Raw genomic sequence first — 230,686 nt, 5'->3', positions numbered from 1 at the left:
TTATACAGCGCCTGTGTTTGTAGCGTTGCATCTTTATCAATCAATTGCTGCTGCCCCCAGCTCTGCAGCCCCAGCATGAGTAAATTAACAAATAAGAGGATTCTCATGCTTTAGGGGTTAAGTGTTCTCAATTGCGCCTTGATATATTGCCCCGCCGGGGTAAGATGCTGTTTCTTCCAATGGCCATGCAGGGGAGCCATCGGTTTAAGCAAAGCGGTTGTTTCGTCCTTATCCGTCAGATTCCAGTTTGCCCAGCTGAGTTGATTGTTTTCCATCCAGTCGAGCCAGATCTTCGTTTTTTTCAGATCAAACTGGCCATTGCCATCGGCTTCTCCTACGCCCCATTCGGTAACGAACAAAGGCAATTGTTGCCCGATTGCTTTCTGAGCACGTTCTCTCAGCTGCTCCTGATGATTCGGATCGCTCGCATAGAAATGAAAAGAATACGCAATGTTATTAAAGCCCAGAATCCGATCATTGGCCACACTATCCACATCTTGATCCCAATGCGGAGATCCGACGACAATGATATTGTTTTTGGCATCCTTTCGGATCGTATGGATCAGCTCCTCAGCATAGGACTTGACCACTTGCCAGGTCGTTCTTTCGGGTTCATTCCAGATCTCATAAATAAGTTGTGGATGATCTGGATACTGCTGTGCCATCCGCGTAAAGAAAGCTTTGGCCTGATTGATATTGCGGTCCGCATGGTGGTCGTGCCAGTCTATCAGGACATAGATGCCACGCTGCAAGGCCCGATCGACTACGTTCTTGATCAGTGTGAATTGCTCTTCGGGAGATTGCAGATAGCCACCGTCCGGTTCCACGGCTAGCGCAACACGGATCAAGTTGACTTTAAAATCGTCGACCAGCCGGTCAACGACTTCTGGGGTATAGTACTTTTTGCCGCCCCATATACTCCAGGAGAAACTGATGCCTCGCAATTGGACGATCTTGTCGTGTTGGTCTACTATTTTTCCTTGTTTTATACTGAGGCTTCCATGCCTCTGTACTGCGGTCTGGGAAATTCCGCTTTTATGGAGCAGGCATAGGATTACTGCTACCGTAAAAATTTTTATATGCTTCATCATTTGTAATGGGTGCTAGCTCGCCGAATAATCGACGATTTTTACTGAGCGGCATTTGATCGGGACCAAATGCCGCTGCAATCATGATTTTGACCTGCTATTTGAAGAAAATAACGTCGTCTAAATAGAACGTTTCATCCTGTGCATCTGGTCCCTCGATCCATAGACCGAGCTGTTTGAAGGCATTGCCCTTGCTCCAGAGACCGATATCCGCGAGATCCAGGCGAACATAGGTCCATACGCCTGCCGGCACACGGATGGGAGTGGATCTGTCGGCATTTCCAAAGCCCGCAGCGCGCCCATCGCTGGTAAGAAAAAGGGTATAGTCCTGCGAACCGCCTTTAATCCAGAATGAAAGGAATTTTAAGTCGGCATTCTTGGCCATGCCCGAACCCCAGTTGGCCATGCCATTGGCAGACCAGCCTCCTTTGCCGTAAACCATTTTTGAAGATGCATTTCCCGATTTAAAGGTTGCCGTGCTAATTGTTACAGCTCCCCAGCCCCAGCCTTCAAAACCATTTTGATAGGTATCTGTAAAGAGTCTGAAAGCCTGATCAACGTTGACAAACTCCTGCGTTGTCGTAATTTCTCCGGCTTCGCTTCTGATATCGAGTTTTGTTCTGCTGACTTCTGTCTGCGGTAGGCTGACCACCAGCTGACGTTGACTTTTGCTCACGATGGTGGCCTTTGCACCGGTACTGGTCAGCGTGACCTCCGTTACATCATTTAAATAGTTGCCGCTCAGGCTAAGCTGGGTGACCGCGGGGGTAAAGTTGTAGTCTGAGACTGTGGCAACGGAAGGTAACGGTGTGACATTGAAGGGAACCCGTAATTGCTTGTCCAACATATTGGTTAGGATGATGTCCTGCTGTCCTGCTGCCGCTGTGTCCGGTACACGGAATACTACCGCATGGTCATTGTTAAAAGCTGGATTGAAGCCAGCAGGAACATTTCCCGTTTCAAAAATGACGGATTTCATGCCCGCAAGCCCCTGGCCGGTCAGTACGATCACCGTACCCGGAGCGCCGGATGTCACTTCCAATGGATCAGCTTGGGGATTTTCGGACGGTGACAGCTTATCGTCTTTTTTACAGGAAACAAATGCAAAGCAGGCTATTGCGAGGATGCAGACGTAGTGATATAAGGTCTTCATAATTTTTTTCATTATCATATTAAGGTTTATAAGGAACGGCGGGTTTGGCAAGCTCTGGATTGTTGACCACCTCTGTTGTCGGGATCGGAAGATATAACTTGCTTTCACTGCTGAGCGTAACGCTGAGATGATCCACCAAGGGCTTGCCCGCTGCACTGTAGGTGCCTCTTTCCTGCGCTTCCACCAGCTGTTTGGCTTTCGTAAATCCTTGGCGTTGAATGTCAAACCAATAATCTCCCTCAAATGCAAATTCTACCCGTCGCTCATGTAATATATTCGCTGGGGTCAATACCGTGAGGTCGCGTGAGGTGCCCAGTCCGGCGCGGTGTCTTATTTCATTGACTGCAGCGAGTGCTTTGGCATCTGTACTCTGGGCCTGATCGGCCAATACGGCCTCCGCATAGATCAGTAATACATCGGCATAGCGCAAGATGTAGGTACAGATGCTCGTGGAGGTGCCATTGACATCCTGACCGCCGCCACCCGGACCGACCACGTATTTCAGGGCGTTGGAACGGGTACCTGTTTTTATCTTCCGTGCATTGTCATTGGAGCTTGTCCATGTCGTATCGTAGGTAAAGCCATTGGGAAAAGCTGAGTTTTTCCAGTCATCCCGATGAAATCCCTGCTCCATAATGGACCAGCCTTTGCGTTTGTCGCCCACTTCATAGCTGTCCAATAGATCGATTGACGGGATAATAGCCGACCAGCCGGCTCCGGTGGTTTCTTTCAATAATGGCTCGGGGCCTACATAAGCCTGGATAGGATTGCCTACACCATAGCCGCCTGCTGCTGCCCACTGTAAGGCAAAAAGGCTCTCGGAATTGTTATTGGCACTCTGGTCGGTAAACATCTTTCCATAATCGGGATATAGGCTGTATTTTTTAGCATTGATGACCGTTTCGGCTTTCTTTCGCGCATTTTCGTAGTCTTTTAAGTAGAGATACATTTTGGCCATCATGCCCGTAGCCGAGAGCTTGGTCACTCGTCCGGGGGTATCGTTGTCTTTCAGGTTTGCCTCCGCAAAAGCCATATCATCCAATGCAAACTTAATGACATCGGCTTGCAGATAGCGTGGTGTATTAAAGTTGCCCGTCGTAGCCATTGCGACCGGATCGGTGACGATGGGAACATCCTTAAAGACTCGGGCTAGATAAAAATAGGCGACCGCCCGGATAAACTTTGCCTCGGCAATTCCCTGCGTTAGATAGGAGGGATCTCCACCATTGCTCATTTTTTCTTCGAAGGTATTGATCAGCACAGTGGCGTTTCCTGCTACTTTATAAAAGGAATACCAGGATCGGCTCACCTGTTCGTCGGTTCCGGATACCGTAAAATTCAAGAAGGTGTTGTAGACGGGATCACCGGTGTACATATTGCCCGACAGCACCTCGCCGATGGCATGGAAGGCTTTATCCTGGTAATCATACCATACGGTATTGTACAGATAGCCGGTTGCACCTCTTACTTCCGCATCGGAATTATAATAAGTGTCCAGCGTTGGATTATTCTGTGAAGGCCTGTCTAGAAAACTTTTTTTACAGGATCCCAAAAACAATAGGCCGCCAACTATTGTGTATATCAGTTTTGTCTTCATAATGTCTTGTTCAATGGTTTAAAAAGTTATATTAGCACCGATCGTAAAGGTTCTCGGATTGGGATAATTGCCCAGGTCAATATTCTGCATCAGCGCGTCATTGTTGTAGGAACCTAATTCTGGATCGTATCCACTGTATTTTGTAAAGGTGTAGATATTCTGTCCTGAGATATAAATCCGTGCGGCCTGCATTTTGATTCTGTTGATCCAGGCTGCGGGCAAATTATAGCCGAGGGTAATATTTTGTATCCGTAGGTATGAGCCATCTTCGACAAAACGGCTTGACACACGTTTATTATCTTGATGCCACTGATTGTATCGGGGTACAGTACCATTGGTATTGAACAATTCGGAATAGCGATCTGTCAAGGAGGTCTGCAATTGATTCCAGTATACATTGACCGGTGTTTCCAATGATCTCTTGGTATAATTTAGGATATCATTACCTTGAGATCCTTGCAGGAAAACAGATAAGTCAAATCCTTTATATTTGAACGAGTTGGTTAATCCGAATGTAAAGTTTGGATTAGGATCTCCTATATAGGTCATGTCTCCATCATTGATGACATTATTCCCGTCGAGATCGCGATATTTGACATCGCCCAGCCATAAGCCTTTTGAACCAATAGCTTGGCCTTGATTCGCATGGTTGTGCAGATCATCTTCAGAAGTAAACAAACCGTCCGAAATAAACCCATAAAAGCGACCAATAGGTCCTCCCGGAACGGTACGGGTCAGGATAACGGCATTGCTATATTCCGTATAACGCATCAGGTCGGCCTGGTCGCTGTTTAGTTTGTCCAGACGATTTTTATAATGGGATAGCACAAGGTTTGTTTTCCATGTGAAGCCATTTTTATTGATATTGGTAGAAGATATACCGATGTCAAATCCGGTATTTGTCATCCGGCCTGCATTGACATTGGGCGATTTGATATCATTCCATTCCGTCCCTATGCCTGTATATTTGGGCAGTCGGGTTGCCATCAGCATGTCTGAGGTGATCTTTTTATAGATATCGAAGGTGACATCCAGGCGTCCATTGAGGAAACCGGCATCAAATCCACCGTTGTAGGTAGTGACAGATTCCCAGCCGAGTGCCGGATTGCCGACATTGTCGGGTACGCCGCCCGCGCCAAAGGGGCCGGTGGCGAATAGACGGATATTGGTTGCATAGCTTGCCCCGCCGACATTTGAACTGCCCACAGCTCCGACTCCGGCACGTACTTTCAGGTAATTCAATACCTTGAGATTTTTGGCAAACTTTTCATTTGTAACTGTCCATCCCACGGAGGCCGCAGGGAAGTAGCCTAGCTTACGGTCCGGTCCAAAGTTGGAGGAGCCGTCACGTCTCAGGGAGAGATTAACAGAGTAGCGGTTGTCGTACGCGTAACCGGCTCTCAGGAAATAGGACTCCATGGCCCAGTCTCCTTTGCCTCCTTCGATGACCTGGTTTTCCTGTTCACCTGCTGCAATAGACGGTATATTGAGGGCCAGATTTTGCCGTGAAGCCAATATATTGTCATAATAGGAGGCCTGGGCTTCATGTCCGATCTGTGCATTGATGTTATGTTGACCAAAGGATTGGTTGTAGTTCAGGTAATTCCTTAATGCCCAGTAGTAGCTGGGATTGCGTTGTTCGACGATTTTACTTGGCGCGAGTATTGTCGTCCCGCCCGATGAAAGGGAGGGCTGGAAAGACATGTTATTATCGTTTGTAACGTCGTAGTTGACCTCATTTCGCATGGTTAAAAACTTGGTAAAAATCAACTCTCCGTAGACACTTCCAAAGGCTTTGAACTGATCGCCTGTATTTTGGCGCAACTGTGCCAGTGCCACAGGATTGACGGGGTTCCCAAAAGCATAGCCTCCTATGGATACCGGTGGTGCAAAATCTCCGTTCAGTCCAAAGATCGGGGCGGCTGGACTATTGAAAGCGGCAACGTTGACGATGGCATCAGATCCGTTGGTCAATGTGGTTTTTTGATTGGTGCGGGCGGTGCTGCTGCTGATACCGACCTTCAGCCAGCTTTTGATCTGGTGGTCAAGGTTAAACCGCAGGGACAACCTGTCAAATCCGGAGTTGATGATCGTACCGTCCTGTTTAAAGTAATTTAAACCCAAATAATAGGTTGTCTTTTCACTTCCTCCCGAAAAACTTAATTGATGATTCTGCATCTTGCCTTTCTGAAAGATGGCATCTTGCCAGTTGGTTCCTTCTCCCAGGACTTCCGGACGCTGATATTCTCCGATAGGTGTATAGGGATTTCCGGTAACTTTACTGATTTCCTGCAATACCTGATTGTTATACTGTGCAAACTGGCTTAAGTTCATCAGATCAAGACGGGTAGGGACTTTTGATTCGCCATAATACATATCATAGCTTACCTTTCCTTCGCCGGCTTTTCCGCGTTTTGTGGTAATCAGTACTACGCCATTGGCTCCACGGGAACCGTAGATGGCCTGTGCGGAAGCGTCCTTGAGGATATCTATTTTTTCAATATCATTGGGGTTAATCCCTGCAATTCCGCTTTGGGAGGTAGAACCGGCCATTCCTCCAAGTTTATCCTGTGCGATGGTGCTTTTTCCGGTAGGGACGATAATACCGTCTATCACATAGAGCGGTTCGTTTCCATTGATGGATGTCAGTCCCCTTACGCGTACGGATATTCCTCCTCCGGGCTGGCCACCATTGGCCGAAACACTTACCCCCGCGACTTTCCCCTGCAGCATTTGATCAGCACCTGCAACTGGCAGGTCCTTTATGGCTTCTGCACTTACGGATGAGATCGAAGAGGTGACGTCGGCACGCCTCATAGTACCGTAGCCCACGACGACGACATCTTCTAGCTGCGTAGCAGCAGAAGTCAGGGTGACATTGACCAATGCCTGATTTCCGACAGGTACTTGCGATGTCTGCATACCGATATAGGAGAATATCAGTACGTCTGTAGGAGCAGCGTTGATCTGATAATGCCCGAAACGATCGGTCACAGCGGTAGCAGTACCGTCCTTTACCTTGACCGACACGCCGGACAATACCATGCCCGACTCATTCTTGACAATACCATCCACTTTTTTATTTGCTACCTGCGCCGTTAACAAGGCAGGCGCACTCACAAGCCAGATCAGACCGATCGGCTTAGATAATAACTTTGAGATCATATAAAATTGGTTATTTAAATTTTTGATAAAATAATTGGCGTACAGATCTGATCATGTACAATACTGTTTACGTTTTTTTTCCATTCACACTATAATTAGTTATGCCTTAGACGGCCTGACCGGACGCCCGGCCGTCAATAGCCAATATTAGACTTAAATGTGAAAAAAGTAATTATCAGTGCGTGCCAAAAGCATATCAGCGAATGCCAAAAGCTAATTATTTTGCTTTTCAGCCCATTCAAGATAGTTTTTGGGACTCATTCCAAAATATTTGGAAAATGACCTGCTAAAATTTGAGGGTTCTGAGAAACCGACCAAATAAGCGATTTCGGCAATGGTATAGTTGCCTGTGAGGAGCATATTGCGCGCATGTTTGAGACTGATGCTCACTATGTATTCCTGTACGCCCTGATTTGTCAGGGCTTTTATCTTGCGGTATAGCTGACGTCTGCTCATATGCAGCAGCTCAGCTAACAGATCAATATTAAATTCTTTATTGTTCAGGTTTTCTTCCACCAGATGTTCTACTTTCTGCAAAAAGTCACGGTCGATCGCGCCAAGGCTGTTCAGCTCCGGTAATTTGCCGGATGTATCCTGCCTGTTTGCATTGTCAAATCGCTCCCGTAATTTTCTTCTTGAGAGGAGCAGGTTAGTGATGCGTGCAATCAATAGATCCATCGCAAAGGGTTTTGGAATATAGGCATCCGCACCATGTGTATACCCTTCGATCTTATTGTCGTCGGTTTGCTTGGCCGTCAGTAAAACAATTGGAATGTGGCTGGTGCGTTCATCTGCTTTGAGTTCCTGACAGACCTGCAGACCATTCATTTTGGGCATCATAATATCGCTGACTACCAGGTCAGGAACAGACTGTCTGGCGAGTTCCAGACCATCAAGTCCATTGGTGGCGCTCAGAATTTCAAAATATGCCGACAGCTCGTGACGGATATAGGCCTGTAGGTCGGGATTATCCTCAATCAACAGCACGATCGGCCGGTCTTCTTTTAGATGGGTATCTGTTTCGATAGCCTGTATCTGTTCTGTTTCCTGACCGAACAGGGGCGACAGCAATTCTTCATACCGCGCGACAAAAGCATCGTCCTTATCCTGCAATATCGTGCCTTGGGTAGCTAGATGGACGGTAAAGTCCGAACCCCGGCCGACTTCACTCTGAACCGTTATTTTTCCGCCATGCAATTCGACAAGCTCCTTGGTCAAAGCCAGACCGATGCCGGATGACTTGTTTTCATAAGGATGTACCCCATCTACTTTGTAGAATATTTCAAAAATACGTTCCCTGTCTGCTTCCGGAATTCCAATGCCATTATCGATGACATGGATTTCGACGACAGTTTCACTTCGTTCTACCACTACGTCGATCTTTCCTCCGTTTGGTGTAAACTTAAATGCATTGGAGAGCAGATTGGAAAGAATTTTCTCAAACTTATCTTCATCAATGGAAAGCCGTATGACAGAGCTGGCATAGCGGATAGAAAAGTCTATCTCCCGTACCTGGGCACGTTCTTTAAAAGCTTCGCATATTTCGTTGATCAATTCGACCACGTTTACAGTATGCGCTTTGAATGATGCAGCCCCAGTTTCCAGCCGTCTAAAATCCAGGAGCTGATTGACCAGGTTGAGCAAGCGGTCTGCATTTTTGTACACGAGCCTGCTGTAGGTCTTCACCTGATCCATGCTGATGTCCTGATGGATGATTTTTCGGAGCGGATCCAGGATCAATGAAAGGGGAGTGCGTAATTCATGTGAGATATTGGTAAAGAAATTGACCTTTATCGCATTGATCTCTTCATTCTTCTTCGCGGCTAATCGCTCTAAAAGCACATCATTTTTAAGCTTTTCCCTTGATTTTATTTCCAGAAAAAGCAGGTAGAGTATAACAGCGGTGATCAGCCCATATAGGCAATATGCCCAGGCGGTCCGCCAAAAAGGGGGAGCAACGACAATTTTCAATGTCGCCTCCTTGGAGTTCCATATCCCGTCGCTGTTGGCGGCCCTTACTTTAAACGTGTATGTGCCTGCATCCAGATTGGTGTATGTAGCTCTTCGGTTATTGCCTACATAGTTCCACTCTTTGTCAAAGCCTTCCAGTAGATAAGCATATTGGTTCTTTTCGGGAATGGTATAACCGAGCGCCGCAAATTCAATGGTGAATACAGTTTGATCATAGTCCAGCGCCAGTTCGTCGGTCTCATTGATATTGCGCGTCAGAGGAGAGTTTTCGGCGCCTATCACAACAGGTTTGTTAAATAACTGGAAATCGGTAAAGATTACCGGAGGGGCGTGTACATTTCGCCGGATATTAGCCGTATGAAGAACATTAAATCCGTTGTTGCCCCCAAACAGAATTTCCCCCCTGCTCGTTTTGAGATCTGCGCCTGCGAGGAATTCTTTTCCTTGTAAGCCATTATAGCGGTTATAGTTTGAAAAAGTATGCTGATCCAGGCTGTACCGGCTTACCCCATTATTCGTGCTGATCCATAACTGTCTATTATCGTCTTCAACAATGCTGTTGATCACATTGCTGGGCAGGCCCTGTTCTTCACGATAATTGACAAATGTCTTGCGCTGTCTATCAAAACGCTGCAAGCCACCGCCAATCGTACCGATCCAGATGCTGCGGTCAGAATCGCCATAAATGGTATTGATGATATCACTCTGGAGATTGCTGTTTGCTCTGTTGTAACAGGTAAAACGGTTGTCCGCTGGATGATAGATATTGATGCCACCGCCATAGGTAGCGATCCACATATCGCCGTTGTCATCTTCATAAAATGCCCGAATATAGTTGTTGTTTAGTGCATGGGCCTGTCCATCGGCGCGATGTTTCCTGATCTCCGGTGTATTTTTCTGTATGATGTTGATTCCGTCTCCATTGGTTCCAAGCCAAATATTACCAAGTCGGTCTTCTGTCAGTGCATAAATCGTATTGTTGCTCAACTGGAGCGGTCCCTTACCGCTATAGAAATGGCTAAATGTACCTGTGCTCAGGTCTAGTTTCTTAAGCCCGCGTTCATAGGTTCCGATCCATAAACTTTTTTTATCTCTTGTCGTCAGTAAAGAGAGTACGGAGAATGAATTTAATCCCTTTTTATCATTGGGATCCCAGTGGATAAATTCATTTGTTGCCCGTTTCCAAAGATTGAGTGATCCGCCATCGGAACCCACCCATATATCCCCGTCAGCCTGTTCGGCAAATGAAGTAATGGTGCTTGTGCTCTGGCCTGATGTGACGTGAAAATTTTTAAAAAGCTGGAAATAGGTATGATTCAGGTCATATTTATTGATTCCCCCGGCAAAAGTTCCTATCCATAGGATACCTTCCTTGTCCAATAACAGTGCGTATATCGAATTATGGTTCAGGCTTTCCTCGTCGGCGATATTGTTCTGATAATGTGTGAAATCCCCGGTTTTGCAATCGAATAATTCTAATGCTTCTTCGGTGCCTACCCAGAGTTTATGCTCACCGGCAGGAACGATTGTAAGGACAACATTATTGCTTATTGATTTGCTGTTGCCTTGTTCTTTTTTGTAGGCGGTAAATGTATTGGTATGGTAATCGAACCGGTTTAAGCCACCATACGTCCCGACCCATAAATACCCGTCTCCATGCTGTGTTATTACATTGATTTTATTATTGCTCAGTGCGCCCCGGGCGCCTGTCGAAGTGAAATAAGTGCTGCGCTGGGTTTCTTTGTTGAATAGGATAAGGCCGTTTTCTGTTCCTACCCATAGATTTCGCCTGTCATCTTCAAAAATAGACGTAACAACAGCCGTAATAGCACGCCCCTTGGTATCTCTGAACTGATAGCGGGTCAAATGACCTGTCTTTTTGTCCATTGAATAGAGATCGGAATAAGTCCCCACCCAAAAGTTTCCTTTGCTATCTTCCAGGATGGCATTGACGCTCACATCAATGCTGTTATTTCCAATTTGGGGTTTTATGACATGCTCAAAAGAATCATTGTCCCGGTCATAACGGGCCAAACCGCCACCCATCGTCCCGATCCAAAGCTCGCCATGGGGGTCTTCATACAGCGATTTTATCTGATTGTTAGGAAGACTCTTCTTATTGTTTTGTATGGTTCTATAGATTTTAAACTGGTAACCGTCATATTTATTGAGACCGTCCATGGTACCAAACCACATAAAGCCATATTTATCTTTTAGGATGCAGGTGACGGTGCTTTGTGATAGGCCCTCTGCTGTGGTAAGATGGCTGAAACGAGCGATGGGCTTGGTTTGTGCAGATAGTTGTATGGTAATCAGACAAGCTATCAGAAAACATAAACATCGCTGCACTATATTGATTTTATCCACGTAATTTCGAATAATCGGTTGTAGGGCTGAAATTACTATTTATTTTGTGCAGAAAAAACTTTAAGTTACTTTTCGTCATGTTGGTGCCTTCTGCCCTTGACAAGCCACTCATGTCCACTCCAGATCGAATCCTTATACAGCAGTTGGAGTAGAGTCTTTGTCACACTTTAAGGAAAAATAGGTTGCCTGCTAAATAGCATGACACCACAGAACGGTTATGTCTGACTGATGCCGTATCTTGTCTGATAAACTGATCTACAAAACCAATTTTATCATGATGAACCTGAAGAAATTTTCGCTTATGCCGTTTGTCTTGCTGGCTATATATGGATGTCAACCCAGTTCGCAGAAAGATAAGGCAGATATCAATGATTCCAACACGCCGTTGCACCTGATGAAACCCGAATACCCGGTGATGTACGGTGAGACGACACTAGATAGCATCCGCGCTGACATAGACCGGGTGTATGCGTATCTCGATCGGGTGACGCCCATGGCTCTGGAACAGAAAGCGGACCACACACCTGTGACGGATCTGGCTAAAATCGATACCAATACAGTATTCAAGAAAGGTGATTTTCGGTTGATCAGCTACGAGTGGGGTGTTACCTATGGTGCCATGTTACGGGCCTCAGAGGTGATCGGGGATCCCCGATATGCAGCTTATACGACCGACCGACTGGAATTTATCGGCAGGGTATTGCCGCACTTCCAAAAGCTCGAATCCCGCCAGCAGGGGTATCGGTCTCCGGTGCATTCCGTTGTACAGCCGCATGCACTGGATGATGCTGGATCCATGTGCGCAGCAATGATCAAGGCACAGCAGGGCAGAACACCGCATACGGACATGAAACCGAGTATCACCAATTATATAGATTACATCCTGACGAAAGAATTCCGTCTGAAGGACGGCACGTTGGCCCGGAACAGGCCGCAGGCAAATACGCTCTGGCTGGATGATCTCTATATGAGCCTGCCTGCCCTGGCGCAGATGACCCGGTTTACCGGAGACAGTAGGTACCTGGATGAGGCAATGAAGCAATTTTGGCTCTTTGCCGATAAAATGTTTATCCCCGAAAAAGGGCTGTACCTGCACGGTTGGGTAGAGGGCATGGAACCGCATCCGGCATTCCACTGGGCTAGAGCAAATGGCTGGGCGCTGCTGACCAAGGTCGAATTGCTGAATGTGCTGCCGGAGGGCCATCCCGCCCGGGGCAGGCTGCTGGCACAATTCAAGAAACACGTCGCCGGTATTGTGGCGCTGCAGCACGGTACCGGATTCTGGCATCAGCTGCTTGACCGCAACGATTCTTATCTGGAAACATCGGCAACAGCAATCTATGCCTATTGCATCGCCAGAGGGATCAATGCCGGCTGGTTGGATATAAAGGCCTATGGCCCGACGGTGCTGCAGGCATGGAATGCCGTGCACTCAAAAATCAACAGCCAGGGGCAGGTGGAAGGCACCTGCGTGGGGACAGGTATGGGGTTCGATCCGGCATTTTATTACTACCGTCCTGTTAATAAATTTGCCGCACATGGGTACGGACCGGTTATTCTGGCGGGGGCCGAAATATATGAGCTGCTCAAAAATAATACCTATGTAATTAACGACAGTTCGTTACAGTTCTGAGAATGAAGAAGGGGGGCGTGTCCACAAGGGAGGAAGGATTGTTGATCAACTTTTTTTTGGAAAAGTAATATCTTTTGGCACGATTATTTATTGTAATTCGTTATAAAAAAGTATGGTGTCGTCAACACTTTATTCTTTTAATTGTTATGCTTTTGATAGCGTTATTGGTTTGGTATAATTCCCGTATTTAAAAATTTAAGAAGGTGTATATTTATGGATGGCACAATTAGTTTAGTAAACGAAGAGCCGCATCGTTCGCAGGTATTTCGATTCACCTACAAAGGACAGGATTACCAGCTTGTGTTGTTGAAAAAGTCATTGTCAAGACAGGATACCGAAGTACCAATTTTGCTAGACGGAACGGATCAAAAATTGGTAAAAAGGGGTGATAGCTGGTTTTTTGAACATATGGATTCGGACCAGCATTTCGCCACAGAAATTTGGCGTAATTTATCGCTTCGATATCGTATTTAATGTCAAAATATCAGCTGGACTTATCGAGATGATATTTTGACTTTATATAAGCTTATTCTGTACATTTTTTTAGCCTCTTTTTTAAGATAGGAAAATCAATAATAAAGCTACTTATTTAATAAAGTTACTTATTTGGGGATATCTCACGGTATCTTTTAAAGTGGGCTGCTCAGTCGGAATTGAATTGCGTATTGGGGTAGCGCATTACTCAAGATAATGTCCCTGGCGTATCAACAGTGCACGATACTTATTAAATACACTTGATTTAGATACAAAACCCATATACTTATTCTCTTGACCGAGCACCGGTAAGATCCAGGTGTCATCTTTGTTCATTTTTGCCATCACAGACTCCATATTTTCATTGATAAGCACGATGTCGTTTGGCTTTTGAGCGAGCTTTTCAAAAGGGGTATCTAATCCTTCTAATTCCCCCAGCAGAATCGAAAATAGAAATTCACTGTTGATCAGGCCAATAAATTTACCCTCATGGTTAACAATGGGAAAGATATTTCGTTTACTGTGAATGATATCTGACTGCCGGCATTTAGGCGTTTCTTCGGGCCTTAATAGCACAAAATTGGTTTCCAACACATATTTTATCCGCATCATGCTCAAGACAGAGCGGTCTTTGTCCTCATAAGAGATCAGATCTCCAGATTCAGCCAAAACTTTGGTGTAAATCGAATGCTTCAGCGCTGCCCGATTAATTAAATAGGAAATGGAACATACAAGCATTAACGGTACCATTAGGGTGTAGCCGCCTGTTATTTCAGCGATCAGAAATATTCCTGTCAATGGCGCATGCATAATGCCGCTCAAGGCACCAGCCATACCGGCAACGACAAAGTTGGGCACATTTAATTCGGCCATCCCAGTCAGGTTGATGCCATACGAAAATGCAAAACCCAATAAACCACCCATGACAAGGCTGGGGCCAAAGACTCCGCCGTTTCCACCTCCGTTGAGCGTAAATAACGCGGCGAATGATTTACCAAAAAGTGTTAATAAGGTATATCCAAATACGACAAATCCAATATTGTGGTAGTCGGAGAAAAGACTGTTCTTTACAATCGCATTAAATTGTCCATTTAAGATCTGTTGGATCGTTAGGTAGCCTTCGCCGTATAGTGCAGGAAAGATCAGTATCATTAAACCCAGGGATATACCACTGAACCAAACTTTATTATACGGGTTTTTGATCTTGCGGAACCATTGATTGACAAGGGCAGATACACGGGCAAAGTAAATAGTAAATAATCCGATCAATACCGCCATGAAGAGATAGAAGAAAAGAGCAGATATTTGCCAATAGGAATTGAAGTTCGTAAATAGGGGCTCGCTGTACATCAGTCGTGATACGACTGAGGCCATAGCTGAAGATATCAATAATGGTATAAATACAGGTATGGAAAACTCTGGTAGTAGTATTTCTATAGCAAAGATCATTCCGGCCAGGGGGCTATTGAATGCGCCCGAAATACCAGCGGCTGCCCCGCAGGCCAAAAGCATGGTGACCTCTTTGTACTGTAGCCCAAAAAAACGCGCTATGTTGGATCCAATTGATGAGCCACCCAGTGCCACAGGGGCTTCCAGTCCACAAGACCCTCCAAAACCAACGGTGATGGCTGAGGTAATCACTTGTGAATAGATATTGCTTGGATCAAGGCGGCTTCCTTTCCTACTGATTGCATAAATGATCGGGGTGATGCCATGTTCGATCTTTTTGCCTTTAATAAATTTGCGGACAAAAAAGACACTCAATAGAATACCAATTAAAGGGAATACCAGGTATAGCGAATATTTGACCTTCCAGTCTATGTCATTCTGGATACTTGTTGCAATAAAGTGTGTTAGCCGTTTTAGCACTGAAGCCATTACCCCGCCTACAATTCCGACCACAAAAGCCAGGATGATGATAAAGTTCCGATTGGAAACTTTTCTCATCCGCCATTGGTTGATTTGATCGATTTTTCGATAAAAGCTTTTTTTTAGATTTGCCATGATAAATTATTCAACACTTCCATTCGTTAAAATAAAGCCTTTTCGTGTTGTTGTTAAACTAATTTATATCTTTTATCCAACGATTGAGGATACTATAAAATATACTTCGGGCAATATAGATATTCTTGTATTTATAGCCACGTAAAAGTGAGCTGAATTGACTATCACCTATATATTGTTACAGTTTTTTGTCGATTTTGTTTTAATAAGATTTTGTTTTTCCAAATGTAGACAGAGCAAACTAACCCAAAATTCCGGTAAGAAGAAATGTGACGAGGATAGACCCGCTTCCAGCATGTCACATACAACGTTTTCATAATTCGGGAAATCTGGACATTACTTCGGGAAATGACGATATTTCCCGAACGTATGATTGACGCTAATTTTGTTGCTGTAGATCTTAAATAAAAAAATTATGAGCACAATTAAAAAAATTAGACAGACAGCAGCATACGCTCTTCTCTTTGGAGGCGGCACTGCCCTGCTTGCTTCCTGCAGCAACGACGATAGCTTACCACAGGCAGAGACCAATACGATTACCATTGAAAATGTTTTGGATGCAAAGCCGCTGGTGGAGTCGGGAACTTTTATGGGAACAGGGACACCCCCGGTGATCTTTCCAGGACAGTCTATTGGTATAGAATTTTATGCCGGAGCAGGGCAGTCCCTCTCTTTCGCAACCATGTACGGCTGGAGCAACGACCTTTTCTTTGCACCTGAAAACCCTGGCATAAACCTGTATAAGGCTGACGGCACTCCTGTGACTGGAGATGTATCTGCCCAGATCAAATTGTGGGATAACGGCACGCGTGTCAACCAAGCGCCAGGTTCAAACGTGTCACACCCAGGGACAGCTGAGCCAATTCCGGGTAACATAACCGAAGTAAACGGAACAGACGCCCAGGGGAATAAATACCTGCCGGTGTCCCAATTGATGAAAGCGACCCTTGCTTATCTGGGAAATTCACAGTTTAAGCTCACGATCGAAAATAAGAGTAAAGGTACCGCCAATGAAACACCTTTTAGTCCGGGCGTCTGGACCGTTTCCTATGCACCAGGAGGAGATATTCTTGAAAAAATGCCAATTTATACCGAAGGCCAACCTGCCACAAACGGACTTACGAATATCGCCGAGATGGGTGACAATGCTGCAATGCATGAATACCTGCGTGGATTGACCGGGATTTTTACACCACTTTCCCCCGCGCTTGTGGTGGTTTACAGAGGGGACGAAAATCCTTTCTATAAGGCAGGGGAGAAAGACCGCGGCGAAGGGCTCAGTGATCTGGCACAGACAGGCAATGCCGATATATTGGCCGCCAAGCTCGAGGCCAAATCTGGTGTTAAGAAAGTGTATGTACTGAAAGAGCCTGCAAGCACCGTGCTTCTTCCCAAAATAGGTAGCACCGCCGGAGGTAAGGTGATGCAACAACTGGATGTGGAGAAAGGCGACAGGATTGCGATCGCTACGATGTACGGATTGAGCAATGATTGGTTCTTTGCTACTATGGGCAATGGGATTGATGCCACCAAGAAGGGAGATGTGTCAGATCAGCTATCTTTATATGACAATGGAACGAAAAAAGACCAATATCCTGGTGCAAATATCCGGATTGATCTACCAGGTATGTCCCTCGAAGAAAGTAAGCCTATCCAGGAGGTTCCAAATCCCAATGCCTTTACTACTTTGCCACAGATCATCAAAGTAACGCTTAACTAACAGGTGTTGAAGGGAAAGATATCTTTACTAAATTTATAGCAACTGAAACATTTAAAGGAAGAGGGATGAAATTAGAATATATAAATGAAAAGACTAAAGGCACGTTCGTGGTTGGCAATGATGAGTCTATTCTTACCCACGGAGGAATTTTGCGTGACAGCACAATAAATTCCATCGTGTTTAATTTTCAGGAAGATCAGTTGGCATTTATAGATGAGGTAAAATATACTTTTCCAAAGAACACTGTACTCCCATTAATGGCCAACCAGAATTTCAGGTTCGAAAGCCCTGAGCAGTTGATCGCCTGGCAGTTTAACCGGGAGTTCTATTGTATTGTTGACCACGATGCTGAGGTAGGGTGTGTGGGTTTTCTCTTTTATGGCATCTGTAATCCTATGTTCATAGGGCTTTCGCAACAGGACATTGATGATATACAATTGACAGGTCAGTTTTGTGAATCGGATATGCAGGTCAGAGACAGGATGCAAAACGAGATGCTGCGTACCTTGCTCAAGCGAATTATCATTAGTGTCACCCGTCTGGCTAGAACGCAGACCGCTGACAATGTATTACTTACTGATGAAAAATTGGATCTGATACGGAAATTCAACCTGCTGCTGGAAGGTAATTTCAAGACCGAACATGAAGTTCGGTTTTACGCTGGGGAACTCAATAAGTCACCTAAGACGCTTTCTAATGTGTTTTCTTTATTGAAATTTCCGTCTCCCTCTAGCCTTATACAGCGAAGGATCATGCTGGAAGCCAAGCGTTATCTGCATTATACGGATAAATCAGCCAAGGAAATTGCCTATCAATTGGGGTTTATCAGTCCGGCACATTTCAGCCGGTTTTTTAAACTGCATTCGGGAGATACGATTTCTGCCTTTAGGGATAAACATGAACAAAATTAAAATAGATATTAGCAATGAGAAAAATAATAATGATGATGCTCGGGATAGCCTTTTTTATGGTTAACGCTGCCGAGGCCCAGCCGAGCGAGCACAAATTACAGGATTTTCCGGAAAAAGCAGAGGATATCAGCCCATTGCTGATCGGTGAGACGATACCCGTGCAGGAGCTGACAGGTGTCAAGGGGGAGGCGATTAACATAGGGAAACTAATTTCCCAAAAACCGACCATAATGGTATTTTACCGGGGCGGATGGTGTCCGTATTGCAACCTCCAGCTTGCTGGTTTACAGGAAATCGAAAAAGAGCTAATCGGATTGGGGTATCAGGTCGTCGCAATAAGTACGGATAAACCAGAGAATCTTCAAGCTAGTATTGAAAAAGGACATTTAACATACACGTTGCTCTCAGATGCTGATTTGTCGCTTGCAAAAAAAATAGGTTTGGTATTTAGGGCGCCGACAGCCTACCATAAATTTTTGCCCGAGGCAAGTGGAGGAAAAAACACAGGTATGTTGCTTCCCGTTCCATCGGTATTTATCTTGGACAAAAAAGCGAAAATACGATTTGAATATATTCAGCCCGACTTTAAGGAAAGAATCGATCCGAATTTGCTCCGAGCAGCTGCAGGCGCACTTTATGATTCACTATAACTTATTTTAAATAGTACATTGCTATTAGCGATCCTATTTTTTAGTTTCCCACAGAATTATCGACAAACATAGTGATAAGCATTTTTTCTACTGTTGTTTTGATGAAATATTAGTAAATTTAAATGGAAATAGATACGCATGAAACCTAATATATTTATTCGCTGATCTACAAAGCGGTTATTTAGTTAACTTTTTAGTAAAATGGAAACAGATTTACAGGAAAACAAATCGGTCAGGAAGATCGAGATAGTTAAACTAAAAGACGGGAGTAGTTTTCCCTGCGTGGATGATATCGCTATTGAAGAACCGCTTGAAATTGGATTATTATATCATCGGAATGGAGAGAAGGAGCTTAAAAATATATCGGTCACGATGCGTACCCCGGGCAGCGATAAAGAGCTAGCCGCGGGTTTCCTTTTTACGGAGGGGATCATCTCTGGCAATCATCAGATTAAGGCAATCCGGCATTCGGAATCTGCATGTTCCAGAGATAGTGAGAATCGTGTAACGGTGGAACTGGCGGAGGATGTTGTACCACAATTGATGAAAGCAGAAAGGAACTTTTATACGACTTCCAGTTGTGGAGTTTGTGGGAAAGGCTCTATTGAATCGATACGGACAGTCAGCATATTTGATACACGAATCAGCGAAGAACATGTGATATCCGTTGCGGTGCTGTATCAACTCGCAGCGAAGCTGCAGGCTTTGCAGAATAATTTCAGTGCTACTGGGGGGATACATGCTGCTGGTATTTTCGAGCTGGACGGAAATCTGCTTGCCCTCCGAGAGGATGTTGGCAGACACAATGCATTGGATAAACTAATTGGCCATGCTCTGCTCACAGACCGGCTCCCGCTGAGGGACAATATACTACTATTAAGTGGGAGAGCGAGTTTTGAGCTTATTCAAAAAGCGGCAATGGCTGGTCTTGCTATCGTGGCAGCGATAGGGGCGCCTTCGAGTCTGGCCATAGATCTAGCGAAAGAATTTGATATTACATTGTTGGGGTTTCTCCGCGATAATCGATTTAATATTTATCATATGGGCCGCAGTTGTAGGATCGAAAAAGTGTAAAGAGACAGCGTTTTATATTATATTGCCGTTGATGGTATTGAAATAGGTTTGATGCTGATATACAGGTGTCGGGATATACAGGTGTCGGGGAAATACAGGATTGTAAGTTGACGTAAGATAATTTAAAAATGAAACTAAGAATTAAAGATAATTCGGTAAGATATCGCCTGACGCAGTCGGAAGTGGCTGAGTTGGCTGAAAATGGTACGGTATCGAGTGTGACGGCATTTATTGGCAGGCCATTGATTTATAAGATAGAAAAAATAGATGGCCAGGAGCTCACTGCAGATTTTGTGGAAAATAGTGTGGTGCTAGGGATTCCTCAACGTATGATCGAGGAGCTGGCAGCAACGGAAACGGTGGGTTTTGACGGACAGGTGGGTCAAGTGAAGCTTTTGGTCGAAAAGGATTTTGCATGTATTGATAACACGGTAGAGGACCAAAGTGATAATTACCCAAATCCTAGTCTTTCTTGTTGATTAGCTAACTAACAGGGCTTATGGAAGAATTTAATCAAAAAGGGATCGCCGAAGAACTTAAAAAGGAGCCCAGTGCGGAAAATCCCTATCGCCTACTTGATCTCAAACTTACGCATGTTGAAAAATTTGCGGCTGGTATTCCGGCAGTAATTGCGGCTTTTAGGGATCTATTTGAGGAAAAAGCAGCTATCCGCGGGACGCGGGCACTGTTCAAAATGAATCAGATGGGTGGCTTTGACTGCCCGAGCTGCGCATGGCCTGATCCCGATGATGAACGTTCGGCACTGGGAGAATACTGTGAAAATGGAGCAAAGGCCCTTGCCGAAGAAGCCACAAGTAAGCGTGTCACGCCGGAGTTTTTTAAACAGAACAGTGTGTTTGATCTTGCTCAACTGGATGATTATCAGATCGGCAAGATGGGGAGGCTTACCGATCCAATGTATTTACCGCAGGGCGCGACCCATTACCAGCCGATAAGCTGGGAGGATGCGTTTAAGAAAATAGCTGCGCATCTCAATGGCCTGGAATCACCGGATCAAGCTGCATTTTATACTTCTGGAAGAACAAGTAATGAGGCATCATTTGTCTATCAGTTATTTGCCAAAGAGTTTGGGACAAACAATATGCCCGACTGTTCAAATATGTGCCATGAGACTTCGGGTTCAGCCTTGCGCCCTACGATAGGTATCGGTAAGGGGACAGTAAAGCTGGAGGATTTTTACGATGCGGAGGTGATCGTCATTATTGGACAGAACCCTGGTACCAATGCCCCACGTATGATGAGTGCCCTAGCAAAAGGAAAGCAGAATGGGGCAAAGATCATTGCGATCAATCCCTTACCCGAAGCTGGACTAATGGGTTTTATCAATCCGCAGCGTGTCGGTGCAATTCTTCATGGGGGCGCGCAGTTGGCAGATCTCTACCTCCCTGTCAAAATCAATGGGGATATGGCTTTATTGAAAGCCCTTGAACTTCTATTGATTGAGTTTGAGCAGAAAAGCCCGGGGACTGTGTTTGACGCATCATTTATTGAGGAAAAGACTGTAGGATATAAAGATTTTCTAAAGCAGTTTGATCACTATAATCTGGATGAACTTGCTCGGCTTTCGGGTGTTTCCAAAGAAGCATTGTACGAGGCCGCGGCTACCTTAGCTTTTAAAAAACGTATTATTTTCTGTTGGGGAATGGGCCTGACGCAGCAGCCCAATGGCGTGGATATGATCCGTGAGATTCTCAATATCCTTTTGCTGAAGGGGAGCCTGGGGATTCCGGGTGCTGGTGTCTGCCCGGTTCGTGGACACAGTAATGTACAGGGAAATCGAACGATGATGATTGATGAGAAACCGACCGATGAGCAATTGGATCGCCTCGAGAATTTCTATGGATTTAAGATGCCGAGGAAACATGGTTATGATGTTGTTCGGACTATCAAGGCTATCCACGAAGAAAAAGTAAAGGTGATGTTTTGTATGGGGGGGAATTTCCTGTCGGCTACACCAGATACGACCTATACGGCACATGCCTTACGCAAACTGAATCTGTTGGTAGCTGTCTCCACGAAATTAAACCGTGGCCACCTTGTCCATGGTAAAGAGGCCTTAATCTTACCCACCTATGGTCGTAGTGATAAAGACATTGTCAATGGAGAGCTGCAGATTGTCAGTACTGAAAATTCAATGGGTGTTGTGCAGGATTCCAAAGGTATGCTGGAACCGGTTTCCAAAAATTTGATCAACGAGACCCAGATTGTCTGCCGGATGGCCATGGCTACGTTGGGCGAACGGGCTGTTGTGGACTGGCAACGGTATCACGATAGTTACGATGCCATTCGGGACGATATCGAGCAATGTATTCCGGGTTTCGAAAATTATAATGTCCGGGTACGGCAAAAAGGTGGTTTCTATCTTCCAAATGCGGCGCGTGATAAGCAGTATTTTGCCAAGGATCTAGCCGGCCGGGCACCGTTTACGCTGACCGATATCCCAGACAATACCCTGGCTGAGGATGAGTATATGATGGCCACCACGCGTACCCATGATCAGTTTAATACGACAATTTATGGATTGGACGACCGCTATCGGGGGATCAAAAATGAACGTCGGGTAATCTTTATGAACCCGGTGGATATCGACAAGGCAGGATTGAAGGCAGGTGAACGGGTGGATCTGTTTAATTATGACGATGGTATCGAACGTGTGGCGCCGCTATTTATTATTGTTTCCTATCAGATTCCCGAAAAGAATACAGCCACTTATTTTCCAGAGACGAATGTGCTCGTTTCGGTCAATAATGTAGTCAAGGAAAGTAATATGCCTGCATCTAAGTATGTTAAAATAAAAATTAAGAAGCACGATCCGGAAGTCTACAAAAAAGTGGATAACATGCTTTATCAGGGCGCGTTACAAAGACCGAGTTAAAAATCCACCCTCATATTCGCAGTCAGGCAATGAAGCGTTGAGACTGATTTTTATTAATAGTTATATAGAACGGTATGTATGACGAATTGTTTTATTTAAAACTTTCTTGCGTCGACAATGGTTTTTTAGGTGAATTCCTTAAATAGTTAGATTATTGTATTTTCTTTAGGCTAGGTATTGATCTCCTAGCCTTTTTTTATTCTTTGGATAAACACCCAGTTTCACCTTAGTCCGCTAATTCAGTTTCGGTGTGCATCGCACAGATCCATTTCTCATTTTCTTTGATCCAGGTAGACGTACAAGCACAATTAAATGCCGTTTTTTCTCCTTTTGGTCGCATATTCCATTTTGATCAAATAGGCAATAACTGCAGTCTGTCCCTGAATGACCTGTGATTCTTCTGACTTTATTTCTAACACCTTTAATTTCACGCCTTCGCTCGAATCAAACATCGTTTTAAAAGTGGTTTCATCAACTTGGCGTATTCCGTTTTTTCCAGCCACTAGGCAGGGAAATCGGGTCAAGCGCTTAATGGTTTCGAAGTTGCGGTTTTCCATTGCCTGCCAATATTCCTTTTCGAGTTCGATAATTTCAGTTTCCATGATAATCCAATTTTGTACAAAATTCCATTTTCAATTTCCAATACAATCGAATACGATTGTTCAATAAGAACGACCGCTATAATCAATTGGTTTTATTATAAAACTACTTGTAGCTGAATGGGTTGAACCGTCGGGTGAGGATAGTATCGTTTATTTTAATGAGAACAGCTCAGAAACTGTGATATGAAAAACGCTTGAACCGGGGAGATTCAAGCGTTTTAACTAACCAATTATAAACCTAAATTATGAATCTAAAGTAATACACTTTCTGTGCCATTCTACACCGCATGACAAAAATGCAGTGATTATTTTTTACTATTTATGCCGTCGCTCTCCAGAATGACTAAAATAGGATGGATACAACAAGGATAATATGCATTGATGACGCGAATTAAAAAGATCATTTCCTTCCCATGAATTGAGGGACTAATTTTGATCCAGACGAATTTTTATATAAGAAATGAAATTTATTAAAACTATTTCACCATTGATGTTGTTAATAGGGGAGATTTGTATAAAGATAGATAGGTTATCGTAGGTAAAAACAATGTTTTTGAAAAGCTAGACCAGAATTGGTCTAGCTTTTTTTATGTACTAAGTGTTTATCAAAACTTTGTGTATTTTACTCGCTATGATAAGTTAATTTAGGAATGAATTGTTTATCCCTAAGATACAGCGGGCAATTTTCCACAATAGGATAGCTAAAGGGTTAGGTGCATTTTCATTGCGGGACCATGGTGTTAATTATTATATTTATTAAGAATTAATATAAATAATTTATATTTTTGAGCGAAAACATAAACCAACAACCATGGATGTCTCGCTAAAAAGAAGTAAATTATTTTTTATGCTATGTTGCCTGCTGACCTTTTTGTCCATAGGGACAGCACAGTCACAGAACGCCAATAGTGGCCTTATTCAAGGAAAGGTCACCACAATTGATGGTGGTATTGCTGCTTATAGTACGGTTAAACTTTCAAACGGAAGAAGTGTACGCGTGGACAAAGAAGGCCATTATGTCTTTACCGATCTCAAGCCCGGGAAGTATGTAATTACCGTAAGCTTTGTGGGCTTACCAGAGCAATCAAAGACGCTTTCGGTAGGGGCGGGTGAAAGTGCCGTGGCCGACTTTGTGCTCTCTGCCGATGGCGAGACTTTGGATGAAATACTGATCATCGGCCAGAAATATGCCATTACCTCCAAAAAGGAAAGTGAATATGTGGCGCGCCTGCCAATCAAAAACCTCGACAACCCGCAGGTCTATAGCGTTGTCGACAAGGAATTGATCAAAGAGCAGATGGCGCTCACCCTGGAGGAATCTTTCCGAAACGTACCAGGGGCGGCACCATCCAAAACGGGGGCCGGTATGCCTTCCTTTTTTTCGCGCGGCTTTCAGACCAGTGAAAACTTTAGAAATGGTATGGCAACTTACCTTCGTACGGGAATCGACCTGGCACAGGTAGAACGGGTCGAAACCATCAAAGGCCCGACTTCAACTCTATTTGGCGCGCAGATGACCTCTTTTGGTGGTATTGTCAATTACATTACCAAAAAGCCTTACGAAACCTTCGGTGGGGAGCTGAGTTATGGTATGGGCAGCTGGGATATGAACCGCCTGACGGCAGATATTAATGCACCTATCGTTGCCGAAGAAGGCCTGCTCTTTCGACTGAACCTCGCTCGTCAGAAAGAGAACACCTTCCAGGATCAGGGTAACAATGCGACCGTGTTGGTCGCGCCGAGTATTTCCTATCAGGTGAACGACAGGCTTAAACTGTCACTGGATGCTGATTTCTATGCGGTGCGCGGAATAACGCCAGCGGGATGGACGATCGCTGGCGGATTGGGTAAGACAAGTTTTGACCAGCTTCATCTTGATTATAGGCAATCCTTAAATGACAATTCGCTGGTGAGCCGGCAGTCCTCGAGCAATGTCCTTTTTCAGGCCGATTATAAGTTGTCCGACAAATGGCTTTCGCAAACAAAATATGCCTGGGGTGGCGGTGGCTATGACGATCTGTATATCTTTGACATGATCTGGAAGACCGATAGCTTGGTGGATAGAACCTTACGGGTATTTACCGATGAGGAATCGGCCCGCAAAAATTTTCAGCAAAATTTTATCGGTGATTTTAAGATCGGCCAATTCAGAAATAGGATGGTCATCGGACTGGATTATATGTCCAACTACAGAAAGACCCGATACGATGGATTGGGCTACGGTGGAACGGTGTTTGCGCCGGCACAGTTGTATAATCTTCCGGGAACGCCGGTGATTCGGATCGAGAATGTTCATGCTGAGCTGGCGAAACGAAACACGGGACAGAACATCACCAAAGAGGCGAGTTACAGCGCCTATGTGTCTGATGTCTTTAATGTAACGGACCGTTTATCGGCTATGGCCAGTTTGCGTTTCGATCGAATTATAAATGAAGGATTATCCAATACATTGACCAGAGTACACAGAAAGGATAGGTACAACCAGACGGCTCTGTCGCCCAAATTTGGACTGGTGTATGAAATACTGAAAGAAAGAGTCTCGCTGTTTGCTAATTATATGAATGGCTTTAAGAATGTCCCCGGCCGTGAGCAGCCGGACAAGACTTATTCCTTTTTTAAACCACAGCGGGCCAATCAGCTTGAGGGTGGGGTCAAAGTGGAATTGTCCGACTTATTTAATGCAACACTGAGCTACTACAACATCGATGTGACCAACAGTCTATACACCGAAATGCGCGACAAAATGAATTATACGGTTCAGGGTGGTACGCAAAATAGCAAAGGATTTGAAGTCGAACTGATCGGTAAGCCTTTTACGGGTTTTAATTATGTGGCCAGTTATGGTTACAACGATAATGAATTTATCAGTGGTGCCAATGTAGGTAAAAGAGCTGTGGGTACGCCAGCGCATGTCCTTAATATCTGGGCGAGCTATGCCCTGACAGGTGGTCGCGCAAAAGGCCTTGGCCTGGGTGTGGGTAACTCTTACATTTCTGAGGCTTATCTGGATGCGGCCAATACATTTACCCTCGGTGCTTATAACTTACTGGATGCAACGGTATTTTATAACCGGCCAAAATACAGTGTCCGCTTGAAAGCGAATAATGTCTTGGACAAGAAATACTGGGTGAGCGACGGCTACTATGCCCGTCCGCAAAAGCCATTTAATTTTATGGCTAGCGTAGCCTATAAATTTTAGGTTTTCTTTGGCTTCCGGTAAATCAGGGGGTTCCGGAAGCCAAATTAAATTCAGGTAGCGCAGAGACTACGATTGTTGTTTATCGATAATCGCAGATTTACTGGACAAGAGGTTCTCCAATAAACAAGATATTTAAAGATAGATAAGATAAATGTAATTAAGGTGTATAGGTTTTGTAATGGCTAGGTCAGCATTGATCTAGCCTTTTTTTGTAATACTAACATCGAATACGGACTCGATCTCCTTTTTTATTTCTCAAATCTAGTCCGAATTGATCTCCCGACAGAAAGTGATGTGGTTTATTATCCTATGTAGAAAAAATGAGATAGATTTGTGATAAATATGTGATATCGCTGAGTTTGATATTTAAGTGATTAAACGACAATTTTGTATGGCATTTGAATGTGGTGATTTCCATATTTCAATTCATATGATTAGGAACAAAAATCAGCGAAAATTACCCCCCTCGTATTATTGAAAAACGATAATATTGTTTGAGAAAAAAACGCTATTTTCGTGCCTTAGTGCTAGTGATATCTACCTTTAAATTAATGATAACCTAATAACCCGATGAAAAGACAATTTTTATTATTTATTTTATGTCTGCTGACGCTTAAAACATTTGCTAACGATGGCAAAAAGCAAGAGGTTGATTCACTTTTGAAAAAAACAAAAGAATTAATTGATGCAGGCCAATTGTTACCGCATCTGGAAACTGCAATAGAAGCGCTTAATTTATCTAACGCAGCTAACTATGATGACGGAAAGGCTAAGTCGCGCTTTTATATAGCAGAAGGGCTTGTGAATCTGGGGCTTTTCAAAGAGGGACTCAAGCATCTTGAACTTATTAAGCATACGAACCATTATAAGGAGAAAATACTTATGCAATCCGAAGTACATCGGGTGTTGGGAAGAGCTTACGGCGGGCTGAACTTGTATCAGCAAGCCGTACGGGAATTTCGTTTACAGTTGGGCTTAATCAAGAATCTAACGGGCCTCAAACAAAAACTATCCTATCAGTTTACCTATGAAAATTTAAGTGTTGTTTTCGATCATTTGAACCAACTCGACTCGGTGGAAAAATATAGCCTTCTTCAATTGGAAAACTTGCGAGGTTTTGATGAAGGAAAGGAACCAATGCGTTATTTGATCGTTTACGATAATTTGGGACAGTTATATGTTAACAAACATGATTTCTCGAATGCGCAGCGCTACCTCGATAAAGCCATAGCTCTTGTGGAAAAATATAAAATTCCCGTATTATTTAATACAATGCAACTTTTTGGGAATTTGGAACTAGCGAAAGGAAATTATAAACAAGCAGCGGTTTTTTATGAAAAGAGTCTAGCAAATAAAAGAAAGATCGGTATCAGAAATGGAATTAAAAATTCCTATAGGCAGTTAGCTGATTGTTATCGAGAAGGCAACTTAGACAAAGCTAAAGCCGATGAATACGAAATGGCCTTTAGCCGGCTCAATGATTCTTTGGAAAGGGAAAATAGACAGGTCGTCGACCAGGTGCTCAATCAGATTTTAAAATTAAAAGACGAGGAATCTGCTACCAAGGTATCAAAATCTGTTAGGATTTCAATAGTCATCCTGATAGTACTTATTATTGCCGTTGCATTTTTTGTATGGCGTGTAAGGCACAACCGCAAGCTGCTGGGACAAAAGGAAGAGGCACTGCAGGAAACCGAAACTATCAACAGGGAGCTGACGGAGCAGATCGGCGAAAACAAATTCAATAACCTGATCGACCTGGCCAAAAGTAATAACCCGGAGTTCCTGACATTATTTGCTGAACTTTATCCGCAGTTTATCCAATCCTTGAAAACGCTGGATCCCAATATCAGAACGACAGAGCTGGAGTTTTGTGCGATGGCTTTTCTTAATTTCTCCACAAAGAACATTGCAGAATATACCTTTGTGACGGTCAGGGCTGTCCAAGTCCGCAAAAATAGATTGCGCAAGAAGCTTGAAATTCCTTCGGATGCAGATTTCAATACCTGGATGCGTGGGTTGGCAGAGAAATAGGGTCCTTGATTTCTTGGAAAACGAAGTGGAAGGCAGGTTATACTGTGCCGCGGATAATCTTATTGCGGCGGAAATGTAGGAAATAGTTGAAAACGATGGGGAATTAAGTAAGTTTGTAGTATAGCACGTATACCATGCATTCTTTTTATTTCTATTGTTTATTTGTCAGTTCGTTGATCAGTAGTTCCCTCCTCGGGCAATCACTGGATCACCCTTCTTTTCGGAATATTTCGTTGGGGACGAATGCAAATACGGTGCATTCCTTTGCGCAGGATAGTTTGGGAATGCTCTGGCTGGGCAGCAACAATGGACTTTTTAATTACGATGGTTATTCTTTACAGGCGCTCACAGGGGCCAAATCTCCTTTTCAGACCTTTGTCTACTGCATTGCGCTGATAGACGGCAAGCGCTTTGCGCTGGGTACCGGACAAGGTGTATTGCTCTACAATTACCAGGAAGATCGCTTTGAGTCTTTTCCGGCGGGTGGGCCTTCGGATGTCAGGGCTTTACTCCGCGTAGGCGATAAATTGTGGATCGGGGCCATCTCCGGTTTATACTGCTATGATATCGCGACGCGTCAGCTCGTGGATTATGGCAAATCTAACCCTAAAAATAAGATCAAAACTGCTGTATACGCGCTCGATCAGGTGGGGGATAGACTTTTGATCGGTACGTATAATGGGCTCTTTGAATTGAACCCTGCCCAAAAAGAGGTTTTACCGTTGGAACTGCCTGATTATAGACAGGGGAGTAATCAATTTGTGAATTCAATATTTACCATCAAGGAATCTGCCAAAACCTTTATCGGTACGGAATACGGCCTGTACCTGTATAAAAATAGCACCCGTACGCTCCAAAAGACCCCGGTGCTGCAAAATCATCCGATCAAGGCGATGACCTCCAAGGACAAAAATACCCTGCTCGTGGGGACGGATGATGGGCTTTTTAGCTATCAGCTGGATAAGCAGTTGGTCAGTCGGATCAAACATGATTCGCGCAATAGAAATTCACTGGCCAACAATATTGTATGGAGTATCTTCAAAGACCGATCGGAAAATATATGGCTGGGTACCGATCTCGGCTTTTCCTTATGGTCAAACCGCAAGGTGGAAAAAATATTACCCATCTACCAATTGACGTCTAGCAGCGACGGCAACCGTTTTTACAAAATTTCAAAGGACCGCAAGGGCTGGTACTGGCTGGGCGGAGATAATGGCTTGATCCGTATCCATGGATTGGGCGACCGCACTTCGGAAAGCTTTTGGTATCGCATGGATGCCAAGGACTATCGTCTGGCACATAACCGTATACGGGATATCTATGAGGATCATAGCGGTTTGGTGTGGATTGCTTCTGACGGTGGAGTGAATGTTTTTGATGTCCATAGCCAGCAATTCAGAAATTTTACGATTGTGGATGCCAGTGGGCGGAGAAATGCAAAGTGGGCGTACGATATCCTGGAGGATGAAGCGGAGAATCTGTGGATTGCCTCTTATATGGGTGGGATATTTGTCGTCAACCGAAATACGCTATTGGAAACAAAGGGACCAATCACCGCTGGCAAAAATTTTAGCAAAGCGGATGGGCTTTTGGAAGACTTTGCCAACCAGATCGTCGACAATGGCCGGGGCAAGATGTTGGCCTTATTTTATAATAAGGGTATCAGTAGCATCGATAGGGTCACCGGCAAGATAAGCGAGTTGAAAGATAGTGCCGGGCATTCGTTTGCGCAGGCGACCTTTATGCTGAAAGATAAACAGCATACCCTATGGGTAGGCGAACACGGTGAGCTAAGACAGATCAGCGCAGATGGGAAAAATAAACGGATTCGCTTTGATCCTGTCGGTAGGGGTGAGGTCACGGCCATGGTCGAAGTGGATGATGATATTTGGGTGGCGACGAACGCTGGGGTCTGGCAGATCAATAAGCGAAGCCTCAAAGCCGAACTACTACGCTATGGACAGCGGATTTCATCCATGTATTACGATGCCGAACGGGCTGAGGTGGTGCTCGGGGGAATTGATGAAGTGGTGTTACTGCCTGCGCAAAAGGAGCTTGCGGGTACGGACCGATCAAAAAAGATCGTACTTACCGCAATGTATATCAACAACGAGCTGTTTGGCAATTATGGCTATGGATTGCGTTATCGGAATGAAATTACGTTGGATCACGATCAGAACAACCTTAGGCTTGAATTTTCGGATTTGGACTATGGGAATCATCTTGGCTATCGCCTGGCCTACGCCTTTAAAGGTCAAAACGAAACATGGATCCCTATGGAACGTGGCGATAATAAGGTGCTGCTATCCAACTTAAATTCAGGCAGCTATGATCTGCAATTGGCCAAAGTGGATATTGCTGGCCATGTTGTTTCTGAAATCTATACCTATCATATCCAGATTCGCTATCCTTGGTATGCCTCATATTGGGCCAAAGGTGTGTATGTACTGATCGCTGGCTGTTTGTTGTTTTGGATCGTCAATTTTTTCCGGGTGCGCAATACCTTGAAATGGGAGCGGCGGGAGCGACGGAAGGTGCTCGAGCTAACAAAGATGAAAATGGACTTTCTGGCAGCCATATCGCATGAGCTAAAAACACCATTGAGCTTAATCCTGGCGCCCGTGAGCCAACTGATGCGGCAGACAAAAAACAGCGATAAAAAGAAACAGCTGGATGGCGTGCACCGAAATGCCTTAAAAATCAGTCACCTGATTCAGGAACTCATGACCTTTGATCGGGTGGAGCAGCAGGAAACACCGCTGCAGGGACTGCTTACCTCACAGATTGACCTCGTGCCTTATGTCAGGCAGATCACCGAAGACTGGCAGCAGCTCCCTGAGTATAATACCCTCTCCATTCGCTTTGATAGTGATTTGGAAAGTTTTTTTGTACAAACGGATGTTGCCAAACTGGGATCAATCGTCAATAACCTGCTCGCAAATGCCTGCAAATACAACCGGCCGAATGGAAGGGTGGATGTTTCCCTGCAGAAAATGGATACCGGGATACAACTAGTCGTGGCGGATACCGGAATTGGTATCGCTGCGGATGAGCTGCCTTATGTTTTTAGCAAATTCTACCGCTCTTCCTTAAAAGAGGTGAGCGGGGTGCAGGGGACTGGGGTCGGTCTTTTCTTGGTCAAAAGCTATTGTGATCAGTTGGGCTGGAACATCGGGATTGCAAGTAATCAGGAGGGCACCAAAGTGACACTTCACTTGAAATTGGCGCGCATAGACGATACGGACAGTGAGGATAATCCCAAGGCAGATACGGGAAATCCTGATCGGGGCGACAAACGTAAACTGCTGATCGTCGAGGATAATGCTGAACTTGCTGATTTCTTGGTAAAGGCTTTACAAACTACTTATGATTGTAGCATTGTGGGGGACGGCCGTCAGGCGCTGCATTTGATCGATGGACATACCTTTATGCCTGATATTGTCATCACGGATGCCATGATGCCCAATATGGGTGGAATTGAAATGGTCAGAAAGCTTCGCCAAAATACAGCGACTGCAACAGTACCGATCGTTCTGCTGACCGCACAGCATGATGATCTGATCCAGCGCGAATGGGTGACGGCCGGAATAGATGCCTATATGACCAAACCTTTTGATTTGGAAATCCTCAGGATCCAATTGCTCCAGCTGTTGGACAGAAAAGAAAAACTTGTAACACAATTGCGTATCGACGAAATCAGCAAACCAGCAGAGCCCCTCGCCGTGCAATCGCCAGATGAAAAATTCCTGGCGCAGGTGACACAGCTCATCGAAGAGCATATTGATGATTCTGAATTTTCGGTCCAACGCCTCAGTGCCCTGACGGATGTAGCCGCCAAACAGCTTTACCGCAAGATCAAACAATTGACAGGCTATACGCCGGTGGAATATATCCGCAGCATCCGCATCAAAAAAGCGGCCTTATTGCTGCAACAAAAAAAGTTTACCGTGGCTGAAGTCATGTATATGGTCGGTTTTTCCAATGCTTCATATTTCTCAAAATGCTTTCAGTCGGAATTTGGCATGCCGCCAAAGACTTATATGGATAGCTTTGTGTAAATTGTTGATATTTAGTTTGTTTTGGTCTTGTGTCCAAATTGGACAAGCGAAAATGTCTAATTTGTGTTGTTCTTTGTCCGATTTGTGGCTTTAAAAGATCGTGTCGATTGATAGGTTTGCAATAGTAATAACCAGAAAATTATAAATCGATACAATCCATGCGTGTAATTATTTTATGCTGCTTTGCTCTTTTCGGGTATATCAAATCCTATGCACAGATTAAGGTCAACAAAAAGGTGCCAACGGTGTTTGTCGACCCTCAGGGTGTGATGCGTTGGTCTGACTCCAAGGCGGAGGCTTCCTTTTATGGTGTCAACTATACCGTCCCTTTTGCCCATGCTTACCGCGCGCTGCGCGAAAAAGGTATTGACCATAAGCAGGCCATTGACCGTGATGTTTACCATTTTGCCCGGTTGGGGTATAATGCTTATCGCATCCATATCTGGGATGTTGAAATCTCGGATAAAAATGGCAATCTGCTCAGTAATGAGCACCTGGACCTGCTGGACTATTTATTTTTTAAACTCCAGCAAAAAGGGATCCGTATCCTGATTACGGGCATGACCAATTTTGGCAATGGTTATCCGGAACGAAATGAAAATACGGATGCATTCACCTACCACTATGATAAATGCCAGGTACATGCCAACCCCGAGGCTATTGCTGCTCAGGAGCGGTATATCGGACAATTGCTGCGCCATGTCAACCCTTATACTGGCCAGTCCTATCTGGAGGATCCGTATGTCATCGGATTTGAAATCAATAATGAACCTTGTCATACGGGGGCTGTACAGACCACCTCGGCCTATATTGCGCGCATGGTTGCAGCAATGAAGAAAAACGGCAATAGAAAGCCGATATTTTACAATGTCAGCCATAACATGGAACATGTTTCCGCTTACTTCAACGCCGATATCCAGGGCACCACCTATCAATGGTATCCTGTAGGACTGGTGGCGGGGCGGCAACGTCAAGGGAATTTTCTGCCGTATATCGATCAATATGCTATTCCATTTTCAAACCTAAAGGGCTTTGCCAATAAAGCGAAGGCGGTCTATGAATATGATCCTGCGGATAATCTATACAGCTATATGCACCCTGCAATGAGCCGTACCTTCCGTTCGGCTGGATTCCAATGGATCACCCAGTTTGCTTACGATCCAATGGACATCGCAGCCTACAATACCGAATATCAGACACATTATCTCAATTTGGCCTATACTCCTGCAAAGGCGATCAGTACGATGATTGCTGCCGAGGTGGCTTATCATATACCAAGAAACCAAAAATTTGCGCCCTATCCGCAAAACACAACATTTGGGGATTTTCTGGTCAGCTACGAACAGGATCTCTCGCTGATGAATACGCCCCACAAGTTTTTTTATAGCAATGACACCAGGGTCAAGCCGGTACAGCCGGAAAAGCTACGGCATATTGCTGGCCATGGATCTTCTCCTGTCGTAAACTACGCGGGCTCGGGTGCTTATTTTCTGGATCGTCTGGAAGATGGACTATGGCGCTTGGAGCTGATGCCGGATGCCGAAAAAATTGCGGATCCCTTTGCCAAGCCCTCGCTCAACCGTGAGGTCGTGCATATCCTATACCGGCCGCAAGAGATCGCTATCCGGATCCCTGATTTGGGCGAGCGCTTTACAGTACGGCCGCTTTCGGGGCAGCATGACGCCACAAAGGCTATTGCCGTAGATGCAACGACTTTTGTGGCGCAGCCTGGGGTCTATCTCTTACAGGGTAAGGACGTACAGCTGCATACGAACTGGACCGCGTCTTCAACGTGGAAAAATGGCCGTCTTGACGAATACCATGCGCCGAAAACCGAGCCGCTGAAGCAGCCGATCTTGATCCATCAGCAACCGGAAGTATTGGAAAAAGGCCGTTCGGCAAAATTGCAGTTCCGCCTGGTATATGAGCAACAGCCTGACTCGATCCTATTACAGACAGATCAGGTCTCGTTTTGGAAAGACAATAATCCCTACATCAAACTGGTTGCCAAAGACCATGATCAGTATGAAGCGGAAATACCGGCATCCTGGCTATCGGGAAATGAATTGAGATATACCGCTACTGTATTCGTCGGTGGAAAACAAGTGACCTACCCGGATAATCGTGCCGGTGCTCCGCTCGATTGGGATTATAGCGTCAATCGGTATTGGACGGTTGGATTGTACGAACAGCATGCCCGGATTCCGTTGTTCGAATCGCTTGACAAGGAATCTTCTTTCGAAAGCTTTGCGATTCCCGAAACGGCTCATATGACTTCGGTGCGGCAACAGCAGGATTTGGGGCAGATCCCCGTTTGGACGTATACGTTCCAGGCAAAGGATCCCGGAGCTCAATATTTTTGGGTAAAGGATATTAAAGCAGTGGCGCAGGGAAGGCCTGCGGGACTGGCTGCTGCCAAACAGCTTTGCATTTTGTTGAAGCATACGGGGCAAAGGGCTGCACTCAAAGCTGGTTTTGTGACAAAAAAGGGATATACGTATATGAAAGATATTAGGATTGATTCGGCAGAAACAGCTGTCCGGATCCAGCTAGCGGATCTGCAGCTTGTGCCTACAGCTTTGTTGCCTGCGCCTTATCCCGCCTTTCTCGAACGATTTTTTAAACCGGTTGTTCCTGCTGAGTTTGACAGCATGGATATCGAAAAGCTGATCGTTTCGGGCGAGCAGATGGAGGGGCTATCTTTATCCATTGGTGCCGTATGGCTGGAGTAGCCGGACAATTAGCAGGCAATTAGCTGCAGTGGTCATACAACCTGGCGGGCAATCGGCCAGCGATCTGGTTGAGCAGCCTGGCAGCAATATCTGTAGGGGCGGGCGGCGCCGGAATAAGTGAAAAGAAACTATTATAAACGAATATAAATCTAAATAAAATGAAGGGTTTTGCATTTAAAACAAGTTTATTGGGCTTGTCATTGCTATCCTGTCTTGGGGAAACGCAGCTACAAGCAGCAACGAATGCAGAGAGCAGGTGGATCGGGTTGATGCAACAACAGGATGTCCGCGGTGTGGTGCGTAATGAGCAAGGACAAGCGATGGCGGGGGTCACGGTTTTGGTGGCTGGAACGACGGTGGGCACTTCCACAGCAAGTGACGGTTCTTACCGCATTGCTTTACCGAAAGGGAAATCGCAGCTACTATTTTCCATGGTAGGCTATAGCAGCCAGACCTTGACAGTGACGGGTATGACGCTGAACGTTAACATGCTGCCGGCCGGAAATGTTTTGGAGGAACTGGTGGTGGTGGGCTACGGCAGTACAACAAAAAAGGACTTGACTGGTGCGGTCAATACCGTCGGGAGCAAGGATTTTAATGGTGGACTGGTGGGCTCTCCCGAGCAGCTGATCAATGGTAAGACGGCTGGCGTGCAGGTGATGTCCAACAGTGGTTCGCCTTCTTCTGGAAGTACCATACGGATCCGCGGTGGTGCTTCATTAAGCGCGAGCAATGATCCATTGATCGTGTTGGATGGTGTTCCCTTGGAGACGGGTGGAATTAGTGGCAACAGTGGCAATTTCCTGAGTTTGATCAATCCCAATGATATCGAAAGCATGACGGTGCTCAAAGATGCATCTTCTACAGCGATCTATGGATCGCGTGCCTCAAACGGTGTATTGCTGATCACGACAAAAAAAGGAAAGGGCGATGCACTTCGGCTGTCTTTTTCGTCTATCGTATCCATGCAGCAGGCGCTGGGGGTAGCTGATATGATGTCGCGCAATGAGTTCGCCGAGCTGATCAATAGCAAGGGGACAGCAGCACAGAAGGCTTTACTGGGCAATAGTTCAACCGATTGGTTGTCTGAGGTATTTCAGCAGGCGATGGGTACGGATAATAACCTGAGTTTGCAGGGAAAGATGGGTAAGGTCTTGCCTTTTCGTGCCTCGGTGGGGTATTATAACCAGCAGGGTACCTTGCGGACGGACAAAACGGAACGGATGACAGGTGCATTGGTCGTTAACCCTTCATTTTTCAATAAACACTTGACCGTAAACCTGAATGTCAAAGCTGCACGGAACAACAACAGCTTTGCCAATACCGACGCCATATGGTCTGCTGTGGCTTTTAATCCCACACAACCGATCTATTCAGGGGTGGATGCCTACGGGGGCTATTATGAGAGCCTGGATAATGCTGGTCTGCCGGCAACAGGGGCCAACCTCAATCCGCTGGGGCTGCTCCAGCAGGAAAAGCACCGCAGTAGGGTCAATCGGGCCGTAGGTAACCTTGACCTCGACTATAAATTGCATATGCTGCCGGAATTAAAAGCGCACGTAACCTTGGGATATGACTATGCCAAAGGAAATGGGTCCAACCTGATCCCGGCAAGTGCTGCGAATAATTTTACGATCGGTGGTGCCTTTGACCGCTACGAGCAGACGCTCAAGAATAGGTTGTTTACCGGCTATTTAAATTACAATAAATTCTTTTCGGACATCAAGAGTACAATTGATGTCACCGCAGGCCATGATTATCAATATTGGAGCGCAAGGCGGCCGCCGATCGTGTACTATAATGAGGCTGGCGATAATATACGCTCTACGGCAATTGCATCGGACGAACGTCATACCTTGATCTCCTGGTATGGTCGGATCAACTACAATTATGACAGCCGCTATTTGCTGACGGCCACTATTCGAAAGGATGGAACCTCGCGCTTCAGTCCCGAAAACCGCTGGGGAACATTTCCCTCGGTTGCCTTGGCCTGGCGCCTTTCGCAGGAGTCTTTCATGAAAGGAATCTCCTTTTTGGATGACCTAAAACTTCGGGCAAGCTATGGCGTGACGGGACAGCAGGAGGGGATAGGGAATTACGAATATCTGCCGGTTTATAATTTGGGAACGGCTTACGCACAATACCGCTTTGGCGATCAGTACCATCTGGTGTACCGCCCGTCGGTGTATAACCGTGATCTGCGCTGGGAAACGACCAAGGCTTTTAACTACGGTTTGGATTTTGCCCTGTGGAAGAATAGGATCTCGGGCTCGGTGGAGTACTACACGAGAAAAACGCATGACTTGCTGGCCAATGTCCCCGTAGCCGCAGGAACAAATTTTGACCAGAATGCCACCATTAATGTGGGCAATGTGGAAAGCCGCGGCTTTGAATTCCAATTGAATACCGTCCCGGTAGAAAAGGATAATCTGCGTTGGGAAGTTAATTTCAATGCGACCAACCAGCATACAAAAGTGACTAATATTGCCTTGGTACAGGATGCGAATGCTGTAGGGACCTATGTGGGTCCGAATGTCAGTGGCCGGGGGATTCAAATCCTGACGACTGGCTATCAGCCAAACATGTTCTATGTCTATAAACAGTTATATAATGAGGCGGGCAAACCCCTGGAAGGCGTTTATGCTGACCTGAATGGGGATGGGGCTATCAATGAAAAGGATCTGTACCGTTATCAGTCTCCAGCCGCAAAATGGCTGTTTGGCTTCAATACGCAATTGACGTATAAAAAATGGACTGCAGCAACCACCCTGCGGGCAAATGTCGGAAACTATGTGTTTAACAATACCAAAATGAATCTGAGTGCCTGGGAGACGCTGCAATATGTGGACCCGGCGATCAATAACTTACATCGTGACTATTTCAACACTGGTTTTCAAACAAGGCAATATTATTCGGATTACTATGTCGAAAACGCATCGTTCCTCCGCATGGAAAACCTTTCGGTGAACTACAATTTTGGCAAGGTCGGAAAGATCTCTAGCCTACGGGTGGGTGCGGTGGCACAGAATGTCTTTATTGTGAGCAACTATAGTGGAATGGACCCGGAGGTTCCGAGTGGATTTGACAGTTCGTTCTATCCACGCTCGCGGACGTTTTCGTTAAGCCTCAATTTGGATTTTTAAGCGGTACCTGAATAAAGATAAATAGTTGAAAAACAAATGAAAAGGATGAAAAAGATAAGAACATATTGTTTTGGATTGCTGAGCATGATTTTGCTGCTGCAGTCCTGCACAAAAGATTTGAACCAATATCCTACGGTGGAGACGACTTCGGAGTCGGTATACACCTCGGTGGATGGCTACCGGGCTGTGCTTGCCAAATTATACGGCTCGTTTGCCGTTGCGGGCAATGGCCGTGGGGATGCCGATCCGGATATGGCGAGTAGCACCGCCTCCTGGGGATACCTTCGGGTGTACTTTAACTTACAGGAGGTGCCCACAGATGAGGTGATCTATACCTGGGCAGGTGGAGACAACATGACCGATATCCAGTACATGACCTGGGGTGCTTCGGATACATGGGTGAATGCGATGTATTACCGGATTTACTATACGGTAGCGATCTGCAACGAGTTTTTACGGAACGCAACAGCGGAAAAATTAGCGGCTTTCAGCCCGGCTGAACAGGCTCAAATCACTGCCTTTGCGGCCGAAGCACGTTTTCTGCGTGCATTAGCCTATAGTCATGCCATGGACCTGTATGGAAATGTTCCTTTTGTAACAGAAAAGGATCCGGTAGCGGCATTTTTCCCGCCAAGGATGACAAGGGGCGAGCTATTCGCATTTATTGAAAAAGAATTGACCGAAGTAGCTACGCTGCTGCCGGAAGCACGTCAGAATGAATACGGGCGTGTGAGCCGTGCTGCGGCATGGTCTTTATTGGCTAAGAATTATTTGAATGCAGAGGTCTACACGGGCACTGCGCGCTATGCGGACTGCCTGAATTATGCCAAGAAAGTAATCGACGCCGGATACGCCCTACATGGCAATTACAAGCAGCTGTTCAATGCGGACAATGACAAACGCACCAATGAGATCATTTTTCCGATTCAGGCTGATGTGGCGCATACGACGACCTGGGGTGCCACCACTTATCTGGTCAATGGCCCGATTGTAGGCAGCATGAAAGCATCAGATTATGGTGTGCTGTCGGGTTGGAACAGTTTCCGAACCTTACGTGAATTTGTCGCCTTATTTCAGGCGCAAGATAAGAGGGGGGATTTTTGGAAAAATGGGCAATCACTGGATGTGGAAGATCCGGGGGCGTCAAGCCAAGGCTACGGAATGGTTAAGTTTACGAATTTGAACGATGATGGCAGCTATAAGACGGATGAAGGATTGGTGAGCACTGATTTTCCGATGATCCGCCTGGCTGATGTCTATCTGATGTATGCTGAAGCGGTATTGCGTGGCGGTGGTGGCAGTGTACAGGAAGCGATTACGCTGGTCAACCGTCTTCGTGAACGTGCCTACGGAAATGGGGCTGGATCTATTGATCAGGCGCAGCTGACACTGGATTTTATCCTGGCGGAACGGGGCCGGGAATTGTTCTGGGAATGCACGCGCCGTACAGACCTGATTCGGTTTGGACGATTTACCGGCAACGTGTACCTCTGGCAATGGAAAGGTGGTGAAATAAATGGGCGCAGTGTGGATGCTAGATTTAACCTGTATCCAATTCCGACGACAGATATGAGCGCAAATCCCAATCTGGTACAAAATCCGGGCTATTAATGGTTGAATTTGGTTAACGAAAAAGAAATAGGCCAAAATTGGATATTCCATATGGCCTTTTAAAGATAAATTTTGACACATGAAACAATTGACACTCTATATCTTGGCATTGTTCTTCGTGGCCTGTAAAAAGGAAGGTGGAATGCCTGCCGTCACTGGCATCAGGCCAGCGGTGTTGCACAGCAGTACGCAGGACCTTACCTTAAAGGCCACGGATCGAAAAGCTGTCGCGCTGCAACTTGTATGGGATGAGGCGATCTTGCAGAGTGCGGCGCCAATGCCGCAGTCGGCGCTGAAAAATAAGATTGAGATAGCTGCTGACGCTTCTTTCTCAACCCTTGCCAAAAGCATTGAACAGGAGGCCAGCGCAATCAGTTATACCCATGAGCAGCTAAACAGTCTTGTATCGGGTATGGGATTTGTACCCGGCGAGAAAAAAGCGCTTTATGTCCGCATTGCCTCGCGGCTCGGAGCCAATACGGATTGGCTTTACAGCAACGTGGTCTCCATTGCGGTTACCGCCTATGCTCCCATCCAGGAGGCTGCTTATCTCTATCTGGCGAATAAGGAGTTGAACCAATTTTCTTGGAAACTGTGTTCGCGCAAAGAAGATGGGTTTTACGATGGATTTGTGCGACTCGATCAATGGTATAATTTTTATTTCACAAACGAAGAAAGTGCAAATGCTTCGCTGATCTATGGTTCTTATCCATTGGACGGCAGCCAATATATCCTATATAGCGGGGCAGACCGTTGGAACTGCTGGACGAGCCAAGGTGGCTACCTGTACCTAACGGCTGACGTCAATAAGATGAGCTGGAAGGAAACTTCCGTGGAGTCGCTGGCAGTGACCGGTGATTTTAATGGTTGGAGCGCTACGGCCACTCCAATGGCTTATGATCAGACGGCAAAGGTATGGAAAGCGACAATTACAACTACGGCCGCCGAACAATGGGGCATTAAAGTATTGATCAATGGCAGCTGGACCTGGTTTTTCGGTGCAGCGGAAGCTGAGGGCAACTGCGCATTGTATACGGCTGATGGAAGTGGATTTGCCTACGATAAGGTGGGTACGCATACCCTGATCCTTGATCTAACTGATCCAAAGCAATTTAAATATCATGTGGAGTAGTCTTTTAGGCTATAACACGCTAAAAAAAGGATGTAATGAAAGCACTAAAAATAGGGATGGCACTAGGCTTGATGGGTTTGTATTTTGGCCTGTCAAGCTGCAGCGACAAGGATAATCTTGTACCTGCTGAAAATACAACGCATTTGGCCAAAGGCGCGGATGTCAGCTGGATGACGGAAATGGAGGCTGCCGGTGTGCAGTTTTTTAACGCCGGGGGGACAGCGGTGGACGGGCTCAAGTTACTGCATGGACTGGGAATGGATGCGGTACGTCTGCGGGTATGGGTAGATCCCGAACGTGGCTGGTGTAATCAAAATGATGTATTGGTCAAAGCACGTCGGGCCCACCATTTGGGGATGCGTCTCATGGTGGATTTTCATTACAGCGATAGCTGGGCGGATCCGGGGCAGCAAACAAAACCTGCGGCCTGGAAAGGATTGTCATTTGATGGCTTAAAGAAGGCCGTAAGCGACCATACGACTGCGGTATTGCAATTGCTGAAGGACAATGGTATTGAGCCGGAATGGGTACAGGTGGGTAATGAAACCGGAGATGGGATGCTGTGGGAGGAAGGCAGAGCTTCGGTCAGCATGGCCAACTATGCCGCTTTGAACAATGCGGGCTACGACGCGGTGAAGGCTGTTTTTCCAGCGGCTAAAGTGATCGTACACCTCCATAACGGCTACGACAATGCGCTGTTCCGCTGGATGTTTGATGGGTTGAAAAATAATGGCGGAAAATGGGATGTGATCGGGATGTCACTGTATCCATCAAAAGATAATTGGAAAGAACGTAATACTGCCTGTATCAGCAATATCAAAGATATGATCGCACGCTACAACGCGCAGGTAATGATCTGTGAGGTGGGCATGAGCTGGGATGAGGCAGATACGGCCGAAATCTGGCTCAACGATCTTTTTAGTGCAGCTGAGGCAATCCCTGAGCAAAAAGTGCTGGGCATATTTTACTGGGAGCCCCTGGCTTACAACGGCTGGAATGGTTATACCTTAGGCGCCTTGGATAATAATGGACGGCCGACAAAGGCATTGAATCCATTTAAATAATAGTATATTTATACGCTTTAAATAGCGAACGATCCAGCTTAAACGACAGACGACAAACACCTGAATGATGAAATTACTGCATGCTACTTACTTTCTGTTCCTTTGGTTCTTTTTTATTCCGACGCAATCACAAGGACAGCTCACCCGAAATTCATTTTTACTGGAGAAAAACTGGCGTTTTTTTCAAGGTGAGGTCGATCGGGGCGAGTCCACTGCACTGGATGATGCGGCTTGGCAACATGTTACTGTGCCGCATGACTGGGCTATTTATGGGCCTTTTGACCGTGCACACGATTTGCAGGATGTGGCTGTAACACAGAATGGGGAGAAGAAGGCTTCCGTAAAAACGGGCAGGACAGGTGGTTTACCGTATGTCGGTGTGGGCTGGTATCGCAATCAGTTCGATATCCCTCAATTTGACGCCAATAAAAAACGTGTGGTCCTGAAATTTGATGGTGCCATGAGTGAGGCTCGGGTCTATATCAATGGTAAAGAAGCGTGTTTCTGGCCATACGGCTATAATGCTTTTCATTGCGATGTGACTGAGCTGTTGCATGCCGATGGAATGAACAACAAGCTCGCTGTGCGCTTGGAAAATAAAGCGCAGTCCTCGCGCTGGTATCCGGGAGCTGGACTCTACCGTAACGTCCATGTGATCGTTACCGAAAAGGTGCATGTGCCGGTCTGGGGCACTTATATAACGACGCCCTTTGTGTCGGATAGCATGGCTTCGGTGAAACTTGAAACTAGTCTGCAAAATGCCGATGGCAAATTGCTGCGGATGGTGACAGCCATCATTGACGCGAAAGGGCGGGTGGTGGCGCAGAAGGAAAATCAACAAAAAATAAACTATGGCAAGCCTTTCGTGCAAAATTTTGAGGTGACGAATCCTGCATTATGGAGCCCAGAACATCCCAATCTGTACCGGGCATCAACACAAGTATATGTCGATGGCAAATTGACGGATAACTTTGAAACCCGTTTTGGGATTCGGGAGGTCCGTATCATTGCGGATAAGGGATTTATGCTAAACGGTAAAATTCGAAAATTTCAGGGGGTCTGCAATCATCATGACCTTGGTCCCTTGGGGGCTGCAATCAATGTCTCGGCCTTGCGCTACCAGTTGCAGTTGCTCAAAGATATGGGCTGTGATGCCATTCGGACGGCGCACAATATGCCCGCTCCGGAATTAGTGGCCCTCTGTGATGAGTTGGGCCTGATGATGATGATCGAACCTTTCGACGAATGGGATATTGCCAAATGCAAGAATGGTTACCATCGCTTTTTTGGAGAATGGGCAGAACGCGATATGGTCAATATGATCCATCATTTTAGAAACAATCCTTCGGTGGTGATGTGGAGCATCGGAAATGAAGTACCGACGCAGTGTAGTGCCGATGGGTATAAGGTTGCTTCATTTTTGCAGGATATCTGCCATCGTGAAGATCCTACGCGGCCCGTTACCTGTGGGATGGATCAAGTGACCTGTGTGCTTGAAAATGGTTTTGCCAGTCTGCTGGACGTCCCTGGGCTCAACTACCGTACGCACCGTTATGGAGAAGCGTACGCCAAATTGCCACAAAACCTTGTGCTGGGTTCGGAAACGGCCTCAACGGTGAGTTCCCGTGGCGTTTATAAATTTCCGGTCTTGAAAAAGGGAGACATGCTGTATCCCGATCATCAGTCTTCTTCCTATGATATGGAACATTGTTCCTGGTCAAACTTGCCGGATGAGGATTTTGCATTGGCCGAAGACCATCATTGGACCATGGGTCAGTTTGTCTGGACGGGTTTTGATTACCTCGGCGAACCATCGCCTTACGATACGGATGCCTGGCCCAACCACAGTTCAATGTTTGGTATTATTGATCTGGCAAGCATACCCAAGGACCGCTACTACCTCTACCGCAGCCTTTGGAATAAAAATGAACATACCTTGCACATACTGCCACATTGGACATGGCCTGATCGTGTGGGCCAACAAACTCCTGTATTCGTTTATACGGATTATCCAAGTGCCGAATTATTTATCAACGGTAAGAGCCAGGGGATACAACGCAAAAGCAAAGCATCAATCGAAGCACGTTATCGCCTGATGTGGATGAATACGGTTTACGAGCCCGGGGAAATCAAGGTGGTGGCCTATGATGAAAATGGAAAAACCGCAGATGAGAAAATTGTACGGACGGCGGGAAAACCCTACCAGATAAAAATGGAGACTGTGCACGGCACGATTGCTGCTGATGGACGTGCGTTGGCTTATATTCGTGTCAAGGCGGTAGACAAAGATGGAAATTTGTGCCCTCATGCAAACGAACTGGTACAATTTGACGTAAAAGGAGCGGGTACATTCAAGGCCTTGGCCAATGGCGATCCGACCAACCTCGAGGCTTTTCATAAGCCACAGATGCACTTGTTTAACGGACAGCTTACCCTGATCGTGCAGGCTGCCGAAGAGGAAGGCAAGATTCAGGTACAGGCGCAAAGCAAAGGCCTAAAAAAAGATGTATTGCTGGTTAATGCCGTTACCGCACCTTAAGGGCTGGGTTTTATTTTATGCTTCGTTTGGATTATTAGGCGAAAGGTGGGTGGCCAATGGCAATTGCTGTTGGCCCAGTGATCCTGTGTACCCGGAGATAAGGTTTAGAAACTTGATAGGTTGTAAATTTGGAGTTTTACCTGTGATTAACTACCTTTAGAGACCTAATAAAAGCATCGATTTGAAAAGCAATGGTCTCGTGGATACTTCAATAATTAATCGCCTCAAGGATGGAGATGAATTAGCTATGAAGGAATTGATCACGAAATATAAAAGCACTTTAGCGCAGTCGATGATGCGTATCCTTAAGTCGCAAGAAGAAGTAGAGGATCTGCTGCAGGAGCTCTTTATCCGTATTTGGACACATAGGCAGGAGATCAACATTGAGCTGTCTTTTCATGCCTTTTTATATCGGATCGCGGGCAATTTGGTCTACGACAGATTGCGTAAATTAGCGCATGAAAAACGTCTTGTTGCAGACTATTTTACGCACCTTACTGAAGTTTATTCCCATATCGAGGAAGGGGTTTTCAATCAGGAAACGAAAGATATTTTAAATCAGGCAATTGATCAGTTGCCAGCGCAGCGCCGACGTGTCTTTATACTTTGTAAGATTGAAGGCCGAAGCTATGAAGAAGTAAGCCGCTTATTGTCAATTTCGGTGGCAACAGTAAATACCCATATTACAAACGCAAATACGACACTTAGAAATTATTTTCAGCAGCGGCCGGATTTATCTTTCCTTATAGTGCTGGCATTGCTTTCAGCCAAAATGTTGCACGCTTAACAATTTCTTAAACCTAATTTTATATTTTCTTTATTTTTTTTTGAATTCACTTCATTGGTTTTTCATTTCCAAACGTATATGTAAGAAAAGAACGTATGCAACACCCTAGATTTGAAGAGCTGTTCAATAAATATCTGAACGATACGCTAACCAAGGATGAAATGTTAGAACTTCAACTTTTGTTGGCATCGGATGACCAGGAGCAAAGTTTGCGTTCGTTGATCGACAATGAAATGGCGGCCAATGTGGAAGAGTATCCACATGTTGAACTGAATTGGTTTACAGAATTGGAAACTAATGTATTGGCAAATATAAGAAGCACTCGATCTAAAACGCGCTATTTAAACTGGAATTGGAAGAAAACGGTAGCTGCAGCGGCGCTCCTAGTGGTCAGTATCGGAGCCTCCCTATTGATGCTGTTACGTTTGGATAACGATGAACGAAATACGATAAAACCGGGTACGAGTATTGCCTCATTACGGCTTGCCGACGGAAGAGAAATTGCGCTCAGCAATAAACACGAAAGTATTGTTTTTGGTGATGAGCTCATGTATGCAGACGGAGCTTCCATCGAAGGTTTGGAAAGCCATGAATCGGTACATCAGGACATGGTAATCACAGTGCCAAAAGGTGGTACCTACCACATCATGTTGGCAGATGGGTCCAAGATCTGGTTAAATTCGGACTCCAGATTGACATATAAAATCAGAAGTAAAGACCAACCTAGAGAATTGGGCCTGGAGGGTGAGGCATTTTTTGAGGTGGCTACAAGCTATATTTTTCAGAACAACAAGCGGATCAAAGTACCTTTTCTCGTTAAGACACCTGCTCAGACGGTACAAGTATTGGGTACAGCATTTAATATTTCGGCCTATCGGGGTGAAGCTACGCGGACTACTTTGGTCGAAGGCAAAGTGGCTATTAATCTGAAAGGCAACAAAAAGTTACATCAACTGCAACCCAATCAACAGGCTATTGTTCAGAATAACAGCATTTCTTTTGTTCCGGTCGACCCAGTGAATTATGTCTCATGGAAAGATGGCACATTTACATTCTCTGATGAAGACTTAAATCATATTTTAAATCAAATAGGCCGCTGGTATAATGTACAGGTGGAATATGAGGATGAAAGTCTGCGAAAACTGAAGTTTGAAGGGGTATTACCCCGTAACCAGAATTTAAGCTTTGTATTGGAAGCCTTAGCGAGCACGGGCGAAGTCCAATTTACTGTCAATTCGAATACTGTATACGTGAAAAGAAAATAGATTTTATAAACCAAATACCCGATAGCCTATGAAGTGAACAAAAGCGACAAAAAAGATAACGTATGGACCGTAAAAATAATCAGGAGCGTTGGAGCGCTCCCGATCATTAAGTTAGCCGTTATCAAACCATCTTGAAAACTCATTTAATACCTAACTAACCAAACAAATGTATAAAATAATTAAAAAAGATGTGCATCGGCTTTTTAGTCGAACGAAACCCTACATTATGAAAATTTCACTGACAACCATCAGCTGCTTTTTGGTCTGTCTACAGATAAGTGCTACGGCTCTCGCGCAAAAGGTGACACTGAAAAACAAGAGCATCACACTCAAAGAGGCTTTCCGCGAAGTCAATAAGCAAACTGGCTACCATTATCTGTGGTCTGCAAAGCGGGTCAATAGCAATACCCGAATTGCCATTGATATAAAAAACATGGAGTTGGACCAAGCTATCCGGCAGATTATTCATGGTTTACAACTAAGCTATAAGATACAGGGTAAGCTCATCACAATCAGAGAAAGAGAGAATAGCTCAACAGGAGCTAATCCGGTGCAAATAGGCGATAATGGACAACAACAGATGATAACAGTTAGGGGCCGCGTGGTCGATTCGCTGGCTAAGCCCCTAATTGGCGTGACTATCAGGGTCCTTTCGGCAAATAAACGTGTTATAAAGGAATCTAGATCGGATAGCCAGGGAGAAATCAATATCGAAAGCGTACCAAAACAAAGTTTTTTGGAAATATCGTTGCTTGGCTATCGGCGCCTCAATCTGGCTGCGACTGAAAATATAGGTACCATCAGGATGGATGTTCTTGCTGAAAGCCTCGAGGAGCTTGTCGTGGTGGGGTACATGACCAAACGGGCTTCTGAAGTGACCGGCGCGGTACAATCTGTCAAGGGTGAGGAACTTCGTAACAGTGTCAGTACCCCCAATGTGCTATCGATGCTTAAAGGGAAAACGACCGGTCTATATATTACGGAGAGTACCGGGGAGTCGGGGGCAAAAGGGCAGGTGATTGCAAGGGGGCAATCGTCAATGACCACCCCTACAAACAATTACCTCGGTCCATTGATTGTTGTCGATGGTGTGATCACCAATTATCAGTCCTTACAGGATGCCGTTAATCCGGCTGATATTGAAGATATCAGCGTGCTTAAAGATGCTGCATCTACAGCTATTTATGGATCCCGGGCCGCCCAGGGGGTCATTGTCGTGACTACGAAACGGGGACAGGCTGGTAAAAGCACAGTCGAAGCGAGGGTGCAGGCTGGGGTAATACAGCCAGTAAGGGACATCCGGTTTATGAATACGGCCGAACTTATTGATTTTATGGATACACAGATGAAACGCTATTGGGAGCAAACTCCTTCCATACGGACGACATTTCCGAACGTTGCTGATTTTATTCGCGAACGCCGCGTCTATACGGATGAAGATCGTACCCGTAATTTCAATTGGGAAGATAAAATTTATAGCAATGGAAATTTTACCAATACGGAGGTAGGGGTACGTCATGGTACCGATAAAACTAAATTTTATATGGGAGTCGGTTGGTTTAAGGAAAATGGAGCATTATATGATAATGGGTTTGATCGAAAAAATATAAGATTTAATATTGACCATGCTATTTCAAGTAAATTACATGCGCGTATCAATGTAAGCTCTATCATCGACCGGACAACCAGACGCAATGGGCTGCCGGAATTATATATGATTCAGCCATTTATGTATCCGTATGATAATGCCGGCAATCTGTTGGACAGTCTGCCGGTGCGACAGTCGAGTAATTATGGACCTGCTTACACAACATGGACGCAGAATTTTCTTGCGGAAACGGGCTACGATAATACGAGGCTGACAAAGGTACAAAATCATTTAGCCAGCATAAGTCTGCGGTATAATATACTTCCTTTTTTAAGCGTTCAGACTTCCAACTCGCTCAATTTTGTAGGTACCAATGTCAATTCTTACTTGGACCCACGTTCATTTTCTGGAAAGTATGGTGGATACCCTTATTTATTCTCTTCGGCAAGTGCGGTTTTACCCAATGGCACCCTGGAAATTGACGATACTAAATTCGTTGACTATCTCACGTCCAATACATTGAATTTCAACAAGACAGTCGGCGGTAATCACGTTATCAGTGCATTGGTAGGGCAAGAATGGGGCAAAAGAACGACAGAAATCATGGACATAGATATGTATAATCTATTGCCCAATGAGCGGAATATGGGGGGCGCACAAAATTTCGGCAGTGCGATCAATGTGGCATATGGATTTCCTTATAGACCGACGGGAAATTATCAGGAACGTGCCACCTTTTCGGTGTTCGGGCAGGCTGACTACAGCTATGCAGGCCGCTATATGGCTTCGTTCTCCGTTCGTACAGATGCGACGACCAATTTTGGACGCGACAAACGATACGGTACTTTTTATTCGTTCAGTGGCGGATGGAATATATCCAAAGAAAACTTTTTTAAAAATATTAAGGCGATTGATAATTTGCGCCTTCGCGCTTCTTATGGTACATCGGGTAGAGACCTGGGCGACGGATACCTAAATACTACATTTTATTCGGAGACAGGTCGATATGAGCAGGTCGATAATATCGGCGCGGTGATCACGCAATTGGCTAATCCGATGATATCTTGGGAGACACTTCACAACAGCAATGTTGGTCTCGATATCGCTGTTTTAAATAATAGGATCAATTTGTCTGCGGATATCTACCACAAGCGTAGTGATGGTCTTTTACAACAGGTCAGTTTGCCCTCTGCACAAGGTGCATTAGCCCAATATCAGAATGTTGGACAGATCGTTAACCGGGGTATCGAAGTATCGTTGACCACGCATAACGTAAAGTCTACCAATTTCAACTGGCATACCAGTTTTAATTTTAGTTATAATAAAAATAAACTTACCAAACTGTATCAGGACTCGCTTTTGGATTCATATTCGAGATCATATTACCGAAAAATTGGCGAAGATATCAATGTGATCAAAGCGATTCAATTTGCAGGCATCAACCCTGAGAATGGTAATATGCAGCATTATAATTTTGATGAAAGGGGTAATAAGATAGTCGTGGAAGGTATTGGACAAGTGAGCAATTTGGCCAACTGGCAAAGGGTGGGGCAGGCTACGCCACGCTTTTTCGGTGGATTTACCAACAGCTTTCAATACAAAAATTATAGCTTAAATGTAGAGTGGTGGTTTCAGGTGGGCAACTATACACAGATGTCTTTAGTGAATAATTTTCAGGCCCCAACTGCGCCTAGGCTTGGCCGCAATAATGTTGTTTTTGCCGATAATCAGCATATCTGGCAAGGGCCCGGGGATACGCAAGCGAATTATCCTGATGTATTCAGCACCGATCCGAATGCGTGGACTGCACTCACTTATCGTTCATCCAAAATGTGGGGAAATGCAAGCCATGCCCGTTTGCGTAATGTCAGGTTTACCTATAGCTTACCGACTGGACTGTTAAAAGCCTTGAAGCTAGCCCGCGCAGATGTTTTTGTTAGCGGCGATAATTTATATGTGATCAAGCACAAGGATTTTGTGGGCGTAGATCCGGAAGGAGCAGTCTTAGGTGGGGTAAACACAAGCTATGGTGGCGCGGGTACCGGTTTTGCCAATCCAAGAAGGTTTTTATTCGGGATGCAGCTGACATTTTAATTTGTAAAAGATGAAAAATATTCAATATAACAATAGACAATTATATGCATTACAATATGTTGTTCTAATCGCATTGACTTTGTTAGGCCTTACATCCTGCAATAAACAGCTTGATGAGCTGAGGCCGCACAATGTCATTTTTGAAGAAAGACAATTTGATACGCCGGCCGGCTATTCAAAAGCAGTGTTGGGTATTTATAACCTAATCACTGTCGGGTCAGAAAGTGCAACTGGGATTGGCTTTACGGATTTACAGATTTTTCTTTCGGAAGCCAAAGGAAATACCATACGTGCCCTTGATGCGCAAGTAAACCGGAATACCGACCTATTTGACTATATTAATTCTTCAAATAGAGATCTCTCCTATACGTATGCCTTTTGGCGCAATAGCTACAACGTCTTGTTGCACATTAACAAAGTGCTTGCCAACGTGAAAAACGGTGAAACTAATCCCGTAATTCTGCAGGCAAAGGCGGAAGCATTATTTCTTCGTGGTTATATTTACTTTAATATGGTCCGTTTGTACGGAATGCCATTCTACCAAGGCAACGGAAAATCGCTGGGGGTGATGTTGGTGGTCAATGATGAATTTGCACCGGGCCTCGCGCCCATACGAGCAACTGTCGCGGAAATATACGAGCAGGTAGTATCCGATCTGAAGACTTCGGTCCCATTATTTAAACAGCAGAAATCCAATAGTTACGCGAGTAGTTTGGCGGCAGAAGCACTATTATCCCGGGTGGAACTCTACAGGGGCGGTACCTTTTCGTCACCAAATAACGAAGCGAATCAAAAAGCCTTTGAATACGCTGATAAGGTCATTCGTCAAGGGGGCTATGAACTTATACAAGGAGATGCCTTTAAAAAATATTACGATACGGACAACCTGAACAACAAAGAAGACATATTTGCTATTAATGGAGAATTTATGAATGGTTTGATTGCTAACCTCTTTAAGATGCCTTCACAAATAAATTATACAGGCGGGCTTTATCGACCTTCCCCTTATCTTCTTTCCCTGTTTGATGAAAAGGACGATAGAAAAGCATTCTATGTCGAAAATATAACACCGGGCTTTCCGGAGGATCATTTGGCCTGCAATAAATACAATATAGGCTATACTTCGTTATACAGTCGTTCTCCATACCGTTACCTAAGATTAGCAGAGATGTATTTGAATAGAGCCGAAGCATTGGTCAAATTAGGAAAAAATGCCGCTGCTCTTGCTGATGTAAACATCATCAGGAAACGTGCCGGATTGACTGAGCTTGAGAACTTAGCGGGTGAGGGGCTGTTCAAAGAGATTTTAAAACAGCGTAAAATCGAACTTGCCTTTGAAGGTCATGCGAGTTATGATGAATTTAGAAATGGTCTTTCAATGGTACGCGATTATGCATCGGGCAAATCTTCGCCTATGACGGTACAACCCACCGAAGGAAAAATACTGATGAAGATCCCGGATGAAGAAATTGCGAGCAATCCGAACCTCGTGCAGAACCCATAACGATAGTTGACATCAGCAGAATAGCAGATATGCCTGGCTTAAAAAGCAGCGGCAGGAATAAACAAAAACTAAAAATTTAAAGAGATAAAACATGAATACTATCAATAAATTTATAGCGCTTATGGCCTTAATGGCGACTACGTTAACCGCGTCAGCCCAAAAGAAATTTGTGATTAACGGACAGGCCCCAGAGCTGAACGGAAAGTATGTCCATCTGTCTTATGGTACGGGTAACGATAAGCAAATAAAAGACAGTGTTGTAGTTGCTAACGGGAAGTTCAAATTTGCTGGAGTTGTTGCCGGGCCAACATTTGGCTACATCAGCTTGGGCGGGCAGGCACTTTCGTTTGACAATATCTTTTCAGTTGTTCTTGAACCTACAACAATGAAAATGACGCTTGATCGGAACAGCATAAATAAAAGCACACTTACCGGATCAAAAGAGAACGATAAGTTAAAAAGCCTCGATGAGCAAAAGGCACCGATCAATAAAGCCATGGAGCCGCTGCGTGCCGAGTATCAGAAGCGTAATGAAGAATACGCCAAAGCAAGCAAAGCGCTAAAAGAGATGGAACAGAAGGTAGAGGCGATGAAAATTGATAACTATGCTTTTCGGGACAAGTTTGAGCCTTTCCAAAAGCAGCAGGAAGAAATAGATCGTGACTTTATTGCGAAAAACCCACAGTCTATTGTATCGGCCTATCTGATGCGTTTTAAGATATCGGGGATGACATTGGCGGAAGCTGAAAAAGTATACAATTCTTTCACTTCCGAGGTGAAAAAAAGCAGTTATGGAAAAGAGGTCTTTGATGAAATCAATAAAATGCGTAGTGGGTCGCCGGGAAATCCTGCCTATGTCTTTTCAAAACCTGATATAGATGGTAAACCTCTTAGTTTGGCGGATTATAAAGGCAAATATGTACTGCTCGATTTTTGGGCGAGCTGGTGTGTACCTTGTAGACAGGGCAATCCACATTTGATCAGTGTCTATAATAAATACAAAGATGCCGGTTTTGAGATCATTGGTATTTCTGATGACGACCGTAACGAAGCTGCATGGAAGAAAGCGGTGGAACAGGATCAAATCCAGATCTGGAAACATGTTCTTCGTGGACTTAAAATGGAAAACAATGTCATTGACCGCTCTCAGGACATATCCGAACATTATGGGATCCATACCCTTCCCACCAAAATATTAATTGACCCTCAGGGTATTATTATTGGTCGCTATGGTTCTGGAGGCGGATCTGATGCTGATCTTGATGCAAAATTGAATGCAGTTTTTAGTAAATAATGTACAGATGAATGCAATAAAAATCATAATACAAATTGGCTTGCTATTGGCGTTTGGGCCACTTTTTGCGCAGTCCAAATCATTTACGCTAATTGGAAAAGTAGCCGGAAAAGCGGATGGTTATATCTACCTCTCGATTGCAGGCGGCGAAAATGGACGGATGGATAGTATACAGCTAAATCAAGGGAAATTTATTTTCACAGGACAGCTCGCCTACCCCACGCAAGCCGAAGTTTTGATGGAGAAAAAGAACGAACGCTCAGCAGAAAAGCGTTTACCCCTTATTCTTGAGCCTGGAGAGATGACCTTGTCCATCGATTACAACCAATTTGGACTAGGCGAGCTTAAAGGTTCTGTTTCCAATGCAGAGCAAGAAATGCTCAATAAAAAACAAGCCAGCATCCGGATCAATATGCAACCCGCTCAACAACACTATAATCGTGTGGTGGAGAAATACCTGGCAATTAGAGAACAGAAAGATACGGCAGCATCAAAAATTATTCGGGCTGAAATGAATGCTGTTCAGAAAGAAATGGAGCCATTTCATGCACAAATTCTTGCGACCGAGGATCAAGTATTGGAACATTATCCAAACGGATTTACTGCCGCAAATCGACTGATGTATGCGGTAGGCCAGTTGCCGGTGGAAGAGTCTGCGAAAAGATATGAGGCCCTCAGCACTGGAGCCAAATACAGTATCGCGGGTCGTTATGTTCAAGCTAAGATACAGGCCATTCGTCGTGGGTCTGTGGGGGTAAATGCACCCGATTTTACAAGTACAGACATCAATGGTACTCCATTAAGTTTATCAGCTCAAAAAGGCAAATATGTATTGCTTGACTTTTGGGCAAGTTGGTGTGTGCCTTGTCGTAAAGGAAATCCACATTTACTGGCCCTTTATGCTAAATACAAGGAAAAAGGCCTTGAAATCATTGGCGTAGCATCTGATGATGGGAATGAAAAGGCATGGCGAAAAGCTGTCGAAGATGATAAGATCGCTGTATGGAAGCACGTGTTGTCAGGACAAAATATCGAAAAATTACGAAAGGGAGAGCGGGATGATAACTACATCGGGGGTCAATATGGCATATCTACATTACCAACAAAAATATTGATCGATCCTCAAGGCCAAATCATTGGACGCTATGGTAGTGGCGCCGGCACAGATGCAGACCTCGATAAAAAGCTTACTGAAATATTTTGATAGGCATAACAGGATTATGATCACTTATAAAAAATATTAAATGATAAACAAAATTAAATTAACGGCAGGATTACTATTGGTGGCCTGCGCTGCATGGGCTCAGAAAGCACAGCTCAACGGAAATATTAAGGGATTAAAAGATGGACAGATCGTCTTTTATAGATTAGTAAATGGAACGCCCAAAATGGACACCGTCGAGACTAAAGGAGGCCAGTTTTCCTGGTCAGCAGCAATCCATGAACCGCAGAAAATTTCCATCATGTTTCCCGAACGGTATGTAGAATTTTTTGCTGAGGCAAAAAATATGACGTTAACTGGAACGGCAGAAGACTTAGGCAAATTACAAGTAAAAGGATCTTCCCTACAAGACGAAGCCGATGCCTATCAAAAATCGTTGCAAGATATAACTGATCAGGAAAATCCACTCTTTCAACAGTATGGAAAAGCGACCGCGGAAGAAAGAAAACAAATTGAAGCGAAGATTAGTAATTTTAGAAATATAAAAAGGGAACGCGCAGCAGAATACATTAACAAGTACCCTTCCAGTTTTTATAGCCTTAGTTTAGTTGCTGACCGTGCTATGGTAGGTCAGTATGAAGACATTGAACCCTTGTATGCCGTCTTATCAGCACCGATGAAAAATACCATGCAGGGAAAAGCGCTGGCCAATAGATTAGACATATTAAAACGTAGTGCCCTCGGTACTCCTATGTTGAATTTCTCGCAGGCAGACATTGATAAAAAGTTGGTGTCTTTTTCATCCTTTAAAGGCAAATATGTACTCGTTGATTTTTGGGCGAGCTGGTGTGGGCCGTGCAGGCAGGAGAATCCCAACGTTTTGAAAGAATACAATAAATACAAAGATAAGAACTTTACAGTGTTGGGTATTTCACTGGATGATAATGAAGACAAATGGAAAAAAGCCATTAAGGACGATGCGATGCCCTGGACTCAGGTTTCTGATCTAAAAGGTTTTAATAATGAAGTCTCTACTTACTATGGTATTATGGGAATCCCGAGTACCTTGCTTGTTGATCCCAACGGCGTGATTATTGCCAAAGACCTCCGTGGTGAGACATTGAGTGAAAAACTGAAAGAACTTTTTGATAACTAAAAGGGAAAGATATCGCGGACCAGATCCAATTGATTGAATTGTGCCATAGGAAAGGACGGCCGGCATCAGGCCGTCCTTTTACCCTATGCCCATTCGATAGACTGGAAATTCGTCTATTTGACCTCCATAGTAAATTTGGCACTGATATGCATGACATAGGCCCGGTCTTTCCAAAATTATCCTTTGGCTTGGATCCTATCACCAATAGTATAACGTTTGAATGTTCGACCTGATTTCTGGAGATTGACAACCCTTATGGTTACAATTGAAATTGTACCCTTTTCGTCCTTAACCGTTGCTAAAAAAACACAATTTAAGAGATTGTGTTTTTTTGTTGCCCCAATAATTGGATGTTATCTCCCATCCATTTGATAGATTGTTATGAATATAAAAATTTAATGATATAAAGCAGCACAAGGAGAGATTGTTTTGGCATACCCATGATATCTTTAAGCGTCGCCATGGCGCGATTATTCAATTTGTATAAGCTTTTCACGGAGATATTGGTCAGCACGCTAATCTCTTCATAGCTCAGTTCTTCAAAATATCGAAGAAAAATAACTTCTTTCTGTTTGCCGGTTAATTGTTCAAGTGCTTGAATCAGTTTCAGTGCATTGCCTCGTTGTTCCTCAGCAGCAATATAGCTGGACTCCACATCGTAGGTCAGTTGGAAATCATCATTTTCGCCGAATGAGGTCAGCCTACCGTCACGTAATTGGGTGTTTAATAAGCTGTTCTTAAGTGCAACCAGTAGATAATGCTTCGGGTTGGATATGACTTTTAGCTTATTGCGATTTTCCCAGAATTTGATAAATACCTCCTGAATAGCGTCTCTAACATAATCTTCATCTTTTACGCGCCGCATGCCATATTCGTACAAGCTGGGAAGTAGGGCACGATAGATCTGCTCGAAGGCCTTTTTATCGCCTTCAATAAAATCATTCCAACACAGATCTATGATCGTATTACTCATTTCAGCGTTTGCGTCAGTTAATGAAATAGATTATCGCTTTCCAAAAATAGTAAAGATTTAATAACATTAACACAAGCCTGCGTTTAAATAGCATACTATCGTCAGTAGATTGTCAATTCCACTAAAAACTTGGTTTAAAAGGGCTTGTTTGGCCACGAAATTATGAATTTGACAAGATTTATAGATAGCTTTTAAAGTTTTTTTAAAAAAAATAAAATTACATGGGATAAAATCCAATCCCAATTTGTCATCTACTTAACAAAGGCTTACTAATGGAAAACTATTATACCTATAATACGCAGGATTTTTTGGACGACCTGGACTTTGTCCGTTTTGCTAAAAACCCGGATCAGGAGGAATTTGACTATTGGCATAAATGGCGTGCAGGCAATCCATCAAATGCAAAAGCGTATGATGAGGCGCTAGCTTATCTCCAGGCCTTAATGGGGATCAGACGTATACGGCCTGACCTGGTCTTCACCGACAGCCTATTCCGAGATATTGAAGGCGGAATAGCTGATAATAGAAAGAAAAGAAGAAACCATATCATCCGCATATGGGCATCCTTGGCGGGCGCGGCAGCAGTGGCTGTTTTTGTAACAGCAACGTGGTACTTCCAATCCATGATTGTGATACAGACTGGAAGCGGTGCCTTACAGACGGTGATCTTGCCGGATAGCAGTACTGTTCAGTTAAATGCCAACTCCTCTGTGGCCTATCGCCGTGCCTGGAACTGGTTATCCAAGCGGGAAGTACATACGACAGGTGAGGCCTTATTAACAGTCAGGCATCTGAATAAGGACACTTCTGCAATTCGCCAGGAGGAGCGTTTCACAGCCTATACCGGTGAGCTAGCCGTAGAAGTGCTAGGCACCAAGTTTAATTTAAAAAATAGAGATAACAAAGTAACCGTATCGCTGTTGGAAGGACGCATTGCCCTGCGCAATGTGAAACTAGGTGGCGCGGCACGGATTCTTGCCCCCGGTGATATCGTTATGGATGGAGACCAAGGCTTTCGAAATGTGCGTAGTGACAAGCGATCCGTGCAGCAGACCGTGGCCTGGACCCAAAAGACACTGACCGGGGAAAATTTATCCATAGCGGATCTCATCAATGAATTTCGCTATGTCTATGGAAAAGAGATCATCGTTAATGATACAGCTCTGTTAAACCGAAAAATTGATGGCCGTATCTCGTTAAATTCCCCAGAAAGCATTGTTTACACAATTGCTAATATTTTACAAGCCAACATCCGCACGGAAAAAGATACCATCTACCTTGACCCTAAATGAGAAAAACAATATCAATTTAACACATTACTATAGCTAACCTAACTAAAATGAAAATTACAGACAACAGGTGGCAGCCGATACGGAGCATCTTGATGGTTCCGGTCTGTTCGCTACTATTTACTGTCGGGCAACAGGCATTGGCCCAAGAGAAGTTGCCGCTTGCCCAAGCAGTCAAACGGATCGAGCAGCAATTTAACGCTAACTTAAGCTATGAGCACAACCTTCTGAACGGCAAATTTGTGGATCCGGCATCGTTAAAAGGAAATCGCTTAGAGGAAGTACTCAAAAAAGTGTTGTATCCCAATCAGCTGGTATTCTTATATGTCGATGATCGGTCTTATTCTATTGTTCGCCGTCAGGAAACAAGTAGCCGGAATCAGCAAAGTATATCCGAAAATGACTGGACTGCGGATACCGATATGGAGCGCGTGTCGGGTACGGTGCGTTCTGCAAGTGGCAAAGCCATCCCTTTTGCAAGTATCTGGATAAAAGACACACGCAAGGGCGGAAAGGTAGATGAAAATGGCCGATTTATGTTGTATGACCTAGCGCCAACAAACGAACTTGTTTTTACAGCAGTGGGTTACAAAAGTAAGACTGTGGTGGTCGGAAATCGTGAGCAAATGGTTGTTGTCATGGAAGCTGAAGAAAATATACTCGAAGAAGTCGTCATTTCTACAGGTTACCAAAAAATCTCCAAGGAAAGGGCTACAGGATCGGCAACAGTAATTAGCGCTAAGGAATTGGAAAAAAATCCATCACCCAACTTAATCAACCGAATGGAAGGTTTGGCTCCTGGCCTTCAGGTGTCCCTCGGTTCGGGGGACCGTACCTTTACCTACAACAACAATCAGATGGGGATTTACTCCAGTACGCGTACCATCGGACAAAATGATTACAACCTCACTGTTCGTGGTGTTGGATCGATAGACACAGATACCGAAAAATCCCCCCTGATCGTGATTGATGGCGCTATATCCAATATCGATTTGGCTATGCTCAATCCCAATGACGTGGATAATATTACGATCTTGAAAGATGCAGCAGCAGCTTCCATTTATGGAGTCCGTGCCGCCAATGGGGTCATTGTGGTGACGACAAAGAAAGGATCGAATACGGGGGTGCCAAGGATAAACTTTTCTTTTAATACGGCATTCTCCGGTAAACCTGATCTGGGATATCTACGTACCATGAACAGTGCGCAGATAATCGATTACCAAGAGGAACTCGTTGCAAAAAATATCTTGAATTCAAACAATATTGCAGCGAATTTATACATGTATGCATCGAGCTATTACCCGGGTGAAGTGGCTGCTGCGGCAATACGCCTCAAAAATGGGCTGATAAACCAGGGCGACTACGATGCGCTTGTCAATCCATTGAAGCAGATTGACAATAGGGCGCAGATCCAGCAATATTTGCTGCGCCCGATGAACAACCAGCAGTACAACCTGTCCATCAGCAACGGCACGGAAAATAATAATTATTTCTACTCCGCATCGTATGCCAACGAAAACCCATTCACAAAAGGTGAAAATGGAAAGAGGTTTACCTTTAGCTTAAACAATAACTGGAAGATATTTAAAATTGCGACCCTTTCTACCAGTGTCCGGGGAACGTTCTTCAGAAACAGCAAAAATGGAATTGACATTGCCCAGTTATATGATGCAAATAGTTCGACTTTGCTGCCTTATCAGCTTTTGGCGGACCAGAACGGAAATGGGATTTACTATGATCGGATAAACCCTGGGTTTACGCAACCGCTAGGTCCAGCTTATAAGGATTGGCGGTATAACTATTTGCAGGAATTGCAACTGCTGGACAACCTACAGAAAGATAATAACTATTCGGCGGTCATTAACTTGGAAGTGCCTTTGTATAAAGGATTAAAAGGTTCGGTAAGTTATGCAAATGAACGCTCTTTTGGTGAGAATAGGGCGTTTAATGACGAGAACTCCTATAAAAATCGCCTGCTGTTGAATCAATTTACACCAATTGGGGAGATGACAAATACCATTGGTATCAACAAAGGTGGAATCTACAATATCATTAACAGCAGTATCAACAACTATACGGTTCGTGGCCAACTAAATTATGATGCAACCTTCGGTCAAAAGCATGAGATCACGGCCATCGCCGGTTCGGAGATCAGACAGACACAGGCTGGTCAGGGGATGAAAACAATGTACGGCTACAACCCACAGACGGGTTTTAATACCGATGTTAGCTATGCCCAAAATAGTTACAATACGCTGATGGGCTATCTCTCTGGCTTAAGTGGAGGGCCCACGCAAGCCGACAGAACGAGACGGTTCTTATCTTACTTTTCTAATGCTGCCTATACATTAAATGGAAAGTATACGCTTTCGGGAAGTGTGCGGTACGATGATTACAACAATTTTGGCTTGGACCGTAGCTTTCGGGCGACACCCTTGTGGTCTTCGGGCCTAAAATGGAATCTGGCAAAAGAGCATTTTATGCAAAAGTTTACCTGGTTGAACCAGCTTGGGCTCCGTGCCACTTATGGTGTCAATGGCAACATTACACAAGATGTCAGACCTTTTACTTACATCTCTTTTGATAACGCTCTTTACAACCCGACAGGTCAGCCTTCGGCAAGCATTATCGCTGTAGCAAACCCGCAGTTGCGTTGGGAGAAGACTTACGTAACCAATTTAGGACTGGACTTTGGTCTATTGGATAACCGTCTTACCGGTACCATAGATTATTACCGTAAAAATGGTAAAGACCTCTTATATAGCTTCCCGATCGCAGCACCTTATGTTGGGACCATCGGTGCGGGTTCATTAAAAAGAAATACAGCATCCATGTCGGGTAAAGGGATTGACCTGGGCTTAACGGGTACTTTTGTGCGCAATACGGATTGGAATTTGGATGCCACATTGAATTTTTCGTACAATACTAATACGATCACTGACAATAGATTTGATCCGAAGGATATTTCTGCATTTACCTACTCGTATAATCCCATTGGCATCAGTTATTTAGAAGGTTACCCCAGTGATAAAATCTTTGTCTTTCGCCATGCTGGTTTAGATGAGAAGGGACTGACGCAGATTTATAATAAGAATAATGAAATTATTCCAGTCACCCAGACCTTAAGCGGGGTGGAGGATCTGGCCTATGCCGGTCGTAGGGTGGCTCCATACTATGGGTCTTTTAGGACCAATTTACGCTATAAACAATGGTCGGTTTACGCTTTGATTTCTTATCAGTTTGGCAATGTATTTATGAAACCTAGCGTCGAGTCTTATATGGCTCCGAGCCGGGGGTTGACAATCCCTAAATTTGATCTAAGCGCTGACATTGCAGATAGATGGCGCCAGGCAGGCGATGAAGCTTTTACAAATGTCCCGGCCTTAACTGCCGATATCTATGGCTCCTATAGTCTACAACGTTATCAAAATTCGGATATCAATGTCTTAAAGGGAGATTATATCCGTCTCCGGGAAATTTCACTGAGCTATGGCTTACCAAAAAATCTGCTGAACAGACTGAAAGTTGAAAATATCCAGTTAGCTGGTTCGGTGCGGAATTTAGGTCTGATCTGGAGAGCGAATAAAGAAGGCTATGATCCTGACTTTACTAATCTCGTGGGCAATACGACAAATCTGCGTCCGGTGCCTTCGTATAATTTTTCAATTAATGTAAGCTTTTAACACGGATTGATATGAAAAACCGAACAACTGAAAATAATAGCAATCAATCTGCTATGAGAAGATTGAAGTTTAACCTTTCTTATACCACAGCTTTAGCAGCAATTTCCTTGACAATATTTGCAAGTTGTGAAAAATATGTTGACATCAAAACACAGGGGCAGTTGACTCCGGGTACGATTGAAAATTATCGTTATCTGCTGAACAATACAAATGCATTTGAAGCAGCGCCCTCCATTTCTGATATGGCAGCTGATGACCTGGAAATTATAGACGGAAGTGCACAGCAGAAGGGTCTGGTGAGTAGCGATTATTATGGCTATTATAGCCGGGCTTATCAATGGTCGGATGTGATCTATCCAATTGAAAATATGTACCATAAAGATGATGCATGGGGCGCATTGTACAATACGATCGCCTATGCAAATACGGTGATCAACGAGGTCCCATCGGTGACGGATGGAAGTGATCTGGAAAAGGCGGAATTGATAGCCGAAGCCAAAATTCATCGCGCCTCCGCGTATCTGATGCTGGTCAACACCTATGCCAAGCCGTACCAACAGGCAACAGCAGGCACGGATCTGGGGGTTCCCCTATTGCTGGCCCCGTCGACAGAGCAACCTTTGGTAAGGGTGCCTGTGCAGACGGTTTATGATGCTATTCTAAAGGATATTCAGGAGGCCACTCCACTGTTGCCAAATGAGCAGCAATATACGACGCTGCCCGGCAAGGCTGCCGCATATGGATTGCTGGCACGTACTTATCTCTACATGAACAGCTATAGCGAGGCTGCTGCTGCGGCAGATCAGGCCCTGGCGCTAAACAGTACATTGATTGATTTGACTGCTTTGGATCAGCTGACGGCCTCCAATTACCCCAAAAGAGTATTCAACCAGGAGATTTTGCTATCAAAGGTGCCTGTAAATGGCATATCCGCTTATACACCCACGGCATTTCGTTTGAGCAGCGACCTGATCAAACTATTTGGAGAACATGACCAACGCTATAATTTATTTACCGTGAATGGTGACATTATTTCGTCTTGGGATGTATACGAAGGCCGATATTACTACTTGGATTACGTCATGAACGAAGGCCGAAATGTCGGGCCCACCGTTCCTGAAATGCTATTGATTAAAGCTGAGAGCGAAGCGCGGAACAATAAACCTGTAGCGGCAATGGCCTTAGTCAATCAGCTTCGGGCCAAGCGAATACGCTCAAAGGGAACTGTCAATCTATCGGCTAGCGACGCCAATGATGCCTTGCTTAAAGTCGTCGCCGAACGCCGCCGGGAATTTATGTTCCGCATGCTGAGATGGTGGGATATGCGCCGCTTGAAAGATGATGCATTATTTCAAAAGACATATACGCGTACATTTGCCGGCAAAACAGTTTCCCTTGCGCCAAATAGCAATCGTTATGTGTTTCCAATAGCGCAGTATGAGATTAATTTAAGTCCAGAAATTGTTCAAAATCCATAAAAAATTAAACAAACTATTCATATGAGAACAAAAAAATCATTGGGAGCAATGTTGGGTACAGCATTTCTTGGTATTGCTGCCTCTGTACAAGCACAAACGCCTAATTTTAAAGTAATTCCCGAATTTCCAAAAGAACGTGACACCGTACAATTTGTATATGACGCCCGTAAGACAACCTTGAAGGATGCGCAGTCCATTTCGGGTACGCTGACGGGATACCAGGATTTTCGTTGGGTGCAGAATACCTTAAAGTTTACCAAAAAAGATTCCATTTGGACGGCGAGTTATGTTGTTCCGGAGAAGATGGCTCTGGTCAATTTTGCGTTTCAGGCAGATACGCTTTATGATCGGGGGGGGGATCTAACCTATTCTTATTTGATTTCTGGAAAAGACGGGAAACAGGTTTCGGGTGCTATGATCGGATGGGGCATGTTGCGCACACCGGATATCGTTCCGGGGACTCCTTTCGTCGTGGATAAATCCGCCTATAAAACAGATGAGATATTGATCATGTGGGCCAAATATGAGTTGCAAGGACATCCTGAAAATAGATTTAAGGTATTGTATCCTGCTGCCAACGCCTTGAAACATATAAATACAGCTGAATCGTTGTCAAAACTCCAAAACGAACTTCATGCGCTGCAGGCTATGCCTAATCTTAAAGAAGAGGATTTATTGCAGGTATTTAAGGTATATAAAGAGGTACTGAAAGATACGGTGAAAGCAAACGAACTGGAACAAAAGATCCGTTTCCAATATCCACAGGGACAATATGTCAAGGATCAGCAACGATTGGCGGACTTTAATCTTTTTCAAAAAGCGAAAACGGATGATGAGCGATTGAAAGCCGCCATGGACTTTGTGGATAAGCACCCTTATCGTGAATCGGAAGTTGCCTTTAACGAGGCGCACCGGATCAGTTATATTAGCGCTTACTGGACGATCTCTGTCTATACCAGCATGAAGAATGATTTTGAAATGTATAAAAAATATGTGTCAAAAGCTGAGCCTTACATGTCTTTGGCAAATGTCATTTACAGGAGTATTTCCGTCCCTTACATTTCACAGAACTCAAAAACGGCCAAAGAAATTTTGCCCTATACCCGCGTTGTGCTTGATCGCTTGAATTATTATAAGGATAATTTTCAGGGCGACGAATATAGCGGGCTGTATTATGCAAATGCCGCTTTGTTTGCTAAAATATTGGCAGATAATGCGCTCTTTGATGAAGCATTTGTCTACGCTACTGCCGCTAAAAGTGAGAAAGGCTTTGAAGATGCTAGCTTAAATGACACATTTACGCGTATATTAAAAGCACAGGGTAAGAAAAAGGAATTGAAAGAAAGCCTCGAAGCCAGTTATCGGGTCAATCAGAGCTCGCCGTATATGTTGGATCTAATGAAAGAGATCTACATGGCCGAAAAAGGAAATGATAAGGGATATACCGATTATCTGTCCGGTCTTAAGGATGCCAACCTTCAGGGTGAATTAAAGAATAAGGTTCTTCAGCAATTGGTCAATAAAAATGCACCGGCATTTCAATTAAAAGATCAATTTGGAAATACAGTGACATTAGAACAGCAAAAAGGAAAGATCGTTATTCTTGATTTTTGGGCCTCATGGTGTGCACCTTGTAAGGCTGCTTTTCCAGGTATGAAAATAGCTGTCGAACATTTTAAAAATGACCCCAATGTTGTCTTTTATTTTGTGGATACACAAGAAAAGCGCCCGGATGCAAAGGAATATGTGGCTAATTACGTAAAGGAAAATAACTATCCATTTACCGTTTTGCTCGATACAGAAAGCAGTGTGTCAAAAAGTTTTGGCGTAGGCGCAATCCCGCATAAAATAGTTGTCGATAAAAACGGCAAAATTCGATTCTCTGAAGTAGGGTATATGGGAAGTGCTTCGGAGCTATCCGATGAAATTATTGAAATGGTCGGTGTGTTAAAATCAGGAAAATAAGATGAAAATGAATATCAAAATTGCAACGGCATTAACTTCTGTTTTTTTATTTGCTCTGGGGCAGCTATCTGCGCAAAATATTAAAAGCAAAGATGTTGTTTTTAAATCAAAAGCAGACAGTATTGTCGTAGGGGCGACTATTTCCTCACCGGAAAAGGCCGGTAGATACCCCGCAATAATTATTGCTTCGGGGACAGGGGCGCAGGACCGTGATGGGACCATGGGCGGGACCAAGATGTTTGCGCGTATTGCCAATTATCTAACGCCAAAAGGATACATTGTCCTGCGGATGGATGACCGTGGCGTAGGTAAAACCACGGGCGAATACCGCTATGCAACAACAGCAGATTTTGCACTGGATGTATTGGGCGCGGTGGAATTTTTGAAAGCCGAAAAGAATGTAGACATCGACCATATCGGCCTGTTAGGACATAGTGAAGGGGGAGCAGTTATTTCTATAGCGGCTTCCAAAAGTAAGGACGTGACATTTTTAGTAAGTCTGGCTGGTCTGGCTTCAAATGGTCTGGAGTCGCTATTTGTGCAAAATGAAAATTTGGTCAATAACTCCCCCTTACCAGAAGTTGACAAAAAAAGGTCCAATGAGATCAATCGCCTGATGTTTGCGACAGCTTTTCAATATGCGACCTCTGATAGTCTGGAAAGTAAATTAAATGCTGTATACAACTACTGGAAGCAAAAAGATGATAGCTATTTTAAGACACTCGGTATTGAATTTGATCACTTCCGTTTTCCGATCTGGTCTTATGTGCAATATGCGATCGGCCCCTGGTACCGTTATTTTGTAAAATATGAGCCGCAGCTTTTTTTAGGTAATGTGGATGTACCGATCTTGGCCATCAATGGGAGTAAAGACGCTTTTGTAGATCCAGTAAATTTAAATTATTGGAAGCAATATAGCAGATCGGGGCAACAGGGAAAGGTAACCACGCTACTATTGCCAAATGTAAACCATCTGTTGCAGCCTTGTAAGGAATGTACGCCATCAGAATATACCAAACTTGGTGACATACCCGATAGTACATTGGATTCAATTGTAAAATGGTTGGGTCAAACGGTTAAATAATCATGCAGAAGGTTATTTTTATTATATTCTTTTTGGGGGCGCTAGGAAATAGTGTCTCGGCTCAGCAGGTGGATAATATGAAATCGCTCGATAAAATTATTGAATCCATCAACAAGAAAGATGCGGATGCACTGCTTTCAATGATGGCCGATACTGCAACCATCGGTAATCTTCCCAAGCTGAATAATACTGTTGCGGTGCCGGATATACTGAATAAATTTTCGGCGATTAATACGTTTAAAGTTATCCATCGAAATCAACAGATTAATGGCGATGAACTGATTCAAGTAGAAGTCACTTATCACGATGGAAAACCGGGGAAGCCTACTTTTTTGTTCAATAAACAGGGGCAGATCGTTAATCTGGGCATTATTAAGGGAAGATTGAAAGGTGATCCTGAAAAAGCATTGTCGGACGCCCTGGTTCGTTCGCAGCTGCCTGATACAGTAAGCATTCCCTTTCGATTGGTGAATGGTCTGATCTACATCGAATCGACACTGAATGGCACTAAGGGCTGTTTCCAGTTCGATAGCGGTGCGCCCGTAATTATCCTGCGGAAGAAATTTGTGGATGCGGACAAAATTAGGCCAGATGTATCTGTGGATTTCTTTGGTGTTGGCGGGCAAATGGGCGGTGTTGTCTGGTCGGCGGACAATAGCTTGGCAATCGGAGCACTAGTGCTTGACAATTTTGAAGCTCCGGTTTCGAATATGGCTGATATGGCTCTCGAAGACGGTACGCCAATTTTTGGATTACTTGGAATAGGTTTGCTTAAGGATTATCAGTTTACCTTGGATTATGCCCAACAGCTATTGCTGCTCGAGCGAATAGACAAAAGCGGTGAACTGCTGAGCGAGGAAATTCCGAAAGGTAAATTGATAGGACATTTTCCGTTGCGGATGAAGAGGCATATTCCAATAGTGGATATCGCATTTGGAACAAAATTATACCAAATGGGGATAGATTGTGGGGCAAATGCCAACGTGTTAAAGAAGTCACTTGAAACAACGCTGAAGCCCTTTATTGATTATGAAGAGGGCGAGGTGGACATCAACGGTGTAAATGGTACCAGCAAAGGCAATCGTATCGCTTATCTAATGCAGGGAAAATTGGGTGAATTTCCGTTGCAGGATATGTACACGGTGATCACGGATCAATCTATTGGTGGAGGAACAGGCCATGATGCGCTGCCAATTGATGGTCTGTTGGGTACCCCATTTTTAAATCAGTACAAAATGACGCTAAATTTCAATAAGAATACAATCAGTTTTTATTGATGCCATAAAATGGTGAAAAGGGGTTCTTTCCTCAATAGAAAGCATCTTTTTAACTGTTTAAATACCTGAAATGCAGGTAACTTTATGTATATATGATAAGGACAGCGAAGAGGGACGTCATCCGTTAGGAGGATTGTCCCTCTTCTTTTGTCTGCTATTTTCCTGCCCGATTTATCCGATTTAAGTCATAATGATGGCATACGTCTTTTTGCCAACTTGATGGATCTTCCTGTCTTTCGAGGCGAAAACATGGATTTTATATTTGTACGCATAAAAAATAAAGGAAAATATATGAATTTAAAGAGCAGTCTAAATACTGTTGTAGGTTTAGGAATACTCGTCAGTGTTTTTTCGTGTCAGAGCAAGGGAACGCCGGCAGCAAACCCTTCAGCTCCGGAAGTATCGGTACATCAGGTTCAACTTGGAAACGGGATTTCCAAAAATACGTACTCGGCCTCTATCGAAGGGATCACAAATGTAGAGGTGAGGCCGCAGACATCGGGTTATTTAAGTAAGATCTTTGTCGATGAAGGTGCCTATGTACATGCAGGACAGGCGCTCTTTAAAATTGATGATCGACCTTTTGTAGAACAATACAAAACTGCCAAGGCTGCTGTACATGTCGCTGAAGCAAATTTGAAAAATCTTAAAATTGATCTTGACCGCAAGGTCGAGCTTGTGGACAATAAAATTGTGTCTGACCTACAGGTCACGCAGGCCAAAGCTTCGTATGAAGCATCGCTTGCTGGTCTCGAACAGGCCCGGGCAACAATGAATGCGGCAAAAATAAACGTTGACTTTTGTCTGGTAAAAGCTCCGGTATCAGGTTATATCGGCCGTATTCCTTATCGCTTGGGAAGTCTGGTGAATGCCGCTTCGGTAGAACCGCTGACCTTGCTGACGGATATCAATCAAGTGTATGCTTATTTCAGTATGAGTGAGGCTGATTTTGTGAATTTTCAGGATAAAAAAAATAGCTCATCGGACAGGGATTCGGTAGATCTGATTTTATCGAATGGAAAAAAATATACACAAAAAGGTGTCATTGATGCGGTGACGGGACAGTTTGATAAAAATACGGGATCGATATCGATTCGGGCGCGCTTTGCCAATCCAAGTAGGCAGTTGCGGGCTGGAAATACGGGCCGGATCGAGATGACTGCAGTGCTGGACGATGTCCTGCTTGTTCCGATAAAGGCGACATTGGCTGTGCAGGATAAAATTTATACTTATAAACTGGATAAAGACAATAAGGCTGAACAGGTAGAACTGCAGATCGCGGGGAAAACCACCGAAGAGTATTATGTCAAGTCCGGGCTACAGGCCGGTGACCGTGTGATCACAGGTGGCTTGGGGTTTGTGCGGCCTGGTGCTGTCGTAAAACCTAAAAAGTAAGTTATTTCTATCGGCGCAGCACAATTTGCTGGGTCTAATTTATCAAAATATTATGCTGAAGAAAATAATAAAACGGCCGGTACTCGCGACCGTTATCTCAATACTATTGGTTATTTTGGGCGTGGTGGCGATGACCTCCTTGCCGATCACCAAATTCCCCGAAATCGCGCCACCCACGGTCACCGTGATGGCGACATATCCCGGAGCGAGTGCAGAGGTTATCTCAAAATCAGTGGCTCCGCCGCTGGAAAATGCGATCAATGGGGTAGAAAATATGGACTACCTGACTTCAACGGCTAGTAATGACGGAAGCTTGATGATCAGTGTTGTCTTTAAGCTCGGTACAGATCCGGATCAGGCTGCGGTAAATGTGCAGAATAGAGTTTCCCAGGCCACGAGCATGTTACCAGCTGAGGTCAATCAGATCGGTGTGACAACCATGAAGCGGCAGAATAGTATGGTGGCCATGGTCACCCTGTATGCTGATAAAAAGGGAATTGATGAGCTCTTTTTGGAGAATTATGCCAAAATCAATATCGTTCCCGAGTTAAAACGCATCACTGGTGTCGGGGATGCACAGGTATTTGGTAACAAGGATTATTCGATGCGGATATGGTTAGACCCGCAACGCATGGCGGCTTATGATATCAGCCCCGAAGAGATTACGGCAGCCATACAGGCACAAAATAAAGATGCGGCGCCGGGCAAGTTTGGCGAAAGCTCCAAGGAGGCGATCGAATACACCATTCGCTATCAGGGAAAGTATACCGAACCCGAACAGTATGAGCATATTATTCTGCGGGCCAATAACAACGGCTCGTCTTTATTGCTCAAAGATGTTGCCCGGGTGGAATTTGGCTCTTATACCAATACCGTGACCACAAGTTTTGACAATAAGCCTGCGGTAATGGTCGCTTTGTACCAGACGGCAGGATCGAATGCAAATGCGGTGGAAATTGCGATGAATGAGCGTTTGAAAGAATTATCAGCGTCGTTTCCTCCCGGATTAAAGTATAAAGTCCCGTATAGTTCAAAAGAGTCCTTGGATCAATCGATAAAGCAGGTGTTGAGCACACTCCTGGAAGCATTCATCCTGGTATTTATTGTGGTATTTATCTTCCTGCAGGATTTTCGGTCAACCTTGATACCGGCTATTGCAGTCCCGGTGTCTATTGTCGGAACCTTTTTCTTTATGCAGGTATTTGGCTTTTCGATCAATTTATTGACCTTATTTGCGCTGGTGCTCGCCATCGGTATTGTAGTGGATGATGCCATTGTGGTGGTTGAGGCTGTACATGCCAAAATGGAGAAAAAGAAGCTGAATGCTCGCTCGGCAACGATGTCTGCTATGAGTGAGATCACTGGCGCCATTATTTCGATTACTTTGGTCATGTCTGCCGTCTTTATACCTGTAGCTTTTATGGATGGTCCTACCGGGGTATTCTACCAGCAGTTTGCATTGACACTGGCCATGGCGATCTTGATATCTGCAATCAATGCATTGACATTAAGTCCGGCACTCTGTGCAATCCTGCTAAAATCACACGACCATCACCAGGATGTAAAGGTTTCTTTCAAACAGCGTTTCTTTGCTGGATTCAATGCCGGATTTGATAAATTGACCAATCGTTATGCCAAGTCCATTATCTTTTTGATCAAAAAGAAATCAGTAGCTTTCGCGGGTCTAATACTCTTTATTGGTCTTTTTGTCTATGCCTTTCGGTCAACGCCAACGGGTTTTATTCCGGATGAAGACCAGAGTTTCTTGATGGTACTGGCAAATGACCCTCCGGGTGCTTCCCTGGACAGGACAAGCAAACACCTTAAGCAAGCTGAAAACTTATTGAAGAAGCATCCTGCAATCGAAAGTATTATCAATATATCTGGACTTAATATGATGAGTTTCAGTACGTCTTCATCTGCCGGAGCGATCATGTTGCGCCTGAAACCCTTGAAGGAGCGGGGGGAAGTGCGGGATATCAATCAATTGATCGGCCAGTTTCAAGGGATATTAGCCCAACAGGATGAAACGACATTTTTAGTGGCCGGAATGCCTACTGTGCCAGGATTTGGAAATACCTCGGGGCTTGAAGTCGTTTTACAGGATCGGAATACGGGTACTTTACAAGCTTTTAATGACGTATCAAATTCATTTGTTGGTAGTCTGATGCAGCGCCCCGAAATAGCTTTTGCGTTCACCACTTTTAATGCCTCTTTTCCGCAGTATGAGATGAAAGTGAATGAAGGCCTGGCAAAACAGCTCAGCCTCAATGTGAGCGATGTATTGGCGGCGATGCAAGCCTACTACGGCAGCATGCAGGCCTCTGATTTTAATCGTTTTGGGAAATATTATCGGGTGGTGTTACAATCCGAACCCGGATTTCGGGCTGATCCAAAGTCGATCGAAACCATCAGCATCAAGAATAAATTGGGACAGATGGTGCCTTTGAAGAGTGTGGTTGATCTAAAGCCGGTATCAGGGCCTGAAAATGTGGAACACTTTAACCTTTTCAATGCCATTAATCTCACCATCATGACAGCCCCGGGCTACAGCACGGGACAGGCCATGGCAGCAATTGAAGAGGTAGGTAAATCTTCTCTGCCGCAGGGATATACCGTCGATTGGAAGGGGATGGCACGCGAGGAGCGGGGAGCCTCGGGACAGACGGCGGCAATCTTTGGACTATGTATTGTATTCGTGTATTTCTTGTTATCAGCGCAATACGAAAGTTATATTTTGCCGTTTGCCGTGCTGTTGGCAATTCCTGTGGGCCTACTGGGGGTATTCTGGGGGATATCCATCGGTGGGCTATCCAACAACATCTATGTACAGGTGGCCTTGGTCATGCTGATCGGACTGTTGGCCAAGAATGCAATTTTGATCGTGGAATTTGCCTTGCAAAGGCGCAAAGCCGGAAAACCATTGGCAGCAGCGGCTATTGAAGGTGCAAAAGCACGTTTGCGGCCTATCCTGATGACTTCCCTTGCATTTATAGCGGGCTTGATCCCACTATTGACAGCGATAGGGCCTTCTGCTATCGGTAATCATTCGATCGGATATGCGGCGGTCTTCGGAATGTTGGCGGGAACAGTACTCGGTGTCTTTTTTACACCGATCCTATTTGTCGTGTTCCAATATGTACAGGAACGGGTAAGTGGTAAAGCGATTGATCCAAAAGATTGGGAATATGAAGAACAGCTGTTGCAGGAACAGCATTAAGAAAGTTCAGAAATTAGTAAGAATATGATAATGAGATCAGAAAATATTATTTCGTGGGGACTAGCCTTGGGTCTATTGACCATGATCGGATGCCAAACGAATAAAGAACTTCCAAAGTTGCAAAAGGAACAGCTGCCAGCTGAATTTTTAAGTAGGAGCTCGTCCTTAGAGACAGATACAAGTGCGAACCTCGCGGAGCTTTCTTACCGCGATTTCTTTAGCGACGAACAGTTGGTTGCCTTGATCGACAGTGGCTTGCAGCGCAATAATAATATGCTTGTTGCAGTCAAACAAATTGAATCTGCTCAAGAAACATTGAAGCAGATGAAGTGGGGCTATCTTCCGACGGCGGACCTGTCTATCGGTGCTGCTTCCATCAACAGACCATCCAACAATAGTATGAATGGTATGATGGCAAGCCAATTTATGGGCAAGTCGTATATGGAAGATTATTCCTCCACACTAGCAATATCCTGGGAAGCGGATATCTGGGGCAAGATCAAAAATCAGAAGGCGGGAGCATTAGCGGCATACCTGTCACAAAAGGAGGCCGCTAATGCGGTGCGAACAGGATTGATCGCGGGCATAGCACAAGGCTATTATAACCTGTTATTATTCGATCAACAAAAGATCATTAGCCAGCAGAACTTGGCCATTGTAGACAGTACATTACATATCACCAAAGTGCAGCAGCGTCTTGGACTGAGCAATTCCCTGGCTGTGCAACAAATGGAAAATAGCCGCGATAATTTGCTTAAATCTATTCGTATCATAGCAGAAAATACGGCTATTCAGGAGAACGCACTGTCTGCGCTGGTGGGAAAATTACCGGCTTTGCAAATGGATAGGGGAAGCTTGCTGGCACTGAAAGAACGTACCGTATTTGGTACCGGTGTGCCGGCAGCAATGTTGAGCAGAAGGCCAGATATCAGGGCTGCTGAATATGCTTTTTTACAGACGGTATCGGATGTTAAGGTCAGTCGGGCCAATATGTATCCTGCATTACGGATCACAGCACAAGGTGGATTAAACTCGTTTACGTCAAGCAATTGGTTCAATATTCCCGGATCCTTGTTTGGGATGGTGTCTGGATCATTGACACAGCCTTTGTTGCAAGGAAGACGGCTGAAAACTGCGCTCAACCAAGCTACCATCCGCTCCGAACAGGCAGAACTACAGTTTAAAGAAGCGGTGCTGCAGGCAGCAAGTGAAGTGTCTACCACGATGGAACAAATTGCTTCCCTTCAAGATCAACAACGCTATAATGACCAGTTGGTCGAACGTAATCGACAGCTGATTGAACAAGCAAAAATTTTATTTAAGAATGATATGGCAACCTACCTGGAAGTGCTCGCAGCGCAGCAGAGCAAACTGCAGGCAGAGCTGGATCAGATGCAAGTGAAAAGCAAAATGTTATATGCAGAAGTAGCGCTTTATAAAGCGTTGGGTGGGGGGCTGAACTAACAAAGCTGTCAAAATAAGTGGGTTTTAACGATATAATTATGGTTGCAACAAAAGATTTTATACTACAGGCCATCGAAGATTCGAAACCGGTATTTCTGAATCAGGGCTTTCAAAAAGCGAAAGTAGTGGATATTTTGACGTCGACAAAAATCTCCAAAGCAAAATTCTTTCGGTACTTTGGGGGGATGCGAGGCATCATGGAATTGACAATCTACCATGAGCTATCGCAGTGCTATCGTTTAATTGCGCTGAAAATTCAACATACAAAAAATAGGGAAGAACTGTTGGGAAATATCATTGCAATGCGAAAAAAACTTGTTGCCGGAAATCCCATCCTGAAACAATATTTTGCAACAAAAGATTTTTTTTCCACACGTTTGGAGCCGTTGAAGAAAGCAATCAAACAAAATGAAGGTGACTTGTTGCAGGGCTTTTTGGAAAAATATTTTTTTTCTGAGCCGGACATAACGTATTTTAAGTATTGTATCACGAAAGACAGCTAAAATGGTTAAAGAAATAACAAAGCTCTCGTTTAAAGATTATCTATCGGAAAAAGCAATGGATAACAGGCTTTATCAAGGTCTGATTATGTATCGGTCCACAAAAGCTGAAATTCAGAATTATTTATGCCGTCGGCCCATCCGCATAGATCATTTGGGAATATGTTTGATACGGAAAGGAAGATTGAAATTATCACTTAATTTTGTCGATCATATACTTGATGCCGACACCATGTATTTTTTGTCGCCCATGGTCGTTATGCAGGTGATGGAGAGTTCGGACGATATCGAGATGTACACGCTGTTTACGGAGTTTGATTTTTTTCAGAAAATAGGACTTCCTGTTTACAAAGTCTATTCTATGGAAAAATTGGGCCATGAGGATGATACAATCCTTAAGCTTGAAAAAAGCGATTCAAATCGCTTTTATGAATATTTGATGAATCTAGAATACCAGAATACGGCGCCGCAGGATGTGCCATTCCGCCTGGAAATCATCAAGATGACGCTGATGCTACTTTTCTATGAGATCAGCGCAAAGGTGAGTAGCAAACTGGAGCGTACAAGCGCAGGATTTGAGCGCAAAAATAGGATGGTGATGGAGTTTTTAAATCTAGCATCCCTTCATTTTAAAACCAATCGGTCGGTACAGTATTATGCTGACCGATTGTTTATCTCAAGAAAACATTTGACCCGCATTGTGAAAGATGTAACCGGCTTCGGTCCAAAGGCGATCTTGGAAGAAATTGTGATTTCTGAGGCCGTCATTTTAATGAATGTATCCAGTATGTCGGTAAAGGATGTGATGCAGGAACTTAATTTTTCAGATTTTGGTACGTTCAGCAAGTTTTTTAAAGGCCATCTTGGGCAATCACCCTTGCTGTACCGCAGTCACAAAAATGGATAGCTTCCATGTACAGTTGGAGTCATCGGATTTAGGATTAGAACTGAAGTTGTTTACTTTTTCTTTTTGTACGGCTTGGTCGTTCCTTGCTTTTTGTCTTTTTCCTGAATTTGCGTCCATACCAAATGTAGCATCCTGTCAATGGCAGTGAGGCACAGATTAAGCTGCCGATAAATGCAATGCACATACCTGGTAATCCGGCTATTTTGCCGACATGGATATCGTAATTGGAATTGCGCCATTTCATCCCGAGTGTCTTGTCTTGCTGTAATCGCTTAAAATATGGTGTGCCATTGTGCATGTTATATGCATAGGTGTCAGATGCCGACCACCATGTACTGCCTGGATAATAGATTGTTACATTGGCCTGCGCTAGCTCGGTAAGCAGATTGATATGAACGCCCTGATGCTCCCTATAAATTGTTTGCACGTCAGCCCACATGAGATTCAATGGTGCAGGGCTGCTCTGTTTATCCGAAGGATTGCTTGCTGGGGGTGTAGCAATGCCCTTATCGGGGTGTTTACCATCCAAAATCCAGTAAATACTAGCTTCCCACCATTTAAACGACCAGACCAAACCTGTGCTCGCAATTAAAAGTGCGATAGCAAAAATGTAAAAGCCCAATACCTGATGAAGATCATAATTTAACCGTTTCCATTTGGACCTGAAATCAATCTTTAACCGCTTAATGGCTACTTTACGGTTTTTGGGCCACCAGATGATCAGACCCGAAATCAGCGTGATAATAAACAGCAGGACGCTCGATCCGACGATCACACTGCCTAGGTCACGCCGGATGTACAGAAATTGATGTATTTGGCGTACAATCCAGAAAAAACTGGTTTCAACATCGATTTTTCCGAGCACTTTACCTCGGTAGGGGTCTACAAAAATGCGGTCCCAATAGATTATTTCTTCATTGGCGAATAGACCCGTTACCTTGTTTTTGGGTTGACGCTTGAGCGATTCAAAAACATAAGACTGCGTTTTGTCATGAGTACCTGGGATACGGATAATGGTAATTGGATGATCGGTGGCTGCCTGGGCATTTTTTATTAATGTCGATAATGACAGTGGAGCTGCACCTGGCCGGACATCTACTGTACAATAGCCTGGATGAAAGACCGCAAAGAGTTCCCTCTCAAAAACAAAAATAGCACCGGTGATGCTGACCATAAAGACCACTAGACCAGAAATAAGCCCGATCCAGCGGTGTAGAAACAAAACAGTGCTTTTGAATTTCATTGTTAGAATGTATAACCTAGGGTAAACAGAAAATTACGAGGCGCACCTGGGAAGAGACGGATGTAATCATAACCGCCAACCCAATGTGTCTTGTTGGTGATGTTATTCAAGTTTGCCTGCAGCTGTACTTTGCCGATGGTATAGTACAGGGCAGCATTCAACAGACTGTAGGACGGAATGGTTTGATTTTGATTGATTGATAGATTTCTCTTGTCGACATAATTGGCACCTACACCGATCCCCAGGCCTTTTGCCTTCCCACCAGGAAGGGTATATCTTGTCCAGATATTGGCCGTGTTTTGAGGTGCGTTGGGTTTCTGCCTGTTGAGTTCTTCATTATTTCCTCCTTCCGTGATTTTGGCATCGTTATAGGCATAGGACGCGATAACACTCCAATGTGGCAGAATCTGTCCCTGAAGGTCGAATTCTATTCCTTTCGATCGCTCTTTTCCGATTTGTTCCATCAGTTCCGCATTGTCGTCGGTGGGTGCCGGATACAGCGTATTTTTTTGATTAATGTGATAAACAGCAGCACTGGCCTGAAGTTTGCCATCCAGCCAGGCTGTCTTTAAGCCAAATTCAGTCATGTCATTCTCCAGGGGGTCAAATGGCCCGCCAGCATTGGGATTGGCCAGCGCGGATGCCGTCTGTGGATTATAGCCCTGTACGTATGTTCCGTACACATTGATTTGGGGATTGACCGTAAATACAGCACCAAATCTGGGCAATAGCACATCTTGATGTACATTTTCGGCTTGATCGGTTTTATAGTTGGCAATATCCTTATAATTTTCATAGCGCAGTCCCAATAATAATTGGAGTGGACCTAGTGTGACCTGATCTTGTAGATAAAGGGCATTGAGGTGGTAATATGTGGGCGCAACAAGTGTGGAGGCATAAAAATATTTACTTCCGTCCTGCAATTGCTGGGACTTAAGAGGATTGCTGAGGTCAAAACTTGACACGTTAGGTATGGGATTGCCGTTTTTGTCCAGTAAATAGTCGTTGATCTTTTTGGGATCAAAACGTGCAATAGTACCTGTGTTATCTTTGTTTCGGTATCCGCTTGCTGTAAGCTGTGATCCGCCTACAGGCAATACTTCCTGTGCATAATCATAGCCCGCTACCAATTTGTGCACTATCCGCCCTGTGTGGACATGATAATTGAAGAAAGCAGTGATATTGTCGACAAATCTTTTTCTATTGCGGATAAACACCTGGCGGGCAACCATATTTTCAATATTGTTTCCTTTACCATCCACGGCGTATGCATTGGCCGATCGATGTTCGGAAAGGTCTTCGGCATAACCTGTCTTCATATACGATGCGTTGAAGCTTAAATGCTCATTAAAACGATGGTTTAATGAAGCGGTGACCATATAGGTTTGTTCGTTGAGGAAATCATTGGCCGTACTCATCGATTGGCTGATCGGTGTGGAGTAAAGATCGCCATTTGCAAAGATTGACTGTCCGCGGTCGAGCCTTGAGCGCGAATCGTTGTATACCATGTCAAAGTTGATCCGGGTCTTGTCGGATGGGATAAAGGAGAAGGAAGGTGCTAAGACCAAATTTTTATCAAACTGCAGATCCCTGAAATTCTGCGCATTTTCATAACCGATATTAAGCCTATATAGGAGCGTTTTGTCGCTGGTCATCGGGCCCGTAAAATCGGCCAGTGCCCGCAAATTGTTAAAACTACCAACCGAAAATTGTAGGGATTTTCGGGCTTCTTCCAATGGCTTTTTTGTGACCCGGTTGACTACACCACCGGGACTGGCATTACCGAATAGGGCCGAAGACGGGCCTTTTAAGACCTCGACGCGTTCCAGGTAATTTGCCAGAGGTTGTTTCCAAAATCCTGTTGTTGTACGCAAGCCATTGACCAACTGTGTGTTGGATCCGCCGTTGATGCGAAAGCCCCGGATCGTGATATCATCGTAAAATGTAAATTGATTAACTCCACTGAAGTTTTTGACGATTTCTCCCACGCGCATTACCCCTTGATCTGAAATTAATTCTTTGGTGGCATAGGAGACTGACTGGGGAAGGTCGCGGAGTTTTGTCTCTGTTTTGCTCCCTATAAAGGATTGGGTATTTCGGTAGGACTTTTCCTTGCGGCCATAAATCTCCACCGTCTGAAGAGATTCCGCTACACTTGGCATATGAATCAGTAATGGCGGATGTGCCGCATCGACATGTATTTTCTGTTTGATGGTTTTAAAACCGATTGCTTTTATTTGTATGTCATAAGTCCCATCAGGTAAGGAGGAAAAAACAAAATGACCATGTGTGTCAGTGGCAGTGTGGTTTTTGGTTTTCAATACAGTGATGGTCGCTCCAACAAGGGGATTGTTTTGCTCATCCAGTATAGTGCCAGTAAAGTGTTGATTTTCTTGCGCGTGGCTTTGGGTCAGGTACATGCTCCCTATCAACGCAGCAATCATAGGTAATTTGTGCATTTTTATTTAAATTTAATCTTAATAAGAAGCAAACTTCGATGTTTAGACTTATATTTGGCGGAAAAATAATATGCAAATCGGGAATATTAATCAAATCATATGTATGAGGAAAGTTTAAGGAAGGTGCTTGATAACAATGCTTCCCTGCAGGAAACCTGGTCTCCTGAAAAGCATGTTGCGGATGAAATGGCGAAAACTCCACCGCGTTATACGTTTGATATCCGGAATTTCGCTGAGCGGCCTTTTCAATTTAGGGAAAACCTGCTCCAACAATACTCCTCCCGAATGAAAGTTGCTGAGATCAGTATGCCACAGGGATTGCATGTGATGCACGCCGAATTGGATTCTACCAGCGATGGCTATATCTGTATCGACAGCGCGGTGCCTTATATCCAATTTTTCTTTGCCCTGAACAGCGACCGACATTATTATGTCGACGGAAAATCGCTGGGCAAATTGATGCCTGGTCAGGCACAGGCATTTTTGTTTTGTGCGGAGGAGGTCGTGGGTATCTGGCACCGGCGGCCGGAAGACCGTTTTGTAGAGGTCAATATTTCATTGACCGCATTTGAAGCTTATCTGCCACAGCATGATCCACTACGGCCGACCTTGCGGAATATGCTGGACCGCGGTCGGTCTGGAGCGCTGTTAACCCAGCCTTTGTTGATCAGCGTTCAGCAGAAGCAGATCCTCCGGGATATGGTAGGGCAGGTGGTCGCTGACGAACTGATGGAATTATTTTGCGCGGCAAAACTCATGGAGCTGCTGGCGCGGACTTTGGATCAATACCGTTTACAGGTAATTCCACCGGCGTACACGGCTGATCTCAGTGGTGAAATGAAAAACCGGATGGCGCAGGCAAAGCGGATTTTAGAAATCCGGATGTCCGATCCACCCTCACTGGCCGAGCTCGCTACTGTCTTGGGGACCAACGAAAATTACCTGAAAAAGTATTTTAAAATGTGCTATCAGACCACTATTTATGGTTACCTGACAAAATTTCGGATGCAGAAAGCAAGAGATCTATTGCAAAAGGGTGAAAAGCCAATAAACGAAATTTCCAGATTTTTAGGGTACAACAATCCTGCCCATTTCTCAGCGAGTTTTAAAAAACATTTTGGGGTAATGCCAAAACTAATACAGCGGTCGGCGAAAGGGCAGTAGGTAGGTTAATCCCCGGCGAGCGCAGGTACTAATAAATTTTATTCTTCAAAAGTGTTCAAACATTTAATAGTAATTTAAAATAATGAATATTTATTAAAATAATTACAAAAAATAAACGTTATATTGGTGTGTTAAAAAGGAGAGGATAATGACCCAAATATTATTAATCGACGACCACCATGTAGTGCGCACAGGAATACGGATGCTACTGGAGTCTGACGAAAAACTGGTCGTGACAGATGAAGTAGGAAGTGCCGAAGATGCATTGGTATACCTAGAAAATAGCAAGACGCCGAATCTTGTATTAACGGATCTGCAAATGAAGGAGATGGATGGTATTTCGCTTATCAAGGTATTGAAAAAAATATATCCTGAGGTTAAAGTTGCCGTATTGTCCATGTCGGAGGAGCCGAGCACAGTCGTCGAAGCCTTTGACGCCGGTGCTGACGGATACCTCTCGAAGGCTGCCGACTATACCGAAATTTTGTTTGGGATTCAACAAATTGCCGTAGGGAAACCTTATCTGACAAGCTCGATAAGTCTAAATTTTGTCAGTAATTTTAAAAATTACAGTCCAACGGTTTTGGATATAAACGCCATTTTAAAACGTCACGATATTTCTGATCGGGAATTTGCCGTATTGGAATTAATTGCCGAAGGCCTCACCAACGGAGAAATTGCTGATAAGATATTTTTAAGCAAACGGACTGTCGAAGGCTATCGTCAGCATCTCATGGAAAAAACAAATACCAGAAATACAGCACAGCTCGTCCGGTTTGCTTTCCAGAATAATCTGCTTAAGTAGGCTACCAAAAGTTTATCAGCCCTATTTTGCCAAAAACAAGTAAAATATTGATGTCTCTTACTGCCTGGTATGATGCTTATACCAAGATAAGGTCGTTTCCATTTCGGTGTTGCCGGAGCCAGAGTAATCAGCGCATATATAATCTGATGAAATACCTCTGAATGCGTCGATATACAGTAGTGGCATCAATTTTCCTTAACTGTGCCGCTGAATGTAGTCTGTGGGACTGAGCCCATACATTTTTTTAAATAAGGTGGTAAAATGCGTCTGATTGGTAAAACCGAGCGCATAGGCTACCTGAGATATGTTTATTTTCTTTTCGAGTAACAGCTTTTCAGCTTGTTGAAGCCGGATATTACGGATAAACTCCCCGGTCGATATGCCCGTTAATGCCTTCACTTTACGGTGTAGCTGTACCCGGCTCAGCCCGACCTCATCAGCCAGAAACTGCACGTTGAACTCCGGATTTTCTAGGTATTGGTTGACGGTTTTTAGGATACGTTCCATTAGGAGTTCATCGCTGGATTTGAAGCTGATTGTTTTCACTTTCCCTTCTTGTTGCTGTGCCCCGGAAAATTTACCTTTTACTTTCAAGCGGTTCTTGATCAGATTTTCGGCTACCATAAAGAGTTCGTCGACCATAAAGGGCTTAGTCAGGTAGGCATCTGCTCCCAGACCTAAACCCTCCATGCGCTCCTCCTGATTGGACTTGGCTGTAAGCAAGATGACAGGGATATGGTTGGTTATACTGTTGCCCTTGATTTTTTTGACCAGCATATAGCCGTCCATGGCTGGCATGGCAACGTCGGAGATAATTAAATCAGGTAGCTCAGCAAGGGCCAGCTGGAATCCATCGCTGCCATTTTCGGCCACAATAACCTTATAGGCTGATGCGAGTTCCTGATGCAAAAACTGTAAAATGTCCTTGTCATCATCGACAACCAGAATTTTGAAACCTGTTTTTTTATAATGGGATCTTGAGGCCAGCTGATTTTGGGTATTGATCTTTTCTTTCGCTTCAAAAACGGGGGCATCGGAAGGCTTATAGGCAACGATATCTTCCTTATTCAGGTGTTTATTGCCCATCGGAAATGTAATGACAAATCGGCTTCCGCTGTTGTCCTTTCTATTTTCTACATAGACTTGGCCGCCGTGCTTCTCGACCAGCACTTTGGTCAGATGAAGGCCAATACCTGAGCCCTGCCGCTGGCTCAGAACACCTGCGGCCGATTGATAATAGCGTTTGAAGACATGGCGGATATCGGTATCTGGAATACCGACGCCTGTGTCGGTAATAACAAGCTGCAGGCTTTCGCGCGCAGATTGTGTGTGCTGGATCGAAGATAAGGATAGCTCTATTTTCCCGCCATCAGGGGTAAATTTAAAGGCATTGGACACAATGTTGTGGATGATTTTTTCAAAACTGTTTGCATCTATCCAGAGGGGAATGTCCTCGGATTGACTGTGCACGGTCAGCGCAATGCGATGGGCAGTAGCTTGATGATCAAAGGCACTGACCACGTTTTTGATAAATGCTACAATGTTGACTTGGGCGAACTTGAGGTTCAGATGTCCACTTTCAAGCTTGCGGATATCAAGTAGCTGATTGACCAGATTGAGTATCCGCTGGGCATTGTGGTTCATGTTGAGCAGCGTTGATCTTGTCTGTGGATCGGTTGCCGTCTTCAATAGCTTATCGATGGGACTCATGACCAAGGTCAATGGCGAGCGTATTTCATGTGAAATATCTGTAAACAGCTGCAATCTGAACGCATGTAGTTTTTCCAGCCTCCGCTCATGCAGATAGTTGCTGATAAGGAAAATAATGCCCAAAATCAACAAAAAATAAACGAAATATGCCAGTCCGCTCAGATACCAGGGGGGCAAGATATGGAGGACAATCGTCCGGCTCTGTGAATATGCCCCAAATTTGCATGCCCTTATTTCGAGCTCATGATCACCCGAAGACAAACTATTATAGGTAATCAGATTGACACCGGGCAAGGTGGCATTCCAGCTTCTGTTGATGCCCTTTATGCGGTATTCATAATGCACATTTTCTGGACTGTTAAAATCCATAGTGGACAGCTCGAAGGTAAAGTTGTCATCGTTGTTATGGAAAAAGAATTCTTTGGCCGCCATCAGGTCGTTTCGATAGATCGTACTGCCACTTGGAGACATCCCTGGCTTGATCGGCTGGTTTTTGACATAGAGGTTGGTAATCAGTACGGGATAGGCGTAGCTCTGCAAGCGTATTTTTTCTGGATAGAATGCGGTGATGCCCTGCTTGCCCCCGTAATATATTTTTCCTGTGGTATCTTGGTAGTAAATACCCTTGTTGTAAGATCTGTCGACCAGGCCATCTCCTGTATAATAGTTGACGACCTTTCCCGTCTTGGGGCTTAGGCAATTGATCCCCTTGAAGCTACTGCACCATATATTGCCTCTCTGATCCCGCCCGATACCTGATATGACATTACTTGACAAGCCATTGTTTGTCGTAAAGCTCGTAACCGTAGCCGATTTTTTGTTGATCTGATAGAGTCCATTATAAGTACCCGCCCAGATATTACCCACTCCGTCCTCCAACAAGGAGAGTGTGATCTGTTCGGATAGCTTGTTACCGGTATATTGGGAAAAGCTATTGTTAGCTGGATCGTAGCAACTGACCCCTTTGTGGTGACCCAACCAGATGAGCCCGTCTTTGTCGCTCAATATCGTAAAGATCCAGTCGTTGGCCAATGCTCCTTTTTTTGCATTGGTACCATTCATATTGAAACGCTGTGAAGTTTTAGTCTTACTATCGTAGGCTACAAATCCCGCGCCGAAGGTGGCGATATAGATCTTATTGTTTTTGCCGAAGGCAAAGGTCTGCACTTGCTTGTCTGCACAGATACCCAGGTAATTTGACTGGCCTGTGGCAGGATCAATTTGCCCTAATCCTTTGGTATAGGAGCTGAACCATATTGTGCCGTCCGCTGCGGTTTCCAGCTTGGTGATATCTGCTGCGGTGTGCATCTTCTGATGGGAGATACCCCGGGGGTCAGCCTTAAATATTCCTTCGTAGTCGACAGCGTACCAGATATTGCCCTGCCGGTCTCTGGTGATGGCATTGATGGTCTTTTTGTCGGATTGTTCGAGATCCAGAATACGCCAGAACTCAAACTGTCGGCTCTGTACAGGAATAAATACCAGTCCCCGCTGGAACCAGCCCAGCCAGAGATTGTTTTCCCGATCCTGCAGAAAGGTGCGGATGCGCCCGTGCCGATAGTCATTGTCCAGATTCGGGAGCTCGGCCCTGGTACCCATCAGCGGGCTACGGCTGAGGTCGAGGTACCAGAGGCCGTCGCCTTCGGTGCTGATCAGCAAGTGGTCTTTTTTTGCTTTGGAAAGCTGGATCTCGCTGACCGTCGACTGACTTTTCTCCTTGAAGGCCACCCCTTCGAAGCTATTCTTCGCCGCATCATAACGGCATATCTTGGAGGGTGATGCAAATATCAGTCTGCCGTCCGTCTGCTGCACAATATCGTAATTGCCGCCCTTGGGCTGCGGTAGCAGGTCGGAGTTGATGCGCTGTACCTGCCTCTGATCAGGGGAAATGCGCGACACGCCTACGCGGTCAACTGCCACCCAGATTCGATGCTGCTGGTCTTCGAAGATACTGCGTGCAAACATTCCGCCCATCAATGAATTGAGTCGCGGTAATGGCAAGGCTTGCCTCCGTGCTACCTGGATATCGAAGATACCCCAGCCCGAGGTGGCCGCCCAGATGCGGCCATCTTTTTTATGGATGATATCCGTGATATGGGGCGCAATCTGATTGGGAAAATTTATGCGAACAAAACGGTCTCTGTTTTCATCATAGTACTGCAAACCATTGTTGCAGCCCACCCAGAGCCTTTGGTTGCGGTCTACATGCAGGATATTGATATTGTTGCTGGATATCGAAGTACTATCGTGTACATCGTGAAGGTATTGGATAAAACGAATGCCGTCAAATTTATTAAGTCCGTATTCTGTAGCCGTCCATATATAACCATGTTTATCCTGGCATATGCTGTTGGTGAGGTTGGATGAAAGCTCTCCAAAGCCATAGTCCCGATTGTCATAGATGCGTGTGGCCTGTCCTTGGGCATACCATACAAAGGCAAATAAAAAAAATACAGTCGAAAAGAAATCCCTCCACATTGGTTTATTGGTTTATCAAGTTGAAGATACATATTATTGGGCGACACTAAAAAGGAAAAATTGATTTCTGTCACTTTGAGCCGCTTTTTGGTTCATATGAAACAAATTGAAATAGATATGAAACATGCTTGTCGCGCTTTGCAACAAATGCCAAAGGTAATGTAACGAATGGCAATGCCGCTACGCAGGGAAGATATTAATTTTAAATTTCCAGATCGGCGATAGATCGGCCTCCTCCTTTTTTTGTGTTTATGCAAAACCGGGATGGTGATTGCTCGGGCTATCGGAGGGTCGGAAAATACCAATTGTAAATAAGGTTATCATGTTGTTTTTGACTGAAATGAATTTATCCTTCTTGAGGATACACTTTGGCTTTTGGGCTGGGTGGCTAAATAGCCGGAGCCTGTTAATGGCTGTGCTGCTATGTGCTTGCATCGATACGGCCCGGTCTGCAGCCTCTACAGTCCCAGATACCGTGGGTGCTGGCTTTGTGGTCCAGCAGGCAAAGGCTGGTTACCTACCCTTGATCCAGGATGGGCTATCGCTGCCGCTGCTTATTGATCTGAATGATCATAAAGGCGTCCTGCGTGCTTATGAAAACCTAAAATTGGATTTCGCCCGTGTCACAGGTAAGAAACAGGATCTGCAGGGTACAGGTAAATTCAAAATCATCATTGGCACCTTTGGCAAATCGGCGTTGATCGATTCGCTTGTTGGCAAAGGGCTTATTGACCGAAAAGAACTGGCTGGCAAAAGGGAGAAATTTGTGATTACAGTCGTTAATAAGCCACTGCAGGGGCTCGAATCGGCTCTGGTGATAGCGGGAAGTGACAAGCGGGGCACGATCTATGGGATTTATGAATTGTCCGCACAGATAGGGGTATCGCCCTGGTACTATTGGGCCGATGTGCCGGTAAGACAGGCGACACAGTTGTATGTGAAACCGGGTATTTATACACAGGGGGAACCAAAAGTAAAATATAGAGGGATTTTTCTGAACGATGAGGCACCGGCCCTGAGTGGCTGGTCCAAGGCGACTTTTGGGGGCTTCAATGCTGATTTCTATGAAAAAGTGTTTGAACTGCTGCTCCGTTTGAAAGCAAATTACTTATGGCCCGCGATGTGGGGTAGCGCCTTCTATGATGATGACCCCAGGAATGGGCCTCTTGCTGATGAAATGGGGATCGTGATGGGAACGTCGCACCATGAGCCCATGGCTCGGGCTCAGGCCGAATGGAAAAGGTATGGCAATGGCGGAAGCTGGGATTACAGTAAAAACAAAGCTGGCCTATTGAACTTTTGGCGCGGTGGAATGGCGCGTGCCAAGGCTTGGGAATCTGTGGTTACCATCGCCATGCGTGGCGACGGGGATGAGCCCATGAGCGAACAGCAGAACGTGGGACTATTGGAACAGATCGTCAAGGATCAACGCAGCCTAATCGCAGCAGTCACCGGAAAACCACCCTCCGAGACACCGCAACTATGGGCTTTATATAAAGAGGTGCAGGATTATTATGATAAGGGCATGCGCGTACCGGAGGATGTGACCCTGCTGCTCTGTGATGATAATTGGGGTAATGTCAGAAAGCTTCCGGAATTAAATGCCAAAGCCCGAAAAGGCGGCTATGGGATGTATTATCACGTGGATTATGTGGGTGGACCGCGCAATTCAAAATGGGTCAATGTATCCCAGATCCAACGGATCTGGGAACAGATGAACCTGACTTATCATCACGGTGTGGACCAGATCTGGATTGTCAACGTGGGGGACCTCAAACCCATGGAGTTTCCAATCTCATTCTTTCTGGATATGGCCTGGAACCCGGATCGTTTTCAGGCCAATAACCTTTTTGACTATACCAAGCAATGGTGTGGGCAACAGTTTGGCGAGGCCTATGCTGCGGAAGCTGCCGACCTGCTCAACCGTTATACAAAATACAACCACCGGGTTACGCCCGAACTATTGGACGAAAAGACATTTAGCCTCGCGCATTATAAGGAGTTTGACAGTGTACTGAACGATTATAAAACACTGGCGATGGAAGCCTCACGCCTGTATTATCTGCTGCCCGATTCAATTCGGGATGCCTTTGATCAGCTTGTGGTCTTCCCGATCAACGCGACTGCCAATCTCTATGAGATGTATCATGCCAAGGCAATGAACGCGTATTGCTGGGCGAGAAATGACCGTAAAGCGAATGACTGGGCCGACAAGGTGAAAACCTGTTTCAGGCGGGATTCGCTGTTCACCGACCATTACAACCACCGGATAGCAAAAGGAAAGTGGGTCCACATGATGGATCAGGTACGTATTGGTTATCAAAGCTGGAACGAACCGCCCAAATCGGTCATGCCAGCGGTAAAGTACCTTGCTGATTCGAGCACTGCACCCCTCTTGCGCACCTTTGTCGAAGCCCATGGATTTATTGCCATGGAGGCAAGGAGCTATGCTGCTGCAAGTAGCGCACCCGCTGTACAATGGACGGAAATCCCTGACCTGGGCAAGACGGTGTCGGCAATGACAACCATGCCGGTCACGGCCCAGCTCACTGATCATACAGCCCTGGAGTATAAGATCCTGATCAAGGAAGAGAAGGAGGCGAAAGTGATCCTGCTGTTGTCGCCCACATTAAATTTTAATGGAAATAGGGGATTGCGCTATGCCATCTCGCTGGACAATGGGCCGGAGACAATTATCAACTTTAACGGTCACTACAAAGGCGAATTGGGTCCTTGGCAGGCACGCCGTATCATTGAAAGTGTTTCGACCCACAGGATGTCGCCTGGGGAGCATAAATTGAAAATTCGTTTTCTCGACCAGGGTATTGTCCTGCAGCGCATACTTATCGACCTGGGCGGGCTACGGCCTTCCTATTTGGGGCCGCAGGAGAGCCCCGTGGCTGAGAGTAGTATAAAGCTTTAAATAAAATTACTAATAAATAAATTGATTATTACATATGAAATCGAAAACACAAAAAGTGGCTTTCTGGGAAAAGGTAGGGTACAGCATGGGGGATGGCTCTGCTAACCTTGTCTTTCAGATGATGATGATGTTTCAGCTGTTTTTTTATACCGACGTATTCGGTATAAAAGCGACTGCAGCTGGCTTTATATTGCTTTTTGCCCGGGTATTTGACGCTTTTGTGGATCCACTGGCGGGCATACTTGCGGACCGCACGAATACCAAATGGGGAAAATATCGCCCCTGGATTTTATGGACGGCCTTGCCTTTTGCGCTGTTTTTTATCCTTTCCTTTACGACGCCGGATCTGGAAGAGCGCGGAAAGATATTATATGCGGGGATCACCTATACCTTGTTGATGTCCATCTACTCGTTTAACAATACACCTTATGCATCATTGGGAGGCGTGATGACCAGTGACATTAAAGAACGTACCAGTATTTCGTCGATCCGCTTTGTAACAGCGACGGTAGCGACATTCGTCGTCCAGGGTCTTACATTACCCATGGTCGCCAAACTGGGACAGGGTGACGCATCCAAAGGCTGGATGTATACCATCAGTATTTATGCCGCTGTGGCTTTTGTCCTGCTGCTTGTGGCTTTCTTCTCTGCCCGGGAACGGATCACCCCACCAGCGGATCAGACGAGCTCCATCAAACAGGACTTTAAGGATATCCTCTCATGTCGCCCCTGGAAAGCGATGTTTGTACTAACACTATTCCTGTTTATCACGCTGGCTTTATGGGCGAGTAGCATGTCTTATTTTTTCAATTATTATGTGGATAAGGAAGCGCTATTTTCTTTTCTGGCCCAATTTGGCCTGGCCAGGGATACCTCGGATCTAATGGGGCCAGGTCATCGCATACTGGATGCTTTTGGTCTGATCGTGTACCGCCCGGAGCGGGTTTTTGCGGTCGGTTTTAGCTTCTTCAATATGGTCGGTCAGTTGGTGACTTTATTGGGCGTGATCTTTTTGTCGAGATGGTTGTCCGGAATTTTTGGTAAGCGCAATGTTTTTATCGTTTGTCTTACATTGACAGCAATTTTCACGGCTATGTTGTTCTTCGTCCCCAAAAACGCCATCGTTAGCCTCTTCGTGATCAATATATTGAAAAGTTTAGCTTATGCGCCTACCATTCCATTGCTATGGGCAATGATGGGCGATGTAGCGGATTATTCCGAGTGGAAAAATCACCGTAGGGCAACAGGCTTTGTATTTGCCGGGATCGTATTTGCACTGAAAGCCGGATTGGGTATCGGTGGTGCATTATGTGGCTCCTTTATAGGCTCCTTCGGATTTGTAGCCAATGTTGTGCAGGATGACTATGCCATCCTGGGCATCCGGTTGAGTGCCAGTATCATACCGGCCGTGACCTTTGTGTTTGGAATGCTGGCACTTTTGTTTTACCCGATCACAAAACAGGTTAATGAGCGATTGCAGGATGAACTCCACCGTAGAAGGTCAGCAGGTAGGGAGGCTGAAATGCCTTAAAAACAGGAATAAGGAAATAACAGATTATTTATATGAAAAAAACAAAAAAGCTGGCGATGTTGGTCGCAGGATTCATGTTGTTGTCAAGCGGGGGCCTGACAGCACAGCAAGCAACGGAGAGACTGGCATTAAAAGCTGCTTTTGCCGACAAGTTTGCTATAGGAACCGCTCTCAATCTGAATCAGATTTATGAAAAGGACAGCAAAGCCAAAGCCTTGATCGAAAGCCAATTTAATACAATCACTGCAGAGAATTGCATGAAGGCAATGTATTTACAGCCACGGGAAGGGGAATTTAACTTCAAAGATGCGGATCGTTTTGTTGAATACGGCGAAAAACACGGGATGCGCCTGATTGGTCATACACTGATCTGGCATTCCCAGGCACCGGGTTGGTTTTTTAAGGATAAGGAAGGCAAAGAGGTATCCAAAGAAGTGCTTATCGAACGGATGCGCAAACATATACATACCGTGCTGTCTCGCTATAAAGGCCGTATAAAAGGCTGGGATGTGGTCAACGAAGCCATCTTGGACAATGGTGAATGGCGGCAAAGTAAATTCTATCAGATTATCGGCGAGGACTTTGTGCGCCTGGCCTTTCAGTTTGCCCATGAGGCCGATCCGGATGCTGAGCTGTACTATAACGATTATTCAATGTTTTTGGAAGGCAGGCGAAAAGGGGTGGTCAGCATGGTGCGCAAGCTGCAGGAAAAAGGGGGTAAAATTGATGGAATAGGCATGCAGGGCCATTTAAATATCGATTATCCAGCGTTGTCGGATTTTGAAAATAGCCTGCTGGCTTTTTCTGCCCTCGGCGTTAAGGTCATGATAACGGAAATGGAGATCTCGGTACTACCTGCTCCGAAGCAGACTCGAGGTGCTGAAGTAAGCACCCGCTTTACATACAACAAACAGTTGGACCCCTACGCAAAAGGATTACCAAAAGACAAGGAGCTGCTGCTTGGGCAACGCTATAAGGACTTTTTTGCATTATTCCTCAAACATCGGGATAAAATCGACCGCGTTACGGTATGGGGTGTCACAGATGGCGATTCTTGGAAAAATAACTGGCCAGTACCGGGTAGGAGGGATTATCCTTTATTGTTTGACCGCAACTATCGTCCCAAATCTTTTGTGGCGGATATCATCGACATCGCCACTAAATAAATTGCAAAACCTTTAATAGACATAAAATGAAAAAGAAAGCACGTTACTTGTTTCCAAAAGATTATATGGCTGACCCCTCAGCGCATGTATTTAATGGTAAAATTTATATCTACCCATCCCACGATAGAGAAAGCGGCATCGCAGAAAATGATCAGGGTGACCATTTCGATATGCAGGATTATCATGCCTTTTCCTTGACGTCGACCGACGCCGAGGTGGTCGATCATGGCAAGATATTGTCGGTAGCGGATATCCCCTGGGGCGGTAGGCAGCTCTGGGATTCGGATGTCGCCCATAGGGATGGTAAATATTATCTGTACTTTTCGTTAAAAGATAAGAACGATATTTTCCGGCTGGGGGTGGCCGTAGGTGACAGGCCCGAAGGGCCTTTTATCCCAAACCCGGATCCGATAAGGGGAAGCTATAGCATCGACCCCTGCGCCTTTGAGGATAAGGGTCAGTACTATCTGTACTTTGGTGGTATTTGGGGCGGACAGCTGCAGTGCTACCGCAACAATAAGCTGAGCTTGCCTGGCGAGTTGCCGCAGGCTGACGAACCGGCACTTTGCCCTAAAGTCGTGCGGCTGTCGGATGATATGCTCCAGTTTGACGAAGAACCCCGCGATCTGCTCATCCTGGACGGCAACGGTGAACCCCTACTGCAGGGTGATATCGACCGCCGCTTTTTTGAGGCCTCCTGGATGCACTGCTATCAGGGCAAGTATTATTTTTCGTATTCCACAGGTGATAGTCACCTGTTATGCTATGCCATCGGGGACAATCCGTATGGGCCGTTTACGTATCAGGGGGTTATTCTGACACCGGTGGTGGGTTGGACCACCCATCATAGTATTGTTGAATTTGAAAGCAAATGGTATCTCTTTCATCACGATGCGGTCCCTTCGGGTGGTAAGACCTGGCTGCGGAGTATGAAGGTAACCGAGATTGAATACGATGATAATGGTCGTATCCTAACAGTGGAGGGTAGCTAGATGAAGAAAGTCGTCCGGTATATCATAGCCTTAATGGGCCTGCTGCTGTATAACCTGGGCCATGCCGAAGACGGTAGCCAGTTATGGCTGCGCTATACCAGAGTACCTGCCAACGAAGCTGCGCTCCGTACGGTAGCGTGTAGGGTCAATGATCCTGTAGCCTACATGGCGGTCGAAGAATTGCAGCACTATTGGCGCCGTGGAGATGTCACACTGGTCATAGACAAAAGCTGGTCTGGGCAACAGACCGGTGGATATGCGATCCAATCCAGGAGAAATAAAACTGTCATCAGCGCCGGCAGTAGTGCTGGCCTGCTCTATGGAGCATATCATCTCTTGCGATTGCAGCAATTGCAAACTGATATTCAAGGTCTTAATATTGTTGAAAAGCCCAGCTATGCGCTACGGATGCTCAATCACTGGGATAATCTCGATGGTACGGTCGAACGGGGCTATGCAGGGCATTCGCTCTGGAAATGGTCCGAGCTACCCCAAAAGATTTCGCCCCGCTACCGCGAATATGCCCGGGCAAATGCCTCTGTTGGTATCAATGCCGTGGTGTTGAACAATGTCAACGCTGCGCCCTTGATCTTGCGTAGCGACTACCTCGGGAAGGTGAAAGCTTTGGCAGATATCTTCCGCCCCTATGGAATCAAGGTGTTTTTGTCCATTAATTTTTCATCCCCCAAGCTATTGGGGCAGCTGCGGGATTCGGATCCATTCAATCCAGAGGTGGTGAAGTGGTGGGAGAAGAAAGCTGCAGAGATTTATGGCCTGATCCCGGATTTCGGTGGCTTTTTGGTGAAAGCCAATTCGGAGGGGCAGCCGGGGCCGCAGGATTATGGGCGTACGCATGCTGAGGGGGCAAATATGTTGGCGTCGGCCTTAAAGCCATTCAGGGGCCTGGTCATGTGGCGTGCATTTGTGTACAATCCCTCTGCTGAAGACCGCGCCAAACAAGCGTATCAGGAATTTGTGCCTTTGGATGGTAAATTTAGTGACAACGTTATTGTGCAGATTAAGAACGGACCTATTGATTTTCAACCCCGTGAACCTTTCAACCCCTTGTTTGGAGCGATGCCCAAAACAAATCAGATGGTCGAATTTCAGATTACACAGGAATATCTCGGGTTTTCGAACCATCTGGTATATTTGGCACCTCTGTTTAAGGAAACCCTCGATGCACAAACCTACACTAGGCCGCTGCACGCGACGGTGGCGGGCATCACCCAACATGGGCCATATCCACAGCTTTCGGCGATTGCTGGCGTGGCCAACATCGGGGCAGACCGCAATTGGTGCGGGCACCATTTTGCTCAGGCCAATTGGTATGCCTTCGGCAGATTGGCCTGGAACGCAGCTCTGTCGAGCAGCAGCATCGCAAAAGAATGGCTGTCGGCGACGTTTTCCCCTGATCCGGATTTGGTCGATCCCTTATCGGATCTGATGATCGCATCACGGGAAGCGGCTGTAAACTATATGATGCCACTGGGCTTACACCATCTGTTTGCTTTTGAACATCATTATGGACCTGAACCCTGGGGTGATATGCCTGGTGGAAGGCCCGATTGGATGCCCTGGTATTACCATAACGCAGACTCCATTGCTGTCGGCTTTGACCGCACATCTTCGGGAAGCAATGCGGTGGCACAATACCATAGCCCCTTGAGGGAGCAGTTCGCCAACATCGCTACATGTCCCGAAAGTTATCTGCTATGGTTTCACCGTGTTCCCTGGACCTACCGTATGAAAAACGGCCGATCATTGTGGGACAATCTCTGCTATTCGTATCAGCAGGGTGTGGATCAGGTGCGCCACTTTCAGCAGGTATGGGACAGTGTCGAAGGAAAGATCGATGCACAACGCTTCAAAGGGGTACAGTCAAAACTGAAAGTACAGGCGCGAGATGCGGTCTGGTGGCGCGATGCCTGTCTGCTTTATTTTCAGACTTTCGCAAAAATGCCGCTACCGGCAGATCTCGAACGTCCTGTGCATGAACTTGACGACTTGAAAAAGATCAAGTTGAATCTCAAGCATCATAATTAATCAAATTTTTGGCTATTATTTTTTGCTCATCCTAAATAAATACATCCAGATGAGCGAATATGGAGGCCAAGAAGGGTGGTGTAACAAATTGAAATGTCTTTGGAACATATTTTAATCGCTGCCATTACCCTTCAAACTAAGTTTGTAATTGAAACCAAATTATAAAACTACTAATTTATAAACCAATCATGTTAAAGAGGAAGGGGAAAGCTGTGCTGGGAATAGTAGCAGCACTGGCTACGTTAACGGCATTTAGTACAAAAGAGTATCCAAAAAAATGGGCGAAAGATGATCCTTCTGAACCCATATTTTCAAACTTTACCTATACAGGGGAGGATGCAGTTTATCGCGATAATCCATTAAAACGCAGTGAGTTCTATTCGCCTATTCTGCAGGGATGTTATCCCGATCCAAGCATCACTCGCAAAGGCGACGACTACTACCTGGTAAACTCTTCGTTTGCGATGTTTCCAGGTGTGCCTATTTTCCATTCTAAGGATTTAGTAAACTGGACGCAGCTGGGCCATGTGCTCGACCGTGAATCTCAGCTGAAGGTGCAGACAACAGGAATAAGTGCCGGAATCTATGCGCCCGATATCGTGTATAATCCACATAACGATATGTTTTACATGATCACTACACAGATTGCTTCCGGTATAGGAAATATGGTCGTAAAGACCAAAGATCCCAAGGAAGGGAAGTGGTCGGATCCAATCAAGCTCGATTTTGACGGAATTGACCCGTCCTTGTTTTTTGATGACAATGGAAAAGCCTATGTGCTGCACAATGACGCTCCGGACAAAGGTAGGCAGCGCTATGAAGGACATCGTGTGATCAAACTCTGGGAATATGATAGTCAAACCGACCAGGTTGTCAAAGGCACTGACCGGATTATTATCGATGGCGGTGTAGATCCTGCGAAAAATCCTATTTGGATAGAGGGCCCCCATCTGTACAAAAAAGCGGGTAAATATTACCTGATGTGTGCCGAAGGGGGGACCGGTAGTGATCATAGCGAAGTGATATTTTCGAGTGACCATATCACCGGGCCTTATACTCCTGCAGCCAAAAACCCAATACTTTCCCAACGGCATTTGGCCAAAAATAGGCCGAACCCCGTCGAGTGGGCTGGGCATGCTGATCTGGTCGAAGGACCAAACGGGGCCTGGTACGGTGTATTTTTGGCTGTTAGACCCAATGAAGCAAAACGGGTCAATACGGGCCGTGAAACGTTTATATTACCCGTTGATTGGTCTGGCGAATGGCCTGTCTTCGAAGGTGGAATGGAAGCCTTAAAACCTAGTGTAAAGGTGCCGGCCGGGGTAGAAAATAGGACGAATACCGAAGGCTATTTTCCCAATGGGAATTTTACTTTCTCTGATCCCTTGACTGCTGGTAAACTGGATCACCGCTGGGTGGCTTTACGTGGACCCCGTGAAAAATTTTTGCAAATAACCAGTACAGGAACAATTTTAAAACCGTATGCAGCTGATATAAGCGAACAAAAGCCAATTTCTGCTTTGTTTTATAGACAGCAGCACAAAAACTTCGAAAGTACGGTATCCTTAGCCTATGTACCGGCCTCGGAGTCGGATTTGGCGGGAATAACCTGCCTGCAGAGCGAAAAATACCACTATGTACTCGGCATTACCAAGCGGGGAACTGAAGACTATATTGTACTTGCCAGAAATGAAAACGGAAGCAGCCGTATCGTCGCCAAAGAAAAAATAAAGCCTACAGGTAAGGTAAAATTCAGGGTAAAAGCGGTGGGCGACTCCTATCAATTTGCTTATGCGCTGGATGGGCATAACTTCAGGAATGTGGGCACTACCGTTTCAGGTGATATTTTATCGACTGACCTGGCCGGTGGTTTTACAGGCGCTCTGATCGGAATCTACAGCACGATAGCCAATAAAATCAGATAGATAGAGGGCAAAAAGATCACGCTTTCTTTTCTCTCAATGGAGCGGAATGATAAACCTGTGATCTGTATTACAACATAAAATTATCTTAAACGACTTAATAAGTCACGATTATAAACACAAGTGAACAGAAAATTTGCTTAAAATCCCCTAATTATGAGAATGATTAAATTTTATTTTCCCGTGCCCAAAAGGATACTGTTGCAATGCTGGCTCCTGGCCTCGCTATTGTTTTTCACAGCCGTTCAATCGGTTTGTGCACAAGATAAGCTCGTAAAAGGCTTTGTCTCGGATCAGCAGAAGAGGCCGATAGAAGGTGCAACAGTAGCTGTGAAAGGCGGTGCCAAGCATACGACTACGGACAGCAAAGGCGCATTTGCCATTGAGGCCCAAAGTAGCTCGGTCTTGATCTTTACAAATGTTGGCTACAAAACGGCTGAAATGCCGGTGGGTACCAATAGTAACTTGCAGGTAACGTTGGCGTCCGACGATATAGCCATGCAAGAGGTGGTGGTGATCGGTTATGGAACACAACGCAAAGAAGCCGTTACGGGCTCGGTCGCATCAGTCAGTGGCTCGACGATGAATGAAGTTCCGGCGGCAAATATCAGTAGAGCGTTGCAGGGACGCATTGCCGGAGTGAATATGCAGCAGAATTCGTCCAAACCGGGTTCGCCTATGCAAATTCGTATCCGTGGTACACGCTCATTGACGGCTGATAATAATCCCTTGATCGTATTGGATGGAATTCCTTTTGCGGGGTCTATCTCGGATATCAACCCTTCGGATATCAAAAGCGTGGATGTGTTAAAAGATGCATCGGCGACGGCGATTTACGGTTCGAGAGGGGCAAATGGGGTTATTTTGGTGACTACCAACAAAGGCCGAATCGGCCAACCGGCACAACTTGCCTACACGGGCTTTACAGGGCTGCGTACGGTGTTTGCCAAATATCCGATGATGTCGGGTCCTGAATTTGCTGAAATGCGCCGTTATGTAGGGCAATTTCAAAATACACTGGATGAGTCGGACGATACCAATACCGATTGGCAGGACCTCTTTTATAAAAATGGCATGGTCAATAGCCACGACTTGAGTATCAATGGCGGTGCTGAAAAAGGGAACTACAATTTTGGAGCCGGTTATTTTCGTGATGAGGGTGTGATTCCGTTGCAGAATTTTACCCGCTATAATCTCCGTGCTGCCCTCGATCAGCAAGTAGGTAAAATATTTAAATTTGGCTTCAACCTCAATCAAAGTTATAGCATCACCAATGGCAACAATATTGGTGTATATCCGGTATTGAGCGCCTCACCAATCGCAAATCCCTTTAACACGGATGGCACGTTCAAGCCGCGTATCCAGCAGCAGACATCCGGACAGCAATGGGTTCATACCAGAGAATCCTATGAGGCCCTGGGCGACAGCTATGTCAATCAGCAGCGTGTTTTTGGTTCTTACAATAACATGTATGGCGAGATCAGAATTCCTGGAGTGGAGGGTTTGAGCTACCGGACCAATTTAGGTTTGAACTTCCGTCAGAACAATGACGGTAGTTATACGGGCCAAGGGGTATTTAGCGGTACTCCGGACAACTTGTCTTCTGCTTCCATCGCCAATGGGAGGACGGTACAATGGGTCATGGAAAACTTGCTGACCTACGACCGGACATTTGCGCAGAAGCATAATTTAAACTTGGTTGCCCTGTATTCGGCTGAGCAGAACAGCAATAATAGCACCGTGATATCCGGCCGGGATATTCCGATCGATGCCTTCCAGTTTTACAATATCGGTAGGGCCCAGGGTGAAATTATTGTTAATCCTGACCTGCAGGGCTATGCCAAAAGTAGCCTGATGTCCTTGATGGGGCGCGCTATGTATACGTTTGACAATAAGTATATGCTGACGATGACCATGAGACGCGACGGTTCTTCACGACTGGCGCCGGGGCACAAATGGCATACTTATCCGGCATTCTCCGCAGGCTGGAACATCCATAATGAGAAATTCTTGTCGTCAACACCTTGGATCAATCAGCTTAAGCTGCGTGTAGGATATGGCCAAACATCCAACCAGGCGGTAGATCCATACAAAACCCTAGGCTTATTGAGTACAAGACCCTATAATTTTGGTACACAGTTTCAGACTGGCTATTATATGTCCGAATTACCGAATCCCTTGCTTGGATGGGAGTTTTCCAAAACCTATAACTATGGGTTAGACTTTGGGTTGCTCAATAATAGAATCAATGGTACAATGGAATATTATGTACAGAATACGGACAACATCTTGTTGCGTGTGGGATTGCCACCGACCAACGGCGGCGGAAGTTATATGGCGAATATCGGAAAGACACAAAACAAAGGATTTGAACTCTCTCTGAATGCGGCAGTCATTGAAAATGAAAATGGATGGAAATGGGACGTAGGTTTTAACCTTTATGCCAACCGCAATAAACTCGTGGAGCTGACTTCAGGAAGTCAACGGGATGAGGGAAACCAATGGTTTGTCGGCTATCCGATCGATGTGATCTACGACTATAAAAAAATTGGATTGTGGCAAACCGGTGATGCACATATGAATGTTCTGGAACCTAATGGCAACCCGGGAATGATTAAAGTGGAGTATACAGGTGATTACGATGCAAATGGGGTGCCGACGCGACAGATAGGTCCGGCAGATCGGCAAATAATCAATATACAACCGAATTTTATGGGCGGTTTCAATACCCGCTTAGCTTACCGAAACCTGGACCTGAATGTGGTGGGAACGTTTCAGAATGGGGGTACATTGATCAGTTCTTTATACGGAAGTACGGGCTATTTAAATCAATTAAATACGCGCGCTGGCAACAACGTGCGTGTTGAATACTGGCGTGAAGACCGTACGGATGCCAAATACCCCAAACCTGGAGGTGTACAAAGTGGAGATAATCCCAAATATGGAAGCACCCTGGGTTATTTTGATGCCTCCTATCTAAAGGTAAGGACGATCACAATGGGGTACAACTTTAAACAAAAGTGGGTTGAACGGATGGGAATCAACCGTCTACGGGTGTATGCGACCGTTGAAAATCCATTTGTTATGTTCTCTCCTTACCACAAAGAATCGGGCGGGGATCCAGAACCCAATTCCTATGGTGATGAAAATGTTGCCGTGGGCGGCTTAAGAAGGATATTGGTGGTAGGTACCAATACACCAGCGATGAGAAGTTATATTGTGGGTCTCAATCTTTCATTTTAAACATTAAGACAATGAAAACTATCAGTTCAAAACTTATCATAGGGCTCTGTGCAGCTTCACTTTTGCTCAGTACAACTAGCTGTTCCAAATTTTTGGATGAAGAGCCCAGAGGAATCTTTACACCGGGGGATTTTAAAACTCCGAACGGCATAAACAATAGTATTGTCGGCATGTATGCCCATCTGCGTTATATCTATGGGCAGGCTTATTTTTATAATGCCTGCCTGACGGGTACTGATGAAGTTACTTATGGACAGAGTGCCGATGAAAATTTTCAGGCAATGGATTTTAGCGGGGTTGCTAACCTTACCGCCGTCAACAGCAGGGCGGACGTGGCTTGGGGGGCTGCCCTACCCAACATCAACATGGCTTCGGGAATTATCGAAAATGCACCGGCTGTGGGCACTTCACCAGCGATTATTGCTGAAGCGCATTTTTTTCGGGCATTTGATTATTTTCTTTTGGTGCAGACTTTTGGCGGCGTACCGCTCGACCTGGGCGGAGGAGAATTGAAATACAGTACCTCCGTGGAACGCAAATCAAAACGCAATACCGTCTCAGAAGTCTATACAAAAGCGATATTTCCCGACTTGCTTACAGCAATTAGCGACCTGCCGGATGTTCCGCGGTTAAAAGGTGCAGTGAGCAAAACCGTGGCACGCTTATATCTGGCAAAAGCATATTTGACCTATGCCTGGTGGCTGGAAAATCCCAAAAATATTCCAACCTATCCAGAAACCAGTCGTACCGATCCCAATGGCAAGTCAAGTGCCTGGTACTTTCAGCAGGCTTATGATCTGGCTGTTGAAGCAATTGAAAACCCGGGAACCTATGGTTTACAGCCTACATTTTATGATGTCAATGTCGGAACAAATGATCGCAACAATGAGATCTTGCTTTTTGCGGATCATACAGAAGACAGCGAATTATACAACGGAGGAAGCTTAACTTATGGTAGCGGTGGTGCACCCGACAATTTTGCGGGCTGGATGATGACCTGGAATTATACTTCACTCACCAGTTCAAAGACAACAGGCTGGAGTACGGCGGACCTGGTAAATAGTGTGCAGCGGGAAGCTGTCCAGGCGCTAGGACGTCCCTGGACGAGAATGGCACCCACCATCAATGTGGTGACCGAAACCTTTGCTGATAAAACCAACGATTCGCGCTATGATGGTACTTTTACAGCAGTATATAGGGGAAACTGGAATAGGGCGAATGTCACTAATGCAACCTTATATAATGCTAACAATATGCCTGTCAAACCCGGAGATGCCATTCTGACTTTTTTGGACGAGGAGCCACAAACGCCAATCAACTATGATAATAAGACGTATAAGAGCAGTGTCGGTGCGGGGGTACTGGCAGGTCGGCCGGATTATGTGATTTCACCTGAGGGGATCAGCCGCCGTGTCTATCCGGGACTATGGAAACTCGGTCCTTACCGCACAGATAACGGCAATGGGCTTGGACAGCCCAACGCCAGCAGCACGCGGCCGTTTAATATTGCAAAATTCTCGGAATTGTACTTTATTGCTGCTGAGGCTGCTGTGAAAGGTGCGGCAGTCAAAGGAGGAAAGACTGCGCGTGAACTGGTCAACGTGATCCGTGGCAGAGCAGGTGTATGGCGCTGGGACAATAATGGAAATGTGGCAAAGGAAGCTAACCATCGGGCCGAAATGACTACTGCTACTCCCGCTCAAATTACCGTGAATTACATATTGGCCGAACGGTCTCGGGAATATTACGGTGAGGGATACCGTTGGTATGATCTGGTGCGTACACAGACCTGGAGCGATATCGCAAAAACTTACCGTATTGCGGGATCGAATGTTGGCGATCATAATGCAACGACCTTTACGCGGTCAATACAGCCATTGCATTACCTCCGCCCGATCCCACAGGGACAGCTGGATGCAATGGATATGTCCGCAGAGGATAAAGCGGCTTATCAAAATCCAGGATATAATTAATAAACTAAAATCGTTGTTGAAAGACACCTGCAGAAGCATGGGCTCCAGTAGGTGTCTTTTTCTTTCATCGGATCGTCCTATGATGTCCAGTTGTACCTGAAATGGATATACATATCAACATCCGAAATTGTGTAATCGTATAAAAATGAAAAAGAGAAAAGCTTGTTTTTTTCTGTTGGGTTTAAGCTTGTTGCTGTTTGGCAAGCTTTCGTTAGGGGCGGTGCGGCTTCCGGCCTTGATAGCAGACCGTATGGTGTTGCAGCGCGATACCGAATTAAAGATTTGGGGATGGGCCGATAGGGATGAAAAAGTGAGCGTACATTTTCGTGGAAAAAGCTACTTAACGCAGGCTGATAAAGAGGGAAGCTGGTCTATGCTACTACCGGCGCAAGAAGCGGGCGGTCCGTTCCTAATGCAGATCAATGAGCTTGCTGTTCGGGATATTTTGATTGGCGATGTGTGGCTGTGCTCGGGGCAGTCCAATATGGAAACGCCGATCGAGAGATTGGTAGACCGATTCCCAGAGATCAACGAATCCAACAACCATATGATCCGTTATTTTAAGGTGCCCACGCAAAGTGCGCTCGACAGCCAATCGGAAATGGCCGCGGGTGGACGCTGGTATTCGGGGGTAGCCTCGGAGGTCATGAACTGGACCGCATTGGCCTATTTCTATGCGCAGCAGAACTACGCACATACAGGTGTCCCCGTGGGCATGTTGGTATCAAGCCTGGGTGGATCAACGATCGAAAGCTGGATCAGTCAGGATCAGCTCAAAGAATTTCCCCTGCTGACATTGGATCGCCCTGCTTTGGATAGCATGCGGCTGGCACAGCAAGATATCGGTCTCCGGGATTGGATAAAATTGGATTGGAACGATAGCAGCTGGCCTACATTTCAGGTACCAGGCTATTGGCAGGAGCAACATATTGACCGAAAAGGGGTGCTCTATTTTAGAAAGTCCTTTGAATTGCCCACAGCACTGGCGGGTAGGTATGCCAAGCTGTACCTGGGTACACTGATAGACAGCGATTCGGTATTTGTAAATGGACATTTTGTTGGCACTACAGGTTATATGTATCCACCCCGGAAATACACTATCCCAGCAGGTATCCTACGGACTGGGCACAACAATGTCACAGTCCGGCTGCGTTCAACTGCCGGAAATGGCGGATTTGTGGAAGACAAGCCTTATAAATTGGTGGTGGATGATAACGAAATAAACTTGACGGGCGAATGGAAGTATAACGTAGGCGTGGATCTGAGCTTGGTAAAAAGTTATCTGCCGCGGCTGAACAATTTAAAGACAGTGGGATCGGGACTCTACAACGGCATGATCTATCCGATAAAAGGCTTTGCTGTCCGCGGCGTGATCTGGTATCAGGGCGAATCGAATACGGGTGCACCCCAGGACTATGCAAATTACCTAAAGCTCCTGATAAGAGATTGGCGCCTGAGCTTGAAAAGGCCCCAGCTGCCCTTCTTGCTCGTGCAGCTCCCTAATTATATGCGCAAAAAGGAGAATCCGGCTGAATCGGGATGGGCGGGTGTACGTGAAGCTCAGTTAACAGTGGCCCGTCAGGTTCCTTATACTGCGCTGACAGTCAACTATGATATCGGCGAGTGGAATGACATTCATCCGTTAAATAAAAAAGACATTGCTTCGCGGCTGTTATTGGCTGCCCGCAAACTGGTATACGGTGAAAAGCTGGTCAGCGCGGGGCCCACTTATGAACGCATGGAAATTAAGGATGACAAAATTACGATCTTTTTTACCAACGTAGGGGGCGGTCTGGCAAGCCAGGATGGCGGAACGCTGAGACATTTTGCCATAGCGGGAAAGGACCGGAAATTTGTCTGGGCAAATGCCATAATTAAGGGGAATTCGGTGGTCGTCAGTCAGAAAGACATCCCTAAACCAGTGGCTGTGCGTTACGCCTGGAGTGATAACCCGGCCGAAGCTAATCTGATTAATAAGGAGCGGTTGTTGGCATCCCCATTTCGGACAGATAGTTGGTGATCTTTATTAGGTCGCCAAAAAACTTATGTGCCATTGCGCATTTTTTGGAAATTGACTTTTTCCATTTTAGGTAACAATATCAAGGTACCGTGTTCTGATTCAATTTCTGACACTTGCAAGAACAACAAAGAATATTTGGGGAATTACTGTACAAGTGTTAAAAGCGGAAACAATAAAATAGGTAGTCTGCCCATGTATCGATTTCCGCCTCAGATCTGTTTGGTTTATTTTCCAAACCGATAGCTCAATGACAATAAGACTTTTCTATTGTCAGGGAAATCGGAATTAAATACTTTCAAGTCTCCATATTCACTGACCAACCGCGGATTGCCATTTCGAAGTAAACCATTTGCAGCCAGCTTAATCATCCCGTGGTCGCCAAACATCTTCTTTTCCGCAGCCAGATCTAGTCCATAACGTTTGTCAGTCCGCGAAGGTCCGGTTGTAATTCCTGATCGGTGGTAAAGTGCTATTTCAGTGCGCAATCCGTATTTGAATTGGAAGCTATGGCGACTGTTGGCTGTCCAGCTGGAGCCTCTTGAATCGAGGTTGACCTCATCGATCTGGCCAGAATAATTATTGTAAAATGCATTTACATAATGGCTTGCTGTCCACCATGAACGTAACGTCTGATTGTACATCACACTGGCGCTATAATTCAGATAACGTCCGATATTCTCCGGCCTAGATAGATTTTCGCCGACCCGATCTCCCTGCCGGACAATCCAATTGATCATATCCCGCCCATATGAAATGCCCAATGTCGTGAATAGCTTATTCTGATAGCCATGGCCTATTTCAGTAATATAACTCTTCTCCGGCTTTAAGTCAGGATTCCCTTCGTTGTAACTATAAGCATCTTCATAGATCCGAAAGACGTTGATGTCGTGATCGCCCGGCCTCTCAATACGGCTGCTAAAGGATGTCCTTAAGGTGTTCTTATCATTGAGGTGGTACAGCAGTGACCCACTGGGAAAGAGATCAAAATAGCTTTGATCAGTTTTTTTGTTCAAAGTGACCTGATTGGCGTCTATAAAGGTATATTCGCCACGCAGGCCAGCCTGATATTCGATCCGCTTGTATTTACCGGAATAGATGGCATATACAGCTTCAATATGTTGTGTGTATTGAAAACGGTTGGAAGTCGCATCATCGCGCAACCATTGACCCTGATCCAATATCGTATTGATCACATCATTTTTGATGTAAAAGTAGGTCCCTTTCCAGCCGAGTTCGATCTTACTCGAATCAGTTATGGGTTTGCTATAATCAAGCCTTCCGGAATAGGTTGTATTACTCAAATCCTGCACATTGGTCCGTCCTGTGACAGATTTTGTGTTTGTTTGTAAATTGAATTTATTCGTTTCAAATCGATTGTTGTAATCGTTGCCGTGGGGAGCAAAGTCAAAATTGAATTTTAAAAAGTGGTCTTCGCCTTCGTATTTATTGATGTAATTAATGTTAAATGTCCAGTTCTTAAAAGTTTCATCAAAACGATTGTTACTGAGAGCCCGTTCGGTCAGTATGTTAGCAGGGTAGTCCCAGGTATCCATCTCGATCGCTGCGTAAGGCTTATAGTTACCCTTCATCCAGTGCACGCTTCCATCTAGGATGCCACCGTCTGAAAATTCATATTTAGCGCCTGCCCTTACACTATGGAAGGAGGCGTCATCGAGCTGTTTGCTTTCATGCTGCTGCTGAAAGGAGCTTAAGCTACCCTGATTAAAAAAGCTTCGTTCGGTCAAATTATGGCTTTTACTTCGGTCATAACTGGTATTCCCTTGTACATACAAGTCCAGATCATTGACCTTGTAGTGTAGGCCTCCACCAAAGCCGCCATAGAATTTTCGGCCCTGGCCTGCACGGACGAAAGCATCCCCACCAAAGCCTCTTTTTCCGTTTCGTCTGGTCACGATATTAATGATTCCGGCCGTCCCTGAAGCATCTTCGCGCGCAGAGGGATTGCTGATCAGCTCCAATTTTGAGACTTCGGATGCTTGTAGCCCACGTAGAATGCTCGCAAGCTGTTCGCCTGAGACAAACATCTCGCGGCCATTGATGCGCACATTGGCACCAGCACGGCCCTGAATGGAAAAATTTCCCTTACCGTCGGAAACTAGACCGGGTGTTTTTTCCAAGAGTTCAAGTACATTGTTGCCTTCTGCCAATACGCTACCTTCGACATCGACAACCATCTTATCGGCATACTGGCGCACACTGGCTTGCTTTCCAATCACATTGACTGTCTCCATTGTATATGCGAGGGCTTGTAAAAATAGTGGTGTGGCGGTTTGTTCAGCTCCAGATAATGTATAAGATTTACTTAATACCGTCGCGTAACCAACGGAACTGTAGCGGATTACATAATCTCCATTTTTAGTTGCCTGTAATAGAAATGAACCGTCCTTAGCGGCATCAGCTTGTGCAACCAATGCCGAATCGGGTAGGCTTAAAAGACTGGCAGTAGCTCCTTTAAGGGGCTGCCCGTCTTTGTCAAATATTTTTCCGGATAATTTCGTCTGTGCCACGAGTTCCATGGCCGAGCTTGAAAGCAGAATCGTTAATAATGTGGATTTCGTCATAATAATATTCCTTGTCCTTTCTAAAGAAAGAACCGTCTTAGCATAAACTTAGATACGTTATAATCTTATGGATTCGTAGATTTTGGACGAAAACGGACCGCTGTTTTTTTTACTATTGGGTCTGTTGTCGTATTTAGAGCTGTAGCGTCATCAGTTGATACAGCGTCTTTTGCAGCTGTAAGGCGGCGTCCCTTTTTTTTACCCCACTTGCGGTTATACCAGATAATAAAACCTGTAATGGGTAAGGAGCCTGCGATAAAAGTGAGAACAAAAGCCAATACTTTCGTCGGAAAGCCCCAGATCGATCCTACATGGATATCGTAATTGAGCCGCCTGAACTGTTCACCGGAACTAAGGTCGTAAAAGTCCTTATTAAATAAGGTTATATTATTGGGCAAAAAGGCACCTGTATACCGATCGAACGAATAATAGCGGTTGTTGTACTGCCGATCCATGTCGTTTCGAATGTATACGGATATCGTGCCCTCTTTTTTCTCGGTATCCGGATAAGTGATCGTCAGGTAATGTGGATCTTTATATTGTGTTAGAATAGCCTGGATCTCTTGATCAAAAGCTTTCGGAAAATGTGCCAATTGATCGATTTTTGTTGAATCCGAATATACCGATGTCCGTTCGGCCAGAGGTGTTCCCCAGTTGGTCGACCAATATAAAGCCCGATTGAACCACTCGATACCATAATACATTCCCGTCACCGCCAGTAATAACACCAAAAGAAAAGAATAAAATCCAATGACATTGTGAAGGTCAAGATTGACGCGTTTCCAACCAGCTTTCCATTTGATCCGAAAGCTTTTCTCCCTGGTAGATTTTGTCCATTTCTTGGGATACCACCATATCAACCCTGTGATCAGGGTAATGCTGAAGACTAAGGTCGCATAGTTGACGATGGGGCGTCCGATAGCTCTCGGAAGCCAGAGGAAGCGGTGCCCGCTCAATGTCCAGGCAAAAAAGCCATTCAATTTTTCCCTTAACTGTGCTTCCTCGGAATTGTCTTCCTTTTGCAAACCTAAATATTGGCCTGTGTAGGGATGTAATAGATGCACCTGTGGTTTTGCTGGTCGACGACCATCCTTTCCTTTACCATCTTTTTCTTTGATGGTAAAGGAGACGGGGCGATCCCGGGTATAGGTAATGCCTTGTACGGAGGCATTTGAATAGAGCGAATCGGAGATCCCAACAATACGTGATGGCGAAATCAAGGACTGACTTGAAGCAAGGATATATTGCCGTTCTTTTTTCGGGATAACAAGATCTACAATTTCATGATTAAACACCCAGAGGCAGGCCATCAGGCAGCTAACAAAGACAATAATACCTGAGGTCAACCCCAACCAAAGGTGCAGCCAATTATTGACTAAGCGAAACAGTGAGCTTTTTTTCCTTCTTACAGCCATTTCCGCTTAGTTTACTGCAAAGCTCATGGAGCTGGTGCGGCTATATTCTTCAAAAGATTGTCCTTCGACCTTTTCTCTTCGGGATACTTCTGCGTAGTATTTGCCCTTCCATTCAGGGATAAATTTGATCACACCCTGCGCGTCTGTTTCCAACCATTTAACCCAGCCACTGGGCGCAATGATTTGAACAGCAGTATTTGCTGTGGGTATGCCTTTTTGGAATAAGGTCAGTGAGACCTCTTTTTTGTTTTTAAATGAAGTCTGGCCGGTAAAAACAAAGAGCTCATTGGCAAGATGCGACGCTGTATTTCCAAGGGTGGAATGACCAACATGAATGGTCGCTATGGCATTGATCTGATATTGCGTTTTGGCGCCTTCTTTTCGTTCGGTATCTCTTTTTAAAGAAACATGATAGACACCATCTTGGTCAGGAACAAATGTTGCCGATAGGTGATCACCCTGCGCGGTAGTCGCCAATGTCGATGTGCTGCCATCAGGTTTGATCAGCGTTAAGTTAATCTGCATGCCCTCTTTGTACCACCACCATTTGGAGACGAGTTCATGTTCATTGGGTTCGCCATAGACTATTTTTAAGGCATGAGGCTCGCCCTTGGTGCCTTTCAGTGAAGTTTCAATAAATACCGCATGTGCGGAAACCGACAAAACTATAAATAGTGTGAAGAGGGTAGATAATAGTTTTTTCATAACATTATGCTAAAAATTTTTATTTCAACTTATTGATATGGTATACATGGGTAATTCCACCATCGATTTCAGCGCCACGTTTCACCGCATTTGTCGCAGGATCGTATTCGTAGATATACCATTTGGAAGCGTCTGTTTTGAATGCATCGTATAACTTGCCATTCTCGATCAGATTCATTGTTGTTTTTGGTTCTGCCCCACCCGTTAGGATTCTCAAATCGGCAGTTATTTTTTTATTCGCAGGATCCACTACATAAGGGCTGATATATGCTTTACCATTGCCTAGTTTTTGGATCGTGGAAGCAGAGGTATTTTTGAATACATTATAATCTTTCAAATCAAAGAAATAATCTTTATCAATCTCTGTTTCACCCGCTTTGATCCGTACTAATCCGTAGGTTGATGGTCCGATTTTCTTGGTCAAAATGTACAAATCGTTGTTGTCATCCAAGAATGTGGTATTATTCACTTCCCAGTGGCCAGCCACTATGCCACCTCTGGCGTCTTTCAATAACTTGCCATTGGCCATTGATGGATAGTCACAAACGTAAACGAATGTTGAATCCAGAATATCTTTATTGCCTGTTCCGTCCGATCCCCTGTATTTGTGTCCAACAAACATTTTTCCTGATCTGACTGTAAAACTAGTCGGCACCATATAAGGAGCTATATACGGTTTATTGTCTGGTGTTAATGGCTTGTAGTCTAAGAAAGGGATATCGACAGTCAATGTTTTATTGAGTGTTAAATTATTGACATTCATAAAATAAATGGGTTGTTCCAGGACATTTTTTGCAGCATTATAAGTCCCTGCGGTCTTTGTTATCACCAATTCATCTTTGGAATTGAGTTCGTTTAATACTTTTCCCAGGTAAAATGCACTTGGAAAAGCATAATTGTTCGTTTCCTTCATTGTTGCATTATCCTGAATTTCCAGTTGGCTGAAACGTGTACCATCGTTAGACAAGTAGAATTTCCCTTGATAATTGTAAGCATATACACCATACCAATCTCCCGGTAAGTAGCCTGAAATATCGATGCCTTTATTTCCAGCAGGCGTCAACAATGTATTCTTCATTAAATCATCGGTCGTCAAAATATAAGAGCCTGTAGTCGAAGTTACCCAAACGGAATATTCGGTGCTTATTTTCTCTGTCGTTTCAGGGATATCTGGACTATCTTTACAAGATGCTAATAAGGACACTGCCAGTGCGCAGTAAGCTAAAATACGATTCTGTTTCATTTATTATTTGTTATTAATTGTTTAAAAATTACATGAGCGATACTCTGAGTTTGATATAAAAAGCTCTACCGGGCTTTTGTAAACGAAAATTATCATAGGCCCTTTCGTTTGTCAGGTTTCGAACTTCCCCCGATATATTGTATTGATTTCGATTCCAGGAATAGGTTAGGATCACGGAATGTACGTTTTGACTCGGAATGTGGTTTTTTGAGGTCAATGAGCCTAAGTGTGAATCACTCAGATAATACCAGCGTGTAAATTGTGTCGTCCAGGACAATTGGGTGCGGCTACCTTTTTCGAACCAATCATTTTGGGCTAACCCAATTTCAAGGTTTCCGTATACCCAGGGTCTATTTGGTATCTGGTACCCGTAGGTCAGGCTAACTTCTTGGTTGGTGTCATCTGTATATTTTTTGTTATCTAAAGCTTTGTCATAACTGGCATTGACTGCTGCTGTGATGACATCTTTATATCCATAACGGATTTCGGTTTCGGCACCATAAAGCTTCACCCCGGGTATATTGTACGCCTGAAATTTTGATTGTCCATCAACAGTGACAATATGTGTATTGATATAATCTTTTGTCAAACGATAAAAGCCTGAAATATCAAAATTGATAAAGTGATTGTCATTAAAAAAAGTATTGTAGTAGAATCCACCGTTTAGATTATCACTTCGCTCAGGTTTAAGGTCCCAATTTGCAATTTGATTCTGGCCATCGCCGTATAGCGCACCCATCGTGGGCATATTGTAGGCTCTTTCTGCGGAAAACTTTACACCACCATCTCTAAAGATCCGGTACCTTGATGCAACACTATATCCCTGATAGTTGAAGTATTTGGTATATGAAACGATTGCTCCGCCTAAAAGTTGATTATTTGTATCAAACTCGCGCTCATCAACTTCTTTGTATGTATTCAGACCATAGTATTTAATGGCAATATTATTGACCAACCGCTTATTGAACCATTGGTTTTGCCACGACAGCCCTACAATATGACGTGTCATGCGACTGGGTAAGCCCGAAGTATTGTAGTCTGCTATTTTATCGTAGGTCTTACGATGATTTGTGTTTACATTATAATTGAGGTTCAGGCTGTGGTTCCGTTCTTCATCAAAGTCGTAATTGAAATTAGATCGCGCTAAATAATTGCTTGTCTTTTGTTCCTCATGTTTCTGCTGATTCACATTTGAAGAACCTGGGTTTGAAATCCAGGATCCACTCCAATTGTAGTTGTAAAGCGCCGTATCGCGAATATTGGCAATGTCATAGCTTGCACTTGTATAGATGTCTGCAAACAGGCGATTCACCAAAAAATTTTGCTTCTTATAACTGATCGCGGGCATCAGATAGTTGGACGATTTCCAATCACCGCCATTTACATCATTTATTGTTGCCCCCAATTGATTTTGTTTATTATTGGCCGCATAGGTCAATCCTATGTAAAACTGGTCCGCCCAGCTCTTATCGCGTAAACCAACTTCAATCTGCCCCATAGCAGAATAGTATCTATCTTTAAATCTTTTAACTTTATCCAATGCGACGAACTTATTGTCAATTGTCGTTTCGTATACTACACCGTATTTCGGCTCGCTGTACATCGTATAATTATTATCTGAATAGTTGTAAAACGCATTGGTTCGGATGAACAATTTGCTTTTAGGATTTGTGTACATACCGACCAAGGCTGCCTGATGTGTATTGAAAGACCCATAGCTATAGCTCAAATCCAGATAATGTCTTGATCGCTGTTTTGTAATAATATTGACAGCCCCTCCCAAGGCATCAGACCCCAAGAAGGCTGGAACGACCCCTTTGTAAATCTCGATTCGATCGACCAAGTTGACAGGAATGTTATTGAGTGACATTGAAGATCCGAAGTTGTCCATCGGAACACCATCTATATATATTTTGGCGTCTAATCCGTTGATGCGAAATACAAAATTTGATCCTAAACCTCCGTCTTCACGAAATGTAACCCCTGGCGCGGTACGTAAAACTTGATTTATGTTAGCTGTCTGATTGGCATATACATTCATATCGATGACGCTCACATTAAATCCCGAACGTTTTATCTCGGCAAGCTTACGTTCATTTTCAGTTTTTCCACGCGCTGATACAGTTACTTCCTCTATATAGTTACGATCTTCTTTGAGCTGAAAGTCTTGGTTGAATTTACCTTTTAAGGCTCTTTCTTCGAGCCTGTAGCCCACTGCGGTAACGCGTATGATGGCGTCATTGAAGCTGCTTGTCTGCAATTTATAATATCCGTCTACATCGGATGATGTACCTGTGTGCTGATCGTTTAGTCGTATCGTCGCACCTGCGATCGGTTTTCCAAAATTATCTTTGACAAAACCCGAAATAGCATGCTTTTTAGCTGTCTGTGCCTGTGTAAATACTGTAAAAATTAGTAATAGAACAAAAGTAGATGTTGACCTCAACATTTTATTTAGATTAAGTATATATAAGAGGGTTGCCTATACTTATCTTTTACCGAATGTTGATATTGGTCTTTTTTTTAAAATTTATATAAATAGTTGATTATAAGGCTTATTTTTTTGATAGCGGAAGGCGTAATCATTTCAAATAATCCATACGGACAATAAAGTTTGTGGTAGAGGGGAGTTTGATTCCTTTCGAAATCTCTTTTGTCTGTAGGTTATATTTCCAGACACGATGCTCGTCATTTGAATCATCTATGGCAATATATACGTATGTTTTATCGCTCCATACGTTCTCTTTCTGCGTGCCTTTATCCAACGGAAACGGAATTTTTTCGATGGTTCCAGATTTTAAATCCACTAACCTATACTCAAACTGATAGACAGCATGAAAATTGGAGAAATCGGTATACAGCTTCTTTTGTTCATTACGGATAATAGCTTTTCCGTTGCCAACATACCAGAGCCCGTAAGCGTGATTTCCGATCGACTTGGAAATATTGATCATATAGTCCTGATCAACGAGTTGTTGGCCTTTTTTTTTCCTAAATATGGCTGTTGGCAAGTTCGGGTTATTGCCCAACGCAATGCCGGGGTTGGTCATAAAATAATAATCACCCGCTTCGTTTTTAAAACTATAGGATTGTATGATATTGAAGCCACCGGGATAAGTCGAACGTGTTTCTTTCTGAATATCAGTAAGCTTAAAACTATCATATTTTATGGTGGCGTAATAGGTCGTATCGGATGTTGTATAGCTATATTTTCCCGTTGATTTAAAATAGGAATAGGCTAGCCAAAGATCATCGTTTTCAATATCTACAAGACCAACGTGTAGCGCAGCATATTCTTTTGTGGCAAATGGCAAAATAATGGTGTTTTCTTTTACGATCTGCATCGCCTCAACATTGATTTGGTAGATGCGGGCTTGTTTTTTTTCACCGACACTATTTTCACGGCAGGCTGCAATGAGATTGCTATCGTCTTTCCATGTGATTGTTTCAAAATCACGGTTCTTTAATGATATACTATCGATAAGAATTAATGATGCCCCCTGCAATTGGTATTTGCTAAAGACACTTGTCTGGCTCGATAATCTATAAAAGAAGCCATTTTTATAAATATATTCTCTCTCCTGTATACGCGAGGTGGATAGGGGGATTTGAAGAGTAGTACTCCCGTTGTCATCTAAGCTTTCGGCAAACAATAAACTGCTCGGGTTTTCATCTTTGTTGAACAAACAAAGAACAAAATTTGGATCGATTTTTTTTGGGGAAATTTGCCTGCACGAAAAAATGACGGTTACTAGAAAAGACAATAATAATAATCGCTTCATGCTTATCTTTTAAATGCTTTGAAATTGTTCTCTGATCTTAATTTGCATATTTGACGGTAAAAAAGCAAGGTCACTTTTTTGAAATGCAACGATTTTACCAAAATCTGGCGAATCAGAGACAAAATATTCTTTTCCAGCCTTAAATACCAAGATATTATGATTATTGTCCAAAAGCTCAAAATCCCTTTTGGGTTTGATGATAAAGTCTCCTGAGAACGTTAGTTTTTTATTGATCAGATCAATACGGGCTGTACTATTTTTACTTAACTGCACATCATAGTGGTCTTCGGTGAAGAATTTACTGTTGTCCACAGACGTATTACTAAATGTATGATTATCTAAAGTAGGGTGAGAAAAATGGAAAATAGAAAAGCCGATCACAAAAACGACAGCTGCTGCTGCAGTAACTTTGCCCCAGTTTATTTTGTGGTTGTGAGTAGCATCTGTTGTGATTTTATTCCATATAGCAGAGCCAACTTCTTCGTTTACTGCAGTGCTTTCAGCGATACTGTGCCAGGAATCATCGTTCAACCATTTTTCGACTAAATGCCTATCAGTCTCAGAACATTGACCTGAAGCATATTTTTTTAGTATATCTTGGTTGATTTCCATTTTTTGATAATCCGTATTCATTCAAAAGTACAAAAAAGTAATTAATAGGAATCGAGCAATATGGATATTACAATACTTTTTAAGTCTGATCTTGATCACTGATAATGCCTTGCTGATATGGTATTCGACCGCTCTTTCTGAAATCGATAGGTTTGTTGCGATTTCTTTATTGGTCAATCCCTCATCTCGGCTCAGTTTATAAACGTTTTTACATTGCTTGGGTAAGGAATCAACAGCATTATCCAAATGATTTTTAAGTTCTTTGTAATAAAGGTTATTGTCTTCATAAAATTCAGTTTCGCTGTTTGAGATTAAATCGTGATGCCGCTGCTTGTTGCTTCTATTTCTAAGAAATTCCAGCGATTTCAATTTCACTGAGCGCAAAAGATAACGTTCAGCATCACTTAGCTGAAGATCAGTTCTTCTTTCCCATAGGGATTTAAAAACATCTTGGACAATCTCCTTGGCATCATCTTCGTCCCCGATGCTTTTGAGCGCGAAAGCATACATCCTTTTCCAATACGTTTGGAAAAACTCTTCAAATTGTCGTTTGCTGATCGCTATTTTACGTATTGGGATTTTCAAAGCGAACAAATATACACTCTATTTAGACTTATTACAAATAAAGATGACGGCAAATATCAATTCTTTGATCATCTGATACAAACAAATTTTTATTTTCTTCTGATTTGAAATTTGATGCCCAATGCTAACCCAATGTAGTCGTCAAATTTCAGATATTTATTCTGTATACCACTGATTAGGTAAAGATCACTGGTATGCAGGTCATAATAAAATTTTAGGCCTTCGAAATAGGAGGTGCTTGATTTGAACTTATAGCTAAAATCCTGGCCAACAAAAATATTGATCCGTAACCTGGTGGAGAATTTATAATAACTACTTGGATATTTGTCCGGCTCCTTGTACCAGAATTGTTTGCCAAGTGTTGTATTGAGGTAAATGCCAGTGCGCAAGGGATGGTAGCTGAGCTGCTCATGAAGCTGCACCGTCCAGGGGGTATAAGACTGCCGTATGGTCATGGTGAGCTTGGCACGGTCGGTATCGTATTTGGGTACATAACCCATTAAGAAGTCTGTTGACCATTGTTTTTGTTTACCATAATCCCATCCAGCACCCGCAGATAGTAAGCCGATGGAACCGGCATATTGGATCATATAGCTGGAGGGGACAAGGCTGAGGGCTGCTCTTTTAAGTTCCTTGGTATTGCCCCTGCTGGACAGCGTATCGCGCTGCTGTTGATCGGATGACTGGGCTAGGCTGACTGTTGAAAGGAATAGAGAAACAAGCGCGATAAAAAGTTTTTGCGTATTAATAAGAGACAAGTTCATGCGTATAGTGATCCTTGGTGATTGTAAAAATTAGATATTGACGTTTGCCAATATTGGGGGTACCGTAGTAAATAATCCCATCGTTAAAAATATCTTCCTGCTGGTAGGTATGATCATGGCCATTGCTGCAATAGAGTAGATTGGGGTATTGCCTGATACTATATTGAAAGACAGCAGCCACATTGTTGTTGAACTGGTCTGAAGTCGGTCTGGCGTGCATCACTACAACTGTTTGCTCAAAACGCCCTTTATCCGTTTGGCGTTCGTGCTCAATAAATGAAAAATCAGGCACCGGTGTCGAATAGTCCGATTCTAATGCATTGGTATTTAGACATAAAAATTTCGTTTTCCCTGCAATAAAACTATAATTAGGGCTGCCAAATACCTGCTCAAAAATCTCTTCGCCGTTGGCCAGGCAATCGTGGTTGCCTAACAGCGCTACATAAGGCTGTTTAAGCTTTTCCAGGATGTCGCGTTGCCACAAAAATTCCTTGGTGAGGCCAAAATCGCTGATATCCCCCCCATGGATAATAAAATCAATATCACTACGTTTGTTGACTATTTTTACAAAATCGTCAAGATCGTCATGCCAGCGCTGCGAGTCACTGATAAACGCATACTTTATTGTGTCTTTGTCAGCATAATCACGTTCGATTTTTATAATGTTATCACGGTTGATGTCTTGTCTTCCTTCTATTTTACCAGCGTATGGGTGAATATCAAACATATTACAGCTATGAATAAGAAGTGAAATGGAAGCGAGTACAATATAAATCCAAAATTTTTTCATCTGAGCTTTTAGTTGTTGACTTTTTGAATTCAAAAGTAAGTTTTAGGGATAGATTGCTTCGCTTTTACAAATTATTATTACGCTTAAATGATATTATACAGACTGATTTTGACGCTATAGCGTATCAGTACATGATTATAACCCAAACGACTTTTTGTGGATTCATCTCTTGCGGGGAGATTGTTTTTCTATTGGAATTCTTAAATTATTTCCAGCTTGGGTGTTATTAATTATTATATTTGCTACATTGTCAAGACATGAAAGCGAAACAATTCATATGGATCTTATTACCTTTGATGCTCCTCCAGAGTTTCTCTAATGTATGGATATGGTCTGTTTTTCAGATTAATAGAGATTACATTGCCAGGTATGAATGTATCAATCGCTTTAATGAAAAAGCGCTTTCCTGTCGAGGCCAATGTATATTGATGAAAAAGATGCGTGAGCATGAAGAGAAGGAGCAAAAAAACCTTGAAACACGTATTATTGATGTTGTTTTTATCAATACTTCCCTGAAATTTAGCTTTGAAGTTTCTACTTTTGACGAAATAGCCGCTACACTGGCTTTTCCAGAAGTGAAAGAAGATTATGCTTACCGTCCCATCTTTTCTATTTTTCACCCACCGCTCGTTTAACGTTTCTGATAAAATTACTGGATACAGCGATTCGCATTTTATGCTAGTGGATTGCGCCGCATGTCTTATCTTTCACGGGATAACTATGCCCATACTGTCCTTTCGCTGATCACCTGCCTTGCGTATTCTTCGTCCAATAGAGGCTTGCCTATAGTGGGCTAGAAGGGCCGTCAGCGGATGTTATTGAATCCTGTGCAGATAGGAAGGGTCTAGGAATACTTCGTATTGTTTAAATGAAATTAATGAAGAGAGAAAAAAATGAAAAATAGATTCAATATTATTTTAACCTGTTTTGGTTTTATCGTTTTTATAGCCTGCGCTGGCGACGGGAACAAAAAAGAGGCGCCGGAAAACAATGCTGCCGAACACATGAGTACGACATCAACGGTTGAAATGCTGGATTATAAAATAGATGGACCGAAAGGCGTCGGGGCCATCAAATCTTTTGCACATAAACCTTTTGATGCGCAGCTCGCAACTAAAGGGGTCGAGTTGTTTGTTTCGAAATGTGCGATGTGCCATGGCTTCGATCGGACATTGGTAGGTCCATCACTGAATGGCATCGTCACACGGCGTACACCGGAATGGATCATGAATATGATGCTCGACCCTGCGACAATGCTTGAAAAGGATCCAGATGCCAAAGCATTGAGCAAGGAGTTTGCATCGCCAATGACTAGTCTAGGCTTAAAGGAAGAGGAGGCTCGTGCAATTTTGGAGTATCTCCGCGAGCGGAATAGCACAACGAAATAAGATATTGAATTGATCCAATGAAATCCTTTAAGGTGAAAACATTGTTTTGTGTACTTATTGCCTGGGTAATTTGTTTACAAGCAACCAATTTATTGTGGGTGTTTGTCGCTTATGAGTGCAATCAGGACTATATTGAACAAAATCTATGTGTTTACCGGTATGAACCTGCTGCGACCTGTAAAGGTTTCTGTTACCTGAGTGAAAAGACTGTGGAACAGAAGGATGTTAGCGATGTACTTATCAAAGTGAAAAGTGCCGAAATATTGCTATTTGTCCAACTCGTCAATCCGCTCACTTGGGAGCAACCATTTAGTTTGTTTTTAAAGTTGAGCTGTCCGCCGACAAAGGATAACAAGCTATGCAAAGGCACGTTCATGCGGATTTTTAAACCCCCTATCGTATAACCGTTTCCCCTTAAGTTTTTTATTGAAGAAAAGAATAAGACAATGGTAATACGAAAAGAAAAACTAGATTTTTTAAGACTAGGAGATATTGATTCGGCTTCCAACGGGATTGTTATTATGCCCATCGCCGAATATTTACATGCTAAAGGCAACCAGAATACACTGCATGCGCACTCATTCTATATTTTATTGTTGATTCGGGGGGGCAACCTCGTGATGATGGCTGATAAAAGAATGTATACCATGGGCCGGCATGATATCGTAAGCATAAGTTCTAATTGCGTTTGCAGTTTCCAGCATAATGTACCTGTGGAAGGATGCGTGATCCTTTTTACCGAAGCTTTTTTTATGCAGCGATACAATACGGAAGCGGTGCCCTATTTTAACTTTTTAAAGAGCAACCGGATGAATGGCTTTGTACTGACTAGTGATGACATCGAACGATGCATCCACCTAATGGAGCTGATGCGGGTAGAATACGATACAGCTAAACTGGGATCGAGGGAGGTCCTGCGTAATTACCTGAATATTTTGCTTCAGATGCTGGGTCGCCAAATTACAAAGAATTTTGGGTTTGTGCAGATGGACGAAAAAGAGGAAAAAATGGTCGCGTTTGAAACCTTAGTGGACGAAAATTATAAACAGCAACGATTTCCATCCTTCTACGCCGGTCGATTGAATATTTCAGTCAATTACTTAAACCGTATATGCCGTGAAAAGCGGGGCATGAACTGCGGTACACTCATTCGGGATCGGATTGTATTGGAAGCGGAGCGCTTACTATACCATACATTCAAAACGGTAAAGGAGATTGCCTTTGAACTTGGTTTTGAAAATGTGCCTTATTTTATCACATTTTTTAAAGCAAAGAAGGGGCATAGTCCGGAAGAATTTAGAAAAAACCAAAAGGATTAAACAAGTGCGAAAAAGCCTTTTCCATTCCGGGAAAAAGGCTTTTTTGCGCCTATGACTAATAGGTACGAAAATGGAAACAAGCCGACTTTTTTGCTGCCTATCGACTCGCTGTTAGGTCGTTTGTGCAAGGTTTTAAACATTTTTACCCTTCTTTTAATTATTCGTCGCAAAGCTGTCTTGTCATAACCTATAGCTTTGTTCTATAACCAATTGTCGAATTAGCTACGAAATTTAAATAGCAATAAATTTTAAGTCTGATGAATCTCTTCCTAGTGATATGGATCGTAATGCGGTGAATCTCCTTAGGAATTTCATAACTATAACGTGTTGAAAGAATAACCAATATTTTAAAATAACCAAGTATTTGCCGTTTAAAAGCAAGTGCGACAATTTTATCTCAAATAACGATTATGAACAAAAATTTTGCATTTTCTTTTTTTTGCACGGCCAAAGAAAGGAATAGGAAAGTGAAGTGGTTGTTGATGGTTTCCATGTTGATGGCCATTGGACGCCTATCTGCACAAGAGCGGGTAATCCATGGGAAGATCATAAGTGATCATGGAAAACCTATTATCGGCGCATCGATCAAAGTCAAGAATAAAGCAATCAGTACCTCGACAAATGAAAAAGGAGAATTTGAACTTAGGCTAAATCCGGGAGAGGTAATTGTTGTTTCCAATGTAGGATATAATAATACGGAATATGTTATAGGCAATTCTTCTGAGGTCAGTATCCCTCTTGTTGCTACTGAAATTGCCGTGGATGAAGTGGTGGTCGTAGGATATGGTAAACAGAAGAAGGTCGATTTGACATCTTCCATTGCCGTTGTGGATACCAAAGATCTTGTGAAAGTACCTGGAGGTACAATTGCCACGCTTCAAAGTGCTGTGCCGGGAGTTCAGGTGACTAATGGAGCAATCCGTATTCGCGGTGTTGGATCCATTAATGGCACAGATCCTCTTTATGTGGTGGATGGGATGATTGGCGGAGCAATGCCTGACGAAAATAACATAGCCAGCATCCAGGTCTTGAAGGATGCTGCATCAAGTGCAATCTATGGCGCTCGTGGAGCCAATGGCGTTATTTTAGTGACTACCAAACGTGGTAAAGCTACGGATGTAAAGTTTGATTATAATGCATTTGGCGGAATCAAACAGATAACGTATAATGTCCCCTTGCTCAATGGCCAGCAATTGGCCGAACTCATCAATGAAGAAATGTATAACAAGGATCCTAATCGTACGGATTATCTGCCAGCGCTTTCCAAACCCACGGAAATAGGACAGGGGTATAATATGATGGACGAGCTACTACAGACAGGTAATTATCAGCGTCACAATCTCTCTGTTTCAGGCGGCTCCCAAAATGCTAATTTTAGACTTACTGGTCTTTATTCAACGGACAAGTCGATCATTATTCAAGATAAAAGTAAATATTATGGAACGCAGTTTATCTCTGATTTTACAAAAGGAAAACTCAAGATAGGGGAGACCTTATCGCTCGGGTATACTCGGCGGAACTGGAGTGATAAAAACATTATCGATGCGCAGAAATGGTCGTCAACATTACCCTTATTTGACGCCAATAGCAGCACTGGTTTTGCTGGCGCCGGGAATGGAACCGATGTGCAGAGTGCATTGGCGAATGCGTATCTGAACAAGAATGTCAACGACAATTTCTTTGTAAATGGAAATGCTTGGGCCACTTATGAAATTATAAAAGGGCTGGTTTACAAATTTAATATGGGAATAGATATTAGCCGTATTCGAAATGAGGGATATATAGGCAACTACTCGGTCGGCCAATATCAAAATCATAGTCCTGATGAACTCAATATTTCCAGTAGCCAAAATAATCGCTGGCTATTTGAAAATACCTTGACGTATGAAAATACTTTTGGCAAGCATGCGGTATCGACGTTGGCAGGTATCACCTCGGAGGAGTCGCGATACAATGCCGTAAATGCCGGCGCTCGTGGTTTACCAAGCCCAGATGTATTGATCCTCAATTCGGCTTCTTTAGCAAGTTCCCGCTTGGTGGGTTCGGCTGTGGGGCAATCCGCAATGTACTCCATGTTGGGGCGGATAAATTATAACTATGACAGTCGCTACCTACTGACATTTAATATGCGGCGGGATGGATCGGCCAACTTCAGCAATCAATATCGATACGGAAATTTTCCTTCGGTATCTGCCGGATGGCGGATTAGCCAAGAAGCATTTATGAAAGCATTTCCGTCTATTAGCGAACTGAAGCTGCGAGGTAGTTATGGTCTTCTTGGTAATTCGGATATTGCACAATACCAATACCAACGGACTGTCAGCTTCGACCACGTATGGTATTATTTGAATAATGTAATGGTTACCGGTGCATTACCGCAGACCCCCTCCAACCCAAATGTGAAATGGGAAAGCCAATATTCTACTGACATTGGCCTCGACTTGGAATTGTTTGAGCACAAATTCGCTTTGACAGTTGACTACTACAATAAGAAAACCGAGGATATGCTGATCAATGTGCCAATTTCATTTACTGCTGGATATGTGAATAACTTTCCTGTGCTGAATGCTGGAAGTATACGGAATCGGGGTTGGGATATATTGGCAGCATACCGAGACAAATCGGGTAATTTTAGTTATAATTTGGGGATAAACCTATCTTTGGTCAATAACCGCGTATTAAGCCTGGGTAACAATAATGAAATTCTATGGGGTAGTATTGCTCCGGGAGGGGAAAATGTAACAAGAACAGCGGTTGGCCGTTCTGTGGGTGAATTTTGGGGTTATACAACCAACGGATTATATACCGATCAGGCGCAACTGGATGCCGATAAAGTATTTGCACCGAATGCCGCTCTTGGTGATGTCAGGTTTAACGATCGGAACGGAGATAAGATTCTAAACGATCAGGATAAGGATTTTTTGGGAAGTCCAATACCTGACTTTAGCTACGGCTTTAACGCTGATTTAAGTTATGAAAGTGCTATTGGTACTTTTGACCTGTCGATGATGTGGCAGGGAAGTAAAGGCAATGAGATCTACAACAATAGTCGCTATTGGGGAGAGGGTATGTACCATTATTACAATAATTTTGCTTCTACTCTTGATCGATACCGATCAGAGGAACTCATCTTCAAAAACCCTGTATCAGGTGAAACGACGGTGTATCCAAAAAATACAGATACCAATATTCCACGCGCTGTACTGGGAGATCCCAATCAAAATCTAAGAGCATCAAATAGGTTTGTGGAAGATGGGTCTTATCTGAGATTGAAGGTGCTCAACATCGGGTATAGTATCTCAGGCCCCACGCTCCAGCGGTGGAAGATTGACCGCCTGCGATTTTATATTGGTGCAAAGAACCTGTTGACCTTTACCCAATATTCGGGCTATGATCCTGAAGTTGGCTCAGGTGATACGCGTTCCAACTTAAGCCGTGGAATCGACGGACAGACTCCTTGGGGACTGAGTTTTCCCAATTCGAGAGAATATTTTATCGGGATTCAATTTACATTCTAATTAATATAGGGTTACCATGAATAGACAATATATAAAACTAGGTGTCGTAGGTTTATTGTTACAGCTTTCGAGCTGCAAACCGAATCTGGATTTATCGAATCCACAGGAATTGTCGACAGATACCTATTATAAAACAGCCGATGAGTTGGAAAATTCGGTAATACCTGCCTATCAGGCATTGATTGGTCGCACGCAAGGGGGCTATGCCCGTAGTTTATACTACGAACTATTGGCGCCCGGAGATGACTATAACCATACCTTTAAGTGGGAACCGATGTACCAGGATACTTATAACACGCCTGCGAGCGATGGGATGGCGGCGTCGACCTGGAAAGACTTTTGGAATGGCGTTTTTGCTGCAAACCTGGCCATCGAGCGCATAAATAATTTTTCTGGGGAGATAGACCAGAATAGAAAGAATAGACTTTTGGGGGAAGCGTATTTTCTGAGAGGACTGAACTATCTACATCTAGGGATGCTTTTTGGCGAGACAATTCCGCTGATCCAAAAGCCTGTTGAAACAAACGAAGACTATTATCCAAGTAATGCACAGACCGGTGCAGTCTATGCATTGATCGTTGATGATTTTAAGACAGCTGCCGAATTACTGCCTACTCGTGGAGCACTGTATGCCGACAATAAAATGATTGGTAGGGCAACAAAAGGCGCCGCTCAGGCATATCTCGCTAAAACCTATATGTACAAGCCAATTTTAGCAAAAGGACAGGCAGCCGATTTTGCGAACGCCGAAGTCCAATTAAAAAATGTAATCGATAGCAAAGAGTATCAATTGATGTCTTCCTACCGCGATAATTTTTTGGAAGCGAAAGAGAATAATCAGGAATCTGTTTTTGAGGTACAGCTCTACAATGGACCAGGTTGGTTAGGAGATGATATCTCAAGCTCATGGCGCTGGCAAGAAATCGGTATGTTTGATGGCACAGGTGGCGCATGGTGGAATCTGGCTCCCAACAAAATGGCACATGATGAATTTGAGGATGGGGACCCGAGAAAATACATGACGCTATGGTGTGAAAATGGAGCGAAGTTTACCCAACTGGATGGAAAAGTCACTTCTTATAGCGATTGGATGAAAAATCTAGCCACTAACAAAGACCTGTTTGGTACAAGAAAATATTGCCCGGATGTCCAGATAGCGGATTTTGATAATGGCAATAATGATCGTATTCTTCGTTATAGCGATGTCTTACTTCTATATGCAGAGTGTTTAAATGAACGTGGTGATATTACCGCTGCCAAACAATATATCAATCTTGTCCGCAAACGTGCCAATAACATTGTCCCAGATGAGCAGCCTCACCTTTGGTATCAAAAATCTAACGGCACAATTCCTGATGTAGACGGACTGATGGCGCAAGGTCTCGTAAAAAACGGTACCCCATTGAATTCGGTCAAAAATATTATTGTGCATGAACGATTCGTCGAATTTTTGGGCGAATATCAGCGATATTTTGACCTATTACGATGGGGAATGGCCGATGCGTCTTGGTTGGCACCGCTAAAAAAAGCGGGTTGGTCTGCTAAAGCTATGTATTATCCTTTTCCACAGGCTGAACTGGACAATAATAAAAATTTGAAAGGAAATGATATGAACAATTGATTTTAGAAATTAATGTTTTTTTATTCATAGTTAGTTATAGGTGAAGGCGCCCGCTATTGGGCGTCTTTTTTATTGCTGCCGATATGGCGTGTGTTTTCCAGACAGATGTTGTATTTCCTGTAAATAAGACAGTTACTGGCGATACGAGAGTGATTCATAGAATACACAGCATGACCGTGGTGCTCAGCGCAGGCCTAATAAGATCGCTATCGCTTTGCACTTGGTCAACATAAAGTTGCACTACGTCAAAATATTTCCAGCTACTGGGGTGCAAATGCTTCCTTTGCTGGAAAAAATATGAAGAAACAAGTTTTATGTGCTATCTTGTTCAGCAGTTTGGCGACGCTGACAGCACATGCCCAAAATGCGGTATCAGGACAGGTCGTTGTCGACTACGTTCCCTTATCAAACTATATCCGCCCAGAAGATAGTGTTAAGACTGGATCAAAAAGTGACTTTAGAAGGATCCAGTTCAATCTTGAAATACCGTTATCGACCAAAGTGGATTCCTTGGGTAATATCAAACGCTGGTCCTGGAAAGTAGGGGCTTCCTACGCGAAAATGGAAAATCGTGATTATGCGCAATCTCTCTTTCCGACTGAAATGTTAAATGCCGAAATCGGGCTTCAATATTTAACTTCGCTAAAGAAAAATTGGACGCTATTGACCTTTGCATCGGTCGGCGTCTATTCGGATCTTGTCAAAGTCAATGGTAAGGATGTTTTAGGACAGGGGGGAGCACTTTTTATCAAACGGTTTAGACCTAATTTAGCTTTCGGCTTTGGACCTGTACTGAGCAACAGCTTTGGGGTGCCCATGATCCTGCCGGGATTATATTTTGACTGGAAAACAAATGGAAAAGTAAAGTTCAACGTGAATTTCCCACAGGGAATCTCCGCTGCTTATCAAGTAAATAAGTTGATGGATTTAAGGGCGGTGGTTAATCTGGATGGGATGACGGCCGAACGTGAAAAGAACGGTAAGTCTACGCTGGGCGGATTTATGTTGCTGACGGCCGGCCTTCAGCCCCAGTTTAACCTTGGCAAAAACCTCAAACTACAGCTGACAGGAGGAAGCACCCTGGCACGTATGTATGTGGAAAATGACCGTTCATTAAAGAGTTTCTTCAAAGAAAAGAAACAGGCCGATCCCAGGTTTTCGCCGACCTTCTATACCTCAGTGGGAATTAAGTGGAATATGCCTTACTAAATGCTTGATAAACGCTGTCATTCAAGGTGGCTGCGGACCTCAGTTTTGAAATATAGTTATTGACACTATCTAATAAAAAAACGCTTAGACCGGGGAGATCCAAGCGTTTTAACCTAACCAATTATAAACCTAAATTATGAGTTTAATGTCTTGCATTTTTTGTGCCAAGTGAATTGGTGTGACAAATTGGCAGCGATTCATTTCATTCAAAAGTATCTGGTTCTTCGCTCCAATTCCTGCGAATTTCTTGGACCGACCACCTGCGGAATGGTAATACAACCAATTAGCGACTGAGAAGTTTCCTAAAAACAACATTTTGTAGCAATTCCTCTCTTTTTGTACGGGAGATCGGCAATTCTTGATCTGCAATATATACGCGCCCTCCGGCGATAATATCGATATGATTGACATTGACCAGGAACGACTTATGTATGCGAAAGAAATGGTTGTTTGGTAAGGCTTCCTCCAGCGCCAACATGGTCTGGTGAATGGTAAGTATCCGCTCCTTAAAGTGTAGCTTGGTATAATTTTGCATACTCTCGGCATAAAGTATATCAGTCCAGGAAATTTTAACAAAAGCATCGCCCTGTCGGACAAAGAGCATGGTATCATTGGCACTGGGTTCTGAGAGTGTCTTGTTGCGTTGGATAAACTGTTGATAGGCTTTGGTTGCTGCTTGAAAGAAACGTTGGAAGACAATAGGTTTTAATAGATAATCGACCGCCTGTAACCGAAATCCTTCTAAAGCATATTCCGAATAAGCCGTAATGAAAATGCATAAAGGTGGCGTTTCGAGTGACTCCAAAAAATCAATACCATTGAGGTAGGGCATATTGATATCGAGAAAAATAAGGTCTATATCGCCTTGCTGCAATCTCGGTGCAGCTGACAGAGCCGATGGAAAAGTTTCAATAAGCTCCAGGAAGTTGACTTGCTCAGTCATCTCGGCAACATGCTGCCGTAATAGGGGTTCATCGTCCACGATGATACATCTCATCTTTTTTTGTTCCATTGCTCTTAGCAGTTAAGATCGATCTTCAACTCAACGCAAAAATTGCCATCTTGCTTTTCAATTTTTAGGGCGTAGAGCTTTTCATATTGCAAGTCTAGTCTTTTTTTGACATTTTCGAGCCCAATGCCAGAATGTCGCGGTGAAATTTGCTGGGGATAATCCTGATAGCTGTTGCTGATCTGGAATTGTAAATGCCCCCCTACTTCAACACAGTTGAGGCTAATTTTACCTTTTTGATCCGGAAGCCGAGCGACATGTTTAAATGCGTTTTCGACAAAACAGATTAGAAGTAACGGCGTGATATGTAGATCTTCTGTTGATTGTGACCAATTACATTCCACCGTCAGTTCATCACCCCAACGCAATTGTTCAATGCTGATAAAATTTTGTAAATATTGCAGTTCACGGCTCAATAGCACGAATGGTTGATTACATTCGTATAATTGATAACGTAGAATGTCAGAAAATTTTAATAATAAATAATCGGCCATGTCGACGTTTTTTTTCATCAGGATATGGATATGATTCAATACATTGAACATAAAGTGGGGATTGACCTGATCCTGTAAAATTTTGACCTGACTCTCCAGGAAATTTTGTTGCAATTGGCTGTGATCATGTTGAATATTTGCATGTTCTTGATAGAACCGGATGCCACATGCGGTACCATTGATTAGCAAGGAAGATGGGATGGCCTTATAGCTTTGGACGAACAAAAGCATGGAACGATCGCTATTTGAAAGTTGCTGGTTTTGTATAATAAAATAGGCATCCACTGAGCCGATCAGTATAGCTAAAATAAGAACAAAAAAAATGGCTTTGAAGACAAAAGGCTTCATTTTTTGTGTTTTAATAGCTTTCGGTAAAATGCTGTCGCTCAGGAGTTGTGAGATGAGGATAGACGATAGCATTACCCCAGAACTATGGAAAAGCGCATTTTCTGCACCTAGATCCTGCTTCACCTGAATCCAAACCGCAAACCAGAGTACGAGCCAGAAAAACATGAGGAAGAGATTCCGATAGAGATAGTTTTTTTTAAACATAGGACAAAAATAGCTAAATAGATTTGATGTTGAGGGGCCAATGGTGCACAGTGGCAGAGTTTGCTCTTACACTCAGGTGTTTACTGATACCAATAGGTTACGGCTGGAATAAATCGATTTGCACAAATTGCGTAAAGCAATGTGCTGTTTGTTCTACGGTAAATATATATTTGTTTGCATAGTGTAGGTCCAGCCCTTTTGTGATCTGTTCAAATGCTGCTTGCGTATACTTTTCAGTTGTGCCAACAGATGTTTCCTGAAGGCTGTTTCTGAGGGTAAAACGGAGCCTTCCTTTTTCTTCCTGGCAGTCAACTGTAATCTCACTAAGTTGATCAGGATGGAGGGCTACATGTTTGAATGCGTTTTCGACGAAAGGGATGAGAATCAATGGTACAATACGTAGCCCGGAAGTGCTAATCCTGCAGTGGCTATGGATTGTTAACCAATCTCCACATCGGATTTTTTCGATAGTGATAAAATCTTCTAGGTATTGAAGTTCACGGGAAAGGAGCACATCGGACAGGTTGCTTTCATAGAGTTGATAACGTAGCATATCTGAAAATTTTAATAAAAGATACTCGGCTTGTTTGATGTTCTTTTTCATCAGCTTTTGAATGTGGTTTAAGGCATTGAACATCAAGTGTGGATTGATCTGATCTCGTAGTGATTTGATCTGATTTTCCAATACCAACTGCTGTAACAGGTTGTGCTCCTGTTGTATGTCCGCATGCTCCTGATAAAATCGGATACCGCAGGCTGTTCCATTCATCAATAACGATGAAATAATCGCTTTATAAAATTGGACCAATAGCAGGGTGGTTTTTTCTTTTGTCGACAGGTACTGATCTGAATAGATAAAAAAGAAATCAAGTGTCCCCATCCACAATGCCAATAGGAGGGTAAAGCAAATCGCTTGAAGAATAAAAGATTTCATTTGTTTCGTCTTAAGCGCTTTTGGCAGGACACTATCACTCAAGATCTTTGCAATGGCAATTGCTACGACCATCACGCTTGAGGTATATAGCAAAGCAACTGATGTGCCCAGGTCCTGCTTGATTTGGATCCATACGACAAACCAGAGCGCAGCCCAGAAAATAAGGAGAAAAAGATGCCTGTATAGGTATTTGGTGCTCAGCATAGGTAAAAACAAAAGAACTTTGAAGGCGAGTATGAAATTGCCTTCAAAGTTTAGCGTTAAAGGGTATGTTAGAATATGAAATAACCTACGCCAATGGAAAATGCTTGTGGCTTGGACTTGAAAGATTTGCTGAGATCAGAAAACCCCCGTTCGTAACGGACATCGATACTGAATTTTTGGATATCAACACCAAGTCCACCCGTAAACTGAATATTTGACTTATCGAAATGTTTGACACTCTCTTTGATCCCCTTTAGTGGTGATAAGTTGTCATTCAGCGTATAATTGTACACCGCCCCTGCAAATACGCGCAAATTCATGTCTTGCTGCTGAACGACTTTGTAGCCGACCATTACCGGAATATCGATGGCATTCCATTTGAGTTTTGATTCAGTCTGCCCCTGTGGTTTGAGCGCAGCTTTACGTTTGCTGAAAAGTGCCTCACCCTGAACGTATGCTCTTCCGAGATTGAAACGTGCCATACCACCGATATGGAGGCCCAATGCATATTTGTCGTCTAAATCTGCCAGCTCCGTATTGAGCTTGTTAAGGCTGCTCCCACCTTTGATACCGATTTGAATGCGGGGCTGCTCCTGTGCAAACACCATTTTGCTTAACATCATCGCGAAGAGTACAACGCATGATAAAATTGCTTTTCTGTTCATTTTTATTGTTTTGATATATGCAAAAAAACGAAGGAGCTGTAGCTTGCAGAAAAGTCTTTGACGAACGGCATGTCTATAGTGACGAAGGTAAAAGTGGTGATGATTACGTCGATATTTTTTTAATTTAAGTCGATATAGCATAATTTTTATTCCACTTTACTTTGTAGTATTGACCATTTACTACAAAAACAGATAATGATACCGACAACAATCAAGAAATTGCCCTTAGTGCAACTTCCAAAGGTCATCTATGGGACGAGTAGTTTAGGTAACCTATACAATGAAATACCATTTTCAGACAAATTGGAAATTATACGCGCCTGTATTCAGCAAGCTAATGGATTGGCCGTTTTCGATACGGCAGGTAAATATGGCGCTGGCCTGTCGTTGGAATCGCTAGGTGCAGGACTGAAACAACTGGAAATTGATCCTTCTACCGTATTGATCAGCAATAAACTGGGCTGGTACCAGATTCCGCTGACGACAGATGAACCCACCTTTGAGCCCGGGGTATGGAAAGGACTGAATTATGATGCAGAACAGCGGATTAGCTATGAAGGGATCTTGCAATGCTTTTATCAGGGAAATGAATTGTTAGGGGATTACCCTGCACAATTGGTCTCCGTACATGATCCCGATGAATATCTAGCCAAAGCACTGAACCAGGCCGATGAAAACCAACGTTATCAGGATATCCTGGAAGCCTATCGTGCACTGATCGAATTGAAAAATCAAGGTAGGGTGCTGGCAGTAGGGGTTGGGTCCAAAAGCTGGAAGACCATTCAACGTCTCGTTCAGGACGTTGATATGGATTGGGTGATGATTGCCAATAGCTTGACGATACACGATCATCCGGCTGAATTATTGACTTTTATAGCTGAGCTGGCAGCAGCAAATATTACTGTCATCAATTCGGCAGTATTCAATGGCGGATTTTTGGTCGGCAGTGATTATTACAATTATCAGCTGGTTGATCGAAACAGCGAGCAAGGCAAAGCATTATATGAATGGCGGGATCAATTCTGGAAAATCTGTCAGCAGTATGCTGTTACCCCCGCTGAAGCCTGCTTTGCTTATGGGTTTGGGATTGATGGCATCAAAGCTGTCGCCTTGAATACGAGCAAAGCTGAAAAAGTGCAAACTAATGTAGACATGGCTACCCGAAAGATCTCGTCAGCATTTTGGAATGAACTGGCTGCTGCGGGTTTGACTTAATCTAAAGTAGGTGGCTCCATTGGTTATTTTATCATGCTGCGTTTGTAACCAGTGGGTGTTTCGCCGGTTACTTTTTTAAATAGTCTATTGAAGTAAGATATATTTTCAAAGCCTAACCTAAAGCTCAGCTCTTGGATGCTACTATCATCAGCTAGCATCATTAACTGGGCTTTTTCTATTTTCTTCCGGTTTATATAGCTCACTGGAGTTTCATTCAGGTGTTTTTTAAATAAACGGATAAGGTGATCTTTGGAAAGAAAGGTCAAATCGGCGAGCTGATCGATAGTAATGGGTTGCTGGATATGTTCGTCGATATAGTCAAGTACCCGGACGAGACGTTTTTCGACCTGCGGCATTTTAGCGGTTGCTACGGCTAAAAAACGGCTCATTAGCAATTGGATAATTGCTTGGCTTTCGGCCTCTAGGGCATATGGAGATGCTCCTTGTAGGGCGATACTTTTGATTATTGCTGCGGAGTTTTCGTAACTTTTAGGGTCGTAAATTGACAGGGCACTGCCGGGATTGATCTGATGAAGTCGAATGATGAGCTCATGCAATAGCTGATTGACCTCGATGGTCTTTGGAAAAGTGTAATGGTCAAAAATACTCGATCTGAGGGAAGGGTTTTCATAAATATGGATATAATACAACGAAAATTTACCGAGGCATTCGTAACCATGATGCACATGCGCTGGTGTCAGGTAAAGATGCCCCGGTTGCAGTTTAATCACTTCGTTCTGTAAAATAATATGCGCCTCACCCGCGCAAACATAATGTAGCCGGGCAAAAGGACTTTTGATATTCTTAAAATTCCAGTCCGCATCGTGTTCAGCATAACCTATATTTAATAAAGTAAAATCAAGTCTGTTTTTTTGCCGGTTTATCATGGTGGTCAACGAAAATTAATTCTTGGCAATAATAATCATTATCGTTGAAAACATTGGGGTAATTGGATACACTCAAATCAATAATGTATCCTAATCCTAAAAGCAATATGCAAACGTAAGATTAATGATATGATAAAAATACATTTTAGGTGACTGGTGTCATATCATTAAATGCCGGCTACTGTGCTAGTTTTTTGATTCTTTAAATGTTCAGTTAGTACTTTGGATAAAAATTCCCGTACATGGTGTCGAGGAATTGCTAGGCAGGCTGTATGGCTAAATCGCGCAATATTTATCCCGATAAAATTGCCTTGATCGTCAACGATCGGGCTGCCACACTCGTTGGCATGAATACGTGAGTCATGTAAAAATACACTTGGAAAATCGTCTCTACGAATGGATTTGCCTCCGCGGATATTGTCCGCAGGATGTGGGTTTTCCCGAATTCGCCATTTAGACAAAATTACCTTTGTTTGGAGATCGGCTATCCCACGTCGATATTGAACCAATAGTGTATCACCGGCAGAAAATTTTTGCATGGCAGCATTGATTTTTAGGGCACTGGATACATCATTGCCATTTAGCGCTGTAATCTGATCTCCGGATTGCAGGCCTGCGCGTCGAGCGGCTCCTAGACTGTCTATCTTTGTTAAAGTCGGAAGACCATTCATTTCCTGCATCTGTGCATCGAAAGTCCCAGGAGCAGGAATGCGCGGAAAAGCTTGAGAAGACATGCCGAGTACACCAGCTTTACTTTGATTGGCCGTAAGCAAAGACCATAGATTTAGCCCGACCAAGGAGTCTGTTATCGCTTGGTCTGTTACCGTGTAAATAGCGAATCCTGGAAATAATTTGCTGGGTGAAGATAAGGCTATCAAATCGGTTTTTTCATCTCTTAGCAAGACCGTTAGGGGGTAAGTACTTTTCCCGATCTTCAACGTTGGGTTTTCGGCTACTTGACTGCTTTTTGATAAGATGACCTGTCTATTGTTTGATAGTTTAAATGCTGTGCCAAGAATGTGCAGGGTATCGCCATGGCTTATACTGCTTATCGGAAGTGACTGGATCGAGACTTTCGGTTGTTTAGCCGGTTTTTTTAGGGCTATTTTTAAAAGCTGCGCTTTGGCGGGATCACCCACAATAGCATCTGTTGAGATGGGATAGATACTGATCGCCACGGCATGAGTCAAGCTGTTCCAATATTTGCGATAACTGTCTACAGGAACTTCGAAATTGATACCCTCTGGGCCGTCTATGCGACTATGAAGACCAATCACTCTTCCCATTGCATCAAAGAGGGGACCGCCCGAATCGCCTGGTTCCATGATGCAACTACTCCACATAAAACCGTAATTATCCATTTTCTTTAAGATACGACCGGCGCGGAAAAAGGGAATATTGAAAGGAACTGTTTCTGGATAAGATAGTCCAAAGCAAAGCTGTTTGTCACTTATGGAAGAGGACCAGCCCATTTCGGCAAAGGGCCAAGGACCCTGACCTAACATTTTCATCATGGCAATGTCGGGCAGGTTGCTCTGTTGGTCGACCACCAATCGCCCAAGCGCTTTGGCGATACCTTGTTTTCCGTCGGGAAATATAACCCGATAAAAGTTGCCAGGTGTTGTGGCATGTGCCACGGTAAGAATATAGCCGTCTTTACGCACTATGACACCGCTGAACGGAGCACTGTTTTGCTGTTTCGTCACACTGTCAATTCCAAACATCTTAATGGAGGCAGACCGTGTTTTATCGATAATGGTTTTGGGAATGTAAAAGCTAGCCTTGCTTTGGCCTTGAGCCATACTGTGGCTAAAACACGTAACTAGAGATAAAGCGATTGAGGCGACAATAAGGTGGAATACTCGGTTGGAGATGTTTTTTCTGTAGAAGGGTGTCATGTATTATGTTTTTACGGTTGATTTATATAGGGTTAGGTACCGGCTTTGTTGCTACTGTTCAAAGGTAGTCGATTTGAATACAGAAAAGCAAGTTGTAAATGTACTTCTGAATATATTATTGCTGCCCCTGCTATGCAAGGGGCATTTACTGAAAAATTTATGGTGAAGATGGTCTATCAAGGTGAAAATAATCGGAAGAATTATGCCTGTCACAGGAATAGGAAGTATCGATTCTTTTTAGTTATCTTTATGAACTGTAACTATCAACCTAGCTAAAGTAGTCTATCCATGAATTATACGAGCGAAAAAGAATTGCTTGAAAACTTCCTAAAAGGGGAGGAGCAGGCTTGCACGTATGTATACAACCGTTATTTTAGTCGCATCTGTTTGTACGCATCCAGCTTTGTGGATGAAACCAAGGAAGCAGAGGATATCGCTGAGGAGGGATTTATTCGGCTATGGCAGGGAAAACGTAATTTTGAGAGTTTGGCGCACCTAAAAGCCGCACTTTATCAAACGACACGTCGTGTGGGACTCAACCATCAGACAGCCCGCCAGCGCAGGTTGAATCGAGTAGATATGTATGCGGCTCAGCAAGATCAAGATCAAAACTCTCATCTTCAAGAAATTATTTATGCCGAAGCGATGGCTGAATTATATGAAGCGATTCAAAAGCTTCCGCCCAAAGCACGTGAAATCATTCAGCTGACCTACTTGCAAGGAAATAGCAATCAGGAAGTCGCGGATCTTTTACACATCAGTATCCAGACGGTAAAAAATCAGAAAATGCGCGCTTTGAGCCTTCTTCGGCAGCATTTGAATAGGGATTCTTTCAACTACCTCCTATCATTGGTTGTTTTATTTGGTAAATTTTAATTTTTTTTGATTGTCTTTGGTACTTTTCTGAAGCGGTGTTGTATCTATAATCGAAATAGCTCAATATGGACGCTCTAGAAGAAGAAAAATTTATCCGCATCAGTACACTGGTCTTAAAGGAAATGCAAGGAACGCTAACAGGTGAAGACCGGATTTTCTTGGACAGTTGGTTAAATGAATCGGAAGTCAATAGACAGCTCTATCAACGTTGTATGGATGGACAAAAGCAGCGCGAGGCTTATACAAGGCTTCAGTATTTTGAAACGCGACGTAGCTTTGACGCATTAAAATCCAAAATCTCATTCCATACCCCAAAGAAAAGGTCAACTGCACTGAAAGGACTATGGCCCTATGTTGCCGCTGCAAGTATTATTTTCGCTTTAAGTGGGATCTGGTATTGGAATAAGGATGGAAATCAGCGAATGAATCTTCCGGTAGCAGCAGTCAACGATCGCCTGCCCGCTTCAAATCAAGCAGTCATAACACTCTCGGATGGTCGTCAATATCAATTGAATAAGGCTGAAAATCAGGTTGTGATCGATGGCAGTGGTATACGCTACAACGATGGCGATGAAGTGGCGGAAATCAATGCCGCAGTTTCTGCGAAAATAGAGACCCCACGCGGCGGAACTTACGATGTAACATTGCCAGATGGTACGATGGTTAAGCTAAATGCGGGAACAGTACTAAGCTACCCGACTGTTTTTGCGAAAGATAAACGTGAAGTAACACTGATAGGAGAAGCCTATTTTGAGGTTGCCAAGCGTAAAGAGCAGCCCTTTGTTGTGCATGCCAAAAATCAGCAGATATTGGTTTTGGGGACACATTTCAACGTAAATGCCTATCGCACATCAGCTGAAACCAAGACAACATTGCTTGAGGGAAAGGTGGCAGTGAAAGAATTACGGCATGGGCGTCAAGTAACTTTATTGCCTAACGAGCAGGCTGTCAATACTGGGACTAATTTGTCCAAGCGTACTGTCAATGTACAGCAGGAAATGGCTTGGGTATATGGTAAATTCGATTTTGACGGAAAATCGCTGAGCGAGGTTATGGATGAACTGTCGCAATGGTATGCTATAGATGTGGTATATAAAGGAGACATTCCTGACGTCGAATTTTTCGGCGGGACATTTAGGACAAGTAAATTGTCCACGATATTGAAAATATTAAAAGATCAGGACTTATCCTATCAGCTGACGGCAGATGGCAAACTTATTATTGAGAAAAATGAACCTAAAAAGCAGAAAGGAGGACAATAACGAAGAAAAAAATACATAACACCTTGCATATGAATGAACAAATTGGATAGTAGATCCCGCAATCTAACCTAACTAAACTAACTAAAATTAATGAAATTAAGTTGTTTTTCGAAAGCGACCAACCCCTTATTATGGCTATTTTTTGCTGCCTTACTCCAGCTCAGCCACCGGGTCAACGCACAAACTGTAACCTACTCTGGGCATAATGTTCCGCTTGAGGAGGTGCTCCAGGCCATTAAGCTCCAAACAAAGTATGAGGTTCTTGGCGCTAAAAAAATATTGGAAGTGGCTCGGCCAATTTCAATAAAGGCAGAAAAAATGCCTCTTAAATTATTTCTTGATAAACTTTTATCTAATCAGGAGATCGGATATACTATTGAATCCAAAACGATCTTCTTGGAAAAGAAAACAAGGCCGCGAAAAACGGAACAGAAAGTTCACCCAACGGCTGAAAAATCATCTCAAATACAAATCAAGGGGCAGATCTTTGGAAAAGATCATAAGCCTCTGTACGGTGTGAATATCGCACAGGGTGGAAATACGATTGCTGTGGCCGATAAGGAGGGGCGATTTTCCATCGTTGGAAACATGCAACCGCTTACAATGAGCATGGTCGGCTATCGGGATCTGATACTCAACTTGGTTGACAACAAGGATGCCTATACGATACAGATGGAAGAAGAGGCAAATGCCTTAGATCAGGTCGTTGTGACCGGCTATCAAACGCTGAAAAAGGACTCCTACACGGGAACTGCCATTACAAAAAGTGGCGATGAACTGCGTCAGGTCAATCCACAGAACGTGCTGCAGGCTATGCAAGTCTTTGATCCTTCCTTTAAGATATTACCTAATAATATAGCCGGTTCTAATCCCAACGCGTTACCCAATATCAATGTGCGTGGGTCCTCAGCCTTGCCCAGCGGCAGCACAGATGTGCTGCGTCGGGATAATGTCACGACAACCATGAACTTACCTGCCTTTATCTTGGATGGTTTTGAAGTGAGCTTAGAGAAAGTCATGGATTTGGATATGACGCGTATTGAGAGTGTCACGACTTTAAAAGATGCTGCCGCGAGTGCTATCTACGGCTCGCGTGCTGCCAATGGTGTCATGGTAATTGTTACGAAGGCTCCCAAAGAGGGCAAATTGCAGGTGACATACACGCATGAAACTAATGTAAACATGCCGGATCTGTCTGGGTATAACCTATTAAATGCAGCGGATAAGTTGGCATATGAGCAGCTTGCCGGGCTTTATGATGGAACAAAACAACGTCAATCGCAGGATGTATTAGACGAATTATACTATCATAAATTGGCAAATGTGCTTGGAGGAATAGATACCTATTGGTTATCGCAACCGGTACGCACCGCAATTGGACAAAAACATGGCGTATTCTTGGAAGGCGGTGCGCAAACTTTTCGCTATGGCGTGGATATGCGTTATCAAACACGCCCAGGTGTGATGAAAAGTTCTGGCAGAAACCAGTATTCCGGAGGATTAAATTTTAGTTACAATCCAAAAAATAAAATCCGTTTTCAAAATGAGCTCTCCATTACGGTTGTCGATGGCAGGGAATCTCCTTACGGAAGTTTTGAGAATTTTGTTAAAATGAATCCGTACTATAGATTGAAAGATGATCAAGGTAATATCACGCAATTGTCGGATCGTTGGATTAGGGTAGATCCTTCAGGAACTAGAAACGAGGAGTATGTGCTTAACCCCGCTTATGATGCGACATTGAGCAGCTACAATAAGTCTGGCTATACCGAATTATTGAACAACCTTTCTGCTGATCTTGATCTGGGAAAGGGACTGCGCCTTCGCGGATTGCTTTCCTTGCTGAAACGGATGAATACCGGTGACGATTTCCGATCCCCCTTGTCCAACGAGTTTTATTCCTACGAAACCTCAAGGGCGGATGAAAGAGGGAGCTACGGAAGTTATAGTAACAATGAATTGTATTGGGATGGAAATATACGTTTGAATTGGGACCGAAATATTGGCAAGCATTATTTTAATGTGATCGCCGGTGCCAATATAAGAACGGAGAGTTATGATGAACGTTACTTTAAAGCGATTGGTTTTCCCAATGACCGCTTTACCGATATTGGTTTTGCGAAAGGCTATGAAGAAGGGAAAAGTCCGGAAACGAATGTAGGCGCTTCGCGTTTATTTGGATCCTTCTTGAGTGGTAACTATAGCTATGACAACCGCTATCTGCTTGATGCGACCTTACGCATCGACGGATCGTCAAAGTTTGGAGCGAATAAGCGTACTGCACCTTTTTGGTCAACGGGAATTGGTTGGAATATGCACAATGAAAAATGGTTTTCTACAAAGGTGATTAGTCAACTCCGTCTTCGTGCAACCGTGGGTTTGACAGGGTCGGTTCAATTTGATCCATATATGTCGCGCGTAACTTATTCTTATGATAAAAATAATTGGTACTCGTCGGGATTGGGAAGTACGGTGCGTAATTATGGGAATGAGGATCTTGCCTGGCAAAGGACGCAATCGGTGGACCTGGGTGTAGATGTCGGCTTTTGGAACAACAAATTAACGTTTTCACTGCGTAGCTATAGTAAAATTACAAAAGATATCTTGGCGGATATTAATATCGCTCCTTCGACTGGGTTTGGTTCATATAAAGAAAATCTAGGTGATATGGAGAATAAAGGAGTCGAGTTGGGCATAAATTGGCAGGCGATCAAAAAAGAAAAATGGACATTGAGCTTGCTCGCTAATCTGGTGCAAAATCGCAATAAAATTGTGCGTATTTCCAATGCTTTAAAGAGTTATAATGAGCGTGCAGATGAAGAACAACAGAAAGATGAATTTAAAGCTGTACCCTTATTGCGCTACGAAGAGGGACAGTCCATGGATGCCATTTATGCGGTTCCTTCCTTGGGCATAGATCCAGAAAGTGGAAGGGAAGTCTTTGTGAAACGAGACGGGAGTTTGACCTATGACTGGAACCCTCGTGATATTGCAGTCGTTGGGGTAGCGACACCAAAAATGGAGGGATCTTTCGGCGGTACCTTACGTTATCAGCAATGGATGATGGTCGCCTATTTCCAAACGCGCTTAGGGGGGAAAACGTATAACCAAACCCTAGTTGATCGTGTGGAAAATGCAGATCCACGTTATAATGTGGACGCTAGGGTCCTCGAAGAACGATGGAAGAACCCGGGTGATCACACGTTTTTTAAAAGTATTGAGGATTTGGGGCGTAGCGAATTATCTTCTCGCTTTGTGATGCCAGATAATCTATTAACCTTGCAATCGCTTAATATTTCTTATGATGCTAATCAAGCTTTTGCCAATCGCTTGGCTCTGGCGAGTTTGCGTGTGGGCCTGATCGGCAACGATATCTTTCGCTGGTCTAATGTGAAGGAAGAGCGCGGCATCAAATATCCTTTTGCACGATCGCTTACCCTGACATTACAAGCTAGATTTAAATAGGCTTTGTTATGACTAAAAATATATGCTGATAGCGATTTTATTTGTGAAAATAACCTGACACAAACGAATTAACATTATGAAAAAGAAAAATATATTTATCGTCTTGCTTTGCAGTATCTGTCTGCTATCCTGTCAGAAATGGCTGGATATACAACCCCAAAGTGAGGTGGAAAAAGATCGTCTCTTTACTACTGAGGATGGCTTTAAGGAAGCATTATTGGGAATTTATACCCGCTGTGCTAACGGTGATTTATACGGTAAGGAGCTGACAATTGGTACACCTGAAGTACTGGTACAGAATTATACAATTCCGAACAATGATCCGCTAGGTTATCAGAAGACTGCACGATTTGATTACGATGATGGCGCCTTTAAAGATCGCAAGGACAATATCTGGAAGGGGCTATACCATGGGATAGTAAATGCAAATCTCTTATTAGCTGAAATAGACAGCAAGAGAAATCTTTTTGTCGGGGACAATTACGCTTTGATCAAAGGAGAAGCCTTGGCTTTGCGTGCTTTTCTACATTTTGATGCGTTACGTTTGTTTGCTCCAGCACCTATCGTGAATGCACAGGCAGATGCGATTCCTTATGTAACCAAATATTCGAATAAAACGACTCCCTTGAGCAAGGTGTCAGCAGTGCTGGATTCGGTCATTGCAGACTTGGTGGTAGCGAAAGATCTATTGAAGGTGGATCCGATACGCTCTGCAGGCTACGTAGTTGGATATCCGACGGTAAACGATACACTGGAAAATTCAGAACTGAGCAATAACAGTCTCTTTTTGCAGAATAGAAGGCATAGACTAAATTATTATGCGGTGTGCGGTGCACTCGCACGTGTCTACCTGTATAAGGGAGATAAGCCTAAAGCGTTAGCAAATGCGATGGAGGTGATCGTTTCTAAAAAGTTTCCTTGGACAAATAATACTGATTTTCAATCTGTAAAAGAGGATAAAAAGGATCGAATTCTTTATAAGGAGCTCTTGTTTGCATGGTATATTCCCGGAATGAGTAGCGAATATAATCAAGAATGGTTTGGCACAGGTCGGATGAATCTGGACAAAGAAGAAGGACGAACGATTTATGAAGTGGGCGGGAATGGTGGTGGCGATCTGCGTTATACTCAATGGTTTGGTGCAGTAAGCGTGGGAACAACGGCTTTAAGTGCTTTGGTAAAATATAATAGAAATACGTTTAGTGACAATTTTGAAGCGAATTTACATTATCTCATGGCGCCAGCAATACGGTTAAGCGAGCTCTATTATATTGCCGCGGAATGTAATTATGAAAGCAATCCGACTTTAGCGGCAGAATATCTCAATCAGGTACGTATACAGCGCGGTATAGGAGAACCAGCCGATGTGTCGACGGCGATAAAATTCCGTATAGAATTACTTAAGGAATACCGCAAAGAGATGTATGCAGAAGGACAGCTTTTTTATGCTTATAAGCGATTAAATGCTTCGATAATTGGCGAAAAAGGCACAATCATACCGGCGGGCCAAAAGATCTTTGTATGGCCATTGCCAAGTGATGAAATAATTTATGGACAACGCTAAAATGGAAATAGGATGAGAAAGACTATTTATATACTACTTGCACTTGTTTTTTTTCTGTTCTTTTCTTGTCAGAAAACAGAATTAAAAACCTACGATACAGCTGCTAATGTTTATTTCGATCTGACCCCAGAAGCACGCGATAGCATCGTATATACTTTTGCCTATGAAATGACCCGAGCATCGGATACACTTTATATTCCGGTCCGGTTGATGGGCAATCGGGAGGGGAATCAACGTCATTTTCAGGTGTACGTGGAGAAGGATTCGTCCACTGCACGCAGCAATGAACATTATCAGGCATTGTCGGTTGCATATCCCCTGGAAGCAGATCAAGGAACGGGCTATGTCCCATTAATTATCCATAATACGAAGGATCTAGAAGAAAAATCAGTGTCGCTTATCTTAAAATTGAAAGCGAGCCCAGACTTCGGTATTAATGATCCACGGTTGATAAGGACGTATATCATCCTTTCTGCACGATTGGAAAAACCAAACTGGTGGGGAAATTGGCCATTGGGTGAATATTCACGAGTAAGACATCAGTTGTTTTTTATAGCAACAGAACAGCGGCAATTGTCCACCGAAGGATTGGATGCTCCAAAGAACCTCTACTTTGCCAATTTGTTGACCATCATGCTTAATGATCCTTTTAAATGGGTAGCGGATCATCCTGAAAAAGGTTATGTATTAGAAAGCAAGGATAATGGGCAAAGCTATATCTTCTACCATAAGGACAATCCCAATCGACCGATTCAGTTGAAAAAAAATACTGGAGTAGGTAAATTTTTCTTTATTGATGAATCAGGAAAGGAGCTTAGATAAAATGAAAAAATTAATAATGAGCATTGTCGTATTGGCGCTGTTAGCGGCCTGTTACAAGGACAAAGGAAATTATGTTATTGATATGCCTGAGTCGCCGATGATACAAAATTTGGATACACTCTACGAAGCAATGACTGGCGATAGTCTAATTGTACAGCCTAAAATTACAGGGATAGCGGCTGAAAATCTGGAATGTGAATGGCGTATTGATGTCCCTGAGGCACTTGTGCCAGAATCCAATCATTACAAGGGGAATGCATTGCGGATTGTATTTGGTTTAGAAGCAAAACGCTATACAGCTCGGATTACCATAACCAATAAAGCGAATGGGATGAAATATTTTTATCCCTTCAAAATTCAGGGGGTGACGGAATTTTCTCGAGGTACTTTGGTCTTATCAGCGGATCAGGCTGGTGGTAAACTTTCTTTTATTAAACCTGACAACAGTGTTCAACCTAATATTTATGAGGTGATTAATGGCCAACCTTTACCGGTTGACCCACTACATTTGCATTATGTAAAGAATCAATTCACGGGCAATACGCCATTAGGTTATTGGATTATTTCGAAACAAGGTGGGGTGCGTTTGAATGTCAATACGTTAAAAAAGGAAAGTTTAAAGCCGGGGACTTTATTTGATAATTTCTTCTTAGCTCCTCCGACCATTAACGTAGGAAGCCTTCTGGCCCACCCACAAGGGGTTCTATTAGGGGTAATCAATGACAAATTTTATGGCGGGGCAACCACTACATGGGATCAATCTGCAACCTACGGGATGTTTGGTACCTATGCAGATGGAGAGTATGATCTGGCTTCGAAATTTGTGTTATCGGCTGCCAATAATAATTATACGGTCGTTGCTTTTGAAAAGAATAAGAAGCAATTCGTACGTATTAATCTCTATGGATCTCCTATGTATTTTGGAACGCAGTATAGCGCTATTGATGCGGATATTTTCAATCCTGTGAATGTGGGTATGGACTTGTTGCAGATGGTGCAGATTAATAACGCGGATACTTATGCTTATGTGAAAAGTGCAGATGGCAAGATCTATGAATTGATGTTCAATGTGAACTTTGCTGGCCCTTTTAATTTCACTTCGGGCCATAAACGACTTTTTGTACGTCAAGAGTGGATCACAGCTGACACAAAAATGGTGGCTAGTCGTAGCGGTTATATTTACATTGCTGCACAAAATCAAGTTTTTCGCTACAATCCCTTGAGTGAGCAATTGCAGCTCTTGCGGGCAACTATAAAAGGAGATGTAACTATGCTAAAATTAGAAGATGATGAGAATACCCTGATTGTGGGATCAGCGGGAACACTCTATTATCTCGATATCCAGGTGGGTAAAAGTGGCGAGCTTGTCAAAAAAATTGATGGCATCCCGGGGAGCCCTGTAGACGTGACCTGGCGTAAATAAACATAAATAAAAATCAAATCTAATTACAGAAAATATGAAAAATTTCAAAATAGTAGTTTTAGCCTTGGCCATGTCGCCAATGCTGTCATTTGCACAGCAGACCAACTTTGAGATCAAAGGAGATGCACCCAAAGCTTTCAATGGCAAAAAAGTGTATTTGGACTATACAAAGGATGGTTTTCCGGCATCTGATTCATCAGCGATCGTAGACGGAAAATTTAGTTTTAAGGGAGTTGTGGAGGAACCATCCTATTCAAGAATGGTCTTTGATCAGGATGGAAAAGGCAAATTGATCGCGCAGAATATCGGTGATCGCCTTTATTTTTACTTAGGTAATGAAAATTATACAATCGCTATTGAGGACTCTTTACGTACTGCATCGATTAAGGGATCTCCTTTGCATGATGGGTATGTTGCTTATTTGAACGAAATTGGGGGTGGCTTTATGGATATTATTGATGCTGGTAACAGCGCCTTTGCTGCGGTAGATAAAGACGCTCCGGACGCCAATGAACAATATAAAGCGATTCACGAAAAGTTCGAAGCTCGGTTTGAAGCGCGCAGAATAAAAGAGCTGGCTTTTGCAGCTAAAAATCCAAATTCGATCTTTGCTGTGGATGCACTTATTGATGCAGCCAATAAACGTAAACTTAGTGAAATAGAACCTTTATTTTTAAAATTGTCTAAGGAGGTACGCCAACTAACAAATGCGAGACAACTGGAAGCACGCTTTTTGGCAGAGAAAAGTGTCAAGATCGGCAATAAGGCACCGGATTTTTCACAGCCTGATACGAAGGGTAAAATGGTTAAGGTATCTGATTTTAAGGGACAATATGTGCTGATCGACTTTTGGGCGAGCTGGTGTAGTCCTTGCCGTGCTGAAAATCCAAATCTCTTAAAAGCATACAACAAATATAAAAGTAAAGGATTGGAAGTACTTGCGGTATCATTAGACGACACCAAAGGGAAAAATGCGTGGCTGAAAGCAATTAAAGATGATGGTTTACCTTGGATTCATGTCGCTGACTTAAAAGGTTGGAGCAATGAGGCCGCGGTATTGTACGGAGTACGCGCAGTCCCACAAAACTATCTGGTGGATCCGCAGGGGAACATTGTTGCTATCAATATAAAGGGAGAACTCCTGCATCAGGAACTGGCCAAGGTGTTTGGTAATTGATCCGTATAACCAGTGCATTGGTGAGGGTGTTATGCACCAATAAAGTGGTAAAATAGGCAACTGTATTTTAAGGTCAGGGATTAATTTCCTGACCTTTTTTTGAGCTAAGCCTTTTGATCGTGGTAAATTGATGTGTGCTGATAATTCAGTTAGAACGCTGCCGATAATTTGGTTGTCGATTTTGTACTACTTTTAATCGATAATGTGGACTCTTTCTTAAGTTAATACAATTATTTTTGATCGTATAGCGTATAACAAATTATAAACTGATGTCTGGGGATACCCTTAGGCAACTCATTCTTACCTTAGATAAAATGATGATGGATAGAAGAACAGCAATCAAATTTTTGGGCACTACCTTTCCAATGCTCTTTCTTAGCAAATTTAGTTCCGCTCATACTTATTTAGGAAAAGTGCCTTTTCGTCCCGACTGGCGCTCCCTTGAAAATTATCGGGTTCCTGATTGGTTTCGCGATGCTAAGTTTGGGATATGGGCACATTGGGGACCACAATGTCAGCCAGAAAGAGGGGATTGGTATGCGCGGGGGATGTATCAGGAGGGGTCGGATCAGTATAACTACCACGTTGAAAAATACGGACACCCGTCGGTCTTTGGCTTTAAGGATGTGATTCATCAATGGAAAGCCGAAAATTGGAATCCAGAAGAGTTGATGGAGCTGTACAAAAAAGCTGGAGCGCAGTATTTTATGGCGCTGGCAAACCATCATGACAATTTGGACCTTTATCAGAGCAGCCACCATAAATGGAATAGTGTAAACCTGGGACCCAAAAAGGATATTGTGAAAGCCTGGGAGCATGCTGCAAAAAAAAGAGGCCTTAAATTTGGTGTGAGTGTGCATGCAGCACATGCCTGGACGTGGTACGAAACTGCGCAGCGGAGCGATAAGAAAGGGAAGTTGGCCGGCATTCCATATGATGGTAAGCTTAAAAAGGAAGATGGAAAAGGAAAATGGTGGGCCGAGTATGATCCACAGGAATTGTATGCGCAGGATCATCAACCGAGTCTAGATAGCAAAGACGATAGTACCGTTCATCGGCAATGGCATTGGGATGTCGCATCGGGTGTGAGTGTACCAACGGAAGCGTATTGTGAAAATTTTAAGGCACGTACATTGGAACTGATGAATAATTATCATCCTGATATCGTTTACTTTGATGATACAGTACTGCCGCTTTGGCCAATCAGTAATGTCGGTTTGGAAATAGCAGCCAAATTTTATAATAAAAGCATGCAAGCGAATCGTGGGAAGGTAGAGGTTGTGATTAATGGTAAAATCCTAAATGAAAGCCAGCGGAAATGTTTGGTTTGGGATATCGAACGAGGACAGAGCAATTCTATTGAAGCTCAACCTTGGCAAACCTGTACCTGTATAGGTTCGTGGCACTATGATCGACGGATCTATGATCGTAATCAATATAAGTCGGCTAAAACTGTAATCCATATGTTGATTGATGTCGTAAGCAAAAATGGAAACCTATTGCTTAGTGTACCATTACGCGGCGACGGCTCGATCGACGATAAAGCCAAGGATGTAGTGCAAGGAATTGGCGACTGGATGGCAATTCATAGTGAAGCAATCATTGGTACAAGACCTTGGCATACTTTTGGGGAGGGACCTGCGCAACAAGATGCTCCTTCATTAAATGTACAGGGATTCAATGAAGGAAAAGGGAAAGCCTTTACCAGCGATGATGTGCGTTTTACCACGAAAGGAAAGGTATTATACGCTTTTATTTTAGGTAAATCCGAGAATAGGCTTTTTAGCGTTAAATCATTGGGAACCGCTAGGCCAAATATCCAATCGATTAAAGAGGTGCAAATACTAGGCTCTAATGACAAGATATCGTTTAATCAATTTGAACAGGCACTTGAAGTCAGGCTACCAGATCATTTTATTCAAAATAACATAGCTACGGTCTTAAAAATCACATAGATTGCCGTTATCGTAGCTATGTTATCTCTTGTTTTTAAACAGGTCAACTGCTGCAAATCTTATTTTTTCTTCAGAAGTCCAAGCATACAGGTAGCATAATTTTTGCCAAGCTGTCGGTATCCTGCCGGACTGAAATGCAATCCGTCACCAATCCCCTGACATCGGGCTGACGATACAACATGTGCAGTGGCGAGTGTGGAAGGCAATGTCTGGATAATACTGTTCATAGACGCACATTTTCCGCCCTCTTCGGCTGATAGAAGTTCGCCTGCAAGCAATGGAACCGCATCGGCCTTCAAGTCCAAATCGTTCAATAGATTTTCGTATACCTTCTTCACTTTATCCGGCCATCCGCGATCGCCCGTATTGGACTCGCCTTGATGAAGTAAAATGCCTTTGATGACTCCTTCTTGTTGAGCAATTTTGGCTAACGCAACAAGTTTTTTGTAGGGATGGTTATCATAGGTGCCCAACATGGGTCTCATCCACGCTGGTGCTCTTGCGACATAGTTTGCCGTACTATCCTGATCAAATAACTGGATATGGCAACCTCCAACGGAAACATTAATCACACCGATAGTGATTGTGTCGGGAAGATGCTCGACCAATGTTTTGCCAAAATAATCTGCGGGCGTAAGACCTGTATGACATCGTGTGATTGGAGGTTTTGCCTGGTACCATTGGCCCGGCTTGCGCCCAATTTCGGGGCAGTCAACCGCTTGTAAAGCATAGAATCTGCTGACAGAAATGGTGTCTTGGCTTTCAAATTGTCCATGTCCCTCCATATTCGACTGCCCAAAACATAGGTAAATATGGAAGTTTTTATTTTGAGCAAATGTCGCTGTCAGCGTTGAACAGCATAGCATAGTGAAAAGCAACAGCAGAAAGCTAATATTATTTTTATGCATATTGTAGTTTTTAATGATTGTCTTTGTTAAGAAAAAGTATTTCGCGATAGGTGAGACCTACCGCGAAAAGATGTAAGGGATTTGGAAAGATAAATGTTTCGTTATATGTACGTTTTTTCAAAACGCTTAATTCATCGCTATAAATTTGAATTTAAATAATTGACAGGATGTACCATAATAATCCCAAAGCTGCAGATTGGAATTGCCATCCATCGTACAGTTGGGTACATCCCAACCGCGGGTAGCATCTACCTTTGAGGTAATTTTGTAATAACCATTGGCTACAGCTGTTACCTTCCAGGCCTGCGCATCATTGCCATAGTTCTGCCAGAGCCGGATGGCAGTTCCGAGTGCATTGCTGTTACTCGCCAGATCAACGCATCGATTGCTCGCACTTGCTTTGGAAACAAAACGCCAGTACCCGTTGCCCGCATCTATTGCTACCCAGCGCTGTGCATTTGCGCCATTTCTGGTCCAGGGTCTGAGTACTGCGCCGTTGGAATCTTCCCCTGATTTTAAATCAAGGACTTTGTTGGCATCGGTCTGAAATTCAATCTCGTAAATGCCATTATTGACCAGACTAGTGACGGTACAGTTAGACATAGGATAATTGGAGGCGGCATATTGCTGAAACCACTGTTTAGCAGGAGCAGCGCAAGCCTCCCAATCGTTGTTATAGGCTGTGCCAGCATTGGGATCTCCTTTGTGAAGCAGATTGTCCGGAGCGAGAAGGTTCCAGCTCACATTGCCGGATTGATCGACGATATATTTTAGATTGGCACCAAAACCGTTTCCGCCCGCTGTACCTGTGGTTCCTGTACCGAAGGTACCGTATCCCTGTGGGGCCCAATCGGTTTCGGTAATGGCTATCGGGGCGATGTCAGCAATAGGCTTAACATTGGTATTCCATGCATTCTGAAAAGCTTGATAGGTATTGACACCACCCCAATATCCCGGATAGATATGTACGGCGTAGCCGATGTTGCCGCCGGTAATCTGATTAGTGACATAGCCCTGATAATGGGACTGCCAACCGGTACCTGGTATCCAGCAGACATTATTGGCACCGTTGTTACGGATGATATTGACCAATGGCTGAAAGAAATTTTTCAGCGCAGCAAAATGCTCATTGCCTGTCATCCCCCAGCTACCATTTGTTCCGAGGATTTCAACCGGTTCGTTGGCCAATTCAAACATCACGTTGTCTGCATTTTTCAATGCAGGGTGCTGTGAAAGGAAAGTCCATACGGTTTTGAGATAAGTATGATAGGCATCATTTACTGCAATACGGTGCGGACATACACCCGGAGGGCGCAAGATAACATACATACCCCGGCTGCGGGCATGATTGATCAAGGGAATAATGACCTGGTCGGTGTAGGTAACCAGGCGATTGTAGTTGAACCTTGAAATATTGTCTTCGGGAATGGGAGCTCCCGGATCATTGGTCCAATAAGGATCAATGTGTAGACGAATGTAATTAAGATACCAGCCATCTGCAGCACTGCTCAGCTTGTCCATGACCGCTTTGTTGTAATTGAGTGCTCCCTGCACATTGTAGTTGTCCCAGGTGCAGTAGCCCGAGTTGGCGCCATACTGACAGCCATTGAACCAGGGGCTTGGCGTAATGGCTACCCCATGCAAGACAACGTTATTGTCGCAGGGATCTTTGAGGTACTTTCCGCCTACATGCAGGGTCGGGGTTGGCCGTGGCCAGCTTGCAACAGCTTGGGCGGAAACATTGGATTTAAGACTTCTTTCGGATTCGCTGGTTAGCGTTTTTTCTTCCAGCCGCGAACAGCTGGAAAAAATAGCTAATAAAAAGACCAGCAATAACCACATGTTGTTTGTTCTCATAATTTAAATATTTAAGGGTGATTAATGATCTTATTTTTTAGCCAACAATGCCTCAGCAACTGCCTGATAGGCTGGCTTTCGAACAAATCCTTCGGTCCATAAACCGATGGGCTCCCCGCGTCTCCAGAATGAACTTTCCTGGTCTGGACTATCCAATGGACTCCAGATGGTAATACCGTACTGCTTATCCTTGGGAATAATTTCGAGGTATTTCGCAACGACAAATTTGTACAGGTCAGCTTGTTTCTGATACATTTCAGCTGTGGCATTGCTGGTCATTATGCCGTTTCCAAGACCAATATCGAGCTCAGACACTTTGATCAGCTTGCCAGTGGCGGCCAATAGATTGAACATAGTGACGATATTGTCTTTGCTGGTATTGATATCGATGTGCATCTGGGTGCCGATCCCATCAACTTTGGCCCCTTTGCTTTCGATGTAGTTAACATAGGCGATCAGCCCTTTACATTTGTTGCCGCTGCCTTCTAAGCCGTAGTCATTGATGAATAGGAGGTCATTGGCATTGCCATATTTGCGGGCAAACTGGAGGGCTTTGACGGCATAATCTTTTCCTAAGTAATCCTGCCAGTAGAATTCGTCATCGGCCAGGTCGGTTTTTCCGATGCCGGTCTTTAAGGCATATTGGTCCGGCCAGTCGGCCATCGGTTCGTTGACCACATCCCAGGCTTTGATGTAGCCTTTGGTTTTCTCAAGCATGCCAGCAATAAATGTCTCCAGCGCTTTGGTGAGTATGGCTTCTTTCTCGGCAGGAATTTTCTCGATCGTGCTGCCCCCAGGGCTGCCATAACCTTCACCATTGGCGGACTGTGCTCTTAAAGAATTGTTTCCCCAGCCAAACCAGCCGTCAATATTGCTTTCAAAATCACTGTTGGCAATAAGGCTTGCGGAACTACCTGTTTTTGTCAGCACGACCTTGTCGATGAAAATGGTACCATCGTATTGGCCAAAATTGATGATAAAACGATTCCGCGCAGCAGTTACGGTAACTTTGAGTTCGTATTCTTTGTAGCTTGTTGTTAATGCTAATGACCCCATATTGTCACCAGTATAATTGGAGGTGCTCTGCAGATCGATACTCATGTTGCCCGCTTTACTGCCCCAGGCCACAATCTTCAATACATATTCTTTCCCTACTTCCGTCGGGTTAATGTCTGTGGCTGTCTGTGCTTCCCAGGCATTGACAACAGAAGGATTGCTCATTTTTAGTGCATGTCCCGCTAGAGCTGGTCCTCCAGAACCTGGTATAACCACAGGAGCGATTAACTTATTCAGGTAGGCGGCATTCTGTCCAGAATGCCAGCACAGCGTGTGGCCATACAGTGCCATGTTGGTTTCCTGTGCGGCTGTAATCAGCTGTTCTACACGAGCTAGATTCAGGCTTCCGTCGGCTTGCACAATGGAACCATGTTTCATTTCATAGCCCATCACCATTTCTTCGAAGTTGCGGTTAGCCAAGCGGTAGAGTACTCCTTTATTAAAGTAATCGTTCATATTGAGCGCCACACCAAGTTTAAATGCGGGGTTTGCCAGTTTGTCTAAATAAGTTTTCAGGGGATTGTAGGCATTTATATCTTCCTGCGCCAGCACTTTCTCCGGTTTTTCGACGGCATATTCCAGAGGTTGATATTTGGAACAGGAACTCCAGACGGTGCCGAGAGAAAGTAGCATGACGATAGTTTTATTGATTTTTTTCATCGTTGTTCTTTATTGAATTGATACTACTTTTTGATGGGCGTAAAAGTTTCCATTTTGACGGATCTGTCCCGCATTACCAGAGTATCCTTGCTTGTGATACTCATTTGTGCCATATCGATCGTATAGGATAGATAAAGTGCATCTCTGTCTGTATTGCCCCAGCTGTTTTTTTCGCCCCGTTTGACAAACTTTCCAGTTCCTGTAGCGGATATGCCAGCACTTGCCGAGCTAATGCTGCAATTGTTGTCGTCATCAAAAGATAGGTTCAGATTGACATTGATATTGATATCACCAGCTCCCTTAAAAGATAGCGGCAAGATCGATTTCTTAAGTGCGGCCGTACTGATGTTTTTGACTTCATCTTTTTCGACATAGGCCTGATGTCTGACAACATTTTTAGTCAAGCTGCTATTGACTCCTTTGCCAAGGATCTGATCGGTGCCGCGGCGAAGGTAATTGCCATGCCAGGGATTGATATATTTGAGGGCATAGAAGATAAAATCTTTCGGCGCGGCATCCCAGTCGGATGCTATCGCCCTATTGGCGGTCTGTAAGGAAGTTTTACCGGAGAGGATAGAATCGGCATTGACAACCTTTGTCATCCGGAGCGGTAAAACGTAATAGGTTTCCAGGGATTTGGGGTCGGCAAAAAATGCGTCAGTCAGTTGCACCTCTACGCCGCCTGTGAGACTACCACTCGGAATGCTGATCTGGTTGCTGGCAAGCTGATAATAACTGTCAGGCAATGCGGTAACTGCCTGGCCATTTGGGTAGCTGAGTCCACGCGTGAGACTGTTGTCGACAACGAAGTCAATACGAATGTCTTTCTTGTTGTTATAGACGCCACCCGTGGTTGCTATGACTTTGACCTTATGTTGGTTGTCAAGGCTGTTGTCAAAGATGTCTTCGCCCAGAGTTACTGTTCTGACGGGTGTCTGATAAGCGAAGTATACCGATTGAAATTCGAAGTCCGGGAACTCCCAGTCATTATTTTTGCAGGACGCTAGGCTTACTAAAGCCATCGCGTACAGGATATTGATCTTTTTCATCGTGTGCATGTTAAGTTTAATTCCAGCCTATATTTTGTGCAAGATTGCTGTATTTGAGTACTTCACTGTAGGGGATCGGACCGTAATTCATATAGGTTTCATAAAGTCTATTCTCTACAGGTATTTCGGTATAGTTGTTATTGGTGATACTAATTCCCTTTGCGGCGACATTGATATCCATTTTCCAACGGCGGAGATCCCAAAAGCGGAACCCTTCAAAACAAAGCTCCAGTCGGCGCTCGTTTCGGATCAGCTGCCGCATTTGATCTCTATTGTTTTTTACCTGCTCTAGGTAAGGATCGCCATTGTTGGTGCCTACACCTGCACGTCTGCGAATAGCTTTGATGATATCGTAGGCCGAGAACGTAAAGGTACCCATACCCGTAGGACCCCAAGCTTCATTAGCCGCTTCGGCATAGGCCAGATACATTTCCGTCATGCGTATACGTGCATTGAAATGCATTTGCTGGGTAGAAGATGACGGATTGAGATTGACGTCCTGACGCAGAAGCTTTTTCAGGTAATAACCCGTCCGTGTGGATGTTTCGACTTTGTTCAAGCCGTCATTTGTCGGACTATTGGCTGTGGTATTGATCGCTGTATTGCTGACACCTGCTGTAGCACCATTGACAATGATATAGGTCTTCAATCGGGGATCCCGTTTATCGTAGGGATTGGCTTTATTGTAGGCCGAATTGGCATCGGCAATGGGATAACCATTCTCCATGGGGAAGGCATCGACCAGGTTCTGCGTTGGGTTGAGCCGCCCTCTGCCGAATAAGGTGGGCGGAAAATGATCTTGCTCCATGCTATTGCTATTTCCTTTGTCTGTACGCCAAAGAATTTCGGCCGGATTGGATCCTGAGGTTAAACCGTCGACCACCTCTTTATTGTACCATGTAAATCCTTTGGGATCGATGCCACTGGGACCACCTTTGGCCTGGATGACCTCTCCCGCATAGGTAGCGGCTTGCTCCCAGGTCGTTTTACTGCCTTCACTATAGGCCGGGCTTGCTGCTAATAGCGCTGCTCTGGCACGAATAGCCTGGGCGATGCGTTTGGTCATCCGTAATTTGAATGTGGAGCCAAATACACGATTGTAATCATTAGCGTTTATGGATCCTGCATATTTGACTGGAACCTGGCTATCGTTACTGATATTTTCATAATCCATCGGCAATAAATCCGCTGCTTTTTTGATATCATCGTACAACTGTTGTATACAGGCTTCAAATGAAGCTCGAGGTTGATTGAAATCCGAATTAACGGTCTCGGGAGTCAAATGAATTGGTACCCCCAGTATTTCTCCTGTGCTTGACTTGCCGGCATGCGCCTGTAGGAGATGGAACATAAACAGCGCACGAAGGCCATAGGCTTCACCCTTCATCCGGTCGTTGAACAGGACGCTGACTTTTGGCTCCATAGCCCATTCGACCTGATCCGTTAAGGACAGAAAGTTGTTCAGATATTGTATGGCTGCATAACTGTTGCGCCATTGGTCGAAAGGGTTGTTTATACTTGTCCACTGACCGGTTGCCGTTTTTAGAAAACTATTATTTTTATCGTTGCTCACCGCATTGTCGGTCGCGACGTCATCAAAGCTGTAGCTATTGCTTGGAATACGGTTGTACCCATTTAAAAGCAGTCCCTGGGCGTATAAAGGACGGCTATTGGCTGTTTCAATTTCAAGATTATTCTCTAGAGCGGGCTCAAACATATCTTCGCAGGAAGAAAATAGCAGGCTGCTCAGGATAGCTACGGTTAATATTTTTTTCATCATTCTCATTTTAACTATTCATGATTAAAATAGAGCCTTTAGCCCGACGTTGAAGAATCGGGTTTGCGGCGCTTGTCCAATATTCAGTTGCATTGTTTCTTTTTCTTTTGCAATCATCAACAGATTGGATCCATTGGCATAGATTCCCAGTTCATGGATAAATTTGGAATTGAGTATCCGTTTGGGAAAATCGTAGGAAAGCTGCACTTTGGACAGGTTGATGCGATCGGTCTTATATAGCCAAAAGTCTGAGCTTCGAAAGTTGTTATCACTATTGAAGGTGGTCAGGCGCGGATACGTTGCGGTTTCCTTGGTGGACTCTGTCCAGCGGTCACGGACGACCACCGAATATTTATCTTCCGCATCTACCCAAAAGTAAGAACTATTTTTCATGGCCTTGGCACCGAACTGGCCTTTAGCGGCAGCAAATAGGGTGAGGTTGTTCCATTTGACCGTCAGGTTGAATCCGAGTGTAAGCGGCGATCCGGACCATCCACCTTTGCCCAGATAAACCTCGTCGCGCGTATCAATCGTGCCGTCCCCATTTTGATCTTTATACTTCATATCACCGGGTTTTACTTCACCAAATGAAGAGAAGGCCGAATCGTCAATATCGGACTGACTCATATAAAAACCATCGTGCTGCAAACCCCATAGTGCATCAAGCGGTTTTCCGGCTCTATTTTGATAGCTAAACTGATAGAGCTCGTCCCTTTTTACTGCTTTTGTCGTATAGTACATCCCGTTGAACCCCAATGATACAAAAGTCTGGTTTACCTGTTTGTTCAGATTGATGCCAAAGTCGATACCCCGGCGCTCATCACTGTTGTAATTGATGTAGGGGAGATCCGAGTAAACAGGCCAACCTGTCATAAAATACATCGGATATTGCGTTTCCGCTTGTACCAAACCGCCACTCATACGATTAAAAAAGTATGAGGTATTGAAGGTGATCAGGTTATTGTAAAGTCCACCTTCAAGGTTGATGTTAAATTCCTTGCGTTTTGGAAATTTCATGTTTGGATTGTCGCCCCTCCGTCGGTCAAAAGAGTGTACTAATGCGCCATCCGCCCAGCTATACCAGGCCCCGTTGTTGTAGGTATAATAGCCCTGATACAGGAAATAATCGCTAATGTCCAGGTCGGTGTTTAAGATACCTGCCGAAGCAGATAACCTTAACTCATTGACAACGCTACTGTTGGCGAGAAAATTTTCTTCTGACAGGCGCCAGGCGAGAGCCAGTGTAGGGGAGAGGGCTCGCCTGTTTCCCTCCGGTAATTTCGCCGAATGGCTATAAGCGCTACTAAAGTCAACATAATATTTACCTGAATAATTGTAACCTAGCTGTAGCCCTAGGTTGGCATTGCTGACTTTATGGTAGCTGCCGGAGGCAGCAACCTGAAATGCATTGGCCAATAGGATTGCCGAAACATGGTGGTTGCTACCGTAGGTACGGTTAAAGTTTAGGGATCCATTAAGCCCGATGGTCTGCCGATAGGTGCTGCCGCTGATATTTTGGATGCCCGATATGCGGTCATCGCCATATTTTGTGAGGCCACTGATCCGATCTTTTCCGTCGTAGTTGTTCCATGAAGCTTGATACACCGCATAATTATTGTTGTAAGACTGATTGTAATTTGACTGATAATCCACGGCTAGGTTGGTTTTGAACACGAGGCCTTCCAGGATATTTTTTAAGTCGAAATTCAAACCTGTATTAAATTGAAACTGCCGGTTGAGATAGCGGTTGGTGCCGCCTGCATAGACATTTGCAAAGGCATTGGTCTGGTCGAGCTGACTTCCTCCCAGGAGGTATTTGCCATCGATGAGAAAATTACTGTTGTTGACATACACCATCGAGTTGACGTCGCCTTCCTCGATCATATCGATCGGGATGAGGGGAGAAAAGCGATGTGGCCGTATGTTGGACGCTGCCTCCCAATAGTTCGCATTCACCCCCTTTGAAACATAGAAACTGGCGGCAGCATCTACATTTAATGAGATGATGTCGCTGACTTTGACATCTATATTACCACGCATGTTAAATCTATTGGCACCACCATTTTTTTTCGCCTGCCCAAAGTTGAGCATGGATCCTTCTGACCAAAATCCAAAGTTGGTATAGTACTGCGCGCGCTGATTGCCGCCCGAAATTTCGGCAGTCGCGTCGTAGCGGTTATAATGATCTTTGATATAGTCCGATGAATAGTAATCGACATTGGGGTAGCGAAAGGGATTTGTCCCGGCTGCATGCTGATAGATGGTTTCGGCACTGTAGAGCGGTGTTAGTCCATCATTTTGGCGGGCTTCGTTATATAAGGTCATATATTCTGCTGAGCCCAGGTATTTTGGATAACTGATCGCCGCATTGATTCCGGCATTAGCCCTGATTTTTATTTTCTGAGCACCGGCTTTTCCGCGTTTTGTGCTAATGTTGATCACGCCCTTGGCGGCCCGGCTCCCATAAAGTGCAATGGCATTGACTCCTTTTAGTACACTGATCTGCTCGATCTCTGTCGGCATAACATTATCAGCGTCGCGTGGAAATCCATCCACGAGGACCAGATAACCGCTCATGCCCCAGATATTACCGTTAAAACCAGAAATAAAGGCATCTAGATTTTCCAGACTGTAGGTGCTGTAGCTCTTGTCGAGCAATTGGGGGATATTGATAGCCTGAACATTTCCCATGAGGTCATTTTTCTGAACTTTGCGGAAAGCGACTTGTACAAGCGCCGTACTGTCTATGCCGATACTGTCCTGAAGACTAGTTTTGGAAAATGTTGAAAGTGTATTTTTATATTGTCCAATGGTTGGATCAAGAGACTCTTTGGCCATCCCATCAAAGGCGGCTATCCAGCTTAATCCAAGACATAACGCTATTCTTAATTTTTTGTACTTCATTTTTTGAATGATTAAATGAAAAACTTGTTACCAGCCTGGGTTCTGATAGAACTCGGGATACATATTGACATCTCTGACCTTTAGTGGCAACCAGTAATGTTTGCTCGTAAATTTGCGTTCCAAAATGATATTCTCCTGGATATTGACAACGCGATTTTGAGATGGATCTTGGTTGTTAAATGTTCCTGCTCGATCAAATGAAACGGCTTTCTTTAAAGTGTAAGGCGATTCGGTCAACAACAACCAGCGACGCAGATCATTAAAGCGGTGCCCTTCGAAGGAAAGTTCCACAGCACGTTCGCGACGTAGCTCGGGGAGCAGGGAGGCCGCGGAGCCGAGAAATTTGCTATCTACATGGCCCACGCCAGCGCGATCGCGCACGACATTGATTGCCTCAACCGCCGTTTTACCGTAATTGTCTGCTTTACCCGTGGCCGAATTGGTCCCCATCATGGCAGATTCGGCATACATCAAATAGACATCAGCGAGGCGCATATAAGGCACGTAAATATGAAGATTGGTACCATAGCTATAGGCTTGATCATATTTATTGGAAGTTAAAGGGATAAATTTGCGTAGGACGTAGCCTGTCTGACTGCCCGTGCGGGTATCCCGATAGCTTCCGCCTGTGTACAGATTGGCGTTGCGATTTTTTTCTTCTGAAGCCGACATATTGCCCTGAACGACTTTAGCACCGTCAAAAATAATGTCCTTGTAAAAGCGCGGATCCCGATCTTTCCAGGGATATTCGGCATTGTATCCAGACTCCGCATCGGACTGGGTAATGTCTTTGATCGGTAGGCCACTTTTCATGCCATAGTAGTCGACATAATTTGCGGTTGGGTTAAACTTAAGGTCGCCATCTCCAACCTCCAGTGGAATATATTGCTTGCTCGTACCCCAATTAGATACCCATGCATCAATATAAGGGCCTCTAAAAATAGCTTCTGTGCTGCCTGGCATGGCCCAGTTTTGCCCCGTTGTATAAAAGTTTAAATGGATGTTGGCCATGGGTACCAGCGCATAATTTGTCTGGCCACTTTCAACAAGGGACAGCAATTCGCCAAAGGCTTGGGCTGCTTTTTTACAATAATCTGCCTGATAGGTTTTACTCCCGGTAGACTGAAAATTCATCAGTGGACTTCCTGCCCAAAGGTAGTTTTTGCCGAGATAGGCCAGCGCCATGATCTTATTGATGCGCAACTGGTTTTTGCCCAGTGTACGCTTTCCTGCGGTTGTATTGTCCCAGTCGATCGGTAAGAGGTCGGCCGCTTCTCTAAAATCGGCTGCGGCAAGATCCGCACAAGCCTGATAGCTAAGTCTTGGTAACCGAAGCTTTTCGTCGCTTGGAAGTACATAGTTTATATACGGCATACCGCCAAAATACTCCATCAGTCGGTGGTGAAACCAACCTCGGAAAAATAACAATTGACCCTTGATCAGGTTCTTTTCTTCTTGCGTCGCTTCGTTCAGTTTGTCGATATTTTCTAAGCCAAGGCTTATTTTCCGAAGGCCAAACCAAGCGGCGCTCCATAGATCGCGGAAGGCACGGTTGGCGAATACATCGTCGTTTCTGGTGGTAAAATCTCCCTGATCCATCCAACCAGCACCCCAGCCATCAGATTCCCTTTGCCAACCCCAAAAATTGCCTTGGTCTATTTTGTTTACAAAATGAAAATTGTTTGCTGTGGAGGTTATTTCATCCTCCCCCCAGTTCCAGGAGTTGGTCCAGTAGTTGTTGCTGAAATTGACTACGCAATTGTAAAGTTCCTCAGTGTAACCCTGAAAGTTGATAAAGTTTTTAAATGCTTCTTTGGACGATACATTGGACTGTTCCTCTTTATCGAGATATTTATTGCAGGACAGTAATGATGTAGACGACCAGAGCACACCAGTTATAAAGATTACCTTGAAATATTTTTTCATCTGTCTAATTGCTTTAAAAAGTAATGTTTGCACCTAGATTAAACCGTTTTACAGTAGGATAAGCTCCTTGAGAAGCCCACCCTGTACCTGCGTAATTGGATTCTCGGTCATCGGGCATTTTCGACCAGAAGACCAGGTTGTTGCCATTTAGGAATAGGCGAAGATTTTGAAGACCCAAGCGCTTGATCATACTGGATTCCCTGTTAAAATTATAGGCAATTTCAGCTGTCTTCAATCGGATGTATGAGCCATCAAACATATACCTGTTGCCAGGGGTGTAACTGCTCGATTGAGATAGCCATCGTGGGAGCGGCACATCGGCATTAGTATTGTCCTTTGACCAATAAGAACCCTCATCGTAGGCCAGATTAAGCTGTCCCGAGAAACTATTGAAGACAACCTGACGGGTGACATTATTGACGGCATACCATTGTGTCATTACACTGAAATTATTCCAGTCAAACCCAATCGTACAATTGTATGTATTTTGTGGAACAGAGGGAAAGGCATATGGAATATTGTCCTTGGCATCAATGATACCATCACCGTTATAATCCAGGATGTGATAATTGCCGGGGAGCTTAGCAAGGTCATTGCTTTCGTGTATGGTACTGCCATAAAGTTCATCCCAGGTATTGTAATACCCGGAGCTAACATAGGAATAGGTTTGACTCACCTGCTTATTGTCCGGTTTCTGATATTCGGGAAGCAATTCTGGAGCGTCAGCATTGATGACTTTGTCCTTGGCATGGGTAAAATTAATATCTGCCCATATTCGCCAATTGGGGCTAAGTTGCTTATTGAATTTCAGTTCGACTTCATAACCTTTATTTTCTACCTCTCCGAGGTTGGCGGTTGGGGCCTCAACACCGAAATAGGAGGGAATAGACCTTCCGCCACCCGTGATAAGTACATTCGTCCTGTGATCTTTGAAGAAGTCTACTTTTCCGGAAATCTGTCCGTTGAACAGTCCAAAGTCCACGCCGAAGTTTAACTTCTTCACTTTTTCCCAGCGGATATTTGGGTTTCCAAGCACATTTTCTTTATACCAGATGTATGGACTGGTATTTCCATCGGAGTAAGAAAACCGACCGTCGACACCCATCCCTGAAGTACCACCGTAAGCCCATTGCGTTAAATAAAGAAATTGTCCACCACCACTATCGTCGCCAATATCCCCATAAGAGCCACGTAGCTTTAATGTGTTCAAAAAGGATAAAGGTTTCATAAACTCTTCTTCCGAAACTAACCAGCCGATACCACCTGAATTAAAAAAGGCAAATCTGTTTTCAGGAGCGAATTTCTCGGATCCTGTATATGCGCCATTATACTCAAGCATATATTTGTTTTTATAATTATAGGTGGTGCGGAACACCCAGTCTTCCCGATAGGATGGAACGGTGCTCCCTCTTCCGTATTGATTGCGGTTAACTAAACCCATGGCTGAAATATTGTGGTTTTTAGCCAAGGTAGTTGCGTAATTTAATTGCAACTGATAAAATAATCTCCTGTACGTGAGTGCGTTGTTTACGGTTCCTCCTTCTATCGTCCAGTCAATACCTTCGGCAAAATCAAATCTATTGGTTCCATCAAAAGGTATTTGATAGGTTGGAAGTCCGGTTTTGGGATCTATCCACTTGCTTTGGGTGCTATTATTGGCATCATTGATACCACGCCTGCCCTCTACAAATGTATTATCCAAAGAGATTGTTCCGCGTAGATTAAGACCTTTTGTTAAAAATTTGAGGTCCTGTTCAAGCGTAAAATCTGTTGTGATACGACTTGTGGTAATATACTCCGTTCCGCTGATGGCCAATACACGGGCAGAGTTTATGCCGGCATTTGGGTTTGGCGCATTGAACCCCCAGGTGCCATCTGAATAACGTGGATAGATAACATCCGGTGCTACGGTGTAGGCTGCAATCCAATAGGAATAATCGTTGCCACCCCCAAATGGGCTTTTTCGGACGCCACGTGAACCTGCGAGATTTGTTGAAAATTTGGTTGTTGGCGTCAATTGGAAATCTAGATTCGAACGCACATTAAGACGGTTAAATCCGTAGCCGGCTTTATAGCCCCTTGCGTTTTCAAACTGCCGAAATAGATCACCTTCATACAGATAATCCGCGTTGGCAAAGTATTTGACAAATGGTGTGCCGCCGGCAATATTCACACTGCTGTTTTGCGAAAATGCTTGGCTTCTAAAGAGTTCTTTTGCCCAATCGGTATTTACATAACGCTCCCGTTCGGTTTGGTCGGCGGGGAAACGGTATTTATTGATAATATCCTGCGGTGAATAATCGGCCCAACTTGCAGGGTTGATACCCAATTCGTACTCAATCACTTTATTACGTAGCATCAATGCATCGTACGAATCCATTTTACCGGGTAGTTGTGAAACAGTTTTAACGATGTTGTTGACGGTACCACGTATGAGCATTTGCCCTTCTTTACCGCGTTTGGTAGTGATCAAGATAACCCCATTTGCTCCTCTGACACCATAAACAGCGGTAGCCGATGCGTCTTTAAGTACTGAAATCGTTTCGATAGAACTGATGTCAACTGCTGATAAAGGTCGCTCGACACCATCGACCATCACCAGCGGATCTGTGTTGTTCCAGGTACTGCGGCCCCGAATGACAATACGCGGGTCTTCCTCGCCGGGCATTCCCGTACTTGCAGTCGTGATCACACCCGGTACATTGCCCGTTAAGGCTGCACCTACGCTGGATACGCCACCGGCGCGCTCCAGGATTTTTCCCGAAGTTTGGGCAATAGCACCCACAACTGTTTCTTTCTTTTGCCGACCGTATCCTACAACGATGGTTTCTTCTATTTCAATAGACTTGTCTATAAGCCGAACCTCTACTGTCGTTTTATCGTCAATGGGAAGCTCAACTTGTCCGTAGCCGAGTTTGGAAATGGTCAATAAATTTTTGTCTGCTGGCACTTGAAGGGTAAATGCTCCATTTTCGTCGGTGGAAGTACCTAATGATGTCCCTTTCACCTTGATGGAAGCGCCGCTTATTTTTTTGTGGTTGCCATCGACAACAATGCCCTTAATTTGCCTTTTGGCTTGAGCCTTTAATGTTACCTGCCCGACAAGCAGCAAGAATAACAGTAAAGTGAATGGCCTAGCTATACCCCATAGCTTTCTCCAATGCCTTATAAATGTGATTGAGATTGTAATCATCATAGCATTTGTGGATTATTAAAATAGGTTTAAAAATTTTTTGGTTAATTTGTCTGTAATTGGTTGGTACAGTTGTACCAATATTCCCTTAGGTCATTTTTGATCATCATAGGATCGCAGACTATGGATCATCCAGTGTTATCATGGCATTATAATAATTGGTTAAAAAATTAGCTGTTTAGAAATGTATGGCAACCGGTTGCATTATTTGGTTATAGTTTTCCCAAATGAAGATACCTTTCAAATCAGTTTATAATTGTAGACCAAAGCTAGCAATAGCAAAATTTTAGTAATAGCAAGAATGTTTAAATGAAGGATAAGAATGTCAAATAGGGTCGATAATGCGGTAAAAATATTTTCATGGACTGGTTTGATCGGATTAATTTAATAAATTAGTTGATAGTTCAGGACGCAATTGAATGGCGAAGATACACCTAAATATATGATACGGATTTTACTGGTAATAACCTCGGCAATGTTAACGTTTTTGTGTTATGGGCAAAATGAGCCTGTAACCTTTCAACGCTATTATTCGAAAGATGGACTTTCCTCCAATACAATCTATAGCATTTTTCGGGACAGTTATGGTTTCCTCTGGCTCGGAACAGAGGATGGACTGAACAGGTTTGATGGCCGTCGTTATCATGTGTATCGTTATGATGCCAATAAAGAGAATAGTCTAATGGCTAATCATATTTCAGCACTCTGTGAAGACAAGAAGGGAAGGGTCTGGATCGGAACAAATGGAGGCGGCTTGAGCTATTTCGATCGACAGGCTGACCGCATTCGAACTTATAATCTTACTCCGGATGGAAAGTGGCTCAGTGCAGCTATAAATGCGATCGATAAAGATTTAAACGGAAATGTTTGGGTTGCTTCTTACGGCGCATTATTTATTTTGAATGTCGATGATTTGCAAAAGAAAGTTGATCAGAAATATAAACCTGTCGTAGAGACCTTTGCAGGTAAAGTGACCAACTGCGTCTTTCGTGATCGACAAAACAACATGTGGGTATCATCGGAGCGTGCTGTGTTCCGCATTTCAAGTGATTTAAAGACCATAAAACGCTTCGAAGTTTTGTCTGAAGGGGAGGGGTATGAAAATGGGGTTGAAATAACTTCTATCGTCGAGGATGATAAAGGCCGAATCTGGATCGGTTCGATGCTCGGACTAAAATACCTAAATCAAGGTGCGTCAAAATTTAACAAATTCATAGCTGGGCCCGGAAAAGGGAATTTGAGCAGCCCACGCATTTATGCCTTAAGTTATAATCTCAAACAGTGCATATGGATTGGAACAGATAACGGTCTTGATGTGTTAAATACAAATGATTTTAGTGTGCATACCTTTAAACCTGATCCAAGCAATATTCATAGTCTTTCACATAAATCTATCCGATCTATATGTATCGATAACAGCGGTATTTATTGGGTGGGAACCTTTCGGGGAGGATTGAATAAATATGATACCAATTTAAGTCAATTTCGATTAAAAAGTCTGGATTTCTTAGCGGGAATGACTGGGGATCCAGCTGTGGTAACATCTTTTGCGGAGTACCAGCATAAAATATTCCTAGGTGTTGATGGTGCTGGTGTCTGGAAGTATGAAAGGGACAGTGATCGACTGTCTCCGATCAAGCTGGCGTCTAACCTACCCTCCGATCTGACCGTATTGACTTTAGAAAGACAACGCGATCAACTTTGGATCGGTACATACCAACATGGTGTACTTTGTCATGATCTGATTAGTGGAAATCTCAAAAGATATACAGCGGGTAACAAAGAAGATAATTTAAATAATAATGATATTTTTTGTCTGAAAACTGATTTTCAGGGTAATATATGGGTAGGAACCAATGGCGGCGGCATTAATATTATTCAAAAGGGAGGTGCAACAGTAAAGAAATACAAACGGACAGAAATCGATAGCGCTGATCTTCGGCTACCGGGAAATTTTATCCGTGCGCTAGAGGAAGACCAGTATCATCGTATGTGGATTGGCACTTATGGCTCTGGGCTTGCCAGGTACGATCCCCAAACAAAACGTACTGCAATTTTTAATATGGAGAACAATAAGCTGCCCAGTAATTATGTGTTGGCCGTGCACAGTGATAAAACAGGGAATTTGTGGATAGGAACAAATGGGAATGGCGTTGGAGTACTCGAAAAAGGAAAAACACAATTTATTACGCTTTCTGAAAAAGATGGTCTAGCTAATGGCGCAATACAAAGTATAATAGAAGATGATAAGGGGCGCATGTGGTTTGCGACGAACAAAGGATTAAGCTGTTATTTTCCGAAAGAAAGGCTATTTAAGAACTATTCGAAAGCTGCAGGATTACAGGAAGGAGCTTTTATGCTGGGAGCGACGCTAAAAATGACGGATGGAGAAATGTATTTTGGAGGACAGAAGGGGTTTAACCATTTTTATCCTGCCAATCTAAAAATAAACATTAATCCAGCTAAGGTAGCGCTAACTGATCTGAAAATTGACAATGTCGTCATTCAACCTACGGATAAAGGAGCTATACAACAATCTCTATTAACAGCAGATCGTATTCACTTAAAGTATAAACAGAATTTCTCTATTTCTTTTGCAGCGCTAAACCTCACGGTGCCGGAGGATAACGAATACGAGTATAGACTTGTCGGATTCGATAAAAATTGGATCCGGAATGGCAAAGAAAATAATGCCTATTATACAAATTTGGATCCCGGAGATTATTTATTTCAGGTACGTGCCAGCAATAACGATGGAATTTGGAACAAGGAAATAAAATCCATTGCCATACATGTTGCTCCGCCATTTTGGCGAACAATATATGCATATATATTTTATGTGATAGCAGTTGCGGGAGCCTTGCTATGGATCAGGCATCGCGGAATCCAAAAGCTAAAACAAAAATTTGCACTTGAACAGGAACGTATCCAAGCGAAACAGCTTATTGAGCAGCAAAAAAGAGACGCTGAAACCAAGCATCAACTGGATGCAATGAAAATTAGGTTTTTAACAAATTTAAGCCATGAATTCCGCACCCCAATTTCATTGATAATGGGGCCTATAGACGCTCTGATAGTAAAAAATAAAGATCGTAAACTGGCTGATTCGCTGAATCTGATTAGCCGGAACGCACGTAGATTGTTAAATCTGGTCAACCAACTGCTTGACTTTAGAAAGATGGAATATCATGAGTTGAAATTGCAGGAAGACGATGGTGAATTAGTGTCTTTCGTACAGGAGGTATTTCGGTCATTTCAGGACATGGCCTTGCAGAAGGGGATAGACTATTCTTTTTTACCTTGCCAAGAAAAAATATATTGCCGTTTTGATCGAAATAAAATCGAGCGCATTTTATTTAATCTTATCTATAATGCCTTTAAATTTACAAATAAAGAGGGAGATATTGCGGTAAGTATAGCATCGGTCAGTTTGAAAGACAGGAAGCTGCAGGTTTGTCTAGAGGTGAGGGATACAGGAATTGGTATTCCTGAACAATTGCAACAATCCATATTTGAAAGTTTTTTCCAACACGACAACGATGGCGCAATTGCTAGCCAAGGTTCTGGCATCGGCTTATCGATTGCTCAGTCATTTGTTCAGATGTATAACGGAAAGATTTCAGTATACAGTGAACCGGAAAAAGGGAGCGTTTTTAAATTTGATCTATGGTTAGATCCAGCTGAACCGAGCTATGAAAATATGCCCGAACAGGAAATAATGCCTTCAGATGCGCCTGTAGAGATTAGACAGTGCCCTCTCGTGCTGATTATCGAAGATGATGAAGACTTTAGGTATTACCTTAAAGAATCTTTAAAAGAATACTATCAGATCATCGAGGCTACCAATGGAAAGGATGGCTGGCAGAAAGCACTTTTTCATCATCCCGATCTTGTGGTGAGTGATGTGCAGATGCCTTACCTAAACGGCATGGAATTTTCGCAAAAACTTGTGCAGGATAAAAGGACAAAACACATCCCAGTTGTGTTGTTGACGGCTTCTCAAGTGGATAATGGACTCGTTTGTGGACTGGAGTCGGGGGCCGTGGATTACCTCACTAAACCTTTTGATATGCATGTGCTGGTAGCGAAGATCAATAGTTTGCTCCATCTAAATCAAGCATTTAAGGAAGTGTACAGCAAGCAGGTATCCATTGTTTTGCCCGAAGTAGCGGTTGTATCAGAAAAGGATAAATTTTTGCAAAAAGTGCTGAATTATGTGCACGAAAATATTGATAACCCGCAATTATCCGTGGAGACCCTGAGTGCCCACACCTCGATGAGTAGAGCTTCCCTGTACAATAAACTGTTGGAACTTACAGGAATGTCGCCGGTAGATTTCATTCGGTCTGTGAAACTGGAAAAGGCTGCTAGCTTGTTGGAGAAAAGCGATAAGTCTATTTCTGAAATAGCGTACCAAACAGGATTTGCGAATCCCAATTATTTTACAAAAGTCTTCAAAGCAAAATATCAAATGACTCCAAGTGAGTTTATACAGTGCCAAAAGATTACTTCCGAGTAAAAGGAGTTAAATTGTTTTTTTCGGCGCAATTTTACAAAAGGGTAATTTGTTTTATACATTTTTACCCTTCTTTTTTTTATTTGTTGCAATGCTGTCCTCTGGAAACCTATAGTTTTGTGTTATAACCAAATCGCCAAAATCTGGCGAATACTAAACTTATCAAGTAAATAAGAGATATGAAATTTTTTATCGATACAGCTAGTCTCAGTGAGATTCGTATGGCTCAAAATTTAGGCGTATTGGATGGGGTGACGACCAATCCCTCCCTGATGGCCAAAGAGGGTGTGACAGGAACAGAAAATGTGCATGGTCACTATAAAGCTATTTGTGCAATTGTCGACGGTGACGTGAGCGCGGAAGTGATTTCGACCGATTATGAAACCATGATCAAAGAGGGCTTGCAGTTGGCTGCTTTGGATTGCAAAATCGTTGTTAAAGTACCCATGACTGAAGATGGTATTAAAGCGATCAAATATTTTAGTACTCAACAGATCAAAACCAACTGTACACTGGTTTTTTCCGCCGGACAGGCGCTGCTCGCGGCAAAAGCCGGTGCGACTTATGTATCACCTTTTGTCGGCAGACTTGATGACATATCTGTCGACGGTCTAGCACTGATCCGCGAAATACGCACAATTTACGACAATTATATGTTTGGAACACAGATTTTGGCGGCTTCGGTACGCCATAGTGCCCATATTTTGGGTTGTGCCAAGATCGGGGCAGATGTCATGACGGGGCCGCTGCAGGCTATATTCTCCTTGTTAAAACATCCTTTGACGGATAGTGGGTTAGCTCAATTTCTCGCTGATCATAAACGTGTTGCTACACAGGGCTTTAATTAATATGGTGATGACTAAAAATAGTATACATAATCTGGAAGCAATTGTTCAACAAGTACGAAGAGATATACTTCGTATGGTGCATGCATGCCAATCTGGACATCCCGGTGGATCTTTGGGCTGTGCGGAATTATTAGTCGGTCTGTATTTTGAACTGATGCAGCGAAATGAACACTTTGATGTCAATGGCGAAGGAGAAGATCTATTTTTTCTTTCCAATGGACATATTTCCCCTGTATTTTACAGTGTACTGGCTCGAGCAGGATATTTTCCGATAAGTGAACTTGCCACCTTTAGAAAGCTTAGCTCACGTCTGCAGGGCCATCCAACGACCCATGAAGGATTGCCGGGGATCCGCGTGGCCTCAGGTTCGTTAGGGCAAGGTCTCTCTGTTGCGATTGGCGCTGCTCAGGCCAAAAGATTAAATAAGGATAACCATTTAGTTTACGTCCTAATGGGAGATGGTGAATTGCAGGAAGGACAGGTCTGGGAAGCGGCCATGTATGCGAGCCATAACAAAATGGACAATTTAATTGCTATTGTGGATTACAATGGAGCTCAGATTGATGGCGCTACAAATGATGTCCTGTCATTAGGGGATTTGCCTCATAAATGGATGGCATTTGGTTGGAAGGTTGTTGAAGTTAGGCGGGGTAATGATGTTGGTTCGGTCATTGCCGGCCTTCGAAGAGCTCAGTCGATGACAGCCGAAAAAGCCCCGATCATGGTATTGTTGCACACAGAAATGGGCAATGGTGTCGATTTTATGATGGGATCACACAAATGGCATGGTGTGGCACCGAATGACGCTCAATTGGAGTCAGCATTACGCCAAAATGCGGAAACGTTGGGTGATTATTAGTATCATGCATGAAGAGATTTCGAAATTGATTAAAATAAAATGAAAAAATATACATACTCAGAATCCAAGGATACGCGATCTGGATTTGGTGCTGGTTTGTTGGAAGCGGCGAGACAAAATAAAAATGTGGTAGCGCTCTGTGCTGATTTAGTTGGCTCCCTCAAAATGAATGATTTTATCAAGGCTTATCCGGACCGTTTTTTTCAGATTGGCATTGCTGAAGCGAATATGATGGGCATCGCTGCTGGACTTACTATTGGCGGGAAAATACCTTTTACCGGTACATTTGCCAATTTCTCGACCGGGCGTGTGTACGATCAGATTCGTCAGTCCATTGTCTATTCGGATAAAAATGTGAAGATTGCGGCTTCGCATGCGGGGCTTACTTTGGGAGAAGATGGGGCAACTCATCAAATTCTGGAGGATATCGGATTGATGAAAATGCTCCCCGGGATGACGGTCATCAATCCATGTGACTATAACCAAACCAAAGCGGCAACAATAGCAGTGGCAAAACATCAAGGTCCTGTTTACCTGCGTTTTGGACGCCCTATTGTTCCTGTTTTCACAGCCGAAGATCAGGAATTTGTGATTGGCAAAGCTGTGCTGCTCAATTCAGGTGTTGATGTTACTATTATAGCGACTGGACACTTGGTATGGGAGGCAATCCGGGCGGGAGAGGAATTGGAAAAGCTGGGAATTGATGCCGAAATCATCAATATACATACCATCAAACCTCTTGATAAGGAGGCTGTACTGGCATCGATCGAAAAAACGGGTTGTGTGGTGACGGCCGAAGAACATAACCGTATCGGTGGGCTTGGTGACAGTATCGCGCAGCTATTGACCAAACAAATGCCTGTACCTCAAGAATATGTTGCCGTAGATGATAGTTTTGGTGAATCGGGAACACCGCGTGAACTCATGGACAAATATGGGCTAAATGCCGATGCCATAGTGGCATCTGTACTTCGAGTACTAAAAAGAAAACAACTCAAATAGTCAAAAAACGGGGACAGCCCCATATTTTTAGTCCTAATCAACCAATTGTAAAAATGAGAAAGATTGTTTGCACAGCATTATGTATGATGTCGATCAGCTTGTTGTCCCATGCACAACAGGCTGCACCAAAGGGATTTGACGTGGAAAGGGAACTGGTGTCTACCGGAAAAATAGATTCTATTATTTATCCGTCTAAAACGGTGGGCGTGCCCCGAAAAGCACTGATATATACACCTCCAGGATATAATTCCGAAAAAAAATATCCTGTACTGTACCTCTTGCATGGAATCGGAGGTGACGAACGTGAATGGATTAGGCATGGAAATCCACAGATTATTTTTGACAATCTCTATGCCGAAGGTAAAATGGAACCCATGGTGGTGGTGATGCCCAATGGTCGTGCGATGAAAAATGACCGTGCCGGAGGAAATGTCATGGCACCGGACCGCGTAGCTGCATTCTCGACTTTCGAAAGAGATCTGCTTGACGACCTGATTCCCTTTGTTGAAAAACAATTTCCAGTTGTCCAAGACCGTGAGCATCGTGCGATCTTTGGGCTATCTATGGGCGGAGGTCAGGCATTGAATTTTGGATTAGGCCACATCGATACGTTTGCATGGGTGGGTGGGTTTTCTTCTGCCCCCAACACAAAGATGCCACAAGAATTATTACCCGCTCCAGAGGAAGCTAAAAACAGGCTAAAACTGTTGTGGGTTTCCTGTGGCGATCAAGATGGTTTGCTCAGTATAAGCAAAAGGACACACGAGTACCTTTTGGATCATGAGGTGCCTCACATATACTATTTAGAATCTGGAGGACATGATTTCAATGTGTGGAAAAATGACCTTTATAATATTTCTCAGTTGTTATTTAAGGTGGGCAAGTAGCATAGCTATGATAACGGCCTTACAAAAGGTGTTAGCTATAGGATTAGATGTAATTTAAATAGGGTGTTATCGCATGAAAATAATTTTGAAACTGTAGTATGGGAAATTTTATTGTGAAGTATGGAGGTATATTGACAGTGTTTTTTTTATTGAATACAACACTGTCGTGTGCGCAAAAGAGATCCGAGCTGACCATGTGGTATGACCGCCCCGCTGATTCAACGATCTGGGAACAAGCCTTGCCACTTGGAAATGGAAGAATGGGAGCCATGGTTTATGGCATTCCGTCCTGTGAAAAAATACAGCTCAACGAAGAGACCATATGGGCTGGCGGGCCTTATCGCAATGATAATAAGAAGAGTGGGTCTGCTTTAAAAACGATTCAGAGCGATATTTTCGCAGGAAGATTAGCTGAGGCCGATAAACTCGCAAACCAAACTTTTTTTACAAAAACACATGGCATGCCCTATCAAACTGGAGGGAACATCCTGTTAAGATTTCCAGGACATGAACAGTATCAGAACTATTATCGCGCACTTGATCTTGAGCGTGCTATCTCCTTGACACAGTATACCGTAAATGGAGTTACCTTCACACGCGAAATGTTTGTCTCCTTTGCCGATGATGTCATCGTGATGCAGATAACATCAAGTAAAAAAGGACAAATTAATTGTGAATTAAGCTATGATAATGAGTCGGAACACCGTATTTTTAAAACTGGTCATTCGCTGGTTTTGGAAGGGAAGGGTAGTGACCACGAGGGGATCGCTGGTCAAATTGTTTATCAAACACATACAGCCATACAAAATACAGATGGACTAGTAGATGTTTCGGATAAAAAAATTGATGTGAAAGGAGCAACTCGGATGCGTATTTATATCTCGATGGCGACCAATTTTAAACATTACAATCTACTGGGTGATGATCCATTCACGCAAGCTGCGGACCGACTGTATAAGGCAATGTCTGCTCATTATCCATCTGCATTAAAACGCCATACAGGCATTTACGCTAGGCAATTCCAACGCTTTAAGCTACGGCTTGGAGAAGAAACGAATCAAGTGGACCAGCCCTTACAAGCCCGTATAGCTAACTTTACAAAAACACAAGATCCTGAACTTGTGGCTCTGCTAGCACAATTCGGACGTTATTTGCTGATCTGTTCGTCACAACCTGGAGGACAACCCGCCAATTTACAAGGGATATGGAATAGCTCCATGTCACCAGCTTGGGATAGTAAATACACCATCAATATAAATACAGAGATGAACTATTGGCCTGCGGATGTCACTAATCTTTCACATACGCAGTACCCGTTATTTGAGATGATCAAGGAGCTCAGTGAAAGCGGAAAAGAGACAGCTCAAACGATGTACAATGCTAGGGGTTGGGTTGCACATCACAATACGGATATATGGCGTGTGACGAGCCCGATTGATTTTGCGGCGGCTGGAATGTGGCCGAGTGGCGGATTATGGCTATCACAGCATCTTTGGGAACATTATCTGTTTAGTGGAGACAAAATATTTCTAAAACAAGCTTATCCCATTATGAAAGGGGCTAGCGAATTTTTACTTTCGGCGCTTATCCAACATCCAGCTTATTCAGACAAAGACTGGTTGGTGCTTAGCCCCTCAATATCACCGGAGCAAGGACCTTTGTCTGCAGGTGTGACTATGGATAATCAGCTCTGTTTTGATATGTTAACCCGTACGGCTAAGGCGGCAGAAATCCTGGGAGTCGATGGTCTTTTCAAAGATAGTTTGCTGATGACGGCAAAACGTATTCCACCCATGCAAATTGGCAGATATGGTCAATTGCAGGAGTGGCTTGAGGACTTGGACGATCCCCAGAATAAGCATAGGCACGTCTCACATTTATATGGTTTGTTTCCTGGTAATCAGATTTCTCCCATTCGTACACCTGAATTGTTTGAGGCTGCGCGCAACTCATTAATGTACCGCGGTGATTTTGCAACAGGATGGTCTATCGGTTGGAAAATCAATTTGTGGGCACGCCTACTGGACGGAAACCATGCCTATGAAATCATTCAAAAAATGCTTACGATAGCAGATCAAAATCATCCTGAAGGAAGAACTTATCCGAATATGTTTACTGCTCATCCTCCCTTTCAGATTGACGGTAATTTTGGGTTGACGGCGGGCGTAGCGGAAATGTTGGTTCAAAGTCACGATGGCGCTATACATTTGTTGCCGGCTATTCCCGATCGCTGGAAGGAAGGCGCTGTACAAGGGATAAAGGCTCGTGGCGGTTTTGAGATCGAACTCTGTTGGGAAAATGGCCGTATAAAAAAGGTTGTTGTGTCTTCATCATTGGGGGGAAACTTACGATTAAGAACAGCATCAGCACTGCGAGGAAAGGGTTTGCAAACGGTTAACAAAGTGCAGTCTAACCCTTTGTTAGTTCCAGCAACAACGCCCGCAGCCATGATTTCGCCGAACGCAAATTTGAAAGGAAACAATTTGCAGAGCTATCATGAATATGACGTGCCTACTGTGCCTGGAGGAAAGTATACTTTTAGTGGTCTATAGAATTAATCCAATTATTTAACCTGATCAACAACTTAACAATGAAAATTACCGTGCTCGCTCTATCTTTTTTTGCCTTGTTTACAAGCGCTTCAGCGCAACAGGCGAAAAACCCGATCATTTTTGCTGATGTACCTGATATGTCGATGATACGTGTTGGCGATACCTATTACATGAGTAGTACAACCATGCATATGAATCCCGGACTTCCGATTATGAAATCCAAAGATTTAGTTAATTGGACATTGGTAAATTATGCGTATAACATTTTGGCAGATACCGATGAACTAAATCTGTCGCAGCATAAAAATGCATATGGACATGGCTCATGGGCGAGTAGCTTACGTTTCAATGATGGTAAATACTATGTCAGTACATTTTCCGCAAACACAGGAAAAACTCATATCTACACCACAAGAGATATAGAAAATGGTCCCTGGGAAGCAAAAGAATTTACGCCAATGCTGCACGATCACAGTTTATTCTTTGAGAATGGGAAAACCTATATACTGTGGGGCGGGGGACGTTTACATATGGCCGAATTGGCACCAGATTTTTCTGGTATAAAACCCGGGACGGAGCGGATACTGATCAAAGATGCTTCCTCGCCAAGTCTGCCTAAAGACGGAAAGATGGGCCTACCTGCCGAAGGATCACAGTTGTTTAAGATAAATGGTATGTATTATCTTTTTAATATTTCTTGGCCACAGGGAGGGATGCGTACGGTTATCGTGCATCGGGCTGCCCGGCTTGAAGGACCTTATGAAGGTAAGGTAGTCCTACAAGATCAGGGAGTAGCACAAGGAGGGTTGATCGATATGCCGAACGGGACATGGTATGCTTATCTTTTTCAGGACCATGGCGCAGTTGGCCGAATCCCATTTCTGGTACCTGTCAGCTGGGAAGATGGATGGCCTATATTGGGTGTTCAGGGGAAGGTACCAGTTGGATTAAGCCTCCCAGCTAACAAAGCGCTACTGCCTGGTATTGTTAATTCGGATGATTTTAATAGAAAAAAAGGACAACCAGCCTTGCCTTTGGTGTGGCAATGGAATCATAATCCTGACCCTGATCTATGGTCCGTAACCGAACGCAAAGGCTTCTTGCGATTGAAAACAGGAAAACTTACGGATGACTTTTTACAAGCCAAGAACACACTGACACAACGAACTATTGGTCCTACTTGCAGCGGTTCTATTGCTATTGATGTATCGGAGATGAAAGATGGTGATTTTGCAGGTTTGTCGCTGTTGCAGAAAAATTATGGCCTCCTTGGGGTTCGTATGGAAGGAAATAACAAATCACTGGTTATGGTCAATGCGACGACGGGAATTCCGGAAGAGGTAGCCAAGATCAGCCTGAAGGAGCAACGTATATTTCTTAAGGCGAGTTGTGATTTTACAAATAGAAGAGACATTACCGAATTTTTTTACAGTATCGACGGACGCCATTGGACTGCCATAGGCACCCCGTTAAAAATGAGCTACACGATACCTCATTTTATGGGGTATCGGTTTGGACTTTTTAACTATGCTAGCAAAGCAGCTGGCGGTTATGTTGATATTGATTATTTCCATATTGCTACAAATTAATACGATATGAGACGACAATTTTTTACGCGGGTAATTTTCTGTTTTCTGATCATATGGTCTGTAAAGACAAATGTTTTAAGGGCCCAGAATCCAATTGTACAAACAGCATATACAGCGGATCCCGCCCCTATGGTGTATAATAATCGCCTGTATCTCTATACGACACAAGACGAAGAAGAGTCCACTTGGTTTAACATGAACAATTGGCGTGTCTATTCAACCGATGATATGGTCAATTGGACCGATCATGGTGCGATTTTGTCCTACTCTGATTTTGAGTGGGCAAAAGGTGACGCTTGGGCAGCGCAATGTGTGGAGAAAAACGGTAAATTTTACTTATATGTACCTGTTATTTCCAAATTGAACAATCGGGGAGCAATTGGTGTAGCAGTAGCAGACAGCCCGCTGGGACCATTTTATGATCCTTTGGGAAAACCACTTGTGCAAAGCGAGGAGGGAGATATTGATCCGACCGTATTTGTCGATGATGACGGACAAGCCCATATGTACTGGGGTAATCCAAAATTGAAATATGTAAAACTCAATGCAGATATGATTTCGTATCAGGACGATATTGTGGAGGTTCCTATGACGGCAGCATCGTTTGGCAAAAGAGAAGGAGATCCCAAACGACCGTCTACTTATGAGGAGGGGCCGTGGTTGTACAAAAGAAATAGCCTATATTACCTTTTTTGGGCAGGCGGCCCTTTACCTGAATTTATTGGTTATTCGACCAGTAAAAAAGCAGAGGGTCCATGGAAATATGGTGGTGTGGTCATGCCTGCTGAAGGCAGGGCTTTTACCAATCATCCCGGTGTGGTCGACTTTAGGGGAAAGAGCTATTTCTTTTACCACAACGGAGCTTTGCAGGGAGGAGGAGGTTTCACGCGCTCGGTCGCTGTACAGGAATTGAAGTTTAATCCTGACGGTAGTATCTTCCCAATGAAAATGACAACAGGGATTACTGGAGCACTTAAAACTGTGAATCCCTATAGCCTTATACAGGCTGAAACAATCTCTTGGTCTGAACATGTAAAATCTTTTCAAAATAATAAAGTAGGCCTTTTTATTAAAGCCCTCAAAAACGGCGCATATACAAGCATAAAAAACGTTGATTTTGGCGACAAGGGTGCGATGAACTTCTTTGCGCGGGTTGGCACTACACACAATGGTGGTATCAGCATGGAGGTGAGGTCAAATGCAGTTGATGGACCTATTCTAGCGACAATCCAAGTTCCGATGACAGGCGGCGATGACAGATGGACGACAGTAGACAAACAATTGTCCAATAAAGTGACGGGAGTCCACGATTTATATTTTGTTTTTAAAGGTAAGGTACCTTCCAATGTTCTATTTTTTGATTGCTGGAAATTTGGTGGCTTGGGTGTTTCCAACCTTGGCGGAGAGACAATGTCAGATTAAACATTGATCAGGGAAGCCAAATTCTCGCTTGGCATAAAATACCCAGGATAGACTAATAGTGACTTATCATCGTGCAGAATCAATCAAAGGTTAAACATCCCAAAGCGGTATGCTATACCTGACAATAACCCCGAAGAGGGTAATCTGATAAATAACGGGGCATTGTTGGCGGATCCATTTCGTGCCGACAATTGGTTATGTAAATATGCATTGAATAGCAGGGTAATAATAAAAACAACAATAAATCAATAGAACAGGAATAGAAGTAACTTAATTATACAATTTTATGAAGCAACTAAGTATTGTCTTTAAAAAAAGGACAATGGTATTATTCTTATCCCTTACGGGAATTTTGATAACGACAACGGCAACAGGGCAGCAACAAAATGTCGTGAAGGATGTTAGTAAAGGTTTCGTACATCAATCTATTGGAAATCCTTATTTACCACTTTGGGAGCATCTTCCGGATGGCGAACCCCGGGTTTTTGAAGATCCAGACGTGCCCGGAAAATACCGCGCCTATATCATCGGCTCACATGACTTGCGTTTTACAAGTTACTGTGGACCTGATATCAGAATGTGGTCAGCACCGATAGAAGACTTGACGAGCTGGCGCGATGAGGGTGCTATTTTTACTTATCCAATGGATGGTAAATGGGATGTCATGTATGCACCGGATCTTGTGGAGGTCAAGCGAAAAGATGGGAAAAAAGAATATTACTTGTTTCCACACAGCAGAGGCGAGCATCGCGAAGCCATGGTCGTCAAAGGAGATCGGCCGAATGGTCCGTTTAAACCAGTAAATCTGACTGCGGATGGCAAACGTACCTTGCCGGGAAGTATCTTGGGATTCGATCCGGCAGTTTACATTGAATATATTACTGATCCGAAAGATCCTGATTTTGAAATAGGCTTTCGCGCTTACGGCTTCTGGGGATTCCAACGGTCAATGGCAGCTCAGTTGGATCAAAAAACAATGTATTCACTAAGGCCTGGAACTGAAATTATCAACTATCTTTTGCCGGCGAGTGCGCGTTATGGAGAATTACGTGATCCTAAAGGAACGTTGTATCCTGCCATCTTCCAAGGAGAAGATCTAGGGACGTTCAATTTTTTTGAAGCATCGTCTATCCGAAAGGTGGGAAATAAATACGTCACTGTCTATAGTGGTTATTCTGGCCCTGAATATGGGGTCAGTAGCTCCAATTCAACCCTAAGGTATGCAGTGGCAGATTCACCTCTAGGACCATGGAAAAGCGGAGGTGTCTTAGTCGACTCACGAGCCCCAGTATTGAATCGTGATGGATCGGCTATCGAAACTACAAATGCTGGCCATAATACGCATGGTAGTATAGAACTAATTAATGGACAATGGTATGTATTTTATCATCGCCCACCACGAGGATTTGGTTTTGCCCGGCAGGCAGTAGTTGAGCCCATCAAAATAGAATGGGATGAAAAAGCAGTGAAAGATGGCGGAATGGTTTCTATCCATGCTTTCGACCCCTATCAGGAAAATTTGACGATCAAAGATAAGCAAGGAAGGGAATATAAAGGTGCCGAAGTGACCTCTGAAGGATTTCATTTTTATGGTTTGAACCCATACCAATATTATTCTGCAGGATACGCCTGCTATCTCTCTGATATAAGCTTACAGCAAGACTCATGGGATGTCTGGGATAACCATATGCCGGTGACAAATATGAAAAATGGAAATATTGTCGGGTTTAAATATTTTGGATTTGGAGGGTTGAAGCAGGATAAATTTGGATTGAAGGCTTTTAGCGGAAGTAAACAAGGAAATAATACAACATTCAATTTATTTATTACCCCAAAAACCCACGCCGCATTTAAAGTTAATGTTTGGTTGGATGGTCCCTGGGATAATGATACCTGGAAAGGCACAAAGATAGCCCAAATCTCCATTCCGGAAAATGCTAAGTCTGCTGTGACACAGTTTACAGTTGATGTATCAAAATACGTCGATCATCTGGATCGAAAACATGCTCTTTATCTGGTAGCTGAAGGTAACGATGGCTCAGCTCTTTTTGATTTTATCGGATTGGGATTTAGTTCGAAAGAACAAAGAATTGAGCGTACAGTTTCACCTACAGTGGAGATTACTGTAAACGGTAAAAAACTGACATTACCTTCGATACCAGTTAGATCCACGGATGAGAATGGCCTAGTTGGTTATCATACTTATGAGGTTGTTTCTCCTATTGACGCAAAAGACAAAAAAATCCCTGTTGTAAGAGCATCGGCTGACAACCCTGAGGTTAAGATTATGATCAAACAGGCGAGTTCGTTGACAGATCATGCTCAAGTTAATTGTATTTACAAAGGCCAAACGAAGAGTTATCTGGTGAAATACATATTAAATTGAATCAATCGGAAATCACGCGCTTTTCCAACTAGCAGGCATAGAAAGGGCGGCAGAATATAAAAGATTGGTGTCGGGTGCGGGTGTGAGGGGATCTGTTGGCAATGTACGTCATTTTCAAATATGAGCTGGATGATGCAACTACCGATAAAATCATTGGATATTGAATCCAGATATAAATATTTAAAAAAAATAAACTATGAACATAGTAACAACAATCGTTTTGACCGTAACAACACTATTAGGCGTTACGTGTGCACGAGCAAATATACAGGATATGGAACGTGCTCCTGACTCCATATGTTTAAAAGAAGCTTTCGAGGATAAGTTTTTTATCGGTACAGCCCTCAATCTTGATCAAATCTGGGAGCAAAATACCAAAGCTGTTGCAGTAGTCAAAAAACAATTCAATTCCATTGTTGCTGAAAACTGTATGAAAAGTATGTTTCTTCAACCCAAAGAAGGCGAATTTTATTTTAAGGATGCGGATCGTTTCGTAGAGTTTGGTGAAAAAAATAAGATGCAAATTATTGGTCATACATTGATCTGGCATTCACAGACACCGGCCTGGTTTTTTATCGATAAAGATGGGAAGGATGTTTCCCGTGATGAGCTGATTGCACGCATGCGCAATCATATAAAGACTGTTGTATCGCGATATAGAGGAAAGGTATTTGGTTGGGATGTCGTTAATGAAGCGATATTGGATAATGGAGAATGGCGTAAAAGCAAATTCTACCAGATCATCGGTCCCGAATTTATTGAATTGGCCTTCAAATTTGCCCACGAAGCTGATCCAGATGCGGAGTTATACTATAATGATTATTCAACGTCAATTCCGGCGAAGAGAAAAGGTGTTATCGCGATGGTTGAGCGGGTGAAGGCGGCTGGCGCATTTGTGCATGGTATCGGTATGCAGGAGCATAATGCGTTGGACAATCCATCTCTTGAAGAAGTGGAAAAGACCATTCTAGGCTTTGCTAGTCTTGGGGTTCAGGTGATGGTTACCGAAATGGATATTTCTGTACTTCCACATGGACGCCCAAATATGGGGGCTGAGATCAGCGAACGCCTTAATTATAGTAAAAAGATGAATCCCTATGAAAAGTATTTACCTGCACAAAAAATGTCAGAATTGGGAAAGCGATATACTGATTTTTTTAGGTTATATATCAAACACAAGGATAAAATATCCCGTGTGACTTTGTGGGGCGTTGGCGATGGCGATTCGTGGAAAAATGATTGGCCCATTTTGGGACGAACGGATTACCCTTTATTATTCGACCGCCTATACCAACCCAAGCCATTTGTAAAAGATATTATCGCATTGACTCAAAAAAAAGAGGTAAAAATGAACAAAAGTAGATATTTATACCCTAATGACTACATGGCGGATCCTTCGGCGCATGTTTTTGAAAACAAGATCTATATTTATCCATCGCATGATAGGGAAAGTGGCATAAAAGCAAACGATAATGGCGATCATTTCGATATGCAAGATTACCATGTTTTTTCGATGGATGATGTCGATGCTGAAATTAAAAATCATGGTAAGGTGTTGGATATAAAAGATATACCCTGGGCTGGTAGGCAGTTTTGGGATTCGGATGTGACCGAGAAAGATGGTAAGTACTATATGTATTTCTCTCTTAAAGACAAAAACGATATTTTTAGAATAGGTGTGGCAATAGCGGATCAACCCTATGGCCCTTTTATCCCTCGGGCTAACCCAATCAAAGGGAGTTACAGCATAGACCCCTGCGCATTTAAAGATGACGATGGTTCATATTATTTATATTTCGGTGGTATTTTGGGGGGACAGCTACAATTTTATAGAAACAATAAAATTGTTTCTCCAACAACATTACCGCATGTAGATGAGACGGCATTGAGCCCAAAAGTTGTTAAGATCTCCGAAGATATGTTAGAATTCTCGGAGCAGCCGAAGGATCTTGTTATTTTGGATAAAAATGGACAGTCATTAAAACACGGAGATAATGGAAAACGATTTTTTGAAGCTTCCTGGATGCATAAATATGAGGGGAAATATTATTTTTCCTATTCTACAGGAGACAGCCATTTGATCTGTTATGCGATTGGGGATAATCCATATGGTCCTTTTACTTACCAAGGTGTCATATTATCTCCTGTTGTAGGCTGGACGACGCACCATAGTATCTTACAGTTCAAAGGCAAATGGTATCTTTTTTATCATGATTCAGCGCCGTCTGGCGGAAAGACATGGTTGAGGAGCATGAAAGTCACCGAACTTGAATACGACGAAAATGGAAAGATAAAGCAAATTAATGGTCTGTCTTCCTAGTTCATTTTCAAAATAAGGCTGAAGTTGCCTTAGGTATTCTCCCGGATTTCTATATTTAGTCAAAAAGGTGCGCCTTGCCGTTATCAGCTCTCATAAGGAATGTTGATACCGTATAAAGCAGACGGCTGTTTATCTTTTTGGGGTTGCCGCTAGCCACTTTTTCGGTACAAAAAATAGCAACTGAGTAAACTCAAATTGACAAGCACAGCAAAAGCATTTGAATATATTATAGGTAGTTCCCTTTTAAAGACTCCATACCACACCCACAATGAAAGCCCTAAAATCAGTGTTATGAGCATCAAGGGGGATAGATCGTCTACATTTTTCTCTTTCAGGACTTTTAGGAGTTGTGGAAGCATAGCCAAGGAGGTCAATATGCCGGCGATTATACCCAAAATGTTGTCGTTGACCATTTCGTAGGGGGATTAGATGAGCTACATTGATGAACTTCTCTATACTAAACAAAGCGCAGGGATAAATCGTTTCGGTAAAAATTTTCTTTCTCAGGGCGACGGCGTTTTATTACTCCTATGACTCGTAGAATTAGTTTGCCAATAGAAAAATCGTGGGTATTTACTCAGGCAAATAAAAACAGATTTAGTTTTTTTGTAGAAATGATAAATTATTTTTTTCTATTTAGAATTTAAATGTTAAATTGACACTAATTATTTGTTTTTATACTTTATTTCATTCATAAACATGAAAAGTAAGTGTTAAAAACAGGTATAAATTATAACCAAATTTCAGCTAAAATGCAGATTATTTGAGATATGGAGCGAGTAGCCAATGCTGATCGGCAACGATTGATGTGCGTTGGTGACGAAATACTTGGACGGAATGTTCTTGTGCGAAATAACGCTATTAAAATCTTCGTAGCAGCTGATTAAAAAATTATGATCCTTGTAAACTAATAAGTCTTTTATAATGAAATTAAAATTTATAATAGGAGTTGCATTTGCACTGAGCAACGGAATGTTATTTGGTCAAAGTAGCGTGAGATTAGAGCGCCCAGACGAGAAACTGACAATAAGCCGGCATATTTATGGACATTTTGCCGAACATTTGGGACGCTGTATTTATGATGGTTTTTATGTGGGTGAGAAAAATGATTCTATTCCCCATAAAAACGGTGTACGGACTGATGTTATCGAAGCCTTAAAGAAGCTGAATATACCGAATCTCCGCTGGCCTGGAGGATGCTTTGCTGACACCTATCACTGGAAAGATGGTGTGGGACCTAAGACACAACGTCCTTCGATGGTGAATAGCTGGTGGGGCGGGGTAACGGAAGATAATACTTTCGGTACCCATGATTTTCTCAATATGTGTGAATTGTTGGGTGCGGAACCGTACTTGGCCGGTAATGTGGGAAGTGGTGAGGTTCAGGAACTGACGGATTGGGTACAATATGTGAATTTTGCGGGTAAAAGCCCAATGTCGGATTGGAGACGTAAAAATGGGCGTGATGAACCATGGAAGGTTAAGTTTTGGGGTGTAGGCAATGAAGCTTGGGGCTGTGGTGGGAATATGACTGCCGACTATTACACGGACATCTACAGAAAATATGCCACCTTTATGTCTGATTGGACCAATGGCGGTGGCTTGTATCGTATCGCCTCTGGAGCCAATAGTGCTGATTATAATTGGACTGAAACGTTAATGAAGAAAATTCCGAATAGCTTGATGAAGGGGATGGGCCTGCATCACTATGCTGTAATTAATTGGAATAAAAAGGGTTCTGCTGTAAATTATTCAGAAGAGGAATATTTCAAAACCATGAAGTCGGCCTGGTTTATGAATGAGCTGGTGGAAAAGAATATCACTATCATGGACAAATATGATCCGAAAGGGAATGTCGATTTGATCGTGGACGAGTGGGGTGGTTGGTATGAAGTTGAACCGGGTACAAATCCAGGTTTTTTGTATCAACAAAATACCATGCGTGATGCCATGATAGCGGGAATGACGTTAAATATTTTTAATAATCATGCACGCAGGGTGAAAATGGCGAATTTGGCGCAAGCAGTAAATGTACTGCAAGCTGTTGTTTTGACGGAAGGCAAAAAGATGATTTTGACACCGACGTATCATGTAATGGAGATGTATAAAGTGCATCAGGATGCAAAATTAATTCCCATAACACTGCAATCAACAGATTTTGAATTGAACAATGAAAAAATTCCGGCGGTATCTGTCTCGGCTTCTCAGGATGCGGATGGACGTACACATATCTCTTTGGTCAATATTGATCCGAAAAAGAAAAATAAGGTACGTGTGGATCTGGCTTCGTTGAAGGCTTCAAAAGTCAGCGGGCGTATACTCACTTCAGATAATCTGAGGGATTACAATTCATTCAAAATGCCAGCAAAAATCGCTCCTGCTGTGTATAAAGATGCGAAGTTGTTAAATGGCGCTGTCGAGGTCGATATTCCTGCATTTTCGGTAATTGTGCTGGAGATAATATAAATTGTAAAATAAACTTAAACGGATGAAAAAAGTAGTGTCAATGACGCTGTTGCTTGCGACTCTAGGTTCTTGGGCCGTGGCTCAGTCTCCGATTGAATTAAATATCCAATTGGACCAGGCCAGTGGCAAAATATCACCGCATATGTGGGGGGTATTTTTTGAAGATATCAATCTTGGAGCAGATGGGGGAATCTATGCAGAACTGGTTAAAAATAGATCTTTTGAATTTGATCAACCTTGGATGGGTTGGAAAAAGCTGGATAATGCGGGCGAGGGGACTTATTTGCTGCTGAATGATAGCCAACGCAAAGGAAATAAACGTTATTTAAGACTAAATAATGTGTCGAATTTAAAATTAGGATTGCAAAATGAGGGTTTTCGGGGTATGGGAGTAAAGGATGGGGAGGAATATGAATTCTCATTGCAATACCGTAGTCCTAATGCGGATATGAAAATCAACGTAGAGGTGTTGAATGAACAGGATAAGGTGATTGGTTCGACTGTATTGCCATTGGCTTTGTCAGCTAATTGGTCTGAGGGGGCAATCAAATTTCCCGTGACATCAACGACAGCGAAAGCAAAGTTAAATGTTTGGTTTAGTGGTGCCGGAGTGCTCGATGTGGATATGCTATCGTTATTCCCGAAGGATACATGGAAAGGACGATCCAAGGGATTACGGAAAGATATGGTGCAAATGCTGGCAGACATGAAACCTGGGTTTATTCGTTTTCCGGGTGGCTGTATTGTAGAAGGGAGGGACTTGGCCAACAGATTTCAATGGAAAAAAACTGTCGGTCCGATAAACGAGCGGGAGTTAATCATTAACCGTTGGAATACCGAATTTAAGCATCGCTTGACTCCGGATTATTTTCAGACTTTTGGGCTAGGATTTTACGAATACTTCTTGTTGGCCGAGGATATTGGTGCAGCACCGGTTCCAATTCTCAATTGCGGCATGGCCTGTCAGTTTAATACAGGAGAGTTGGTTCCGCTGGAACAGCTGGATGAATATGTACAGGATGCGTTGGATCTGATTGAATTTGCAAATGGATCGGCTGATACAAAGTGGGGTAAATTGCGCGCAGAAATGGGGCATCCGGAGTCTTTCAACTTGAAGATGATCGGTGTGGGTAATGAAAATTGGGGGCCACAGTACATTGAACGGCTCGCAGTATTTAAAAAAGCGCTGAATGAGAAACATCCTGAAATTGCAATCATAGCAAGTTCGGGAACAGATCCTGAGGGAGACCGATTTGATTTTCTGAATGATAAGCTCAGAGCTATGAATATCAATATCATAGATGAACATTATTATCGTCCACCATCCTGGTTTTTATCGAGCGCGAGCCGTTATGATCATTATGACCGAAAAGGCGCAAAGATTTTTGCGGGAGAATATGCTTCTCATACAACTCGACCCAATGGTCCGGGTAAAAGTACTTGGGAAGCTGCGCTATCAGAGGCTGCATTCATGACTGGCTTAGAGCGAAATGGTGATGTGGTTGAAATGGCCTCTTATGCACCTTTATTTGGACATGTTGATGGCTGGCAATGGTCTCCCGATTTAATCTGGGTTGATAATTTACAGGTATACGGAACGCCGAGCTACCAAGTCCAGAAATTATATTCTACCAATAGAGGTTCGGAAATTATTCCCATCACCCGTGCGGGGCAGCCGGTTGCCGGGAAGGATAGTCTATACGCTTCTGCGGTATATGACCAAAAGCTAGGTCAGTTGATAGTCAAACTCATTAATTATAATAGTAAACCTGTAGAGGTTAGTTTTGATATTGCTAGCAGGAAGAAACTTGCAAACGCTGGGGAGAAGATAATCTTAGCTGGAAAAGACTTGAATGTGAGTAATAGTATTGAAGAACCATTGAATATTCAACCCAAACTGGAACCGATTACTTTTAAAGGGAAGAAACTTACTGACAGCTTAGCGCCATATTCGTTTACCCTAATCAAGCTTCAAGTCCGGTAAAGGGCTCATCCAAGAGAATGAAGTGTTGTTAGGGGAGCTCGGATTAATAGCGCTCTGAGGTAGCCTAATTGAATAGGCTGGTCAAGTGTATTACTAATTAAAAGTATTTTTGACATGAAGAAACGAATTATTGTCAGTGGAGTATTATTGTTGCTATTTTCGGGCCTGTTCGCTCAGGAACTCAAGGTGTCTGGTCCTGATGGAAAATTGGAAGTAGATCTATCCTTGGATCAAGGTAGACTTTATTATCGAATTCATCTTGAGGGGCAGGAGATGTTAGCGAAGTCGCCCCTGGGATTAAAGGGCGAAAATGTTGACCTGTTCAGTAACATGCGTTTGGTGGATTCCAATACAAAAAATATTGATGAGCATTATGAAGAACCCAAGATTAAACGTCGCCAAGTGCACTATAAGGCAAATGAATTGCAATGTACATTGGAAAATGACCTAAAACAAAAGCTCATCGTTATCTTTCGGGTCAGTAATAATGATATTGCTTTTCGGTATGGTATTCCGCAGACCGGCGAGCCTGCTAACTTAACGGTCAGGGAGGAAATAACTGGTTTCAAGTTTCCGGAAATAACGACAACATTCCTCACACCGCAAGCTTCACCAATGATCGGCTGGAAGAAAACAAAACCGAGCTATGAAGAATCATATGTGCCAGACGAGGCGATGGGAACTGCTTCCAAATATGGTCTGGGGTATACCTTTCCCGCATTATTTCATATCGGAAGCCGGGGGTGGATTCTGCTATCGGAGACGGGAGTGAATGCCAGTTATTGTGGTGCCAAACTCAGTGAGGGAACGAAGCAGGGATTGTACAAGATTGCTTTTCCTGAAATAGGGGAGAATAATGGGATTGGTGCAGCAAACCCCACCCTGGCTTTGCCGGGCTATACGCCATGGCGAACGCTGACAGTAGGAAGCTCTCTAAAGCCGATTGTCGAAACGACGATCCCATTTGATGTCGTCGAAGCGCAATATACAGCGACGAAACCCTATAATTTTGGCCGAGCGACATGGAGCTGGTTGGAGTGGCAGGATGAAAGCATCAATTTTAATGATCAGAAAAAGTTTATTGATTTATCGGCGTCAATGGGCTATGAATTTGTTTTGGTTGACAATTGGTGGGATGAGCGCATAGGAAAGGTTAAGATCGAAGAGCTGGCAAACTATGGACGTGAAAAAGGGGTGGGGCTTTGCCTATGGTACAATTCTAATGGCTATTGGAACGATGCCCCGCAGACACCCAAAAACAAGATGAATAGTAGCGCCGCGCGAAAAAAAGAAATGGCTTGGATGCAATCTATTGGTATCAAGGGTATAAAAGTGGATTTCTTTGGTGGTGATAAACAGGAAACGCTAAAGTTATATGAAGAGATTCTTGCGGACGCAAATGCATATGGCTTGGCAGTGATTTTTCACGGCTGTACCTTACCCCGTGGTTGGGAACGTATGTACCCTAATTTTGTAGGAAGCGAAGCTGTGTTGGCCTCTGAGAATCTGATTTTTACACAGCATGCCAATGATATGGAGGCTTTTAACGCTACGCTGCATCCTTTTATCCGTAATGCCGTAGCCGCAATGGATTTTGGGCCGGTGTTGCTTAATAAACGCCATAATAGGGGAAATAATGGTGGTACCACGCGCAAGACAACCGAAACATTTCAGCTGGCGACGGCGATCCTGTTTCAGACTCCCGTGCAGAATTTTGGCCTAACGCCAAATAATCTGTTGGATATGCCAAATCATATTATTGATTTTATGAAGCAGGTTCCGACAACATGGGATGAGACGGTGTTTGTGGATGGCTATCCAGGAAAATACGTGGTATTGGCCAGACGGAAAAATCAGCAATGGTATATTGCAGCAATTAATGCGGAAGCGAAAACAAAAGAAATTGAGATAAATTTGCCAATGCTTTCCGGTAAACCGATACAGTTGATAAGCGATACAAAAGAACGTGAATCCGTACAAAAAATGATAAATCTCAAAAAAGAAAAAACGATCAGACTGACTTTACAGCCAAATGCTGGAGCATTGTTATTTGGAGAATAACCGTTTTTTATCTTTTTTTGCTTTTTTTTGTCGAGCTATGAAGAAATTGTTGATTGTACTTGCCTTTCTTTCGCCATGGTTGGTTGTAGGGCAAGCAAGTCGCCCTCATTTTTTTTTACTTCAGGATGGATTGACAAATCACCAAGTATTGGATATCGTGCATGACGATAATGGTTTCATGTGGGTAGCAACAGAACTTGGACTCAACCGTTTTGCGGGTAAAGCCTTTAAATCCTACTATGCCTCAGAAAAGCAAGATGGGCTGTCCGTCAACAGCAACGAAATCAATACATTACTTTATGACGATCGTAAGCTATATATCGGTACACGATCGAATGGATTGAATGTACTCGATTTAACGACGAATAGATTTACCTATTATTTACATAATCCGACTGACGCAAAGTCCATAGCTACAAATGATATTACAGCTATGCTTAAGGCAAGGGATGGAAAGCTGTGGTTAGCGACTTATCATCAGGGGTTGCAGCACTTTGATCCGATAAAAAAAGAGTTTAGCCATTTAAATAAAAAGAATTTACCTGGATTTCCTGAAAACAGTATATGGTCACTCGCGGAAGATCAAAAAGGAATGCTGTACGTAGGACACGTCAAAGAGGGATTAACAATACTGGATCCAATTCATCGATCGGTAAAAAGATTTACGCATCAAAATACCGCTGGTGAATTACCGGATAATGAGGTTAAAGCCCTACATTGTGATCGTTTTAATAACATCTGGATCGGTACCCGCAAAGGACTTGCGGTTTACCATAGCTCGAGCGGCCGGCTAATGCGTATTCCTTTGGCTGGATCATCAAAAAATGGAAATGAGCCCTTTGTTTACGCAATTAAAGAAATAGGAAATACCATTTGGATAGGAGGGGAATCGTCTCAGCTCTTTGCTTTACAAGCTACATATGGATATGACCGACGGATTGAAGGCGTCAAGCAACTGCAGGTTTTTGATTTAGGAAAAGGAAATAATGCAATGGTGCAGGATATTGCTGCAGATAGATTTGGTAATATCTGGCTGGCGGTATATGGTGGCGGTGTGGGCGTTATCAGTCATATTAAACCTTTTTTTAATGTTTTTCCGCCAGCTGGACTTCTTTCAGATCGGTTGGCAACAGTGAGTAATATAATCGTAGGCAATAATGAGGCTGTTTGGTTAGCAACGGAAGGATCTGGAATTGTGGAGATTAACAGAGATGGCGATTTGCTCAGGCAGATAACTCAAAAGAATGGAAGCCCTGATGATTTTATATTGACAGCGTTTAAGGATCATAATCAACATATTTGGTTAGGTTTGCGAAAAGGGGGAGTAGCAGTCTGCTATGCTAGATCGGAAAAATGGCATGAAATTGACCTGGGGGAGCCGGTGTCCGAGGTGCGGGCTATTTATGAAGATCATCGTGGAGCAATTTGGATTGCTGCATACCAAGGTTTATTTATCTACGATCCGTTTACCCATAGCGTTCAAAAATTGTTAATCAACAATCCTATGCTAGGAGACTATGCCCCTAGAGCGTTGGTGGAAGATGGACAGCACAATATGTGGGTAGGGACGTACGGACAAGGACTCTACGTATATAATGGCAACCGAAAATTGATTCGGAAAATGGATAGCGGAAATGATTTACGCAGCAATACCATTAATCATTTGATGCGTGACAAAAACAATGATATCTGGATTGCGACAAATCAAGGAATGGCATTGCAGGAAGCGAGAAAAAAAATCGGGGACCTGATAATTTTAATGCCTCCAGGTGATGACGCTTGGTTGTTTGTCAATGGGCTCGCGGAAGATCAAAATGGTCATATTTGGTGTTCTACCAAATCAGGTATGTTACGTTATCTACCCAAAGAAAAGCGTTTTCTTCAGTATGACCAATCATTTGGTTTACCACTCGGGGGCTTTATCAATGGAAGTGTGGGGCAAGATCTTAAAGGTCGGTTGTTTTTTGGGATGCAAGATGGAATATGCTATTTTGACCCGAATGAAATCCCATCAAATCTACCGACATCTCCGTTACGCGTCAGTCGATTTATTGTCTTTCGATCTGGAGAGTCAAATACACAGGAGGACAAATATCCCTCAGAATTTAATGAGATTAGGCTTGCACATGATGAAAACAGTTTTCGGATCGAGCTTGCGGTAATGGATTATGCGCTAGACGGGCTGGTCGAATTCGGTTATCAATTGCAGGGGCTAAATAATGACTGGATTTTTCTCGGTAACGAGACCAATCTTGACTTTCGGAATATTCCGTACGGCCATCATGAGCTGTTGATCCGTACGCGTTTGAAAAATGGATCGTGGTCACAGACCTATCAGCGTTTGCTGATCAAAATCACACCACCTTTTTACCTGAGTCTGACCGCAAAGATCGCTTATCTACTGATCTTCCTGCTGATTATTTATACGCTTATTTTCTTTTATATCAAAAGAATGAGAGCAGAATCTGAATTGAAGCTCAAAGAGCGGCAGCACCGTCAAGATGAACAGTTGCATAGTGAGCGAATGAATTTCTATACACACATCACCCATGAACTTCGAACACCACTAACACTGATACTAGGTCCTCTTGACGATCTTTCTCATGAGGAACAATTATCTCCAAAAAATAAGGGATTGGTACATACCGTTCAGAAAAGTGCCAATAGACTTTTTACATTGGTCAACCAACTTTTGGAGTTTAGAAAAGTCGAATCGCAGTTTAAACCGCTTGTACTTGAACCGGGCACATTGAGTGAAATGCTCAGGGATATCTTGGAAAAGTACATGACCTTAAATAATAAAACTGAGGTTCAGCTACTGTCTGATCTGCCCCGAATAGATATCCGCACATTATTCGATGCTGAAATTGTTCAGTTGATTGTAGATAATCTATTATCGAATGCGTATAAATATACCGATGCTGGGCATATCAAATTAAGTCTAATGTATGAGGAGTCAAATTTGGTCAATTGGGCCATATTGTCTGTTGAAGATACAGGTTGTGGGATTCCGGCAAAAGAGATTGATCGAATTTTCGATAAGTTCTACCAAATTCCTAAGGGGGGAGTCCACGGTACTGGGATCGGTTTGGCACTGGTAAAAGACCTAACGGTGATTCATCAGGGAAAGATAGAAATTAGTAGTACTGAAGGTTTGGGAACAAAAATATCAGTACGATTTTTAGCAAATAAAGTCCCCCCTGAAAGCGGGACTGAAACAGATTTGTTGATAGAAACGGAAAATGAGGAGACGGAGCATGGCCGTCCGCTGGTCCTTTTGGTCGAGGATGATAGGGATTTACGTGAATATTTAGGAAATATATTGCGCATAAATTATGATGTTTTGTTGGCCGAAAATGGCGTAGTTGGTTTAAAAATAGCGCAAAACAGTGTACCTGATATTTTGATCAGTGATATTATGATGCCAGATATGGATGGTTTTATTTTGGCGGAGCAATTGAAAGCGGAGCGAGCGACAAGTCATATCCCCCTAATTTTATTGACCGCAAAGGATACGGAGCTGGATCGGCAACGGGGTTATGAACTCGGTATTGACTCTTATCTAACAAAACCTATTGGCGGAGCATTGCTGATCAAACGTATTGAGAACTTGCTTCGTAAGCAGAAAGCTATGAACGGTGCTATTTTACAGAAAATAAAGGCGGATGATCCAATAGACAGTGTAAAAGGTAAGGAAATCGAGAAAGATGAATTATGGCGCGAAAATGCCTTTGTACAAGATTTTGTGTCCATTGTCGAGCAGCATATGCAGGATGATGTGTTAGATGCCGCTAAGCTGGCCGAAAGGATGAATATGAGCCAGTCTACCTTATATCGGAAACTCAAAGGAATCACTGGTAAGAATATCAATCAACTTGTGCGTAAAATAAGGATACATAAAGCGGCCGAATTGCTGCGTTCTGGTGCATACAATGTGACCGAAGTTTCATTTATGGTAGGAATCAATAGTGCTATTTATTTTAGACAGTGCTTTAAAGAAGAATTTGGCAAGCTTCCATCGGAATACCAAAAGTCCCACACTAAAGCCTGATCAATGTATAGTGATGTATGCTTGCTCTCGTCGCTCTGCCAGGGTAAGCATACACAAGTCTTCCATGTGAAACGCCGTAGAGAAACTCCCCCATCGGAACAGGTGGTGATTAGAAATATATGCAAATTGGAGCTTAAAAGCCGTTTTTTGACCGAAAATTATATGGTATTTGACGGATTTGTATACGGTTGGATGCTTTAAAATCCACTAAGTTTGACGGTATAATCAATTATAAATCTGGGTAGGGAAGCAGCGATGCAACTGATGTAACCAATGCAAAACCATAGTTTAACATCTCCACTGACTTTTCTGACCAGATTGTATTATTTACTGTTTAATTCGTGTAGAAATTTATGAACAACCTAAAAATTGTTTCTTTGTATACCATGTTGAGCGTTGCGCCAACTATGTTATACGCCCAAGGGAAAATTACGGGGCAGGTCTTGAATAAAGCCAATGAACCTATCGTAGGTGCAAGTGTGATTATTGAAGGCGGAGGTAGGGGGACCTCAACAGACAAATCAGGGAAATTTGAACTAAATGCCAGTAAAGGTATGCTTGTTGTATCATTTGTCGGATACAAAACCTACAAAGCACCCTTGAATGGAACGACAAATCTTGTGATTCTGCTGGAAAGTGATGATCATGTTTTGGAAGATGTGGTGGTTGTAGGTTATGGGACACAACGAAAAGCAACTGTGACGGGATCTATTTCGGAAGTAAAAGGAAAAGACCTTGTTAAAAGTCCACAACCAAATTTGTCAAATTCGCTTGCCGGCCGCTTTTCGGGCGTGGTGATTAACAACCGCAGCGGAGAGCCTGGATATGATGGCTCGTCGATTACTGTGCGTGGGCAGGCGACTACTGGAAGCAACGACGTTTTGGTTGTTGTGGATGGTGTGCCTGGACAAATAGGCGGTTTGGAACGCCTGGATCCGAATGATATCGAAAGCGTTTCGGTGTTAAAAGATGCTTCCGCTGCTATTTATGGTAACCGCGCTGCCAACGGAGTTATTTTGGTAACCACCAAACGTGGAAAAAGTGGTAAGCCAACGATTACGTATAGTGGTAACCAGGGTTTTAGTTCACCTACAAGGCTGCCAAAAATGGCTGATGCGGTGACATACGCCATTTTACGCAATGAAATTGCCTACGGAAATAGTCCTGCTGGTGGAATGAACCAAATTTATTCAGAACAACAGCTCCAGCAATTTAGAGATGGTTCTGATCCGCTTTTGTATCCAAATACTAACTGGGCAGATGTTACTCTGAAGAAGACGGCTTTACAAAATCAGCATAATCTCTCTGTTGCCGGTGGCACGGAAGATGTACGCTATTTTATGTCTTTAGGATCTGTCTATCAGGACGGACTATACAAAAAGGGGATCACCAAATATAAACAGTATAATTTTAGAACAAATTTAGATGCTAACATCACCGATCGGTTTAAAGTCGGATTGTCTCTATCCGGGCGGCAGGAAGATCGGAAATTTCCGATTGCGTCGGCTGGCGACATCTTTCGCTCGATTTACCGTGCTTACCCTACTGTTAGTGCTTATTATCCAAATGGGTTGCCGACTCGGGGAATTGAAGGTTCTAACCCCGTGTTGATGGTAACAGATATCGGCGGAACAGTAGACAACCCAAAACAAGTTTTCAATGGTATTTTAAGAGCAAGCTACCAACTTCCATGGGTAGGAGGACTATCGGTAGACGGTTTCCTTTCGGTGGATAAATCAGCAAATTTCGGGAAAAATTTTAGTGTTCCCTATGTTTTAAATAACTACAATCAGGCTAAAAACACTTATGAAGAATCAATCGTGGGCGGGAATAATAACAAAGCTACTTTAACCGAATCGCATACAAATGAATCGCTGATTACAAGTAATCTTAAACTGAATTTTGACCGAAAATTTGGTGAACATGCCGTCAATGCATTTATTGGATATGAGCAAAGTAAACGTCATTTGGAATATTTTGATGCACAGCGTTTTAACTATCTCTCTACTAAATTGCCCGAATTGTCCCAGGGTGGATCCGCTTCCACGGATTACCTGAACTCAGGTTATAGTACGAATTATACCCGGCAAAGTATCATTAGCCGTATAGCCTATAATTATGACGAGAGATACTTGTTTGAGGGACAGCTTCGTGCGGATGGATCTTCAATTTTTCCTGAGGGTAAAAGATGGGGATATTTCCCTTCTGTATCAGCGGGATGGCGTATTAGCAAGGAAGATTGGTTTGTAGAAAATGTAGGCTTTTTTGACGATCTGAAGATTAGGGCTTCTTACGGTACGCTGGGGAATGATAATGTCAATGGATTCCAGTATTTTGATAATTATACCCTCGTAGGGAATGGCTTGGTCGCTCTTTTAAATGACAAAAGCCAGATAAGTCCAAATGTTAAGTTGGCAAAATTGGCAAATCCAGCTATTACTTGGGAGGTATCCAAGAAGCTGGATATTGGATTAAACGCTCAATTCTTAAAAAACTTCAGCTTAGAAGCGATCTATTTTCAACAGAAAAGATCCGATATTTTAACGACCCGTAATGCTTCTATCCCTGCAATTTCCGGTATTGTAAACCCTTACGATGCAGATCCACTCGTTCCTTCTGAGAATATCGGTAAAGTGAATAGTGAGGGGGTTGAAGCGACACTAAGCTATCAAAAGTCGGGCGATTTTAGTTGGGGAGCGTCCGGTAATTTTACACTTGCCAAAAGCAAAATCATCTTTATCGATGAAGCCGATGGTACATTGGATCATCAGCGCCAGACTGGAAGGCCGCTGGGTACGTATCTTTTATATAACGCAGTGGGTTTAAATAGAACTGCGGCAGATCTTGCGGATTCTCCTCAGGCTCCTGGTGCTGAGGTCGGCGATTTAATTTATGAAGATTACAATCAAGACGGAAAGATCACCGCTGATGATATGGTACGTACCAATTACGGTAATATTCCACAGATCACTTATGGTTTCAGTTTGAATGCTGCCTACAAAAATTTTGATGTTGCGGTTTTGTTTGCCGGACAGGCAAAAGTTAGTCAGCACGTGCTCCCTGAATCCGGCACAGTAGGCAACTTTTACAGCAGTTGGGCGGATAATCGTTTTAACGAAGTGAATAATCCTAGTGGAACCTATCCAAAAGTCGCTGAACGAGCTTCTTCAGCGGTCAGTGGCGGATTGTATAACAATACATTTTGGTTGAATAACGCATCTTTCTTGCGATTAAAAAATGTAGAAATAGGTTATACGCTTACAAGTCAAGCCTTGTCAAAACTGAAATTGGGCGGGCTTCGCTTCTATATGAATGGGTTCAATTTAGTGACGTTGACCAAAGTGAAAGACTATGATCCCGAAGGAAGTAATGGCAGCGGCCAGTTTTACCCGCAACAACGAATCATTAATGTAGGCGTAAATTTAAAATTCTAAGGAGGAAGATAATCAATGAAATCTTTAAATAAATATATCGTGTTATTGGCCTTGGGAGCAACGATTTTCTCGGCTTGTAATAAAAATCTATTGGATGTCACCGCTACGGATCGGATCTCGACTGAAGCGATAGAAACTGATACAGCCGTTTTGGAGGCATTTATCATCAATAAATATATCGGCGAGCGAATTATATCAAATGAAGCAGATGGTACCAATCCGGGCTTTGGTCGGGGATTTGAATACGCGCTATGGTCTTCATTGACTGACGAATCAATGTATACCAATGATGACAATACTTGGCTTATTATACGAGGACAGCTTTCTCCCGAAAATTTAGGTACAGCAGGTTCGCTCTGGGCACGCAGCTACCGTAGTATAAGGGAATGCAATTACGCTAAAAAGGTGTTGGCAAATATTCAGATGAGCACATCACATAAGCGTCAACTCGAGGGTGAACTGCAATTTATTCGTGCGTTTCGTTATCATGATCTCATTCGAAACTTTGGTCGGGTTGTTTTGATGGGCGATACCGTGTATGGTTTGAAAGATGATTTAACGACAGCGAATTTGTTTCAACGAAAATCAATTCAAGAAGGAATGGACTATGTCATTCAGGAATTGGATGATGCCATTGCGAAATTGCCTAAGGACAATAACGATGCAACATGGGTGACCGGCAGGGCTACAAAAGGTGCGGCTATGGCGCTAAAATCAAGACTGTTATTATACGCGGCAAGTCCACTCTATAATGTTGGTTCTTGGGCAGCTGCTGCCCGAGCCGCACAGGATCTGATAGTGCTTAACAAATATAGTTTGTATACTGGTGGATATCAATCCTTGTTTTTGACAGATCGTAATCCTGAAACTATTTTCGCCCGTTATTATACAAAGAATGCGAACCACGTGCACCTAGAAATTGCTAACGGACCAAATGGTTATGGTGGTTGGGGGGGAAACACGCCTTATCAAAATTTGGTCGATGCCTATGAAATGAAAAATGGAAGAGCTCCTTTTAATCCGGATGGAACTATAAATACTGCTTCCGGATACGATCCCAATAATCCTTACGACAATCGTGATCCACGTTTTGACGCGACGATCTTATATAACGGTTCCATGTATAGAGGAAGAGCTATCGAAACCTTTACGCCTGGTGGGCAAGATAGCCCGCAGGGAAATGATAACTGGAATACGTCAAAAACAGGGTATTATCTACGTAAATTTATGAATGATGCTTATCCATTGCAAAATCCTTGGGGAAATGCAGGATTTCAGCCGTGGAATTACTTCCGTTACGCCGAAATTCTATTGAATTATGCAGAAGCTGCGAATGAGGCATATGGTCCGGATGTAACTCCTACTGGTGGCAATTTAACTGCTAGGCAAGCTTTGAACCTGGTTCGTACAAGACCCTCAGTAGAAATGCCCGAAATCCCTATTGGGCAATCGAAAGATGAGTTTAGACAGCATGTGCGTTATGAGCGTCGGGTTGAACTGGCGTTTGAAGAACATCGTTTTTACGATGTAAGACGTTGGAAAATTGCCATGATTACAGAAAACGTGGCAGCATACGGGATGACAATTACAAAGGGAAGTAATGGGCTTACTTATACACGAAAAGAGGCATTATCCGGCCGCCGGTTTGAAGAAAAACATTATTGGCTTCCAATACCGCGTTCAGAGATTTTGTCCTCGAACGGACAACTGGAACAAAATCCCGGTTATTAATGTTAATTTATTAAAAAATGACTTAGTAGATGCGCTAGGTTTCCTTTTCGGGACCAGTGCGTCTTGGTCATATTACGAACCCTTTACTAAATTATTTTATACATGCGATTTACAATTATAATATTTTTATGGATGAATATAGCTTCATCGGTATACGCACAGGAGTATAGGCGTGGGCCAGCCGAGAAGGATTTTTCAGGCTACCTGTTTGCTTACTTCAAAGGGAACGCAGTAGCGGATGAAGCAGTCTGCTTTGCTATCAGCACGGATGGCTATACCTACCGGGCACTTAACGACAATCGTCCCATTCTGGATTCGAAGACCATTAGCAAAACTGGTGGCGTAAGGGATCCCCATATTCTCCGCGGGGTGGATGGCAAGACATTTTATATGGTGCTTACCGATATGACCTCTTCAAAGGGCTGGGATTCCAATCGCGGGATGGTCTTGCTGAAATCCAACGATTTATTGCATTGGGAGCATCGGACAATTGATATTCAGCAGCGTTTCAATGGACATGAAAACCTGAAGCGTGTGTGGGCTCCCCAAACAATATTTGACCCCGCTGTTGGAAAGTATATGGTGTATTGGTCCATGAAACATGGGGATGGTCCGGATATTATCTATTATGCCTATGCCAATAGGGATTTTACGGATTTTGAGGGCGAACCACAGGTACTGTTTCTTCCTAAAAATCGTAAATCATGTATTGATGGAGACATTATCGAAAAAAATGGCTTATTTTACCTGTTCTACAAAACGGAGGGCCACGGCAATGGAATCAAACTGGCCATGACTGACGCTTTGACCTCGGGGAAATGGATTGAACAGCCAGGTTATAAACAACAAACCAAAGATGCAGTGGAAGGGTCCGGCGTTTTCAAATTGAACCAGTCAAGTCAATATATCCTGATGTATGATGTGTATGGGAAAGGAAAATATCAGTTTTGTATTTCCGATGACCTTGATCGTTTTAAGGTGATTGATCACGAGATCACGATGGATTTTCACCCTAGGCATGGGACGATCATTCCGATTTCGAGGCAGGAACTCCGCCATCTAACTTCAAAGTGGGGCACACCAACAGGGATGCCGCTGGCGCAAAAAAAGAATCCGATATTGGATGGTTTTTATGCGGATCCCGATGTCCTTTATTCCAATAAGACTAAAAGGTATTATATCTATCCGACTAGTGATGGCTTCGACGGCTGGGGTGGTTTTTATTTTAAAACTTTCTCCTCCTCGGATCTTATAAACTGGCAGGATGAGGGGGTAATTTTGGATCTAAAAAGAGATGTCCCATGGGGGCCACGAAATGCCTGGGCCCCTACAATCGCAGAGAAAAAAGTAAAGGGTGATTATCGATATTACTATTATTTTACTGCTGCGCAAAAAATAGGTGTTGCGGTATCCGATCAGCCAACAGGGCCATTCCAAGATTCCGGAAAACCGTTGATTGATTTCAAACCCGAAGGCGTAAAGGGCGGACAGGAGATTGATCCGGCGGTGTTCAATGACCCTAAGTCTGGTAAAAGCTATCTGTATTGGGGGAATGGTTATCTCGCTGTTGCCGAGCTCAACAGGGATATGGTGTCCATCAAAAAGAATACAATCAAGGTATTGACGCCTGATAAAACATTTCGGGAAGGCGTGTATGTTTTCTATCGAAATGGACTTTACTATTTCCTTTGGTCGGAAAATGATACCCGTAGCGAGAATTATCGGGTACGTTACGGGACTTCCACTTCGCCCTATGGTCCGATCATTGTGCCAGAGAAGAATTTGATTTTGCAAAAGGATCCTACGAAAGGCATTTACGGTACCGGGCATAACTCGGTTTTGCAGCTGCCAGGTACGGATGAATGGTATATTGTCTACCACCGTTTTAACTATCCCTATGGTATCGGAATGGGGGATGCAGCCGGCTTCAATCGGGAAGTATGTATGGATCGTCTATATTTTGATTCCAATGGCCAGATCGTACCAGTCATCCCAACACATTAATCATATCAACCTATACTACAACGATAAATGAAAACATTAATTAACACTATTGCGATCCTATCCGCATCGGTTTTAATAGGCAGAAGTAACCTGTATGCCCAACCGGGCTTTGGTGTGGCTCAGCGTATTAATTCAGATTGGTTCTTTCATTTGGGCGCTAAAGGAGGCGCGAAGGATATTAAAGATCTGGATGACAATGCCTGGAAACCCGTGGTGCTGCCTCATGATTGGGGCGTGAAATATCCACTGAGCCCAAACCTGGCCAGCGCCACAGGATATCTGCCAGGCGGTATTGGTTGGTATCAAAAGCAGCTCACAATACCTGTTGAGAATCAGGGGAAAAAGATATTTCTTTATTTTGAAGGCGTCTATAATCGGAGTGAGGTTTTTGTCAATGGAAAATCCGTCGGTAAACGTCCTAATGGCTATGTATCTTTTTCTTATGATATCAGCCCGTATATAGCATTTGGCAAAGAAAATACCATAACTGTTAAGGTAGATCATAGTCAAAATGCAGATTCACGCTGGTATACAGGATCGGGGATCTATCGTGATGTATGGCTTGTGAAGGCCAGTCAATTACATATAGACCAATGGGGTGTATATGCTTATCCAGAACTGAAAGGAGGCGAAGGGATTCTTAATACCGAAATTACTATTGTCAATAGTTCTACAGCGGCTAGCCCAATTACTGTGCAGCAAGAATTGATTGAGGCAGGGGGAAAACTCGTTTCAAAAAAATCAAAAAAACTTGGTATTCATGCTGGGGACAAAGAAACTGTACAGCAACAATTAAGGGTTAAAAATCCGAGTTTGTGGAGTTTGGACCAGCCTATACAGTATACGTTGCGTACGACACTATGGCAAAATGGGAAACAGATTGACCAGTCCGAAGTAAAGACTGGCTTTAGGACATTTACTTTTGATCCCAACAAGGGCTTCGCTCTAAATAACGAATGGATGAAGGTGAAGGGTGTCTGCCTACATCATGATGCTGGTGTGCTCGGGGCTGAGGTCTATACCGAAGTCTGGAAACGCCGTTTGCTCACTTTAAAATCGCTGGGTGTTAATGCCATCCGTACGAGCCACAACCCGCAGGCCTCCTCGTTATACACGTTATGTGATGAGCTTGGCCTATTGGTTATGGATGAAGCATTTGATGAATGGGAATTTCCGAAACGAAAGTGGTTACAAGGTTGGAATGTGGGTACGCCAGGATTTGAAGGTGCGTATGACTTTTTTGAAGAATGGGGGGAGCGGGATTTGGCGGATATGGTCAAAAGGGATAGAAATCACCTTTCTATTTTTGCCTGGAGTATAGGTAATGAAGTTGACTATCCAAATGATCCTTATTCGCATCCGATACTAAACGGTGAAAAAAAAGACGGCGGCTTTACACAGGCCTCTTATGGAGGGTATAAAAAGGAGGCACCAGATGCGATGCGCTTGGGAGATATTGCCAAACGCCTGGTTACCGTGGTGAAAAAATACGATCGAAGCCGAGCGGTGACAGCCGGTCTAGCCGGTGTCGAGATGTCCAACGAGACTGCCTACCCAGGAGCTCTTGATATTGCCGGTTACAATTATACCGAAAGCCGTTATCTTGAAGATCATCAGCGCTTTCCAACTCGTGTGATCTTCGGCAGCGAAAATAGACATGATCTGCCTGCGTGGCTAGCTGTACGTGACAACATGCATATATTTGGCCAATTTTTATGGACCGGGATCGACTACTTAGGGGAATCAGGACGCTGGCCTTCGCGTGGGTCTTATTCGGGACTATTGGATTTTGCAGGCTTTATCAAGCCTCGAGGGTATTATCGTCAGTCTTTGTGGACGGAAAAACCCATGGCTTATTTGGGAACTTACCCATTGGGAGGGGGGAGCGGTGTGTCTGACCTTTGGACAACCTCGGAATCGGAACAGCGGCCACGAAAGAATGAAAACCCTTCGATGGATGCGTGGCCGATCTGGAATTATCAGGATGGCCAGCTGATCCGTGTGGTATGTTATACCAATAGTGCTGGAGCTCGGCTGGAACTGAACGGCGATATTGTTGGCGAAGAGAAAAAATACGATGCGAAGACAGGGATCATCTTTTGGGATATTCCGTATAAGGCAGGCAAGTTGGAGGTTGTGGGGTCGGATGCAAACGGAAAACAGGCTGTCCGCCATGCTATTCAATCTAGTCAGCGGCCAGCTTCCATCCAAGCGGTAGTAGTGGAAGATCAGCAAACTAATGTGGGTGCTGTTGTTCAGATTGCTATACACATTGTAGATGAAAAAGGTATTCCCGTAGCTTTATCTGACGATGAGGTCACCTGTGATGTGGTTGGAAACGCACGCCTACTTGGCTTGGAAGCAGGAAACAATACAGATATGGGCGATTATACGGATAATAGACAACGGGTTTACCATGGTAAAATGATGGTGTATGTTCAATCTTTAGGCAAATCGGGAGATAAAATCAATCTTCGATTTACTTCGCCATGGCTGAAAACAGCTACCGTAGCTTATGTTATCAATTAATGCTCCGATCAATCTGATCGGAGCGTCCGTATTTCTAGGATTTTATGAGTAGGGGACGTTGATGTCCCCTTAATTTTAACTTCTATTGTAGAAGTATTGGAAATTTCTTTTGGAAGTTCAATCTGTATGGTTTTAACTTCTAATTGATTGCCTTTGTTTTTTAACGTTTCGACAAGGATTCCATTGACCAAAATTTCGGTATTATGGAAAGCGGTGTCTGTCATAAATTTTAACAATAGCGTGCTATTGTTTGTATTTTTCATCTGGTAACTGAACCAGCCCTTGGCTTCACGCCAACGAGTATCTTCCGTTACGCCGGCGTTGCTATTTTCTTCACGAAAGAAGTGATCTGACTCAGGTTGTTGTTCACCAGGAGTCACCTTGTCAATAGTAATAGCCGTCAAGGCCAAGCTTTCGCGTTCATCGCGATCGATTTTCTCTTGTTGTTCCTGAAGTTGTGCTGCTGTTGCCTGTGGCCAATATAGAATGTATCGGCTATCGTGGATACCATAGAAAGGTTCCAATTCCATTTTAAGGCTATCTTTACCCCGACGAAGTCCGTTAAGCGTGAAGTGTAACGGTTTGGATGAGATCTGATGCACGAGCGATGGAATTGCGTCGGGATGGGTTGTCAGAATAGGAACATCACGCAAAGGAATTTGCTTGCCAGAAGCAATATGCCCCATCCGGCTGTCGTCAGCCTTGAGTCCCCGTAAATCTTCTGTACCTGAACGGGCTGCAAGTACAATGGGGCCACATAATATACTGAAATAATTACTTTGATCAGGTAACTGTTCGACATGGATGCCCATTGGCAGTTCCATTCGTAACAGATCTCCAGGCTTCCAAGTACGTTTTATTTTGAGATGTGTTGCCGTAGAATCGGTAACTGTATAGGGGGTTCCGTTAATTGAAATAGTTGGTATGGCAGTAAGCCAAGTAGGTTTGCGCAGGTACAACGTAAACGCACGCTTCCGTTGCGTATTTATTTTCAGCGTTGTATAAGCTTCTTTTGGAAAGGTGTTGTCTTGGATAATCTCGACACCTTTTTCTCTCCAATTTAATCGTGAGGGAATAAAGAGATTGACGTACAACTCATCGTGTTTATGTGCATATATCATCTCACCATATTTGGCGTGACTTTCCATTCCCGAACCTACACAGCACCACATGCTTGTTTGGGGCTGTGAATAAACGCGATAATGTCCGGGACGTATTTGTGTAAAATACACGAATCCGCCATGTTGGGGATGTTGGGTGGACAGAATGTGATTATATAATGCACGTTCATAAAAATCCAGATATTTACCCTGTTGGTCTGTCCGATACAACATTTTTGTCAACCGCAACATATTATACGTATTACACGTCTCAGGTCCTTCGATGCTATGGATCATTTTGGAGAAATCGTCGATCGGATTAAAATGTTCACTGACGCTATTTCCACCAATGGCAATCGAGCGATGTTGTACAACATTGTCCCAAAAGTAACGTACTGCTTCGGTCAGCTGCTGATCATCAGAGAGCTCAGCAATCCTTCTGAAACCAAGGACTTTTGGGATCTGCGTATTGGCATGTAATCCCGTTAATTTATCACGGTGTTCCATGAGTGGCGTTAAGATGGACTGGTGACTGAATTTTCGCGCAAGTTGGAGGTAGCTGGAATTTTGGGTAATTGCGGCGACATCTGCAAAAACCTCGTTGAGTCCACCGTGTTCGCTACGTAACATATCCTGTATTTGTGCTTCAGACAATTGAGAAACCAATTGTACAGCCCAGTCTGTCATGCTAATCAGCATGTTTTTAGCGGTCTGATCCGCGGTCAATAAGTAGGCATCACGTAATCCGGCATAAGTTTTATGAATATTATAAAGCGGAACCCACTTGTCATTTAGGCTAAAGGTGCCTGATCGAATATTACCTTTTTGAATTTCTTCCCAAATAAGTTTACCCCCAGGTACTCCGCCAATATATCCATTCCCGTTGGCATCCTGACATTGTTTCAGATTGGAAATCATGTAATCAAGTCGTTCTTTAATTCGGGAATCGCCAGTTGATGCATACATATAGGAGAGAGCAGAAAGATAATGGCCACCTATATGTCCATCCAAACCTGTGTTTTCCCAGTTCGTATAGGAGTCTTTCTTAGTGGGTAAACCGGCTTCGCGCATAAAGGGGGCTAATAGGCGATCTGGATCCATTTCAAGTAAATACGATAGATCGAGCTGCTCAGCCTGCTTAAAGGGGCTGGGCAATAATCGGACATCCTCTATAGCGAAATAATTCAATGATTTGGAAATTTGTGCATATAAGGGCAGGCTAAAAGTTGTCGCAAAAATAAGATGGAAGAGGCTACTTTTTAATTTCATTTTATTGCAATTTATAGTCTATAATCAGCATTTAGAAAGCATGCTTTTATTTGGTTAGCGATCTGACGAAATGTATATTGACCGACATATCAAAGATATAAATTAGGTTACATTTATTAAGTGTTTTTTTTACATTTATTTAATATGTGTTCAACTTTCCTTTTGAACAGTTAATTCATAAACAGCGTTTTGAGGAAATCATCTTTCTATATAGTGTGCGCTACGTATTCCTATTCGCCATAAAAAAACACCGGTAGCTGTAAAATTTATTGAAATAGCTCGTTTTTTGAAACAATTTCTGATTACATATTGTCTTATGGTTAATTGAACGATTAAAACATGTACTTATGAAAAGAATAATTCCTTTTACTTTAATGTCGAGTTTACTAGTACTCGTTTCTAGCTGTGCCGCGATAGAAGGCATATTTAAAGCCGGTGTTTGGTCCGGTATATTAATGGTAGTGGTTGTAGTAGCAATTATTATCTGGATTATTAGCAAATTGTTTGGTGGATCTAAGTGATATAAATAGATCGCTAATTTATTACGGGCAATAAGCACTTAAATCTTTTCAACTAGATATTTCCAGTATCGTTTGGGGACATGTCTTAAATGCAATTTCAAATTCTTCCGGGATTCGATAGTAGTGCTTTTAAAATAGGTCTTCCAAAGGTGCTGGAATTCTTTTTCTTTGGGATCGAGGTCGACTTCAATGCAATTAGGATCCTGAATATCTTGTCCATGATGGGATACTTCGTGTACGGTGCGTCCGTTATAATAAAAACCATAATTGCGCCGAATATCATAGATCAGCCATTGCTGATCGGCGAAGCGGTTCCTGAAAAAATCGATAACAAGTGGAATAACATTAAAATCTGGTTCTACAATAGCGGTATAAAGGTTGTCATGGGATTTGACAAATCGTATAAATGCTTTCATCCTGTGCCTCTCCCGGCTTATTTTCTTAATGCTTTGATGTAGGCGAAGCAAGTCTGGTCTACCATAATTTTGCATGTCCAGATGCTGCGATTTAAACAGCTCCACGATAAGCCGAAATCCGTTCGTCCATTCCAATGAATTATCGACTAGAAAATTATGATAAAATAGCTTTGCATTATGTTTTCCAATTATTTTCTCCATCCCTGTAACGATACGCGAAGCTTTCTTTGAACAGCTGGAGATCTGACGTTTCTCGGAAAAGATATTGGCTACCATTAATTGTTGTGTTGTCGGTATAATATCGAATTCTTTTCGTTCAAAAGCTTCAAAAACACAGCATAAATAGCCGCAATAACTTCCATCGAAAATATAGTTCATGAAAATAGTGTTAATTGCGTTTGCGAATTGATTAACTGAGGCCGGGGATTATATTCAAGAATGGATTTTTTGATCTGCTCGGGATAGTGAAATCCGGCGCTCACGATGCTGTCCTGGCAAATCATAAAGTATTTGGCCCTATTAAAAGCAATCCCGAGTTTACGCAATTGAAATTCTTTTAATTTTCCATATTTGCGTGCCTGCACGATTTTATTTGCAGATTGTCTTCCTATTCCTGGTATTCGAATAATCCAACTATAATCGGCGCTATTGATATCGATCGGAAAAAACTGAGGATTTCGCAACGCCCACGCCAGCTTGGGGTCTATATCCAATTCAAGCTGCTGATGCTTGTTGTTTAGGATCTCATTCAAGGAGAAGCCATAGAACCGTAATAACCAGTCTGTCTGATACAATCTGTTTTCACGTATCAACGGTGGGGTAGTACCAATTTGTGGAAGGCTGCTATCCGTTGCGTTGATCGGTATATAACCTGAATAATAAACCCGCTTAAGCTGATAATCCTTATAAAACTCATTGGCAGTCTGCATAATCTGTAGGTCTGTTTCCGGGGTGGCACCGATGACCATCTGTGTACTTTGACCTGCTGGGACAAATAGTGGAGCTTTTTTATCAATCTTCTTATGCTGTTGGACGTTGAGGATTTCATTTTGAACAATTCCCAAAGGCTCACGGACCGATTTATGATCCTTTTCCGGAGCGACAAGCTTTAATCCTTCTTCTGTGGGAATCTCCAGATTGATACTCATCCGATCCACATAAAGTCCTGCCTCCTTTAATAGCGACTCGCTGGCTCCGGGAATAGCTTTTAGGTGAATATATCCATTAAACCTTTCTTCTGTCCGAAGTTTTTTTACCACTAGCATTAACCTTTCCATCGTATAATCCGCAGATTTGAAAATACCGGAGCTCAGAAAGAGTCCTTCAATATAATTCCTGCGGTAAAAGTTCATCGTCAGATTGACCACTTCCTTGACTGAAAATGCTGCGCGTTGGACATCATTGCTACGCCTGCTGACACAAAATGAACAATCGTAAATGCAGGAGTTGGTCATCAAAATTTTCAACAAAGAAACACAACGCCCATCTTCGGTGTAGGTATGGCAGATCCCACTCGCTGATGCATCCCCGACGCCGCCGTTATTTTTTCGTTTTCCTCCGCTCGAGCTGCAACTAACATCATATTTTGCTGCGTCAGCTAAGATCCTCAACTTCTCATCAAATCCGAACATAATTAATATCTTAATAATAGTGGTAAAATTACTAATTATTTTAGTATTTAACAATAAGAGCGTATAAATATAAAACTTCATAGTATCCCGCTAGCTGAACTGATTGGCGGTAATATTATGTTACTAATACATGTTTTAAGTATTTCTTTGTGTGGATACGTTATAATATTTCGCAAAATGCCTAATAATGCATCCTCCCTTTGGCTGGCGAACTTTAATGATTTCGCTTATTAGACTATTCGCTAATTTCACTCTCTGATGTCAATAAAGGGTTAAAAGTTAATTGAACCATTTGGAACGAGCAGTTGTTCAATAATAAACAATATACTATGGCAGAGAAAAACATAAACAATCAGGAAGCATTGGATAAGTTGAAATCGATTGTAGATCAGATCGACGTGGGCACAATCTGCTCTTTTGGTAAGGGATCCATCTATCCGCATGGTGTCCCGATGAGTAGACAAGAAGTGGATAATCAGGGAAATATATGGTATGTATGCTCTGCGCAAAGCGACACGTATAAGAATATTGAGAATGATCCACGGGTTTCGGTCTTTTATGCTGATCCCAAAAATTACACCTTTTTAAGTATTAATGGTACAGCTAAGCTGTCCAGAGATCAGGCTAGGATCGATCGTTACTGGAACAAAATGATGGAAGGTTGGTTTGAAAAAGGGAAAGAAGATCCTAACATCAGATTGTTGTGCGTATCTCCTCAGGAGGCACATTATTGGGATTCAAATTCGAACATGGTTGTTAACCTCTTTAACATGTTAAAGGCAACGCTAACTGGAAATATTGAAGATATTGGAAGGGAGGGGGATTTAAACCTCTAAACCAGATCTTAAAATCAGCGCATCTTCGATACTGCTTCTGAAAGAAGTACAGACCTTTAAAAAAGTTCAACCGGAAAAGAATATCCACCAGAAGAAGAGATCTAATCCTTGGACAAAGAGAGCGAAAAGTCTATTTAAATTGTTATGTAGACTTTTTGCTCTTATATCGGTTTTTTAACTGATTTCGTGGTGCGTAGCTATTTAGCTGAGGCAGAATGGTGTAACTGCGAATTCGTGTAGCCCCGAAAAAGTGGTTGGATTTTAAAATATTCGCTATACGATTTAAATATATATATGATGAGATCAGCAATTGCTTATTTAGTTTGTATATTTGGTCATACTATATTGACCAAAATATTGATATTATGAAAGAGAAAGAACTGAGTGAATTGACCGATCAAGAATTATTAGAAAGGAAAAAGAAGCAAAAAAGTAACAAACTGATCAATGCTGTTCTTGTAGGGTTTTGTGCCGGGGTGATTGTTTACGGTATTGCTAACAAAGGGATCACAATTTTTACATTTATGCTACTCGTCATGGGAGCTTGGGCTTTTATGCGGTGGAAGAAAACGGATGAAGCGCTCGACAATGAGCTGAAATCTCGAAACCTCAGTAATAAATAACTACGAAAATGACAACACCGAAGCTTTCACGCTTCGGTGTTATGAAGAAGTTTTGCTACTAACTGGAGCGACGATTACTTATAATGAAGCATTGTCGCGCAGCATTTTTATCGTGTCGTGCGCTTCGAGCTGCTTGTTTAGCTGTATAGTCAACACATTTTTAACATTAGGCGATAGCTCGTCAGTGTCCTCTTCAAGCACTTTTTTATACGTTGCTTTAAAAGCGTCTTCACCTTTTTCACAGCTCTCCAGCAGGCTTTTTTTATCGTTACCAGTGATATTAACCTTGATACTCATCCACGCTCTAAATAGCTTTCCGCTCAACATCGTGCTATCCGTAGGTTCTTTTCCTTCCAGTTCTAAATAAGGTGTCAACTCTGCGATAAATGTTTCCGACTGCTCGATATATTTTCTAAAATCTGGTTCCAATTCATGCAGACCATGGCTGTGTGCCAATTCGATTGCTTTATTATAACCTTCGATCCTATCGTTATTGATCTTGATAATATCATTGATGATTGCTGGGTTATTAATGTTATTTTCCATATTTAATTTTGATTTATTTCTAATAGAAAAACATACCGATAGGCCGCTTCGTTTGTCAAGGATGAGATTCACGTATTTAACCTGTGTTTACGTATTTGTATCATCCCCCGATGACTGTATTTTTAAACGTTAATTTCGCCTGAAAGATCAGGTTCATCATTATTATTTTTTTTCTCCTGATCGGCTTGAGCCTCTTCTGGGGTATGAGTGCGATCATCTTTAATACCGGATAAATCCGTATTGGGGTCTTCATTGTCTTCTTCAGTATCTGCTATACGATCTTCTTCGTCTGTCGAGGAATATCCTTCGCTCGGTTCGGTAAGGTCGGGACTGGGTTCCCTTGGATCTGGATTGGGAATAGTGGCCATGATAAAGATGAACATACCTGGATGCACAACTTGTCGGTTAATGTGTGTTTTCATACAACGATTTTTAAATAGAACTGTACAGGAGCCCCTATAGTTGACCGAAGTAATACTCAATATACTGAATTTTTCTACCTGTTTTTTTTGCGACATAACTAGATTATTCACTATGGGCGGAAGTAAACTTTGTTATGAATCTTCCCAAGAGTATCGTATCAGCATGGGTAAGGTCGTTGGATGGAGCGTAGCGGGCTTACGGATAGCGTTGATAATTCCATTTGGAAGAGAGCTTCTTTCAAGCTGATGATCGTTATCTAAGGGATTACGTGTCGGTACGTTAGATATTTAAACGAAAAAGGTAATATTAAAATGTTCGGTTATATTTCCTAGTATATTAGGGCATAAGTCAAAAAAAATCAGCGATTTCTGATTGGTGGGTGGCCTTAAAAAAGTATGTAAAACTAGTACTGATTTTCTGTGCAGATGAGCCATCAACCTAGTGCATTAAAAACAAAAAACAGCTAAAGGATAGCTGTTTTTTGTTTTTAAGCCTTGTCGGCTTAATACCTATTATTTGCTCTTTGTTTTAAAAAATTTATTTTTTTGCATCAAGATAAGGCTTATGATACTGTTCATTGAACCTTTTTTTGTCGTCCCGATAGCTGCTGACAGCGCCTAATTTATGCATCATTTTGATGTAACACCAAGCCAGGTCAATCTGATAAGGCTTGAAACCACTACGTGCACTTTTAGGGTAGAGATGATGGTTGTTGTGCCATTCTCCGGCCACGATACCTGGCCAAAGTTGATTGATGGATTTATCCTTTTCATTGAAATCGATGCCTTCCCGTTGTTTATCTTCACCTTTGGCATGGCCTTCATAATTAAATGTACGTACGCCTACGGCCCAGAACCCAGCTGCGCCAAATAAGCAACAAGCTAAGGCATGGCCGCCGATCAGAAAGAATACGGCATACCAAAATGACCAGTTTAATACCCAGGATAGGATTGCGTGGATGGGATTAACATAGGAACCCCATTTTTGATATTGCTCATAACTATTGCCTCTAACGCCAGTATGCTTCATAAGTGACTTGACGCGGTTATAGGAGTTCTCAGTCAGGTCTTTGGCAATGGGTTGGTGGTTGACATCGGCCAAGAAGCAATATAGAAATCCAGCTTGCGCATTGTATGGATCTCCAGGTTGGTCTGATTTTGCATGATGTACGTGATGTGAAATAACATAAATCTCTTCGGGTATAACATTAATCGTTAAGTTTTGTGTAAAGAAACGCCAAAACGGATTACTGAATTTAAAGGCACCGTGCGTGGAAAACCGATGATGCCAGATGGTACCGTGTGTACCCATAATGATCATACTGTAGATAAAAGCCGCCAGCACTGTCCACCAGCTGAGGTGAGCAAAGAGAAAAACAAAGAAAAATGGAATAAGACAAGCTACTTTTAACCAGCTAAAAAAGGGAAGCCAGTTGCGTTGGTCTTTAAAGACATTCAATCTTTTAAAAAATTCGCTAAATATTTGTTTTGGACTAGGTTTAATAAGGTCTCCGTTGTCGTCTTTCCATCCGTAGCTGGGAGTCTGGAGCACATGATCTAAAAAGGGCATTCTGTGGGTTGATTCTAATTGTTGATAAAGTGCTAAGCTACGGTATATATCAGTTAAAAAGTGTTAATTTCAAAAGTTTAACATATAACGACATGTATTTAACGCTATAGGCTGTACTGAGCAATAAAATGAGAGAGAACAATGCGTGAAACTTACGGTGTGAATAATCCAAAAAGGAAAGAATACATTGAAATCTAAACGGTTATTTTGACATGTAATGAATGTTCTGCCAAGGATTCAGCTGCATTTGTTTTAATATTACAATAAAATCTATGGAATTAGTAGTCTTTGTGAAATTATTCCTATATTTGGCCAACGAGCTTAGTAGAATAGATGGATATGGCATTACGATTTCTCAAACAAAAAACCGGTCAGCAGTTCTTAAACAGAATTTCTTCGCAGAAGAGCTACAATGGTTTTATGCGCGAGCTAAGCAAGCTGAAGGTTTTTGGTCGCGTTTTATATGTTGGTGCCCATCCAGATGATGAGAATAATAAGTTATTAACATATTTTGCGCAGGAGCAACTTGTCGATGCGGCCTATTTATCCCTTACACGGGGCGAAGGGGGACAGAATTTTATAGGTACGGAAAAGGAAAGCGAACTTGGTATACTCCGTGTACAAGAATGTTTATCTGCGCGGGAGGTGGAGGGAACAAGACAATTTTTTACACGTGCCAAAGACTTTGGATTTGTAGAATCTGTAGACGAGACCTTGTACCTATGGGATAAGCAAGCGGTACTTGCTGATATGGTTTGGACAATCCGTTACTTTCGCCCAAACATCATCATTACACGATTTTCGCCGAATATTGCGGATCTCCACGGACATCACCAGAGCTCAGCAATCTTGACCGAAGTGGCCTATGATCTTGCGGCGGATCCGCTGGCATATCCTGAACAATTAGAGGAGCTGTCTGTGTGGAAGGCACAACGTCTCCTATGGAATGTCTATCAGGAAAGTGGTGTGAAAGATATCGGCGGTAGAGTGACGCCATTACCTGAGCACTTTTCGCTTGATATTCCTGTGTATAATCGCTATTCGGGTTTGCATTATGGAAAAATAGCTGCCGAAAGCCGCAATAACCATCGCTCCCAGGCGATGGCTAGTCTAATACAATATACACCCTCCGTTGAATATTTTGAATTATTGAAAGGAGAACCTATTGATACAACAGTAACGAATTCTTTATTTAGCCCGACGGAAACTCCAGACCAGTATATTCCGGTCTTTAAGGAGCTAATTGACGGCTTGTTGGTGAAGCATTCTCAGGAAGATAACCTTGAATTTTCATTGGCAATAGCGACAATTTTGCGCTGGTTGAAAACCGTACCAAACAATAGTGTGATCTATGAAAAGCAGACTGATCTGGAGCTGCTTTTGATTCGTTCACTCGGGGTATCTTTTGAAATCTATTCTACGGACGACAGGTGGATACCGGGTACCAATGTAACCTTATCTTTGCAGGCGAATATACCACAGGACTCCGATTTGGTTTTGACCAGTGTAACAGTTCCCTTTTTTGAGACAGCATATTTTCAGCCTTATCGATTGTCGCAGACAGAGCGGGTTGAAATTACTGGCCGTCTCAGTCAATCCATTGGTCCCTCATTTCCAGCTTGGTTAAAGGAGAAGGGGAGCCGGGGCCGATATTCTCCCCAGTCTTTCAGCGATATTGTACTTTCCCAACAGGATAATCCAATCGTAGCACAATTACAGTTGCAGTTTGCAGGCCTATCCATAGCAATTTGTGTACCTGTATTGAACAATAATAAGCCAGTGATTATTTCTCCTGCATTTACTGGGGCTTTCGATACAGATATTATTGTTTTAGCGGATTTTACAAGTCGTTCTGTTTCGCTGGAACTGCAATCCAATGTGCCTACTGTAGAATCAATTTGCGTGAGGTTAACAGGGACGGAAGGACTGGAATTGTTTCCAAAAGAACAGACGATAGTCATTCAAGGCAATGCTTCCAAAAAAATCCATTTCCAATTAACTTCACTTGAACATACTGAAAGTGTGCAACAGATTGGTTTCGAGATCGAAACTGCTTATGGCGTCCATCAAAATAGTTTTAAATCGGTCAATTACCCCCATATTGAAGAGGTGGTATATTATCCTCCGGCTGTTTTACGGGTTTTAAATAGTTCGGTTGCAAACACAGCTAGTCGAATCGCTTATATCGCAGGTAAAAATGATGGACTTGTTGCAAGTCTGAACCAGCTCGTGAATCATTTGGAACTGATTTCTCCTGTTGAATTGAAAGATAGGGACCTGTCAGCTTTTGATGCTGTGGTTTTGGGTATTCGAATTTACAACACTGATCCAGATTTAGCGGCTTCTCATAGACAATTGCTGGAATACGTCGAAGCTGGGGGCGTCTTGATCAATCAATATCATACACCCTATGATCTATCTGTAGGAGAAGTCGGCATATGCCCTTTAACGGTTTCGAGCGAACGGATTTGCGACGCCGAATCAAATATTAGCTTCTTGGAGCCTACTCATCGGCTCTTGAATTATCCAAATAAAATTGTACAACACGATTTTGCCAATTGGGTACAGGATCGCGCATTGTTTTTCCCACAAGATTGGACGAGCGGATTTATGCCAATATTGCGCACTCAAAATTCCGATGGGAAAAACGTAGATGGATTATTGCTTGTCAATAAGAAGGGGAGGGGGTACTACATCTATAGCAGTCTGTCCTTATTTAGACAGCTTCCTGCTGGTGTGGCTGGAGCATATAGGCTTTTTGCTAATATGTTGTCTATCGGTAGCTGATTAGATCAATGAAAATAAAATGTTATATGGTAAATAAAAGGGAGCCTATATTTGCTACAATGTGCAGAAAAGCGCTAAGCTCTTCTGAGATATAACAAAAATAGACTCCATATTTACCAATGTTTTTTATTGGACTGAAATAGTACCTAAATCTTCAACGCTTCCTTTTACCACTTGAACATCTTCAATGGTTTTGTCTACATATCCTGATACGGTCGGTTGAATAACGATTTTGTAAGTGCCTTCTGACATACCCGGGAAATAGAATTTTCCTGCCGAATTCGCCAACGTTCCAACGGTATCTACTCCGTTTATGGCGAAAACATGCGCCAGTGAAGCAGCGGGATTAACAGTGCCTGTAATTGCTCCAGAAGTTGCTACAGGAATTGCACGGATGACAGGTTTAAGCAAGTATTGGCCATTGCCTGTCTGTACGATCGATTTCGACGCATCAAAATCAAGTAAAAGGGTATAGGCGACATTTGGAATCAATTCGTCTTGCACTTTTATCTTAACACCTGAAGATTGTCCGCTAGGAGTTTTTAGCGGATGACGAACTCCATCAACCCAAATTTCATTTCCCTCATCTTCAAGTTTTAATCTTATTTCCTGAATCATACCTGATGGAACATCATCTCCTGCAATCACCGTGTCTTTCCCCATTGTATATTCAAGAATGTTAAATGGGTTGCCGTCGACATCAAGACTTTCGCTACCTGAACTTGTACGGATCTCGATTTCATCAATATTCAGATGAATTGCATCATAATAACCAGGAGCATCAGTTATCTTAATGGTAACAGGGGTTGTTTGTGTGGATTGGTTATCATCCTTACTACAACTGCCTAACAACGCTGCGGCTGTCAATGCAGTAAAAATTAAATTTATTTTCATAGTTAGTACCTTATAACGAAGGCTTACACAAATGCTGTGCCATGCTGATTGTATCTATAATATTACAGTATTTTTGGTAGATGTTATTTTGAATAACGAATGTAATTTAAAACTGTTTAAATACGCTACGGGCCATTTTTAGGGCCATATACTCAGAGATTGTGGTCAATTTGAAAAAATTGTGGTCTAATGCTTATTGGGCCAACGGCAAATAGATCGAGAGAATACCGGTTCAGTTGCTATCGAGCGGGCAGGTATAGTGATATGGAAGAATAGCTGCAATTAGGATACTTTAGCACGATGAGCACAGGTCTTATTTTTAAAATATGTTTTGTTTATTTAAACCTTTTTAGCTGCAGCGTTGTGTTATGATTGACATTATTTATTATAAACAAATAGTGCTATGGGATTAACGAAATATAAAGAAAAACGGGCTGCTGAAAAAACACCTGAACCTTTCGGTGGTAAGCCGAGCGGCAAAGAATTAAGATTTGTTGTTCAGAAACATGATGCTTCTCATTTGCATTATGACTTCCGCCTTGAAATGGATGGCGTGCTGAAAAGCTGGGCTGTACCAAAGGGGCCTTCTATGGATCCGAATATTAAGCGTCTCGCCATGATGGTGGAAGATCATCCATATGATTATCGACATTTCGAAGGAATTATACCCCAGGGTCAGTATGGGGGAGGGACAGTGATCGTTTGGGACGAAGGAACTTATGAGCCCGTAGAAGGGCCGAAGGATGATATTGCTGCAATGGACAAAAATCTCAGACACCAGCTCTACTCAGGGAAGCTCAAATTCAAACTGAATGGAGAAAAGCTGAAAGGAGAATTTGCGCTGGTGAAAGCCTATGGAAGGGGAGACAATGGCTGGTTGCTGATGAAACTTGAGGATAGATATGCCAGCGATAAGGATATCACAAAAAAGGATAAATCCGTTATCTCCGGTAAGACCATCACACAGATGGAAAAATCACCCGACAAGGTATATGGTGAAAACATAATAAAAAAAGATACTACATTAAAAGACCAACACAGTGCAACGAAAAAAGCCGTTGAAATCGTCAGCGATCAGCTTGAAAAGCAGCCCCCAAAAAAAACGGGGACTGCTAAGGGAGCAGGTAAACTGTTGAAGAAATTATCAAATGAAGCTTTTTATACACATATTGAGCCTATGTTGGCCACATTGGTGGACCAGCCGTTTGATAATGCAGATTGGGTATATGAGGTGAAATGGGACGGTTATAGGACCATCGCTTTTATGAACAAAGGGCAGGTGGAATTAAAGTCCCGAAATGACAAGAGTTTCAATGAAAAATTTTACCCCATATACGATAAACTCAAGGAAATAAAACTCAATGCAGTTTTAGATGGAGAGGTGGTTGTGTTGACTAAAAGTGGTATGGCAAATTTTGGCGCCCTTCAGAATTGGCGCAGTGAAGCGGATGGGGATCTCGTCTATTATGTATTTGATATTTTGTGGTATGAAGGTAAAGACTTAAAGGAACTGTCACTTCTTGAAAGAAAAGCAATCTTAAAAGAGATTCTTCCGCAAAATGAACAAATCCTTTTTAGTGAGCATTTTGATACTTCTGGAATTGATTTTCTGAAAGAAGCAAAAAAAATGGGTTTAGAAGGAATGATGGCGAAGCGAAAAGATAGTATCTATCACGCCAATAACCGTTCCCATGACTGGTTGAAAGTCAAGGCCAATAAGCGCCAGGAAGTTGTTATTGGAGGTTATACCCTAAATGATGATTCTAGTAAGGTATTTAGTAGTCTGCTTGTAGGTGTATATAAAGGTAAAAAACTCATTTATACGGGTAAGGTGGGGACTGGCTATAATGCCAAGTTACAAAAGGAATTGATGGTACTATTTAAGCCATTGATAACAGAAAAGACACCTTTTGCGGATGAACCTGATGTCAACAAACCTTCACGCTTCCGCCCCAATCCACCACATGCTTCAGTGACATGGCTGCGTCCTGAATTGATCTGTGAGGTCAGTTTTACAGAAATGACGAATGACGGTGTTATGCGGCACCCTTCATTTGATGGCATGCGGGAAGATAAGGATCCAAAGAAAGTGATGCTTGAACAGGAAGAGCCCACGCAACAAGTCGTTGCAGATAAAATGAATGCTCCGATTAAATCACGGTCTGCTGTAGAACGCAGGACGCTGTTAAACTCGGAAGAGAAAAATCAGGTGAAAAAGATCAATAAGCATGAACTTAAATTTACTAATCTTAATAAGATTTTTTGGCCTAAAGAAAAGATTACCAAACGCGATCTTATCAATTATTACGATCAAGCTGCACCTTTTATATTACCATACCTGAAAGGTAGACCGCAAAGTATGAATCGATTCCCTAATGGTATCAATGGGGAGGGATTCTATTTTAAAGATGTCACTGATACCGCGCCGGATTGGGCTGAACTTTATTTATATCAAAGTGAAGCGGATAATCGGGATAGACATTATCTCGTCGGGAAGGATGAAGCAACTTTATTATACATGGCCAATCTCGGTTGTATAGAAATGAATCCTTGGAATAGTACAGTCAAAAAGCCGGATTATCCAACCTACTGTATCATTGACCTGGATCCGGATAAAAACTCTTTCGATCAGGTGATTGAAGCAGCACAGGTGACTAAACAAATTCTGGATAACATGGGCGTGCCTAGTTATTGCAAAACAAGTGGTTCTACAGGGCTCCATATCTATATTCCTTTGGGAAACAAATATACCTATGATCAGGCTAAAGAGTTTGCACGTATCATCGTGACTTTGGTGCATGCTGAAATACCAGCTTATACTAGCCTCGAACGTACTGTACGTGACCGCAAAGGAAAGATGTACTTAGATTTTCTTCAAAACAGACCTCACGCGACGATTGCATCGGTCTATTCGGTCCGGCCCAAACCAGGAGCTACCGTGTCCACGCCGCTCCACTGGGACGAGGTAAAGAAAGGGCTTAAGATGACCGATTTTACTATTTTTAACGCGATTGAACGGATAAATACAGTGGGTGATATTTTTAAACCTGTATTGGGCAAAGGGATTGACTTAAAAAAAATAGTCAATGCACATGCTATAGATCGGGAATAAGGGGACTGAAACAATAGTAACCTATTGATTTTAGAACATCCTTGAACATCATGACCTTTCATAGGGAACAGTTATAAAATGCCGTTAGATAAATATCGCAATTGAACAGCGAAGGTAAATCGAATCGATGATTTACCTCCGCTGTCCAATGTTTTAACAGTTTTGATGTTATTGCTTCAGAAGGGCCAATAGTTCTTTTGCAGTCTCTTCTGATGAACCAGGATTTTGGCCAGTGATCAGCTTACCATCTTTAACCACATGACTGCTCCAATCATCACCTTTACTATACTGGCCGCCAAGATTGATCAATTCATCTTCAACTAGGAAAGGGACAACATCTGTCAACTGTACAGCGTCCTCTTCGGAATTAGAAAAGCCGGTAACTTTTTTGCCTTGAACCAGTGGACGGCCGTCAGGATTCTTTACAAATCGAAATACTCCAGGAGCGTGACATACGGCAGCTACAGGTTTATCGTGTCTCCAGAATGCCTCAATTAAAGAAATCGAAGTTTTGTCATTTGCAAGATCCCAGAGTGGACCGTGGCCGCCTGGAAAGAAAATTGCGTCGTAATCTTGTTCATTAACCTCAGATAAAGGCACACTGTTGGCCAATTTGCTCTGAAGTTCGTTATCTGCATCGAAGCGCTTTGTTGCTGCTGTCTGGAAATCAGGAAGTGCACTTTTTGGATCTATTGGTGGTTGTCCACCTTTTGGCGAAGCGATCGTGATGTCGATACCCGCATCAGCCATAACATAATAGGGTGCTGCAAACTCTTCTATCCAAAAACCTGTTTTATTTCCTGTATCTCCCAATTGGTCGTGTGAGGTCAGCACGACCAATACCTTTAAGTTCTCTTTTTTCATTTTTAAGAATATTTAATTTTCTAAACGATCACACAAAGTAGGATATAAATTGTCAGATCCTTATGTGATATACATCACATTTTAGGGAATGGTTTTGCTTTTTTGATCTACATCACATTATTTAGCTTGGTAGAGCCTGCTGAGTGTCTCACGGGAAACTCCAAGATAAGCTGCAATCAACTGTTTGGGAACAAGATTATAGAGTTCGGGATATTGCAGCATTAGTTCCTCATAACGGCTGCGGGCATCATTGTTTAGCAAGGACAAAATTCTCTTTTGCAATCCTATATAACCTTTATTGGAACGCCACCTTAAAAATGTTTCCACCTCATGGATTTCTTTGCATACATGTTCACGGTCCTCTCCCGACAAACAAAGTGTGTCTGCATCGCTTACACAATCTAGGTTGACTGTTGCTCTTGTATTGTTGTGCAAAGCATTGTAATCAGATGCCCACCATGTCTGCGTAGCGAATTGTAGGATATGCATCTTTTGTTCATCATTGATTACAAAAGTTTTCAGGCAGCCATTTAGGACAAAATATTCGCATTCTACCTTATCGCCAATGTTAATTATCGACTGTTTCCTTTTAAATGATATTGGTTTGAAAAAGGAAAAGAAATAATCGAACTGTTCGTCATTTAATAGGACGGTCTTGTTGATATGTTGCCTGAGAATTTCGCGATAGGTCATAGCTTACAATTATTGAATGGACTAAAATTAAACAAAATCTAGTAATCACAACCTGGCGTCTATACTTTTGTGCGTATCTACATATTGGTAATACAGCAGATAAACTGGACAGAAAAGAATGTAATATATCAGCTTGTGGAGGAGAACGAAGATTAAGTATTCGTCTAAAATAGGATGTTTAACCGGTTTAGCTGGGATTGAAAATCTAATTTTTTTACTTTTTATTTTGTTTATACAAAGTTTTTTTCTACTTTAGTGTTGCCCATCACGGGCACTTTTCATAAAATAGGTTAATAATATGGCTAAAACACCCGGAGTACCCCATGCTATCGGGTGTTTTTTATTATAACCGTTAGCTGAGCAGACCATGGATCTTACAGAAAAAACGTGCTGTTAAAACTGCGAATCATAAATCAAGTAATACGAATTGTAAGCAAAATGAAATAAGTATAAAAGGCTCTTTATATTTGATCTAGGAATTGATGTAGCTGAATCCCAGTATTAATATTATGGAAATTATTAAAGCCTTTATCGTTTATTTGATTAGCTATACTTTTACTTATTATAGCATAAAATATTCCCTTTCCGATCACATTCTGATCAGTACAATGAATATTGGTATTTCTGCATTGGTTGCAGCGAGCGTTACAGCTTTTTTATCTGCCGATCTGATAAAAAGAAAAAAAAATGAGATCTAAAAATTCTGTGATTGGGGATTCAAAAATTAGATCGACAAACGCGGAGCCCTTGGGTTAAAGCTCCGTGTTTTGTTAATAGAAAATTATCTTTTTTCGAATTTATACGCAAGTGTTGCCATAAAACTGCACGGCGCAATTGGATTCACGCTATAATTTTCGTGGATGTAATAATTAAATGCAACAGTGATATTGGACAATTTTCCAAGAATACTCCAATTTTTGTAGGCGTATCCGGCCGAAAAGTCAATGGTAGTAAATGGACTGACAGAAATCAGACGATTTAAGCCGTCTCTGATATTTGCCTTCGTATTGTTCGTAGATCCGACCTGTCTTTCTCCTTCAGCATTTCCCATCTCAATGGTCTTTGTATATCTCCTAAAATTATAGCTATAACCAGCTATAATATTCAGTCCTTCTGTTCATTGTCCCCGTAAATCCAACGCTATACCAACTGATGTTGTTTCTCCAGTAAACTCCTTCATTTGAGTATCTTTGATGCTGCTATCTTCTGAGATAACGGATTGCGCAAACCTATTATTTTTAATTCTATATACAGATGCATTTGCTGTTAAACGGCCATTCATAAATTCATTTTTTACGCCAAATTCATATTGGTCGATAATAGAAGGACCTAATGAACGATACTCTCGGTCGTATTCAGTGCTGACTTCAAAGTTACTCGCGTAAGTTACAAAAATGCTCGAACTTGAAATATGTTGATGAATCAAAGCAAATTTTGGAGACCATGCTTTGTCTATCTTTAGGCCAGCTGGTTTGTTTTCAGTCAGAGTCTGGTTTCCTTGGTTATCCGTAACCCTCGATTCGGGAGTTTTACCACATTAATAGAATAGGCTACAAATAGTACAGGGCTTACGAATCGTAAATAACAGTATGCGAATTGTAATTGGCAAGGTATATTAAGAAATAGACCTGATATATTTGGAATTAGGAGATCAACACAGTACCGATCAAGGTATGATGTTTTTCATTAGGTTAGAAGAAAGCCGCTTGGGATTCCCCATTCCAGCGGCTTTTATTTTATGAATTTTGATTCGTGAGATCTTTGTCTCTCATTGGTTCGGTGGTGATCAGCATGATTATGTACTGTCGTTAGGAAAATTTTTATCTTATTCCTTTGTTATTCTGAATTTTATATAGGATGGATAGGTATTTTTATATATCTTTGATAAAGAACCAAAAGCCTTTAGCCTTCCTGCTTTTAACATGGGAATATTTTTGACTTTTTGGGAACGAGTAATTTTTGAATTATGAAATACCTTTTTGTATTGTTGCTCGGTTTATTCGTATTGTCCAGTTGTGACAAGGAAGAAGTTGACCCAGATTCTATGGAGATCGACGGTGGCGCATTATCTAAGAAGTTTCAATTTATTGGTCGTTCTGTCGGTTTTTCGGTAAACCAGATCTATGTGGACCAAACCATAGACAAAAATTTTTATTTAGGGACGGTGTGGGGATTGAAAGATACTATGCCTACAGTAGAGTTGACATCCTTGCGTGGGCGCTATAAACCTTTCAAAATAACAATAGTACCAACGGCTTCTGCTATTTCAGGTTCCAAAATTACTCCAACCTTCGAGGGAATTCGTTCCTATGCCCGTAAAAATAAAAATGCCGAAGCGGTTAAGTCGGGTTTTTCTATCACAGATTTTTTTGATTATGAGTCGATCCGCTATCACCTCAATAATAGTCCTGACGTAGATAGTGTTTTAAGGCTTACTGAACACAATGATTCAACAACAATCAAAAGAGCATATAGTTGTCTGATGCGTAGCGAAAATATTGCATTTTCATTAATAGCGGAAATCAATGAGTTTTCGTCTGCCTTTAGCAGGAGCGATGTTTCGCAGTTAAAGCAAGCGGGAATTAATCCATATTACACGAATGTAGTGAACTATGGTACACATGTGATAATGATGGGCGAAAGTGATTATCCGCGAATTGATTTTAAAAACGTACTTGATAAATTGTTGGATGGTCAACGACTGAGTGAGGATGAAGAAAACATCTTAAATGCTTCAGACCTGTTGATTTATTTACGTGGTGGTAGAAAGGAAAGCTTTATCAGGCGTGAAAGTGGTTTACAGGGAATAATGAAACTGATAAAAGAATTTAAGAAAGAGTTTGAAAAACAAAGCAATTCATTTGATTTTCCCATAAGCTATTCAATGCGAAACCTGGACGATTTTTCACCGTTGAAGTTCTGGTATTCTTATGATTTTCTTGTTCGTGAGGAGGAAAATAATTAATGATAACAGTGTGTATCGTTACAGTCCTTTATAATGTGCGGATACCCTGCACACTTTACCTTGTTGATCCAGTTCCATATATTCTGCCGATAAGGAATTATTGACACTTTTATAAAAGAGGACTATCGAGTTGACTCCTTCGAGTATATGGACAAGCTCAAAATGTAAATCCGGGTATTTTTCAAGGGCTTTCTGGAAATATGTTTGTAACTCGTGTTTATTGTTTATGCAGCCGGCCGTATTGACTCCCATTTTTTGAATGACAGGTGAACAAAAATTAATGTTTTCGCTGTAATGCTGCATAATTGCATCTAAATCATGTTGGTTCCATGCATCTATCCAATGCTGAGCTAGCAATATGGGTTGATAAGAATCAGATTGTGTAGTATTCATAATATATATGGATAATTCTCAAATAGCAATATTAGAAATATTTCAAAAAAGTTAAATCAATATACGTAGTTTCTAACATTTTATAGGCACCCTATTAAATAAATGGAGCCGCTGACCACAGATTATTTCTATTATAAATTGAACAAACGGTTGCGTTTCGTATCGAGTTGTCAAAGCTAATTATTCTCATTATCATCGCGAGACTATATTCAATTGGCACATAAATAAGATAATTGTGAAAAAATATATATTCCTGACAACAGTTCAGATGTTGTCTTCTTTGCTGTCGTCGGCGCAAACGACGAAAACCAACGCTTCATTGCGATTACTGGGGACCCGGAGCTGGATCCGTGTGGACATGAAGGATAGTGTACCAAATTTGTCGGGTGCGAAAGTCTTTTGGTCCAAAACGAGTAAGAAGCCTTCTGTAGCCAATGCCGTATTAGGTAAAGGTACAAAACGTTATTATATTCAACAGGTGGATCCGGAGACAACGTATTATATTTGGGTAGAGTCTGCAACGGGTAACCTCTTGGCTCAAGGGAAGTCCTATACTTCTAAAAGTTGGGAATTGGACGAGGCTGAACTTGAGGAAGTACGAAAAAAACCAAGTTCAAGAGCTGTTCCGCCCGGCATGGAAGTTTATTGGCAGGATGAGTTTAACGATCAGCTCTTAAATCGGAACAAATGGAGTACCAATTATTTTTCATCTTTGAATTATCTGAATGAAAAGGCAAAACAGGAGATGCTGCAGGATCGGTTACCCCAACCAGCTTATACACTTGATGGAGATGCAATCAACCTTTATGTAAACGATACTATCCCAACCCGAATTTTTACAGAAGGTGGGAACCAAAAAATTTCATCCATTCAAACCTACGAATGGAAAACGAATGAAAATCTACTGGACAATAGTAAGGGCGGTTATTTTGAGGTAAGAGTAAGACGCAATCGCCAGGGTAATCCAAAGGGAACAAATACTGCATTTTGGTTCGATTCACCCGGACCAGATATTCGTTATTATCTTCAGGAAGGATCTGAAGCGAATGGAATAAAGGGCATACGTCCAAAGGGACAGCTTTTCGAAATCGATGTATTTGAGTATATCACGGCGTAGTTTGTGATTCATGGACATGTTGACTCAAAAGGTGTATTTCAACGAAACCTTGCGACACATATTGCCGAAGGTTACGAACATGCAGGACAATGGGTTACGCATGGTATTTTATGGACACCAACAAGTATCAAACACTACATAAATGGTAACCTAATCAAAGAATACACCAATAAAAACCAAATCTATTCACCTAATCATTTTATGAATATTTTTCTGGGTGCATATGGATCCGAAGGTGGAGTGAATATGGAGGTTGATTATATTCGGGCCTACAATTGGCCTTTGAAGGATGGAAATGAGCTTCCTAATCCTGATTTTGAAGGTAAGACTGGGCTTTCGCCCTGGGAAGGAGACGTACGGGTAGAGGATGGAGCTGGAGAAAAGAGGAGTAAAGCAGTGGTATTGGCATCGGGGCAGAAAATTGAGCAATATGTTTATCTGGATCCAGAACAGTTATTCAACCTTACATATTGGGGAAAGGGAGGAAATATAAAGTTAGAGGTAGATGATGTGACTGTTGTCACCGGAAAACTGTCAAGCTTAAAGCAACAGATGCAGAATTTAGGTAAAAAAGGCAAGAAGCGAGACATTAGTTTTGTAACCGGTCAGGAAATCAAACCAAATAAAAAAATTGTACGAATCACATTTACGAATACAAGTAAGGACAGGGTATATTTGGATAATATAATCTTAAAGAAAAATAGGTTCTAGTATGTTTTAACTCGTAATATGTAATAACAAAAGTGTGGCTCCATAATCGATTTTTATTCAGATATGGGGCCATTTGCTTGAGTGAGCCAATGCATAAGGTCGGTTAGCGGTCTGCTGATGTACCCGAAAATAGGAAAAGCACCATTATTGGATACAAATAGGAATGAAAAGATGAAAATAAATGAAAATCGGAAGATGAATTTCTTTGGCGGAGCCCATATTTTGATACCGTTTTCGGAATTAAAAGTCATAATGAGGGTTTATAACGGGTAATTTAATATTTATTCGTTGAATTAAGTACTTAAATAATTAAATAGGTAATAAGATAGGTTTTTCCTTGTTTGACCGGAAGTTATTATCTTGTTTTGAAATATCAATAGCATGGATAAGATCAAAGATTATTTCGACACGCTCATAACGATGGATACGGAGGATTGGGATATTTTCTCTTCAAAACTTACTAAAGTTGATTTTCCAAAACGTTCATTGATTTTGGAAATGGGCAAAACTGAGCGCTACCTTTCTTTTATTGAAAGAGGTATTGTTCGGTTCAATATCCCCAAGTTGGATTATGATTTTACTTTTGGTTTTGCTTTTGAAAACTCTTTTGTAAGTGCGTATGATTCTTTTCTCACGCAAAAACCAGCATCTTATAATCTTGAAGCGATTACAGATTGTGTCCTGTGGCGGATATCTTTTGATGATCTGCATACGGTGTATAAAACTACACAGGTGGGGAATTTTATTGGACGGAAGGCAATTGAAGATATCTTTTTGAAAAAAATGAAGCGTGAATTTACCTTACTTGAGGATTCGGCGAAGACCAGGTATGTCAATCTGATACAGGAACAGCCTGAGCTGATTAAAAATATTCCTTTAAAATACCTTGCATCATATATAGGAATCAGGCCTCAGTCGCTGAGTAGGATAAGGAAGGAAATTTCTTAACAATTGTTCATTGATAGGGAAGAAGAGGGGCATTAACTTTGAAAAAAAGATTATGAAACCACTTTTTGTTTTATTCATTGTATTTGTTATTGGCAGCTTGGCTATATTACTATACAAAGGTCATTTGGATTATGATCTGGCGGGAAAAATCGCACTCGCTGCGACATTATTGTTCACTTCTCTCGGACACATCATCTATACCAAAGGAATGGTGCTGATGCTACCTGATTTTATTCCGTTAAAAAAAGAAATAATCTATTTGACTGGGGTATTGGAAATATTAGCTGCTTTCGGTGTGTTTGTACCATCTTTAAGCCGTCTTACGGGTATCCTTTTGATTGTCTTTTTTATCCTTATACTTCCGGCAAATATTCGTGCCTGTATAAGACATCTAAATTATGAGACTGCAACATACGACGGGAAAGGTATAGAATATTTATGGTTTCGAATCCCATTTCAATTATTGCTAATCTGCTGGACTTACTATTTTGTATTGTATTAACTTAACGTGTTTTATTTTTAACCTAAATATAGTAATAAGTTAATATTGAAAATGTTTAGTTTTATTTAACAATATTTTATTTTTGCTAAACATTTAATGGTGAATAGATGAAAGAAGCGATCAAGATGGTGGTGTTTGATATGGCAGGTACTACTATAAATGAGAATAATATAGTTTATAAGACACTTCAGCATGTGATTAATGACACCGGTGGTTATAAACTCACATTGGCAGAGATATTAGAACATGGAGCTGGAAAAGAAAAATTTCAGGCCATTCAGACGGTATTAAAAAAATGTGTGAATGTGGAAGACGAGCAATTGGCAGAGAAAATATTTCAGTCATTTTTACAAACACTCGAAAATGCTTATGAAATCGAGAATATTTATCCGAATTCAAATGCGAATGAACTTTTCACAATCTTAAATGACATGAGTATTCTCCGGGTATTAAATACAGGATATGACCGGAAAACAGCAGAATCTCTTTTGAAAAAACTTAATTGGGTCGTAGGACGGGATATTGATGCATTGGTCACCGCGTCTGATGTGCCTAAAAACCGACCTTATCCGGATATGATTGATTTTGCGAGAACAAAATTTGCTATTACAGATCCGGAACTCGTTGTGAAAATAGGAGATTCAATCATTGATATACAGGAAGGTCAAAATGCAGGTTGTGCATTAAGTATTGGCATTACGACCGGGGCTCATCATTCTGATCAGCTAAAATCAGCTAATCCGGATTATATTATCGATGATCTATTGGAAATTGTTCCGATTATTGAGAAATATCATACCCCAAGTCAGGTGGTTTAATGAAATGACGATCATCTACGATAAAAACAGAAAGAGACCGATAGGACGGTCTCTTTTTGTTTTAATATAAGTTTAATCACTAATCTATTGCATTTGTATACCTTCCATCGAGTTTTGGTTTTTATTTTTCTTGAACATATTCATGTCCATTTTACCAAAACGATAAGATAGATTCAATTTGACCAGCTGTGGATTGGACAGACGGTAGTAGTTTTGGAAGAAACCATCACCCGAAGACACGATGGTATTGCCACGGGTTCTAAAAATATCGTTTACAGCCAACGTCACGGAAGCTGCCTGGTTTTTCAAAAAACTCTTCTTGATGGCAAAATCGATTCCGTAAAAAGGCTTAATGTATCCCTGAGACGAGCTTTGTGCCTGATTCATCGGTGGGCCAAAGGTTTGATTTTGTGTGACAGGCATATTTGTTTTTCCTTGGTATTCAAAAGCGAGCTGTAGGTTCCAGTTCTTTTTCAGATTGAATGTATTATTCAGTTTTCCAAAAACTGTCCACATACCTTCTGCTGGTGTATTATCATCTATTTCAATTTTTGAATTATAGAAATTGAGGTCTGCCGTCAGATCCCACCATTTTTTTAAGTTATTGGTGTAAGTAAACTCAGCTCCATAGTTCTTGCTTGAATTCGCATTGATATAGGTGTTGATAAAATCCATTTTATCAGTAATGGGATTGAGTTCTTGTGTCAGGTAACGGGTAATCAGATTGGTGGTATATTTGTAATAAACCGAAGCCAAGAAAGTACCTTTACCGTGTGTCCTACTGTAGGACAGTTCACCCGAAGTTGTAAACTCTGGAACGAGGTCGGGATTACCACGTGTAATATTTAGGCTGTCTGTATAGTCAACGAATGGAATTAACTGAAAGAAGTTAGGGCGATTGACACGACGGGTGACACTCATCTGTAGCTGATCTTTCTCTGTCAGTTTCTTGCTCAAGAATAGCGAAGGAAAGAGACTAACCGGATAGCTGTTGTGGAATTTTTGGTTTGTGTTGATTAGTTCACCGTCATAAGTAGAATTTTCTACACGTAAACCGACTTTATACGATACCCAATCTTTGAGGTTGCCACCAAGTGAAGCATAAGCAGCGTAGACCGTATTCTTGTTATCGTAATTGGCCGATGCTGCGGTGATATCTTTAAATTCAGTTTCGTTTAAGCCTTTTAGGGAGTTGGTATTCAGGTTTTTGAGTTTGTTGATCTGCGCGCGAAGTCCAGTCTCCAATTTCATTCCATTTTTGAATGGTTTAACATAATCTGCCTGTACAGTCATAAATTTGTTGTCACCGGATCCAATATTTTTTTGAATCTGTGAGCCGATGATATTTTCTGTACTTTCTAAATAATTGGTGGTGTAAAGTCCATTGGATTTGTTTGTACCACCAAAATAATTGAAGTCTACCGTCAATTCTTCACCCTCGGTTTTGAATTTCTGAACAAGACCTGCCTGAAATCCGCGAGGTTTAAAGCTTCTTTCCGAATCAGAAATTCTATTGCTCCATAAAGTGGTATCGTTTGCCGTCGATGAAATCGACGAATTCTCATGCGGCTTAAACTTGCCTTCGACCAATATTCCTGCGACGGATAGGGTGGTTTTAGGACTCAGATCGTAATCTACACCAAGCCTTCCAAAGGTGATCATACCTTTCGTTTTACCTTCGATATCCTGATTAACGTCAGAACTAATACCATTAATTGTGCTGTTCCGATAGCTATCACCTTCGGTATTTGTCCGCATACGCATATTCATTCCTGTGAGGGATATGTTGAATTTGTTTTGACGGAGATTAAGGCTTCCCATAAAATTGGTTCCGCCGAAACGATCGGCTCCAAGGGTAACCATACCATTGTAACCTGTTTTCTTGTTCTTCTTCAGAATAATATTTAGAATACCAGCCATACTTCCCGAGGCATCATATTTAGCAGAGGGATTGGTGATGATTTCGATCTTTTCGATTACGTCAGCAGGTATTTGGTCTGGTGTTAGTGTCGTCGGCTTTCCGTCTACAAAAATGGTGGGTGCGGCATTCCGGAGTTTGACATTCCCATCGATATCTACTTGTACAGAAGGCATATTGCGCATGACGTCAATTGCTGTACCACCAGCAGCCACAATATTCTTTTCTACATTATATACTTTTTTGTCAATGTCCATCTCAAGTAAGGCTTTACGACCAGTGACTGTCACCTCATCTAGCTTTCGATTATCATTTTCCAATGTGATATGACCGAGGTCTTTATCCAAAATTTTGCTGTCGGATCCAAAGTCGACTGGGATATCTTTCGCGGTATAGCCTACAGAGCTTATTTTTAATTTCCATTTGTCTCTAGTGGAGAGCGCGGTAAAGCTGAATTTTCCATTTTCGAGTGAACTTGTGCTTTTGAATAAGATTTCTCGTTCTTTGCCTGTGGACTGCTCATTAATTACCCGTAGCAGATTGACAGAAGCTTGTGCTATTGGTTTGCCTTGAGGATCTACGAGTTGACCTGTGAGTTTTCCTTCGGCGATGGCGAAACTACTTGGACGGCCAGCCGGCGGTGTTTGCGCATGTGATGTGGCAACAGCGGTTGACATTAGGAGTACTGCTATGATTTTCTTCATTTTTTTTACTGTAATTATCGCTTAGCCCCATACAAGGCCAAAAGATATCAAGCAAATTTGGAAATCATTTTTGTACTATACAATCATCTGTAGACGGAAGGGTTGAATGTGTAGACGAATGTATGTTGTCAGATCATGTTATCTTTATTCGATGTTATTTTCGTATGGAGTTGTTCGATATTTTTGACATATTTTTTGCCCACCGGCAGAGCAACTTCACGCAATGTAAGTTTTGTAAGTGTGCAATGTTCGATTCTGGTCTTGTTGACAATAAAGGAATTGTGTATCCGTACAAAATCGTTTGCCGGTAGTAATTTTTCCATACCACGTAAATTGCTACGGGTTAGCAACGGAACTTGTCGGTCAACCAAATAGATTTTTACGTAATCTTTTAGACCTTCGATATAATTGATTTCGTTGAGAAAAATCTTGGTTTTTTTATATTCTACATGGATAACAATATGATCTTTCTCGTTGAAGTGTTTGGTTTGGCGCGCAACGATGTCCTCTACTTTGCGGATTGCAGTGGTGAGGCGTTCTTTTGAGATAGGTTTTAAAAGATAATCTACCGCATTTAATTCGAATCCCTCAACAGCGTATTGATGATATGCTGTCGTAAATATAACTAAAGGCGGATCTTGAAGTTCACGGATAAATTGCGTTCCTAGCTGCCCAGGCATTTGAATGTCTAGAAAAATCAAGTCTACAGGATGTTTTTTTAGGTAGTCAACGACTTCGATGGGAGAATTAAATTTTTGTAGAATTTCAATTTGGGTGAAATTCAGCAGGTCGTCTTCCAGCAAATTAAGTGCGAATGGTTCGTCGTCAATTAGTATACATTTAATCTTCATCTGTCATTAGTCTGAGGGTCACTTCAAAATATCCATCCGTTGTTCTTTGGATGGAAAGATCATGTCGATTGGGATAGAGTAACTGTAATCGTCGTTTTACATTTGTCAGCCCGATACCTTCATTTAATCGAGACTCTGTATATAGCAATATCTTATTCACCGATTTAAATGCGATCCCACCGGGAATATCCACAAACTGAAACTGTATGTATGGTATGTTTTTACTATCGACTCCATATTTAAAGGCATTTTCTACAAAATGAATAAATAATAATGGTGGGATCATTCTATTCTTGACGGCACGATCGATTTTAAGGTCGACATGTCCTTCAATTGGGAGCCTTAATGTCTGTAAAGCGATGAAATTGCGCATGTGGTCGATTTCTTTAAAAAGTTCGACTTTCGGACCATCAACTTCATATAGAATATAACGCAGTATTTCGGATAGTTTGACTATTGTACCTTCGGAATCCGGAGATTGTTTACGAATCAGCCAACGAATATTGTTGAGCGTGTTGAATAAAAAATGTGGACTGATCTGAAGTTTTAAAATTGTCAATTCTGCAGTTGTCTTTTCAAGTGCGATCTGTTTATTAAGCTCTTTTTGTCGGGCCTGTTCGTCATAAAGGAAGATCATGGATGAGGTAATCATGCAGAGTGAATAGATAATTCCTGGTCCGATCACCAATCGCACAAAAAGCACGTTTTCCTTCTTAAGGTGAGCTAATTCACCATCGGGATTAAAATACACGATAGCGTAATTGAGCAGCACATAAGCAAAAAAGCCAAATGCGATCAGCGCGATGAAAATCTTTCGACGGCCAAAGAAGTATCTAGGCGCGACGACGTAACAATGTAGATAAAAACTGCTCGCCAGAAATATGATATTGCCAAGATGCGATAATGCCGAATAGATTTTGAAATCAGCGATTTTATCCGGTTGATAAAGATAGGTGATGAAGGGAAGGAAAAGAAGAATGATCCATATCACAATATGTAAATAAAATTTTTTAAAGAATCTACTGATCATGGGGACGTTCTTAATGTTACTGCTCTTTTTGGACTCTCCTCAAAAATATAAAAATATTTGTGATACACGCATGCTATCTGTTGTATAGAAGACATAAGTTTTGGTTCAAATCGTTGCGTATCTAAATATTTTCTGAATAATAACGGTTGCAACTGCATAGACTCTTCAAAATAGTTTTGTATTTTGCATTAATAAACTTGATTACGTGACATTCAATCCGAACCGATATCATACAATGCCTTACAGGCGGTGTGGAAAAAGCGGCATCCAGCTTCCGGTTATTTCCCTTGGGCTATGGCAAAATTTTGGTGATATTGATCAGAAGGAAGTGTTTAGGCAGACCCTATATACAGCTTTTGACAATGGCATAACACATTTTGACCTAGCGAATAATTATGGTCCACCGCCCGGTAGTGCGGAGGGAAATTTGGGGGCAATATTGGCTGCAGATTTTGTTGCACACCGGGATGAGCTTTTGTTGTCTACAAAAGCCGGGTACACCATGTGGGATGGGCCCTATGGCGATTGGGGAAGCCGTAAATATTTGATGGCAAGCCTGCATCAGAGCCTAAAGCGTTTAAAATTGGACTATATCGATATTTTTTATCATCATAGACCGGATCCCCATACACCATTAGAAGAAACGATGGCTGCGCTAAGTGATATCGTACGACAGGGGAAGGCACTTTATGTAGGACTATCCAATTATCCTGCAGATCTGGCAAAGAAGGCTGTTGCTATATTGAACGATCTTAGATGCCCTTGTTTGATTCATCAACCAAAGTACTCCATGTTGGTGCGCACCCCAGAAGATGCCCTGTTGGATGTGTTGGATGAAGCGGGAGTCGGCATTATCGCTTTTTCACCTTTGGCACAGGGCTTACTGACTAATAAATACCTACAAGGTAGTATACCAACAGATTCCCGGGCTTCGAAAGAACATTTTTTAAAGAGTGCTGCAATTACACCGGAGCTTATTACAAAATTGTCTGATTTGAACGAACTTGCATTGCAGCGTGGACAATCGCTGGCACAAATGGCGATTGCTTGGTTATTGAAGGATGAACGCCTGACTTCGGTCTTGGTCGGGGCAAGAAATAGTGTACAATTGACTGATTCGTTAAAGGCGCTTGAAAATTTGAGTTTTGGTAAAGAAGAACTCAATCGGATAGCGGATATTCTTTCCTTAAGTTAATGTCGATACACAATAAATACAATGCCTATGTCTGTCTTTAAAGCCACATTGGATATTATCGGAATCAATCCCTTTGTTTTTGTACCTGAAGATATTTTGTATAATCTCTTTAAGGAAGCCGGAATCAACAAGGGATATATCCCGATTAGAGGCAAGGTAAATGGTAAAGATTACAAACAGACCTTGTTGCGCTATAAAGGTGAGTGGAGGTTGTACATTAATACGGAGATGCTGACAAATTCACCCAAACGAATTGGTGAAACATTGGAATTATCTGTTGTTTTTGATCCAGCGGATCGAAGTTTAGTTCCCCATCCCCAACTCGAGCAGGCATTGGTAGAAAATGAAGAGGCAAAAGCTGTCTTTGAACGTCTGGCGCCATCCAAAAGAAAAGAGATTATCCGTTATATTTCTTTTTTAAAAACGGATGAAAGTCGACGTAAAAATATCGAAAAGGCAGTGGGCTTTTTGCTTGGTAAAAATCGGTTTATTGGCCGCGAAAAACCTGAGTAAAAAGCGAGAATGGAAGGTTAGATCAAAAAAATAAGAAATGGAAAACGCGAAGATAAGATGGGGAATCATAGGTTGTGGTGATGTTACAGAGAAAAAGAGCGGTCCTGCGTTTAACAAGGCTGAAGGTAGTAAATTGTTAGCTGTAATGCGGAGAGATGCCATTAAAGCTGCAGATTATGCTGAGAGGCATCACGTACCGAATTGGTATTCAACGGTCGAGGAGCTGTTGGATAATCCGGCATTGAATGCTATCTACATTGCAACGCCGCCATCTTCACATTTTGAATATGCTTTGAAAGCACTTGAAGCTGGGAAAGATGTCTATGTGGAGAAGCCGGTTACATTGAACGCGCATGAAGCGAGGTTGCTTTTGGACGCAGTGACAAGGAAAAATGGTAAGCTAGTTGTTGCGCATTACCGAAGGCAACTGCCTCTATTTCTAAAAGTTAGAGAACTATTGAACATAGGGAAAATCGGAGCTATTAGGACAGTTCAGCTCCGGCTATGGCAGAGTCGGTCGCCAGAATTGGTGACTAAGGGGGCTGCAGAGTGGCGTACAGACCCAACAATATCGGGTGGTGGATATTTTTTCGATCTTGCACCACATCAATTGGATCTGATGCTGTATTTTTTTGGTAAACCCATTTCTTACGAGGGATTTAGCCAGATCCAAGATCCAGTAAGTACTGTTGCTGATCATACAACTGGAACGATATTGTTTGAAAATCACGTAATCTTTAATGGAAGCTGGTGTTTTAATGTCAGGTCAGAAGATAATATAGATCGTTGTGAGATTATGGGTAGTCAGGGAAAGATTACCTTTCCGATATTTGGTAATTCTGTAACAGTTGAATATGATCACCAGAAAAAAGAATATGTATTTGCGCATCCTGAGCATATACAATTACCGATGATAGCCAGTACTGTGGCATTTTTTCAAGGGAACGGCCCCAATCCTGCTTCCATGGAGGAGGCTTTGACACTAATGGAAATCATTGACTGTTTTGCTACGGTAAAATAAGTAAAGTACCGTCATACGAGCGATTTTTCAATTTCTGAAATTTTAAAATTTCGACCTGGGAATATTAATAAGCAATTGTTTATGATAAGCCAGCAAATTTCTAAGAGGCTCGTGATCCATGAAAAAGCGATCGGAGAATTTTGCAAGTAAATGATAACTAAAGAGGTATGCAAACAACAGTGCAATTTAGGCCTGATGCCATTATTATAGGTGCTGGTTTGGCAGGATTAACT

Annotated in this window: 147 protein-coding genes (2 of these 147 only partly in view); 95 read left to right on the top strand and 52 right to left on the bottom strand. The window is 43.1% G+C overall.

What is annotated here, in order from left to right; genetic code table 11:
* From HPC41_RS15445 to HPC41_RS15420, 6 genes are all read right to left on the bottom strand, one after another.
* Positions 1–107 carry the start of a glycoside hydrolase family 26 protein gene (locus tag HPC41_RS15445; RefSeq protein WP_172394840.1) on the bottom strand. The gene continues 1,006 nt to the left of window position 1, outside the view, so 107 of the gene's 1,113 nt are visible here — the first part of the coding sequence; its start codon is at positions 105–107; its stop codon lies beyond the left edge, outside the window.
* A 3-nt stretch (positions 108–110) separates the two neighbouring features.
* Entirely contained in the window at positions 111–1,091 is a 981-nt protein-coding gene (locus HPC41_RS15440; RefSeq protein WP_246250700.1) for a glycoside hydrolase family 5 protein, read from the bottom strand.
* Positions 1,092–1,185: 94 nt separating this feature from the next.
* Positions 1,186–2,241 carry a cell shape determination protein CcmA gene (locus tag HPC41_RS15435; RefSeq protein WP_246250698.1) on the bottom strand — a complete coding sequence of 352 codons (1,056 nt, stop codon included), beginning with the start codon at positions 2,239–2,241 and terminating at the stop codon, positions 1,186–1,188.
* 19 nt (positions 2,242–2,260) lie between these two features.
* Positions 2,261–3,838 carry a RagB/SusD family nutrient uptake outer membrane protein gene (locus HPC41_RS15430; protein WP_172394838.1) on the bottom strand — a complete coding sequence of 526 codons (1,578 nt, stop codon included), beginning with the start codon at positions 3,836–3,838 and terminating at the stop codon, positions 2,261–2,263.
* Between the two features lie 18 nt (positions 3,839–3,856).
* Entirely contained in the window at positions 3,857–7,003 is a 3,147-nt protein-coding gene (locus HPC41_RS15425; protein WP_172394837.1) for a SusC/RagA family TonB-linked outer membrane protein, read from the bottom strand.
* Positions 7,004–7,216: 213 nt separating this feature from the next.
* Positions 7,217–11,323 (bottom strand): hybrid sensor histidine kinase/response regulator transcription factor, encoded by a 4,107-nt coding sequence (locus HPC41_RS15420; RefSeq protein WP_216660774.1) that lies wholly within the window; start codon positions 11,321–11,323, stop codon positions 7,217–7,219.
* Positions 11,324–11,615: 292 nt separating this feature from the next.
* Between HPC41_RS15420 and HPC41_RS15415 the strand changes: the two genes are divergently transcribed.
* Positions 11,616–12,974: a glycoside hydrolase family 88/105 protein gene (locus HPC41_RS15415; RefSeq protein WP_172394835.1), complete on the top strand. Its 1,359-nt coding sequence runs from the start codon at positions 11,616–11,618 to the stop codon at positions 12,972–12,974.
* Positions 12,975–13,187: 213 nt separating this feature from the next.
* Positions 13,188–13,448 (top strand): hypothetical protein, encoded by a 261-nt coding sequence (locus HPC41_RS15410; protein ID WP_172394834.1) that lies wholly within the window; start codon positions 13,188–13,190, stop codon positions 13,446–13,448.
* A gap of 204 nt (positions 13,449–13,652) precedes the next feature.
* Here HPC41_RS15410 and HPC41_RS15405 read toward each other — a convergent pair whose 3' ends face one another.
* Positions 13,653–15,452: a chloride channel protein gene (locus HPC41_RS15405; protein WP_172394833.1), complete on the bottom strand. Its 1,800-nt coding sequence runs from the start codon at positions 15,450–15,452 to the stop codon at positions 13,653–13,655.
* Between the two features lie 415 nt (positions 15,453–15,867).
* On the opposite strand from HPC41_RS15405, the gene HPC41_RS15400 reads away from it, so the two are divergent.
* From HPC41_RS15400 to HPC41_RS15375, 6 genes are all read left to right on the top strand, one after another.
* Positions 15,868–17,172: a spondin domain-containing protein gene (locus HPC41_RS15400; protein WP_216660773.1), complete on the top strand. Its 1,305-nt coding sequence runs from the start codon at positions 15,868–15,870 to the stop codon at positions 17,170–17,172.
* A 65-nt stretch (positions 17,173–17,237) separates the two neighbouring features.
* Positions 17,238–18,083 carry an AraC family transcriptional regulator gene (locus HPC41_RS15395; protein WP_172394832.1) on the top strand — a complete coding sequence of 282 codons (846 nt, stop codon included), beginning with the start codon at positions 17,238–17,240 and terminating at the stop codon, positions 18,081–18,083.
* A gap of 14 nt (positions 18,084–18,097) precedes the next feature.
* On the top strand, positions 18,098–18,733 hold the full coding sequence (locus HPC41_RS15390; protein ID WP_216660772.1) for a peroxiredoxin-like family protein: 636 nt from the start codon (positions 18,098–18,100) through the stop codon (positions 18,731–18,733).
* A 201-nt stretch (positions 18,734–18,934) separates the two neighbouring features.
* Entirely contained in the window at positions 18,935–19,807 is an 873-nt protein-coding gene (gene fdhD / locus HPC41_RS15385; protein ID WP_172394831.1) for a formate dehydrogenase accessory sulfurtransferase FdhD, read from the top strand.
* A 128-nt stretch (positions 19,808–19,935) separates the two neighbouring features.
* Positions 19,936–20,286: a DUF7009 family protein gene (locus tag HPC41_RS15380; protein WP_172394830.1), complete on the top strand. Its 351-nt coding sequence runs from the start codon at positions 19,936–19,938 to the stop codon at positions 20,284–20,286.
* A gap of 20 nt (positions 20,287–20,306) precedes the next feature.
* A complete protein-coding gene (locus HPC41_RS15375) occupies positions 20,307–22,703 on the top strand; it encodes an FdhF/YdeP family oxidoreductase (protein ID WP_172394829.1) in 2,397 nt (798 codons plus the stop codon).
* Positions 22,704–23,011: 308 nt separating this feature from the next.
* Here the strand turns inward: HPC41_RS15375 and HPC41_RS15370 are convergent, their stop codons facing one another.
* On the bottom strand, positions 23,012–23,305 hold the full coding sequence (locus tag HPC41_RS15370; protein WP_216660771.1) for a DUF4440 domain-containing protein: 294 nt from the start codon (positions 23,303–23,305) through the stop codon (positions 23,012–23,014).
* Between the two features lie 847 nt (positions 23,306–24,152).
* Between HPC41_RS15370 and HPC41_RS15365 the strand changes: the two genes are divergently transcribed.
* The 16 genes from HPC41_RS15365 to HPC41_RS15290 all read left to right on the top strand — a co-directional run bounded on the left by HPC41_RS15365 (position 24,153) and on the right by HPC41_RS15290 (position 55,667).
* Positions 24,153–26,504, top strand: coding sequence for a TonB-dependent siderophore receptor (locus HPC41_RS15365; protein ID WP_172394828.1), 2,352 nt, complete (start codon positions 24,153–24,155; stop codon positions 26,502–26,504).
* A gap of 570 nt (positions 26,505–27,074) precedes the next feature.
* Positions 27,075–28,538 carry a tetratricopeptide repeat protein gene (locus HPC41_RS25140; RefSeq protein ID WP_216660770.1) on the top strand — a complete coding sequence of 488 codons (1,464 nt, stop codon included), beginning with the start codon at positions 27,075–27,077 and terminating at the stop codon, positions 28,536–28,538.
* A 134-nt stretch (positions 28,539–28,672) separates the two neighbouring features.
* Positions 28,673–32,596 carry a hybrid sensor histidine kinase/response regulator transcription factor gene (locus tag HPC41_RS15355; RefSeq protein ID WP_172394827.1) on the top strand — a complete coding sequence of 1,308 codons (3,924 nt, stop codon included), beginning with the start codon at positions 28,673–28,675 and terminating at the stop codon, positions 32,594–32,596.
* A gap of 158 nt (positions 32,597–32,754) precedes the next feature.
* Positions 32,755–35,328 (top strand): hypothetical protein, encoded by a 2,574-nt coding sequence (locus tag HPC41_RS15350; protein ID WP_172394826.1) that lies wholly within the window; start codon positions 32,755–32,757, stop codon positions 35,326–35,328.
* Between the two features lie 158 nt (positions 35,329–35,486).
* Complete coding sequence (locus HPC41_RS15345) at positions 35,487–38,471, top strand: SusC/RagA family TonB-linked outer membrane protein (protein WP_216660769.1); 2,985 nt, start codon at positions 35,487–35,489, stop codon at positions 38,469–38,471.
* A gap of 45 nt (positions 38,472–38,516) precedes the next feature.
* On the top strand, positions 38,517–40,082 hold the full coding sequence (locus HPC41_RS15340) for a RagB/SusD family nutrient uptake outer membrane protein (protein WP_172394825.1): 1,566 nt from the start codon (positions 38,517–38,519) through the stop codon (positions 40,080–40,082).
* Between the two features lie 79 nt (positions 40,083–40,161).
* Positions 40,162–41,214: a DUF5111 domain-containing protein gene (locus tag HPC41_RS15335; protein ID WP_172394824.1), complete on the top strand. Its 1,053-nt coding sequence runs from the start codon at positions 40,162–40,164 to the stop codon at positions 41,212–41,214.
* Between the two features lie 35 nt (positions 41,215–41,249).
* Complete coding sequence (locus HPC41_RS15330) at positions 41,250–42,278, top strand: glycoside hydrolase family 53 protein (RefSeq protein WP_172394823.1); 1,029 nt, start codon at positions 41,250–41,252, stop codon at positions 42,276–42,278.
* A gap of 64 nt (positions 42,279–42,342) precedes the next feature.
* Positions 42,343–44,817 carry a glycoside hydrolase family 2 TIM barrel-domain containing protein gene (locus HPC41_RS15325; RefSeq protein WP_246250695.1) on the top strand — a complete coding sequence of 825 codons (2,475 nt, stop codon included), beginning with the start codon at positions 42,343–42,345 and terminating at the stop codon, positions 44,815–44,817.
* 199 nt (positions 44,818–45,016) lie between these two features.
* Positions 45,017–45,604, top strand: a complete 588-nt coding sequence (locus HPC41_RS15320; protein ID WP_172394822.1) for an RNA polymerase sigma factor — start codon at positions 45,017–45,019, stop codon at positions 45,602–45,604.
* A gap of 95 nt (positions 45,605–45,699) precedes the next feature.
* The gene (locus HPC41_RS15315) at positions 45,700–46,869 is read left to right on the top strand and encodes a FecR family protein (protein WP_172394821.1); all 1,170 of its coding nucleotides are present in this window, start codon (positions 45,700–45,702) and stop codon (positions 46,867–46,869) included.
* A gap of 226 nt (positions 46,870–47,095) precedes the next feature.
* Positions 47,096–50,551 (top strand): SusC/RagA family TonB-linked outer membrane protein, encoded by a 3,456-nt coding sequence (locus tag HPC41_RS15310; protein ID WP_172394820.1) that lies wholly within the window; start codon positions 47,096–47,098, stop codon positions 50,549–50,551.
* Between the two features lie 10 nt (positions 50,552–50,561).
* Positions 50,562–52,055, top strand: coding sequence for a RagB/SusD family nutrient uptake outer membrane protein (locus tag HPC41_RS15305; protein WP_172394819.1), 1,494 nt, complete (start codon positions 50,562–50,564; stop codon positions 52,053–52,055).
* Positions 52,056–52,146: 91 nt separating this feature from the next.
* On the top strand, positions 52,147–53,349 hold the full coding sequence (locus HPC41_RS15300) for a redoxin domain-containing protein (protein WP_172394818.1): 1,203 nt from the start codon (positions 52,147–52,149) through the stop codon (positions 53,347–53,349).
* Between the two features lie 7 nt (positions 53,350–53,356).
* Positions 53,357–54,553, top strand: a complete 1,197-nt coding sequence (locus HPC41_RS15295; RefSeq protein ID WP_172394817.1) for a TlpA disulfide reductase family protein — start codon at positions 53,357–53,359, stop codon at positions 54,551–54,553.
* A gap of 40 nt (positions 54,554–54,593) precedes the next feature.
* Complete coding sequence (locus HPC41_RS15290) at positions 54,594–55,667, top strand: TlpA disulfide reductase family protein (RefSeq protein WP_172394816.1); 1,074 nt, start codon at positions 54,594–54,596, stop codon at positions 55,665–55,667.
* A gap of 379 nt (positions 55,668–56,046) precedes the next feature.
* On the opposite strand, the gene HPC41_RS15285 is transcribed toward HPC41_RS15290, so the two are convergent.
* A complete protein-coding gene (locus HPC41_RS15285) occupies positions 56,047–56,640 on the bottom strand; it encodes an RNA polymerase sigma factor (RefSeq protein ID WP_172394815.1) in 594 nt (197 codons plus the stop codon).
* 272 nt (positions 56,641–56,912) lie between these two features.
* Here HPC41_RS15285 and HPC41_RS15280 point away from each other — a divergent pair, with 272 nt between their 5' ends.
* From HPC41_RS15280 to HPC41_RS15230, 11 genes are all read left to right on the top strand, one after another.
* The gene (locus tag HPC41_RS15280; protein WP_172394814.1) at positions 56,913–57,932 is read left to right on the top strand and encodes a FecR family protein; all 1,020 of its coding nucleotides are present in this window, start codon (positions 56,913–56,915) and stop codon (positions 57,930–57,932) included.
* A gap of 47 nt (positions 57,933–57,979) precedes the next feature.
* Entirely contained in the window at positions 57,980–61,612 is a 3,633-nt protein-coding gene (locus HPC41_RS15275; RefSeq protein ID WP_172394813.1) for a SusC/RagA family TonB-linked outer membrane protein, read from the top strand.
* Between the two features lie 11 nt (positions 61,613–61,623).
* Positions 61,624–63,090, top strand: coding sequence for a RagB/SusD family nutrient uptake outer membrane protein (locus tag HPC41_RS15270; protein ID WP_246250691.1), 1,467 nt, complete (start codon positions 61,624–61,626; stop codon positions 63,088–63,090).
* Between the two features lie 21 nt (positions 63,091–63,111).
* Positions 63,112–65,055 carry a TlpA family protein disulfide reductase gene (locus HPC41_RS15265; protein WP_172394812.1) on the top strand — a complete coding sequence of 648 codons (1,944 nt, stop codon included), beginning with the start codon at positions 63,112–63,114 and terminating at the stop codon, positions 65,053–65,055.
* A 7-nt stretch (positions 65,056–65,062) separates the two neighbouring features.
* A complete protein-coding gene (locus HPC41_RS15260) occupies positions 65,063–66,139 on the top strand; it encodes an alpha/beta hydrolase family protein (protein ID WP_172394811.1) in 1,077 nt (358 codons plus the stop codon).
* A gap of 2 nt (positions 66,140–66,141) precedes the next feature.
* Complete coding sequence (locus tag HPC41_RS15255; RefSeq protein ID WP_172394810.1) at positions 66,142–67,416, top strand: aspartyl protease family protein; 1,275 nt, start codon at positions 66,142–66,144, stop codon at positions 67,414–67,416.
* Between the two features lie 291 nt (positions 67,417–67,707).
* Positions 67,708–68,811 carry an efflux RND transporter periplasmic adaptor subunit gene (locus HPC41_RS15250; RefSeq protein ID WP_172394809.1) on the top strand — a complete coding sequence of 368 codons (1,104 nt, stop codon included), beginning with the start codon at positions 67,708–67,710 and terminating at the stop codon, positions 68,809–68,811.
* Between the two features lie 52 nt (positions 68,812–68,863).
* Positions 68,864–72,031, top strand: coding sequence for an efflux RND transporter permease subunit (locus HPC41_RS15245; RefSeq protein WP_172394808.1), 3,168 nt, complete (start codon positions 68,864–68,866; stop codon positions 72,029–72,031).
* A 30-nt stretch (positions 72,032–72,061) separates the two neighbouring features.
* Positions 72,062–73,495, top strand: coding sequence for an efflux transporter outer membrane subunit (locus HPC41_RS15240; RefSeq protein ID WP_172394807.1), 1,434 nt, complete (start codon positions 72,062–72,064; stop codon positions 73,493–73,495).
* Between the two features lie 38 nt (positions 73,496–73,533).
* Complete coding sequence (locus HPC41_RS15235; RefSeq protein ID WP_172394806.1) at positions 73,534–73,998, top strand: TetR/AcrR family transcriptional regulator; 465 nt, start codon at positions 73,534–73,536, stop codon at positions 73,996–73,998.
* Position 73,999: 1 nt separating this feature from the next.
* The gene (locus HPC41_RS15230; protein WP_172394805.1) at positions 74,000–74,902 is read left to right on the top strand and encodes an AraC family transcriptional regulator; all 903 of its coding nucleotides are present in this window, start codon (positions 74,000–74,002) and stop codon (positions 74,900–74,902) included.
* Between the two features lie 34 nt (positions 74,903–74,936).
* On the opposite strand, the gene HPC41_RS15225 is transcribed toward HPC41_RS15230, so the two are convergent.
* Both HPC41_RS15225 and HPC41_RS15220 read right to left on the bottom strand, forming a co-directional pair.
* The gene (locus tag HPC41_RS15225) at positions 74,937–76,145 is read right to left on the bottom strand and encodes a PepSY-associated TM helix domain-containing protein (protein ID WP_172394804.1); all 1,209 of its coding nucleotides are present in this window, start codon (positions 76,143–76,145) and stop codon (positions 74,937–74,939) included.
* Between the two features lie 2 nt (positions 76,146–76,147).
* On the bottom strand, positions 76,148–78,604 hold the full coding sequence (locus HPC41_RS15220) for a TonB-dependent receptor (RefSeq protein WP_216660768.1): 2,457 nt from the start codon (positions 78,602–78,604) through the stop codon (positions 76,148–76,150).
* A 99-nt stretch (positions 78,605–78,703) separates the two neighbouring features.
* Between HPC41_RS15220 and HPC41_RS15215 the strand changes: the two genes are divergently transcribed.
* Together HPC41_RS15215 and HPC41_RS15210 are read left to right on the top strand one after the other, a co-directional pair.
* Positions 78,704–79,768: a helix-turn-helix domain-containing protein gene (locus HPC41_RS15215; protein ID WP_172394803.1), complete on the top strand. Its 1,065-nt coding sequence runs from the start codon at positions 78,704–78,706 to the stop codon at positions 79,766–79,768.
* Positions 79,769–79,916: 148 nt separating this feature from the next.
* The gene (locus HPC41_RS15210; RefSeq protein WP_172394802.1) at positions 79,917–80,573 is read left to right on the top strand and encodes a response regulator transcription factor; all 657 of its coding nucleotides are present in this window, start codon (positions 79,917–79,919) and stop codon (positions 80,571–80,573) included.
* A 195-nt stretch (positions 80,574–80,768) separates the two neighbouring features.
* Here the strand turns inward: HPC41_RS15210 and HPC41_RS15205 are convergent, their stop codons facing one another.
* Entirely contained in the window at positions 80,769–84,761 is a 3,993-nt protein-coding gene (locus HPC41_RS15205) for a hybrid sensor histidine kinase/response regulator transcription factor (RefSeq protein ID WP_172394801.1), read from the bottom strand.
* Positions 84,762–85,083: 322 nt separating this feature from the next.
* Between HPC41_RS15205 and HPC41_RS15200 the strand changes: the two genes are divergently transcribed.
* The 9 genes from HPC41_RS15200 (at position 85,084) to HPC41_RS15160 (ending at position 102,577) form a co-directional block, all read left to right on the top strand.
* Positions 85,084–87,684, top strand: a complete 2,601-nt coding sequence (locus HPC41_RS15200) for a glycosyl hydrolase 115 family protein (RefSeq protein WP_246250688.1) — start codon at positions 85,084–85,086, stop codon at positions 87,682–87,684.
* Between the two features lie 34 nt (positions 87,685–87,718).
* Entirely contained in the window at positions 87,719–89,215 is a 1,497-nt protein-coding gene (locus HPC41_RS15195) for an MFS transporter (protein WP_172394800.1), read from the top strand.
* Positions 89,216–89,247: 32 nt separating this feature from the next.
* Complete coding sequence (locus HPC41_RS15190; protein WP_246250685.1) at positions 89,248–90,381, top strand: endo-1,4-beta-xylanase; 1,134 nt, start codon at positions 89,248–89,250, stop codon at positions 90,379–90,381.
* Positions 90,382–90,407: 26 nt separating this feature from the next.
* Positions 90,408–91,373: a glycoside hydrolase family 43 protein gene (locus tag HPC41_RS15185; RefSeq protein WP_172394799.1), complete on the top strand. Its 966-nt coding sequence runs from the start codon at positions 90,408–90,410 to the stop codon at positions 91,371–91,373.
* Positions 91,374–93,419 (top strand): alpha-glucuronidase, encoded by a 2,046-nt coding sequence (locus tag HPC41_RS15180; RefSeq protein WP_172394798.1) that lies wholly within the window; start codon positions 91,374–91,376, stop codon positions 93,417–93,419. It begins immediately after the preceding gene.
* A 188-nt stretch (positions 93,420–93,607) separates the two neighbouring features.
* Entirely contained in the window at positions 93,608–95,344 is a 1,737-nt protein-coding gene (locus HPC41_RS15175) for a glycoside hydrolase family 43 protein (RefSeq protein ID WP_172394797.1), read from the top strand.
* A gap of 153 nt (positions 95,345–95,497) precedes the next feature.
* Positions 95,498–98,584, top strand: coding sequence for a SusC/RagA family TonB-linked outer membrane protein (locus tag HPC41_RS15170; protein ID WP_216660767.1), 3,087 nt, complete (start codon positions 95,498–95,500; stop codon positions 98,582–98,584).
* Positions 98,585–98,595: 11 nt separating this feature from the next.
* Positions 98,596–100,557, top strand: a complete 1,962-nt coding sequence (locus tag HPC41_RS15165; protein WP_172394796.1) for a RagB/SusD family nutrient uptake outer membrane protein — start codon at positions 98,596–98,598, stop codon at positions 100,555–100,557.
* Positions 100,558–100,702: 145 nt separating this feature from the next.
* Entirely contained in the window at positions 100,703–102,577 is a 1,875-nt protein-coding gene (locus HPC41_RS15160; RefSeq protein WP_216660766.1) for a sialate O-acetylesterase, read from the top strand.
* Positions 102,578–102,801: 224 nt separating this feature from the next.
* Here the strand turns inward: HPC41_RS15160 and HPC41_RS15155 are convergent, their stop codons facing one another.
* The 10 genes from HPC41_RS15155 to HPC41_RS15110 form a co-directional block, all read right to left on the bottom strand.
* A complete protein-coding gene (locus tag HPC41_RS15155) occupies positions 102,802–105,159 on the bottom strand; it encodes a TonB-dependent receptor domain-containing protein (RefSeq protein WP_172394795.1) in 2,358 nt (785 codons plus the stop codon).
* 65 nt (positions 105,160–105,224) lie between these two features.
* Complete coding sequence (locus tag HPC41_RS15150; RefSeq protein WP_172394794.1) at positions 105,225–106,574, bottom strand: PepSY-associated TM helix domain-containing protein; 1,350 nt, start codon at positions 106,572–106,574, stop codon at positions 105,225–105,227.
* Between the two features lie 6 nt (positions 106,575–106,580).
* Positions 106,581–107,279 (bottom strand): DUF4198 domain-containing protein, encoded by a 699-nt coding sequence (locus HPC41_RS15145; RefSeq protein ID WP_172394793.1) that lies wholly within the window; start codon positions 107,277–107,279, stop codon positions 106,581–106,583.
* A gap of 19 nt (positions 107,280–107,298) precedes the next feature.
* On the bottom strand, positions 107,299–108,522 hold the full coding sequence (locus tag HPC41_RS15140; protein ID WP_172394792.1) for a hypothetical protein: 1,224 nt from the start codon (positions 108,520–108,522) through the stop codon (positions 107,299–107,301).
* A gap of 28 nt (positions 108,523–108,550) precedes the next feature.
* Complete coding sequence (locus HPC41_RS15135) at positions 108,551–110,971, bottom strand: TonB-dependent receptor (protein WP_172394791.1); 2,421 nt, start codon at positions 110,969–110,971, stop codon at positions 108,551–108,553.
* 133 nt (positions 110,972–111,104) lie between these two features.
* The gene (locus tag HPC41_RS15130) at positions 111,105–112,304 is read right to left on the bottom strand and encodes a hypothetical protein (protein WP_172394790.1); all 1,200 of its coding nucleotides are present in this window, start codon (positions 112,302–112,304) and stop codon (positions 111,105–111,107) included.
* 9 nt (positions 112,305–112,313) lie between these two features.
* Positions 112,314–112,916: a hypothetical protein gene (locus HPC41_RS15125; RefSeq protein WP_172394789.1), complete on the bottom strand. Its 603-nt coding sequence runs from the start codon at positions 112,914–112,916 to the stop codon at positions 112,314–112,316.
* Positions 112,917–112,937: 21 nt separating this feature from the next.
* On the bottom strand, positions 112,938–113,501 hold the full coding sequence (locus HPC41_RS15120) for an RNA polymerase sigma-70 factor (RefSeq protein WP_246250683.1): 564 nt from the start codon (positions 113,499–113,501) through the stop codon (positions 112,938–112,940).
* Positions 113,502–113,590: 89 nt separating this feature from the next.
* Positions 113,591–114,265 (bottom strand): hypothetical protein, encoded by a 675-nt coding sequence (locus HPC41_RS15115; RefSeq protein WP_172394788.1) that lies wholly within the window; start codon positions 114,263–114,265, stop codon positions 113,591–113,593.
* Positions 114,246–115,055 carry a metallophosphoesterase family protein gene (locus HPC41_RS15110; protein ID WP_172394787.1) on the bottom strand — a complete coding sequence of 270 codons (810 nt, stop codon included), beginning with the start codon at positions 115,053–115,055 and terminating at the stop codon, positions 114,246–114,248. Before HPC41_RS15110 ends, HPC41_RS15115 begins: the two co-directional genes overlap by 20 nt.
* Positions 115,056–115,312: 257 nt before the next feature.
* Between HPC41_RS15110 and HPC41_RS15105 the strand changes: the two genes are divergently transcribed.
* The 7 genes from HPC41_RS15105 to HPC41_RS15075 all read left to right on the top strand — a co-directional run bounded on the left by HPC41_RS15105 (position 115,313) and on the right by HPC41_RS15075 (position 124,110).
* Positions 115,313–115,690 (top strand): hypothetical protein, encoded by a 378-nt coding sequence (locus tag HPC41_RS15105; protein WP_172394786.1) that lies wholly within the window; start codon positions 115,313–115,315, stop codon positions 115,688–115,690.
* 258 nt (positions 115,691–115,948) lie between these two features.
* Positions 115,949–116,443 carry a c-type cytochrome gene (locus tag HPC41_RS15100; protein WP_172394785.1) on the top strand — a complete coding sequence of 165 codons (495 nt, stop codon included), beginning with the start codon at positions 115,949–115,951 and terminating at the stop codon, positions 116,441–116,443.
* 17 nt (positions 116,444–116,460) lie between these two features.
* A complete protein-coding gene (locus tag HPC41_RS15095; RefSeq protein ID WP_172394784.1) occupies positions 116,461–116,847 on the top strand; it encodes a hypothetical protein in 387 nt (128 codons plus the stop codon).
* Positions 116,848–116,889: 42 nt separating this feature from the next.
* Positions 116,890–117,762, top strand: a complete 873-nt coding sequence (locus tag HPC41_RS15090; protein WP_172394783.1) for an AraC family transcriptional regulator — start codon at positions 116,890–116,892, stop codon at positions 117,760–117,762.
* A 410-nt stretch (positions 117,763–118,172) separates the two neighbouring features.
* The gene (locus HPC41_RS15085; protein WP_216660765.1) at positions 118,173–121,280 is read left to right on the top strand and encodes a SusC/RagA family TonB-linked outer membrane protein; all 3,108 of its coding nucleotides are present in this window, start codon (positions 118,173–118,175) and stop codon (positions 121,278–121,280) included.
* A 16-nt stretch (positions 121,281–121,296) separates the two neighbouring features.
* Complete coding sequence (locus HPC41_RS15080) at positions 121,297–122,901, top strand: RagB/SusD family nutrient uptake outer membrane protein (RefSeq protein ID WP_172394782.1); 1,605 nt, start codon at positions 121,297–121,299, stop codon at positions 122,899–122,901.
* Between the two features lie 297 nt (positions 122,902–123,198).
* A complete protein-coding gene (locus HPC41_RS15075) occupies positions 123,199–124,110 on the top strand; it encodes a DUF6268 family outer membrane beta-barrel protein (RefSeq protein ID WP_172394781.1) in 912 nt (303 codons plus the stop codon).
* A gap of 283 nt (positions 124,111–124,393) precedes the next feature.
* Here HPC41_RS15075 and HPC41_RS15070 read toward each other — a convergent pair whose 3' ends face one another.
* From HPC41_RS15070 to HPC41_RS15055, 4 genes are all read right to left on the bottom strand, one after another.
* Positions 124,394–125,122 (bottom strand): LytR/AlgR family response regulator transcription factor, encoded by a 729-nt coding sequence (locus tag HPC41_RS15070; RefSeq protein WP_216660764.1) that lies wholly within the window; start codon positions 125,120–125,122, stop codon positions 124,394–124,396.
* Between the two features lie 5 nt (positions 125,123–125,127).
* A complete protein-coding gene (locus HPC41_RS15065; RefSeq protein ID WP_172394779.1) occupies positions 125,128–126,165 on the bottom strand; it encodes a sensor histidine kinase in 1,038 nt (345 codons plus the stop codon).
* A gap of 97 nt (positions 126,166–126,262) precedes the next feature.
* Positions 126,263–127,303: a sensor histidine kinase gene (locus HPC41_RS15060; protein WP_172394778.1), complete on the bottom strand. Its 1,041-nt coding sequence runs from the start codon at positions 127,301–127,303 to the stop codon at positions 126,263–126,265.
* A 68-nt stretch (positions 127,304–127,371) separates the two neighbouring features.
* Entirely contained in the window at positions 127,372–127,968 is a 597-nt protein-coding gene (locus tag HPC41_RS15055; protein ID WP_172394777.1) for a porin family protein, read from the bottom strand.
* Positions 127,969–128,163: 195 nt separating this feature from the next.
* Between HPC41_RS15055 and HPC41_RS15050 the strand changes: the two genes are divergently transcribed.
* Positions 128,164–129,183 (top strand): aldo/keto reductase, encoded by a 1,020-nt coding sequence (locus HPC41_RS15050; RefSeq protein ID WP_172394776.1) that lies wholly within the window; start codon positions 128,164–128,166, stop codon positions 129,181–129,183.
* 23 nt (positions 129,184–129,206) lie between these two features.
* Here the strand turns inward: HPC41_RS15050 and HPC41_RS15045 are convergent, their stop codons facing one another.
* A complete protein-coding gene (locus HPC41_RS15045; protein WP_172394775.1) occupies positions 129,207–130,070 on the bottom strand; it encodes an AraC family transcriptional regulator in 864 nt (287 codons plus the stop codon).
* Positions 130,071–130,237: 167 nt separating this feature from the next.
* Complete coding sequence (locus tag HPC41_RS15040; RefSeq protein ID WP_172394774.1) at positions 130,238–131,872, bottom strand: trypsin-like peptidase domain-containing protein; 1,635 nt, start codon at positions 131,870–131,872, stop codon at positions 130,238–130,240.
* 384 nt (positions 131,873–132,256) lie between these two features.
* On the opposite strand from HPC41_RS15040, the gene HPC41_RS15035 reads away from it, so the two are divergent.
* From HPC41_RS15035 to HPC41_RS15000, 8 genes are all read left to right on the top strand, one after another.
* Positions 132,257–132,844 (top strand): RNA polymerase sigma factor, encoded by a 588-nt coding sequence (locus HPC41_RS15035; RefSeq protein ID WP_172394773.1) that lies wholly within the window; start codon positions 132,257–132,259, stop codon positions 132,842–132,844.
* 65 nt (positions 132,845–132,909) lie between these two features.
* Positions 132,910–134,106: a FecR family protein gene (locus tag HPC41_RS15030; RefSeq protein WP_172394772.1), complete on the top strand. Its 1,197-nt coding sequence runs from the start codon at positions 132,910–132,912 to the stop codon at positions 134,104–134,106.
* Positions 134,107–134,196: 90 nt separating this feature from the next.
* Positions 134,197–137,571, top strand: a complete 3,375-nt coding sequence (locus tag HPC41_RS15025) for a SusC/RagA family TonB-linked outer membrane protein (protein ID WP_172394771.1) — start codon at positions 134,197–134,199, stop codon at positions 137,569–137,571.
* A gap of 76 nt (positions 137,572–137,647) precedes the next feature.
* Complete coding sequence (locus HPC41_RS15020) at positions 137,648–139,135, top strand: RagB/SusD family nutrient uptake outer membrane protein (protein ID WP_172394770.1); 1,488 nt, start codon at positions 137,648–137,650, stop codon at positions 139,133–139,135.
* A gap of 12 nt (positions 139,136–139,147) precedes the next feature.
* Positions 139,148–139,957 carry a DUF4843 domain-containing protein gene (locus HPC41_RS15015; protein WP_172394769.1) on the top strand — a complete coding sequence of 270 codons (810 nt, stop codon included), beginning with the start codon at positions 139,148–139,150 and terminating at the stop codon, positions 139,955–139,957.
* A 1-nt stretch (position 139,958) separates the two neighbouring features.
* Positions 139,959–141,380, top strand: coding sequence for a PKD-like family lipoprotein (locus HPC41_RS15010; protein WP_172394768.1), 1,422 nt, complete (start codon positions 139,959–139,961; stop codon positions 141,378–141,380).
* A gap of 34 nt (positions 141,381–141,414) precedes the next feature.
* The gene (locus HPC41_RS15005; protein ID WP_172394767.1) at positions 141,415–142,557 is read left to right on the top strand and encodes a TlpA disulfide reductase family protein; all 1,143 of its coding nucleotides are present in this window, start codon (positions 141,415–141,417) and stop codon (positions 142,555–142,557) included.
* A 269-nt stretch (positions 142,558–142,826) separates the two neighbouring features.
* On the top strand, positions 142,827–144,512 hold the full coding sequence (locus HPC41_RS15000) for an alpha-L-fucosidase (protein ID WP_246250680.1): 1,686 nt from the start codon (positions 142,827–142,829) through the stop codon (positions 144,510–144,512).
* Between the two features lie 59 nt (positions 144,513–144,571).
* On the opposite strand, the gene HPC41_RS14995 is transcribed toward HPC41_RS15000, so the two are convergent.
* The 8 genes from HPC41_RS14995 to HPC41_RS14960 all read right to left on the bottom strand — a co-directional run bounded on the left by HPC41_RS14995 (position 144,572) and on the right by HPC41_RS14960 (position 159,845).
* Entirely contained in the window at positions 144,572–145,420 is an 849-nt protein-coding gene (locus HPC41_RS14995; RefSeq protein ID WP_172394766.1) for a sialate O-acetylesterase, read from the bottom strand.
* 126 nt (positions 145,421–145,546) lie between these two features.
* Positions 145,547–147,277: an RICIN domain-containing protein gene (locus HPC41_RS14990; RefSeq protein ID WP_172394765.1), complete on the bottom strand. Its 1,731-nt coding sequence runs from the start codon at positions 147,275–147,277 to the stop codon at positions 145,547–145,549.
* A 30-nt stretch (positions 147,278–147,307) separates the two neighbouring features.
* On the bottom strand, positions 147,308–148,993 hold the full coding sequence (locus tag HPC41_RS14985; RefSeq protein ID WP_216660763.1) for an endo-1,4-beta-xylanase: 1,686 nt from the start codon (positions 148,991–148,993) through the stop codon (positions 147,308–147,310).
* Between the two features lie 23 nt (positions 148,994–149,016).
* Positions 149,017–150,042, bottom strand: coding sequence for a DUF5627 domain-containing protein (locus HPC41_RS14980; RefSeq protein WP_172394764.1), 1,026 nt, complete (start codon positions 150,040–150,042; stop codon positions 149,017–149,019).
* Between the two features lie 16 nt (positions 150,043–150,058).
* A complete protein-coding gene (locus HPC41_RS14975; RefSeq protein WP_223584949.1) occupies positions 150,059–151,822 on the bottom strand; it encodes a RagB/SusD family nutrient uptake outer membrane protein in 1,764 nt (587 codons plus the stop codon).
* 21 nt (positions 151,823–151,843) lie between these two features.
* Positions 151,844–154,723, bottom strand: coding sequence for a SusC/RagA family TonB-linked outer membrane protein (locus tag HPC41_RS14970; protein ID WP_172394762.1), 2,880 nt, complete (start codon positions 154,721–154,723; stop codon positions 151,844–151,846).
* 27 nt (positions 154,724–154,750) lie between these two features.
* Positions 154,751–156,649, bottom strand: coding sequence for a RagB/SusD family nutrient uptake outer membrane protein (locus HPC41_RS14965; protein ID WP_172394761.1), 1,899 nt, complete (start codon positions 156,647–156,649; stop codon positions 154,751–154,753).
* Between the two features lie 13 nt (positions 156,650–156,662).
* A complete protein-coding gene (locus HPC41_RS14960; RefSeq protein ID WP_246250678.1) occupies positions 156,663–159,845 on the bottom strand; it encodes a SusC/RagA family TonB-linked outer membrane protein in 3,183 nt (1,060 codons plus the stop codon).
* A gap of 472 nt (positions 159,846–160,317) precedes the next feature.
* Between HPC41_RS14960 and HPC41_RS14955 the strand changes: the two genes are divergently transcribed.
* The 10 genes from HPC41_RS14955 (at position 160,318) to HPC41_RS25380 (ending at position 178,223) form a co-directional block, all read left to right on the top strand.
* Positions 160,318–164,361, top strand: coding sequence for a two-component regulator propeller domain-containing protein (locus HPC41_RS14955; protein ID WP_216660762.1), 4,044 nt, complete (start codon positions 160,318–160,320; stop codon positions 164,359–164,361).
* A gap of 176 nt (positions 164,362–164,537) precedes the next feature.
* Positions 164,538–165,206, top strand: coding sequence for a fructose-6-phosphate aldolase (gene fsa / locus HPC41_RS14950; protein ID WP_172394759.1), 669 nt, complete (start codon positions 164,538–164,540; stop codon positions 165,204–165,206).
* Between the two features lie 7 nt (positions 165,207–165,213).
* On the top strand, positions 165,214–166,065 hold the full coding sequence (locus HPC41_RS14945) for a transketolase (RefSeq protein ID WP_172394758.1): 852 nt from the start codon (positions 165,214–165,216) through the stop codon (positions 166,063–166,065).
* 39 nt (positions 166,066–166,104) lie between these two features.
* On the top strand, positions 166,105–167,067 hold the full coding sequence (locus HPC41_RS14940) for a transketolase family protein (RefSeq protein ID WP_172394757.1): 963 nt from the start codon (positions 166,105–166,107) through the stop codon (positions 167,065–167,067).
* A gap of 53 nt (positions 167,068–167,120) precedes the next feature.
* The gene (locus tag HPC41_RS14935; protein ID WP_172394756.1) at positions 167,121–167,954 is read left to right on the top strand and encodes an alpha/beta hydrolase; all 834 of its coding nucleotides are present in this window, start codon (positions 167,121–167,123) and stop codon (positions 167,952–167,954) included.
* Between the two features lie 98 nt (positions 167,955–168,052).
* The gene (locus tag HPC41_RS14930) at positions 168,053–170,506 is read left to right on the top strand and encodes a glycoside hydrolase family 95 protein (protein WP_172394755.1); all 2,454 of its coding nucleotides are present in this window, start codon (positions 168,053–168,055) and stop codon (positions 170,504–170,506) included.
* 38 nt (positions 170,507–170,544) lie between these two features.
* Entirely contained in the window at positions 170,545–172,095 is a 1,551-nt protein-coding gene (locus tag HPC41_RS14925) for a glycoside hydrolase family 43 protein (RefSeq protein WP_172394754.1), read from the top strand.
* A gap of 6 nt (positions 172,096–172,101) precedes the next feature.
* A complete protein-coding gene (locus tag HPC41_RS14920; RefSeq protein ID WP_172394753.1) occupies positions 172,102–173,517 on the top strand; it encodes a glycoside hydrolase family 43 protein in 1,416 nt (471 codons plus the stop codon).
* Positions 173,518–173,803: 286 nt separating this feature from the next.
* Complete coding sequence (locus HPC41_RS14915; protein WP_172394752.1) at positions 173,804–175,903, top strand: hypothetical protein; 2,100 nt, start codon at positions 173,804–173,806, stop codon at positions 175,901–175,903.
* 196 nt (positions 175,904–176,099) lie between these two features.
* Entirely contained in the window at positions 176,100–178,223 is a 2,124-nt protein-coding gene (locus HPC41_RS25380; protein ID WP_246250676.1) for an endo-1,4-beta-xylanase, read from the top strand.
* 149 nt (positions 178,224–178,372) lie between these two features.
* On the opposite strand, the gene HPC41_RS25815 is transcribed toward HPC41_RS25380, so the two are convergent.
* Positions 178,373–178,636: a SemiSWEET transporter gene (locus tag HPC41_RS25815; protein WP_172394751.1), complete on the bottom strand. Its 264-nt coding sequence runs from the start codon at positions 178,634–178,636 to the stop codon at positions 178,373–178,375.
* A gap of 511 nt (positions 178,637–179,147) precedes the next feature.
* On the opposite strand from HPC41_RS25815, the gene HPC41_RS14895 reads away from it, so the two are divergent.
* The 8 genes from HPC41_RS14895 to HPC41_RS14860 all read left to right on the top strand — a co-directional run bounded on the left by HPC41_RS14895 (position 179,148) and on the right by HPC41_RS14860 (position 198,483).
* A complete protein-coding gene (locus HPC41_RS14895; protein WP_172394750.1) occupies positions 179,148–180,689 on the top strand; it encodes an alpha-N-arabinofuranosidase in 1,542 nt (513 codons plus the stop codon).
* Positions 180,690–180,711: 22 nt separating this feature from the next.
* Positions 180,712–182,673, top strand: a complete 1,962-nt coding sequence (locus HPC41_RS14890) for an alpha-L-arabinofuranosidase C-terminal domain-containing protein (RefSeq protein WP_172394749.1) — start codon at positions 180,712–180,714, stop codon at positions 182,671–182,673.
* A gap of 114 nt (positions 182,674–182,787) precedes the next feature.
* On the top strand, positions 182,788–184,734 hold the full coding sequence (locus tag HPC41_RS14885) for a glycoside hydrolase family 97 protein (protein WP_172394748.1): 1,947 nt from the start codon (positions 182,788–182,790) through the stop codon (positions 184,732–184,734).
* Between the two features lie 37 nt (positions 184,735–184,771).
* A complete protein-coding gene (locus HPC41_RS14880; RefSeq protein ID WP_172394747.1) occupies positions 184,772–188,785 on the top strand; it encodes a hybrid sensor histidine kinase/response regulator transcription factor in 4,014 nt (1,337 codons plus the stop codon).
* Between the two features lie 353 nt (positions 188,786–189,138).
* The gene (locus HPC41_RS14875) at positions 189,139–192,219 is read left to right on the top strand and encodes a SusC/RagA family TonB-linked outer membrane protein (protein ID WP_172394746.1); all 3,081 of its coding nucleotides are present in this window, start codon (positions 189,139–189,141) and stop codon (positions 192,217–192,219) included.
* Between the two features lie 15 nt (positions 192,220–192,234).
* Entirely contained in the window at positions 192,235–193,950 is a 1,716-nt protein-coding gene (locus tag HPC41_RS14870; RefSeq protein ID WP_172394745.1) for a RagB/SusD family nutrient uptake outer membrane protein, read from the top strand.
* Positions 193,951–194,082: 132 nt separating this feature from the next.
* Positions 194,083–195,954 (top strand): glycoside hydrolase family 43 protein, encoded by a 1,872-nt coding sequence (locus HPC41_RS14865; protein ID WP_246250674.1) that lies wholly within the window; start codon positions 194,083–194,085, stop codon positions 195,952–195,954.
* Positions 195,955–195,981: 27 nt separating this feature from the next.
* Positions 195,982–198,483: a glycoside hydrolase family 2 TIM barrel-domain containing protein gene (locus HPC41_RS14860; RefSeq protein WP_172394743.1), complete on the top strand. Its 2,502-nt coding sequence runs from the start codon at positions 195,982–195,984 to the stop codon at positions 198,481–198,483.
* 8 nt (positions 198,484–198,491) lie between these two features.
* On the opposite strand, the gene HPC41_RS14855 is transcribed toward HPC41_RS14860, so the two are convergent.
* The 3 genes from HPC41_RS14855 to HPC41_RS14845 all read right to left on the bottom strand — a co-directional run bounded on the left by HPC41_RS14855 (position 198,492) and on the right by HPC41_RS14845 (position 203,420).
* Positions 198,492–200,852: a glycoside hydrolase family 127 protein gene (locus tag HPC41_RS14855; protein ID WP_172394742.1), complete on the bottom strand. Its 2,361-nt coding sequence runs from the start codon at positions 200,850–200,852 to the stop codon at positions 198,492–198,494.
* A gap of 559 nt (positions 200,853–201,411) precedes the next feature.
* Positions 201,412–202,167, bottom strand: coding sequence for a TIGR03915 family putative DNA repair protein (locus tag HPC41_RS14850; RefSeq protein WP_172394741.1), 756 nt, complete (start codon positions 202,165–202,167; stop codon positions 201,412–201,414).
* A complete protein-coding gene (locus HPC41_RS14845) occupies positions 202,164–203,420 on the bottom strand; it encodes a putative DNA modification/repair radical SAM protein (RefSeq protein ID WP_172394740.1) in 1,257 nt (418 codons plus the stop codon). Before HPC41_RS14845 ends, HPC41_RS14850 begins: the two co-directional genes overlap by 4 nt.
* A gap of 329 nt (positions 203,421–203,749) precedes the next feature.
* On the opposite strand from HPC41_RS14845, the gene HPC41_RS14840 reads away from it, so the two are divergent.
* Positions 203,750–204,256, top strand: coding sequence for a pyridoxamine 5'-phosphate oxidase family protein (locus tag HPC41_RS14840; protein WP_172394739.1), 507 nt, complete (start codon positions 203,750–203,752; stop codon positions 204,254–204,256).
* Between the two features lie 365 nt (positions 204,257–204,621).
* The gene (locus HPC41_RS14835; protein ID WP_172394738.1) at positions 204,622–204,879 is read left to right on the top strand and encodes a hypothetical protein; all 258 of its coding nucleotides are present in this window, start codon (positions 204,622–204,624) and stop codon (positions 204,877–204,879) included.
* A 78-nt stretch (positions 204,880–204,957) separates the two neighbouring features.
* Here HPC41_RS14835 and HPC41_RS14830 read toward each other — a convergent pair whose 3' ends face one another.
* The 3 genes from HPC41_RS14830 to HPC41_RS14820 form a co-directional block, all read right to left on the bottom strand.
* The gene (locus HPC41_RS14830) at positions 204,958–205,425 is read right to left on the bottom strand and encodes a PA2169 family four-helix-bundle protein (protein ID WP_172394737.1); all 468 of its coding nucleotides are present in this window, start codon (positions 205,423–205,425) and stop codon (positions 204,958–204,960) included.
* 122 nt (positions 205,426–205,547) lie between these two features.
* Positions 205,548–205,847, bottom strand: coding sequence for a hypothetical protein (locus tag HPC41_RS14825; protein ID WP_172394736.1), 300 nt, complete (start codon positions 205,845–205,847; stop codon positions 205,548–205,550).
* A gap of 538 nt (positions 205,848–206,385) precedes the next feature.
* Positions 206,386–207,417 (bottom strand): fatty acid desaturase, encoded by a 1,032-nt coding sequence (locus tag HPC41_RS14820; protein ID WP_172394735.1) that lies wholly within the window; start codon positions 207,415–207,417, stop codon positions 206,386–206,388.
* 339 nt (positions 207,418–207,756) lie between these two features.
* On the opposite strand from HPC41_RS14820, the gene HPC41_RS14815 reads away from it, so the two are divergent.
* Positions 207,757–210,204 carry a PIG-L family deacetylase gene (locus HPC41_RS14815; protein ID WP_172394734.1) on the top strand — a complete coding sequence of 816 codons (2,448 nt, stop codon included), beginning with the start codon at positions 207,757–207,759 and terminating at the stop codon, positions 210,202–210,204.
* A gap of 126 nt (positions 210,205–210,330) precedes the next feature.
* Here the strand turns inward: HPC41_RS14815 and HPC41_RS14810 are convergent, their stop codons facing one another.
* Entirely contained in the window at positions 210,331–211,098 is a 768-nt protein-coding gene (locus tag HPC41_RS14810; protein WP_172394733.1) for a DUF4382 domain-containing protein, read from the bottom strand.
* Positions 211,099–211,501: 403 nt separating this feature from the next.
* Between HPC41_RS14810 and ligD the strand changes: the two genes are divergently transcribed.
* Positions 211,502–214,210 carry a DNA ligase D gene (gene ligD / locus HPC41_RS14805; RefSeq protein WP_172394732.1) on the top strand — a complete coding sequence of 903 codons (2,709 nt, stop codon included), beginning with the start codon at positions 211,502–211,504 and terminating at the stop codon, positions 214,208–214,210.
* A gap of 168 nt (positions 214,211–214,378) precedes the next feature.
* Here the strand turns inward: ligD and HPC41_RS14800 are convergent, their stop codons facing one another.
* Together HPC41_RS14800 and HPC41_RS14795 are read right to left on the bottom strand one after the other, a co-directional pair.
* Complete coding sequence (locus HPC41_RS14800; RefSeq protein WP_172394731.1) at positions 214,379–215,074, bottom strand: type 1 glutamine amidotransferase domain-containing protein; 696 nt, start codon at positions 215,072–215,074, stop codon at positions 214,379–214,381.
* A gap of 117 nt (positions 215,075–215,191) precedes the next feature.
* Positions 215,192–215,767 (bottom strand): Crp/Fnr family transcriptional regulator, encoded by a 576-nt coding sequence (locus HPC41_RS14795; RefSeq protein ID WP_172394730.1) that lies wholly within the window; start codon positions 215,765–215,767, stop codon positions 215,192–215,194.
* A gap of 509 nt (positions 215,768–216,276) precedes the next feature.
* On the opposite strand from HPC41_RS14795, the gene HPC41_RS14790 reads away from it, so the two are divergent.
* Positions 216,277–216,465, top strand: a complete 189-nt coding sequence (locus HPC41_RS14790) for a hypothetical protein (RefSeq protein ID WP_172394729.1) — start codon at positions 216,277–216,279, stop codon at positions 216,463–216,465.
* Positions 216,466–216,548: 83 nt separating this feature from the next.
* Here HPC41_RS14790 and HPC41_RS14785 read toward each other — a convergent pair whose 3' ends face one another.
* Both HPC41_RS14785 and HPC41_RS14780 read right to left on the bottom strand, forming a co-directional pair.
* Positions 216,549–216,818, bottom strand: coding sequence for a hypothetical protein (locus HPC41_RS14785; protein WP_172394728.1), 270 nt, complete (start codon positions 216,816–216,818; stop codon positions 216,549–216,551).
* A gap of 66 nt (positions 216,819–216,884) precedes the next feature.
* Positions 216,885–217,253 (bottom strand): TonB-dependent receptor domain-containing protein, encoded by a 369-nt coding sequence (locus tag HPC41_RS14780; protein WP_172394978.1) that lies wholly within the window; start codon positions 217,251–217,253, stop codon positions 216,885–216,887.
* Positions 217,254–217,733: 480 nt separating this feature from the next.
* Here HPC41_RS14780 and HPC41_RS14775 point away from each other — a divergent pair, with 480 nt between their 5' ends.
* The gene (locus HPC41_RS14775) at positions 217,734–218,732 is read left to right on the top strand and encodes a hypothetical protein (RefSeq protein WP_172394727.1); all 999 of its coding nucleotides are present in this window, start codon (positions 217,734–217,736) and stop codon (positions 218,730–218,732) included.
* A gap of 18 nt (positions 218,733–218,750) precedes the next feature.
* Here HPC41_RS14775 and HPC41_RS14770 read toward each other — a convergent pair whose 3' ends face one another.
* Positions 218,751–219,125 (bottom strand): nuclear transport factor 2 family protein, encoded by a 375-nt coding sequence (locus HPC41_RS14770; RefSeq protein ID WP_172394726.1) that lies wholly within the window; start codon positions 219,123–219,125, stop codon positions 218,751–218,753.
* Between the two features lie 235 nt (positions 219,126–219,360).
* On the opposite strand from HPC41_RS14770, the gene HPC41_RS25135 reads away from it, so the two are divergent.
* The 5 genes from HPC41_RS25135 to HPC41_RS14750 all read left to right on the top strand — a co-directional run bounded on the left by HPC41_RS25135 (position 219,361) and on the right by HPC41_RS14750 (position 223,221).
* Positions 219,361–220,242, top strand: coding sequence for an Ntn hydrolase family protein (locus HPC41_RS25135; RefSeq protein WP_216660761.1), 882 nt, complete (start codon positions 219,361–219,363; stop codon positions 220,240–220,242).
* A 3-nt stretch (positions 220,243–220,245) separates the two neighbouring features.
* Positions 220,246–220,953 carry a family 16 glycosylhydrolase gene (locus HPC41_RS25130; protein WP_216660760.1) on the top strand — a complete coding sequence of 236 codons (708 nt, stop codon included), beginning with the start codon at positions 220,246–220,248 and terminating at the stop codon, positions 220,951–220,953.
* Positions 220,954–221,334: 381 nt separating this feature from the next.
* Positions 221,335–221,901 carry a Crp/Fnr family transcriptional regulator gene (locus HPC41_RS14760; protein WP_172394725.1) on the top strand — a complete coding sequence of 189 codons (567 nt, stop codon included), beginning with the start codon at positions 221,335–221,337 and terminating at the stop codon, positions 221,899–221,901.
* A 52-nt stretch (positions 221,902–221,953) separates the two neighbouring features.
* Entirely contained in the window at positions 221,954–222,403 is a 450-nt protein-coding gene (locus HPC41_RS14755) for a DoxX family protein (protein ID WP_172394724.1), read from the top strand.
* A gap of 107 nt (positions 222,404–222,510) precedes the next feature.
* Positions 222,511–223,221 (top strand): HAD hydrolase-like protein, encoded by a 711-nt coding sequence (locus HPC41_RS14750; protein WP_172394723.1) that lies wholly within the window; start codon positions 222,511–222,513, stop codon positions 223,219–223,221.
* An 84-nt stretch (positions 223,222–223,305) separates the two neighbouring features.
* On the opposite strand, the gene HPC41_RS14745 is transcribed toward HPC41_RS14750, so the two are convergent.
* The 3 genes from HPC41_RS14745 to HPC41_RS25700 all read right to left on the bottom strand — a co-directional run bounded on the left by HPC41_RS14745 (position 223,306) and on the right by HPC41_RS25700 (position 227,685).
* On the bottom strand, positions 223,306–225,843 hold the full coding sequence (locus HPC41_RS14745) for a TonB-dependent receptor (RefSeq protein WP_172394722.1): 2,538 nt from the start codon (positions 225,841–225,843) through the stop codon (positions 223,306–223,308).
* Positions 225,844–225,971: 128 nt separating this feature from the next.
* On the bottom strand, positions 225,972–226,694 hold the full coding sequence (locus HPC41_RS14740; protein WP_172394721.1) for a LytR/AlgR family response regulator transcription factor: 723 nt from the start codon (positions 226,692–226,694) through the stop codon (positions 225,972–225,974).
* Positions 226,684–227,685, bottom strand: a complete 1,002-nt coding sequence (locus HPC41_RS25700; protein WP_216660759.1) for a sensor histidine kinase — start codon at positions 227,683–227,685, stop codon at positions 226,684–226,686. The genes HPC41_RS14740 and HPC41_RS25700 overlap by 11 nt, the downstream gene beginning before the upstream one ends.
* Before the next feature lie 274 nt (positions 227,686–227,959).
* On the opposite strand from HPC41_RS25700, the gene HPC41_RS14730 reads away from it, so the two are divergent.
* The 4 genes from HPC41_RS14730 to HPC41_RS14715 all read left to right on the top strand — a co-directional run.
* Positions 227,960–228,919 carry an aldo/keto reductase gene (locus tag HPC41_RS14730; RefSeq protein ID WP_172394977.1) on the top strand — a complete coding sequence of 320 codons (960 nt, stop codon included), beginning with the start codon at positions 227,960–227,962 and terminating at the stop codon, positions 228,917–228,919.
* A 27-nt stretch (positions 228,920–228,946) separates the two neighbouring features.
* Positions 228,947–229,432: a YdeI/OmpD-associated family protein gene (locus tag HPC41_RS14725; RefSeq protein WP_172394719.1), complete on the top strand. Its 486-nt coding sequence runs from the start codon at positions 228,947–228,949 to the stop codon at positions 229,430–229,432.
* Positions 229,433–229,469: 37 nt separating this feature from the next.
* Positions 229,470–230,453 carry a Gfo/Idh/MocA family protein gene (locus tag HPC41_RS14720; protein WP_172394718.1) on the top strand — a complete coding sequence of 328 codons (984 nt, stop codon included), beginning with the start codon at positions 229,470–229,472 and terminating at the stop codon, positions 230,451–230,453.
* Positions 230,454–230,620: 167 nt separating this feature from the next.
* Positions 230,621–230,686, top strand: partial view of an FAD-binding dehydrogenase gene (locus HPC41_RS14715; protein ID WP_172394717.1) — the beginning only. It continues 1,611 nt past the right edge of the window; only the first 66 of its 1,677 coding nucleotides appear in the window; it begins with the start codon at positions 230,621–230,623; its stop codon lies off the right edge, out of view.

The sequence above is a fragment of the Sphingobacterium prati genome, assembly GCF_013167215.1.
Lineage (GTDB): Bacteria > Bacteroidota > Bacteroidia > Sphingobacteriales > Sphingobacteriaceae > Sphingobacterium > Sphingobacterium prati.
Note: the sequence above shows the minus strand (reverse complement) of the source record. Positions and strands in the feature narration are given on the sequence as shown.

Bases quoted from the DNA above. Each gene is read 5' to 3' on its own strand.
- HPC41_RS15175 (WP_172394797.1), top strand. From the start codon at position 93,608: ATGTTAAAGAGGAAGGGGAAAGCTGTGCTGGGAATAGTAGCAGCACTG.
- HPC41_RS15215 (WP_172394803.1), top strand. From the start codon at position 78,704: ATGTATGAGGAAAGTTTAAGGAAGGTGCTTGATAACAATGCTTCCCTG.
- HPC41_RS15170 (WP_216660767.1), top strand. From the start codon at position 95,498: ATGAGAATGATTAAATTTTATTTTCCCGTGCCCAAAAGGATACTGTTG.
- HPC41_RS15275 (WP_172394813.1), top strand. From the start codon at position 57,980: ATGAAAATTACAGACAACAGGTGGCAGCCGATACGGAGCATCTTGATG.
- HPC41_RS14885 (WP_172394748.1), top strand. From the start codon at position 182,788: ATGAAGAAACGAATTATTGTCAGTGGAGTATTATTGTTGCTATTTTCG.
- fdhD (WP_172394831.1), top strand. From the start codon at position 18,935: ATGGAAACAGATTTACAGGAAAACAAATCGGTCAGGAAGATCGAGATA.
- HPC41_RS15235 (WP_172394806.1), top strand. From the start codon at position 73,534: ATGGTTGCAACAAAAGATTTTATACTACAGGCCATCGAAGATTCGAAA.
- HPC41_RS14815 (WP_172394734.1), top strand. From the start codon at position 207,757: ATGGCATTACGATTTCTCAAACAAAAAACCGGTCAGCAGTTCTTAAAC.
- HPC41_RS14875 (WP_172394746.1), top strand. From the start codon at position 189,139: ATGAACAACCTAAAAATTGTTTCTTTGTATACCATGTTGAGCGTTGCG.
- HPC41_RS14730 (WP_172394977.1), top strand. From the start codon at position 227,960: ATGCCTTACAGGCGGTGTGGAAAAAGCGGCATCCAGCTTCCGGTTATT.
- HPC41_RS15005 (WP_172394767.1), top strand. From the start codon at position 141,415: ATGAAAAATTTCAAAATAGTAGTTTTAGCCTTGGCCATGTCGCCAATG.
- HPC41_RS15390 (WP_216660772.1), top strand. From the start codon at position 18,098: ATGAGAAAAATAATAATGATGATGCTCGGGATAGCCTTTTTTATGGTT.
- HPC41_RS15100 (WP_172394785.1), top strand. From the start codon at position 115,949: ATGAAAAATAGATTCAATATTATTTTAACCTGTTTTGGTTTTATCGTT.
- HPC41_RS15040 (WP_172394774.1), bottom strand. From the start codon at position 131,872: ATGGCTCAAGGCCAAAGCAAGGCTAGCTTTTACATTCCCAAAACCATT.
- HPC41_RS14970 (WP_172394762.1), bottom strand. From the start codon at position 154,723: ATGAAGTACAAAAAATTAAGAATAGCGTTATGTCTTGGATTAAGCTGG.
- HPC41_RS15130 (WP_172394790.1), bottom strand. From the start codon at position 112,304: ATGAAGCGATTATTATTATTGTCTTTTCTAGTAACCGTCATTTTTTCG.
- HPC41_RS14725 (WP_172394719.1), top strand. From the start codon at position 228,947: ATGTCTGTCTTTAAAGCCACATTGGATATTATCGGAATCAATCCCTTT.
- HPC41_RS15090 (WP_172394783.1), top strand. From the start codon at position 116,890: ATGGTAATACGAAAAGAAAAACTAGATTTTTTAAGACTAGGAGATATT.
- HPC41_RS15000 (WP_246250680.1), top strand. From the start codon at position 142,827: ATGTCTGGGGATACCCTTAGGCAACTCATTCTTACCTTAGATAAAATG.
- HPC41_RS14945 (WP_172394758.1), top strand. From the start codon at position 165,214: ATGACTAAAAATAGTATACATAATCTGGAAGCAATTGTTCAACAAGTA.
- HPC41_RS15225 (WP_172394804.1), bottom strand. From the start codon at position 76,145: ATGAAATTCAAAAGCACTGTTTTGTTTCTACACCGCTGGATCGGGCTT.
- HPC41_RS15135 (WP_172394791.1), bottom strand. From the start codon at position 110,971: ATGTTGAGGTCAACATCTACTTTTGTTCTATTACTAATTTTTACAGTA.
- HPC41_RS15435 (WP_246250698.1), bottom strand. From the start codon at position 2,241: ATGAAGACCTTATATCACTACGTCTGCATCCTCGCAATAGCCTGCTTT.
- HPC41_RS15380 (WP_172394830.1), top strand. From the start codon at position 19,936: ATGAAACTAAGAATTAAAGATAATTCGGTAAGATATCGCCTGACGCAG.
- HPC41_RS14865 (WP_246250674.1), top strand. From the start codon at position 194,083: ATGAATATAGCTTCATCGGTATACGCACAGGAGTATAGGCGTGGGCCA.
- HPC41_RS14965 (WP_172394761.1), bottom strand. From the start codon at position 156,649: ATGAAAAAATATTTCAAGGTAATCTTTATAACTGGTGTGCTCTGGTCG.
- HPC41_RS15245 (WP_172394808.1), top strand. From the start codon at position 68,864: ATGCTGAAGAAAATAATAAAACGGCCGGTACTCGCGACCGTTATCTCA.
- HPC41_RS15395 (WP_172394832.1), top strand. From the start codon at position 17,238: ATGAAATTAGAATATATAAATGAAAAGACTAAAGGCACGTTCGTGGTT.
- HPC41_RS15110 (WP_172394787.1), bottom strand. From the start codon at position 115,055: ATGAAAAAATTTTGGATTTATATTGTACTCGCTTCCATTTCACTTCTT.
- HPC41_RS15410 (WP_172394834.1), top strand. From the start codon at position 13,188: ATGGATGGCACAATTAGTTTAGTAAACGAAGAGCCGCATCGTTCGCAG.
- HPC41_RS14955 (WP_216660762.1), top strand. From the start codon at position 160,318: ATGTTAACGTTTTTGTGTTATGGGCAAAATGAGCCTGTAACCTTTCAA.
- HPC41_RS15015 (WP_172394769.1), top strand. From the start codon at position 139,148: ATGAGAAAGACTATTTATATACTACTTGCACTTGTTTTTTTTCTGTTC.
- HPC41_RS15045 (WP_172394775.1), bottom strand. From the start codon at position 130,070: ATGATAAACCGGCAAAAAAACAGACTTGATTTTACTTTATTAAATATA.
- HPC41_RS15270 (WP_246250691.1), top strand. From the start codon at position 61,624: ATGAAAAACCGAACAACTGAAAATAATAGCAATCAATCTGCTATGAGA.
- HPC41_RS14975 (WP_223584949.1), bottom strand. From the start codon at position 151,822: ATGATGAAAAAAATATTAACCGTAGCTATCCTGAGCAGCCTGCTATTT.
- HPC41_RS14855 (WP_172394742.1), bottom strand. From the start codon at position 200,852: ATGAAATTAAAAAGTAGCCTCTTCCATCTTATTTTTGCGACAACTTTT.
- HPC41_RS14720 (WP_172394718.1), top strand. From the start codon at position 229,470: ATGGAAAACGCGAAGATAAGATGGGGAATCATAGGTTGTGGTGATGTT.
- HPC41_RS15350 (WP_172394826.1), top strand. From the start codon at position 32,755: ATGCGTGTAATTATTTTATGCTGCTTTGCTCTTTTCGGGTATATCAAA.
- HPC41_RS14985 (WP_216660763.1), bottom strand. From the start codon at position 148,993: ATGAAAAAAATCAATAAAACTATCGTCATGCTACTTTCTCTCGGCACC.
- HPC41_RS15145 (WP_172394793.1), bottom strand. From the start codon at position 107,279: ATGAAAAAACTATTATCTACCCTCTTCACACTATTTATAGTTTTGTCG.
- HPC41_RS14790 (WP_172394729.1), top strand. From the start codon at position 216,277: ATGGAAATTATTAAAGCCTTTATCGTTTATTTGATTAGCTATACTTTT.
- HPC41_RS14740 (WP_172394721.1), bottom strand. From the start codon at position 226,694: ATGAAGATTAAATGTATACTAATTGACGACGAACCATTCGCACTTAAT.
- HPC41_RS14860 (WP_172394743.1), top strand. From the start codon at position 195,982: ATGAAAACATTAATTAACACTATTGCGATCCTATCCGCATCGGTTTTA.
- HPC41_RS15415 (WP_172394835.1), top strand. From the start codon at position 11,616: ATGATGAACCTGAAGAAATTTTCGCTTATGCCGTTTGTCTTGCTGGCT.
- HPC41_RS14820 (WP_172394735.1), bottom strand. From the start codon at position 207,417: ATGCCCTTTTTAGATCATGTGCTCCAGACTCCCAGCTACGGATGGAAA.
- HPC41_RS14995 (WP_172394766.1), bottom strand. From the start codon at position 145,420: ATGCATAAAAATAATATTAGCTTTCTGCTGTTGCTTTTCACTATGCTA.
- HPC41_RS14825 (WP_172394736.1), bottom strand. From the start codon at position 205,847: ATGAAAACACACATTAACCGACAAGTTGTGCATCCAGGTATGTTCATC.
- HPC41_RS25140 (WP_216660770.1), top strand. From the start codon at position 27,075: ATGAAAAGACAATTTTTATTATTTATTTTATGTCTGCTGACGCTTAAA.
- HPC41_RS15260 (WP_172394811.1), top strand. From the start codon at position 65,063: ATGAATATCAAAATTGCAACGGCATTAACTTCTGTTTTTTTATTTGCT.
- HPC41_RS15230 (WP_172394805.1), top strand. From the start codon at position 74,000: ATGGTTAAAGAAATAACAAAGCTCTCGTTTAAAGATTATCTATCGGAA.
- HPC41_RS15030 (WP_172394772.1), top strand. From the start codon at position 132,910: ATGGACGCTCTAGAAGAAGAAAAATTTATCCGCATCAGTACACTGGTC.
- HPC41_RS15205 (WP_172394801.1), bottom strand. From the start codon at position 84,761: ATGTGGAGGGATTTCTTTTCGACTGTATTTTTTTTATTTGCCTTTGTA.
- HPC41_RS14835 (WP_172394738.1), top strand. From the start codon at position 204,622: ATGAAAGAGAAAGAACTGAGTGAATTGACCGATCAAGAATTATTAGAA.
- HPC41_RS15065 (WP_172394779.1), bottom strand. From the start codon at position 126,165: ATGTTTAAAAAAAACTATCTCTATCGGAATCTCTTCCTCATGTTTTTC.
- HPC41_RS15315 (WP_172394821.1), top strand. From the start codon at position 45,700: ATGCAACACCCTAGATTTGAAGAGCTGTTCAATAAATATCTGAACGAT.
- HPC41_RS15375 (WP_172394829.1), top strand. From the start codon at position 20,307: ATGGAAGAATTTAATCAAAAAGGGATCGCCGAAGAACTTAAAAAGGAG.
- HPC41_RS15155 (WP_172394795.1), bottom strand. From the start codon at position 105,159: ATGACGAAATCCACATTATTAACGATTCTGCTTTCAAGCTCGGCCATG.
- HPC41_RS14850 (WP_172394741.1), bottom strand. From the start codon at position 202,167: ATGAACTATATTTTCGATGGAAGTTATTGCGGCTATTTATGCTGTGTT.
- HPC41_RS15310 (WP_172394820.1), top strand. From the start codon at position 47,096: ATGAAAATTTCACTGACAACCATCAGCTGCTTTTTGGTCTGTCTACAG.
- HPC41_RS15080 (WP_172394782.1), top strand. From the start codon at position 121,297: ATGAATAGACAATATATAAAACTAGGTGTCGTAGGTTTATTGTTACAG.
- HPC41_RS15095 (WP_172394784.1), top strand. From the start codon at position 116,461: ATGAAATCCTTTAAGGTGAAAACATTGTTTTGTGTACTTATTGCCTGG.
- HPC41_RS15115 (WP_172394788.1), bottom strand. From the start codon at position 114,265: ATGAACTTGTCTCTTATTAATACGCAAAAACTTTTTATCGCGCTTGTT.
- HPC41_RS15295 (WP_172394817.1), top strand. From the start codon at position 53,357: ATGAATGCAATAAAAATCATAATACAAATTGGCTTGCTATTGGCGTTT.
- HPC41_RS14845 (WP_172394740.1), bottom strand. From the start codon at position 203,420: ATGTTCGGATTTGATGAGAAGTTGAGGATCTTAGCTGACGCAGCAAAA.
- HPC41_RS15285 (WP_172394815.1), bottom strand. From the start codon at position 56,640: ATGAGTAATACGATCATAGATCTGTGTTGGAATGATTTTATTGAAGGC.
- HPC41_RS14890 (WP_172394749.1), top strand. From the start codon at position 180,712: ATGAAAAAAGTAGTGTCAATGACGCTGTTGCTTGCGACTCTAGGTTCT.
- HPC41_RS15430 (WP_172394838.1), bottom strand. From the start codon at position 3,838: ATGAAGACAAAACTGATATACACAATAGTTGGCGGCCTATTGTTTTTG.
- HPC41_RS15140 (WP_172394792.1), bottom strand. From the start codon at position 108,522: ATGAAACAGAATCGTATTTTAGCTTACTGCGCACTGGCAGTGTCCTTA.
- HPC41_RS15075 (WP_172394781.1), top strand. From the start codon at position 123,199: ATGAAGAAACAAGTTTTATGTGCTATCTTGTTCAGCAGTTTGGCGACG.
- HPC41_RS25380 (WP_246250676.1), top strand. From the start codon at position 176,100: ATGAACATAGTAACAACAATCGTTTTGACCGTAACAACACTATTAGGC.
- HPC41_RS15340 (WP_172394825.1), top strand. From the start codon at position 38,517: ATGAAAAAGATAAGAACATATTGTTTTGGATTGCTGAGCATGATTTTG.
- HPC41_RS15300 (WP_172394818.1), top strand. From the start codon at position 52,147: ATGAATACTATCAATAAATTTATAGCGCTTATGGCCTTAATGGCGACT.
- HPC41_RS15290 (WP_172394816.1), top strand. From the start codon at position 54,594: ATGATAAACAAAATTAAATTAACGGCAGGATTACTATTGGTGGCCTGC.
- HPC41_RS14770 (WP_172394726.1), bottom strand. From the start codon at position 219,125: ATGAATACTACACAATCTGATTCTTATCAACCCATATTGCTAGCTCAG.
- HPC41_RS15105 (WP_172394786.1), top strand. From the start codon at position 115,313: ATGAAAGCGAAACAATTCATATGGATCTTATTACCTTTGATGCTCCTC.
- HPC41_RS14880 (WP_172394747.1), top strand. From the start codon at position 184,772: ATGAAGAAATTGTTGATTGTACTTGCCTTTCTTTCGCCATGGTTGGTT.
- HPC41_RS15165 (WP_172394796.1), top strand. From the start codon at position 98,596: ATGAAAACTATCAGTTCAAAACTTATCATAGGGCTCTGTGCAGCTTCA.
- HPC41_RS15405 (WP_172394833.1), bottom strand. From the start codon at position 15,452: ATGGCAAATCTAAAAAAAAGCTTTTATCGAAAAATCGATCAAATCAAC.
- HPC41_RS14940 (WP_172394757.1), top strand. From the start codon at position 166,105: ATGAAAAAATATACATACTCAGAATCCAAGGATACGCGATCTGGATTT.
- HPC41_RS15210 (WP_172394802.1), top strand. From the start codon at position 79,917: ATGACCCAAATATTATTAATCGACGACCACCATGTAGTGCGCACAGGA.
- HPC41_RS14760 (WP_172394725.1), top strand. From the start codon at position 221,335: ATGGATAAGATCAAAGATTATTTCGACACGCTCATAACGATGGATACG.
- HPC41_RS14745 (WP_172394722.1), bottom strand. From the start codon at position 225,843: ATGAAGAAAATCATAGCAGTACTCCTAATGTCAACCGCTGTTGCCACA.
- HPC41_RS14925 (WP_172394754.1), top strand. From the start codon at position 170,545: ATGAAAATTACCGTGCTCGCTCTATCTTTTTTTGCCTTGTTTACAAGC.
- HPC41_RS14775 (WP_172394727.1), top strand. From the start codon at position 217,734: ATGAAATACCTTTTTGTATTGTTGCTCGGTTTATTCGTATTGTCCAGT.
- HPC41_RS15355 (WP_172394827.1), top strand. From the start codon at position 28,673: ATGCATTCTTTTTATTTCTATTGTTTATTTGTCAGTTCGTTGATCAGT.
- HPC41_RS14960 (WP_246250678.1), bottom strand. From the start codon at position 159,845: ATGATGATTACAATCTCAATCACATTTATAAGGCATTGGAGAAAGCTA.
- HPC41_RS15160 (WP_216660766.1), top strand. From the start codon at position 100,703: ATGAAAAAGAGAAAAGCTTGTTTTTTTCTGTTGGGTTTAAGCTTGTTG.
- HPC41_RS15190 (WP_246250685.1), top strand. From the start codon at position 89,248: ATGAAAAAAACAAAAAAGCTGGCGATGTTGGTCGCAGGATTCATGTTG.
- HPC41_RS14990 (WP_172394765.1), bottom strand. From the start codon at position 147,277: ATGAGAACAAACAACATGTGGTTATTGCTGGTCTTTTTATTAGCTATT.
- HPC41_RS15020 (WP_172394770.1), top strand. From the start codon at position 137,648: ATGAAAAAGAAAAATATATTTATCGTCTTGCTTTGCAGTATCTGTCTG.
- HPC41_RS14935 (WP_172394756.1), top strand. From the start codon at position 167,121: ATGAGAAAGATTGTTTGCACAGCATTATGTATGATGTCGATCAGCTTG.
- HPC41_RS15200 (WP_246250688.1), top strand. From the start codon at position 85,084: ATGTTGTTTTTGACTGAAATGAATTTATCCTTCTTGAGGATACACTTT.
- HPC41_RS15250 (WP_172394809.1), top strand. From the start codon at position 67,708: ATGAATTTAAAGAGCAGTCTAAATACTGTTGTAGGTTTAGGAATACTC.
- HPC41_RS14755 (WP_172394724.1), top strand. From the start codon at position 221,954: ATGAAACCACTTTTTGTTTTATTCATTGTATTTGTTATTGGCAGCTTG.
- HPC41_RS15325 (WP_246250695.1), top strand. From the start codon at position 42,343: ATGATGAAATTACTGCATGCTACTTACTTTCTGTTCCTTTGGTTCTTT.
- HPC41_RS15400 (WP_216660773.1), top strand. From the start codon at position 15,868: ATGAGCACAATTAAAAAAATTAGACAGACAGCAGCATACGCTCTTCTC.
- HPC41_RS14800 (WP_172394731.1), bottom strand. From the start codon at position 215,074: ATGAAAAAAGAGAACTTAAAGGTATTGGTCGTGCTGACCTCACACGAC.
- HPC41_RS15085 (WP_216660765.1), top strand. From the start codon at position 118,173: ATGAACAAAAATTTTGCATTTTCTTTTTTTTGCACGGCCAAAGAAAGG.
- HPC41_RS14895 (WP_172394750.1), top strand. From the start codon at position 179,148: ATGAAATTAAAATTTATAATAGGAGTTGCATTTGCACTGAGCAACGGA.
- HPC41_RS15425 (WP_172394837.1), bottom strand. From the start codon at position 7,003: ATGATCTCAAAGTTATTATCTAAGCCGATCGGTCTGATCTGGCTTGTG.
- HPC41_RS15220 (WP_216660768.1), bottom strand. From the start codon at position 78,604: ATGCACAAATTACCTATGATTGCTGCGTTGATAGGGAGCATGTACCTG.
- HPC41_RS15035 (WP_172394773.1), top strand. From the start codon at position 132,257: ATGAATTATACGAGCGAAAAAGAATTGCTTGAAAACTTCCTAAAAGGG.
- HPC41_RS15345 (WP_216660769.1), top strand. From the start codon at position 35,487: ATGAAGGGTTTTGCATTTAAAACAAGTTTATTGGGCTTGTCATTGCTA.
- HPC41_RS14980 (WP_172394764.1), bottom strand. From the start codon at position 150,042: ATGAAAAAGATCAATATCCTGTACGCGATGGCTTTAGTAAGCCTAGCG.
- HPC41_RS15440 (WP_246250700.1), bottom strand. From the start codon at position 1,091: ATGATGAAGCATATAAAAATTTTTACGGTAGCAGTAATCCTATGCCTG.
- HPC41_RS14810 (WP_172394733.1), bottom strand. From the start codon at position 211,098: ATGAAAATAAATTTAATTTTTACTGCATTGACAGCCGCAGCGTTGTTA.
- HPC41_RS15265 (WP_172394812.1), top strand. From the start codon at position 63,112: ATGAGAACAAAAAAATCATTGGGAGCAATGTTGGGTACAGCATTTCTT.
- HPC41_RS15305 (WP_172394819.1), top strand. From the start codon at position 50,562: ATGAAAAATATTCAATATAACAATAGACAATTATATGCATTACAATAT.
- HPC41_RS14750 (WP_172394723.1), top strand. From the start codon at position 222,511: ATGAAAGAAGCGATCAAGATGGTGGTGTTTGATATGGCAGGTACTACT.
- HPC41_RS15055 (WP_172394777.1), bottom strand. From the start codon at position 127,968: ATGAACAGAAAAGCAATTTTATCATGCGTTGTACTCTTCGCGATGATG.
- HPC41_RS15280 (WP_172394814.1), top strand. From the start codon at position 56,913: ATGGAAAACTATTATACCTATAATACGCAGGATTTTTTGGACGACCTG.
- ligD (WP_172394732.1), top strand. From the start codon at position 211,502: ATGGGATTAACGAAATATAAAGAAAAACGGGCTGCTGAAAAAACACCT.
- HPC41_RS15060 (WP_172394778.1), bottom strand. From the start codon at position 127,303: ATGCTGAGCACCAAATACCTATACAGGCATCTTTTTCTCCTTATTTTC.
- HPC41_RS15150 (WP_172394794.1), bottom strand. From the start codon at position 106,574: ATGGCTGTAAGAAGGAAAAAAAGCTCACTGTTTCGCTTAGTCAATAAT.
- HPC41_RS15180 (WP_172394798.1), top strand. From the start codon at position 91,374: ATGAAGAAAGTCGTCCGGTATATCATAGCCTTAATGGGCCTGCTGCTG.
- HPC41_RS14870 (WP_172394745.1), top strand. From the start codon at position 192,235: ATGAAATCTTTAAATAAATATATCGTGTTATTGGCCTTGGGAGCAACG.
- HPC41_RS15255 (WP_172394810.1), top strand. From the start codon at position 66,142: ATGCAGAAGGTTATTTTTATTATATTCTTTTTGGGGGCGCTAGGAAAT.
- HPC41_RS15240 (WP_172394807.1), top strand. From the start codon at position 72,062: ATGAGATCAGAAAATATTATTTCGTGGGGACTAGCCTTGGGTCTATTG.
- HPC41_RS15010 (WP_172394768.1), top strand. From the start codon at position 139,959: ATGAAAAAATTAATAATGAGCATTGTCGTATTGGCGCTGTTAGCGGCC.
- HPC41_RS14920 (WP_172394753.1), top strand. From the start codon at position 172,102: ATGAGACGACAATTTTTTACGCGGGTAATTTTCTGTTTTCTGATCATA.
- HPC41_RS15370 (WP_216660771.1), bottom strand. From the start codon at position 23,305: ATGGAAACTGAAATTATCGAACTCGAAAAGGAATATTGGCAGGCAATG.
- HPC41_RS15365 (WP_172394828.1), top strand. From the start codon at position 24,153: ATGCTATGTTGCCTGCTGACCTTTTTGTCCATAGGGACAGCACAGTCA.
- HPC41_RS15185 (WP_172394799.1), top strand. From the start codon at position 90,408: ATGAAAAAGAAAGCACGTTACTTGTTTCCAAAAGATTATATGGCTGAC.
- HPC41_RS15025 (WP_172394771.1), top strand. From the start codon at position 134,197: ATGAAATTAAGTTGTTTTTCGAAAGCGACCAACCCCTTATTATGGCTA.
- HPC41_RS14930 (WP_172394755.1), top strand. From the start codon at position 168,053: ATGGGAAATTTTATTGTGAAGTATGGAGGTATATTGACAGTGTTTTTT.
- HPC41_RS25815 (WP_172394751.1), bottom strand. From the start codon at position 178,636: ATGGTCAACGACAACATTTTGGGTATAATCGCCGGCATATTGACCTCC.
- HPC41_RS15330 (WP_172394823.1), top strand. From the start codon at position 41,250: ATGAAAGCACTAAAAATAGGGATGGCACTAGGCTTGATGGGTTTGTAT.
- HPC41_RS15070 (WP_216660764.1), bottom strand. From the start codon at position 125,122: ATGGAACAAAAAAAGATGAGATGTATCATCGTGGACGATGAACCCCTA.
- HPC41_RS15125 (WP_172394789.1), bottom strand. From the start codon at position 112,916: ATGGAAATCAACCAAGATATACTAAAAAAATATGCTTCAGGTCAATGT.
- HPC41_RS14915 (WP_172394752.1), top strand. From the start codon at position 173,804: ATGAAGCAACTAAGTATTGTCTTTAAAAAAAGGACAATGGTATTATTC.
- HPC41_RS14840 (WP_172394739.1), top strand. From the start codon at position 203,750: ATGGCAGAGAAAAACATAAACAATCAGGAAGCATTGGATAAGTTGAAA.
- fsa (WP_172394759.1), top strand. From the start codon at position 164,538: ATGAAATTTTTTATCGATACAGCTAGTCTCAGTGAGATTCGTATGGCT.
- HPC41_RS15195 (WP_172394800.1), top strand. From the start codon at position 87,719: ATGAAATCGAAAACACAAAAAGTGGCTTTCTGGGAAAAGGTAGGGTAC.
- HPC41_RS14795 (WP_172394730.1), bottom strand. From the start codon at position 215,767: ATGACCTATCGCGAAATTCTCAGGCAACATATCAACAAGACCGTCCTA.
- HPC41_RS14830 (WP_172394737.1), bottom strand. From the start codon at position 205,425: ATGGAAAATAACATTAATAACCCAGCAATCATCAATGATATTATCAAG.
- HPC41_RS15335 (WP_172394824.1), top strand. From the start codon at position 40,162: ATGAAACAATTGACACTCTATATCTTGGCATTGTTCTTCGTGGCCTGT.
- HPC41_RS14785 (WP_172394728.1), bottom strand. From the start codon at position 216,818: ATGGGAAATGCTGAAGGAGAAAGACAGGTCGGATCTACGAACAATACG.
- HPC41_RS15050 (WP_172394776.1), top strand. From the start codon at position 128,164: ATGATACCGACAACAATCAAGAAATTGCCCTTAGTGCAACTTCCAAAG.